Origin of the sequence: Nocardioides sp. cx-169 (genome assembly GCF_021083605.1) — a bacterium.
GTDB lineage: Bacteria > Actinomycetota > Actinomycetes > Propionibacteriales > Nocardioidaceae > Nocardioides.
In genome coordinates, this window is record NZ_JAJNRO010000001.1 from 1 (window position 1) to 226900 (window position 226900).

A 226900-nucleotide genomic window follows, 5' to 3' on the forward strand; every position below is an offset into this window, starting at 1 on the left:
ACACCCTCGTCGAGCGCGTCACCGGCGCCCCCACCCACGAGCCGGTCAAGGTCGAGGTCAAGCTCGTCATGACCGACCGCGCGTTCTTCGCCCCCACCCACGACCCCGCCCACCTCGAGGGCTACGGCCCCGTGCCCGCCCCCTGGGCGCGGGCGTTCGTCAAGGACGCCCTTCGCGGCACCCGGCTCTGGATCCGGCGCCTCTACGCCTCACCGCGCACCGGGCAGCTCATCGCGATGGACTCCCGCGCCCGCCTCGCCCCCGACGGCCTCGCCGAGTTCGTCGCCACCCGCGACCAGGACCTGTGCCGCACCCCGTGGTGCGGCGCCCCGATCCGCCACACCGACCACGTCCTCGCCTGGCAGCACGGCGGCCACACCACCGCGACCAACCTCCAAGGACTCTGCGAACGCTGCAACCACGCCAAACAGGCCCCCGGCTGGACCGCGCACTCCCTCACCACCCCCGACGGCACCCACACCATCGAGACCACCACCCCCACCGGCCACCGACATCACTCCCGCGCACCCGACCCACCCGGCCGCGTCGACATTTACCCGGCGAGGAAGGCCCTCGTCTACGAGCTGGTCGTCTAACCGGGCCTTCCCCGCGTTGTCCACAGCCTGCGCCGTAGCGCTTCCGGTCCCGTCGCCCGAGCGGTAACTTTCGAACCGCACCATCTCGGGAAGGACCTGTCGTGGACCGCGTACGACTGGCGGCGCTCCTCGCCGCGACCACCCTGGTCGTCGCTGCCTGCTCCGACGACGCCCCCGAACCCCGCGTGGAGCCAACGCCGAGCGCGAGCCCGAGTGAGTCCGGTACGCCCACACCGTCACCGCAAACTGAGCCAGCGAAACCAACGGCTCCTGAACAGACAGTCCGCGCCTGGGTGGAGGCGAGGAATAGGGCACTCGGGGGCGACGCGATCACCGGCGCGCAACAATTGAGCTCTCCTGACTGCAAGTCCTGCGCGGACCTCATTGATCCGATCGCAGAGACATACGAGAAGGGTGGTCGGTTCGAAACGCCGGGTTGGCGGGTCTTGCGAACGAGGATCACGCACAAGAAGCCAGGGGCCGTGCAGGTTACGACAGCGCTGTCTATGGCTGGGGGGACGACCTACGACGACGCCGCCGCGACCCCAGTTACTTACCCAGCGGAGAAGCGCATCGCAATCTTTGAGCTGAAGCAGTTGGAAAGCGAATGGCTCGTTTCACTCATCGGTTTCCTGGAATGAAAGCCTTCGTTGCGCTTTTGGTGGCGCTCGGGGCCTTGTCGACTCCCAGGGAGACAGCCGCTGCTGGCGGCTGTTCGTATGTTGCCTCGACAAACCTGATCGACGGGCATGCCTTTACCCATTTGGTTGCCCAATGTGATGGCACAACATCCACAACGGGGGGCGGATCGGTTCCCACCTTCGACGTTCCGGTGGGCGACGCCGCCTGTGTTGGCGCAGCTGGCCTCTGGGGATACAACCCCGGCGAATTCTGTTCTGGGGAAGCAGAGCCAACACTCACGCCCGGCATCGTCGCCGCCGCGTTTCGAGAGCTCCCCCTCCCACCCTCCGATCTCGTCGTGCAGCCACCGAACGGCCGGACCCTGGTGAACTTCAAGACGAACTTCTACACCGAGACCGAGCCGTTCACCCGCACGATCACCCTGCTGGGGCAGCAGGTGGACCTACGGATCCGCCCGAGCGGGTTCGGGTGGCGCTTCGGGGACGGCGAGTCGCTGAGCACGCGCAGTGGCGGGTCGCCGTACCCGCGACTCGAGATCACCCACCGCTACCTCGCCGAGGGGCAGGTGGGCCCGGCCGTGGACACCACTTACGCCGCCGACTGGCGCGTCAACGGCGGAGCGTGGCAGCCGGTGCCGGGCACGGTGACCATCCCAGGCGCGCCGGTGCCACTCGAGGTGGTCGAGGCGACGCCGACGCTGGTGGGCTACCGCTGATCGTCGAGCTCGGCGAGGCGCTCGTGCAGCTTGCGACGAACGTCGTCCGGAGTGACCTGCGCGCGCTTACGCTGCTCGCGGGCGATGATCGCCCCGGTGGCGGCCACCCCGGTCAGTCCCGCGATCCCTAGGATCTTCCACAGCTTCACCGACAGGACTCCCTCACGTTGGACACCACCAGGCTGACGCTCGACGCCGCGGCCGAGATCACCCGCACCGGCGACCTCTGGCTGTTCCGAGGCCGCTCCGCCGCCGACCACGCTATCCGGGTCCTGACCAACGCGCCGGTCAACCACGTCGGCATGGCGGTCGTGATCGACGACCTGCCGCCACTGATGTGGCATGCCGAGCTCGGCAAGGGGCTGATCGACGTGTGGACCGGCGAGCACCACCGCGGCGTGCAGCTGCACGATCTGCGCGACGCGGTGACGCAGTGGTGTGGGCGCTACGACCAGCGGGCGTGGTTGCGCCAGCTCGACCCGGAGGTGGATGCCGGCATGGAGGCGGCGGTGCTGCGCACGGTCGCGCGGCTGGACGGCACGCCGTTCCCCTCGACCGCGAAGCTGGTGGGCCGGTGGGCGCGCGGGCGCGTGCGGAGCAAGGCGCCGGCCGAGCTGACCTACTGCGCGGAGGTCGTCGCGGCGACGTACCAGGCCATGGGCCTGCTCGACGACCGGCGGCCCACCAACTACTACGACCCGGGCACCTTCTGGTCCGGCGACGGACTCGACCTCGAGCTGGGTGCTCGGCTGGGTCAGGAGATCCCGGTCGTGCTGCCTACGCCGTGACCCACTCGTCGCCGTCGAGGACCCGCATGACCGCGCTGGAGACCGAGCCGCGGGGGATGTGGCCGAGCAGGGACACCGCGGTGAACTCCGCGCCGTAGCCGTCGAAGGACCGCCCGTGGCGCAGCATCGCGTGCTTGCCGCCCGGGATGCTGATGAAGCCGACGTCCGTGGTCTGCGCGACGCGGCGGGCCACCGCCTCGGCACGCTGCGGCAGCGCGATCCGGTCGGCCAGGCCGTGCACGAAGAGCACCCGGCGCCCGGACAGGTCCACCGTGTCGTCGGGGTAGACCCACGGGTTCAGGGCGACGACGGACTCGACGCCCAGCCGGTCGCCGGCGAGCAGGGCGGCCCGGCCGCCGAGCGAGTGGCCGACGAGGCCGACCGGCAGCACGCCGTGCCTTCCTCGCAGCTCGTCCAGCGCCCACTCCACGTCGCGCACGGGGGTGTGCTGGGTGTCCCAGCCGCGGTAGGAGTTGAGCAGCCGGTAGACCGCGAGCTTGCCGCGTCCCTCGCGGGCGACCCGCTTGGCGGTGGGCGCCATCCGCACCACCGACAGCTGGGTGGGACTGACCATCATCCGCTGGCCGCGCGAGGCCCCACCGTGCATGATCAGCGCGATGCCGGTGGCGTGCTCTGGCTGGCGGACGGGGATGAGTCGCGGCTGGGCCTCCACGTCGTCAACTATCTCGGGTCGGCACAACCGCGTCGTCGCTACGACTCTCGCGGGCCTCCTCGTACGCCGGGGCGCGCAGCCGGCGCACCCAGTCGTACTGCTCGAGGCCCGGCAACCGGTGGCGCACCGGGTCGAACGAGATCACCTGGTCGTCGGCGAGCGTCTGGGTGAGCCGCAGGTCGGCGAGGTGGCGCCACTCCCCCTCGCCGACGGCGCAGAGGATCTCCACGGAGGCGTCGCCGCTGGCGCGCGCCGCTAGCAGGACGGGGCCGGCCGCGGTGCGGTAGGGCAGCAACGTCGTCGCGGGCCGCCCGTACTGCTCCTTGCTGAAGGTCAGCACGTGCCGGGTCAGCCGGCCCAGGCCGGTCGTCGCGAAGAGCAGGTCGCCGTGGCTCCCGTCGGGGTTGGTAACCCTGACCGCCAGCCCGTGGATGTCGGGCAGCGCCGTGGGCAGGCCGATGGCCCGCGACTGGCGCACCAGCACCTCGTCGGTCGAGACGGTGTCCAGGAACTCCACCCCCAGCGGCGGCTCCATGCCGTGCCGGTACAGGCACGCATGGAATACCTGCCCCTTCGGGTGCAGCGGCTTCGCTGCGGGTCGTAAGGCGGCCAAGGCGCGGGTGGCGGCGGACAACGCCGACCCACCCGCCGAGGCCGCGCGTCGTCCGAGCCGGGCCAGTCGACTCACATCGGGGTCTGGCTGCCGACGTCGCCGCGCAGCGCGCGCTGCGCCGCGAGACCCATGCCGACCATGGCGACCGCCAGGATGAGGTGCAGCCAGTTGTCCGCGTCGTTGAGCGGGACGAAGTTGGCATCGTGGTCGTGGTCGATGACCAGACCGTAGATCCACAGCACGAAGTAGACGATCCCGCCGCCGACGAGATAGGCGATCGCGGTGGTGGCCTTGCGCGCGAGCGCGAGGCCGGCGATGCCGAAGAGCAGGTGGACGATGTTGTGCAGGATCGACACCTGGAAGATCCCGAGCAGCTCGGCGCGGCTCTCGTGTCCGGCGAACTTCATCGTGTCGTAGTCGGTGGTGATGCCGGGGATGAAGCCGGCGACGCCGACCAGGAGGAACACCGCTCCGGTCACGAGCGCGAGGGTCTTCGCGACCTTGTCGCGGCCGTCGTGCGCGGTGCTGGCGTGCTGGTCACGAAGTGACATAAGAGCTCCTTCTCGAGTGCAGACGAGTGGCCGGTCCCCATGGATCCTCGGGCCATGCCGCCCATAGGGGTGATTCAGGAGGCGGATCCGGGTACCGGAGCGTCCGTACCCGTATCGAGGAGTCGCATGTCACCGAGCAAGCCAGCCAAGAAGGCCGCCCAGAAGGCGTCCAAGGCCGTCAAGTCCACCGTCGACAAGGCCGCCGAGCTCCTGGAGCCGACGATCCCCGGTACGCCGGGCAGCGCGCCGGCCCCGCTCGAGGAGCCGACCACCCCGGTGGAGCCGCTGCCGCCGAAGTCGGACCAGGGCACGCCCGACACCCGCACCCCCACGGGCGCCCACGTCGACGCCGAGCCCACCGACGCGGCCCAGCAGGGCGCCTACCTCACGACGTCCCAGGGCGCCCGCCTGCGCGATAGCGACCACTCGCTCAAGGCAGGACCGCGCGGCCCGACGCTGTTGCAGGACCACCACCTGCGCGAGAAGATCACCCACTTCGACCACGAGCGCATCCCCGAGCGCGTGGTGCACGCCCGCGGCGCGGGCGCCCACGGCGTGTTCGAGGGCTACGGCTCCGCGTCCTCCGTGACCAAGGCCGGCTTCCTCGCCAAGGGCAAGGAGACGCCGGTGTTCGTGCGGTTCTCCACCGTGCTCGGCTCACGTGGCTCGGCCGACACCGTGCGCGACACCCGTGGGTTCGCGACGAAGTTCTACACCGACGAGGGCACCTTCGACCTGGTCGGCAACAACATCCCGGTGTTCTTCATCCAGGACGGGATCAAGTTCCCCGACGTCATCCACGCCGGCAAGCCGCACCCGGACCGCGAGATCCCGCAGGCGCAGAGCGCGCACGACACGTTCTGGGACTTCGTCTCGCTGCACACCGAGGCCCAGAACCACACGATGTGGAACATGTCGGACCGCGGCATCCCGCGCTCGTACCGGATGATGGAGGGCTTCGGCGTCCACACCTTCCGCTGCGTCAACGAGGCCGGCAAGACCTCGCTGGTGAAGTTCCACTGGAAGCCCGTGCTGGGCGTCCACTCGCTCACCTGGGAGGAGGCGCAGCTGATCAACGGCATCGACCCCGACTTCCACCGTCGGGACCTCTACGACGCCATCGAGTCCGGCGCGTTCCCCCAGTGGGAGCTGGGGATCCAGGTGTTCGAGGACAACGAGGAGCAGATGTTCAACGGCATCGACCTGCTCGACCCCACCAAGATCGTGCCCGAGGAGCAGGCCGAGGTACAGCCGATCGGCCGGCTGACCCTCAACGCCAACCCGACCAACTTCTTCGCCGAGACCGAGCAGGTCGCCTTCCACGTCGGGCACCTGCCTCCGGGCATCGACGTCACCGACGACCCGCTGCTGCAGACGCGGCTCTTCTCCTACGTCGACACCCAGCTCACGCGGCTCGGCGGGCCGAACTTCTCGCAGATCCCGATCAACCGCCCGCACGCCCCCGTCAACGACATGCTGCGCGACGGCTTCCATCAGCACGCCGTCCACGGTGGCGTCGCGCCGTACAAGCCCAACTCGCTGGACGGCGGCTGCCCGTTCTTCGCCGGCGCCGACGCCGGCCCGGTCCTCGACCTGCCGGTCCGCGTCGCGGAAGGCACGAAGGTCCGCGAGAACCCGGCGTCGTTCGACGACCACTACAGCCAGCCGCGCCAGTTCTGGCTGAGCATGACCCCGGTGGAGAAGGAGCACATCATCCGGGCCTACACCTTCGAGCTCGGCAAGTGCTACGAGCAGTCGATCAAGGAGCGCCAGCTCCAGGCGCTGGCCAACATCGACCCGGTGCTGTGCCAGGAGGTCGCCACCGGCCTCGGCCTGCCCGCGCCGAAGGCGACCATCGCCCTGGAGGAGCCCGAGCTCAGCCCGGCGCTCTCCCAGGTCGGCGGCGAGTGGCCGGCCGACGGCCGCATGGTCGGGATCGTCGTCGACCCCGACGGCGACCTCGAGGGCGTCTCCGCGCTGCGCCGCACGATCGACGCCGCCGGCATGGTGCCGCTGCTGATCGCGCCGCACGGCGGCATGGTCGACGGGATGCCCGTCCAGCGGACGTTCGCGACCGGGCGCTCCGTGGAGTTCGACGTGCTGCTGGTCGCCGGGGCACCCGTGCCCGCGCCCGACGCGCTGGGCGCCCGGGACGACAAGGCGGGCACGCCCGACCAGCCGATGGTCGACCCTCGGGTCGTGCTGATGCTGCAGGAGTGCTTCCGGCACGCGAAGGTGATCGGCGTCTGGGGCGAGGGCGCCCACGCACTCACCGCGGCCGCCATCCCGGCGAGCGAGCCGGGAGTCGTCTCCGGCGAGGCCGCCGAGGCGGTCTTCACCGAGGTGCAGGCGCTCATGGCGTCCCACCGGGTGTGGGAGCGGTTCCCCGCCTCGGTCCAGTGACCTAGGCGCAGGCCACGCACGTGCGCGCCGTCGGGCGGACCTCCAACCGCCCGGCGGCGATCGCACGTCCGCACACCTCGCGCAGCCCGTACGTGCCGGCACTCAGCCGGTCCAGCGCGGCGCCCACCTCGTCGAGGTGCCGGGTCGCCTGCCGCACGAGCGCCCCCACCTGGGAGCGCTCGAACGCGATGGTCGCGCCCTCTGGGTCGTGCTCGTCGTCGGCGTTGGTGTCGCGCGAGGCGTCCACCACGCTGCGGAAGTCTCCGCGCAGCGTGGCCAGCCGCGCCTCAGTCCGGGCCCGGTCCGCGAGCAGCAGGTCGCGCGGCGATCCGGTCACGGCGTCGGTGTGGGTCCCGGCGCCGAGGGCAGCTGCGTCGGCTCCTCGGTGGGCTGCTCCGACGGCACCTCGTCGCTGGGCTCCTCCGACGGCTCCTCGGTGGGCTCCTCCGAAGGCGCCTCGGACGTCGGGGCGTCGTCGCTCGGCGTGGGCTCGCTGGTCGGGTCGGTCGGCTGCTGGGCCGGCTCGTCCTTCCGGTCCTCCGTGTCGTCGGAGTTCCCGCCCCCGTTGAACGTCGAGCCCGAGTCCTTGTCGCTGCCGCCGGTGTAGGACGAGACGCTGCGTCCGGTCACGGCCTCGAACGAGGCGATCAGGGCCAGCGCCACCAGGAAGGCCGCGGCCGCGCTGAGGCCGATCCTCTTCCACGGCAGGAGCCGCAGCCGCGCGCCCAGGCTCGTCGCCGGCTCGGTGTCCGGCTGCGCGGCGTCGTCCAGCTCGGCGCGCGCCTGGTCGAGCCGGTCGTCGGCCGCCCCGAGATGGGCCCGAGCCGCGCCGGTGTCGTCCTTGCGGCGACCGGCCCGCCGGACCTCGGCCTGGGCGACGCCCACCTTGAGCAGGGCGGCCTCCTGGGCCTTGGCCATGGTTCGCTTGCTCCTTGCCAGCCCTTGGGCGTAGAGCTGGGTCGCGACCGTCACGAGCACGCTGCCGAGCGCGGCGCCGATCAGGGTGCCGGCGGCGCCGAGGGTCGAGAGCAGGACGGCCGCCGTGACCGCCGCAAGGGCACCCGCCACCGTCTTGACCCAGTCGATCTTGGCCGCACTGTCTTCGGTCTGGGAGTCGTCAGTCATCTCTACCCAGGGTGCCAGCGGGGACCACAGATCCCACATGCGCGGCGCGTGAGTCAGGACACCTCCTCGGCGGTGACGACCAGGTTGTCGGCGTAGTGGAACGCCGCCCAGGTCTCGCCGGTTGGTGCAGGTCACCAGGTGCAGCAGGTGCGGGCCGTCGACGCGGAAGACCTGCCCGGGGACGCCGCGGCGCCGGTCGTAGCGGCGGATGCTGCGCACCACGAAGCGGTGCGCCTTGCCGCCGGGCTCGCTCCACCGCACGACGTCGCCGACCCGGGCCAGCCGCAGTCGCCACAGCGCGCCGGGCCGGTCGTGACGGTCCGAGACATGGCCCGAGACCACGCTCGAGCCGAGCAGGTCCGCGGAGGCCGCGGTCGCGCTGAGCCAGCCGAGGCGGTGGCGGCTGTTGGGGATCGCCATCGTGCCGTGGTCGAGACCGACCGCGTCGACCGGTGCGCGCACCCCGATCCGGTCGATGCGCAGCTCGCCCGCAGACCGGCGCCGCGCGTGTGCGGGCAGGGGCGGTGCGACGTACGGCCGATAGAGGTAACGGGGTCGGGTCGCGGTGGTGGGGTAGGACGCCTCGGGGTCCGGCCGGGCCCAGCCGGAGGGCACCTCGGGGATCCACGGCAAGGGCGGTCGGGTGATCAGCGCCGTCTCGAGCGGGAGCCCCGGCTCGGTCGCGACGGGCTCCGTCGTGGCCGTCTCGCGCAGGCGCTCGCTGTAGGTGTAGCACCCCGGGACGGCGACCACCGTGCCTCTCGTCTCGTAGGTGCCGCTGCCGCGCGCCACGAGCACGCCGCGATCGGCGACCGGCGCCGCACCCCAGCGCAGGTCCTCGCACGAGCCGTCCCGCCGCGGCGCGAGCGGGCCGTGCAGCGTCCACCGGACGGTCACCCGGTCGCTCTTCGCGAGGCCGCTGACGCGGACCGTGTCGCGCAGCCGGGCGCCCACGTGGGCGCGCTGGTCGGAGGCGACCGTGCGCACCCGGGGGGTACGGCGCACGGCCAGCGCGGTCTCGGTGGCCAGCCCGGGCGGGCTGCTCGCCTCGGTGGTCAGCGGGGTCGGCGGCAGGTGCTGGCTGTAGGTGTAGCAGCCGGCGCGGCGCAGCGTGGTCGACGGCGTGCGGTAGCGACCGTCGCCGGCGGCCGCGACCGTGCCGTGGGCGGCGACCGCGGAGCCCGCCCACGAGATCCCCGCACAGGTCCCGTCCGCAGCTGCCGGGCGCGGCCCGTGCAGCGTCCACTCGATCGTCACCGGGCTGTCCTCGATCCCCCCGAGGATCATGGTGTCGTGGAGGGCGTCGCCGACGTGGGCGCGCTGTCGGGACGCGGTGGTGCTGATCGTGGGGGTGAACGCGATGACCAGCGTCGTCTCCTCGACCAGCCCGCACCGGGTCGTGACCGGCACCGTCTCCTCGTCGCCCGGGAAGGCCTCCACCCAGGTGTAGTAGCCGACCCGGTCGACGCTCAGCGGCGGCGTCTCGTAGGTGCCGTCACCGGCGACCGGGAAGCTCACCCGGCCGGCGACCCGGTCGGGCGTGCAGTCGTCTCGGCCGGGCTGGGCGTCGAAGGGTCCGTAGAGCGTGGCGGCGACCTGGGCGGCGTACCGGTCGGGCAGGCCGGTGACCGTGACGACGTCGTGGATCTGCGCGCCGGGGGTCACCTCGGCGTCGGAGGTCTGGGTGACGACCTGCGGCCGTGCCTTGCGGATGCGGGCGCTGGCCTGCACCGCCGCCGTCGTGCGGCTCTCCTGGGCGATCCAGCCGCGCTGCTTGCCGGCGTCGCGGGCGTGGTCGCCGCCGTGGGCGCGCCAGTGACGCGTGCGGAAGAGCAGGCCGTCCGACGAGGGCCCGGCCGCGAAGGCGCGGACGCGGTAGCGCCCGACCTGGCGCGGGGTGACCCGCACGACCACGGCCTCGCGGCGCGAGACCAAGGGGCGCGGGCAGCGGATCGGGCCCCGGCACTCGAAGCGCACCCGCACCCCCGGCACCAGCCGGCCCGACGCGGCGCGGACCTGCACCCCGTAGGCGCGCGAGCGGCCGAGGTGCAGCGGGCCGCGGCGGCGGCTCTCCAGCTCCAGGCGGTACGGCCCGTAGTACGCCGAGGCGGCGCGCCACATCTGCTGGGCCAGCGCCATGATCCGCCCGTCCAGCCCGCCGACCGGCGGACGAACCGCCTCGCCGACGTCGAGCCCCTGGGGATAGACGACCGTCCCCCCGCGGCGCCGGCCGTCGCCCATCACCTCGCGGATGATCAGCGCGATCGCGGCGTCGCGCTCGTCGCTGCCGGTCGAGCCGTGGCCGGCCCAGGTCGAGATCACGTGGTTGAGCGCGGCCACCTCCCGGTCGCCGACCCGGTCACCGAGCTGGTTGACCAGGCGGTCGGTGGAGACGACCTGCGCGCGGCGGGGCAGGCGGGAGTCGTAGAGGAAGTCGATGCAGAAGAACACCCGCCCGCTCGGCGCCCGGTAGGTGCCGATCCAGGTCAGCCCACGGTGCTCTCCGTCGCGGTAGCGCAGGCAGGCTCCGTTGACCAGGTTGGGGTCGATGCGGCGGCAGGTCTCCTTGGCCACCCGGGTCGCCGCCTGCGCCGGCGGCGGGCCTCCCGGCGGGGCGAGGACCAGCGCCAGCCCGGCGACGAGCAGGGCGAGGACGGTGAGCAGGGACAGGGCGGGGCGGGGTATCCGAGACATGCCGACCACCGTGGCCAGCCGAACGTCGCCTGAAAAGCGCGATCCGTCGGCCTGTGGATGACCGCGTGAACGACGAGTCGCTGGCGTCCTGCATGGACCCGATCGAGGCCGAGCGCTCCCCGAGGTCCTCGCCGCCCATGACCAGGACATGTCAACGTTTGATTGACAGAATCGATGCGTCAACCTAGCCTTGACGCATGCCCTCGCGCCCCCCGCTTCGTCCTCGACGCTCCACCTCACTGAAGCTCGGCACGGTCCTCGTGCTCCTCGGGCTGCTGGCGAGGCTGCTGTCCCATGGTCGCGACGGGTTCGACAAGGGCCTGTTCCAGGGAATGTGCCTCGCCTGCATGGTGCTCGGCGCCTACCTGCTCGCGGCGGCGATCTTCCGTCCCGACCCGGCCAAGGAGCCGGGCGGCGACACCTGGCTGCCGAGCCGTGACGAGCGCTGAGCAGGCGGCGCTCGCCGACGCGATCGGGGCGGCCATCCTCGACGCCACCCCCCGCGGCGACGAGCTGGCGCTGGTGGCTCGGACCGCGCAGGCCGAGGCCGCCGTACGCCAGCTGCTCCAGCAGTCCGTCGCCGCCGCGCGAGCAGGTGGCCACAGCTGGGCCGCGATCGGGGAGCGGCTCGGCCTGAGCCGGCAGGCCGTGCAGCAGCGCTTCGGCGAGCGACCCGACACCGCCGCGCTGCCCGACGAGCAGCGCTGGCTCGGCCCCGTCACCGCCTTCGACGAGATGGGCGAGCTCGAGCTCGCGGGCCGGCTGGGCTGGCACACGGTGCAGGCCGGGATGCTGCGCCACCTCGTCGTGCGCACGCCGACGCAGTGGGAGCACAAGCGCGTCGTCTGGACCGGGTCCCTGAAGCGCTACGAGAAGGACGGCTGGGTCGTGGGGGCACGGGCCTTCCCGTGGATCTACCTGGTGCGCGACACCGGCCTGCCTGCCGAGTCCTGAGGTTTGCCCGGCGCTGGCCCATGGGAGGATCCGCCCATGAGCGAAGGCGAGCCCGGAGAGCAGATCAGCCCCGACGGAAAGTGGCGCTGGGACGGTCACAACTGGGTGCCGCACGAGCACGCCTCCGCGTCGCCGGCCTCCGGGTCGGCGTACGGTCAGCCGCAGCAGCCCTACGGGCAGTACCCGTCGGCGCCCTACGGTGCCTTCAACCCACCGCAGAAGAGCAACACGACGCGCAACGTGCTGCTGATCCTCGGCCTCGTCGGGCTGCTGATGCTCGGCGGCTGCGCGGCGCTGGTGGGGCTGGCCGTCAACGAGGTCGACAACACCGTCGACGAGATCACCGCCAACGACGACGCGCCCGGCGGTGTCGACAACCCGCTGACGATCGAGGAGGGCAAGGCCTTCGACGTCTACGGGTTCGAGTACCGCGAGGGCTGGTCCGTCGAGCCGGACGAGTCCGGGAGGGCCACGGCCGTGGGCCTGAAGTTCGAGAACCAGCGCGAGTCGATCGACAAGGCGAGCGTGGTGGTCAAGCTGCTGCGGAACAACGAGCTCCTCGCCACCGTCAAGTGCCACTCTGAGTCCGCGGAGGTCGGGCAGGTCGTGCCGCTCAAGTGCTACGGCGATGACGCCATGCCCACGGCCTACGACGAGATCACGATCGCCGACTCCTACTGACCCCTACTCGCGACCCGCGTCCACCCGCTCGGCGAGCGGGAACGGCACCGTCAGCACGCCGCCGCGGATCGCCAGGTGGTAGCGGGTGCGCCCGCGCTTGACCAGCGTGCCCACGACGCCCTCGTAGCGACCCTGGGCGATCACCCGCAGCCGCTCCCCCACGTCGGCCGGCAGACCCGCCTGGGGGACGGGCGGCCGGGCGAGGACGCGGCGCAGCTGGGCGTCGTAGGCCGGCGTCATGGCCACGCTGCGACCGTGGTGGGTCCAGGAGAAGAGGTGGGCCGGGTCGAAGGCCCGCGAGCAGGTGGCGCAGGCCATCGGGCGCTGGGGGCGGCGGTGCCGGGTCACCCGGTGACCGGCCGCGCACACGCCGACCCAGGCCCCGTCGACACCCGGGGTGTCGGCGGAGATCAGCCGCTCGCCGCTGCAGCCGATCCGCCGAGCGGTGGCCTTCCAGACCCGGTCGTGGCCGTGGCGCGCGCCGACCAGGGCGTGCGCGATCTCGTGCAGGATCGTGTCGCGCACGTCCGCCTCGCTGTGGACCTGCGTCAGCGGCGCGGACAGCCCGATGCGGCGCTCGGCCTCGCGGCAGATCCCGGCCCGCCGCTTGGCACGGTCGAAGACCAGCTCCCAGTCATGGAGTCCGTGCTCATCGAGCAGCGAGCGACCCAGCCGGGCCGCCTCCGTGAGCTGCACGCCGTACCTCCCTGTGTCGTCGTCGACCATCCTAGGAAGCGCCACCGACATCCATGGGCACCCCACGGCCCCGGGTGCGGCCGCGGTGAGAGACTGGGGCCATGACCACCGAGAAGCCTCTGATCATCGTCGGCAACGACGGCTCGAAGGCGGCCGAGCCGGCCCTGCATTGGGCGCTGCAGCATGCTCGCGCGGTGGGCGGCACCGTGCAGGTGGTGCGCGGCTGGTCCATGCGGACGGCGCCGCGCCCCGAGACCCAGACGTTCGGCCACATCCCCCCGATCGACGACTTCGAGACCGCGGTCCTGAAGGACCTCGAGCATGACTGCGCCGAGGTCGTCGCGGACTACGCCGACGTCGAGGTCGAGTACCTCGCCAGGCGCGGCCCCGCCGCCAACGCCTTGCTCGACTGCGCGGCCGAGGCCGATCTGATCGTCGTCGGCGCCCGCGGGCTGGGCGGTTTCCAAGGTCTCGCCCTCGGCTCCGTGAGCGACCAGGTCTCCCGACACGCCGCCTGCCCCGTCGTCATCGTCCGCAACGACACCTCCGCCGACACGGAACGCTCCCTGCCCCGGGAGTGAGCCCGGCCGCACCTTCCGCCGGGTCCCCCTAGAGGCATCCGACCCGGACATGGGGTGACATTCGGCCGTGGGCAGCCACGACCTGCACTCCGATGGTGGATGAACGTGTCCAGCTCGGAGAAGAGGTGCTGTCGTGGGTATTCGACAGGTGGCTGTCCTGGCCGTAAGCGCGGTCGTGGCTGCGGCCCTGACGGTCGTCCCCGACGTGGCCCTCGCGCCGGCGTACGCCGACCCGCCGACGGGCGGGACCACGATCGTGGAAGAGACGTTCACCGGCAGGTCGGTGGCGGATCCGGCATGGACCGCCCAGGGAGACACCTGCCTGACCGGGGCCTTGACGGCGCCTCCGGCCGGGGCGGCCCAGATCCCGACCTGTGCGCGGCACCGGTCGGGCCCGGTGCCGACGCTCGGCGCCATTCCCGGTTACCTGCAGCTGACCGACACGAGCACCCAGACCGCGGGCAGCGTGCTGTACAACCGGCCGATCCCGGCCGTCGCCGGGGTGACCATCACCTTCGACCAGTACCAGTACGGCGGCACCGGAGCCGACGGCATCGGGTTCTTCCTCGTCGACGGGGCCACCGACCTGACCCGGACCGGCGGGGCCGGCGGCAGCCTGGGCTACGCCCAACGCACTCCTGCGAGCGGCGGGGACGACGAGCCGGGCGTCGTCGGCGGGGTCCTCGGCGTGGGGCTGGACGCCTACGGCAACTACTACGACGACGCCGAGAGGCGGGGGGACGGCTGCCCCGAGGACGAGCGCTCGCCCTCGACCGCGGAGGGCGCGGTCGCCCCGAACGTGATCACGCTGCGTGGCCCCGGCGACGGCATGACCGGGTACTGCTACCTCGCCTCCACCACGCCCGCGGACGCCGAGGACCCGAACGACCCGGGGACCACCCTCAACGGCGGCACGGGGACGCTGCGGGCCCGCACGCTCGCCGCGTCCCGGCGCCAGGTGAACATCACCGTCACCCCCGCGCCCGACCCGCGGATCATCGTCCAGGTCCGCTACAACCCCGCCGACCCGAACGACCCGTGGATCACCGAGCTCGACGTGCCCGCGCCCGCGGACCTGCCGAGCACCTACAAGTTCGGTTTCTCCGGCGCGACGGGCGCCGTGACCGACGTCCACCTGATCCGCAACGCCGTCGTCCGGTCGGTCAACCCCCTCGCCCAGCTGCAGCTGGAGAAGCAGGTCGACCGCGGCGCCGGCGCCCTGCCCGCCGTCATCACACCCGGCACCGTCATCCCCTACCAGTACACCGTCACCAACGCCGGGACGGAGACCCTCTCGGCCCTGGCGATCGCGGACGACACGATCACCGGACCGATCACCTGCGACGCCACCACGCTGACCCCGGCGCCGGCGGTGGGGTCGACCACGGTGTGCCGCGGGACCTACACGGTCACCGCCGCGGACGCCGACGCCGGAGAGGTGGTCAACATCGCCACGGCGAACGCCGTGAATCCCGGAGGCGACACGATCACCTCCCCGGAGGCCACGGTCACCGTCCCCTTGGTCTCACGTCTCGACCTGGCCAAGAGCGTGCAGACCGATCCCCCGTACACCGCCGGCCAGGAGGTCGAGTACCTCTACACGGTCACGAACACCGGTGGCTCCACCGTGACCAACATTGCCGTCACCGACGACCGCGTCTCCGCGGAGTCCCTCGTCTGCGAGACGAACGTCCTGGCACCGGGGGCGTCGACCACCTGCACCGGTACCTACACCGTCGACACCGCTCAGGCCAACGCTGCCGGGAGCATCGTCAACACCGCCGTCGCGCGGGGCGAGACACCCTTCGGCCAGGAGGTCGAGTCGCCCGAGGCCCAGGCGAGCATCGGCGTCAACACCGACATCGCGGTCCGCAAGACCGTCGACGACGCCACCCCGAGCGTGGGTGACACCGTCACCTTCACCGTCACCGCGACCAACAACGGCCCGGCAGCGGCCACCGGCATCCTGATCACCGACCTGCTCCCCGCGGGGCGGCTCACGCTCCTGACCTCCACCACATCGGGGCCCCAGCCGTCGACGTACACCGCGGGCACCGGCGCCTGGTCCATCCCCGCGCTGGCGGTCGACGCCACCGTGACACTGACCATCACCGCGCGGGTCGACACCAACGGGGTGGCCTCGAACACCGCGAGCCTGACCAGGCTCGACCAGCTGGACACCAACGCGGCCAACAACAGCGCCACCGCGACCGTGAACCCGGCATCGCTCGACCTTGCCGTCACCAAACAGGTCATCGGCTCCGAGGAGGTCGCAGCCGGGGAGCCGGTCACGTTCCGGGTGACGGTGACCAACCTGGGCCCGCGCCCCGGCACCGGCATCACCGTGAGCGAGGACCTACCGCCGGGCCTGACCTACCTGCCCGCCGAGTCGGGTGGCACCGGGAGCTACGACCCGGACACCGCCATCTGGAGTGTCGGCTCCCTGGCCGTGGGCGCGACCGCGACGTACGACTTCGTGCTCGACACCAGCACGGCAGGGACGTTCACCAACGCGGTCAGCCTCGCCACCGTGTCCCCCGCCGACATCAACAGCGCCAACAACTCCGCCTCGGCGACCGTGTCGGTACGCACCCCCGTCGCCGATCTCGTCATCATCAAGGGGGCCTCGCCGGAGGAGGCCGTCGTCGGGGACACCGTCACCTACACGGTGACCGTGCTCAACCGCGGCCCCGACCCGGTGCGCGGCGTCTACGTCACCGACGCCGGCCCCGAGGGCGTGACCATCCTGGACACCGTCCCCTCCCAAGGCACCGTCGACGTCGCCGGAGGCCGTTGGGACGTGGGCAGGCTCGCGTCGGGCGAATCCGCCACCCTCACCATCACCGCCCGGCTCGACTCGGAAGGGACCAAGGTCGACCTGGTCACGGTCGATGCGCCGCTGCTCGACGACCCGACTCCGGAGGACAACGAGTCCAGCGCCACCGTGACCACCCTGGCGCCCGCGGTCGACGTCGCCGTCACCAAGACGGTCGCCTCGGCGGGCGGTGGACCGGCCTCCGAGATCCCGCTCGGGCAGGACGCGGTGTTCACGGTGACCGCGACCAACCAAGCGGTCCCGGGCCAGCCCGCGACCACGGTCACGAACGCGGTGTTCACCGACCTCCTCCAGGAAGGACTGACCTTCGTGTCCGCGAGCGGCGATGGCACCTTCGACGCCGCCGACGGCACCTGGACCGTCGGGTCCATCCCCGTCGGGGGCACCGTCACCCTCACCATCACCGCGACCGGCACGAGCGTCGGCGAGCACACCAACACGGCCAGTCTGAGCAACCTCGACCAACGCGACGTCGATCAGACCAACAACTCGGCCTCGGCCTCGGCCACCTTCGTCGAGCTCGCGGATCTCACGATCACCAAGGCCGTCGACCAGGAGGTCGCCCAGCCGGGGGACACGGTCGTCTACACGATCACCGTCACCAACAACGGCCCCAACGCCACGGACGACACGATCGCCCACGACCCCGCGCTCATCCAGGCCAACATCACCGGCCACACCGCGGATCGCGGGACCTTCGACGAGAGCACCCGCGTCTGGACCATCCCGCGGCTGGAAGCCGGTGACACGGCCACGCTGCGGGTCTCGGTGCTGATCAGCGACAACGCCTCGGGGCACTACCGCAACCTGGTCGCGATCCAGGAGTCACGAGTCGAGGACCCCAACCCCGACGACAACACCGACCTCGCCGAGCTGTTCGCCCCGGCCGCGGACATCGCGGTCACGAAGACCGTCGACGATGCCACCCCGGCCCTCGGTGGCACCGTCACCTTCACTGTCGGCCTGCGCAACCTCGGCCCCGACCCCGCCGACGACGTGACGGTCGACGACGTCCTGCCGGCCGGGCTCACCTACCTCAGCAGCACGGCCTCGCTCGGCACCTACGATCCCGACACCGGCGTCTGGGACGTCGGCACGCTTGAGCCCGTCGACCTCCCCTCCTCCAGGCCCCAGGCGGTCCTGCGGATCACCGCGCGGGTCACCGTGGACGGCCCCCTCACGAACACGGCCACGTCCGATCGGTCTGACGCCTTCCCCTACGACCCCAACCTGGCCAACAACTCCGACTCCGCCACCGTGAACGGCGCGGCGCCCCCCGCGCCGGGACGACCGACCATCCGGACGCAAACCTCTAAGAAGCGGGTCACGCCCGGGCAGCCCTTCTACGACCGGGTCCGCATCACCGGCCTCGCCCGTGGCACGAGGGTCCCTGCGACCGCACGCCTCTACGGCCCCTTCCGGTCGTTCGCGGCGGTCGGCTGCGGATCGGCCAACCTGGCTCGCACCGTCGCGTGGCGTGCCCGGGCCGGCTGGACGCGCACGCCGGCCGTGCGGGTCTCCGAGCCCGGCGTCTACACGTGGCGGATCCGGACCCGGCCGACCGAGGCCAACCGGGGCGGGTGGAGCAGGTGCGGGCTCGCCGCGGAGACGACGACCGTCGCCAAGCCGTCCTACCCGACTCCGGTGATCAACGGCGGCTTCGCCGGCACCCTGCCCGGCTCCGGCTCCGGCTCCGAGCGTGGCACCCGGACCAGGATCCGCGCGCGTGCCATCGGGCTCGACACGGCCGTCCTCCCCACGAACGTCCGGCGAGGACACATGAACCTGCCGGGCGACGTCGACCTCACCAGCTGGCTGCGCAAGTCGGCCGCCGTCGGCGACCGGATCGGCACCGCGGTGGTTGCGGGCCACGTGTCCGACCGGCACGACCGTCCGGGCGCTCTGTGGGGCCTGCGCCGCGCCAGGCCGGGTCAGGTCATCACCGTCACCCGCGGCGGCGAGTCCTACCGCTACCAGGTGACCGGCACGGAGAGGTACGACCGGACCCAGCGGCTGCCGAGCCGGCTGTTCCGGACCACCGGGGCGCACCGGCTGGTCCTGGTCAGCTGCACCCGCCGCGTCGTGTACTCCAACGGGCACTTCCACTACACGAAGTACCTCGTCGTGGTCGCCAAGCCGCTCGGCAGCAGGCTGAGGGAGTAGTCGGGGATGGCTGTCGGCCCCTCGACCGGCCATGCCCCCGGCATGGAGCCGTCCGCGAAGCTCGACCGCACGGTGGTCGTCACCGGGCTGGTCATCGTGGCGGGCATGCTCATGTCCGTGCTCGACAGCACGATCGTGAACGTCGCGCTCGACACCCTGAGCTCCGACCTCGACGCCTCGCTGGCCAAGACCCAGTGGGTCGTGACCGGCTACCTGCTGGCCGTCGCCATGGTCATCCCCATCACCGGCTGGGCCATGGACCGCTTCGGGTCCAAGCGGATCTGGATCCTGGCGGTCGCCTTGTTCATGCTCGGCTCCGCCCTGTGCGCTACCGCCTGGAACATGGAGAGCCTGATCGGGTTCCGCATCCTGCAGGGCCTCGGCGGCGGCATGCTGCTGCCGGCCGGCCAGACGATGATCGCCCGCGCGGCGGGGCCCGACCGGATGGGCAGCGCCATGTCGATCCTCGGCGTCCCGATGCTCCTCGGGCCGGTGTTCGGTCCCGTGCTCGGCGGCCTACTGGTGGAGTACACCACCTGGCACTGGATCTTCGTGGTCAACGTCCCCGTCGGCATCGTCGCCATCGCGCTGGCCGTGTGGAAGCTGCCCGCCGGGGCGCCTGCGGGCTCGTCGGTCCGGCTCGACGTCATCGGGGTGGTCGTGCTCTCGGGCAGCCTCGCCGCACTTCTCTACGGGCTCTCCGAGGCCAGCTCTCGCGGCGGCTTCGGGGAGTGGGGCGTCCTCGGATGGCTGATCGGCGGAGCCGTCGGACTGGCCATGTACGTCGCCTACAGCCTGGTTCGCGGCCCCGCCTCCATCATCGACGTCCGCCTGCTGGGCAACCGCGTCTTCGCCAACAGCACCGCCGCCGTCTTCCTCGTCGCCATCGGCATGTTCGGCGGCATGCTGCTGCTGCCGTTGTACTACCAGACCGTCCGGGACCAGGGCGCGCTCGACGCGGGCCTGCTGCTCGCACCGCAGGGCCTCGGCGCCATCGTCGCCGTGCTCCTCACCGGCAAGCTCACCGACCGCATCGGCGCGGGCTACGTCGTCCCGGTCGGCGTCGTGCTGGCCCTGATCGGCACGTTCCCCTTCACCCAGGTCGGCGTGGACACCTCCTACCTGTGGCTCTGCGTCGCCCTCTTCGTGCGCGGCATCGGACTCGGCGCGGTCATGATGCCGACCATCTCCTCGGCCTACAGCACCCTCAGCAGGGAGCAGGCATCCCGGGGAGCGCCCACGCTGTCGGCCATCCAGCAGGTCGGCGCCTCCCTCGGCAGCGCCGTGCTGATCACGGTCCTGACCCACGAGCTCACCCGCAAGCTCGCCTCGCGGGGCGTCGAAAGCGGGGGCAGCGGCAGCGGCGGCGGGGCCACCGAGCTGCATTCCATCCCCAAGAGCGAGCTGCCGGTCGTGGGGCCACTCCTCGCCGACTCCTACCAGGTCGCCTTCTGGGTCGCGTTCGCCCTCACCGCGCTGATCATCATCCCGGCACTGGCCCTCCCCCGGCATCTGCACGGCCGACCCGACCGGTCAGGCGCCGCCCCCAGCACCGGCGCGGCCGGCGGGTAGCGCCGTCAGCGCCGCGGGACGAGGCGCGCCACGCGGCCACCGCCGCCGGCGGCCCAACACGAGCCGTCGCGCGTGCAGTCGAGGGCGTGGTAGCCCGTCCCGCTCACCTGCCTCCAGCTGCGACCGCCGTCGCGGCTGACGCTGGTCCCCCTCACCTCGCCGGACTCGCCCGTGACGATCAGGCGCTGCCCGCGCCCCGGCAGGTAGGCGACGTCCTCCCCCAAGTGGCGCGGGTCGCCGGCGTTGCGCCAGGCCCTTCCGTGGCGAGTGACCGCCACGGCGTCGACGCCGTCGGCCGGTGCGGCGAAGTCTCCGCCGACGGCGACCCCCTCGTTCGGCGTACGGAACGTCAGCGCGAACACGCCCGCGGACTCGCCGGCCGGGATCGTCGAGTCGGTCGCCGTCCAGGTCCGGCCGAAGTCGTCGGAGCGGAAGACCCGCGAGACTCCTCCCCCGGAGCCGAAGTACGCCGTGCGCCCGGCGGTCACCAGGCAGTCGCCGCTGGCGGCGAACCCGAACTCCGTGGGGGCCTCCGGCATCCCGCCGTCCGGCAGGACCGTCCAGGAGCGGCCGGAGTCGCGCGTGGCGAGGATCCGGAACCTCCCGTCGACCGGGTCGCTCATCGCCAGCCCTCGCCTGCCGCCGGGGTAGAAGGCCATGCAGTCGTAGAACGCGGCCGGGTCGTCGTTGACGAAGGCCGCGGCCCAGCTCCGTCCACCGTCGATGGTGCGGTAGATCCGCGACGCGTCCCCCGCGCCGATGGCCAGCACCACGGCCTCCTTGGCGCTGCGCGCCTCCACGTCGCGAAACAGCAGTCCCTCGGTGTCGGGCGGGCTCACGTCGTCCCAGCTCCGGCCGCCGTCAGTGGTGCGGAACACCCGTCCGGGCGCGCCCTCGGTGGCGCTGCCGCCGGCCACCCACGCCACCCGCCGGTCGACCGCGTCCAGGCCACGGAAGCTCTGTTCGGCGTCGATGACCCGCTCGTCCCACGACGCCGCGTCGCCACGGCCCGCACCCGGCGGGCCGTGGTGGCCGGGGGCGCCCCCGCCCCCGGCGTACGACGGTCCCGCCAGCGCGGAGCCGATGAGGACAGTGGACAGGACGAGCGCCCCGAGTCGAGCCATGCCAGCACCCTGCTCCGTTACGACCACACCTGTCCAGTGGCAGCCTGCGCCGTCAGGGCTACGCTCGATGGGTGCGCTCGTCTCACGAGCAGCTGAGGCTCACGTGGCTGGGTCACTCGACGGTGGTGATCGACCTCGCAGGGACCCGGCTGCTGACCGACCCCCTGCTGCGAACGCACAACAACCTGCTGCGCCGCAGGGGGCCCAGGCCGAGCCGTGAGCAGTGGGCAGATCCCGACGCGGTGCTCCTCTCCCACCTGCACCTCGACCACGCTGAGCTCCGGTCCCTGCGCATGGTCGCGGGGGTGCCTGTCCTGACCGGCAGCCGCAACGCGGCCTGGGTGCGCCGACAGGGCCTGCTCGGCCGAGGCGCGGAGGAGTGGACCGATGTGGGCGCCGTGCAGGTGCGCTTGGTGCCCGCCGTCCACCACGGCCGACCCCTGCCGCACCGTCCCAACGAGGCCCACGGGCACCTGGTGCGCTCGGACGGCACCACGCTGTGGGTGGCCGGGGACACCGCCTGGTACGACCGGATGGCCGACCTGCCGGCGCTGGCGGGGACCGAGCGGCTGGACGTGGCGATCGTCCCGATCGGGGGGTGGGGTCCCCGGCTGTCGGCCCACCACATGGGCCCGGCACAGGCGGCGCAGGCGTGCGCGGTAACCGGGGCCTGCTACGCCCTGCCGGTGCACTGGGGCACCTTGCACCCACCCCTGATGACGACGTTCGGCGACTGGTTCGAGCGCCCCCTCGCCGCCTTCGAGGCGGAGGTCTCGGCCGTGGCACCGGACTGCCAGGTGATCAGGCTCGGGCACGGGGAGACCTGGTCATGTGAGGGTGGCCGGGACATCTGACTCGGGCGCCTCGGACTCCAGACGCTGGCCGGACTGCCGGAGGAACCCCAGCAGCACCTGGTGGAGTTGGTGGGCGCCCTCGATCCGCTCCGGCATGGAGCCGGCGAGGTCCTGCGGCGCCAGGAGGACCGCACTGTCCTGCCAACCGCCCAGGCCGCCGTGCGCCCCCACGAGCTCCTCGAAGGCCGCGATGTCGAGGGTCTGCTCGTCCAGAGAGCTGTTGAGGTAGAGGTCGGGCGCCTTCGGGTCCAGCACCGCACGCAGCAGCTGCCGCCTGGCGTGCTCGCCGAACCGGACCAGGGGGTCGGTGCCGGTGACCGCACCCGAGGCCAGGTCGACCCGGCCCCCGTCCCCGTAGGCCCAGGGGACCCCGTGCTCGTCGATCCCGGCGACGAACCCCACGCCCGGGTGCTCGCACAGCCCGGGAAGCAGGCGCGGCCAGCGGGCCGTCAGCGCGTCCAGGCTCTGACGGGTCTCGCCCGGCAGGTAGAAGAGCCCCAGGTTGCCCGAGCCGAGGACGACGGCGCGGCCGGGAGCCTGGACGTCACCGCCACCCCGGTCGCGTCTGCCGGCGTCAGGGCCGTCGCCCTCCCACTCCCGGTCGACCCGGCGACGGGCCGGAGCCGTGAGCCGGCCCGCGACCCCCTCCTCTCCGATGTCCTGGACCAGCGCGTGGGCCCGGCCCCAGCCCTCGTCAGTCTCCTCGTAGTCGTGGACGCGCTCGTCCATCAGCTCGGCGCAGAGGGCCGAGAGCTCCTGGCCGTAGCGGTCGGCGAACGGCTGACCCTGGGACTGGCCGTGATCAGAGACGACGACCAGGCGATAGCGCCGGGCAGCATGCTCGGCGAGCAGCTCGAGCTGGGCCAGCACCCGGTCCAGGCCCTCGAGGGCGGCCAGGGACTCGTGCCGGAACAGCCCGGCGTGGTGGGCGACCTCGTCGTAGTCGACGTAGTCGACGTAGATCACCTTGCGCCCCCGCTGCATCTCCTCGGCGATCAGGGCGGTGTTGAGATCGCGGAGCAGGCCGTTGGTCACGGCCCGGAGCAGCGCGAAGGTCCAGCTCCTGCGCACGCGTGGCACCAGCTCGTACCGCACCTGGGCGTGCGCCTGCCAGCGCTCCTTCGCCACCTCGCCGACCGTGCGGGTCAGGCTCCGGGCCAAGCCCGTGGGGGTGAGCATGAACCAGACCAGCGCCCTCCTCGTCTGGGGCGAGCCGAGACGGGCGCTCGCCCGGCTCATCGTCAGGGGCGCATTCTCGGCATCTCCGGAGAAGAGGTTCGAGATCGACACCCCGTCCTCGCAGAGCAGCCCCCGGCCGTTGCTCGCCCGCTCCTCGATGATCCGCGCGTCCGCGGGGTGGTTGGCGACCAGCACCCGGCCGAGCTCGCGGTCGTACCACCGGAAGCCCGGAACGCCGGCCACCGTGCCGTGCAGCACGCCGAGCTGGCTGGCCGGGGTGGTGCAGGGGAGCTGCGGGGTCCATTCGCGCAGGTGGTAGGCGCCGGAGGTCACCCACCGGCGGATCGTCGGCACCCCGCCGGCCTGCACTGCCCAGCGGAGCACCGGGAACGGCACCCCGTCGAGCTGCACGACGAGCAGGCCGTCGACCTCCGGGTCGGGGGGACGAACCGACCGGCCACGACGGGCGAGCGCGGTGGTGAGGGACTCGTCCGTGCCGGCGGTGAGGAGGTAGGCCGCGATCGTCCCGCCGGCGGCGCAGAGCCAGCTCGTGACGAAGGCCGCCGCCCAGGTCGCGGTGATCCCCGGGACGATGAGCATCGCGATGTGCATGACCACGCCCTGGGCGCCGAAGGCCAGGGGGAGCACGGTCAGCCAACCGAGTCGGACGCTGACCTCCACCAGGAGCGGGCGCACCAGGAAGCCGACGACGCCGCTGACCGCCGACACCCCGGCCAGGCTCCCCCACGAGGAGGCCTCGAGGTCAGGAAGCAGCCTGGCGGCCGCCCACAGGATGCTGGTGGAGACCAGCCAGGTGGCGAGGAGCCGTACGAGGTCAGCGAGGACGAACCAGCCCCGACCGCGCCGGCGCGCCCGTCTCGAGACCGGTGCGTCGCTCGCCATGGGGCGCCTCCAACCCGGACGGCGTCCGCCTCCTGAGTCGTCCCATCATGTCCCGCCGCGGGCTCCAGGAGAATGCCTCCGCACCATCGGCCGCCCTGACCCCCCGGTGGCTACCCCGGTGGCGATGCCTCCATCTCGGGAGGAGGGACGTGAGCAGAGCCGATGAGGTCGCCACCTCCACGGCGCACGAGCCGACCCGGCCGAAGCGGCTCGGCGGCAGCCCCGTGGTGATCCTCCTGATGGTGATCGTGCTCGTACCGGCGCGGCGGGGCCGGCATCGAAGGTGTCGGCGAGCGGTGTGGCTCGGCTTCACCGTCGTCCCGGCGTTCCGGCCGGCACCGCTGCGCGAGCGGGTCGTGTCGGCGACCGACGCGGCGAGGGCGTGCTGGACGAGCTGGTCCCGGACCGCGACCACCTCGACGACCGACAGCTCGCCGAGCTCTGACCCGTCGAGGCCCCGGCACGCGAACGTGTCGGGGCCCCGGCGGGTGTCGCTCAGCGGCCGAAGGCCTGGAACTCCGTCGCCCGGACGTTGAGGTCCTGGTCGCTGCCCGCCGAGCAGTCCGTCACGGCGCGCGGGTCCTCGTCCTGCTCACCGGCGTAGTCCGGGCCGCCGGTGCACTGGTTGGTGACGACCTGCAGCCACAGGTGCGTCGCCTTGGTACGCCGGATGTCGAACGACCGGATGATCAGGTCCGGCGCCCGCGGCCGGGGCGCCGTGCCCGGAAACGCGTCCTTCGGGCTGACGAACACCCGGGTGAACTCGTCCTGCTCGTCGCAGTCGACCCCACGGGCGATGGAGCACGACCACACCTCGAACTGCCGCAGGGCCGAGTAGCGGCTCTGACTCGGCTCGGCCGGGGTCCCGTCGGGGTTCGTGGCTGCTGGCCGCAGGTGGGCGCTGACCTGCACCCGCCGTACGTCCTGGCGCTTGGCGCCGGCCAGGTCGACGACGACGTGCTGCTCCGCGACCGGGGCGCCCAGGGCCGCCCACTGGGTGCCCTCCTCGTCGTCGACGAGGTTGACCAGGTCGCTGCCCGTGCCCTCGACCGCCGCACCGTTGGCGGCGGACGCCAGGTTGGTGTCCATCCGCGGTGCGAGGGTCTTGGCTCGGCCGGCGGACAGCGCCGTCAGCGGGATTCGGGCGTGGCCGTGGCCCGGGGCGCGGGCCACGAACTCGTAGTTGCCCGGCACCAGCTCCACCCGGTTGGGCAGCTCCGTGGTCGGGTCGGTGTCGGCCACCGGCACGGCCCGAGCCTGGTAGCGGCCCACGTAGAGCTGGGCGCCACGCACGAGGCGACCGCGCTCGTCGCGCGGCGCGAAGGTGACCGTCGACTCGCTGGCGTACGCCGACCGGAAGCTCGGCGTCGGGTCCGCGGCGGCGTAGCCGGCGCTGGTGGCACCCTCTCCGAGGCCACGGCGGGCGAAGGCGTTCCAGAGGATGTCCTGGTTGGCGCCGTTGAAGCGGAGCAGGTCCGCGGCGAGCAGCGCGTTGCGGGCGTCGACCTGGCTGAGCTGGCTGTTGGCCAGCAGCAGGAACGAGTCGAACACCAGCTGCATCCAGCGCCGGTTGCCCGGGCACCCGTTGACCGGCGTCAGCCCGTTGGCGCACGACTTGTTGAGGGCCGCGTCCCCGGCTCCGTACCGGCCGATGAAGGCCTGACGGATGTCGAAGTTGGTCGCGGTCCAGATCTCGCCGTCGGCGTGCACCTGCGGCCCGGTGACGTCGTAGCCGATGTCGCTGTAGTTGAGCGGGCTGCGGCTCATGTTGTAGTTGCGGATGCCGGCCACGGCGTCGCCGGTTGTGTACTGGCCGATCGTGAAGGCCTGGAGGCCCGGCGCGGCGTAGCCGTGCTCGTGGAGGTACTCCATGGCCATCTGATCGCTCCAGCTCTCGCTCATCCCCTGCGGCGAGCTGAGGCCGCCGTTGGGGCCGGCGACCATCCGGTTGCTGATCGCGTGGCCGTACTCGTGGCCGATGACGCTCATGTCGTAGTCGCCGTCGACGCACGGGGCGTAGAAGGAGCCGGCGATCGGCTGCCACATGTACATGTTGGTGATGGGCGCCTGGCCGTCGGGCGGGGTGAACTGGTTGGCGTTGTCACGCGCGGCGAAGGTGGGTGGACCGCCCGAGATCGCGCCGGCCTGGGCGTTGCCCTGCTCGTAGTCGTTGCCGAGGCCACCCCTGCCGCGGTTGTCCTTCTGCATGTTCCAGGTGCTCTCGACGAAGCCGAGGTGGTAGGACCAGTCGTGCATGCGGTTGTGCATGGCGAAGAGGTTCGCGCGGGCGGCGTCGAGGTCGACGTTCTCGGGGGAGCCGAACGTCGCGGGGTTGCAGCCCTCCTCGTACCACTGGTTGGTCCACCGGTAGACGTACTCCCGGGCCGGCGACGGCGTGGCCGTCTCGGTGCCGACGGTGCGCGAGTCGTTGCTGTTGCGGTTCTCGACCGCGATGGCGTTGTTGCCCAGCGTGGTGAACGTCGGCTGGTTGGTCGTCGGGTCGACGTCCCAGGGCGGCGAGGCGCTGGTGCCGACCCCCTCCTCGCAGCCGGCCACCGGCGTCCAGCACCAGGTCACGCGAGTGTCGCGCGAGGAGTAGTCCACCGGCGGGTTGCTCGGGAACACCTCCCACTCGGGGTTGTCGGCGTCGTGGTCGACGAGGTCCTCGCGGACCAGCACCTCGCCGGAGCGGGCGTCGACGTAGCTGGCGAAGCCGACGGCCTGGTCGTCCTCCGAGCGGAGCACCACCTGGAAGGCGGCGCGGGCCGCGGCGCCCGGTAGGGGCACGGCGACCTCGGTCGTCTCGAGCACGACGGGCTTGGCGATGCCGGCGTCGCGGGCGGCGAGCCGCTCGGCCTCGGCCGCCGTCAGGGTGGCCGGCGCCGGCGCCGCCGCGTCGCGCGCCAGCGACGAGCTGACGTAGAGAACCTTGCCGTTGCGCACGCCCACGGAGGCGATGCCGTCGACGCCGGCGGCCAGGTCGCCGAACTGCTGGCGCACGACCACCACGTCGGCGTCCTTGCCCAGCGGACGGCTGGTGAGCACCTCGACCGACTCCGCACCCCGGGCCGTGAGGCCCAGGACGTCGCGGGACCCGGTGAGGAAGTCGAGCGCGGCGGCCTTCGGATCGGCGGGCAGCCCCGTGGAGAGGGGTGCGCCGGTGGCCATCAGCATCGCCGGCGTGCCGAGCTTGTTCCACCGGGCCGTGGCGTCGAGGTCGTCGACGGCGGAGCGCTGCTTCGCGGTGGGCGCGGCCCGGCCGTCGCGCACGTCCTTGTCGCGCGACGCGGAGCCCTCCCCCTGGAACCCGGCGGCGCCTGTGCCCGGTGGATCGGCTGGTGGTGGGCCGGCCGAGGAGGCCGACGAGCTGGACGGTGCGAGAGTCGCTGCCAGGGAGATCGTTACGAGGGCAGCGCCGACTCCTCTAACCCGAGAACTGAGGTGCATCGGTGGGTCCCTTCCGGCGACCGCGGCCGCCGTGTCCGAGAAACGTGCGGGAACCTCGTTCTACTCCTCGCCGCACGCCGTGGGAAGGCCTCGACGGGTCGGACAGCCGTCAACTCCGGCCGCAACCCGACCGGTCGAAGCTCGGCGGGGCCCAGACACGTGTGCTGGAAGTCCTCTCTACCTTGGGGTCCTTGTCAGGCGCATGAGTGCTCGATCATCTGGCGGTGCGTGGGCGGGGCCGGGAGTGGCCGCGCGGCCTCGTCGATGGCGCTGACGTAGGCGTTCATCTTCTCGGCGAACGCCGCTGCGACCAGGTCATCGCGGGTCGGGAAGCGACGGAACAAGGTGGCGACACCGACCCCGGTCCGGTGCCCGGCTCACGCGAAGGGTCCTGTCATCAGCCCTTCACCGTCGGAGCCATGCAGCCTCGCGGCTAGCCTACGAAGTGTGGGATGGCGCGGCGCGGAATGCAGCGAGACATCTGCACATCCCGGCGTGGCCGCGGCGATCGGCATCATCGTGGCGGCTGGCCTGGCGATCACAGGATGGCGCTTCATAGGGCCGGACCATCTTGTCTACGCCTTTGTCGTGCAGGGCGGATTCACCTTCCTGGGCCTGCTCACCGGGCCCCTCTTCGTCGACACAGCACGCCGCCGATACACGGTCACCAGCGCAGAACCGAGAATCTATGCACTGCTCGGGGCCGACGCTCTGCGTCGATTACTGGGACGCATCGGCTGGAACTCGATCATCGGGAGCCTGCGTGAGCAAGGTGAGGGTCATACACGCCTGAGTCGCCTGCTTCGAGGCACAGAACTCTCCGAAACGGGTCACACCATCGCCGGGGGGGCGACGCTTCTGCTGGCAGCGGCGGCTATCGGCACAGCGCATTTCGTCGGAGCCACCCAGATCATGCTGGTCGGCGTCTTACTTCACGGGTACCCGATCATGATCCAGCGCATCGTCCGTCAACGCCTACGGCATCCTCAGAAATTGATGACCGACGATTGAGACGACCCCCATCAAGCTCCAGAGCCCCGCTGGGTGGTGGGCTGAGGTGGTCCTCGGTGCCCAGTGCATCCTCCGGGTGACCATCGGAGGCGGACGCGGGGACTCTGATGAACCGTGCAGCCATTCAGGTCAGCGCCGCCGCTGACGAACGGTACGTGCTGACCGAGCAGGTCAAGTACGCACTCGACTTCTAGTCGGCCGTCTTCTCCGCGCGAAAGGCCCCGGAACCATATGGTTCCGGGGCCTTTCGTTGCTTCAGGGGCGGGACTCACTCAGGCGAATCCGGGACTCAAACGTGCGACTCTCGGGACTCGACGGTGAGAACTCTTATCAGGTGTGATCGGACATCCAATGTCCGTCCCACGGCCACCGGGACATCCGGGGGTCCAGTGGTTCGGTGGGATGGAGCTGTCACGACCGACGATCGCGGCGAACGGGTGATCCTGTCGGGCCTCCAGGATCAGAAGTACGTCGATCGCCTCGGCGAGCTGGTCTACGTTGCCCGGCCATTGTGGGTCCGGTTCCGTCTCGCCCCGGAGCAGGTCGGCGGTCGCCGACCAGTAGGAAGTCACGTCCTGGGAAGGCGTGCCTTCGGAGCTGCCGCGGTGAGGGCGACGGGCAGGGGCCTCGGCAGTGTAGCCCCGCGCCGGGCAGCCGAACGGCTGATACTCGTCCGTAGGGTGGACGCGGAGGCGGCGATCTCGAGGGCGGTGACGATGAAAGACCGCGACGCCGGTCCGCGCGACGGTCTCCTCGACGTCGGCCGTTCCAAGCACAACCTCGGCGACCGAGGCCATCAGCGCCCGGCGGTCCACCGCGGGTGGGTGCGAGACACGCCCGCGTCATCTGCTAGACGAAACGGCGGCCCGGCGTTCCGGCGTTCCGGCGTTCCGGCGTTCCGGCCAACGCCTTTCACGGCGCTGCTCAGTCCGGTGCCCTCCGTTGATCAGGAACCGGCGTCGATCGCGGCCTCGTAGAAGGCGTCCGCGAGGGCGATGATGACGCCGTTGATCCCCGGGCCGTCGCTGAAGAAGTAGTCGGCCATGGTGTTGTGCGCGCCTTGGTTGTCAATGACCGCCTCGGTGACGGCTGACTGGAAGTCCTGCGACTCCAGGAACTGCTTCTTGGAGTTCACCTGGGTCTGCTTCACCAGATCGGGATAGGCCAACAGTCGTAGGACGAGGCTGTTGACGAACTCCCGGACTTGCGACTCGGTGAAGGCCTCGGCGCCGAAGAGATCGTTCATCTTGTCTATGACGACCTGGAGGGCCACGTACTTCGGCTCCTTCCTCGTCCCGGTGCCGGCGCCGGTGATGCCTTTCAGCTCCCCGTCACCGGACAGTGAGATGTCGACCTGAGCGCTCTTGGTGTGCTTGACCCCGACCAGGACGACATCGGAGAGGTCGACCTCGGCGGCCCAGGAGCTGTCGTCGATGACGCGTTCGAGCAGGCGCAGGTAGATCGAGAGCATCTCCAGGTAGGGGTCGCCGTAGTCGACGATCTGGCTCATGAAGTCGTAGAGCCTCACGTAGGTCGAGACGTCCTTGCGGAAGAGGTCGAGGGCGTTGAGGGTGACCTTGTCGTCCTCCTCGAGCGCCCGGGCGTACCGGCGTGCGAAGTCGTGCTGGGCCGGACTGATGGCCGCGGAGAGCGCGTTGTTTCCCTTGCGGGTGACCCACAGCTCGGCGACGTGGCGGACCTGGTCCTCGGTGTAGATACCGGCCTGGGCGAGCTTGGTGGACAGATGAACGACGACGTAGGGGTCGGTCTCGGTCTCGAGGGTGGCGTGCTTGAAGTACGGCTCGAAGGCGGTCTTGATGTCGTCGGGCTTGTTGACGAAGTCGATGACGAACGTCTTGCGCTTCTGCTCGCCGCTTGCGGTGCGGTGGGTGCGGTTGAGCCGCGAAAGCGTCTGCACCGCGGTCACGCCGGATAGCTTCTTGTCGACGTACATGGCTGAGAGGAGCGGCTGGTCGAACCCGGTCTGGAACTTGTTGGCTACCAGCATGATCTTGTAGGTCTCGCCCTTGAACGCCGCCGCGAGGTCGGCACCGGCGCCGGGGTTCATGTTGGCTTCTGTGAACTCGTCGTCCTTGTCCGGGGTCGGGCCCCACTCGGATGCCCAGACCTCGTCCTCGTCCATCCGCACCGCGCCGGAGAACGCCACCAGGGTCCGGTAGGTGTAGGAGGCATCCTCGGCGGCGCGTTTGGCGATGTAGGCGTCGATCGCCTTCTTGTACTTCACTGCTGCCTTGCGAGAGTCGGTCACCACCATCGCCTTGGCCTTGCCCTCCAGCAAGTGAGCGACGTTGGCGTGGAAGTGCTCGACGATGATCTGGACCTTTTGGCTGATGTTGGTGGGGTGCAGCCGGACCCACCGCATCAGGCCCTTGCGTGCCGCACCCTCCTCGACCTCCTCGCCGTTGGCGTTGCCGGCGATCTTCAGAGCGGTCTCGTAGGCCTGGTAGCCCTTGAGGACGTCGAGGATGTAACCCTCCTCGATGGCCTGCTTCATGGAGTACAGGTGGAACTCGCGAGGCTTGCCGTCGGAGCCCTTGCGTCCGAACAGCTCCAGGGTCTTGTTCTTCGGGGTGGCAGTGAAGGCGAGGTAGGAGATGTTGGGCGACTCGGCCCGCTCGGTCATCTCCGCAGCCAGGATCGACTCCACGTCAATCTCTCCGCCGTCCTCGATCTCCTCGATCTCCTCGGCGGTGAGGACCTGTTTGAGCTTGGAGGAGATCTGCCCGGACTGCGAGGAGTGGGCCTCGTCGGCGATGACCGCGAACTTCTTGCCCTTCAGACCGGCGTCGGCCTGGATCTCCTTGAGCGCGTGCGGGAAGGTCTGCACCGTCACCGCGATGATCAGCTCGCCGTTCTTCAACGCCGTCGCCAACAGGCTGGACTTCGACTTCGCGCCCGCCTTGCGGACATCCTCCGGGCTGATGGTGGCCACGATCTTGCCGGTGCCGTCGATCTGACGGATCGCGTCCTGGAGCTGCCCGTCGAGCACCGTGCGGTCCACCACCACGATCACGGAGTCGAAGACCTTCTTGTCGTCAACATGCAGCCGGGCCAGCCGGTGCGCGGTCCAGGCGATCGTGTTGGTCTTCCCCGAACCAGCCGAGTGCTCGATCAGGTACCGCTGACCGACCCCCTCCTCGGTGACCGCGGTCACAACGTTCGTGACCGCTTCCCACTGGTGGAACCGGGGGAACAGCATGCTGGTGCGACGCACCGAGGTGCCGGTGGCAACGTCCCACTCCTCCTTGGTCTCCACGAGCATCAGCCGCCCGATGATCGTGAGCCAGGCGTCCTTCTCCCACACCCGCTCCCACAGGTACGCCGTCGCCGACTTCCCGTCCCCGCCAGGCGGGTTGCCGGCGCCGGCCTCGTGGCCGACGTTGAACGGCAGAAAGTGAGTCTTCTCCCCCTCCAACCGGGTGGTCATCGCCGCCAGGTCGTTGGAGACCGCGAAGTGCACCAGCGCCCGATGCCCGAACGACAGCAATGGCTCAGGTCGGCCGTTGGTGAGCGGGTTGCGGTCCTTGCGGTACTGCTGAATCGCCTCGTCCAACGACTGGGTGAAGTGGGTCTTGAGCTCCACCGTCGCTACCGGGAGCCCGTTGACGAAGAACACGAGGTCGAGGCTGCGCCGGTCAGCGGTCGAGAAGTGCACCTGCCGCATCACCCGCACCCGCATCGCGGCGTAGTGGGCGTTCGTCGTCTCGTTCAGCGTCGTCTCGGGACGGAACTGCGCCATCTTCAACCGGCCGCCGCCGATGTACTGCACGCCGTTGCGCAGGATGTTCAGGGTGCCGCCGCCGTGCTCGAGTGGCTTGTCCAGTGCCGTGGTCAGCACGTCGAGGAACTTCGCCTCCGACCCGGCCGCCTTCAACGCCTTCGCGTACGCCGCCGGCTGCGTCTCCGTGAGCCAGTCACGCAGGTCATCAGGAAACAGGGCCCGCTCCCGGTCGTAGCCGGCGTGGTTCGCCGAGTACAGCCACCCATTGCGCTCCAGGTGGTCGCAGATCTCGGTCTCGAAGACGCCCTCGTTGTGGTCAGCCATCACGAGACCCCGACTCGCTCGCGACCCGAGCTCGTTGCGTCGCTATCCGGAAGCGCTCCATGGTGGAGACGAACCAGCCCATCAGCTCGTCGTGGGTGTCGAGCTGCATGACGTCGCCGCCCTCGGCGCGGTCGACGTGGATGCGACAGGCCTTCTTGGTGGGGAGCAGGTCGTAGGAGACGGGGGCGCCGAAGTCGGCGTCGATCTGGTCGCGGCGGGCGGCGATCCGCTCGAAGCCGAGGCGGTTCTGCTCGGCATCGGAGGAACCGAAGTAGAGCTCGATGCGCGGACCACTCCTCGTGAAGACCATTCCGTACCAGCCGATCGAGGACCCGAACGGTAGCGTGATCCAACTGCCCTTCGCGCCCTTCACCGATCGGGTCCAGTCGGGATGCCGGTCACGGATCCGACGCAGCAGCTCGGTCCAGAACTCCAGGTAGACGACTTCGCGTTCCGTCGACGGAGCCGAGGAGGTCTCCGCGTGGACCTGCTTGGTCCACTCGTTGGGCTGCGCCACGAGCCGGAACATCGGCGCCGGCCGGCTCTCGTCGATCTGCACCGCCGAGATCTCGACCCCGAAGAACCGGGTGTTCTCGTCGGTGCGCTCGTTGAGCCAATCGAGGGCGGCCCGGTGCTCGTCGCGGAACGACGGGGCGCACCACACAATCGTCTGCGGGTCGGTGCCCCCGGCGTAGGTCATGATCTGGCCCAGGTGCCCGTGGTCGGTCTGCTCGAGCTGGTTCTCGACGATCACGACGTTGCCGGTGCCCACCTCGCGCCCGATGAGGTCGAGGGAGAAACCGCCGACTGGGTGCTCCGCCGCCGTAAGCTCCAACTCCATTCCCAACACGTCCGCGAGAACGTCGGCGTTCTGGAGCATCCACTGGGTGAAGTCGTAGGCCTCGTGCCGCCACACCTCGCGCACCGGGACCACCCGCAGCCTGCTCAGGTCCGTCATCTCAAGCCACCTCGCCTCGGACGTCGATCTGTCCGGTCACCGCAGCCGTGATCAGGGCCGACCGGCGCTCGCGAGACAGTTCGATGAACCGCTGGGTCTCGGTGATTAGCGTGTCGATCTTGGCCAAGACATCCGCGAGGCGCTTTGTCGCCCCGGGATCCGTCGGCAGACTGATGTCAAAACGCGCGAGATCCTTCATGCCGAGCGTGGGCTGAATGCTGTCTCCGCTTGTCGCCAGAGACGCCTGGAGCAGGAAACTGCGCGATCCAAGCCACGCACAGAGGAGCGGAGCAACGGCAGGTTCCTTGCAGCGGAGAACCGCAACAGCGCGAGCCACGTTGGCTCCCGCGAGCCACTGAGGCGCCAAGGTTGCCTGGCCCATCTTGCCCACCACGCCCAGGAGCACCTCGCCGCCGACGATCTGCGTGCGGGAGAACTCATCCGACTGCTCTGTGGCAATCGCCAACATGGGGCGGTCCGGCATCAGGTTCATGAGGTCTCCAACGCGAACGAACGGAACGCCGTCCGCTTCGTCCACGTATCTCGGCACCAGCACGCCGTAAGAGGGGCGAGCCGCTAGCAAGCGGCCGACCTTGGTCGTCTCAGTCGAAGGGCCGGCCCCAAAAACCGCGGAAAGGACCGCTGTCCGGCGCTCTCGGAGCAGATCGACCAGACGCTCCTGCTCCTCGATAAGAGTGTCGATGCGGATGGTCTCGCGGTCGAGGTACTCGGCGATGGCGCACTGCGCCTCGAGCGGCGGCAACAAGATGGGCGTCTTGGCGAGTTTGTCTGCAGTGAGGTGCGGCATCGAGACCACGTTGGCGTAGGCACGGATGAAGCCGCTGGCGCGCAGGGCGATCAGGTAGTAGGCGATGAACCGCCCGTCAAAGCCGGCATGTGGGCGCAACCGGTTGATGGAGTTCTGAAACCCCCAACCAGGAAGGTCCTCGGGTAGGTAGGCAGCGCGGCCAAAACCGCCCTGGCCGCCTTCGACAACCACGGCATCACCGGCGCGGAGATCGAGCTGTTGCAGTTCCGACTCGCCGAACCACATCTCGTTGACGCTACCGAGAGCGAGCGCTCCATTCGGTTGGACGTTGGCAGCACGCATATAGGGCGCGATGACGTCGCTGCCGGAGTCCCTGGTCTGCAACATCTTGCCGAGGGTGACGGTCGCAGCGTTCTTGACCTGCCCCTCGCGCCAGCCCTTCGGCAGCGTCTCCCACAGGGGCCCGGTCACCCCTCCACCTCCCGCAACAGGTCCAGGATCTTCGCGACCTGCTTCTCCAGGTCGGCGTCGATCTCGGCGAGGGGGCGGGGCGAAACGTACTTGTAGAAGTGGCGGGTGAAGGGGATCTCGTAGCCGGTCTTGGTCTTGGCCCAGTCGATCCAGGCGCCGGGGACGTGGGGTTTCACCTCGGTGTCGAAGTAGGCCTGGATGACCTCGGCCTGGGTGGCGGGTCCGGCGGTGGAGCGGCCGTAGGTGAAGGGAACGTTCTCGGTGTCGCGCTTCTTGGAGTCGGGCTTCGGCTTGCCCTTGCGGTCGACGACTGGGTTGCCGACATCGTCGAGGAGGGGGCGCTCGACGGTGATGGTCCAGTAGCCGAACTCGTCGTTCGTGAGGACCTTGGAGTGGTCGGGGTCGGCGTCGGTGAAGTCGGCGTAGAGCCGGACGATTTGGGCGCGGTCGCTTTCACTGATCTCGCGGTTCTTGGAGCCGAGGCTCTTGCGCATCTTGGTCCAGAACGAGGTGCCGTCAATGAGCTGCACCTTGCCATTGCGGTCGGGGTGCTTGCTGTTGTCGAGGATCCAGATGTAGGTGGCGATGCCGGTGTTGAAAAACATGTTGGTCGGCAACGCGACGATGGCCTCGACGAGGTCGTTCTCCAGCAGCCACTGCCGGATGTTGGAGGGCCCGGAGCCGGCGCCCCCGTTGAACAGCGGCGAGCCATTCATCACGATCCCGACCCGACCGCCGCCATCCTCCGGCGCCCGCATCTTGTGAGCCAGGTGGAGCAGGAACAGCATCTGTCCGTCGGACGTGGCCGGCAGCCCGGGAGCGAAGCGGCCGTAAGGGCCGGCTTCGTCGCGCTCCTTGGTGATGGCCTTGGCGTACTGCTTCCAGTCCACCCCGTACGGCGGATTGGACATCGAGAAATCAAAAAACCGGTTGTTGAACGCGTCGTCGGTGAGGGTGTTACCGAAGGCGATGTTGGTCGCGTCGTGACCCTTGGCGAGCAGGTCGGACTTGCAGATGGCGTAGGACTGCGGGTTGTACTCCTGGCCGTACAGGGTGAGCTTGGCGTCGGGGTTCTGCGCGAGCAGGTGCTCTTCTGCCAGCGAGAGCATGCCGCCGGTGCCGGCGGTGGGGTCGTACAGCGTGCGGACGATTCCCTCCGCAGTCAGATCCATGTCCTTCTCGGCGAAGAGCAGGTCCATCAACAGTCTGATGGCGTCGCGCGGGGTGTAGTGGTCCCCGGAGGTCTCGTTCGCGGCCTCGTTGAACTTGCGGATGATGTACTCGAACGCGTCGCCCATGTCGGAGTTCGACACCTTGTCCGGGTGCAGGTCGATGGCGCTGAACGACTTGACGATCTCGCGCAGGAGGCCGGCCTTCTCGAGGCCGAGGATCTCCTTCTTGAAGTCGAAGTACTCGAAGACGTCGACGTCGGCGGAGAACCGGTCGACATAGTCGGTCAGGTTGTCTGCCAGCCCGTCGGCGTCGGCCAGGAGGTTGGCGAAGGAGTAGTTCGAGGTGTTGTAGAACGGCCGCCCGGTTGCTCTCTTGACCTCCACCCGGAGCCGGTTCGGGTTCTCGTGCTTCGCGGCCAGTTCGCGCACCCTGGCGCGGTCGGGCTCCAGGATGCTGTCCAGGCGCCGCAGGATCGTGAACGGCAGGATCACGGTGCCGTACTGGTTGGGGCGGTAGGGGCCCCGGAGCTGGTCGGCGATCGACCAGATGAAGCTTCCGAGCGTGCTCACTGAGTTCCTGACGAGAGACGACGAGCGATCGGCATCCAGTCTGCCGCAGACTGTCCTGCGTCGTTGGCAGTCAGACGGAACACCCGCATGTGTCCAACGGAGAGGCTCACGCGCTTCACGCCATCCCCTCGCTGCCGAGGTCGGCGTCGACACGAATGGCGTCAAGGAGCAAGCTGGATAGCTCTGCGGCTTGCGCCTCAAGCTGCGCGGCACGGGCCCGCAACCTTGTGATCTCGCTTAGTGCAGCGCTGAGCGCGTCCTGACGTTCGCGTGGCAGAACGGGGATCTCGAGGTCCCGCAGGTTGGCTCGCTGGATGGTGGAGCCCGTCATGTGCCTCGCGTTCCACTCACCTGGCAGGACTGCGGCTATGTAGTCAGGGGAAAGTTGTTCGCTGAGGATCCGGAGCCGGTACACGCCGTTGCCGAGCCGGTGTCCACCGGTCGGATCCACGAGGGTCCGCACTTCATTCATGGTGGTGACGAGGACGTCGCCCGTGGCCGTGTCGAATGGACCGGGAGCGCCTAGAGAGCCGTCGGGCTGAGGAAGGCGTTGGGCTCTGATGTCACGGGCGCTCACGGCGGGGACATCGTTGTCCCCTTCCTTGGAGGGGCGCCCCTGCCGCATCTCGAGGGCGCCCTGTTTGATCAGGTCGCCGACAGTCACGACCCTCGCGCCGCGACCCTGCGTGAACGCACGGACGGGTCGGTCCGCATCGGCCACTGCGTCAAGGATCTCGTTGAGGCCGTCCAAGGCCTCCCGGTATCGCACGGCAGTCTCGGAGGGGTTCGCCGGAGGCGTGGTCCACTTGGACGGGAGGAGGGTGCTGCCCTCGGCAAGAAGGTCGGCCACGGGTATTTCGACAGTTGGAGCCGGCAAACTGCTCGGGTCGAGAGAGCGCAGCCAGTCCGCCGCATGAGTCTCGGGGAGCTCAGCCTGCGACCCGTCGACGATGCGGACTCGGCCAGTGACAGCGCCCGGTGCGCGAAGAACCCACAGGGCCAGCGGGATCGAGGTGTGCGGAAGCATCTTCGGTGGCAGGCCAACGATCGCCTCGACACAGCCGGCAGCGAGCAGCTTCGTGCGGATCTCCGCCTCGCCTCCGCGTGACAGGGCCATGGGCGAGGTGACCACGTAGCCGATGCCACCCTGCGACAGGTGCGCAACGGTGTGCTGAATCCAGGCCAGCTCCGAGGAGGACTTCGGAGGAACTCCGAAGCACCATCGCGGGTCCGCGATCTGGGGGTCCCAGAATGCGCCGAAAGGTGGCTCGCAGACGATGAGGTCGGCCTTGAGGCCCTCCTCGACGTCGTGTCGTAGGACGTCGGTGTGGACTACATCGATCGGCACACCGGCAAGATAAGCGCGCTGCTCGAGGATTTCGGTCGCCTCGTAGTTCAGGTCGTGACCAACGAGCCGCTCGATCTGGTCTCCACCCGCCCCGGCGAGCCGCAGGAGCACCTCCCCAATGCCGCACGCCGGGTCATAGACGACACCACGCGCTTCGGGCGAGGCTAGGTTGACGAGCAGCTCAGAAACGCGCGAGCCGACGAAGCCGTGTTCGGCACCAACCTTGCCGTAGGCCCCTGCGACACGGGCGAGTGCGAAGTCGGTGATCTCAGAGAGGCGGTCGACCGGCACCTCCGCGAACCCGACAAGCAGAGCGGGGGCGATCGCGCGAGAGAGGTTCCGCATCTCGGAACTGACGGGCACGAGTGCGTCCCAGTCCTCGATGCCATACCGCGCACCTGCAGCCGCCAGACCGTCGAAGCCAGTCTGCTTCACTTCGTCGACGATCTCGCTCCACGCGTGCGAGTTGCCTGTCTCGGCGCAGAGCTTGCGGGCACATGCGATGGAAAGGACGAGTGACGGAATCTCGGCGATGTCGATGAAGCCGCGCAGGGCGTTGACGGCGGCCCAGATGTGGAGGCCGTAGTCGGTTCGTACTTCCTTGCCGGCCGCCTTCAACCACGCTTCGATCTCGGCACGGTTGAACAGCGGCTTCGTCGGGCCGCCCGCCACGGGCTGCGGGAAGTCTTCAGATCGCTTTCGCCAGTTCGAGACGGCGCCGCGTGAGACGCCAGCCATGACAGCGATGTCGGAGGGCGCCACAAGGGCCTGGCCGCTTGGGTTGTTCATGGAGTCCTTCATCAAGCAGCACCGCCCAGGGCGCTGATCGTGTACTGGTTAGGCAGGAGGGTGACGCGGGACGCTGCGAGGCTGAGGCGACGAGCGAGGGCGTCCGCCGGTGCGACGACATGGACGTCGACTCCGGCTGCGGCAAGAGCGGCCGCGGCGTCGGTGAAGATGCCGTCGCCCGAGGCGAGGACCACCTCGTCGTATCTGCTGGCGAGGTCTTCTGCGAGGACCTCCAGGAGCGCGATGTCAGCTCCGTCGTCGCCGGAGCGAACGACGTAGCGCTGACGCTCCCACCTGGTGCCGATCGTGACCAGACCGATATGACTGGTCCCGATGACGACCTGGTCGCGGTCGACGAGTCCGATCGCGATGACGAGCTGAGTCTTGGCCCAGTCGACCTGGTGAGCGGTGAGCACGGCGCCTCCTATCAGGTTCTCGATGTCGACCAAGACGATGCGACGGCGGGCCGGGGTGCTCTGCCTGCGACGCAGAGCGGGGACGAGTGTGGACATTACTTCTCCTTGATTGTTTTGTCGATCCGATTTTCGGATGAACGTTGTGACAATCAAGGTATATGGATTCACGCACCATGTCAAGTGAATCGGGTTCACAGCAGTCATGCTCGTGAATCCCGGCAATCGAAGACGTGGGCCGGTGGTCCACGAGTGGCCTCTGATGGCGCCTCAGAGCGTGGACCGGGAAAACAGCCGTCGCGTTTTTCTGACCCCGCGATTCACTCCTTCTAGCAGTTTCGCCCGTGGCAGCTCACCGTGTGCGCCGGGTACCAGGCGTCGCCGGCGGGGTCGGTGACGCTGCCGCAGTGGGGGCAGCGCCATCCGTCCCATTGGCACCCGCACGGGGCCACCGGCGACAAGCGCCACGCCTCGTCGAGCCGGTACCTCTCCTTCTTCTCCACGCGTGTCTTCACCCAGTCCCCCACGCGCACCATCTCTGCTGGCGTCATTCCCAGCTCTGAGCGCGGCGCGACGAGGAGCGTGTCGAGACCCAGTGGCCTGAGGAGCCGCTGGCAAGCCGCCTGGATGGTCCAGGTGTCAAGGTCGTCGTCCAACCAGACCAGAGAGCCGAAGGACTCCTCCTCGGGGAGGTTGGCAGCCAGCTCGGTCAACCATGCCTGCAACGCAGCGAACTTCCACCAGCTGCGCGACCCGGCCGGCCTGTCGCCACGCTCGAGCGACGGCCACTTCCGGCCGGGAAAGACCTTCATGCGGGCCCGCATCTTCGGTGTCCAGTCCGTCATCCACAAGCAGGTGACCCCGGGGACGGCGTCTAGAGCGTCAAGGTGCATCACGAGCGCCGGAGACACGACGACGGGACCGAGCACGTCGCCAACCTTGAGGTCGTCCGTCCAGGCGGTGGCCCCGTGCACTGGGGAGGTCACGCCATCTACATCGACCACCACCAGTACCGGTCGCAGGCCGCCGCTCGACGATCCCGGCGCCCGCTGGTCAGTCCTCATCAGCGAGATCCTTCGTCGGCCACGTAGGAGGCTCGTCCGTGTTGGCGGTGAACATCCCGCGCTCGTATCCACGAGCCCACGCCCGCGCCTCGTCTCGCTCCCGGACCAGATGGCGCAGCGCCCTCGAGGCCGTGGGCGAGGGTCTCCGAACGGCCGGCGAGACGGGCGCCGGCGAGCTCGTGCAGCACCGCCCCCAAGCAGTGTTGCGGAGTCAGTGTGGGGTCTTGCCGGAGGGTGGCGTGCGCGGGTGGGGTGCCCTCGCGCCCGCCGAGGCGCCAGAGCATCTGGTCGTAGCGGCGCTGCAGCATCGCCACGGCCAGCTCTGCCACCTCCCGGTTGACCGGCGTCGCGTGCTCCAGCGCCGTGATGACGGCTTCCTCTGTGGAGTGGTCGTGATCGCGGTAGTCGTGAGGTCTGGCACTGCAGTCCTGGCGGCCGCGGTGGTCAGTGGGCATCGGGGTTGTTGGCCGTGCACCGCGCGTGCGCGCAGCGCCCGCATCAACGAGGTTACTTCCAGCCGCTGTGAGGGCGTGAGGTCGGTCAGTGCGGGTGCCCCGGGTGCGTGTGCGACCACGTCCGTGGGGATTCGCCCCAACAGGAAGTCGCCCCACATCTGTAGTACCCCCCGGCGCATCGTCCCGTAGAAGAAGTACTCCGCGTCCCTGGGCGAGAAACGCAACGACGTTGGTGATGTAGCTGCACGGCATCTCCGTCAACCGGTGAGGCCGTTGCGCGATGTCGACCCACCACACGTCCTGGTCGAAGACACGGAGGTCGAGCTCCCCGTGCGTCCGTTGTCCCCACGCGGTGAACGGAAGCTCGCCCGACCACAGGTCCGCGTCCGACGGACCGGGCTCGGTGGGAAGCCAGCGTCGGGGTCGAGGTACGCGGTCACGTCTCCTCCTGTTGTCAGAGGCCCCGAGACGCATGCCCTGTACATGCGCACCCTGGCACCAGCGTGGCGGCCGAGCCAACAGTCCGCACCCGTCGCAGGCGTGGCGCCGAGATCGTCCACCGAACCGGTCGGCTCCGTGGACGATCTCCCGGCGGCGTTGGGCGGGGCAGCCTTGGCGTGGTCCCGTGCCCCATGGCCCAGTCGCCGCCTGCGGGACTGAAGGACCTCGCTTTCGAGAAGAGGCCCTACGTTCGTGGGCCACTGTCACGGCGGCCTTCACGGTCACCGTGCGCCACATGCCGCTGCGACAACACACCCTGGAACGACGAAGTCTCGCGCCGCGGGACTACCTGGTGGATCCGTGGCAGTTCGGGCGACAGCACGACGCCATCACTCACCTGCCCCTTGGGGGCGACCCTCGTTCCCGCGCCGTCGCCGAGGTCCAGCACCGACTGGCCTGCCACCTCCGGCAACGAGGAGACCGTCGAGCAACAGCACGAGTGGTCAAGCGTTTCGGGTTCTCCAAGCAGCACTGGTCCAACTGCCTGCTGGGTCGCACCTGGATGGGTGAGACCGGCATGGCCGCCGCCGTGTGGCTCCTCCTCCAACGTTCATCGTCCGACACCTGAGGCACTCCCGGCCCTCTGCTGCCCGAGCCGCCGCGGTGCCGGCGCGCGGGGATTGCGCTTGTTCCGGGCCGGGCGACGGTGCCCGGGCATGCACATCTACCAGGGGACCACTCCCTACTATGACGAGGGCCTCGCCCGCAGTGCTGACCTCGGCACCCTCACCCACCTCGCAATCGCGCGCCTGGCCGAGAGCGGCACACCGACGTTGGCCCAGCAGGCTGGGGTCATCGCCACACTCCTCGACGGCGTACGGCCGATCGAGAAGCGCGCTCACCGGCAGAACCTGCGGGCCGCCGTGATGTCGTACTTCAGCCGTCTGGCGCTGCCCCCGCAGTGGCAGCTGCTCGGCGCCGAGACCCCCCTCGGCCGTGGTCGCGTCGACCTCGCCTGGCGCGACGACGAGGGGCGCATCCTGCTCGACGAGGTGAAGACCGGACACCACCGGCGCCTGGCGACCTCGACCGTGCAGATGCAGGTCCACGAGTACATCGCCTCCGGCCGGACCCGTTGGGGCGATGCCTTCCTCGGGTGCCGATTGCTCAGCACTCACGACCCCGGATCGTCCACCTACACCGACACCGCCTTGCGAACCATCCCATTGGTTCAGACCTCCTACCGAAAGTGACCGACATGTCCAACAAGCCCAGGCACCTCCGTCCCCTGCTCGAGTCCGCCGTGGATGCGCTCCGCGACCACCAGACCCGCGGTGGTGAGATCACTTCGCACCTGGTGCGTCACTACGCCGCCGAGTCCGGGTACAGCACCCGACACGTGCGCCGCGCCCTCGCCGCGGCCGTGTCTGTGGCGCAGGCCACCGAGGCTTCTCCGAACGGCACCGAGAGCTCTCCGCACTGTCGTCTGGACCCGGCTGCCATCGCCACCGCCGTGTTCCTCACCTGCGGCAACATGGCCAAGGCCCACGGACTACTCGCCAAGGAACTGCCCAAGGAAGCCCTCCCGAGCGTTCGCAGCTTCCAGCGGCTGGTCAACCGAACCATGGGCACCGACCAGCTCGCCTACGCCAAGCACGGTAGCCGTGGCTACCGCGACGCCCAGGTCTACCTCAGCAACACCTACCCCCACCGGATGAGCGACCTGCTGCTCGACCACACCGAGCTGCCGATCTACGTCGTCCCAAGCGGCCACACCCGGGCCGTCAAGCCGTGGCTGACCGTCGTGCTCGACGGCCGGACCCGCTACGCCCTGTCCTGGGTAGTCACCTTCGGCCGGCCCACCGCGGAGCAGGTGCGGGCGTCCCTCATTCAGGCCTTCACCCTGCGGGCGGCGCCCGATGGGGTCACCGTGGTGGGCGGCCGACCCGTCCGCGCCAACTGGGACCGCGGACTGGAGTTCCTCGCCGACATCATCACCGAGTCCTGCCTGCGGCTCGAGGTCATCCCCTGCGCGCTGCCCGCCTACTCGCCACACCTGAAGGGTCGGGTCGAGCGGTTCTTCGGCACCCTCAAGCCCGACCTCGCGGTCCTGCCCGGCTACACCGACGGCCCCCGGGACCTCCGCGGCAACAGCGCCCTGGAGAACCACGCCCTGTGCGAGGACGAATTCCTGGTGTGGCTGGCCGACTGGATGGACAACTACGTGACCGGCCACGTCATCTCCACCGCCGGGCAGACCCCGCTCCAGATGTGGCAGGCCGATGCGACGCCCTTGGAGGAGATCGTCCCCGAGCGGCTCTGGCAGGACTTCCTGCTGGCCAAGGACGTCAAGGTCTCCAAGAACGGCATCCGCTTCGACACCATCGACTGGGTCATCCCCACCGGTGGGCTCACCGGGACCGTGGGGCGCAAGGTCGAGATCCGCTACCTGCCCCACGACCGCAGCTTCATCGAGGTCTTCCTCGAGGGTGTGCACCTCGGTACCGCGCACCCCAAGGACCTCCTCACCGCCGACGAGACCGAGGAGTTCCTCCACCGCCGCATGGAGGCTCGCAAGGCCGCTCAGGCGAGGTTCACCACTGCCAATCGCGCCCGCAGCAACACCGACGGCGCGACGCGCATCGAGAAGGACAAGCAGGGACGCCGCCGCATCAGCGCGACCCCGAGTTACGACCAGCTCGACGCCGGCGCCAACGACATCCTCGCCAGCTTCATTGAGGCCGACCTCGACCAGCTGAGGCTCGAGCTGTGAGCGCCGCCGACCTGGTCGACGTCGCGTCGACCGACACGGGTCCCGCACCCAGGGTCCAGGCGACTCCCTCGGTCCGGGATGTCGCGCTCACTGCCGACTTCGTCGTGCCCCGGCGTGAGGTCATGTTGGTCCACGGGGCGCTGGGCACCGGCCGCACCACCGCCGTCACCGCCCACCTGAAGTCCCAGCCGATGCCGTGGCACCAGGTCGATCTGCCGCCGAGCCAGAACGCCATCAAGATCAACACCTGGCTCTACCGGCAGGTCGCCACCAAGGTCGACCTGCCGCTGCGCGACCTCCAGGACGACCTCGTCGAAGCCCTCTCCGAGCAGGACCGGATCGTCGTGGTTCGACACGCCGAGCGTCTGACGAACGAGGCCGCCGGGCAGCTCCAGTGGCTTCACGCCCACCCCGACACCAGGTTCGCCATGGTCCTCATCGGCGATGAGTCCGTCGGGTCCGCCGTCCAGCGCGACCCGCTCCTTGCGCACGCCGTCACCGGAACGGTCCAGGTGAAGCCGTTGACGGACCGGGTGCTGCTCAGGGTGCTGCAGGGACTGCACCCCCTGTTCCTCAACGCCGACCCCCCGCTCTTGAGCGCCATCGACGCCCAGGTCTGCCACGGCAACCTCGGCCGGTGGATCAAGCTGCTCGACCGTGTCCGGTGGCTCAGCGAGCACGACCCGGCCGCTCCCCTCGGCGGTCACCCCCACCTCGACAAGCGGCTTGCCCAGGCCGCGATCGCCAGCCTCCCCAAGCTCCCCACCCGGAAGAACTGACCCCTCATGGAGATCATCACCGTCGCCTACGGCGACGCTGCCCTGCTCGTTGCTCCCGCCGGCGTCCAGGATCCTGGCGGTCCGCTCTGGGTCGAGGTCCGCCCCGCCCTGCGTCGCCTGCACGTGGTTGCGGGCGACGTCCTCGCCGCCCTCGGCGTCCGCCGCGACATCGCCGGCAAGGGCCGCCACGAGCACGACGACATCATCCACGCCCAGGCGTGGCTCGCCGCGCACCGCACTGTCGACCTGGTCGTCGTGCACGCGGAGCGGCTCCTGCCCCAGACCTTGGGCCAGCTCTGCGACCTGGCCGACGGCGCCGGGCTCGAGCGGCTGTGGCTGCTCCACGGCCCGCCCCCGAGCGACGCGAACGCCCATGGGCTCACCAGACGTGCCACACTCGTAGGCACTCTGATCGACGTGCCCTTCCCCGTGCCGGCTGTGGTTGCAGCTGAGCCCCGCGGACGAGAACTCCCGCAGGCGCCCGCCGTCGAGTTCACCACCTTCTGGGCCGCCTGCCGCGCCGCCCTGCACGAGGAGGATCTCGAGCGCACCCGCAGCCGCCTGGCAGGAGTGTTCGCCACCAGCGACCACGCCTTTGACGAGCGCGGGGCCACGCAGGACACCGTCGCCGATCTGGTCTTCAACATCCTCAACCACGCGCCGACCGACAATGAGCTCACCGTCGACGTCCGCGGTCTGCAGCTCGCTGCTTGGCACCGGGACCTGTACGTCAAGGTCGACCACACTCAGCTCCACCAGCACGAGGAACGCCCCCGGCTCCGCCAGGCGCAGGTCGACGCCGCCATGCTCGCCTACCGTCAGCCATACCGCACCTTGACCGCAGCATTGACTCGCGCCGGCTTCGGCGTCGCCGACATCGCTTCCATCGCCATCGCCCACTGCGACCCCGGCGGCGAGAGCCTTCGACACCACCGCCGCGTCGTGCACCTGACCCCCGCCGCCGCCACCGCACTCCGCGCCCAGCTCCACCTCCGGCGAGCCAAGGAAGCCGACGAGCACGACCCGCTGATGCCGCACACCCCCAAGGCCCTCGCCAAGGCCCTCACTGACGCCCGCGTCGACCTCGGCATCCACGTGCACGGCCGCCGCGTCGAGCGCACCCGCGACCACACCGCCCGAGCCCTCCGACAGCTCGGCATCACCGTCCACGAGCTCCGATGATCGACACCACCCAACTCCGTGCCCTCCGCGTCGACCGCGGCTACTCCATCCGCAGCCTCGCCAAGAGCGCCGGCGTGGATCACCAGACCATCCGCCGCCTTGAGAACGGCGCCGACCCCGGCGACCTTCCGCTCCGAGTGCTCGATCGGATCGCAGCCGCCCTCGGCGTCATCCCCGCCACGCTCCTCGCCACCGAGCGCGAGGTCGAGCAGCACGACCTTCAACGGCGCATCGGAGGCCTGCTCCTCAGCGCCCAAGGCATCACGACCACCGCGGTCGCCACCAGCCTCGCGACGCCGATCGAGACGGTGGAGGAGGCAATCCCCGCACTCGTCGATGCGCTGGCCGAGGCCGGTCTCACCGTCGGCCGGCACGGCGACACCCTGCGCATCAACCCGTTGGAGCTGCACAGCACCGCGCACGCGGACACCCGGCCGATGACGCTCAACGAGGCGCGCCTGCTGCGCCGCATCCACCGCGGCGAGGACATCCGTCGATCCCTGTCGAAGGCCGACCGCGAGCTCACCCTCCCCCGGCTGATCCGCACCGGACTCGTGGACCCAGCGCCGGCGATACTCGTCAGCCGCGACGACATCTGCGGACACCCGTACGCGAGCGACCTCACCGAGACCTGACTCCGCGTCAGGCGTCGATCTCAGTGGCGGCAGCCACATCGTCGAACGGGGCCGGGTTCGCAGAACGCGTGGCTTCCAGCATCGAGCCAAAGTCCTCGATCGCCTTCTTCACGCGCTCCTGCGCCTTCAAGCCCCGGTCGGTCGCCGGTGCCAACTGGCCCGAGAAGGCCATCGCCACCTCGACGACCGGCAGCCACGCCGCGATCGCCTGCGCAGGCGTCTTGCTCGTCTTGAACCGCAGGTTGTGCCGGTCCGCGACCGCCACGCCGAGGATCGTCTCGATGCAGGCACCGAGGGCGGCGCCGAGCAGATAGTTCGACCCGCGGGCGCTGACAAACGCCGCATGGCGCTTCTGCGCGTCCGTTCGGGACACCTCCGGGATTGCGAGGATCTTGGCCTTTACTTTCTCAATCGCCTTCAGGAGCCCGTAGGCGTACAAGATGTGCTGAGCTGTGACCGTGTCGCGGAAGACCCGGGAGTACACCGCGTCGTTGTCCCAGATGCTCCGCGTCTCGTTGTAGGCCAGGTTCGGCTCGCCGTGGAACGCGGCTAGGGACTGCGCGACCGAGGAGTCCGAGAGCAGTGTCTTGATTCGCTGGATAGCGTCGGTCGTGCCGCCGCGTCGGCCCCCGCGGTAGTCGGCCTCCGGCATCGCGTTGAACTCCTTGCGCAGTCGGTCCTGCACGGCGTCCTTGCTGCGGAAGTCGGTCGCCTCCACCTTGTTCTGCGTGTTGTTGTACTTGACGATGTCGCCGAGAACGGCGGTGTTGGTGCACTTCACGAAGCGGGCCATGACGCGAGCGCCCGCCGTCGCCGTCGCCTCCGTCGCGTCGAGGCTGCCCAGCGCGCCCGTGGTCTGCCCACCGTTGACAATGCCCATCCCCTCGACGGACAGGGTCTGGGTGCCGTCGTCGGCAACCTTGTGCTCGTACTTGTTCACCAGCACCGTGATGCCGTTGTTGAAGATCGCGAAGTTGTCGGGCTGGTCCTTCGCCGTCTCCTTGATGCCGAAGTTGATGTTGCCGCTGGACCGGACCACGCCGAGGTAGTCGCGGATGTTCGGCGACATGAGCTTGGTCTTGTGTGCCGCCCAGAGCGCGCGCAGGTCCGAGACTTCGACGGCGGTCGAGAAGGCGCTCCAGTCGTCCTCCTGCATCTCGAACCCGCCCGGCACCTCGAAGGTGTACTCGTCGGCTACGAGGATCGGGGCCTGCATCCGCTTGTACTCGTCCTCCAGGACGCTCCGCCCGATCTCCAAGCCGGACACGTCGACGTCGAGGTCCGGATAGTGGCTCTTGAGGATGCCGTTCGCGGTCTTCGCGGCCTGCTTCAGCTCGTCGTCCACGTTCTTCGACTCGTCGCGGTTGTGGACGTACCAGAGCTGCAGTTCGCGAATCTCCCCGCCGGCGAGCGCGTCACGGACCTCTTCCGCAGCGCCGCGCAGCGTCTCGGGCAGACCGTCGAGGTCCCCTGCAAGGAGCCAACTCACCGCGGTGTTGAGGTCGCTGGCCTTGTTCGCCGGGGCTTCCCCCGCGGTCGTCTTCCCGGACATGTAGCCCTGCGCGAGAACAATGCGCTGCTTGTCCGCCGAGACGGCGACGAGGTCGCACTTCTTGTCGTTGCTGCCGTCCGTGAGGCTGTTCGACGCGAAGGTGTCCACGTCGTCGAAGCCCAAGCGCATCTGCGCCACGAAGAGCAGCAACGCGTTGTCGCCGTACGCCTCCAGGTCGTCGCGGCTCTCAAACGCCGCGTAGCCCGGGGCGTCCTCCGCCGTGCCGTCCTGATCTGCCATGCCATTCCTCCCGAGGTCCGCGGTGCGCTGAACCCTACGGTGAGCCGCCTCCCAGCACCGAGACATGCCGGGTGGTTCTCCTTCCCGACGACCTGCCACCCGAACGAGTGCCAACTGCTTGCGCCGTAGGGGTCGACGCGCGAGTCACCCTGATGCAGGCGTGAGACGCCTAGCCGCGGCGGGCCACAACAAAGGACTGGTCCGGTCCCCTCAGGAACCGGACCAGTCGCTAGCGCGTCCATCGGCTGCCCAGAAGCTCTACGGACCCGACGGTCAATACCGAACCTGCAATGTCCGAAGTGGCCGCACCTGGGACATTCCTGTCCGAGGCTGGGACTTTCGTGGCTAGGCCACCCGGGACATTGCGTGGCCGTTCACATCAGCTGCAGCCGCTCGTGGAGCCGCAGCCCTCACAGACGTAGCAGGAGCCGGCGGGGCGCATCTTGGTGCCGCAGGTCATGCAGAGCGGGGAGTCGATCGCGGTGCCGGTGAGCTTCTCGAGCAGCTCGGCGGAGGTGTGGGCCTCCTGGCCGGAGTGGATGGTCGCGGGGACCTCGCGCTGCTCGGCGCCCTTGGAGTCCTTGGTCTCCACGACCTCGGCCTCGATGGTCTCGATCGTGGAGGCACCCCCCTCGATGAGCTCCGAGGCGGACCCGGTCTCCTCGACGGGCTCGTAGGAGCCGGTCTCGAGGTGGCGCTGGCGCTCCTCGGCGGAGTAGATGCCCATCGCCGAGCGCTCCTCGAAGGACAGGTAGTCCAGGGCCAGGCGACGCCAGACGTAGTCCATGAGGGACTGGGCCATGCGGACATCCGGGTCGTCGGTGAGACCGGCCGGCTCGAAGCGCAGGTTGGTGAACTTCGCGACGTAGGTCTCGAGCGGCACGCCGTACTGGAGGCCGATGGACACCGCGATCGAGAAGGCGTCCATGACGCCGGCCAGCGTGGAGCCCTGCTTGCCGAGCTTGAGGAACACCTCTCCGAGCTGGCCGTCGTCGTGGGCGCCGGAGGTCATGTAGCCCTCGGCGCCGCCGACGGTGAACGAGGTGGTGCGCGACTGGCGCGACTTGGGCAGGCGCTTGCGGACCGGGGCGTAGACGATCTTCTCGACCACCTTGGTCTCGACCGGGGCCTCCTCGCTCTTGACGTTGGCGGACTGGCCCTTGTTGTCGCCCTTGCCGCCGGAGAGCGGCTGGCCCACCTTGCAGTTGTCGCGGTAGACGGCCGTGGCCTTGAGGCCCAGCTTCCACGACTGCAGGTAGATGTCCTCGATCTCCTCGACCGTGGCGGTCTCGGGGAGGTTGACGGTCTTGGAGATGGCACCGGAGAGGAACGGCTGGCAGGCCGCCATCATCCGCACGTGGCCCATCGGCTTGAGCGCGCGGGCGCCCATGGCGGTGTCGAAGACCTCGTAGTGCTCCTGCTTGAGGCCGGGGGCGTCGATGACGTGGCCGTGCTCGGCGATGTAGGCGACGATCGCCTCGACCTGCTCGCCGACGTAGCCCATCTTGCGCAGGGCCCGCGGGATCGTCTGGTTGACGATCTGCATGGAGCCGCCGCCGACGAGCTTCTTGAACTTGACCAGCGAGAAGTCCGGCTCGATGCCGGTGGTGTCGCAGTCCATCATGAAGCCGATCGTGCCGGTGGGCGCGAGCACGGAGGCCTGCGCGTTGCGGAACCCGTTGGCCGCGCCCAGCTCCTGGACCTGGGCCCAGGCCTGCGTGGCCGCCTTGTGGACCTGGCTGTCGGCGATGCCGAGGGTGCGGATCGTGTCGTTGGCCGCCTGGTGCTTGCGCATGACCCGCTTGTGGGCCTCGGCGTTGCGGGCGTAGCCGGCGTAGGGACCGACGATCGCGGCCAGCTCGGCGGAGCGCTTGTAGGAGGTGCCGGTCATCAGCGAGGTGATGGTCGCGGCCATGGCGCGGCCGCCGTCGGAGTCGTAGCCCAGGCCCATGGCCATGAGCAGCGCGCCGAGGTTGGCGTAGCCGATGCCGAGCTGGCGGTAGTCGCGGGTGGTGTCGCCGATCGCCTCGGTCGGGAAGTCTGCGAAGCAGATCGAGATGTCCATCGCGGTGATGATGAACTCGACGGCCTTCGCGAACAGCGGCGCGTCGAAGGTGTCGTCGTCCTTGAGGAACTTCAGCAGGTTGAGCGAGGCCAGGTTGCACGAGGAGTTGTCGAGCGACATGTACTCCGAGCACGGGTTGGACGCGGTGATGCGCCCCGTCTCGGGGTTGGTGTGCCAGTCGTTGATCGTGTCGTCGTACTGAAGGCCGGGGTCGGCGCACTCCCACGCGGCCTTGGAGATCTTGGTGAACAGCTCGCGGGCGTCGATCATCTCGATGACCTCGCCGTTCTTGCGGCCGCGCAGCGCGAAGTCCGTGCCGTCCTCGACGGCGCGCATGAACTCGTCGCTGACGCGCACCGAGTTGTTGGCGTTCTGGTACTGGACCGAGGTGATGTCGGCACCGCCCAGGTCCATGTCGAACCCGGCGTCGCGCAGGGCGCGGATCTTGTCCTCCTCACGCGCCTTGGTCTCGACGAACTCCACGATGTCGGGGTGGTCGACGTCGAGGACGACCATCTTGGCCGCGCGGCGCGTGGCGCCCCCGGACTTGATGGTGCCCGCGGAGGCGTCGGCGCCGCGCATGAAGGAGACAGGGCCGGAGGCCGTGCCGCCGGAGGAGAGCAGCTCCTTGGAGGAGCGGATGCGCGAGAGGTTGAGGCCGGCACCGGAGCCGCCCTTGAAGATGAAGCCCTCCTCCTTGTACCAGTTGAGGATCGAGTCCATCGAGTCGTCGACCGAGAGGATGAAGCAGGCCGAGACCTGCTGCGGGGACGCCGTGCCGACGTTGAACCAGACCGGGGAGTTGAAGGAGAAGTACTGGTGCACGAGCAGCCAGGTCAGCTCGTGCTCGAAGATCTCCGCGTCGGCGTCGGTGGCGAAGTAGCCGTGCTCGAGCCCGGCCTTGGTGTAGGTCTTCACGATCCGGTCGACGAGCTGCTTGAGGCTCCACTCGCGGGCCTCGGAGCCCACGGCGCCGCGGAAGTACTTGGTCGTGACGATCGTGCTGGCGTTGACCGACCAGAAGTCGGGGTACTCCACCCCGCGCTGCTCGAAGACCGTGGCGCCGGTCTTCCAGTTGGTCTGGACGACGTCACGGCGCTCCCAGGTGAGCTCGTCGTAGGGGTGGACACCCTCGGTGCTGAAGACGCGCTCCAGGGTGAGGCGCTTGCCGGCGACGGCGTCGCCCGCACCCCTGCTCGTGCCGCTGACGGTCTCGGTCATGGTTCTCCTCGTGCTTCCTGGGTGCTGCATCGATTGTTGCGGGGAGCGCCGACAGCCTCGACGGGCTCGACTCCTCGAGTTGGGGCGCTCGAATTGGTGCGCCCGGCAGGCCGCTTCCCCACGACCTGCCGGGCGGATCTTGGTCAGCCGCTGGGGGCTGAATGGGCGAGCTCGGCCGGGGAGTCCGGGACGGCTCGCTCGGCCCGCAGACTCGCGATCTCGTCCTCGAAGTCGTCGGCCGACTCGAAGGCGCGGTAGACGCTCGCGAAGCGGAGGTAGGCCACCTCGTCGAGCTCGCGCAGGGGCTGCAGGATGGCGAGCCCGACCTCGTGAGCCGGGATCTCGGCGGCACCGGACAGACGCAGGGCGTCCTCCACGGCCTGGCCCAGGCGGGCCAGCGCGTCCTCGGTGACGGGACGACCCTTGCACGCCTTGCGGACGCCGGAGATCGCCTTGTCGCGGGTGAACGGCTCGGTGGCGCCGGAGCGCTTGAGCACGGTGAGCTGCATCTGCTCCACGGTCGTGAAGCGCTTGCCGCAGCCCCCGCCCTCGGCGGAGCAGGTGCGCCGGCGGCGGATCGAGGAGCCGTCGTCGGAGACTCGCGAGTCCAGGACCCGGGTGTCGGTGTTGCGGCAGTACGGGCAGTGCATCGGGGCCTCCTCTCGCGGGTCTGACCTGTGGAAAACGGGCGGTTCACTGTGGATAACAAGCGCCGGACTGTGAGTCATCCCGGTCTGGCTGTGTGCTGGGACCCCTCGGCCTGTGCACTAGATGTGGATAACTACATCGTTGTAACTACTAGATGTTGTGGAAGCGTACGCCCCGGGCGCCGGGGCACGCAAGTGGGTCCGCGCAATTGCCGGGAGCCAACACACTCCGGCGATGTTCCCGCAGGTCAGCGCGGGTGCCCCGGCCCTGAGAAGTCCCGACCAGGCTCGGCTCACGCGCGTGTCGGCAGCTCCGCGAGGGCGGCGAGGTCGCGCCACCAGGCGATCCGGGTGGGACGTCCGTCGTAGTCCTTGCGCTGGTTGGCCCCGCTGGTCCCCGGCAGGACGAAGACCTGCGCGGGCCCGAGGTACCAGTCGGCCATGCCCAGCCCGGGCCGGGCGCGGCCGAGCGCCCGTGCGGCCTCGTGCGCCACGCCCTTGGAGGTGAACGCCAGCCACTCCGGCGCCCAGCGCTCGACCTTGTCGACGAGCTCGTCGATCTCCACCCAGCGCGGGTCCCAGTGGCCGACCAGGTCGGTGAGGCCGAGGCCCAGCTCGACGACCGCGTGGTCCTCCTCGGGTCGCAGCAGGCGCGGGGACATGCCACTGAGGTGCAACGACTGCCAGAAGCTGTTGCCGGGCGAGGCGTAGTAGTGCTCGCGGGTCTTGGTGCTCGCGGCGCCGGCCAGGCCGCAGAAGACGACGACCGGGTCGGAGCCGACGATGTCAGGGAGTACCTCCATGTCGCCCGGTGCCCACTGCGCGCCCAGGGCAGACGGCGCGCTGACGACGGGCCGACGGCGGGCCAGGTAGGACGGCGGCCGGGCATCAGTCACAATGGCCCGCGTGAGCCAGGGAAAGCGCGCCGGGTCGCGCCGGGGCAGCAAGCCCAAGCGCGGATTCCGCCCCGCACTGCTCGGCTACGCCCTGGCCGTGACGCTCAGCGTCCTGGCCTGGGGCTACCTCGTGTACGCCGCCATCGACTTCGGCGGCAAGGCCCGCGGGGGCGACGAGCAGGCTTGGCTCTTCCTCGGGCTGGCGTCGGCAGGAGCCGTGGCCTGCCTCTTCCTCGGACTGATCCTGGTGGCGCGCCTGCTCCGGGCGCTCGGCATCACCCAGCCCCCGCCGCCCCGGACGCCCAAGGCCCCGGTCGAGTCGGGCCCGCCGGCGAGCCCCGGCGGGCGGCGCGCCGCGCGGTAGAACGCCGCAGGGGGCGGGACCACTGGTGTGGTCCCGCCCCCTGTCTTCCCCGGTTCGTCAGCCGGGGTCGAGGCGGCTGACGACGTCTGTGTGGCGCTAGTCGGCGGGGACCACCAGCTCCTGGCCGACCGAGACCATGCTCGAGTCGAGGGCGTTGAGCCGCGTGATCTCGTCCATCATCGCGCGAGTGTCGCCGTCGGGGGCGAGGTCGGCCGCGAGGTCCCACAGCGTCTCGCCGGCGCCGACCATGACCACTCGGGTGGGCTCCGGGGTGCCGGGGCGCTCGGTGGCCACCGAGCCGGACGCGAGCGTGAAGCCGACGGTCAGGACGACCGCCAGGGCGAGCAGGAGGACCACCAGGCGGCCGCGGCGGGTCAGCCGCAGGGCGCTGCGCCCGCCGTCTCGTCGGGGCCGGGTGCGCGGGGCGCGAGCCAGTGCCGGAGATGGTGCGGGAGACAGGGTCATCGTGCTCATCAGGACCTCCTGGGGAAGTGGCGGTCAGCCTCGGGTCTTGCGTGGAGCTCATGTCTAACGTCAGCCACCGACAGTGACCCGCGAGACGGTTCCGATCACATGTCCGATCACACGTTCGATCGAACACACGATCGACAGTAGAGCACCTGTTCGAATGAAATCAAGACCTCAGCCGAACAATTGTTCGAACGTCTCGATGCGACACGCCGTTCGAACAGGTGTTTGAACAACTCCGGGTTTGGTGGGACCCTCGACCCCATGGCCAAGAAGACTGTCTCCGAGCTGCCCGACGGACCCCCGGACGCCACGGGGCTCACCCCGCGACAGCTGCGTGTCCTGGCGACGATCAAGGACAGCATCGAGCGGCGGGGCTACCCGCCCAGCATGCGCGAGATCGGCCAGGCGGTCGGCCTGACCAGCAGCTCGAGCGTGGCCCACCAGCTCAAGACGCTGGAGGAGAAGGGCTTCCTCAAGCGCGACCCCAACCGGCCGCGCGCGCTCGAGGTCTTCCTGCCCGAGGTGATGGCGGCCCGGCGCTCGATGAGCAGCGCCGAGGAGTCCTCCTACGACGAGACCGGGATCGGTGACGTCGTTCCGGCGCCGACCAACGTGCCGCTGCTGGGCCGGATCGCGGCCGGCGGCCCGATCCTGGCCGAGGAGACCTTCACCGACGTGTTCCCGTTGCCCCGCCAGCTGGTCGGCGAGGGCGAGCTGTTCCTGCTCGAGGTGTCCGGGGAGTCGATGATCGACGCCGCGATCTGTCACGGCGACTACGTCGTGATCAAGCGCGAGCAGACCGCCCAGAACGGCGAGATCGTGGCCGCGCTGATCGACGGGGAGGCCACCGTCAAGACCTTCCAGCGCAAGGACGGTCAGGTCTGGCTGCTGCCGCACAACGAGGCGTTCGAGCCGATCGACGGGACCCACGCGACCATCCTCGGCAAGGTCACCGCGGTCCTGCGCCGCATGTAGGGTCGCCAGGGTGCCCCCCTTCCGCGCTCGCCGAGCACCCCTGCCCCTCCTCGCCCTCCTCGCCCTCGTCGGGCTGCTCGCCACGCTGCTGAGCGCGCCCAGCGCCACCGCGCGACCCGACACCACCGGGCCCGGCAAGGCTGCTGGCGCCACCCCGAGCGCCGCCGAGCGCGCCCTCACCCGGGCACAGCGGGTCCTCGACGGCTCGCTCCGCGGCGACGCCACGCTCGCACTGCGCGACCTCGCCCTGCGTCTCGACGAGCTCGACGCGGGTGACCGCGTCGCCGCACAGCGGGTGCTCGCGCGTCCCACGGGCGGCAAGGACGAGGACAGCTACGGCAACAACCCGGTGTCCAGTAGGTGCTCCGACGTGGTCTGCGTCCACTGGGTCCAGAGCGGTCCCGAGGCCACGACCGCGGGGTACGCCCAGACCACGCTCGACACCGCCACCGCCGTGCACAGGCGCTACGTCGCCGCCGGCTACAAGGCGCCGAAGCCCGACGCGGGCAAGGGCGGTAACAGCCTGCCCGACATCTACATCGCCAACATCGGCGACCGCCGCCTCTACGGCTACTGCACCACCGACGAGAAGAGGCCGTTCAAGGCCCCGTGGGACCGCTACGCCTACTGCGTGGTCGACAACGACTACCAGGCCTCGGAGTTCCCGACCAACACCCCGCTCGAGAACCTCCAGGTGACGATCGCCCACGAGTACTTCCACGCCGTCCAGTACGCCTACGACTTCGCCGAGGACGGCTGGCTGCTCGAGGCCACGGCCGCCTGGGTCGAGGACGAGCTGTACGACAGCGTCGACGACAACCGCCAGTACCTCGCTGCGAGCCCCCTGCGCCAGCCGCGCAAGTCGATGGACCAGTTCGACCCCGCCACCGGCTATCACTACGGGGTCTGGATCTTCTTCCGCTACCTCGGCGAGCGCTTCCCTGCCAGCCAGGGCGGCCTGCCCACGATCGTGCGTGACATCGTCCGTCGCGCCGACGGCAGTGGGTCGGCCCGCAAGGACCAGTACTCCTGGCAGGCGGTCTCCAGCGTGCTGCGCGCCCGCAAGACGACGCCTGAGAAGATCTTCACCGCCTTCTCCGCGGCCAACCGCCGCCCGGTCAAGACCTACTCGGAGGGCGCGGGCTACCGCAAGGCGCCGCTCGCCGGCAAGGTCCAGCTCGCGAAGCGTCAGGTCACCCGCCAGGTGCGGCTGAGCCACCTCAGCTCCGCCACCTACCGGGTCACCCCGGGTCGGGCGCTCAAGGGTCCGAAGTGGAAGCTGCGGGTCTCCCTCGACATGGCCCCGACCTACCGCGGCTCCCAGGCGGTCATCACCCTCTACCTCAAGAACGGCACCCAGCGAGTCACCACCGTCAAGCTGAACAAGCAGGGCGACGGCCGCAAGGCCGTCGCCTTCGCCCGGGGCAAGGTCTCCTGGGCCGAGGTGACCCTCGCCAACGCCAGCGGCCGCTTCGCCTGCTGGAAGCAGACGTACTTCTCCTGCCAGGGCGTCGCCAAGGACGACCGTCTGCAGCAGCGCGTCACCTTCCGCGCCGTCAAGTAGCCGGCGGTGAGCGCCGGCTGACGATCCGGCGCGGGGGCTGGGACGGCGTCGTCCGGGTCTAGGAGCCGGCCTCCGCCTTCGCCAGGCGCTGCAGCGCCTTGCGGACCAGCGCCGGGTCGGTGGTGGTCCACATCGGCGGCAGGCTGGCCTTGAGGAAGCCGCCATAGCGGGCCGTCGCCAGGCGCGGGTCGAGCACCGCGACGACACCCCGGTCGTCGGTGGTGCGGATCAGGCGGCCCGCGCCCTGGGCCAGCAGCAGCGCGGCGTGCGTGGCGGCGACCTGCATGAACCCGTTGCCTCCGGCCGCGTCGGCGGCCTTCTGGCGCGCGCTCATCAGCGGGTCGTCGGGCCGCGGGAACGGGATCCGGTCGATCAGCACGAGCTGGCAGGTCTCGCCGGGCACGTCCAGGCCCTGCCAGAGGCTGAGGGTGCCGAAGAGGCAGGTGTGCGGGTCGCCGACGAACTGCTTGGCGAGCTCGGGGAGCTGGGCGTCGCCCTGGGCGAGGGTGGTCAGGTGCGGCAGCCGCTCGCGGACGTGCTCGGCGGCGGCCTCGGCCGCCCGCCGGCTGGAGAACAGCCCGAGGGTGCGGCCGTCGGCGGCGTCGACGAGCTCGCAGATCTCGTCGAGCTGAGCCTTGACCAGCCCGTCTCGCCCAGGCGGGGGTAGGTGCCGCGCGACGTACAGGATCGCCTGCTGGCCGTAGTCGAACGGCGAGCCGACGTCGATGCCCACCCACGGCAGCGCCCCCTTGCCGCCACCGACGGTGGCACCGTCCAGGAGCCGCTCCGAGGGCTTGAGTCCCACGCTCGAGGCCAGCGCGGAGAAGTCGCCGCCGAGCATGAGCGTGGCCGACGTCATCACCACGGTCTTGTCGGTGAGCAGCTTGTCGCGCATCTGCCCCCACACCTGCAGCGGCGCGACGCAGAGCCGCGGCGGGATGCGCTCGGTGCCCTCGGCGAGCCAGAGGACGTCGGCGTCGGAGCCGGCGGCCATGCGCTCGGCGGTGGCGAAGACGTCCTGCACGGACCCGCGCGCCTGGGTGCGCCCGGCGTCGGCGTCGCCGTCGCCGTCGCTCTTCGGGTACGCCGACAGGCAGGCCCGCGCCGCGTCGCGCACGAGCACCAGCGCGTCGGCCAGCTCCTCGGGCACCCGCTCGAAGCGACCGGGGCGCGCCTCGGCCGTCGCGTCGCGCAGGGCACCGGCCGCGTCGGCGAGGTCGTCGGCCTGGGGGCCCTCGACGTGGCGCTGCGAGCGCCGCGCCGCCCGCTCCACGTCGGCGGCCGTCAGCTCGTCGGTGGCCGCCTGGGTCACCCGGGCGGTCAGCTCGTGGGCCTCGTCGATCACGACCACGTCGTAGTCGGGGATCATCGGCACCCCCTCGATCGCGTCGATCGCGAGCAGCGAGTGGTTGGTGATGACCAGGTGGGAGCGGTGCGCCTTCTCGCGGGCGAGCTCGGCGAAGCACTCCTGTCCGAACGGGCACTTCGCGGCGCCCAGGCAGTCGCGGTGGCTGACGCTGACCTGGCGCCACTCGCGGTCGGTGTGGCGCGGGGCGGAGTCGCGCTCGCCGCTGCCGCCGTCCTTGGCCTCGTCCTCGGCCCACGCGCGCAGCTCGAGAACCTTCTGGCCCTGGGATCCGACCGGGAGCTCGACGAGCGCGCCCTGGTCGTCGGGGACCCCCTCGCGGATGCGGTGCAGGCAGGCGTAGTTGGAGCGGCCCTTGAGCACGGCGTAGGAGGTGTCGACGCCGGGCACGTCCTTGACGGCCTCCACCAGCCGCGGCAGGTCGCGCTCGACCAGCTGGTGCTGCAGGGCCAGGGTCGCGGTCGCGACGACCACCCGCTCGTCGTGGAGCAGGCTCGGCACGAGGTAGGCCAGCGACTTGCCGGTGCCGGTGCCGGCCTGCACGAGCAGGTGCTGCTTGGTCGTCATCGCTGTGGCGACGGCCTCGGCCATCCTGACCTGCCCGGGCCGCTCGGAGCCGCCGAGCGCGCTCACCGCCGTGGCGAGAAGGGCGGCAGGCTGCTCGGACACCCGAGAACCCTAGCCGCGGCCGCCGACAGCCGGTCCGGCCGTCCCCAGGCTCACGACAGCGCCAGGCTCCGCGCCTCGATGTGATCGGGCGAGAGCGCGTGCGTGATGGCCAGCGCCGCGGCACCGAGCACGCCGGCGCGCTCACCGGCCTGCGCGGTGACGATGCGCAGGTGCTCGGTGGCCAGGGGCAGCGAGCGCTGGTAGACGACCTCGCGGATGCCGGCGAGCAGGCTCTCTCCCGCGTCGGCCAGCGAGCCGCCGACGACGATCACCGCGGGGTTGATGACGTTGACGAGCACGGCCACGACCTCGCCGATGTCACGACCGGCCTGCCGCACGAGCTGGACGGCGAGCGGGTCGCCGCCCTGAACGAGTGCCACGACGTCCTGCCCCGCGCCGACCTCGACCCCGGCCTCCCGCAGGGCCTGGGCGATGGCCGGCACGGCCGCGACGGCCTCCAGGCAGCCATGGTTGCCGCAGCGGCAGGTGACCTCCTCGGCGCGGTCGATGCGGACGTGCCCGAGGTCGCCCGCCGTGCCCTGGGCGCCGCGCTGGAGCTCGCCCCCCGAGATCAGGCCGGCGCCGATCCCGGTGCTGACCTTGATGAAGACCAGGTCGTCGACGTCGGGCAGGTGGGCGTGCTGCTCGCCCAGGGCCATGATGTTGACGTCGTTGTCGATCAGGACCGGTACGGCGAACGCGCGCTGCACCCGCGCCGGGACGTCGTAGCGGTGCCAGCCGGGCATGATCGGCGGGTTGATCGCCCGGCCGGTGTCATGCTCGACCGGCCCGGGCAGCCCGATCCCGATGGCCGCGAGCTCGGCGACCGTGCGCTGCTGCTCGACGAGCATCTCCGCGACCACCTGCTCGACCCAGCCCAGCACATGCTCCGGCCCGCTGGCCACGTCCAGGTCCGCGCGACGCTCGACCAGGATCGTGCCGGACAGGTCGGCGATCGCAGCGGTGGCGTGCCTCGCGCCGATGTCCACACCGGCGACGACCCAGGCCCGGGGGTTGAGCACCAGCAGCGCGGGAGGCCGCCCGCCCGTGCTGACGCCGTCGCCGTAAGGCGCCACCAGCCCCATCCGCATCAGGATCTCGATCCGTGCGGCGACCGTCGAGCGGGCCAGTCCGGAGGCGTCGGCAAGCTCGGCGCGGGTGCGGGGGCGGCCATCGCGCAGGAGATCGAAGACATCGCTAGTCCGCACCGGCGCAGTGTTCCACGGCACCGGTTTAGGGCGACCGGCAACCAACTTCTGACAGATCATCGACGAAAGCCGTGACGTCTGACACAGTGGCGCGGTGGGCTCCGCGCCGCGTGACGACACGCCGCGAGCAGGGGTCGACACGTACTTCGGTCCCGAACGGGTCGGGACCCGAGAGATGGAGATTCGTCATGTGCTTCGGGTATGACGGTGAGCAGGCACTACAGCGTTCCTTGGCACAGAAGGGCGCACCCCGGCGCCACGTCCTGAGGGGAGCCGCCGCAGGAGTGGCGGGTCTCGGGGTCGCGACCGGGCTCGGCGCCGCGCCGGCGGCGGCCGCACAGGGACGCGGCCACGGGCAAGGGCACGGACGGCGCCGATCGGTGCCGCACGACAAGGTCAGCATCCAGCTCTACACGCTGCGCGCCGCGCTCGGCGGGCAGCCTGGCTTCGACGTGGTACTGCAGCGGCTCGCGCAGTACGGCTACGAGAACGTCGAGCTGGCCGGCTACTACGGACGCACGGCGGCCCAGCTCCGCGACTTCCTCCAGGGGCTCGGCATTCGCGCCACGTCGAGCCACGACGGCATCAGCGCGACGCCGGCGGCACTGCGGAGCAAGCTCGAGAACGCCGCGACGTTGGGGCAGCGCTACGTCGTCGTGCCCTACCTCGCCTCAGCCTCGCGCACCGACTGGGAGACGTGGGCCGACCAGATGAACGCCGAAGCGCGCCAGGCCAGGCGGTGGGGACTGCGCTACGGCTACCACAACCACGCCCACGAGTTCACGACCGACCTCGGCGGCGGGCTGACCCCGTGGGAGGTGCTCACGGAGCGGCTGGACCCGCGCTACGTCCACCTCGAGGTCGACCTCTACTGGGTCTACACCGGGGGCGTGAACCTCGGGGTCGCCGACCCCGACCGCTTCGTGATCGACGTGATCCGGCGCGCGCCGCAGGAGGTCCGGCAGTTCCACGTGAAGGACCGCGACGCCGCCACGGGCGACATGGCCGACCTCGGCACCGGCGTGGTCGACTTCGCGCGGATCTTCCGCACGCACACGGTCGAGGAGTACATCGTCGAGAACGACACCCCCGACGTCACACCGCTCACCTCAGCTGCCGTCGGGCACCTGTACCTCGATCACCTGGAGTACTGACTCGTTGACGAGGTCGCCGAACTCCCGGTGACCCGCGGAGGTCAGGTGGAGGCCGTCGTCGAGGTAGGGCAGGTCGGCCTCCACCATCGACAGGTACGTCGCACCGTGGCGCGCCGCGAGGCGCGCGAGCACCGCGTCGACGCGGTCGACGTCGTCGCCGCGCACCGGCGCCGGCGGCGGGCCGACGACCAGCAGCGGCCGGTCGCCGACGGCCCGGACGAGCGCGCGGAAGCCGGCCCCGATCTCGGCGGCGGTGCGGTCGTGGTCGTTCAGGCCGCCCTGGACCACCACCAGGTCGGCCCCCCGGGTCAGCGCGCGGGGGCCACGATCGGCGAACGAGACCCGTCCACACGCGCTGGCGCGGGCGCTGAAGCCCGAGCCGGAGAAGCCGGCGACGTGGACGGGGCCGGCCAGCCGCGAGGGCCAGGACCGGTCGGGGTGGTCGAGCCGAAGCCCGACGGAGTAGGAGTCGCCGATCACGACGACCCGGGGACCCTCGCCGGAGGTGTCGCGCTCGGCGCGCGCGCTCGAGGCCTGCGCGAACCGCTCGCACCGCTCGGCCCCGGCACCCTGGGCGCCGACGGTCAGCTGGAAGGTGACGGCGAGGGCCGCCAGCAGCACGACGACGAGCGTCGCGAGCAGCGGCGTACGCACCGCGATCCCCCGGATGACCACGGGTCGATTCTCCGCCACGACGCCACGGCGTGCCGGAGGTTTACCGAAACGTCACCGAACCGGCTCCGCGGCGTACGACGCGAGCTCGCCCGCGAGGTCCTCGTTGGCGCGGCCGCTGACCAGCGTGCCGTCGCCGGTGTGCTCGAGCGAGGTGATCTCGCCCTCCTGGTGGATGCGGTTGAGCAGGTCGCCGCGCTCGTAGGGCAGCAGGGCGCGGAACTCCACGTCGGGCCGCGGCAGCTCGTCCTCGACGAGCGCCAGCGCGTCGGCGATGCCCTCGCCGGTCTTGGCGCTGACGACGACCGAGTGCGGCTCGCGCTGGCGCAGCCGGGCGATCACGAGCGGGTCCGCGGCGTCGGCCTTGTTGATGACGATCAGCTCGGGCACCTTGTCGGCGCCGATCTCGGCGAACACCTCTCGCACCGCGCTGATCTGGCCCTCGGGGTCGGGGTGCGAGCCGTCGACGACGTGCAGGATCAGGTCGGAGTCGGCGACCTCCTCCAGCGTCGAGCGGAACGCCTCGACCAGCTGGTGGGGCAGGTGGCGGACGAAGCCGACGGTGTCGCTCATCGTGTAGACGCGGCCGTCGCTGGTCGTCGTGCGCCGGGTGGTCGGGTCGAGCGTCGCGAACAGCGAGTCCTCGACCAGCACGCCGGCGCCGGTGAGCCGGTTGAGCAGGGAGGACTTGCCGGCGTTGGTGTAGCCGGCGATCGCGACCGAGGGGATCTGGTGGCGCTGGCGGTCCTGGCGCTTGGTGTCGCGGGTGCCCTTCATGGCCTTGAGCTCGCGGCGCAGCTTGGCGATCTTGTCGTTGATGCGGCGCCGGTCGGTCTCGATCTTGGTCTCACCGGGGCCACGGCCGCCGATGCCGCCGCCGTCGGCGCCGACCCGGCCACCGGCCTGGCGCGAGAGGTTGCCACCCCAGCCGCGCAGGCGCTGCTTCATGTAGTTGAGCTGCGCGAGCTCGACCTGCGCCTGGCCCTCGGCCGAGCGGGCGTGCTGGGCGAAGATGTCGAGGATCAGCGCGGTCCGGTCGACGACCTTGACCTTGACCCGGTCCTCCAGGTTGCGCAGCTGGCTGGGCGCGAGCTCGCCGTCGCAGATCACGGTGTCGGCGCCGGTCGCCTGCACGATCTCGGCGATGCCCTCCACCTTGCCGCGACCGACGTACGTCGCCGGGTCGGGCGCCTGCCGGCGCTGGTAGATGGCCTCCAGCACCTCGGAGCCGGCCGTCTCGGCCAGCAGGGCGAGCTCGGCCATGGAGTTCTCGGCGTCCTGCACGCTGCCCTCGGTCCACACCCCGACGAGGACCACGCGCTCCAGGCGGAGCTGGCGGTACTCGACCTCGGTGATGTCCTCGAGCTCGGTGCGGAGGCCGGCCACGCGGCGCAGCTGATGGCGCTCGGCCAGCTCCATCGCGCCCGCGGTCGGCTCCTCCTCGGGGTCGGGCTCGTCGGCCCACCCCTGGGTCGCCTCGAGCTCGTCGTCGAGGGAGAAGTCGTCGGTGTCCACCGGGTCTGCGTTATTCATACGGCCTCCAGCCTAGGTCGGCGGCGGTGAGCGCGCGAGCCGGTTTCGTGGGGTGACCCCTACGACGACCGCCGCTGGGCGGCGTACGCGCGGGGCGTGACGCCGGTGACGCGGCGCCAGTCGCGGCCGAAGTGGGCCTGGTCGGTGTAGCCGAGCTCGGCCGCGACGCGGGCCAGGTCGACGATGCCCTCGGCGCTGAGGAGCTCGGCTGCCTCGTGGAGGCGTCGGCGCTGGATCAGCCACTTGGGGCTCAGGCCGATGCGGCGCGCGGCGAGGCGCTGCAGGGTGCGCTCGGTCAGCGCGAACTTCTCGCAGATCTGGCCGACGCGCTGCACGCGGGGGTCGCCCTCGACGTACTCCACCACGGCGTTGACGAGCAGGCCCTCCTCGTCGAGCTCGGGGAGCCCCGCCAGGGCCGCCTCGATCGCGAGCACGGCCGCCCGCTGCCGCTCGGGATCGTCGGGCGCGGGCGTCATTGCGGCGCGGACGCTCTCGGTGAGCGCGGCGCCGTCCAGGGTCGGGAGCGAGGCCAGCTCGACCTGGGAGTCCGTGATGGTCACGGGCCCACCGAGGAGCCGTGAGCCGGTGGCGGGCTGCAGCATCGCGCCGGCGGCCCAGCCGACACCCGCCAGCTCCTTGGTCGAGAGCCCGGAGGCCGGACCGACGATCCGGGCGTAGTCGTGGGCGACCACCAGGAGGCAGACGGGGTACTGCAGGACCCGCTGCACCGTCGTCCGCCCCGGTGGCAGCGACCAGACCGGCAGCCAATAGCGGCGGACCACGTCGGCGAGCGCGGGCGACGGCGCGAAGCGGTGCACCGGCGGGCTGAAGCCCTGGGCATCTCGCAGGTGCGCGCGCTCGATGGGGTCGACCTGGCGCGGCCGTCCCGGTCCCTCCATCATGTCGGATTCCTACCAGACCCGACCGACAGCCACGTGCCACAGTGGAGCCATGACCGAGCTCACCGACTCCTACCTCGCCGACGCCGACCGCCTCTCCGCCCTGCTCTCCTCCGCCGACGACGAGGACTGGTCGGCCCCCAGCCCCTGCGAGGGCTGGAGCGCCGCGGACGTCGTCGACCACGTCGTCGACACCCAGCGCAGCTTCCTCGCCGAGCGCGACGCCGACCTCGGCCCTCGTCCGAGCGGCACGCCCGAGGAGGTGTGGGCCGCCCACACCGACGCCGTACGCCGCGCGGTCGCCGACGACGCCTTCGTCACCCGCGAGTACGACGGTTACTTCGGCCGCACCACGGTCGCCGACACCCTCGCGCGCTTCTACGGCTTCGACCTGCTCGTCCACCACTGGGACATCGCGCGGGCGCTCGGCCGCGACGTCCAGTGGGACGACGCCGAGATGGACCGGATCGAGACCGCCCTGGACGGCTTCGGCGAGCAGCTCTACGGCGAGGGCATCTGCCAGCCGGCGCTCGACGTCCCCGCCGACGCCCCCCGCCAGGTCCGGCTGCTCGCGCGGATGGGCCGCGCGGCGTAAGACTGGGGGTGTGCTGCGCCTCTCACCCGATGCTCACGAGCTGCCTGGGCTGCTGCCCGCGGCCGGACGGATGGTGGGGCTCACCGGAGCGCCGGGCGCCGGCAAGTCCACGCTGGCCGCGCTGCTGGCCGCCCGCCACGGCGCGGCCGTCGTCCCGATGGACGGCTTCCACCTCGCCGACGTCGAGCTCGCCCGGCGCGGCCTGCGCCAGGCCAAGGGCGCCCCGGAGACCTTCGACGTCCTGGGCTACGCGGCCCTGCTGCGCCGCGTGCGCGACCGCGAGGACCTGGTGCTGGCGCCGATGTTCGAGCGAGACCTGGAGCAGCCGGTGGCGGGGGCGCTGCCGGTCCGGGGAGAGGCCGAGCTGGTCGTGACCGAGGGCAACTACCTGCTGCTGCCGGAGCAGCCGTGGCCGCGCGTGCGGGCGCAGCTCGACACCGTCTGGCACGTCGTGACCGACGAGGACCTGCGGCTCGAGCGGCTGCTCGCGCGCCATGTGCGCTTCGGCAAGACGCCGGCCGAGGCCCGCGCCTGGGTGGAGCGGGTCGACGGGCCCAACGGCGTGCTCATCGAGGCGGTCGCCGACCGCGCCGACCTGGTGCTGGACCTGACGGATCTCGCTACTTGGGAGGCATCCTGATGCCGCCGTCGACCCGGACGACCTCGCCGTTCATGTAGGCGTTGGTCAGGCACTCGATCACCATGCTGGCCAGCTCGTCGGGGGTGCCGAGGCGCTTGGGGAACAGCACGTTGCGGCCGAGGTTCTCCTTGAACGTGTCCGCGTCGGGGCCCTCGCCGTAGATCGGGGTGTCGATGAGGCCGGGCGCCACGGTGTTGAGCCGGATGCCGGAGGCCGACAGGTCGCGGGCGACCGGGAGGGTCATGCCGACCACGCCGCCCTTCGAGGCGGAGTACGACGCCTGGCCGATCTGGCCGTCGAACGCCGCCACGCTGGCGAGGTTGACGATGGCGCCACGGCAGCCATCCTCGTCGGGCTCGTTGCGGCTCATCACGGTGGCGGCCTGGCGCACCATGTCGAAGGTGCCGATCAGGTTGATCTGCACGACCTTGGTGAACGCCTCAAGCGAGTGCGCCGACTCCAGCTGGCCGTCGCGGCCGATGGTGCGCTGCGCCCAGCCGATGCCGGCCGAGTTGACCACCGCACGCAGCGGCGCGATGTCGGCGGCGGCCTCGACCGCGGCGGTGATCTGGTCGGTCTGGGTGACGTCGACCTGGGCGAAGACGCCCTTGATCTCCTCGGCCAGGGCCTCGCCCTTGTCGGCCTGGAGGTCGGCGACCACCACGGTGGCCCCCTTCGCTGCGAGCGCGCGGGCGGCGGCCGCGCCGATGCCCGAGGCGCCGCCGGTGACGATGGCAGAAGATCCGGTGAGTTCCATGGACCGGACTGTAGTAGCGACCCTCAGAGGTCAGTGGTCCCCCGGGCGACGATGACCGCGGGCCCGGTCATCAGGATCCGGTCGTCGGTCGTCCAGGTGATCGACAGCGTGCCGCCAGGCACGTCGACCCGGTAGGCGGTGTCGCGCGGCGCCGCGTCGGCCTCGGCGACGGCGACCATCACCGCGCAGGCGCCGGTGCCGCAGGAGCGGGTCTCGCCGGACCCGCGCTCGTGCACCCGCATCGCGACGTGGGCCTCGCCGCGGCGTACGACGAACTCGACGTTGACGCCGTCGGGGTAGACCGCCTCGTCGTGGGTGGGCGCCTCGAGCAGCGTCCCGGCCTCGGCCAGGTCGTCGACGAACGCGACCGCGTGCGGGTTGCCGACGTCGACGTGGGTGGCGATCCAGGTGTGGCCCGGCACGGACACCTCGGTCTCGCCGAGCACCTTCGGCGTGCCCATGTCGACGGTGACCAGGTCGCCGTCGAAGGTCAGGACCTTCACCCCGTCGCGGGTGTCGACCTCCAGCGGCGCGTCGGCCGGGACCAGGCCCTCGTCGACGAGGTAGCGGCCGAAGGCCCGGATGCCGTTGCCGCACATCTCCGAGAGCGAGCCGTCGGAGTTGCGGTAGTCCATGAACCAGCGGCCGTCACGCCGTACGGCGCGCAGCACGCCGTCACCGCCGATGCCGGCGCGGCGGTCGCACAGCGCCCGGACCCGGGCGGGGTCGAGGTCGCCGTGCACGCTGCCGTCGTGGTCGGGCAGCAGGACGAAGTCGTTCTCAGTGCCGTGGCCCTTGAGGAAGGGGTAGCTCATGCGTAGAGCAGCTCCTCACAGGAGGGGCCGCCGTATTCGTCGTGCGTGCGGATCTCGGACCAGGTGCTCACGCCCACAGCGTAGGCGGTCCCACCACCTCGTAGCGGGCGCATGCGAACGCCTGGTTCTGGGCGAGCTCGACGAGCTTGAGGTCGTAGCGGCGCGGGAAGATCGGCCGCCCCGCGCCGAGCGTGACCGGCGCGATGTAGGTGATGATCTCGTCGAGCAGACCCGCGTCCGCGAACTGTCCGGCCAGGTCTCCCCCGCCGACGACCCAGAGGTCCTTGCCGCCGGCCGCCTCGGTCATGGTGGCGTGCACCTGCGGCACGGGCGCGGAAGTGAACGTGATGGCCTCGCCGATGGGGCTCAGGTCGCGGTGCGTGAAGACCCAGCAGGGCAGGTCGTAGGCCCATGCGTCGCCGGAGCGCGCGTTGTGCGCGGCCACCCACTCGTACGTCGTCGCGCCCATCGCGATCGCACCGACGTCCTGGATGAAGTCGTCGTAGTTGAGCGGACCGGTCTCGTCCTGCTCCTGGACGAAGAGCCAGTCCAGCGAGTCGTGCTCGTCGGCGATGAAGCCGTCGAGGGTCGCGGCCGTGTAGTAGATCGTGCGCGGTCCGCCCCGTCCTGCCATGAGCCCAGTGTGCACCGGATCGATGAGTCGCGAGACCGGCTCCGGTCGGACCTGGCATGAGCCACATCATCGGCGACATCACCCAGTCCCTCGACGGCTTCGCCGACAGCCGCGGGCCTGCTGGACCGGCTCAGCCTGCACGTGGCGCCCGAGGTCCTCGCGGGCACGCCGTTGTTCGCCTCGGTGGGACAGCACCGACTCCGTCAGCGCGAGGTGCGCGTCTCCGCGACCGCGGTGCCCGGTCTACGACGTCGTCCGCCGAACCGCCGCCAGCGCCTGCTCCACACGATCGGGGGCGTCGAAGGGCACCCACACGATGCGCGGGTCCTTCGTGAACCACGAGTCCTGACGCCGCGAGAAGCGCCGGGTCGCGATGAAGGTCCGCTCGCGCGCCTCGGCCAGGGTGAGCTCGCCGGCCAGGTGGGCCATGACCTCGCGGTAGCCGATCGCGCGCGAGGCCGTGGGCCCCTCGGCCAGCCCCTCGTCGAGGAGCCGCTCGACCTCCGCGACCAGGCCCCGGTCGAACATCTCGTCGACGCGCTGCGAGATGCGGCGATCCAGCGTCGGCCGGTCGATGCTCAGCCCGACCTGGACCGTGGCGGGGTCGGCGTACTCCAGCGCCGGGAGCGAGGCGGCGTACGGACGACCGGTGAGCTCGATGACCTCGAGGGCGCGGACCACGCGGCGCCCGTTGCCGGGGCTCATCTTGGCGGCCGCCACGGGGTCGACGAGCGCCAGCCGGGCGTGCAGCGCCTCCGCCCCCACGGAGGCGAGCTCGGCCTCCCAGCGCGCGCGGACCACCTCGTCGGTGCCCGGGAAGTCGAAGCGGTCCAGCACCGCCCGCGTGTAGAGCGCGCTGCCGCCCACGAGGACCGGGACGGTGCCGGCGGCGCGCAGCCGCGCGGCCGTCTCGCGGGCCTGCTCCTGGAAGCGCGCGACGCTCAGCGGCTCGCGCACCGAGAGCAGGTCGAGCAGGTGGTGCGCGATGCCGCGGCGCTCGGCGAGCGGCACCTTCGCGGTGCCGATGTCCATGCCGCGGTAGACCTGCATCGCGTCGGTGTTGACCACCTCGCCACCCAGCGCCTCCGCGAGGTCGAGGGAGAGCCCGGTCTTGCCCGAGGCCGTCGCGCCCACGAGCGCGACGATCGGGGGTGTGGCCATGTGGCTAGTGTGGCAAGCGACCACCATCCCCCACTCGGAGGACCATCATGAGCTTCCTGGACGACGCGAAGAAGAAGCTGGCCGACGCCGTCGACAAGCACGGGGACAAGATCTCCGACGGCATCGACAAGGCCGCCGCGGCGGCCGACCAGAGGACCGGCGGCAAGCACGCGGACAAGATCGCCAAGGCCCAGGCCAGGGCCAAGGAGGGCCTGGACCGGCTCGACGGCAAGAACGACGGCCCGCGGTGAGCGAGGCCTCCGCCGACGAGAGCACCCCCGACCTCGAGCCCGGCGCGGCGCTCCCCGGAGCCCACGAGAGCGAACTGCCCGACGAGGACGACGCCGGCCACACCGACGCCCTCCAGGAGGAGAACGCCGGCACGAGCGAGGACCAGCCGTCGCAGTGAGCCCTGACCCCACTCACGGCCGCTTCGTGGTCGTCCCGGCGGCGTACGTCTTCCTGCTGCGCGACGGCATCTTCGGCCCCGAGGTGCTGCTGCAGCTGCGCCAGAACACCGGCTACATGGACGACCACTGGGCCGCGGCCGCGGCCGGCCACGTCGAGCGCGGCGAGACGGCGTACGACGCGGCGCACCGCGAGGCCGCCGAGGAGATCGCGGTGGCCGACCTGGCGCTGGAGTTCGTGACCTCGATGCAGCGCACCCGGCACGCCGACCCGATCGACGAGCGCGTGGACTTCTTCTTCACCGCGCGCTCGTGGACCGGCGAGCCGCGCATCGTGGAGCCCGAGAAGTGCGCCGAGCTGCGCTGGTGCCGCCTGGACGCGCTGCCCGACCCGGTCGTGCCGCACGAGCTCTCCGTGTTGCAAGCCCTGAGGTCGGGTACCACGACCCCGTACAGCACCTTCGGATTCTCAAGGAGTCACCATGCCTGACGCAGATCTCGGCCCCAAGCCCGACCCGGAGATCGAGCCGGGCGAGCCCAACCCGGGCGGGGTGGACGCGATCGACCACGGTGACGGCGTGGACGGCGAGTCCGCGGACGGTGACCCGACGCCCGCCGACCTCGACCCGCAGGACAACCCGGCCACGCAGGGCGAGCCCGACGAGGTGCAGGAGGACGAGGACACCTCGACCAAGGCCACGGAGAAGATGTCCGACGAGGACAACACCGGCGGTGCCGACGAGGCCGACCGGGAGAACCCGGTATGAGCGCCACGGGCCACGAGGGGCGCCCCGACGTCCCCGACGACGACTACGACGTCACCGAGTCCGACCAGGACCCCTCCGGCGACATGGGCGTCAGCAGCGAGCGCGAGGGCCACGCCGGGCCAGGCCAGCACGCCGCCACCGGCGTCCGCGACACCAGCGAGGGCCGGGCCACCCCCGGCGACGACGCACCACCCGAGCAGTCCACCGGCAACACCGAGCCGAAGCCCGAGGGCCTCGAGCCCAAGGCCGGCTACTCCAGCAAGGACCCCCGCTCGGACTGAGCCAGGTGAGCGCGTTCGAGTCCAGGTCCGCTGGTCGACCGGCCAATCTGGGGCCCCGACGTCACCTGCGCCCCACTGCAAGTACGAAACTCACGCTTCCGGGGCGAAGTTTCACCCCGGAAGCGTGAGTTTCACCGGGTACCCGGTGAAACTCCTCATCACGAGCTACCGGAGGCGGCGGACGTCGAGGCGGGTCTCCACGGCGGTGTGGTCGGGGGTGCGGTCGACGAAGTACGCGCCGGCCCGGTCGTTCTCCGCGAGGGCCTCGACGAGCTCGGTGCCGCGGTAGAGCAGGCCGGCGCCGTCGTCGGTGGCGTAGCCGGGCGGGAGGGTGCCGCCCGCGACCAGCGACCGGAAGAGCGGGCGGCGCTGCTCCTCGGAGTCGTAGTGGACGCCGTTGGAGTACGGCAGCAGGGCCAGGCCGTTGGTGATCGGGCGCAGGTCCGGGCCGAAGGAGTCGGTCGTGCCGCCGACGTGCCAGCAGATCGACCCCGCCGAGACGCCGGTGAGGACGACGCCGGCCTCCCAGGCCTCGCGCATGACCTCCCCCACGCCGTGCAGCTCCCACATCGCCAACAAGCCCGCGACGCTGCCACCGAACACCCAGATGACGTCCTGCGACAGCAGGTGCTCACGCAGGTCGGGCACGTTGGGCATGGTGAACAGCTGCACGTGCGAGCCGTGCAGGCCGGCCAGCTGGGCCAGGTCGTAGAAGTTGCGGATGCCCTCGGTCGAGTCGCCGCCGGCGGTGCCGAGGTAGCAGACCCGCGGCGCCCGCCCGGTCACGCCGGCCAGCTCGATCGCGTGCCGCGTCAGCGGGCCGATCTCCCAGCGGGTGCGCTCGCCGGCGACGATGCCGCCGGAGGTGGCCAGGATCGTGGGCGCGTCGGCGGGCATCAGCGGCAGGCCGGGGCGTCGGCGAGCGGCGCGGGCACGCCGAGGCCGGGCATCCCGAGCGAGACTCCGGCGGCCGCGGGCCCGGCCTGGCGGGCCTCCCACGCGTCCCCCGACCGGGTACGGCGCACGGTCGCCGGCGCGTCCGCGACCAGGTGGTGCGGGGCGGCATAGGTGACGTCGACGGTGACCATGTCGCCGGGCCGCGGCCTCTCGGCCAGCGAGTCGACGGCGAAGTGGACCAGCCGGTTGTCGGGGGCCCGGCCGGACAGGCGCAGCGTGGCGGCATCCTTGCGGCCCTCGCCCTCGGCGACCATCAGCTCGACGCGGCGGCCGACGAGGCGCTTGTTCTCCTCCCAGGCGACCTCGTTGACGAGGTCGGCCAGGCGCCCGTAGCGGTCCTTGACCACCTCGGGCGGGACCTGGTCGGGCAGCGTGGCCGCGGGGGTGCCGGGGCGCTTGGAGTATTGGAACGTGAACGCGCCCGAGAAGCGCGAGCGCCGCACGACGTCCAGCGTGGCCTGGAAGTCCGCCTCGGTCTCGCCGGGGAAGCCCACGATGATGTCGGTGGTGATCGCGGCATCGGGCAGGGCGGCGCGGACCCGCTCGATGATCCCGAGGTACTTCGAGGAGCGGTAGGAGCGGCGCATGTCCTTGAGGACCTTGTCGGAGCCCGACTGCAGCGGCATGTGCAGCGACGGCATCACGTTGGGGGTCTCGGCCATCGCCTCGATGACGTCGTCGGTGAACTCCGCGGGGTGCGGCGAGGTGAACCGCACCCGCTCCAGCCCCTCGACCGACCCGCACGCGCGCAGCAGCTTGGAGAACGCCTGCCGGTCTCCGAACTCCACCCCGTAGGCGTTGACGTTCTGCCCCAGCAGCGTGACCTCCGAGACGCCCTCGGCGACCAGCGCCTCGATCTCGGCGAGGATCTCGCCGGGACGCCGGTCCTTCTCCTTGCCGCGCAGCGCCGGGACGATGCAGAACGTGCAGGTGTTGTTGCAGCCCACCGACACCGACACCCACGCGGCGTACGCCGACTCGCGCTTGGTCGGCAGCGTCGAGGGGAAGACGTCGAGCGACTCCAGGATCTCGACCTGCGCCTCCTGCTGCACCCGCGCCCGCTCCAGCAGCACCGGCAGCGAGCCGATGTTGTGGGTGCCGAACACGACGTCGACGTACGGCGCCCTGGCCGTGATCGTCTCGCGGTCCTTCTGCGCCAGGCAGCCGCCGACCGCGATCTGCAGGTCCGGGTTGGCGGCCTTGATCGGCGCCAGGTGCGACAGGTTGCCGTAGAGCTTGTTGTCGGCGTTCTCGCGCACCGCGCAGGTGTTGAACACGACCACGTCGGCCTGGCGGTCCGCCGGCGCGGCGACGTACCCGGCCGTCTCGAGCAGCCCGGTCAGCCGCTCGGAGTCGTGGACGTTCATCTGGCACCCGTAGGTGCGGACCTCGTACGTGCGCGCGCTGCTCATGACCGACCCAGCGTACGTGCCCTCCGGCTCAGCGGCGCTCGAAGGTGGCGGTCAGCCGGCGGCCGATGCGGTAGTCGCTGATCTGGGTCGCGTCGGGGTTGTCACGCAGGAGCCCGTCCCAGTCGGCCAGCCGGGTGAGCTCGAAGCCGGTCGAGCGCCCGAGGAGCTCGAGCGCGGACAGGGTGGGGCGTCCGGTGATGACGGTGTCACCGGGCGCGTAGCCGTCGGGTACGGCGTTGCCCTCGCGCTCGACGGGCTCGGTCGCGAGGCGCACGATCGTCTCGGGGTGGCGGTGCACCTCGGTGTCGACGACCAGGTGCCGCGCGCCGGTGTCGCGGGCGCGGCCGAGCAGCTCGGTGTGGCGCAGCGTGTGGTAGAGGAACCCCAGGCACAGGACCACGTCGTACTCGTGACCCTCCCGCGCCAGGAAGGCGAAGACGTCCCCGGCCTCGAAGGAGAAGCGGTCGGCCGCGACGCCGTAGCGGGCGAGGTTCTCCCCCGCGTGCGCCACGAGCTCGGGGCGCGCCTCGATGCCGGTGACGTGGGCGGCGCCGGCGTCCAGCGCGGCCATCGACCAGCGACCGTCGTGGCTGGCGATGTCGAGCACCCGGGCCCCGTCGAAGAGCTGCCGGTTCATCGTGAAGATCGCCTCGTGGCGCAGGTTGAGCCGCCACGGGTACGACGAGGTCTGGCTGGTGTCGAGGAAGCCCGGGAAGCGGTCGGTGAAGCCGCCGTCCAGGCGCAGCGAGCCGGCGGGCGCGGTGGACGGCGGGCCGGCCGGCCGCTCCGGCCTTCCGGGCCCGGGAGCCGGCTCGGCGGGGCGCGCGCCGCGCAGGCGGCGCAACGCGGCGGCGGCGAGGCGAGGAGTGGTCAGCGGCATGGGCGTGCACGTTACCCAAGCGCGGTCGCGGTACCGGCGGTCCAGGGTCACGGGTGTGCATCACCACCGTCTCAAGATGGCCCGATGCGACTACGGGCCGCTAGGGTCCCGGGCATGACGACGCTGGAGAACGAGGAGCGGACCCCGCAGACGGGCGAGCCGCTCGTCGTGCTCGACAAGGTCGACAAATGGTTCGGTGACCTGCACGTGCTGCAGGACATCAACCTCACCGTCCATCGCGGCGAGGTGGTCGTCGTCATCGGCCCGTCGGGGTCCGGCAAGTCGACGCTGTGCCGCGCGATCAACCGGCTCGAGACCATCGACAACGGCACGATCAGCCTCGAGGGGAAGCCGCTCCCGCAGGAGGGCAAGGCGCTGGCCAACCTGCGTGCCGAGGTCGGCATGGTGTTCCAGAGCTTCAACCTCTTCGCCCACAAGACGATCCTCGAGAACGTCACGCTGGGCCCGATCAAGGTCCGCAAGAGGCCCAAGGCCGAGGCCGAGGCCCGGGCGAAGGAGCTCCTGGACCGAGTCGGCATCGCCCATCAGGCCGGCAAGTACCCCGCCCAGCTCTCCGGCGGCCAGCAGCAGCGCGTCGCCATCGCGCGGGCGCTGGCCATGGAGCCGAAGGTCATGCTCTTCGACGAGCCGACCTCGGCGCTGGACCCCGAGATGATCAAGGAGGTCCTCGACGTCATGGTCGACCTCGCGGAGCGCGGCATGACCATGGTCGTGGTCACCCACGAGATGGGCTTCGCCCGGACGGCGGCTGACCGCGTGCTCTTCATGGCCGACGGCCAGATCGTCGAGGAGAACACCCCCGAGCAGTTCTTCACCAACCCCCAGAGCGATCGGGCCAAGGACTTCCTCGGCAAGATCCTCAAGCACTGAAGGAGATGCGTATGCGACACACGAGGCTCAAGGCCGCGATCGCGGTGGTCGGACTGACCCTCAGCCTGGCCGCCTGCGGCGACGCGGGCAACGACGACGAGGGTCGTGACGTCGAGGCGGAGGAGGTCAGCGCGGACGACTTCGAGGAGGGCTCGTACATGCGCGAGCTCGTCGAGGCCGGGAAGATGACCATCGGTGTGAAGTACGACCAGCCCGGACTGGGCTTCAAGGACGCGGCCAGCGATCTCCCGACCGGCTTCGACGTGGAGATGGCGAAGATCCTGGCCTCCAAGCTCGGCATGGACCCAGCCGAGGACGTCACCTGGGAGGAGACGATCTCCGACAACCGCGAGCCCTTCCTCGTGGAGGGACGCGTCGACCTGGTCCTCGCGTCGTACTCGATCACCGACGAGCGTCGCAAGGTCGTCGGCCAGACCGGTCCGTACCTCATCACCGGCCAGCAGGTGCTGGTCGCCGAGGACAGCGACATCACGGGCATCGAGGACCTCAAGGGCAAGACGGTCTGCTCGGTCACCGGCTCGACCTCGCTGGAGAACGTCGAGGCCGCCGGCGCCAAGGGCGCCCCCGCTGACACCTACTCGCAGTGCGCCGAGGACGTGCTCAACGGCACCGTCGAGGCGATGTCGACCGACGGGTCCATCCTGCTCGGCCTCGCCGCGCAGAACGAGGGCGAGCTCAAGGTCGTGGGAGACGAGTTCTCCGAGGAGCGCATCGGGATCGGCTACAGCCTCGAGCACCCGGAGATGTGCGGCTGGATCAACGAGGTGCTCCAGGAGTCCTTCGACGACGGCTCGTGGGCAGAGGCCTTCGAGCTGACGCTCGGAGGTGACGGCGTCGAGACGCCGGAGCCCCCGGTGCTCGACGAGTGCCCCGCCTGACCTGACGTACGACGGGAGGGTGGCCGGGATCCCCGGCCACCCCCACCGCCCCTGACCAGATGAGAGGAGCCGCGACGTGGACGTGATCGTCGACAACGTCGACCGGGTCGCTCTGGCCTTCGGCTACACCCTGCTGCTCTTCGTCATCGGCGGCATCATCTCGCTGGTGCTCGGCACCGCGCTCGCCGCGATGCGGGTGGGGCCCATCGCCGTGCTCAGCCGCGGCGCGGCTCTCTATGTCACTCTCGTGCGCAACACCCCGCTGCTGATCGTGATCTTCTTCTTCCGCTACGCCGGCCCCAAAGTCGGTCTGTCATGGAACTTCGTCGACGTCCAGATCGGCGACATCGACCTCAACAACGTCTTCACCGCCTGCGCCGTGGGCATCGGCATCTACACCGCGGCCTTCGTCTGCGAGGCACTGCGCAGCGGCATCAACGCGGTGCCCCTCGGCCAGGCCGAGGCCGCGCGCGCCATCGGGCTGCCGTTCGCCGGGGTGATGCGCGAGGTCGTGCTCCCTCAGGCGTTCCGTGCCTCCGTGCCGCCCATGGCCAGCGTCCAGATCGCCCTGCTCAAGAACACCACGGTCGCGGGTGCGGTCGGCGTGGCCGAGGCCTTCGCCCGGATGAAGGGCCTGACCAACGACTACGCGACCGCGCGCACGGAGATCTTCCTCGCCTTCGCGATCTTCTTCGTGGTGCTGGTCGAGATCCTCTCGTTCTTCGCCAACCGTCTCGAGCGCCGATGGAGGATCGCCTGATGGCCTCCGCAGTCCTGTTCGACTCCCCCGGGCCCAAGACGGTCCGCCGCCACCGCATCTACACCGGGCTGTCGCTCGTGGTCGTCCTCGCCGTGCTGGCGTTCGTCCTCCTGCGTCTGCGAGACGCCGGCCAGTTCGAGTACGCGAAGTGGGAGCCGCTCCTCACCCCGCAGTACCTGGAGGCGCTGCTCGAAGGACTGGTGGACACCCTCAAGATGGCGTTCACCTCGATCATCCTCGCCGTGGTGGCGGGTGTGCTCTTCGGCGTCGGGAAGCTGTCCGACCACGCGTGGCTGCGCTGGCCCTGCTGGGCCGTCGTCGAGCTGTGCCGCGCCGTGCCGGTACTGCTGATGATGGTGTTCTTCTTCTACGTGGCCAGGATCGCCGGCGGAGTCGCCAACGGCGAGACGGGCGCCTACTGGAGCGTCGTGGCCGCCCTCACCGTCTACAACGGGGCGGTGCTGGCCGAGGTCTTCCGCGCGGGCATCCTCGCGGTCCCGAAGGGGCAGTCGGAGGCGGGGTACGCCATCGGCATGCGCAAGTCCCAGGTCATGTCCGTCGTCCTCCTGCCTCAGGGCGTGAAGATCATGCTGCCGGCCATCATCAGCCAGTGCGTGGTGGCGCTGAAGGACACCAGCCTGGGCTACGCGATCGCCGCACCGGCGCTCTCCAAGGTCGGTCAGTCGATCTTCCAGCAGTTCAACAACGCGCTCCCGACCGTGTTCGTCGTCGCCGTCATGTACATCGCGGTCAACTACGTCCTGACCCTGATCGCCACGTGGGTGCAGCACCGGCTCGTCGGTGAGCGCAAGCAGCTCGAGGTCGGCATGGTCGGCGGGCCGGCGCCCGACAAGGACACCGTCTGAACTCACCGGGTCTTGGGCGTCACCCACAGCTTGATGACGCCCTCGATGACCACGGTGCCGTCCTCGCGCACGCCGCGGACGCGCACCGGTAGGTCCGGGTCGTCGGAGGTCCACTGCTCGGGATCGGTCTCGGCGATGCAGGTGATGTCGCTGGTCGCCTTGGCGGTGTAGGCGACCTCCATCCCCTTGGGGATCCACCGCTTGTCGGCCGGGATCGTCACCTCGGCGAGCGCGCCCATCGCGGCCTCGAGACCGTTGCACAGGGCGATCGCGTGCACCGTCCCGAGATGGTTGTGGACGCGTCGGCGCTTGGGGATCACCAGCTCGGCCCGGTTGGGCCGGAGATCGGTGAAGCGCGGGCCGATCGAGGCGAAGTACGGCGCCTTCTGGCCGAAGGCGAGGGAGAACACGCGACGGCCGACGCCGGCGCCGAGGACCGGAAGGGCGTTCGCGCGGTTCCAGAGGGTGAGGACCTGGCTCATGGGCCAGACGTTACCAGTGGGTAACTTTGTGGGGGCTGACCTGACACGCGTCAAGTCCTGCTAGCGTCCGCGAGCGTGACGCACACCACACCCGGTGTCGCTTCGGCACAGGAGCTGCCGGAGCTCGCCTGCTACGGCCTGGCCGGCCACAGCGCCGGCCCCGCCGACCTGGTCGGCGAGGTCCGCGAGGCCGAGCGACTTGGCCTCGGCTCGGTGTTCCTCTCCGAGCGGTTCAACGTCAAGGACGCCGCCGTGCTGGCCGGGGCCGCGGTGGCCGCGTCCACGTCCATCGGGGTGGCCACCGCCGCCACCAACCACAACACCCGGCACCCGCTCGTCACCGCCACCATGGCCACGACGCTGCACCGGATGAGCGGCGGGCGCTACGCCCTGGGCCTGGGCCGCGGCTTCGACCTGCTCTTCGACGTCATGGGGGTCCCCCGCGTCACCGGCGCCCAACTGGCCGACGCCGTCGGGATCTACCGCCGGCTCTGGCACGGCGAGGCGTTCGCCCACGAGGGCCCGGCCGGGAGCTACCCCTACCTCAGCCAGGACAGCGGCTTCGACGAGCACGTCCCGGTGCTGATGATGGCGATCGGGCCGAAGTCGCTCGCGCTCGCCGGCCGGGTGGCCGACGGGGTCGTGCTGCACACCTTCCTCGGCGACGAGACCCTCGCCCGCTCGGTGGGCCTGGTCCGTGAGTCGGCTGCCGCCGCCGGCCGCGACCCGGCCGCCGTGCGGATCTGGGCGGTGCTGGCCGTCGTCGAGGAGTCGATCCCCGAGGAGCTGCGGCTGCGCAAGCTGGTGGGGCGACTGGCGACGTACCTGCAGGGGTACGGCGAGGTGCTGGTGCGGGCCAACTGCTGGGACCCCGCGGACCTGCGGCGCTTCCGGGAGGACCCGCTCGTGCAGGGCTACGCCGGTGCGTTGGACGCGGTCGGGACCACCGAGCAGCTGACCTACCTGCGCGACGAGGTGCTGCCGGCCGAGTGGCTGGCGGCCTCGGCGACCGGGTCCGCGGACGCGTGCGCACGGCGGGTCCTGGACCAGCTCGACGCCGGCGCGGACAGCGTGGTGCTGCACGGCGCGACGCCTGCCGAGCTGGCGCCGGTCGTGGCGGCGTACCGGGCACTGCGGCCGGCGGGGCGCTTCGACGCGCTGCCGACCAACCCCGGGTGGGCGCGATGAGCGCCGGCGTCGTCACCGAGGCCGCGGCACTGACCCCCGACTGGCTCTCCGAGGCGCTCGGCGGCCGGGTCGACGACGTGGTCGCCTCCGCGGTCGGGACCGGTCAGATCGGCACCTGCTACCGGCTCACGCTCACCGGCGACGGGGTCCCGGCCTCCGTGCTGGTCAAGCTGCCGGCCTCGGACCTGGCCTCGCGCGACCTGCTGGCGGGCGCCTACCGCGGCGAGCTGGTCTTCTATTCCGACATCGCGCCGACCGTGGCCGTGCGCGTGCCGGCGTGCCACTACGCGGCGATAACCCCCGACTCCGGGGACTTCGTACTGGTGCTGGAGGACCTGGCGCCGATGCGGCAGGGCGACCAGGTGGCCGGCTGCACCGCCGAGCAGGCACACGACGCGGTGGTCAACCTCGCCGGTCTGCACGGGCCGCGCTGGTGCGACCCCACGCTCGAGGACTTCGACCATCTCGCGCTGACACCGGCCGACCAGATCGACCTGCTGGCCGAGCTCGCCCCGTCGACCACCGAGCTGTTCGTCGACGGGCTCGGCGACCTGCTCTCGGCCGAGGACGTGGCCACGCTGCGTGCGGTCGCCGAGGTGGTGGGGCCGTGGAGCTACGCCCGCAGCGAGCGGTTCGCCCTGGTGCACGGCGACTACCGCCTCGACAACCTGATGTTCCACCCCGACGGCGCCCGCGGCTCGGTCGCCCTCGACTGGCAGACCCTCTCGCTCGGCCTGCCCGCCCGCGACCTCGCCTACGTCATCGGCACCTCGCTGTCGCCGGACGTCCGGCGCCTCCACGAGCGAGGCCTGGTGGCGGCCTACCATCGCGCCCTCACGTCGTACGGCGTGAGCGGCCACAGCCTCGAGGAGTGCTGGGACGACTACCGCTTCGCGATGGTGCAGGGCCCGCTGGTGGCGACGTTCGGGTGCGCCTACGGCACCCGCAGCCCGCGCGGCGACCGGATGTTCGCCACCATGGTGGCCCGCTCCTGCGCGGCCATCCGCGACCTCGGCACCTTGGCGCTGGTGTGATCGGGCGGTGCGCGAAAGCGCGCGAGTTTCACCGGCTACCCGGTGAATCTCGCGGGCGCAGCAACCAGCAGCTCCACCCGGTTGCCGTGGCCGTCGAAGGTGTGCACCCGATCGTGGCCGGGGAAGGTGTCGCGCTGGCTGAGGTCGACCTCGTAGCCGGCGTCCTCGAGGCGGCGGCGTACGGCGTCGAGCTCCGCGGCGCTGCCGAGGACGAGGGCGGGATGGGCCTTGCGCGCGGGGATGAACGCGTCCTCGACGCCGACGTGGATCTCGGCGGTGACGGCACCGGCCTCGTCGTAGGCGCGGAACCATGCCCCGCCCCGTGCGCGCAGGTCCTCGGGCTTGTCGACCTCGTGCAGGCCGAGGGCGCCGGCGTAGAAGGCGCGGGCGACGTCCTCGCCGCCGCGCGGGCAGGCGACCTGGACGTGGTGCAGCCTCATGGCCGCCTCGCCACGACGAAGATCCGGCGGAACGGCAGGACGACGCGACCGTCCCGGTCCGGATATGCCTCGCGCAGGCGGCGCTTGAACTCCGCCTCGAACTCCGGCCGCAGGTCGTCGGGCAGCGCCTGCAGCGTCGGGCGCGCGCCGGTGCCCGAGACCCAGGCGAAGACCGGGTCCTCGCCGGCGAGCACGTGCAGGTAGGTCGTCTCCCAGGCGTCCACCTCCCATCCCAGCCCGGCCAGGGCCTCGAGGTAGACGGCCGGGTCGTGGCTCGCGGGGTCGGCGATGCCCTGGACGTGGGCGGCGTACGGCGGCTCGGCGGCGAGCGCGGAGCGCAGGGTGTGGCTGGGCTCGCCGAAGTTGCCGGGCACCTGGAAGGCCAGCCAGCCGCCGGCGCGGACCGCGTCGGCCAGGGTCGGCAGCAGCTCGAGATGGCCCGGCACCCACTGGAGGGTGGCGTTGCTGAGCAGGACGTCGACCCCGCCCTCCGGCGGCCGCCAGGTGCGGAGGTCGGCGACCTCGAACCGCAGGTCCCGCTGCGCCTCGCGGGCGGCGCGCACCATCTCCTCGCTGGAGTCGACGCCCACCACCTCGGCCTCCGGCCAGCGCTGGGCCAGGAGCGCGGTGAGGTTGCCCGGGCCGCAGCCGAGGTCGACCACCCGGCTCGGGCGGTCGGCGCCGACCCGGCCGAGCAGGTCCACGAACGGCCGGCCGCGCTCGTCGGCGTAGGCGAGGTAGCGCTCGGGGTCCCAGGTGTGCGGCATGGCCCCATCGTGCGCCCGCATGTATCTTGATGTCAAGATTCTCGATGCTCGGCTACGCTGCTCCCATGCGGGACGAGGTGGACGACCTGGTCGAGGCGTGGGCGCGCGAGCGCGGCGACCTCGACCTGGAGCCCGTCGCCGTCTTCAGCCGGATCAGCCGGCTCGCCCGCCACCTGGACCTGGCCCGCCGGGCCGCCTTCACCGCCCACGGGATCGAGTCGTGGGAGTTCGACGTGCTCGCGGCCCTGCGCCGCGCCGGAACGCCGTACGAGCTGTCGCCGGGGCGGCTCCTGCGCGAGACCCTGGTGACCAGCGGGACCATGACCAACCGGGTCGACCGGCTGGCCGCGCGCGGCTTCGTCGAGCGCTACCCCGACCCCGAGGACCGCCGCGGTGTGATCGTCCGTCTCACCGCCGAGGGCAAGACCGCCGTCGACGCGGCGTTCGAGGCGCTGCTGGAGGCCGAGCGCGCACTCCTCGCCGACCTGGCTCCCACCCAGCAGCAGCGGCTCGCCGCACTCCTGCGCACCCTCCTCGCGCCGTACTCCTGATCGACCAGTCGGTCGTCACTGCTCGAGGATCTCGGCGGCCTCGAGCCACTCGAGCTCGAAGTCGTCCTTCTGAGCCCGGAGTGCCTGGAGCTCGGCCCCGAGCTCGGCGAGTCGGGCGTGGTCCTGGGCGTGCTCGAGCATGAGGCCGTTGAGCTCAGCCTCGCGGGCGTTCACCCGGGCCAGCTGCTTCTCCAGGCGGGCCAGGGTCTTGCGCGCGGTGCGCTCCTCGGCGCCGCCGATCTTGCGCTTCGGCTCGCCCGATCCCGTCGACGGGGTCGGGGCGGCGGCCGCGGCGAGCGAGGCGGTACGACGCTCGAGGTACTCCTCGACCCCGCGCGGCAGCATCGAGATCTTGCCGTCGCCGAGCAGCGCCCAGACGGAGTCGGTGACGCGCTCGAGGAAGTAGCGGTCGTGGGAGACCACGATCAGGGTGCCCGGCCAGCCGTCGAGGTAGTCCTCCAGGACGTTGAGGGTGTCGATGTCGAGGTCGTTGGTGGGCTCGTCGAGGAGCAGGACGTTGGGCTCGTCGAGCAGCAACCGCAGCAGCTGGAAGCGACGACGCTCGCCACCGGACAGGTCGCCGATGCGGGTGGTCAGCTTGTCGCCGGTGAAGCCGAAGCGCTCCAGCATCGAGGTGGCGCTGATCTCGCCGTCCTGGGTGCGGGCGACCCGGCTGACCTTCTCGACGGTCTCGAGCACGCGGCCGGTGGGGTCGAGGTCGTCGAGCTGCTGCGAGAGGTGGCGCAGCAGGACGGTCTTGCCGCGCTTGACCCGGCCCGACTGCGGCTCCAGCTCGCCGGCGACCAGGCTGAGCACCGAGGTCTTGCCGGCGCCGTTGACGCCCACGATGCCGACCCGGTCGCCTGGGCCGAGGCGCCAGGTGGCGTGGGAGAGCAGCCGACGCTCGCCGCGCACGAGGTCGACGTCCTCGACATCGATGACGTCCTTGCCGAGCCGCTGCGAGGCGAAGCGCTGCAGCTCGAGCCGGTCGCGCGGTGGCGGCACGTCCTCGATCAGCGCGTTTGCCGCGTCGATGCGGAACTGCGGCTTGGAGGTCCGGGCCGGCGGGCCGCGGCGCAGCCAGGCCAGCTCCTTGCGTACGAGGTTCTGGCGGCGCGCCTCGGACGCGGAGGCCTGGCGCTGCCGCTCCGCCTTGGCCAGCACGAACGCCGCATAGCCGCCCTCGTAGGCGTCGACGACCCCGTCGTGCACCTCCCAGGTCCACTGGCAGACCTCGTCGAGGAACCACCGGTCGTGGGTGACGACGACCATCGCCGACTCGCGGGCGGCCAGATGCGCCGCCAGCCAGGCCACGGCCTCGACGTCGAGGTGGTTGGTGGGCTCGTCGAGCACGATCAGGTCGTGGTCGCCCAGCAGCAGCGCGGCCAGCGAGCAGCGGCGCCGCTCGCCACCGGACAGCCCGACCACCGCGCGATCGAGCGAGACACCCGCGAGCAGCGTCTCGACGATCTCGCGGGTGCGCTGCTCGGCGGCCCACTCGTGGTCGGAGCGACCGCCGAGGACCGCCTCGCGCACGGTGTGGGTGTCGATGAGCTCGTCGCCCTGGTGCAGGTAGCCGACGTGCAGCCCGCGCTGGCGCGAGACCCGGCCGGAGTCGGGCTCCTCGAGGCCCATCATCACCTCGAGCAAGGTGGTCTTGCCGTCCCCGTTGCGCCCGACGATGCCGATGCGCTGCCCTGCCGCGATGCCGAGGGAGACCTCGGTGAGCAGCGGGCGCACGCCGTACGCCTTCGAGACGCGCTCGAGGTTGAGCAGGTTAACCATGGTTTCCTCCGACGATATGGGCTCCGGCGACAGCGCCGTTGGCCACGAGCACGATGCCGTGCCCGCGCCGCATCAGCGCCCCCGCGAGGTCACGCGCGTGGTCGGCGGACTCGCACAGGAACACGCAGGTCGGCCCCGAGCCGCTGACGAGGCCGCGCAGCGCGCCCTCCTCCTCGCCCTCGTCGAGCAGCAGCCCGAGGTCGGGGCGCAGGTCGATCGCGGCCGCCTGGAGGTCGTTGCGCAGCAGCCGGGCCAGCCGGTGCGGCTCGCCGGATGCCACGGCAGCGATGAGCTCGTCGGCGGGCGGCGGCGTGGGCGAGGCGTCGGGGAAGAGCTTGTCGAAGTGGCGGTAGACCTCGGGCGTCGACATCCCCTCGAGGCTGGGCACGAGCACCCACCACCAGGTGCCGGCATCCGCGAGCGGGGTGACGAGCTCGCCGCGCCCGGTGCCGAGGGCGGTCCCGCCCAGCAGCGCGAACGGGACGTCGCTGCCCAGCTCGGCGGCGATCGCGAGCAGGTCCTCGTCGCTGGTCTGGGCGTCCCACAGGCGGTCCAGCGCGACCAGGGCCGCGGCGGCGTCGGCCGAGCCGCCGGCCAGGCCACCGGCCACGGGGATCGCCTTCTCGATGAGCAGGTGCCCGTCGGACGCGATGCCGTGGTGGCGCGCGAGCAGGCTCGCCGCGCGGGTGACGATGTTGCCGCTGTCGACCGGTACGGCGCCAGCGTCGATCCAGTCCGACACCTGCAGGCGCAGGTCCCAGCCCGACTCGTCGTCGCTGGCGGTGACGTCGTCGCACAGGCCGATGGCCTGGTAGACGCTCGTGAGCGGGTGGAAGCCGTCGCCTCGCGGGGCACCGACCCCGAGGTGCAGGTTGATCTTGGCCGCGGCGCGGACGGTGACGTTCATCGGGGCAGGACCTCCGCGATCCGGGCGAACTGCTCGACCGACAGGGACTCACCGCGCGCCATAGGGTCCACGCCGGCCTGCTCCAGCGCGGCGGCGGCCTCCTCGGCCGACCCGACCAGCTGGCGCAGGGCGCCGCGCAGCACCTTGCGGCGGTGCGCGAACGCCACGTCGACCACCGCGAACACCTGCTCGCGAGTGGCCGTGGTCGTGGGCGGCTCGCGGCGGGTCCAGGCGACCAGCCCCGAGTCGACGTTGGGCGCCGGCCAGAACACGTTGCGCCCGATGGCGCCGGCCCTGCGGACATCGGCGTACCAGGCGGCCTTCACCGACGGGACGCCGTACACCTTCGAGCCCGGCGGCGCGGCGAGCCGGTCGGCGACCTCCGACTGCACCATCACCAGCCCACGCTCCAGCGACGGCAGCAGCTGCAGGAGGTGGAGCAGCACCGGCACCGAGACGTTGTAGGGCAGGTTGGCGACCAAGGCGGTGGGCGCCGGCCCGGGGAGCTCGGTGATGCGCATGGCGTCGGCGAGCACGACCTCGAAGCGGTCGGCCTGGGCGGGAGCGTACGTCGCGATCGTCTCGGGCAGCAGCCCGGCGAGCAGCTCGTCGACCTCGATCGCGACCACCCGACGGGCAACGCCGAGCAGGGCCAGGGTCAGCGACCCCAGGCCGGGGCCGACCTCGACGACCACGTCGTCGGGCCCCACCCCCGACTCGCGCACGATGCGGCGCACGGTGTTGGGGTCGATCACGAAGTTCTGCCCGCGCTGCTTGGTGGGGCGCAGGTCGAGGCGGTCCGCGAGCTGACGCACCTCCGCCGGCCCGAGAAGCCTCGGACCGGCGGAGGTGTCAGACATGACCGCCACGGTAGTGGCCGGGTGTCGGGCTCAGGTGGGGAGGCCCAGCTTGGCGGCGCAGCCGGGCCACGAGCCGTAGCCGCCGGTCGCGTCGCGCAGCCGCGTGGCGACCGCGATCTGGGTCTCGCGGCTGTTCTCGCTGGGCAGCCCGGTGCCGCCGTAGGCCTGCCAGGTGCCGAGGTTGAACTGCAGGCCGCCGTAGTAGCCGTTGCCGGTGTTGATAGCCCAGTTTCCGCCGGACTCGCACTGTGCCAGGGAGTCCCAGACGGTGTTGCCGGTGGCGTAGGCCTCCACGGCCGGTGCGGTGCCGACCTCGACGATCTCGGCGACCGGCTTGCGGACCACGCGCTGCTGGAGCACCTTGCGCACCGCCAGGTCGCCGTTGCGGTACTCGAGGCGGTAGGTCGCGTTGCGCAGGCCCGTGCGGCCCTCGCGGACCACCGAGGTCTCGCCCTCGGTCATCGAGTCGTCCTCACGCTCGACCGTCGCGAAGTCGATGGCCTCGCCCTTGACGCTCTTGCGCACGACGCGGACGTCGGTGAACACGATCTTGTCGCCGTCCTTGACGACCGTCCCGAGCCCGGGCTTGGCCTCGTCGGTCTTGTGCACGGGCACGCCGGCCTCGGCGAGCGCCTCCTTGACGGTGAGCGCGGTGACCTGACGCTTGACGGGCTTGCGCCCGGCGATCGCGAGCGTCAGGTCCTTGACGGTGACGACCTCGAGCTTCAGGCCGTCGCGGTCGATCGGGGCGCCGCGGCTGGTGGAGAGGTCGGCGTCACGCTTGAAGCCCATGCCGATCTCACCCAGCGCGGAGGCGACGTCGGTCGAGGTGACCCAGTGGGTCTGCTCGACGCCGTCGATCTCGACCTCCAGGGGCCGTGCGTACTTGACCTTGACCAGGTCGCCGTCCGCCACGGACTCGTCGACGCTCGGGAGGACGACATCGCGGTCGCCGACCTTGATCCCCTCGGACTCGAGGACCTCGCCGACCGTGTCGCCGAACGCCGTCACCTCGCGGGTCTCACCGTCGACCGAGACGCGCACGGTGGTCGCGAGAGCGGAGTAGCCGAGCGTCGCCCCGACGACCGCGAGGGACGCCACGACGACGAGGCCGACGAGCACCCGTCGACTGCGCAGGATCTTGCCGATGGTGGTGCTGGGTGCGGTGCTGAGCACGATTCTCCGAACGTTGTCATCCCCGGGTCGTCGGGTGCCAGCGCGGTGGTGCAAGATGTGCTGCGCTGGGTGGCTTCCGTGTCCCGATCCCGGCCTTCTGCGCTCCACCACAACAGTGAACCCGCCCCAAATGCAAACCCTCGCGTGCCTGCGACGGCGGGTCGGGTGACCCATCTCTCCGCCGCTACGGGTGAGAGGCCTCTCTACCTCACCAGCTGCCGCCGAAGGCGCGCTCGGTGTTGGCGTCGACGGCCGCGCACAGCTCGGCCAGGTCCTCGCCGCGCACCTGCGCCATGAGCCGCATGGTCAGCGGGACCAGGTAGGACGCGTTGGGCCGGCCCCGGTACGGCGTGGGCGTGAGGAACGGCGCGTCGGTCTCCACCAGCAGCCGGTCAGCCGGCACGACGACCAGGGCGTCGCGCAGCGGCTGCGCGTTCTTGAACGTGACCGTGCCCGCGAAGGACAGATGGGCTCCCCGGTCGAGGCAGCGACGGGCGAAGTCGGCGTCACCGGAGAAGCAGTGCATCACCCAGCGCTCGGGGGCGCCCTCCTCGTCCAGGACGGCGAGCACCTCGTCGTGGGCGTCGCGGTCGTGGATCACCAGCGTCTTGTCGAGCCGCTTGGCCAGGTCGATGTGGCGGCGGAACGACGCCACCTGCGCCGCGCGGCCCTCCTCGCCGGTGCGGAAGTGGTCGAGCCCGGTCTCGCCCACCGCCCGCACCTTGTCGTGGGCCTGCGCCAGGACCTCGATCTCGTCGAGCGCCTCCTCGAGCGTGCCCGCGGCGGCCAGCCGCGGCGCCTCGTTGGGGTGCAGCGCGACCCCGGCGACCAGCGCGTCGTGCGCGGCGGCGGCCGCGACGGCCCAGCGGGCGCCGGGCAGGTCGCAGCCGATCTGCACGATGCGCGGCACCCCCACGGCGGCCGCGGCCTCGATCGCGCCGGCCGCGGACGCCAGGTCCGCTCCGGCGATGTCCAGGTGGCAGTGGTTGTCGACCACCGGGTGCGGCAGCGGCTCGGGGGCGGGCGGTGGGTCGCCCTCGCGGGGTGCGCTCATACCGACCAGACCCGGTCGAGCACGGTGCTCGCCAGCCGCTCCGGCGCCTGGGTCGGGATCCAGTGGCTGACGCCGGGCAGCTCCACGAAGGCGTACGGCGCATCGACGTACGCCGCCGTGAGCTGCGCGCCGCGCCGGTCGATCGCGCTGTCGCCGTCGCTCCACACGAACGTCGTCGGCACTGTGGTGCGAGCGGTGGCCAGGGCGCGGTCGACGAACGGAAGGGCGCGGTACCAGGACAGCCCACCGCTCAGGGCGCCCGTGTCGACGACCTCGTGGCGACAGCGGAGCACCTCCTCGCGGGTCATGCCGGCACGCGCGAGGGCCCGGTCGAAGGGGCCGCCGCGGACGCGCGCGGAGAGCTCCACGAGGTACGGCGCCTGGAACAGCAGCGTGTACCAGGAGCGCAGCGGCTGGGGCGAGCTCAGCATGGCCTTCTGGAACGCCGCGGGGTGCGGCACCGAGACCGCGGTCAGGGTGCGCACCAACACGGGGCGGCGCGCGGCCAGGCCCCAGGCGACGGCGGCGCCCCAGTCGTGCCCCACGACGTGCACCGCGCCGCCGACCCGCTCGACGAGTGCCGCCACGTCGTCGACCAGCTCGCTCAGGCGGTAGGCGCGCCGCCCGCGCGGCCGGGCCCCCTCGGAGTAGCCGCGCTGGTCGAGCGCGAGCGTGCGCAGCCCGGCCGCGTGCAGCAGCGGTGCGACGTAGCGCCACGACGTGGCGCGCTCGGGGAAGCCGTGCAGCAGGACCACGACGTCGCCGTCGAGGGGGCCGTCGTCGAGCACGTCGAAGGTCAGGCCCTCGCGCGACAGCGTGCGGATGCGGCGGCTCATGCGCCGTGCACCAGGTTGTAGACCTCGCGCTTGGGCACCCCGGCCAGCCGGGCCACCTCGACGATCGCGTCCTTGCGGCTCATCCCTCGATCCTCCCTCTCGCGCACGGCGTCGCGCAGACTGGCCTCGTCGGCGGGGACGGTCGGGCCGCCGTCGGCGCCCTGCACCACCACCGTCACCTCGCCGCGCACACCCTCGGCGGCCCAGGCCACGAGCTCGCCGAGCGGCCCCCGGCGCACCTCCTCGTGGGTCTTGGTCAGCTCCCGGCAGACGGCCGCGGGCCGGTCCTCGCCCCAGGCCTCGACCATCGCGCGCAGCGCGGCCTCGGTGCGGTGCGGCGCCTCGAAGAACACCATCGTCCGCTCCTCCTCGGCGAGTGCCGCGAGGCGGCGGGCGCGCTCGCCGGCCTTGCGCGGCAGGAAGCCCTCGAAGCAGAACCGGTCGACCGGCAGGCCGGAGACCGCCAGGGCGGTCAGCACCGCGGACGGCCCCGGGACCGCGGTCACGGGGACCCCGGCCTCGACCGCGGCCGCGACCAGGCGGTAGCCCGGGTCCGAGACGCTGGGCATGCCGGCGTCGGTGACCAGCAGGACCCGGTCGCCGGCGAGCAGGGCCTCCAGCAGGACCGGCGTGCGCGCGGACTCGTTGCCCTCGAAGTAGGAGACGACTCGCCCGGTGACGCTCACCCCCAGCTCGCCGGTCAGGCGCTTGAGCCGGCGGGTGTCCTCGGCCGCCACGACGTCGGCGGTGGCGAGCTCGTCGGCGAGGCGGGGCGGGGCGTCGGCGACCCGCCCGATCGGGGTCGCGGCGAGGACGAGCACACCGGCCCGGCCCCCGGGTCCACGCTCGTCGCTCGTCACGAGCCGATCATGTCAGTGGGGTGCACACGGCACGTAGAGTCCTGCCCCGTGCCGCTCCTCGCCCGCCGTCGCGACCCCGAGGGTCCGCTGGTGTCATGGGGCGCCGCACTGGGCGTCACCCTCCTCGCCCTCTTCCTGCGGCTGTGGCGCCTCGGCACGCCGCAGCAGTTCGAGTTCGACGAGACGTACTACGCCAAGGACGCCTGGTCGATGCTCAACCACGGCTACGTCCGTGACTACGTCGAGGACGCCGACAAGCTGATCCTGAACGGCAAGACGACGGGCGTCTGGACCGACGACCCGTCGATGGTGGTGCACCCCGAGGTCGGCAAGTGGATCATCGCGCTGGGCGAGCAGGCCTTCGGGATGGACCCGTTCGGCTGGCGGGTCTCCGCCGCCGTCGTCGGTGCCCTCATGGTGCTCGTGATGTGCCGGCTCGTACGCCGGCTGACCGGCTCGACGATGCTCGGCTGCGTCGCAGGGCTGCTGCTCAGCTTCGACGGGCTGCACTTCGTGCTGTCCCGGCTGGCCCTGCTCGACATCTTCCTCTCCTTCTTCCTGCTCTGCGCCGTCACCTGCCTGGTGGTCGACCGCGACTGGTACCGCGCCCGCATGGCCGCCGCCCTCGACGGACCGGTCGGCCCGGAGTCGTGGGGGCCCGTGCGGGCGGTGCTGCTCCGGCCGTGGCTGGTGCTCGGCGGGGTCTGCTTCGGGCTGGCCGTCGGCACCAAGTGGACCGCCGCCGTCCCGCTGGCGGCGTTCGGGATCCTGGTCTGGCTCTGGAGCGCGGGCGCCCGTCGCGCCTCGGGGGTCCGCTGGCCGGTGCTGCGCTCGGCCGTCGTCGACGGGATCCCGGCGTTCGCCCAGCTGGTGGTGGTCGCCTTCGTCGTCTACATCGGGACCTGGACCGGGTGGCTCGTCCACGCCGACGAGTACGAGGAGCACCTGTCGGCGACGCAGTACACCCGCTTCGTCGCGGAGGGCGAGACCTGCGACGACGAGCCGACGCTCAACGACGACCGGTGGCCCACGGCCTCTCAGCCCGACGCGGCCGGGCCCGGCGAGGTCGTGCAGTCGCTGCGCTCGCTGTGGAGCTACCACCAGGACCTGTTCACCTTCCACACCCACTTCCTCAACTGCAGCGACCACGACTACGGCTCCAAGCCGGCCGGCTGGCTGCTGCTCAACCGGCCCGTCGGTGTCGCCGCCGACACCGGGATCGAGCCCGGCACCCGTGGCTGCGAGGCTCCGGCCGGCAGCACCTGCCTGCGCCAGGTCCTGCTGCTCGGGACGCCGGTGCTGTGGTGGGGCGGGATCCTGGCCCTGCTGTACGCCGGGGCGATGTGGCTGGGCGCGCGCGACTGGCGCTTCGGCTTCGCCATCGTGGGCACGGCGTCCACGTGGCTGCCGTGGCTGCGCTACGACGACCGTCCGATCTTCTTCTTCTACGCCATCGCGGCGCTGCCGTTCATCGTGGTGGCGCTGACGCTGGCGATGGGCCGCCTGATCGGGCCGTCGCGGCTGCCGTCGACGCGGCGCACCGTCGGCGTCGTCCTGGCCGGCTCCTTCTTCGTGCTGGTGCTCGTGAACTTCGCGTGGTTCTGGCCGATCTACACCCATGAGCTGCTCACCCGATCGGAGTGGCTGGACCGGATCTGGTTCGCCCGCTGGATCTGAGCGTCCGGCGCCTAGGCTGCGGCCATGACCGTGTGGCGACCCGGCTGGGACGCGTTCCCGCAGCCTCTGCTGGACTTCTGGACCGAGCGCCACCTGTGCACGCTCACGACGCTGCGGCCCGACGGCCGCCCCCACGTCGTGCCGGTCGGCGTCGCCCTCGACCCCGAGCAGCGGTGCGCGTGGATCATCACCAACGCGGACTCGCGCAAGGCGCGCAACCTCGCCGGCGGCGGGGTCCTCGCGGCCTGCCAGGTCGACGGCGGGCGGTGGTCGACGCTCGAGGGCCAGGGGACCGTGCTCGGCGATCCGGAGTCGGTGGCCCGCGCCTGCGAGCGCTACGCCGCGCGCTACCGAGTCCCGGGGGAGAACCCCTCGCGCGTGGCGATCCGGATCGACGTCGACAGGTTCGTGTCGTCGGCCCGGACCTGAGGCTCCCACGCTCTGGAGGCGCGCTGGGACGCCGGCCCCAGCGCGATCCCAGGAGAGCCGGTCAGAGTTCGGGCGTCCGTTCCCGAGCACTCCTGGAGCACCCATGTCCCGCAGCACCTCCGCCCCCGCCGCGCTCTGCGTGACGCCCACCCCGCCCGTCACATCACGGCCCGCCCGGGTGCCGCGATGAGCGCCGGCAGGGTGAGGCGGTTCGCGGCCTCCGTGCGTGTGCCCCTCCCGGCCGAGGTCGTCGCCGACTACGTCCTCGACTGGAGCAACGACCCGCAGTGGCGCGCCCAGGTGCGGCGCTTCACCTGCGAGCCGCCGGGCCGCGCGGTCCCCGGCCAGATCCTGTGGGAGGAGCTCGGCTTCGCGGGGCTCACCTTCCGCACCCGGACCGTCGTCGGGCGCACCTCCCCCCTGAGTGCGTCCTACGACGGCGGATCCGGCGCGGTGCTCGTGACGGGCACCCGCCGGGTCTCGCCCCTCGACGAGGGGCGGAGCGAGGTCACGACGACCACGCACATCCGCCTGGTCGGGGCTCTCCGGCCGTTCGCGCCGGTGCTGACCCCCTCCTATCGCAGGGCGGACCGGGCCGACCTGCTGGCCCTGCCCGGGGTGCTCGCCGAGCACCTCTCCCGACGCGACGATCGGGTCCGGCCGTGACCGCGCACCTGCTCCCCGGCCAGGCGGCCGCGCCCGAAGGGCCCGCCGACCTGTCGATGATGTACGCGCTGCACCACGGCTTCCGGCGCGACCTGGCACGGTTCCACGAGGCCGTCCTCCGCACGCCCCTGGCGCAGGCCGGGACCTGGCAGGCCCTCCTGGAGAGGTGGGACCTGTTCGCCCTGCTGCTCCACGACCACCACCACAAGGAGGACGAGCACCTCTGGCCCTTGCTGCGCGGCAGGGTCGACGCGGGCGGGGATGCCGAGGGGGCGCGGGTGCTGGACGCGATGGAGGACGAGCACGCCAGGATCGACCCCCTGCTGGAGGCCGTGCGCAGCGGCTTCGGATCGCTGGCCGGCGGGCCGTCCGAGACCGGCCGGCACGGGCTCGTGGCCGACCTGGAGCAAGTCCGCGAGCTGCTCGGCGCCCACCTCGGTCACGAGGAGCGTGATGCGATCGCGATCCTGCAGCGCTACGTGCCCGGTGACGAGTGGGCACAGGTCGAGCGGGCCAAGTTCCGCGGCGGTCTGGGGCCGCGCGACCTGCTTCGCCTGGTGCCCTGGTGCCTGGAGGGCCTCCCGCCGCAGGTGGCGTCCGGGTTGCTGACCGCGGCCGGCCCGCCGTTCCGGGTGGTGCTGTGGTTGGGCCGGGGCCGGTTCCACCGCCTGGAGCGGGCTGCCTTCGCCTTCGTCCCCGAGGGGGTGGGTGCCTGACGGTCAGACGGTGTAGCGCCGCCGCGTCTCCAGGAGCTCCGACTCCACCCGCGACAGGCCCCACGCCCGGGTGAGGAGCACGGCATCGTCGGCGTGGGCCGACGCCGCATGGTCCTCCCCGAGAGCCTTCGCTCCCCAGGCCAGGAAGGTGTCGACCGGGCCGATCGGCACGGCGCTGCCCGCCGTGCACATGCGTCCCGCGTACGGCGCCGCGAGCGGGTAGGCGCGCGCCGCTAGCTCGCGGTCGTCCAGGCCCAGGGCGATCTCGCACGCCAGGCAGGCGTTGACGAGACCGACGTACGTCGCGTCGGACAGGTCGACGCCCTGGTGTCCGTGCAGCGCCCGGGCCAGGTCCCGCTGACCCGCGCGCAGCAGCACCACCACGGCCACGGGGCCCGCGGGGATGGTGGTGTCGGCGACGAAGTCGGCCATGGCCTGGGCCACCTGCTCGTAGTCACCCGCCAGCATGGAGCGGGCCACGGTGGTGACGGTGAGCGCGTCGACCAGGTTGGGCATCCGCAGCCGCTGCGCGAGCTCGCCGAGCCGGGCCAGCGAGGCGTCGGCCTGGTCGAGGTCGCCCCACATGGTCAGCCACGGGACCTCGAGCACCCGCAGGAACGCCTCGGCCGTGGCCAGGCCCCGTCGTCGACACTGGTCACTCAGCCGTGGAAGTGCGTCCCGCACGGTCGCTACGTCCCCGAGCTCGCTGGCCACCGACGCCCCCAGGGCCTCGGCCAGGAGCCGGAGGCGGCCGTCCCCGACGGCATCCGCCGCCTCGCGTGCGACCGCGACATAGCGCGCGCGATCGGCTGCGGCGTCGGCGCGAGCGCGAGCGGAGAAGGCGCCGAGGTAGGCGGTGGCGCGCAGCCGGGGCTCCTGCTCGCCGTCGGCGATGGCCAGCGCCTCCTCGACCAGAGCGTCGATGCGGGCCTGGTCGCCGCCGTAGTAGAGCTCCATCGCCAGCGCCAGCAGAGCCCGGCAGCGCAGGCCCGGCTCCGTCGGCGGCAGGGCGAGGAGAGCGCGCTCGAGGGCCTCCACGATGGGGTGGTGCACCGTGCCGAAGGGCCGCACCTGCCACAGCGCGCCCTCCATCGTCGAGATCGCGGCCCGGGCCGCCAGCTCGGGGTCCCCCAGTCGCTCCGCCACGACCACGGCCTCGTCCACAGCGTCCGAGACGCCCTGCCAGTCCGCGCTCCAGCGGCACGCCTCCGCGAGGAGGATGAGCAGCTCGAAGCGCTCGCCGTCGCCGCTGCCGATGTCGAGCCCCTGCCACCCGACGGCACGGCGCAGCAGGCGGGCCTCCTCGTCGTAGGCGCCGTCCAGCCGCGCCTGCTCGGCGGCCACGAGCACCGACCGCCAGGCCTCGCCGACCCAGCCGTAGCCCGCGAGCTCCCAGTGGTGCGCCAGCGCCGCGCGCTGGTCGGGGCGCCGCAGTCCGGAGCGGCGCTCGAGCACCTGGCTCACCGCCCGGTGCCACGCGGCCCGGGTCTGCTGGGGCTGGTGCGCGTGGACCACCTCGCGCACGACCCCGTGGGAGAAGCGGTACGCCGCGTTGACCCGGCCCTCGTCCACCACCAGGCCGGTCGCCAGAGCCGGGGCCAGCAGCTCCGCGGTCTCGGTGTCGCTGCGACCGGTCATCAGGCTGAGCAGGTCGAGGTCGACGACGATGTCGACGACCGAGGCTGCCTCGAGCAGCCGCACCGTGTCGTCGGGCAGTGCCCGCACGCGGCTCAGGACCACGTCGGACAGCGAGCCCGACAGTGCGCCGCCGGACAGCGCCAGCTCGGTGAGGAAGAACGGGTTGCCGGCGGCGCGCTCCCACAGGTCGCGCACGGTGTCGCGGTGGACGCACCCGGCGACCGCACCGACGAGCTCGCCCGCGGCGTCGACACCCAGCCCGTCCAGGTCGAGGCGGGTGGTCTGCCCCCTCGCCAGCGCGGCCGCGAGGTCACCCACCACCCGATCCGTTTCGCCGTCCAAGCGCGCGGTGACGACCACGCACAGACGCTGGTGACGCGCGACGGACTGCAGGTGCACCAGCAGCCGTCGGGTCGGCTCGTCGGCCCACTGGACGTCCTCCAGCACCAGGAGCAGCGGGTGCGCACGGGCCGCGTCGCACAGCGCCCCGGCGACCGCGTCCCACGTGGCGAAGTCGTCGGCGGGTGCCGTGTCGAGCAGACCGACGACCTCGGGGGCGTCGGCCAGTTGGTCGACCAGGCTCCGTGCGATGACCCGCCACGGCCACAGCGGTGGTGGGCCGTCCGCCGAGCACTGCCCGACCGCGACCGTGAAGCCCTGCTCGAACGCACTCAGCGACAGCTCGTGCGCGAGCCGGGACTTGCCGACGCCGGCCTCCCCCGTGAGCAGGACGACGTGCGGGCGCCCGGTGATGACGTCGGCGACGACCTCGCCCAGGCGGTGGGTCTCCTCGGACCGGCCGGCCAGGGGCCAGCGCGGCACCGGCGGTGACTCGCGGAAGTGCGACGTGCGGGCCTCCATCGGCGGCCCGGCTCCGCGGACCGGAAGGGACGCCGAGGCCGCACCGGCCCAGCCCAGGGAGGGGTCCTGTCGCAGGATGGCCGTGTGCAGCTCGCGGACCGGCGGGCTCGGGTCGACGCCCAGCTCGTCGGCGAGGAGCGCACGCAGCGACTGCAGCGACTGCAGGGCGTCGGCCTGCCGACCACTGCGGGCGAGCGCCACGGCGAGCAGCGCCCACCACCGCTCGTGGAGCGGGTGCTCGATGGTCTTCGCCGCGAGCTCCGGCACCACCTCGACATGGCGACCGAGGGCCATCCGCGCCACCACGCGCAGCTCCTGGGCCGACGCATTCAGGTCTCTCAGGCGAACCCGCTCTGCCTCGGCCGCGGGGTCCTCGCCGAGCTCGGGGTACGGCTCCCCGCGCCACAGCCCGACGACGTGGTCCAGTCCTCGCAGGGCCTCGGTGACCGCCGCGGCGCCGACGGCATCGGTGCGCGGGCGCAGGTGGTCGGGTACGGCGCGCAGGAGCGCGCGAGCCTCGGCGACCGCGCGCTCCACCGCGTGGTCGTCGCGCCCCTCGCGCGGCGTCCGTAGGGCGTAGCCGCTCTCCACGGTCACCAGCACCCGGGGCGACTCGCGCGGCGCCCGGTCCGGCTCGAGGCTGCGGCGCAGCCCGGCGACGTACCCGTGCAGCGTGGCGAGCGCCCCCGGTGGCGGATCGGCCGCCCAGACCCGGGCGATCAGCGTCTCGCTGGTGACAGGCATCCCGCCGGCGAGGGCGAGCCCGGCGACGATGGCACGCTGGCGCCGAGTGCCCAGGTCGACGGGCCGGCCGCCGGCGTGGACCTCGACGGGTCCCAGGACGGCGGTGCGCACGCGTTCAGCCTATGGAACGGCAATATCAGACGCATGGGGATTTCGGTGGATGCCGGCCCCCGCGTCCGCTGCCGGATGGAGCCGACCGGAGTGGGTACCGCGACTCATGGCCTCCGACAGCTCCAAGATCTTCACCGCCGTCTCGCTCGTCTCGGCCGTGGGCGCCGCCGCCATGGCGAAGAAGACGCTCAACGTCTCCTGGAAGGCGGCGACGGGCAAGAACCCGCCCGCCAACCCCGCCGACCCGGACGTGAACGTGTGGGAGGCGGTGGCGTGGGCCGCGGTGAGCGGCACCCTCATCGGCCTGGCCCGGATGTTCGCCGCCCGCCAGGCCGCCCAGGTCTACGCCAAGCAGACCGGTCACCTGCCTCCGGGCCTGCGCAAGGACGGCCAGGACCCGGACGCGCCCGCACCCGTGTCATGACCCTCGCGTGAGCCGGACCGCGGACCTGCGAGACTTGCCACTCGTCGGGAGGTGAGCGTGGGTCCGGTTGGCGCACAGGTCGGAGATCTACGGCCGATCTACCAGATCATGCGCCGCATCAACGGCGGCGCCGACGTCAACTCGGTGCTGGACGCGGTCGTCGAGGGGGTGGCCCAGGCGGTCGGGTTCGGCGTCGCGGCGATCAGCTACCTCACGCGCGACCTGACCTTCCACATCGCGGCTGTCTCCGGCAGCGCCGAGGCCCGCGAGCAGCTCCTCGGCATGGAGGTCCCGCTGTCCTCGATGGAGGACGAGCTGACCGTGGCCGACCAGTGGGGCTCCCTGCTCTTCATCCCCGCCGGGCGCCTGGGGGATGTCTCGACCGGCTGGCTCCCCGCTGTGGACGCCGACGCGAGCGCGTCGCTGGACCCGGACCGCTGGCGCCCGGAGGACACCCTGCGCTCACCGCTGCGCTCCCCCGATGGCGAGCTCCTGGGGCTGCTCTCGGTCGATGTGCCCGTGGACGGCAGACGCCCCGACCAGTCCCGCCGCGAGCTGCTGGAGATGTACTCCGACCTCGCCGGCATCGCGCTGCACAACGCCCGTCGCGCCACCGAGCTGGAGGAGCAGGTGAGGCTGGCCGGCGCCGTCGAGGCGATCCACAGCAACGCGACCCGCTCGCTCGAGGTCACCCACATCGTCGAGAGCAGCGTGCAGCCGATCGCCGAGGCGCTCGGGGCCGACCACCTCTGGCTGCGCGCGTTCGCCGACGGCGAGCGGCTCTCAGGCACGAGCGCGCGCTACCCCGACTCCATGGCGGCCGGCTCGGACGCGCTGCTGGGGCTGGTCACCCGCACGGCCAACGAGGCCTGGGCCCGCAGGCGCGTGTCCCTGGTCCGGATCGAGGCGGGCGGCGCGACGATCGGGGCCACCGAGCACGCCACGGAGCCGGTGGTCACCGAGCGCACCACGGCGCCCGCCGGTCCCAGCCTGGACGCCCAGGACCGCACCCTGGTGGCGGGCGGGAGGGCCGGATGGGTCCCGCGCCGTCCGCCCCGCGAGGACCCCGAGGACCCCGAGCAGCATGTGCTGTTTGAGTACGTCAGGCCCCTGGACGCGCAGACCATCCTGCTGGCACCGCTCGGCGCGGGCAACGACTGTCTGGGCTACCTGGTCCTCCTGCGCCGCACGGGCGGCCCCGAGTTCTCGCCGTACGAGGTGCAGGCGGCCGGGCAGATCGCCCGCAACCTCGGACAGGCCGTGCTGAACGCCCGGCTGCTCGAGCGCGAGCACGTCCTGGTCGGGCAGCTGGAGGCGCTCGACCACTACAAGAGCGACCTGATCTCCACGGTCTCGCACGAGCTGCGTACGCCGCTGACCGCCATCACCGGCCACCTGGAGCTGATCGAGGACGATCCGGCCTCGGCACCGTCGAAAAGCTTCCGGGTCATCGGCCGCAACCTGGAGCGGGTCATGGCGCTCATCGACGACCTGCTGACGCTGAAGAAGCTCACCGACACCGACACCTCCGCCGCGGCAGGAGTCGTCGACCTGCACCAGGCCGCCCTCGACGCGGTCGCGGCCTTCCGCCCCACGGCCCAGGACAAGGGGATCACCCTCGCGCTGACGCCGCACGCGGGCCCGCTGCTGATCAGCGGAGACCGGGACGAGCTGGAGCGGGTCGCGCTGAACCTGGTCGGCAACGCGGTGAAGTACACACCGCCCGGCGGGGCCGTCACGGTCACGACCGCGCGCACGGAGCGCTTCGTGCGGCTGGTGGTGCAGGACACCGGCTACGGCATCAGCCCGCGCGACCAGGAGGAGCTGTTCACGGAGTTCTTCCGCTCCACCAACCCCGACGCCCTCGCGCTGCCGGGCACCGGCCTGGGGTTGAGCATCGTGCGCCGGATCGTCCAGCGCCACGGCGGCTCGATCCTCCTCGACTCCCACCTGGGCCGGGGCAGCACCTTCACGGTGCGTCTCCCGCTCAGCCGCACCACCGCCTAGCCCGCCGCCCGCGGCAGGTGTCGTCGCGCACAGGAGGGGTACTGGCGCGGATCGGTCGAGCGGCGGAAGGGCGGGCGGGGTGAGCCAGGGGCTGGTGGGAGCACGAGCAGTGGTCACGGGCGGAGCGGGCTTCGTGGGGTCCTGGTTGTGTGACCGGCTGCTCTCCGAGGGCGCCGAGGTGGTCTGTGTCGACTCGCTGCTGACCGGTCACCGCGACAACGTGGCCCACCTGAGGGAGCGCACCGGCTTCCACCTGGTGGAGGCCGACGTGTGCGACTGCGTGCCGGTCACCAGCCCGGTCGACCTCGTCTTCCACCTTGCGTCTCCGGCATCGCCGCTGCACTACCTCCGGCTGCCGCTCGAGACTCTCCGCGTGGGCAGCGTCGGGACCACGAACGCGCTCGAGCTGGCGGCGGAGCACGGCGCGAGGTTCCTGCTCGCGTCCACCTCGGAGGTCTACGGCGACCCGGCGCGACACCCCCAGCCCGAGGACTACTGGGGCAACGTCAACCCGATCGGCCCGCGCAGCGTCTACGACGAGGCCAAGCGCTTCTCCGAGGCCACGACCGCGGCGTACCGGCGACACCGCGGCGTCGACACCGTGATCGCCCGGATCTTCAACACCTACGGTCCCCGCATGGCGGTGGCCGACGGCCGCGTGGTGCCGACCTTCGTGCAGCAGGCGCTCGACGGGGAGCCGCTCACGGTCGCGGGGGACGGCCACCAGTCGAGGTCGCTCTGCTACGTCGAGGACACCGTGGAGGGGCTGCTGCGCCTGGCCCTCTCCGGCCTCCAGGGGCCGGTCAACATCGGCAACGACGACGAGACCACGATGCTCGAGCTGGCGCACACCGTGCTGACGCTCACCGGGTCGTCCTCGGAGATCCGGTTCGTCGAGCTGCCCGAGGACGACCCCCGGCTGCGCCGGCCCGACCTGACCGTCGCCCGGGAGCGGCTGGGCTGGAGCCCCATGACGCCCAACGACGTGGGCCTCAAGCGGACGGTGGAGTGGGTCACCCAGCAGCTGTCGTCCGGGTCAAGGCGCCGTCCAGCGACGTCAGCACCTCCGGCACGCTGACCCGCAGCAGGGCCGGGTCGGGCCGCGAGCCGTGCGGGTCGCCGACCCCGCTCCCGCGCCAGAGCACCGTGTGCGGCCCCGAGGCGGGCGGCCCCCAGCGCTTCGGTGGAGTCGGCCCGAAGATCACCACCGAGGGTGTGCGGTAGGCCGACGCGAGGTGCGCGACGCCCGTGTCACCGCAGACGACCACCCGGGCGTGCGCGACCAGAGCGGCCAGATCGGCGAGGTCGGTCGGGCCCAGGGCCGCCTCGGGCGGCAGGCCGGCCAGCTCCACCACCCGCTGGACGAGGGGCTCCTCCGCGGGCGAGCCGGTGACCAGCGGTCGCTCCCCCGACCGAGCCAGGTGCCGCGCCACCGCGGCGAACCGCTCGGCCGGCCACCGCCGGCTCGCGGAGGCGGCTCCTGGATGGACCACGGCGGCCCCCACGGCCGCCGGGGGACGGCTCGGGACCGCGAGCAGCAGGTCCTCCGGGTCGGCGTGCCGCCCGAACGCGGCATCCACCAAGCGGCACCAGCGGCGCACCTCGTGCTCGTCGGGATCCCACCGCGGTCCCGCCAGCCGGCTCCCGTCGCCGACGGGGCCGGCGAAGGCCACCAGCCGACGCGGGTGCAGGACCTCCAGCAGGCGCTTGGTCTCCGGCCCGTTGCCGTGCAGGTCCACCGCCACCTCGGGCGGTGCCCCCGGCCAGGCGATCTGCTCCAGCTCCCCGGTGGGCAGCAGCCGGTCGACGGCGCCGCTGAGCTCGGCCAGGGGTCGCAGCGCCTCGGGCGCGGCCAGCACCAGGGTGTGGCCGGGCAGTGCGCGGCGCAGCCCGCGCAGCGCCGGGACGCCGGTCAGGAAGTCGCCGAGCCCGAGCGCGCGCAGCGACAGGACCCGCGGGCTCACGACCGCTCCACCGCCCGGGCCGCGGCGGTGGAGACCAGGCGGGTGGTCGACCGGCCGTCGAGGTACGGCACGACGACGGAGACGCCACCCCACTCCCGCAGCAGCGCGGCCTCCGGCAGCTCGGCACCGGCGTAGTCGCCGCCCTTGACCCAGACGTCGGGGCGCAGGCCGCGCAGCACCTGCGCCGGGGTGTCCTCCTCGAAGACGAGGACCGCGTCGACCGGCGCGAGCGCTGCCAGGACCCGGGCGCGGTCCTGCTGAGGGACCAGCGGCCGCCCGGGGCCCTTGAGCCGGCGGACGGAGTGGTCGGAGTTGAGGCAGACCACGAGGCAGTCCCCCAGGGCACGGGCGGCCTCGAGGGTGGCGACGTGGCCGGCGTGGAGCAGGTCGAAGCAGCCTCCGGTCGCGACGACCGTGCCGCCCGACGACCGGACCGCGGCCAGGGGATCGGGCGCGGGTGAGGACGAACCGGAGACCGCGAGTCCGGCGGCGCCCCCGCCGGCGACGAAGTCGGCCGCCGCCAGCACGGCGTCCTGCACGGCCTCGAGCGTCACGGCACCGCTGGCCAGCGCCACCGCGGCGGCGCTCGCGAAGCGGTCGCCGGCACCGCAGGTGTCGCCGGCGCGCACGGCCGGCGCGGGGACCACCGACGGCGAGGTCTCGCCGTGCGAGAGCAGGGCGCCGTCGGGCCCGAGGGTCACCGCCACCGCATGGGCCGCCCAGGCCCGGACCAGCGCGGCGGCCTCCTCGGCGATCGCGGCGAGACCGGTGCGTCCCCCGGTGAGGAGGCCGGACCGGCCCGCCAGGAGGGAGGCCTCGTCCCGGTTGGGCGTCACCAGACGGCAGCCCGCGACAGGGGCCGAGCCGCGCGGGTGTGGGTCCCACACCACCGGCGCCCGGCGAGCCGCGGCTGCGACCGCGCGCCGTACGGTCTCGCGGTCGGTGAGCCCGTGGCCGTAGTCGGAGACCAGCACGGCGCCGGCGCCGGCCAGCGCCTCGAGCGCGTCGGGCCCGAGGTCGCCCGGCGTCCCTGCGACACCGCTGTCCAACCGGAGCAGGCTCTGCCCGGAGGAGCGCACCCGGCGCTTGACCACGGTGGCGCCGTCGTGACCGACCGGCACCAGGCGGACCCCGGCGTCGGCCACCAGCCCGGCCAGCGTCGCGGCGTCCGCGTCGTCGGCGAGGGCGGTCACCAGGACGACGTCGTGGCCCGAGCGGGCCGCCATCGCGGCGGCGAGTGCCGCGCCGCCGGGGCGGCGTACCTCCTCCAGCCGGTCGAGCACCGGCACTGGGGCGTCGGGGGCGAGCCGGCTCGCCGTGCCGGACAGGTCGGCATCGAGCAGAGAGTCGCCGAGGACGACCAGGGGGCCCGGCACGTCAGGCCCCCAGGCCGCGGGCGGCGGCGAGTTCGGCGGGGCTCCTGCGGGTACGCGAGACCCCCACCTCCAGGGTGCGGTCGAGGGCCGCGCAGAGGATGTGGAGGGCGACGAGGTGCAGCTCCTGCACGGTGGCGGTGTAGGGCGCGTCCACCGCGCAGCTCTCGGTCGAGTGCTCGGCCAGGGGGTTGGGGAGCGCCCCCGTCATCGACCAGACCTCCATGCCCGCGGCAACCCCGCGGCGGGCGGCCGCGACGAGGTTCTCGCTTCGTCCGCTCGTGGACATCAGGACGAGCACGTCGCCCGGGCGGCCGTGCGCCTCCACCTGGCGGGCGAACAGCTCGCTGGCCGGGTAGTCGTTGCAGATGGCGGTGAGGCTCGACGTCTCGGCGCTCAGGCAGATCGCCGAGAACGGCGGCCGGTCCTCGCGGTAGCGGCCCACCAGCTCCGCCGTCAGGTGCTGGGCCTGGGCCGCGCTGCCGCCGTTGCCGGCCGCCAGCAGGCGACCGCCCCCGGCCAGCACCCCGGCCAGCCGCACCCCCCAGTCGTCGACCAGGTCCACGCAGGGGGCGAACCGGTCGAGTGCCAGCGTGAGCTCGTGCAGGTGCTCGTGGTCGCACGGCGTGTGCCCCGGGCGTCGGTTCGTCGCGTTCATCGCATCACCTCCGTGGTCGGGCGGACGGTCGTGCCCGCGAGTGCGTGGTAGACCGCCTCGGCCCGGGCCACGACCTGACGCCAGTCGTAGAGCTCGACGGCGCGGCGCCGGCCGGCACGGCCGTAGGCGGCCCGTCGTGCCGGGTCGTCGAGGAGCTCGCGCAGCACGCGGGCCAGCTCGTGCGGGCGCCGTGGCGCGACCAGCTCGCCGGTGTGGCCCGGGACCACGGTGTCGAGCAAGCCGCCGACGGCCGTGCCCACGACGGGCCGAGCGCAGGCCATGGCCTCCAGCGGCACGATGCCGAACGGCTCGTACCACGGCACGGCGACGACCACGTCGCTGGCGCGGATCAGGTCGGGTACGTCCGAGGCATCGACGCTGCCGAGGAAGCGGACCCGGTCCGCCACGCCCAGGCAGCGAGCCAGGCGGCGCAGCCGGTGCACCTCGGGATCGGCGTCCAGCGCGTCGGCACGCGGCCCGCCGGCGATCTGGAGCTCGGCGTCCGGGATCCTCGCCAGCGCCTCGATGGCGTTCCCCACGCCCTTGCGCTCCACCAGGCGCCCGATGACCAGTAGCCGGTACCGGCCCCCGCCGCCGCCCTCGCCACGGGGCCCCGGGCGGAAGCGGCGTACGTCCACCCCGCACGGGATCACGCTGGCCCGTCCCGACTCCAGGCCCAAGGCCCGCAGCTCCTCCACCTCGTCGGTGCAGGTCGCCACCACGGCCGTCGCCTCGCGGCACAGCCGACGCTCGTGGTCGATGCGCGAGGCGGGGCTGGTGTCGGCGGCACCCTGCTCGCGACGCTTGACCGAGCCGAGGGCGTGGAAGGTCTGAACCACCGGGACCTCGAGACCGCGGGTGGCGCGCAGCGAGGCCAGCCCGCTCATCCAGAAGTGGGCGTGCACCAGGTCGACCGGCTCGTCGAGCCAACGCGCGCGCAGCTGGTCGCCGAAGGCGTCCATGAAGGGCAGCAGGTCGTCCTTGGGCACCTCGGTGGGCGGGCCCGCCAGGACCCGCTCGACGGCGTACCCGTCGGCCACCTCGACCCTCGCCGGGCCGCCGGGACTGTCGCGGCGGGTGTAGACGGTGACGTCGTGGCCCGACCCGGCGAGTCCCGCGGCGAGGGCCGCGACGTAGACGTTCTGCCCACCGGCGTCGACCCCGCCCAGTGCGGCCAGCGGGCTCGCGTGCTCGGAGACCAGGGCGATCCTCATGGTGTCCTCCTTCTCCTCATGCCGGCTCCGCGACGGGTGGGGCGCTGAAGGCCCCCACCGCGGAGAGCACGTCGTCGGGGGTGACGGATGCGAGACAGGGATGGCCCGGCACCGGGCAGACCGTGGCGCGCGAGTCGCGGCAGGGCGCGGTCTGGTCGCCGAGCAGCACCCGGGGCACGCCGTACGGCGCCCAGCGCTCCGCGGGGACCGTCGGCGCGAACAGCGAGACCACCGGGGTGCCCACGGCCGCCGCGAGGTGCGCGGGGCCGGTGTTGCCGACCACCACGGCCCGGGCGTGGGCGAGGACCGAGGCCAGGCCCGCCAGGTCGGTGCGTCCGCCGAGGTCGAGGGCGCCGCTGGCACCGGCGACGCGAGCGGTGAGGCCACGCTCGCCCGGGGCGCCGGTGACGACGACCCGGTGCCCCCCGTCGACCAGGCGCCGGCACGTCTCGCGGAACCGGTCCGGCGGCCAGGCCCGCGCCGGGACCGACGTCCCGGGGTGCAGCACGACGTACGGCGGCTCGGGCGCCAGCGCCGCCTGGGCCGCCACCCCGCGCACGGCCAGCCGTCCGTCGTCGCCGGGCGGCAGGCGGGCGCCGCACGCGGCGGCCAGCGACAGCGCCCGCTCCGGCTCGGGCAGGTCGTCGGGAAGGCGGTGGCGCACGTCGAGGAGGGAGCCGGGGTAGTCCTCGCAGATCGCCCCGACCCACGCGATCCCGGCCAGGCGCAGCACGAGCGCCGTCGGCAGCGGCGACTGGTGGAAGGAGGTGAAGACGACGGCCCGGTCGAACCGGCGCGCGGCGAGCGCCGCCCGCAGGTCCTCGACGTGGTCGCGGCGCACCGGCTCGGGGTCGGGGTCGACCCACGGCGCGCGCCAGCAGAGCACCTCGTCGACGCCCGGGAGCAGCTCGGCGGCGGCGCGGCCCCGGGGGCCGCAGAGCAGGGTCAGGTGCTCCGCGGCACCGGCCAGCGCCCGGACCGCCGGCCCGGTGACGAGCACGTCGCCCAGGCTGTCGAGTCGTACGGCGAGGACGCGGCTCACCACTCGCCCGCCATGACGCTCGAGACGGCCGTGGCGAAGGACGGGGCGACGCGGTACGCCGCAGCGACCTCCTCGGCCCTGGTCGACGCCGTCGGCACCAGGACGGCCGAGACCCCGGCCGCCGCAGCGGCCTCGACGTCGGCGCCGATGTCGCCGATCATCACCGCGCGCCCGGGGTCCACCCCGGTCTCCTCACAGGCGCGCTTGAGCATCCCGGGCGCCGGCTTGCGGCAGCCGCAGCCGTCGGTGGGGCCGTGCGGGCAGACCTCGACGACGTCGAAGGGTCCGAGCAGCTCCTCGACCCGGGCGTTGACGGCGTCCACCTGCTCGCGGGTGAGGCGTCCCGAGGCGACACCCGACTGGTTCGTGACGACGGCGAGGCGGACCCCCTCCGCGCGGAGCCGGTCCAGGCTCTCGCGGACGCCGTCGACGGGGCGCACCCGAGCGGGGTCGCCGTTGTAGGGCACGTCGTGGACCAGGGTGCCGTCGCGGTCGAGGAGCACCAGCTCCGGCAGGCCGCGCCACGGCCGGGCGCCGCGGTGGCGCAGGGCGCCGCGCGCGGCGTGGTAGGTCGCGGCGAGCGGGATCGCGGCACTGGTCAGCACCATGCGCCGTACCTCGTCGGCGTCGCGTGGCCCCGGCGCGATCCGGGCCCACGCGAGCTCGACCGTGCCGGCCGTCCAGGCGGCCAGTCCGGCGAGCGCGAGCGCGCGACGCCGGGCGACCAGACCGGCCAGCGCGAGGACGGCCGCGGCGCTGACGGCCAGATGCCGGGGTCGACGACCCACCGGCGCGTCGGCACGCCGGTGCCAGTCACGACCGTGGACCGCCCGCATCAGGAAGTCGTCGGCGTTGCCGGCCTGCTGGCGCAGGCTGACCCAGTCGTCGGCCGGCCGCACCGGATGGGTGATCCACCGGGCACCGTCGAGGATCCGCCGCTCCCCGCCCAGGCGCAGCGCCAGGTCCGCGTCCTCGCGGAAGGCACGCGGGAACCGCTCGTCGAACCCGCCCACCTCCGACAGGGCGTCGCGACGGTAGCTGAGGTCGGCGGTGATCCAGCGGGAGGTCTCCAGCCCGGCGGTGCCGCGCTCCCAGTCGGTCGGCGGCCGGTGCCCGGACAGCGGCACGCGCACCCGGCCGGTGCTGCCCACGCAGTCGCGCGTCTCGGCCCGCGCCAGGTCGTCGGCGAGGGTCTCGTACCAGTCACGGTCGGGCACGACGTCGTCGTCGAGGAAGGAGACCCAGCGCGAGCGCGAGTGCCGCCAGCCGATGTTGCGGGCGCGCGCCGGTCCGCCGCCGCCCGCACGCAGCACCCGCACGTCGAGACCGTGGTGCGGGACCTCCTGCACGAGCCACTGGGCCAGGTCGGGGCCGGAGGGGCGGTCGTCGACCAGGATCACCGGCGCCGAGACGCGCCGGCTCTGCCGGGCGAGTGCCGAGAAGAACACGGCCAGCGTGGGGCGTCCCACCGTCGGTACGACGACGGTGGTGGTCGACGGGGTCATCGCCCGGGTGGTCGTCGGCGGACGACGAAGGGGCCGATGGCGAGCAGCGAGACGGGGGCGGACCCGAAGCACTCGAGGGCGTCGCGCGGGTCGTCGACCATCGGCCGCCCGGCGGTGTTGAGGCTGGTGTTGATCACCACGGGCAGCCCGGTCCGCTGCTCGAAGGCCTCGAGCATCCGAGCCACCAGGGGCTCGCCGTCACGGTCCACCGTCTGCACCCGCGCGGTGCCGTCGACGTGGACCACGGCCGGGATCCGCTCGCGCCACTGCGGCGCCACGTCGTGCACGAAGAGCATGTACGGCGACGGCAGCGGGCCGCGGCTGAAGATCCGGGAGGCACGCTCGGCCAGGACCATCGGTGCGACCGGGCGGAACTGCTCGCGGCCCTTCACGTCGTTGAGGCGCTCGAGGTTGGCCGAGCGACCCGGGTGCGCCAGCAGCGAGCGGTGCCCCAAAGCGCGAGGGCCGTACTCGCTGCGGCCTTGGAACCACGCGACGACTCCGTCGGCCGCCAGGCACTCGGCGACCTCCACGGCCACGTCGGCGGGGCGCTCGAAGTCCACCTGAGCGGTGCGCAGGTGTGCCTCGATCTCCTCGTCGCTCCACCCGCGGCCGAGGTCCGCACCCGGCATCGGCCGGATCTCGTCGCCCTCCTCGGCGGCCACGTGCAGGGCGCTGCCCAGCGCGGTCCCCGCGTCGCCGGCCGCGGGCTGCACCCACACCTCGTCGTAGCCGCTCTCGGCGTGCAGACGGGTGTTGGCGACGCAGTTGAGCGCGACGCCGCCGGCCAGGGTGAGGCGATCTCCGCCGGTGCGCCGGCGCAGCCACCGGGCCAGCTCGAGCAGCACCTCCTCCAGGCGTGCCTGCACCGAGGCGGCCAGGTCGGCGTGGTCCTGGTCCCACTCCTCGCCCGGGCGCAGCGGCTTGGCCATGGTGTGCCAGGCGATCGGGTCGGTCGAGAAGCCACCGCGGTCGTCCGTGCGGACGCGAGCGCGGATCTCATCGTGGAAGCGCGGCGTGCCGTAGGACGCCATGGCCATGACCTTGAACTCGTCGGAGGAGCGGAGGAAGCCGAGGTGCTCGGTCAGCTCCTCGTAGAGCAGGCCGAGCGAGTGGGGCAGCTCCTGGGTGGCGTGCACGGTGAGCCGGCCTCCCTCGTAGCGGCCGGCCAGGTGGCTGGCGCACTCCCCACGCCCGTCGAGCACGAGCACGTCGGCGTCCTGGTACGGCGAGGCCAGCGCGCCGGAGGCCGCGTGGGCGACGTGGTGCCGGACGAACCGGACGGCGGCGGGGTCGAGCCCGGGCAGGGAGGTCGCGAGGAACTGCGGGGCATGGTGGGCGTAGGTCTGGCGCAGGTGGTCCCACGGGTCGTGCAGGCCGAGCGCCTCGGCGGGGCGGGCCAGCGTCGGGTCGAAGGAGTAGGTGACCGCGTCCAGGTCGGAGACGTCCATACCCGCCTGCTCGAGGCACCAGCGCGCGGCCTGCTCGGGCAGCTCCCAGGCGGCGAACGGCACGGGACGATGGCCGTGCTTGCGCCGGGAGAAGCGCTCCTCCTCCGCGGCGGCGACCGTCTGTCCGTCGACGACGAGGGCGGCGGCCGGGTCGTGGAAGAGGGCGTTGACACCGAGCACCTTCACGTCGGCTCCTCTCGCAGCAGACAGAGGCGGTTCCCCGGAGACGTCGCTCCAAACGGCACCCGAAAGGGTGAAGTGGCGCCCGCCTCGGGCATGAAGGCGGCCAGCCCGGGCACTGGCGCGGCGTGCGGATCCTCCTGTGGCACGTCCACGGGTCATGGACGACGTCGTTCGTCCAGGGCCCCCACGAGTACGTCGTCCCCGTCACCGCGGACCGCGGCCCCGACGGGCTCGGCCGCGCCCGCACCTGGGACTGGCCGGCCAGCGTGCGGGAGGTCGCAGCGGAGGACCTGCTCGACCTGGACGTCGACCTGGTCGTGCTGCAGCGCCCGCACGAGCGGGACCTCGCCGAGCGGTGGCTGGGTCGACGGCCGGGGCGCGACCTGCCGGCGGTCTACGTCGAGCACAACACGCCCACCGGCGACGTGCCGGACACCCAGCATCCCCTGGCCGACCAGGACCGGATCCTCCTCGCCCACGTGACCGGCTTCAACCAGCTGTTCTGGGACTGCGGGAGCGCGCGGACGGTGGTCGTCGACCACGGCATCGTGGACCCCGGCCACCGCTACACCGGCGAGATCGCCCGGGCCGCGGTCGCGATCAACGACCCGGTGCGCCGCGGCCGCTCCGTCGGCACCGACCTGGTCCCGCTGCTGGCGCGGACCTCCGGGGTGGACGTCTTCGGCATGCGGGTCGACCTGCTCCCGGCGGCCACCGGACTGCCACCGCGTCAGCTGAGCGTCTACGAGGACCTGCCCCAGGACCGGATGCACGACGAGCTCGCGCGAAGGCGCGTCTACGTGCACACGGCCCGCTGGACGTCACTGGGCCTCTCACTGCTGGAGGCCATGCACCTCGGGATGCCCGTCGTCGCCCTGGCGACGACCGAGGCGGCGCTCGCCGTGCCCCCGCACACCGGAGTCGTGGCCACCCGACCGGAGGAGGTCGCCGCCGCAGCCGCGGCGTTCCTCGCCGACCCGGCCCTCGCCGCCCGTACCGGCGCGGCCGCGCGGCGCCACGCACTGGAACGCTACGGGCTGAAGCGGTTCCTCGACGACTGGGACGTCCTGCTCGAGGGCGAGGTCGGGCGGTGAGCGTCACCACCGTCGTGGTGACGCGCAACCGGTGGCCCGACCTCGAGCGCACGCTGCCGCGCCACGCCGGCCCGGTGCTCCTCGTGGACAACGGCTCCGAGGACGGCACCGCACCTCGGGTGCGAGAGCGCTTCCCTCGCATCGGCGTCATCGGGCTGGACCGCAACCACGGGGCGGCGGCGCGCAACGTCGGAGTCGAGGCGGCGGACACGCCCTACGTCGCGTTCTCCGACGACGACTCGTGGTGGGCGCCGGGGTCCCTGGACCGGGCCGCCGCCCACTTCGACCGCTCGCCCCGGCTGGCAGTGCTGGCCGCGCGTCTCCTCGTGGGCGAGACCGGAGAGCTGGACCCCGTGTGCCGCGAGATGGCCGCCTCGCCGCTGCCACGCGCGGTGGACCTGCCCGGGCCACCCGTGCTGGGCTTCGTAGCCTGTGGCGCCGTGGTGCGGCGCTCGGCCTTCCTGGACGCAGGCGGCTTCGACGAGGTCGTCTTCTTCGCCGGCGAGGAGGAGCGGCTGGCGCTCGACCTCGCGGCGGGGTGCTGGGGGCTCGCGTACGTCGAGGACGTCGTCGCCCATCACCACCCGTCGCCCAGGCGCGACGACCCGCAGGCGCGGCGCGTGCGGATCGCACGCAACCGGCTCCTCACCGCGGTCATGCGCCGGCCGTGGGCGGAGGTCCGGGAGGTGACCCGGGAGCTGGCGGGCTCGCGCACCGGCTCCGCGGCGATCGCGGACGCCGTGCCCCGCCTCCCCGGGGCGCTGCGCCGCCGCAACCGGCTGCCGCGCCGGGTCGAGGACCGGCGCCGGATGCTCGAGGACGAGCCGGTCGGTCAGCGGGGGTAGGCCTCCACCCGGGTCGTGACGACGAGGCTCTGGAGCACCACGTCGGGCGGCAGGGAGACGGCGGTGCCCACGAGGCCGGCCACCACGGCGGGGTCCATCATCTTCTCGGGGGGCAACCCCCACTGGTCCATCATCGGCGTGGCCATGGCCGCGGGGTTGATGGCGCTGACGCGCGCCGGCCACCCGCGCTCGCGCGCCTCGGTCTGCATCACCTCGGTCAGCTTGAGCAGCGCCGCCTTCGAGGAGTTGTAGGCCCCCGCACCCGCACCCACGGTGAGCGCGGAGATCGAGACCACGCAGACGATGTCGCCGAGGACGCCCTCGTCCGCCACGCGCTGCAGGTGTCGCACGAAGGCGCGGCTGAGGTACATCGGGCCGTGCACGTTGACCGCGAACACCCCGTGCCACTGGTCGTCGTCCACGTCGACCAGGTCCGCGCCCCGGTCGGTCCCCGCGTTGTTGACCAGGCAGTCGAACGCGGCGCCGTGGACCCTCGCGGCCTCCTCGACCGCCGCGTCGACGGCCACGGGGTCGGTGATGTCCAGCACCACCGCCTCCGCCTTGCCCGGGGCGCCGCTGCCGGCGATCTCGTCCGCCGTACGCCGGGCGCCGTCCGCGTTGACGTCGGCCACCAGCACCTGAGCGCCGCGACCGGCGAGGTGGCGGCAGATCGCGGCACCCAGACCGCTCCCCCCGCCGGTCACCAGCGCGACGCGTCCGGTCAGGTCCTGGCTCGTCGTGTCCATGCGTGGCTGGTACCCGTGCCGCGGCCGCTCATGTGCCCCGCCCGGGCTAGGAGACGATCGCGCGTAGCGCGGCGTCGGACGCCAGCAGCGCCTCCCGGTCGTACGTCGACGTGCTGGCCATCAGCTCGTCGGCGCCGGTGCGCTCGACCAGGCGCTCCAGCGCGCGGCGCACGGTCGCCGGGTCGCCGGCCACGGCGCGGTCCAGGGCCGAATCCACGCGCCGCCGCACCTGGTCCGGCCACGGGTGGGCCCGGATCGCCTCGGGCGCCTCGAGCGGGGGGAACTTCCCCGTCTGTCGCGACCGCGCCATCGCCCAGGCCTCCGGCAGGGCGAGCTCGACGGCGCTCGCGTCGTCGTCGGCGACCGTGACGTCCAAGGAGACGGTCACGCTCGCGGTGCTGCCTCGATGCGGACGGAAGTCACGGCGGTAGCCGGCGAGCCTCTCCCCCACCTCGGGGTCGTCCAGGATCGGGCCTCCCACGACCACGGGCAGGCCGAGCCTGGCGGCCACCTGCAGGCCTCGTCCCGTCGCGAGCAGGTGCATGGGGGTGGCCGGAGTGACGGGGCGCACTGTCACCGCGGCCGCTCCCTCGAGGTACTCGCGCAGCTCGGTCAGGTCCGCCTCGAAGGTGTCCGGCTCCTCGGCGCCGTGGCGCAGCGCCCGTCGTACCGGGGCCGTGAACCCCAGCGACCGCCCCAGGCCGAGGTCCACCCGTCCGGGGAAGAGCGCCTCGAGGACGCGGAACTGCTCGGCCACGACGAACGGCTGGTGGTGCGGAAGCATGACCCCGCCCGAGCCGATCCGGATCGTCGAGGTGCGGGCTCCCAGCGCGGCCAGCAGGACCGGAGGGGAGCCCGAGGCGATCCCCGGGACCGCGTGGTGCTCCGCCACCCAGAACCGCTCGAAGCCCACCGACTCCGCGTGCCGCGCCCTCTGAATCGTGCCGGTCAACCCTTCGGCGTCGGGCCGGCCGGCGCGGGTCCGCGAGCGGTCGAGCAGGGAGAGCCTCACACCTGCGCCAACGCCCGCCCGGCCGCGAGGCTTCCCCTGCGGACCGGGCCGGACCGGTTGCAACCATCGGCGCGCTTCTCGCGTCTCGCTCTCGACGTCCCACCCCGGGACCCAGGAGAGAGACCTCGGTGCGCCACCCCCTCATCCCCACGCTGGCCCTGAGCCTGGCCGGTGCCGCCGTGCTGGCGGGTGCGCCGACCGCCGTCGCGCGCGACGTAGCCGGCACCGCCGCCTCCGCCCCGGGCTGGGTCGAGGGCGTCATCGTCGACGCCGCCGGCGCGCCCGTGAAGGGCGCGCTCGTCAATGTCCTGCGCTCGCCCGAGGTGCCGGAGACCGGCCTGGTGCCTGGTCGCTACCTCGCGGGCGCCGCCGCGCCCGGCTCGCCCTGGCGGCCGGGGTGGCGGCCGGTCACGATCACGGGTGCGCATCAGGTGGTCACGCCGGTCGTGCGGGTCCGCCGCGGCGCCGGCATCACGCTCGCCCTCCGCCAGGGCGGACGTTCGGCGGCGAACGCGGTCGCCGAGCTCCGCGACCGTCGCGGGCGCCCGGTGCTCGTCGGCGCCGGCGACGAGCGGGGCGTGGTCGCCTTCACCGGGCTGCGTCCGGGCCGCTACACCGTCGTGGCCGCGGGTCGGGGGGCGCCTGGCCCGCGAGGCCGGCGACGGGAGATCAACGACGAGATCTTCTTCGTGACGTTCCCGTTCCAGGACGGCACGCCGTACTGGCTGGACACCGCCATGACATCAGTGACGCTCGGTCCCGGCACGCACCACCTCGGCGACATCGTGGTGACGACGTACGGCGGCTGAGAGGCGCGTTCGTGCTGGGCGGCCTCGGACTGTCCGGGTGCCGTTGGCATGGCTCGGGTCACTCGCCGATGGACCCGCGTTCGACAAGGTCGCAGTAGGCGATGGTCGCGTCGTCAGGCTCGCCAACGCCCTCACGTGAGCCGGCGCCCGCAGCCTCGGCTTCCCGGATCCGTCGCAGGATCTCGTGGGGGCCATCCGCACGGATCAGCTGCAGAACGGTCGGCCACTCGCAGAGCTGATAGGGGTCCACGATCCGACTGGCTCCATTGCTGAGAAGCGCGGCGCCGCGGAGCTGCTCGATGGGCACCCAGCCGGTGACCGCCTCCATCGCGGCGCGCGGATCGTCCTTGGCGATCCAATATCCGCCAGGCTGATTGCGCCGAGCCCGTAGCGCGTCGATGACCGACTGCTTCCTCTGGTCGTGCTCACGGGTCCCTGCCGGGACCCCGTGCAGGGCGGCCGTGCACTCGCGGCGCACGCTGACCTCGCGGGTGTCGGTGACCACCTGCGGGAGACCATCGATCAGGTCGAGAACGACGTACACGTCGCCCAGCACCAAGAAGTCCGCGCGGTCGCCCCTGAATCGGACTATCGACACAGTCGATTGCGGGCTGCTCGGGTTCGCGATGTCGCACGTGTCGCGATGCTGTCCGGCGACCTCGTCGATTGCATCGGCCAAGGCCGCGACCAGGCTCGTCTCGTCATCGCGGGCCAGCCTTGCGAGCAGGCTCGCGCCGAGACGGTGGGAGTACCACGCCACTCCATGGCGACAGATCGCCTCGCTGCCGCGGACTCCAGCGCCGTCGAGCAAGACCGCCGCGCCGGGCACACCGCCGACGAAGTCTTCATTGGGTCGACCGTGACCACGACTGGTGGCACTCACGAACCTCATCCACGCGACCCTAATGCGAATGTGGCCTGAGCACTCCGGTCGCCGATCGACTGTGACGCACCGGACGCACGCAGCGAGACGCTCGTCCTCAGAAGGGCCATCGCCCAGAATGACCGACGTCCCCGGTCCCGCCGTTGGCGCGGGGGTGAGATCTCCGGACTCGCCCGGGGGGTGGACGCTGGGACGCGCCTAGGGGAGCCCGGCTTCGTAGGCGGCGATCACGAGATGGACCCGGTCGCGAGCGCCCATCTTCGCGAGGATGCGGCCCACGTGTGTCTTGGCCGTCAGCGGGCTGAGGACCAGCTCGTCCGCGATCTCCTGGTTGCTGAGGCCCGCGGCGATGAGCCGAAGCACCTCGCGTTCGCGCGTCGTCAGGCTGGCCAGCCGTTCGGGCGCAGGCGCGTCGGGACGACTCAGCGCACGGGTGATGACCGTCCTGGTCGCGCCGGGCGACAGCAGCGCCTCTCCCGCCGCGACGGTGCGGATGGCGTCCAGCAGCGCGTCCGGGCGGGTGTCCTTGGGCAGGAATCCACACGCCCCCGCGCGAAGGCCGCGCAGTACGTTGACGTCGGTCTCGAAGGTGGTCAGGATCAACACCTTGCTGCCACGCGATCCATCGTCAGCGAAGATCTGTTGCGTCGCCTCGACGCCGTCGGTGTTCGGCATCCTGATGTCCATCAAGACGATGTCGGGGCGCAGGTCCCGGGTCAGCGTCACCGCCTCGTCGCCGGTGCCGGCCTCCCCGACCACCTCCATGTCATCAGCGGAGTTGACCAGCAGCGCGAACGCGCCGCGCACCAGGGTCTGGTCGTCGGCGAGCAGGACCCGGATCACGACGGCACCCGCCAGATCTCCGGCAGCGGCAGGCTGGCGCGCACCTCGAATCCTCCGGACTCTCCCGGCCCGGCGCACAGTTCGCCGCCGACCGCCTGCGCCCGCCCTGTCATCCCCAGGATGCCGAAGCCGGCCGAGGTCACGGTCGAGCTCGGTCGCGCGGGCCCGTGATCGACGACCTCGACCCGCAACCGGGGACCGTCCTGGTCGAGTCGGACGGTCACGTGCTTGGCCGTCGAGTGTCGAATGACATTGGTGAGCGACTCCTGGATGATCCGATAGGCCACCACGGACACCGTCGACGGTAGCTCCTCCGGCAGCCCGTCGGCCTCCACGTCGACCCGGACATCAGCCGCCGCGGCCATCTCCACCAGACGCTGCAGCTCGCCGAGGTGGGGCGCTGGCTCGGTCGGCTCGGTCTCGCCACCATGCAGGACGTCGAGTACGGCGCGCAGCTCATGGAGGGTGGCCCGACTCGTGTCCGACAGGTGGTGCAGCGTGCTGGACAGCTCCTGCAGCGACGCATCCCCCCGCCCCGGCAGCTGGTCGATCAGGTGCGCAGCGACCGACGCCTGGACGTTCGCGACCGCGAGGCCGTGCGCGAGGACGTCGTGCAGCTCGGCAGCGATCAGAACCCGCTCCTCGGCGACCCGCCGCTCGACCTCGTCGGCACGCTCCTGCTCGAGTCGCGCGGTGACGGCGGCCTTCCAGTTCTCATGGAAGCGGACCGCCAGTCCCGCAAAGAAGGCCACGAACAGCCAGCCGGCGCCGAGGAGAGCATCGTCAGGTGCCCCCGACGCCTCGTCGGCGAGGACCGGCACGGTCACCGCGGCCACCGCCAGCAGGGCCGCGGTGGGCCGCCGTGGTGGGTCGCAGTAGCGCGCCGCCGTGAACGCCGCCACCAGCGAGGCCGGCATCGTGGCCTCATGGGGATAGTCGAGGATGTGGTACGGCGTCGACACGGCGAGGACCGCGAGGACGACGAGGATCGGCCAGCGCCGGCGGGCCAGCAAGGGCGCCGACATCGCGCCCAGGAGCGCGATCGCCCACAGATCCACGCTTCGCTCGCCGTCGAAATCGACTTCCTCGAGCGTGATCGCGACGACGACGCCGAGCACGAACGACCCCGCCGCCAGCAGCCGATCGGCCACTGGCGGACGGAGCGCCGTCATCGTTCAAGCACGGTCATCGACACTGTCCTCACTCGTCCGCGAGAGCTTGCTGGGCCACCAGATCCTCGAACCCAGCGACATCGTCAGTGCGGGAACCACGATGGACCGCACCAGCAAGGTGTCGATGAGCACGCCGACGGCGACCAGTATCCCAATCTCGACGAGCATGACGAGCGGCAGCGAGGCGAGCACCGCGAACGTCGCCGCCAGCACGACACCGGCCGAGGTGATCACGCCACCCGTCACTGCGAGGCCCCGCTTCGTGCCCTCGACAGTGCCGTGCCGGACGGCTTCCTCCCGCACCCGCGTCATGAGGAAGATGTTGTAGTCGACACCGAGCGCGACCAGGAAGAGGAACCCGATCAGGGGCACCGACGACTCCATGCCGGCGAATCCGAGGACATGGTCGAACAACAGGTTGCACAGTCCGAGGGCGCCGAAGTACGACACCACGACGGTGGCGACCAGCACCAGCGGAGCCACGATCGCCCGGAGCAGTAGCCCGAGGATGGCGAGCACCACCAGCAGGATCAGCGGCATCACCAGATTGCGGTCGGTCTGGTTCGTCTCGGCCTCGTCGAGCCTCTCGGCACTCGGCCCGCCGACCAGCGCGGCCTCACCGGCGACCTCGTCCACGTTCTCCCGCAGTTGCTTGATCGTGGCCGTCTCACCCGCGCTGTCTGGCGAGTCGACCGGGAGCACGGAGATCTCCACCCAGTCGTCGCTGGCCCGGCCGATCTCGGCTTGGGCGACCCCCGGCGTGCTTTCGACGGCGGCCAGGACCTCGCGGCTCTGATCCGGCCGGCTCATCACGGTGAGCGGCTGACCGCTCTCGTCGGGGTAGCGAGCCTCGATCAGCTTCGCCCCGGTCACCGACTCCGGTGTCGAACGGGCGAACTGGTCCAGCTGCGGAAGCGAGCCGCTGGCACCCACCGTGCCCAGGGCGAGACCGCCCAGGATCACCAGCGGCACCGCCCAGCTGACGACGCGGCGGCGCGCAACCAGCTCGCCGAGTCGAGCCCACCCAGATCGGGGCTTGTGTGCCTCACCCCCGAGTCGCGGGACGAACGGCCAGAAGACGCGGCGCCCGAGCACCACCAGCAGGGCCGGGAAGAGCGTCAGCATGACGAGCAGCGCGGACCCGATGCCCGCAGCACCCACCGGGCCGAGACTGCTGATGCTGTTGAGGTCCGCGGCCAACAGGCACAACAAGCCGGCGACCACCGTCGCCGCCGAAGCGAGGATCGCCGGCCCGGCCCCACGCAGCGCCGCCAGCATCGCGTCGATCGGCCGAACGTGTCGGTGCAGCTCCTCGCGGTAGCGAGACACGAGCAGCAAGGCATAGTCGGTGCCCGCGCCGAAGACCAACACGATCAGCAGCGCCGAGCTCATGCTGGTGATGGTGAAGTCGAAGATCTGGGTGAGTGCGTAGACGGTACCCATCGACGTGATCGCCGCGACCCCGACCGAGGCGAGCGGGACCAGCCACAACACCGGACTGCGATACGTGAGGATCAGCAGGAGCGCCACCACCACGGCGGTAGCGAGCATCAATGTCGCGTCGACGGCATCGAAGACCTCGTCCATGTCGGCCCCCAGCGCGCTCGGACCGGTGACATACGCGTTCAGGCCGCTCGGCCGGTCCTCGAGGAGGTCACGCGCATCGGCAGTGGCGCCGGCCTCCTCTGCGACCGCATCACGGTCGAGCGGAAGCGCGTACATCAGGGCCGTGCCGTCGTCGGAGTCGACGATCTCGGGCAGTGCACCGGTGTCGCTGCCGAACCGCTCCGCCAGCTCGGTCTGACCGCGGACGACCGCCTCCCGATCGCCCGGTTCGAGACCGCCCGCTCGTTCGTACACGACCATGAGCAGGCCGTTCTCGCCGCCGGGCAGCTCGGCCTCGGCCTGGAGCACCTTGGTCGACTGGGCACTGGCCGGCAGGTAGTCCACCTGGCCATCGCGGGTCACCGAGTCGAGCTTGCCGGAGAGTGAGTAGCCGCCCACCACCAGCCCGGCCCACACCGCCAGCATGAGCCAGGGCAGCAGGGTCTTGGTTCGTGACCTCTTCGGTCTGGTATCGGCACCGGAGTGGTCGGGCGCCAGCAGTTCAGTAGTCATGGCGATCACGCTGTCAAGCCGGCGGGGCCGACGCGTCTGGCCACGGCAGACACTTCGCCGTACTCCGCGCGGAGTACGAGGGACGGCTGGGGCAGGTGCTGCTCACCGTCGCCCCGCGGACCTGCTGCGGGGTGGTTGCATATGCAAGACCGGGCCTGCCCGCATCACTGCAGGTCAGACCCGGCCCTTTGGTGGAGCTGAGGGGATTCGAACCCCTGACCTTCTCATTGCGAACGAGACGCGCTACCAACTGCGCCACAGCCCCATCACGCCGTACGGGATCACCGACGGCGCGGGACGAAACGCTATCACCAGCCCCAGGAGGGCACCGAATCGGTCAGGAGCCGGATGCGCGGCGGCGCTCGTCGTCCTGGCCCGCGGCCTTGGCCGAGCGCTCCGCCTCCTCGGCCTCGCGAGCCAGGGCGCTGTCGGCCTCGGTGCGGCCGGAGGTCCAGACACCGGTCGAGTCCAGGTCGATGGTGCGGACCGAGCGGCGGGTGGCCTGCTCCTTCGAGACGTACGTCGGGAGCGTGACGGGCACCGGGTCCCACGCGTCGGGATCGCGCGCGGCCGGGGGCTCGTCGGCGACGACGTCGATCTCCTCGGTGATCGGCCCCTCGACGGGCTGCTCGGGGAGCACGACGGGGACGCGGATAATCGGGGCGTCGACCGCGCGCTCACGCTTGACCATGAGCCGGCACGCGACCAGCCAGAGGGCGAGCACCGCGACCGGGATGCCGACGTAGGGCCAGGGGATGACCGCGCCCACCGCGAGCGCGATCACGACGAGGGTGGCCAGGCCGATCAGGCTAAGGACGCGCAGGCGGCGCTTGGCCGCGCGGGCCGCAGCGGCGCGGCGGGCCCGGCGCTCGGCAGGGGTCGGAGCGGCGACCTCGGCCTCGACGGCCGGCACCTTGTCGGGCACGGCGACGGGCACCTCGACCACGGGCCGCGCCGTGGAGGCGGGCCGCCCGGGCGTCACGACGAGGCGGGCGCTCTTGCCGCTGGTCGGCTCGCGCCGGGCCAGGACCCGCATCGTGTGAGAGAAGCGCTCGACGGACCGGCTGCGGCCGGCGTCGTCGTGGTGCTTGAGCGCCTTCGGGATCAGGTACACGGCCCAGGCCACTGCCAGGGCGACGAAGATGAGTGCGCTCAGGTCCACGAGTCCGAGGTTAGGTTCGTTACCCCGTGCTGGGGCGGATGTCTACCCGTGTGTCGCAAATTGCTGGTGTTGCTTGTGTGGTCCGGGGGCGCGCTGGTGCCGTATCCCGAGATTCACCGGGCACCCGGTGAATCTGGTGCCTCCCGTACGAAGTTTCATACGGGAGCCGTGAGTTTCACCGGGCACCCGGTGAAACTCCCCGCCCTACCCGCCCGCCCGATCCGGGCGACCGCCTCCGAGGCGGGCGAGCATGCCGCCGGGGACCTCCTCGACGGTGACGGCGTAGATCCGGTGGTCGCGCCAGTCGCCGTCGATGTGCAGGAAGCGGGGGGCGAAGCCGACCTCGTGCAGGCCGAGCTTCTCCACGACGCGCAGCGAGTTGGAGTTCTCCGGGCGGATGGCTATCTCGACCCGGTGCAGGCCCGCGACGGTGAAGCAGTGGTCGATGACCATCGCGACCGCGCGCGGCATGACGCCGCGGCCGGCGAACTCCTGGTCCAGCCAGTAGCCCACCGACGCGAACTGCGCCGAGCCGCGCACGATGTTGTTGACCGTGACCTGGCCGGCGAAGCGGCCGTCGACCTCCAGCGCGAAGGGGTAGGTCATGCCCTGACGGGCCTGGCGCTTGAGCCGGCGTACGAGCGAGCGGAACGACGAGACCCGGGCCGACGACCCTGGCGGCGCGGTGGCATCCCACGGCGCCAGCCACGCGGCGTTGCGCTGACGGGCCGAGCGCCAGGCGTCCACGTCACCGTAGGCCAGGGGCCGCAGGGTGATGACGGGGTCCGTGCCCTCGCTCAGGCGGGCCGGCCAGGCGCTAGTGGTCACTGCCGGCGACCTGCTCGACGGCGTGCCACAGGATCGGCCGCAGCACCTCGAGCCCGTCCTTCACGCCTCCGCGCGAGCCCGGCAGGTTGACCACCAGCGCGGAGCCGGCGATGCCCGCCACCCCCCGCGACAGTACGGCGGTCGGGACGCCGGCGGCCACGCCGGCGGACCGGATCGCCTCGGCGATGCCGGGCACCTCACGATCGAGCAGCGGGCGGGTCGCCTCGGGGGTGCGGTCGGTCGGCGTGAGGCCGGTGCCGCCGGTGGTCAGCACGACGCGCGCGCCGGCGGCGACCGCGGCGGCGATCGCGGCTCCCACCGGGTCGCCGTCGGGCACGACCGCAGGAGCGCCGACGGCGAACCCCAGCGACTCCAGGAAGTCCACGATCAGCGGACCGGTGGTGTCCTCGTAGACGCCGGCGGCGGCGCGGTTGGACGCGACGACCACCGCGGCCGGCAGGCTCACCGCGTCCACTCCCCCGACCTCCCACCGGACTTGGCCTCGACCCGCACGTCGGTGATGACCGCGGCCTTGTCGACGGCCTTGACCATGTCGATGACGGTCAGCGCGGCGACCGAGACCGCGGTCAGCGCCTCCATCTCCACGCCGGTCCGGTCGGTGGTGCGGACCGTCGCGGCGATGTCGACGGAGAGGTCGGTGACGGTGAGGTCGACCGACACCGACGACAACGCCAGCGGGTGGCACAGCGGGATCAGCGAGGGCGTCTGCTTGGCGCCCATGATCCCCGCCAGCCGGGCGACGGCCAGGGTGTCGCCCTTGGGCATCCCCTCGCCCCGCAGCAGCGCGACGACCTCCGCGGAGACCAGCACCCGCCCTGACGCGGTGGCCTCGCGGGCCGTGACGTCCTTGCCGGAGACGTCGACCATGTGGGCCGCACCGCTGTCGTCGACGTGGGTCAGACGGGGCTCGCTCCGCGGCTCACTCATGGGCTCCTCGATCCAGCAGGACGACCTGCACCTGGGTGCCCGACTCGAGCGCGGTGAGCTCCTCGGGCACGACGATGAGCGCGTTGGACGCGGCGAGGTCCGCGACCAGATGGGAGCCGGTGCCGCCGATGGGCCGGACGGTGACCGTCGCGCCGTCCGCGCCGAGGGCGTAGCGCCCGCGCAGGAACTGCCGCTTGCCCGACAGCGACGACACCGAGCCCTCCAGCATCGCGGTCGTCATGGGCTCGACGGCCGGCGCGAGCCCCATCAGCGTGCGCAGCGCCGGGCGCACGAAGAGCTCGAAGGAGATGTAGGACGACACCGGGTTGCCCGGCAGCGTGAAGATCGGCACCCGCCGCTCCCCCGCGTGCCCGAAGCCCTGCGGCTTGCCGGGCTGCATGGCGACGCCGCCGAACCAGACCGTGCCGAGCGAGCGCAGCGCGGACTTCACGATGTCGAAGTCGCCCTGCGAGACGCCGCCGCTGGTCACGACCACGTCCGCGGTCGCGGCGGTCTCGTGCAGCAGGGCGAGGAACGCGTCCTCGTCGTCGGGCACCGTCCCGACGCGTACGTCGGTCGCGCCGAAGCGCCGAGCGGACGCAGCCAGCAGGTAGGAGTTGCCGTCGTAGATGGAGTCCGGGCCGAGCTCCTCGCCCGGGTCGCGGAGCTCGGAGCCGGTGGACAGGACCGCCACGCGAGGCCGCGGATGCACCGACACGGTGGGGCGACCGACCGAGGCGAGCAGCCCGAGGTGGCGCGGGCCGAGCCGGGTGCCCGCCGAGATCAGGTGGTCACCCTCGGTGACGTCGCCGCCGGCGGCGCGGATGTGCTGACCTGGGGCCGGTGCCTGGCTGACCCGTACCGTCGAGGCGCCACGGTCGGTCCACTCGTAGGGCACCACGGCGTCGGCGCCCTGGGGCACCGGGGCGCCCGTCATGATCTTGGCGACCTCGCCCGCGACGATCCGGCTGGGCCCGGCCTGGCCGGCGCCGATCTGACCCACGACGGGCAGCTCGACGGGCGCGTCCGGCGTCGCGGTCGCGACGTCCTCGCGGCGCACGGCGTAGCCGTCCATGGCGGAGTTGTCGAAGCGGGGCAGCGACAGCGGGGCGGCGACGTCCTCGGCGCAGACCAGACCGAGGGCGTCGAGCAGCGGCGCCTTGACCGGCGCGGCCGGCCGCAGGTCGGCCAGGACGCGGGCGAGGAACTCGTCGACGGAGACGAGTCCGTCAGGCATCCGCCGTACCGCTCAGGACGGTGTCGGGGGCGACCCGCTCGGCCTTGGTGGCCTCGAGCTCGACGTCGCCGACGACCTGCACGCCCTTTCCGAAGGTCCAGTCCCCCTCGACCTTGAGGGATGAGGCCTTGCGCATCGACGGCGCGCCCTCGGGGAAGCGCTTGTCGAACTCGCGGACCAGCTTGTAGAAATGGGTGTCGAGGTCGACGAACGGCAGGTCGCCGGCGACCTGGTCGAGCACGAAGTCCTGGCCGATCTCGTAGACGTCGGAGCGCAGCACCAGGAGGTCGTTGGTGGTCTTGACCGGCACGAACCGGTCGCGCCCGACCTCGATCAGCTGCGCCCCCTCGAATACCTCGATCGCCGCGCCCATCGCCGTCTCGATCTGGACGACCTTCGGGGTGCTCGGGTCGCCGGGGTCGACGTTCTTGACGTTGCGGATGAGCGGCAGCCCGAGGATGCCCTGGCGGACGTCGAGCGCCTGCTTCATCGCGGCCAGGTCGAACCACAGGTTGTTGGTGGAGCAGAAGCGGTGCCGGTCGAGGTCGGCGAGGGCCTCGGCGTCCTCCGGCGGCGTCTGCGCGGTCTCGCGCAGGACGATCCGCCCGTCCTGCTTGCGCCGCGCGAAGTGGCCGCCCTTGCGGTCGGAGGCGGTGCGCCGGACGGCCTCGATGGCGAACGGCGCGCCGGTGCCGGCGAACCAGCCGGCCACCCGCGCGTCGGGCACGGCGCCGAGGTTGTCGGAGTTGGAGACGAAGACGTACTTGAAGCCCCGCTCGATCAGCTGGTCGAGCAGCCCGGTGCCACGCAGGGCGGTGTAGACGTCGCCGTGTCCGGGCGGACACCACTCGAGGTCGGGGTCCTTGGGGTAGGACACCGGCGAGAGGTCCTTCTCCAGCAGCTTGGGCTCCTTGTTCTGCAGGAACTCCAGCGGCAACCCCTCGACCGGGAGGTCCTCGTACCGGGCCAGCGCGGCCACAGTGTCCTCCGAGGTGCGGAAGGAGTTCATGAGGATCAGCGGGAGCGTGGCGTCGTACTCCCGGCGCAGGTGCAGCACCTGCCGGGCGATGATGTCGAGGAAGGACAGCCCGCGCCGCACGCACAGCAGGGACTTGGCGCGGTCCATGCCCATCGAGGTGCCGAGACCGCCGTTGAGCTTGATGACGGCGGTGCGCCGCACCGCCTCCGCGCCCGCCTCCTCGTCGACCTCGACGTCGCTCAGCGCCGGCATGTCGACGGGGTCGATGCTCGACTCCGGGATCATGCCCGTCTCGCCGTGCTCGAGCAGCCGGAAGTAGTGCGCGAACGTCTCGATCGCCACCTCGTCCACGCCGGCCTCGACCATCTTGGCGCGCGCCCTCTCCAGCCCCTTGCTACCCATACCACCGATCGTAGGCTTGCCCGGTGCAGACCCCGCAACCCAGTCCACCGCCGCTGGGGGGACCCCTCGCCAAGACCGCCCTGCGCGACCAGCTGACGACCGCCCGCAACCGCCGCCCTCTTGTGGAGATCGGCCAGGCGGCGACCGGGATCGCGGCCCACCTGCTGGCCGCCGAGGAGGTACGGCGCGCGGCCACCGTCGCGGCCTACGTCGCCGTCGGCACCGAGCCCGGCACGTCGCCCCTGCTCGACGCGCTGCACGCCCGGGGCACGCGGATCCTGCTGCCGGTGCTGCTGCCCGACGGCGACCTGGACTGGGCTGCGTACGCCGGGGACGCCGCGCTGATGCCCGCGCGCTACGGCATGCTCGAGCCCGCCGGCCCGAGGCTCGGGGTAGACGCGATCGCGACACCGGACGCCGTGCTGGTGCCCGGGCTGGCGGTCTCGGACACGGGGCTGCGCCTGGGACGCGGCGGCGGCTCCTACGACCGGGCGCTGGCCCGGGTCCCGGCCGGCACGTTCACCTGCGTGCTGCTCTACGACGACGAGGTGGGCCGCGAGGTCCCCGTCGAGGCACACGACCGCGCCGTCACCGCCGCCGTCTCGCCTTCGGGGCTGGTGCGGTTCTGATCAGCGCAGCAGCTGGGCGGCCTCGGAGGCCCAGTAGGTGAGGATCACGTCGGCGCCCGCGCGGTGGATGGACCCGAGGGTCTCCAGGATCGCCGGCTCTCGGTCGATCCAGCCGTGGGCCGCGGCGGCCTCGACCATCGCGTACTCGCCCGAGATGTTGTAGGCCGCGACCGGCACGTCGACCGCGTCCCGCACGCGCCGCACCACGTCGAGGTAGGCCAGGGCCGGCTTGACCATGACGATGTCGGCGCCCTGCTCGATGTCGAGCAGGGCCTCGCGCACGCCTTCGCGGGCGTTGGCGGAGTCCTGCTGGTAGGTCCGGCGGTCGCCCTGCAGCGAGGAGTCGACCGCCTCGCGGAACGGGCCGTAGAACGCGGAGGCGTACTTGGCGGAGTAGGCCAGGATCGACACGTCCTGATGGCGGGCGCCGTCGAGCGCGGCCCGGACGACGCCCACCTGGCCGTCCATCATCCCGCTGGGGCCGACCATGTGGACGCCGGCCGCGGCGTGGGCGAGGCCCATCTCGGCGTAGACCGCGAGGGTCGCGTCGTTGTCGACGCGGCCGTCGGACGTCAGCAGTCCGCAGTGGCCGTGGTCGGTGAACTCGTCGAGGCACAGGTCGCTCATCACGGTGAGCGCGTCGCCGACCTCGGCCACGACGTCGGCGATGGCGAGGTTGAGGATGCCGTCGGGGTCGACCGCGCCGGAGCCGACCGCGTCCTTGGCCTCGGGGATCCCGAACAGCATCACGCCGCCCACGCCCAGCTCCGCGGCCTGGGTCGCCGCCGCCTTGAGGCTGTCGCGCGAGTGCTGCACGACGCCGGGCATCGATGAGATCGGCTGCGGCTCGGCCAGTCCCTCGCGCACGAAGACCGGCAGGACCAGCTGGCGCGGTCGGACCTCGGTCTCCGCGACCAGCCGGCGCAGCGCGGGCGTCGTCCGCAGCCGGCGCGGTCGCACGACCGGGCCGGCGACGGTGATCTCGTGCTCAGTCATGCGCCGCCTCTCTGGTCCCTGTTGTGGCCGTTCATCTCACCGGGTCTCGACACGGCCGTCGCTGGTGCGTTCCTCACCAGCGGGCCCGCTCGACCTTCCTCGTTACGGCGCCGTTCCCGCTTCGCGGGTACGGCGCCGCGAGGAAGCCTTGCGCGACGACGGCTTGGTCACGGGGTCGCCGGCCTCGATCATCGCGCTGCGGCGGGCGGCGCCGAAGTCGGCGAGCGCGTCGACAAGAGCCTCGACGTCGGGCCTGGGCGACATGACGTCGACGCGCAGGCCGTGCTCCTCCGCGGTCTTGGCCGTGGCGGGACCGATCACGGCGATGATCGTCGACGGGTGCGGCTTGCCGGCGATGCCGACCAGGTTGCGCACCGTCGAGGACGACGTGAAGACGACCGCATCGAACTTGCCGGTCTTGATCGCGTCGCGCGTCGGCGCCGGCGGGGGCGTGGCGCGCACGGTGCGGTAGGCGGTGACGTCGTCGCACTCCCAGCCGAGGTCGACCAGGCCGGCGACGAGGTTCTCGGTCGCGATGTCGGCGCGCGGCAGGAACACCCGGTTGATGGGGTCCAGCACGTCGTCGTACTCCGGCCAGTCGGCCAGCAGACCGGCGGCCGACTGCTCACCCGACGGCAGCAGGTCCGCGCGCAGTCCCCAGTCGGCGATGGCCTGAGCGGTCTTGTCGCCGACCGCGGCGATCTTGAGGCCGGAGAAGGCGCGGGCGTCCAGGCCGTACTCCTCGAACTTCTCGCGCACGGCCTTGACCGCGTTGACGGAGGTGAAGGCGATCCACTCGTAGCGGCCCTCCACCAGGCCGCGCACGGCCTTGTCCATCTGCAGCGGGTTGCGCGGGGGCTCCACCGAGATCGTCGGGACCTCCTCGGGCACGGCGCCGTAGCCGCGCACGCGCGTCGACAGCGAGCCGGCCTGCTCCTTGGTGCGGGGCACGAGCACGCGCCAGCCGAACAGCGGCTTGCTCTCGAACCACGACAGCGTCTCGCGCAGGTCGACGACCTTCCCGACGACGGTGATCGCGGGCGGCGTCATGCGCGCGGCGCGGGCGTCGGCCGCGATGTGCTCGAGCGTCGAGGTGACGGTCTCCTGAGCGGTCGTCGTGCCGACGCGGGTCATGGCGACCGGCGTCTGCGGCGAGCGGCCGGCGAGCATCAGGGCCTTCGCGATGTCGCCGATCTGGCCGACGGCCGACAGCAGCACCAGGGTGCGGTCGCTGGCGTGGGCCGACCAGTCGATCTTGTCGCCGCAGGTGATGACGGAGATCTCGCGGTGGTCCTTGGTGGTCAGCGGGATGCCGGCGTACGCCGGGACCGCGCCGACCGAGGACACGCCGGGCACGACCTCGAAGCCGAAGCCGGCCTTGGCGACGGCCTGGGCCTCCTCGGGGCCGGAGGCGTAGAGGAACGGGTCGCCGGCGAGCAGCCGTACGACGCGGTGGCCCTTCTTGGCGTACCGCACGACGACCTTGGCGCGGGCGGCGTGGGTCAGCGGCTGGCCGTCCTCACCGAAGCCGCCGTCGACGAGCTCGGGGCCCTCGACCGGCGTGGGCTCGGCGCCCTCCTCCGGCTCGGCCTCGACCGGCTCGGGCAGCCCGAGCAGGGTCCGGACCAGCGGAGCGTGCTCGGGTGCCTCCGTCACGATCACGTCCGCCTGCCTGATCAGGTCGACGGCGCGCACCGTCAGCAGGTCCGGGTCGCCCGGGCCGCTGCCGACGAACGACACCCAACCGCGGGGAGCGGCCGGCTGGGAACCCTGGGTGGTGCCCTGGGGGGTGGTCTTGCCTCGCGTCATGCGTTCTGCACCTCTGCTGATGGTTCTGCCGGTTGATTCAGTTGACCTGCTCCGTCGGCGAGCATCTCGCTCGCCAGCCGGTTGCCGACGCTGGTCGCGTCAGCGGGGGCGCCGGATGCGGACATCCGAACCGACAGACCCCCGTCCAGTGAGAGTGCGATCGCTCGCACCCAGATCTCGTCCCCTTCGTCTCCTTCGGCGACCTCCGCCAGTGCACCGATCGGCGCCGAGCACCCGCCCTCGAGCGTGGCGAGCACGGCACGTTCGGCATCCACCGCCGCCCGGGTCGCCGCATCCTGCAGCCGCGCGAGCTCCCCGGCGAGGTCGCCCTCGGACCGGCACTCGATCGCGAGCGCACCCTGCCCGGGGGCGGGGAGCATCTGCAACGGGTCGAGCACCTCGGTCGCCTCCTCGAGTCGGCCGATCCTGGCGAGTCCCGCGCGGGCCAGCACGACGGCGTCGTACTCACCCGAGCGGACCTTGCCGATCCGGGTGTCGACGTTGCCACGAACGCCGACCACGTCCAAACCGAGGCCGAGTGCGTGCAGCTGTGCGGCCCGGCGCGGGGAGCCCGTGCCGACCCGGCTGCCGACCGGCAGCTCGCCCAGGCTGAGGCCGTCGCGGGCCACGACGACGTCGCGTGGGTCCTCACGAGTCGGTACGGCGGCCAGGGTGATGCCGTCGGCCGGGTAGGTCGGGAGGTCCTTGAGCGAGTGCACCGCCACGTCGACCTCGTCGGCGAGCAGCGCGTCGCGCAGCGCACTGACGAACACGCCGGTGCCGCCCATCGTCTCCAGCGCGGTGCCGGCGGCCTGCGTGCGGTCACCCTCCGTGTTGATCTCGACCAGCACGGCCTCGCGGCCCAGCGTGGTGCGGATCAGCTCGGCGACGTGGCCGGCCTGGGTGGTGGCGAGCAGCGAGGCGCGGGTGCCGACCCTCAAGGGGGCCTGGGGGTCGCTCATGTGAGGCCCTCCGGTCGGGTGACGGCCTCGACGGCCTCGGGGTCCAGCGCGAAGAGCTCGGCCAGCGCGGCGGCGTAGGAGATCGCGCCCTGCTCGTTGGCCAGCTCCTTGACCCGCACCGTGGGCTCGTGGAGCAGCTTGTCGGCGACGCGGCGCACGGTGTGCAGAATCTCGAGCCGGGCCGCGTCGTCGAGCTCGGGCAGCCGCCCGACCAGCCGGCTCATCTCGGCGTCCACCACGGAGGTGGCCATGGAGCGGAGTGCGACCACGGTCGGGGTCACGCTGGCCTGGCGCCGCGCGGCGACGAACGAGGCGACCTCCTGCGCGACGATGCGCCGGACCTCGAGCACCTCGCGTCCGGCGTCGGACTCGTGCAGGACCGCGGCGAGCTCGGCCAGGCCGACCAGCGTCACGCCCGCCAGGTCGGCGACCGACGGGTCGACGTCGTGCGGGAGCGCCACGTCGATGATCGACAGCGGGCGGCCCGCCGGGTTGGCGGCGGCGACCATCTCGCGCGTGATGAGCACCCCGGTCGCGCCGGCGCAGGTGATGACGATGTCGGCGCGGCCGATCTCGTCGATCAGGTCGCTCAGCGGCGCGGCGCGTACGCCGTACTCCGCCACGAGCCGGTCGGTGCGCGTCAGCGTGCGGTTGGCGACCGTGACCTGCGCGGCGCCCAGACGCGAGACGGTGGCGGTGGCGAGCCCGGCCATCGCGCCGGCGCCGACGACCAGCACCCGCTGGCCCGCGACGTCGCCGACGGCCTGGGCGGAGCGATCGAGCGCCGCCGTCACCAGGGAGGGGGCGACCAGGTCGATGCCGGTCTCGGCGCGCGAGCGCTTGCCGACCCGCAGCGCCTGCTGGAAGAGCACGTTGAGGGCGGAGCCCACGGTGCCGAGCTCCTGGCCCAGTCGCAGCGCCTCGCGGGTCTGGCCGAGGATCTGGCCCTCGCCGACGGCCATGGAGTCCAGACCGGCCGCGACCTGGAAGAGGTGGGAGACCGCGCCGTCGTCGTAGTGGACGTACAGGTGCGGCAGCATCGCCTCGACGCTCTCCCCGGCCCGCTCGACGAGCAGCCGCGAGAGCTCCTCGACGCTGCCGTGGAAGCGGTCGACGTCGCTGTAGATCTCGATCCGGTTGCACGTCGAGATCACCGTCGCCTCGGCGACGTGCTCGCTGGCCACCGCGTCGCTGACCAGCTTGACGACGCCGTCGGCGTCCAGCGCCACCTTCTCGAGCAGGTGGACCGGCGCGGAGTTGTGGGAGATCCCCACGACCAGGATGCTCACGCTGTGCCCCTCATGCGGTCTGGGCCTTCCGCTGCTCGTGGTAGGCGAGGATCTGCAGCTCGATGGACAGGTCCACCTTGCGCACGTCCACCCCGGGGGGCACCGAGAGCACGGACGGCGCGAAGTTCAAGATGCTGGTGATGCCGCAGGCGACCATGCGGTCGGCGACGTCCTGCGCGGCCGCCGCGGGCGTCGCGATGACGCCGATTGCCACCCCCTGCTCGGTGACGATCCCCTCGAGGTCGTCGAACGGCCGTACGTCGACGCCGGCGACGACCTCGTCGTGACGCTCGGGGTCGGCGTCGAGCAACGCCACGACCCGGAAGCCGCGGCTGCGGAAGCCGGAGTAGTTGGCGAGGGCGTGGCCGAGGTTGCCGATGCCGACGATGACGACCGGCCAGTCCTGGGTCACGCCGATCTCGCGGGCGATCTGGTAGCGCAGGTAGTCGACGTCGTAGCCGACCCCGCGGGTACCGTAGCTGCCGAGGTAGGACAGGTCCTTGCGGAGCTTGGCGCTGTTGACGCCGGCCGCGCCCGCGAGGTCCTCGCTGGAGCAGGTACGGGTCCCGGCCTCGGCCAGGCTCGTCAGAGCGCGGAGGTAGACGGGCAGGCGGGCGACGGTGGCCTCGGGGATCTCCCGGGCACTGTCACTGGTGCCATTGGTCCTGACACTCGTTGTCCGTGCGGTCACAGCGGTCCACTTTCCAGTCGCACACCACGTCTGGGAGCCGCCTCGCAGGCGGTCGGGCATGCGGCCCGATCACTGTAGGAGTTTGTGAACGCGAGAACAAAACGAGCGCAGCAGGGCGGTTACCACATGTGAGAAGACCCACGCTCGCGGGGGTCCTCAGCGAGCGAGGGCCGCCCGCAGCCGCGCCTCGTCGACGCGCCAGAAGTCGTGCTGCCGGCCGTCCACGAAGGTCACCGGGACCTCCTCGGTGAACCGTCGCTGCAGCTCCGGGTCGTCGTCGATCGACACCTCGACGTACTCCTCCCCGGTGTCGGCGCACACCTTCTCGATCACCGCCCGCGCCTCGTCGCACAGGTGGCAGCCGGGTCGGCCGTAGAGGGTGATCCGGGCCGTCACGTCACTCCAGGATGCCCAGCGCCCGGCGCCGCTCGAGGCCGCGCAGCCGGCCCTTCTGGACCTTGCCCGTCACCGTGAGCGGCAGCTCGTCGACGACCTCGATCCGGCTCGGCTGCTTGAACCGGGCCAGCCGCGTCGCGCAGTGCTCGCGTACGTCGGCCTCGACCCGCCCCGCGTCGAGGCCCGGCGCGACGACGTAGGCGACGACCGCCTCGCCGGTGTCGGCGTCCTCGACGCCGATCACCGCGACCTCGGTGACCCCGGGCACCTCGCCCACGACCTCCTCGACCTCGACCGGGTAGACGTTGAAGCCGGACACGATCACCAGCTCCTTGAGCCGGTCGACCAGGAACAGGTCCCCACTGGCGTCGAGGAAGCCCACGTCGCCCGTCGACCACCAGCCCTCGTCGTCGGGGCCGTCGGCACCGTCGGGCCAGTAGCCGCTGAACAGGTTGGCGCCGCGGATCTGGATCTCCCCCGGGTCGTCGCCGAGCGGCACGGCGCCGGCCTCGTCGACCAGGCGGATCTCGATCCCGTCGAGAGCCGCACCGACCGAGCCGTTCTGCAGCCGCTCGGAGCGCAGCGTGCTGGTGACGATCGGGGCGGCCTCGGTGAGCCCGTAGCCCTGGTGGATCGGGATGCCGGTGCGCCCGCTGAACTCCTCGATCACCGCACTCGACAGCGGTGCGGAGCCGGACAGGATCAGACGGACCGGGCCCAGCCGCTCCTCGGGCGCCTCGACGTCGCGCCAGTAGGCGAAGACCGGTGGCGCCACGGGCACCACGCTGCACGCCTCGTCCTCGATCAGGTCCAGGGTGCCCTGGGGGTCGAAGCGCTCGGCCAGCACGAGCTTGGCGCGGTGGCGCAGGACGCTCCCGAGCACCGCGTTGAGCCCGTAGACGTGGAACATCGGCAGCACGCCCAGCACCACGTCGTCGCCGTGGATCATCGCCGGCCGCACCGCCGCGGCCTGCTCGATGTTGGCGACCAGCGCGCGGTGGGTGAGCATCGCGGCGCGCGGGCGGCCCGACGTGCCGCTGGTGTAGAGCAGCGCGGCCAGCTTCTCGGGGTCCTGCAGCGCCGGCACGGGTCGTGCGGTGTCGGCGCGCAGCTGGTCGTAGCCCCGCTCGCCGGGCAGCAGGGTCGAGCCGACCGCCACCACCCGCGGCACCACCACGCGCGCCAGCAGGTCGGGGTCCACCTCGCCCATGCCCTCGGTGTCGCCGTCGATCGCGCGCCGCAGCAGCGCCACGGCCTCGCGGACCGCGGTGACCGTCTCGCCGTCGGCCGCCACCATCCGCGAGCCCGAGTCGGCCAGCATCCGGGCGAGCTCGCTCGGCGTCGAGAGCGGGTTGACCGGCACCGCCACGGCCTGCGCGCGCAGGGTCCCGAGGTAGGTCGTCAGGAACTCGATCCGGTTGCCCATCACGAGCATCACGCGCATTCCCGCCACGATGCCCGCGGCCCCCAGCCCGGTGGCGACGCGCCCGACCTCGTCGTCGAGCTGAGCCCAGGTCAGGCTGCGACCCACCGCTTCCACGACGGCGAGCTTGTCCGGGCTCTCCTCGGCCGCGAGCGTGACGAGCTCGGCGACGTCCGTCACCACCAGAGCTGCGTCTGCGCTGGACATGCGCCGATCCTTCCACACCCCGCCTCTCCCCGAGGAGAGTCGTCGATCGACGTGGGTGCGCCGTCGCTCCTTCGACGGGCTTGAGCTCGCTGCGCTCGCACCCCACCACCGGAGTGCCGGCGCTAGTGTGTGCCGATGCCGCACCAGGACCGCTCGCGACACCACCTCGACCTCCAGCAGCGCTCGACGCTCGCGGGTGAGGCGGCGGCGGCTGCGGCGGAGGTGGAGACGGCCCTGGTGATGCCCTCGGACCTCACGTCGGCGGCGTTCTTCGACGTCGACAACACGGTGATGCAGGGGGCCAGCATCTTCCACCTCGCGCGCGGCCTGCACCGGCGCGACTTCTTCACCACGCGCGAGATCCTCGGAGCCGCCTGGAAGCAGGCGTACTTCCGGCTCGTGGGCGTCGAGGACCCCGAGCACGTCGCCCAGGCCCGCAACTCCGCGCTCAGCTTCATCGCCGGCCACACTGTCGCCGAGCTCGAGGAGCTCGGAGAGGAGATCTTCGACGAGGCGATGGCGCACCGCATCTGGCCCGGCACGCGGGCCCTCGCGCAGATGCACCTCGACCAGGGCCAGCGAGTCTGGCTGGTGACCGCGGCGCCGATCGAGATCGCCACGATCATCGCGCGCCGGCTGGGCCTCACCGGGGCGATGGGCACCGTCTCCGAGCACGTGGAGGGCGTCTACACCGGGCTGCTGGTCGGCGACCTGCTGCACGGGCCCGCGAAGGCCGAGGCGATCAGGGCACTGGCGTCGCGCGAGGGGCTCGACCTGGCCACCTGCTCGGCGTACTCCGACTCCTTCAACGACCTGCCGATGCTGAGCCTGGTCGGCGACCCGGTCGCGATCAACCCCGACGCCCGGCTACGCGCGCACGCACGGGCCCAGGGCTGGCGGGTGCGCGACTACCGGACCGGGCGCAAGGCGGCGCGCGCCGGGCTGGTGGTGGGAGCGGTGGCCGGCGCGGCGACGGGCAGCGTCGCGGCCGCGGTCGCACTGCGCAAGCGGCACTGAGGGCCCGGCGCGACGGGTTCTCGCTGGCTGTTCCCTCCGGGACGGGTGCTGACCTACTATCCGGTAGGGCTGGGGGGAAGCCTCCACGGGAGGGTTGCGGTTCGCATGCCGTCGTACGGTCGTGAAGTGGCGCGTGGCCTGGAGGGCCTGCGCGTCGCGGTCGCGCGCCAGCTCGCCCTCGCCTCGTCCGGTGGCCCACTGCCGGCCGGGCTCCTGCTGACCGAGGCGCTCACCGGCGACACCTCCCCCGGAGCGGGAGGCTACGGCGACGGCGACCTCGCGGCCTCCTCGGAGCAGGACGAGGCGGATCGCACCCGGCTGATCGCGCTGGTGGAGCTCGCGCGCAAGGGCGACGCCGACGCGTTCGGGATGCTCTACGACCACTACCAGACCTCGGTCTACCGCTTCCTCTTCTACCGCACCCGGTCGAGCACCCTGGCCGAGGACCTGACCTCGGAGACGTTCTTCCGGGCGCTGCGGAGCATGACCAACTTCCGCTGGCAGGGCAAGGACTTCGGGGCCTGGCTGATGACCATCGCCCGCAACCTCGCCACCGACCACTTCAAGGCCGGTCGGACGCGCCTCGAGATGACCACCGAGGACATGGGGGCCCACGACGACAGCACCGACGGTCCCGAGCTGACGGTGCTCGCGAGCCTGACCAACGAGATCCTGCTCGAGGCACTGACCCAGCTGCCCGACGAGCAGCGCGACTGCCTGGTGATGCGCTTCCTGCAGGGGATGAGCATCGCCGAGACCGCCGCCGTGCTCGGCCGCAGCGACGGCGCCGTCAAGCAGCTGCAGCTGAGGGGCGTGCGCAACCTGGCGAAGCTGATGCCGGAAGGGATCAGAGGCTGATGCGGATGGCCCGAACCGGCCCTTCGCACCTGGTGGCGAACACCACGCCGCTTCGCCCGAGCATCGCCGTAACCAAGCCGCCGATCGGGTCGTTGAGCGAGATGCCAAGACGCACCACCTCCCCGCCGAGCAGGACTCCAGGACGGAACCGATGATCACCGCATTCGCGGCGCGACGACGCGCCGAGGAGTTCAGCTCGCTGGTCGACTCGACCAGCGAGCTGAGGGATGCGCGCGTCGCCGACCTGCTCGAGCTCGTAGAGGCCCTGCGCTCGGTCGCTCCCGTCGAGGCCCGCCCGGCCTTCGTGAGCGACCTGCGGGAGCGCCTGATGGCCGCGGCCGAGACGGCGCTCGCCCCCGCCACGGACGCCGAACTGCGCGCGCGGCTCACCGTCGCCCCCCGCCGTACGCCGCGCGAGCGCCGACTGGCCGTCGCGATCGGCGGGTTCGCGATCGTCGGTGCCACGACCTCCATGGCCGTGGCCGCCCAGACCGCGCTCCCCGGCGACACCCTCTACCCCCTCAAGCGGGCGATCGAGAATGCCCGGGCCGGTGTCCAGTCCGACGAGGGCGATCGGGGCTCGAGGCTCCTGGAGAACGCCGCCGGCCGCCTCGACGAGGTGGACGAGCTGACGCAGGGCCGCGGCGACGACGAGGCGATCCCGCAGACCCTGCTGGCGTTCTCCGAGCAGGCGACCGCCGCCTCCGACGTGCTGATCACCGTCTACGAGACCACCGGCGAGGAGTCCACGATCGCCGAGCTGCGGGACTTCGCGGCCGACAGCCTCGGCGAGCTGGAGACCCTGCAGGGCCTGATCCCCGAGGAGGCCCGCGGCGCCCTCATCCAGGCCGTGCAGGTGATCGGGCAGATCGACGAGCAGGCCCTCTACGCCTGCCCGACCTGCTCGGACGCCGCCCGACTGCCGCAGAGCGTGCTCAACACCTTCGAGCAGGTCGCCCAGGCGATCATCGGCGACCGGCCGGTCAGCCCCGGCCGGGGTGGCGAGGAGCGACCGGACGGTGGCAAGGACGGCGGCAAGGACGGCAGAGGCGACGCAGGGGCGGGCCCCGCCGCCGGCGCGACCGACGGCGGCCCCGTCACGCCCCCGTCCCCCGCGGCGACGGGCGCCCCCGCCGCGCCGGCTCCGGCTCCGGGGCCGAGCGCCCCGCCCAACCCGCTGGACGAGCTCACCGACGGCATCAAGAACGGCGTGAGGCCGCCGAGCAGCGCCCCCACCACGCTCGACGAGCTGGTCGAGGATCTCGAGGACGTGACCGGCGACCTGACCGGGCCGCTGTTCCCCTGACGCGGGTCAGCGGAAGACGGACTCGCGCTGCACGAGCAGCGTGTAGAGCGTCTGCTGGATCGTCTCGCGCACCTGGTCGGTCACGTTGAAGACCAGCATGGGGTCCTCCGACGCGCTGCCCTCGTAGTCGTCGGTGCGGATCGGCTCGCCGAACTCCAGCAGCCACTTCGAGGGGAGCGGCACCAGGCCGAGGGGGCCGAGCAGCGGGAAGAACGGGGTGATGGGCAGGTAGGGGATCCCCAAGATCCGCGCCAGGCCGGGGAGGTTGCCCACCAGCGGGTAGATCTCCTCCGCGCCCACCACCGCGAGGGGGACGATCGGGACGCCGGTGCGCAGGGCCGCGGAGACGAAGCCTCCCCGGCCGAAGCGCTGCAGCTTGTAGCGCTCGGCGTACGGCTTGCCGATGCCCTTGAACCCCTCCGGCCAGACGCCGACCAGCTCGCCACCGCGCAGCATCCGCTCGGCGTCCTCGCTGCAGGCCAAGGTGGCGCCGCCCTTGCGGGCGAGGCTGCTGACGACCGGGGTCTGGAAGACCAGGTCGGCGCCGAGCGGACGCAGGAACCGGCCGGTGTGGTCGTGGATGGAGACCATCGTCATCAGACCGTCGACCGGGATGGTGCCGGAGTGGTTGGAGACCACCAGGGCCCCGCCCTCGTCCGGGATGTTGTCTATCCCGCGGACCTCGATGCGGAACCACTTCTCAGCGATCGGGCGCAGGGCGGCCATGAAGAACTGCTGCGTGATCTCCTGGTCGAAGCCGTACTCGTCGACGACGTACTCGCCGGCGACGCGGCGGCGCAGGAACGCCAGGAACCGCGCGAGCTGCAGCTCCCACTGGTCGCCGAACACCTCGACGGCGGCCGAGCGGAAGGCGGCCAGCCAGTCACCGGCCGGTACGCCGGCGAGCGGGTGGCGCTCCTCGGTGCGCGCAGACAGCCCAGCAGTGGAGCCGGAAGGGGGGCCGGCCGTGGCGTCCGCCGTCGCGCCGGAGGCCGGGGCCGGATCGGGTTTCGTGGCGGCCTCGGCAGTGCCCGGGCTGGGGGCAGGCGCCTTCGTGGCCGTCGGCTTCCGCTTGGCGGCCAACCCGCGCGCGGCGGAGCTGGGCTGGGTGCCGGTGCCGCGCCCGGGGCGACCGCGGGTCCCGATCGGGATGATCTCGGCGTCACCCATGGCGAGCACCTCCTGGGCCGACGACGCTCTCCGGTCGCTGCGGGTCCGGCAGCTGGCGGGCGACCGCGGAGAGCACCTGCTCCGCGTGGCCCCCGGTGATGGGCAGCCCGCGACCGAAGTCGGCCAACGTCTCGGCGGTGGTGAAACGGGGTTCGAAGCCCAGGACCTCCCGCATCCGCGTGGTGTCGACGCCGCGGCCGTAGGTGAGGAAGGAGAGCTGCTCGGGCGAGAAGTCGGCGACGCGGGCCGAGCGCAGGAACGAGCCGACGCCCCCGACCGCGAAGCCCGGCATCGGCACGGTCGGCCGCTGTAGCCGGCGCGCGGCCTGGGAGAGCATCAGGATCCCGTCACCGGCGATGTTGAAGGTGCCGTCGATGTCGCGCACCACGCAGTGGCGCAGGACCGAGAGCAGGTCATCCTGGTGCAGGAACTGCATGCGCGCGTCGTAGCCGAGGACCGTCGGCAGCACCGGCAGCCGGAAGTACGACGTCAGCGGGCTCGACACGTGCGGGCCGATGACGTTGGCGCAGCGCAGGAGCGTCACCCTCAGGTCCGGACGGCGCCGGGCCAGGCCGCGGACGTAGCCCTCGATCTCGGCGACGTCCTTGGCGTAGCCGTTGCGCGGGGCGCGGCGCGGCTCCATGTCCTCGGTGAACATCGCGGGGTCGCGGTTGCTCGCGCCGTAGACGGTGGTCGTCGACTTCACCACGAGAGCCCGCAGCCCCGGCGCCTTCTGGCACGCCGCCAGGAGCTGCATCGTCCCGATGACGTTCAGCTCCTTCATCGTGTTGCGACCACCGGCGCTGCCGGGGGTCGAGATCACGCTCATGTGGACGACGGTGTCGACGTCCTCCTTGGCGATGACCTTCGCGATGACGGGGTTGCGGATGTCGGCTCGCACGAACGACACGTCTCCCATGTCGCCCCGCGGGGGGACGACATCGACGCCGATGACGCGCGAGACGTCGGGCTCCTCCGCGATGGCGCGCGCGGCCTTCCGGCCGAGGTCGCGAGAGACCCCGGTGACGAGAACGACCCTGCCGGCGCCGGCCATGGAGGCGTTCGGAACCCGACCGCCCGGCTTACTTGCCGAGCTTGCGACGCTGTACGCGCGTCTTCTTGAGCAGCTTGCGGTGCTTCTTCTTCGCCATACGCTTGCGCCGCTTCTTGATGACAGAACCCACGAATAGAACCTCTCCAGATTGATCAGTCGCTCCAGGAGTCGCCTGGAGGCCCCGCCAGCCTATCGGCGTGGGTGCGGCCAGCAAGAATCCGCCCTCACGGGCGGACGCAGCGGCGCCCGTCGGCCGGTCAGCCGGCGTCGAAGAAGCTCTTGCGCAGGTACTCGTCCACGTCCTCCTCGCGGACGCGGAAGGAGCGCCCGACGCGCAGCGCGGGCAGGTCCCCTCCGTGCACGAGTCGGTAGACGGTCATCTTGGAGACCCGCATCATCGCGGCGACCTCGGCGATGGTCAGGAACCTGGACTCGGAGCGATCCCCGGGCGAGTTCGTCGCCATGGCACACCAACTTTCTGTGGCGACCGGCATCGGCTTCCCCACCGATGATCACACGGGCGCGTCGTGGTGAGGATAGAGCCAGAAGTGACAGATGGGGAAGAGATACACCAATGAAACTTCCAAACCGCGGCGTGTCGACTTGACCGCCGTCGGCGACCGGTCAGGGCATGGGGTCCAGTCCGTGCAGCGGGAAGGCCTCCATGCGGGTCGCGTGGATGGCCCGGTCGAGCCAGGTGTCGGGGTCGTACCCGTCCTCCCAGCGGCGGTACGCCGGGGTCCGACCGTCGGTGAGGCGGCGCGGTGCGGTGCGGCCCAGGCGCTCGTGGACGTACTCGCGCCAGGCGGACGGCGTCTCGGTCTCGGGGGCCAGCGGGTGCCCTCCGACGATCGCCAGCAGGTGGGTCCAGGCGCGCGGCACGACCTCCACCAGCGCGTAGCCGCCCCCGCCGGTCGCCACCCAGCGCCCGTCGGCGACCTCGTGGGCGAGCTCGTGCAGCGCGAGGTAGGCGGCGCGCTGGCCGTCCACGCTGAGCATCATGTGGGCGAGCGGATCGTCGGCGTGGGAGTCGCAGCCGTGCTGGGTCACCAGGACCTCGGGGTCGAACGCCCGCAGCAGCGGCGGGACGACGGCATGGAACGCGCGCAGCCAGCCGGCGTCGCTCGTGCCCGGCGGCAGCGCGACGTTGACCGCCGTGCCGTGCGCGTCGGCGCCGCCGAGGTCGACCGGGAAGCCGGTGCCGGGGAAGAGCATCTGGCCGGTCTCGTGCAGGGAGATCGTGAGCACGCGCGGGTCGTCCCAGAAGATCCGCTCGACGCCGTCGCCGTGGTGCACGTCGATGTCGACGTAGGCGACCCGCTCCGCGCCCTTGTCGAGCAGCGACTGGATGCCGACCGCGACGTCGTTGTAGATGCAGAAGCCGCTGGCGCGGTCGCGCATCGCGTGGTGCAGGCCGCCGGCGATGCTCGCGCTGTGCAGCGACTCCCCCGACCAGACCTGCCGGCAGGCCTCGTGGGTCGCGCCGACCACGTGCGCGGCGGCCTCGTGCATGCCACGGAAGACCGGGTTGTCCTCGCTGCCCAGGCCGTGGGCCTCGTCGACGCCCGGCTCCTCGCTCATCCGGATGACCGCGTCGATGAGCGACTGGTCGTGGACGGTCGCGAGCAGGGTGTCGTCGGCCATCGGGGCCGGCACGACGCGCAGCTCCCGGTCCAGGACGCCCAGCTCGCGCGCGAGCCGCATCGTCAGGTCGACGCGCAAGGGCGACATGGGGTGCCCCTGCCCGAAGTCGTAGGCCGTGAGCGTCTCGTCGAACACCACCGTCGCCGGCCCCGCGCAGTCTGCCGCCGAAGTCATGGCTGCAACTTACTCGCCGCTGCGGCTAGGGTGGCTCCCGTGCTGCACACCCGACCCACCCAGTGGCGGTCCGCCTGACCGGCGGACCCTCCGAAGCACACCCTTCATCGGCCGCCTGCGGGCGGCCGTCGTGCATTTAAGGCGCATCGGGACCTCCCGCGGGCTCTCACCCCAGGAGCACCCATGACCATCCCCTCGGCCCCTTCGGCCCCTTCGGCCACCTCGGCCCACTCGACCCGGCGGCTGTCCCTGCTCAAGCCCACCGGCCACCTCACCCTCGGCAACCTGCTCGGCGCGCTGCGGCCCATGGTCGCGGCCCAGCAGACAGCGGACTGCTTCTACGGGATCGCCGACCTGCACGCCCTCACCGTGGCCCACGACCCGGTCGCGCTGCGCGAGCTGGTGCGCGAGCAGGCGACGCTGCTGCTCGCGGCGGGGCTCGACGCGAGCACGCTGTTCGTGCAGAGCCGGGTCCCGGCGCACGCACAGCTCGCGTGCCTGCTCGAGTGCGTCGCCACCACCGGTGAGCTGAATCGGATGATCCAGTTCAAGGAGAAGGGCAGGGGCGTCGACTCGACGAAGACCTCGCTGTTCACCTATCCCGTGCTGATGGCCGCCGACATCCTGCTCTACCGCCCCACCCAGGTGCCGGTCGGCGACGACCAGCGCCAGCACGTCGAGCTCACCCGCGACGTCGCGGTGCGGTTCAACTCCGCCTACGGGGCGGTCTTCACGATCCCCGAGATCACCACGCCACCCGCGGGCGCGCGGGTGATGGACCTCGCCGACCCGACCGCCAAGATGGGCAAGACCGGCAGCGACGGCGCCGGGGTGATCCACCTGCTCGACCCGCCCGACGTCGTACGGCGCAAGGTGGCCCGCGGCGTGACCGACAGCGAGACCGGGCCCGAGGCGATCCGGGCCGACCGCGAGGCGAAGCCCGGGGTCACCAACCTGCTCGAGATCCTCGCTGCGTGCGGCGGCGACCCGGCCGGGCTGACGACGTACGGCGCGCTCAAGAAGGCCGTCACCGATGCGGTGGTGGCCGAGCTGGAGCCGCTGCAGAAGCGCTACTCCGATCTCGCCGCGGACCCCGACCACGTCACCGAGGTCTACGCCGCCGGCGCCGCTCGCTGCCGCGAGGTCACCGCGCCCGTGCTCGCCGCGGCCGAGGCGGCCATCGGGCTGTGACAGGCCTAGGACGTGGCGCGCCTCGCGTCCCGCTCGGCCAGGCCCTTCAGCGTCAGCAGCTCCTTGCGCATCATCACCAGGTCACCCCACGCCAGGAGCGGAGCGCGCAGACGGGCGACGGCGCCCTCGACCTCGCACACGAGCCGGCAGACCATGCGGCTCCTGCCCGTCTCGGGTGGCTCCTGCGCGGCCGGCTCCGCGGCGTACGTCACCGCCACCGGCCCGAAGAGCCGGGCCGCCGCGGGCGTGGTGACGCCGGTCCAGTGGTGGCCGGGCTCGAAGGAGGTCAGCCGGTAGATCTGCATGAGCTGGCCGACCTCGAGGTCGTCGGCGCCCGGCGTCAGCGTCCGCGGGCTGCGGCGTCCGCGGTTGTCGATCAGGTCGTAGGAGTACGGCGCGACCGCGATCTGGCACAGCCAGCGGTAGGCGAGCGCCGGCGGCGCCGCCACCGGCACCGCCCGCGTCATCGCGCGTCCGGCCGGCCAGCAGCCCGTCCGCGGGATAGTTGCGCCGTACCTCCTCGGAGGTGGCGCCCCAGACGTCCGGGAGCCGGGTCAACGCCCCTCGGCGAGCTCGCGGGAGCGGTTGCGCGCCGCCTCCATGGCGGCGAGGAACGCCGCGCGGACCTTGTGGATCTCCAGCTCCCGCAGGGCCGAGGCCGTCGTGCCGCCGGGCGAGGTGACCTGCTCACGCAGCACGGTCGGGTGCGTGCCGGTCTCGCGCAGCATCTTGGCGGAGCCCACCAGGGTCTGGATGACCAGCTCGCTGGCGGTGGCGCGCGGCAGCCCGAGGTGGACGCCGGCCTCGATCATCGACTCGACCACGAAGAAGATGTAGGCCGGGCCGGACCCGGAGATCGCGGTGACCGCGTCCTGCTGGCGCTCCGGGATGCGCAGCACCTTGCCGACCGACGCCATGAGCGACTCGGCCTCGGCGAGGTGCGAGTCGTCGCAGTGGGAGCCCGGCGAGATCGCGGCCATGCCCTCGTCGACCAGCGCCGGAGTGTTGGGCATGACCCGGACCACGGCGATGCCGTCGGGCACGCGCGACTCGATGAAGGCGGTGGTGATGCCCGCCGCGAGCGAGACCACGAGCTGGCCGGGACGCAGTACGCCGGCGATCTCGTCGAGCAGGTCGCCCATGTCCTGCGGCTTGACCACCAGCGCCAGGGTCTCGGCCTTGGCGGCCGCCTCGACGTTGCTGACGACCGCGACGCCGTAGCGCTCCTCGAGCTCGCGGGCGCGCTCGGCGCGCTTCTCGCCGACGAGCAGGTGGTCGACGCGGCGGCCGGCGCGGACGAGGCCGGAGAGCAGCGTCTCACCCATCACACCGGCGCCGAGGATGGCGGTCTGCGACATCGTGGGGACCTACTTCTTCGAGATCAGGGACTTGGCGAAGAATGACAGGTTCTGCGGCCGCTCCGCGAGGCGGCGCATCAGGTAGCCGTACCACTCGCCGCCGTAGGGCAGGTAGACCCGGACCTTCTCGCCGCTGGCGGCCAGCCGGCGCTGCTCGCCCGGGCGGATGCCGTAGAGCATCTGGAACTCGTAGGTCTGCTGGGCCCGGCCGTAGCGGCTCGCGAGCGACGAGGCGATCTCGACCATGCGCGGGTCGTGGGTGGCGACCATCGGGTAGCCGTCGCCGGCGAGCAGGATCTTCAGGCAGCGCACGTAGGACTTGTCGACGTCGAGCTTGTCCTGGAAGGCCACCGACTCGGGCTCGTGGTAGGCGCCCTTGCACAGCCGCACCCGCGAGCCCTCGTAGGCGAGCGAGCGGCAGTCGTCCTCGGTGCGGTGCAGGTAGGCCTGCAGCACGGCACCGGTCTCCGGGAAGTCCTTGCGCAGGTCGCGCAGGACGGCCAGCGTCGAGTCGGTGGTGGTGTGGTCCTCCATGTCGAGGGTCACCGTCGTGCCCGCGTTACGGGCGGCGCGGCAGATGGTGCGCGCGTTCTCCAGCGCGATCTTGTGGCCGTGGTCGGGCAGGGCCTGCCCGATGGCGGAGAGCTTGACCGACACCTCGGCGTGCCGGGTCAGCCCGGCGACGCTCAGGGCCTTGAGGACCTCGACGTACGCCGCCACCGTGGCCTCGGCCTGCTGGGCGTCGAGGGTGTCCTCGCCGAGGAAGTCGAGGGTGACGTCGAGGCCGTCGTCGATCAGGCCGCGGCTGGCCGAGACGGCCGCGTCGGAGGTCTCTCCGGGGACGTAGCCGGTGACGATGCCGGAGGTCACCGGCAGGGTGGTGACGAGCCTCTTCACCTGGGCGCTGCGCGACAGGAGCAGGATCGGCTGGCGAAGCAGGGACATGCTGCCCAGGCTAGTTCAGGCCGGGTCCCTCGGCCGGCTCCGCCTGCCGGCGGCGTACACCGCCCGGCGTACGCCGTCGGAGGAAAGCATCCCCCAGCACGACGCGTGCGGCCTCGCGTCGGCGCAGAGTCGGTGTCATGTCCAAGACCCTGCTGCACCGGCTCATCACGCGTCCTCGCCATGCCCTCGCGGGACTCTTCTTCTTCGTCCTCGTCGCCGGCGCCTTCGGCGGTCCGGTGGCGGGGGCGCTCTACTCCTCCGGCGGCTTCGTCCCCGAAGGCTCCGACTCCGTCCGCGCCGTGGAGCGCGTGGAGACCGCCACCGGGGTGGGGGCCGCACCGAGCCTCGCAGTCCTGGTGGACGACGCCGACCCCGCACGGGTCGGCGACGTCACCGCGCGCCTCTCCGGGGTCGACGGCGTCGCGCGGGTCACGCCGGGCGGCGCCTCCGAGGACGGCACCAGCACGCTGGTCCTCGGGACCCTCGACGCGGAGGCGGTCGACGACGACGTCGCTGCGGAGGCGATCGAGGAGTTCGCGGACGACGGCGACGTCACCGTGGGCGGCGAGGCCGTGGCCGGCCTCCAGATCGGCGAGACCGTCGGCAAGGACCTCGCCCGGGCCGAGCTGCTGGCCATGCCCTTGCTCCTCCTGCTGTCCCTGATCTTCTTCGGCGGGCGGGCCGCGCTGCTGCCGATGGTCGTCGGGCTCACCACGGTGCTGGGGACGTTCCTGGTCCTCGCGGGGGTCAACCAGGTCTACGGCCTCAGCGTCTTCGCGCTCAACCTGGTCATCGGGCTCGGGCTGGGCCTCGCGATCGACTACACGCTCTTCCTGCTCACCCGCTACCGCGAGGAGCTCCAGCGGCAGGGCGCGACGCACGGCGCGATCCGCACGACCCTGCAGACCGCGGGGCGCACGGTGGTCTTCTCGGCCGCCACCGTCGCCGTGGCGCTCGCGACCCTGACCGTCTTCCCGATGGGGTTCACGAAGTCGATGGGCATCGCGGGCGCGATCGTCGCCGGCCTCGCCGCCACCGCGTCCCTGGTTATCACCCCGATCTTCTTCGCACTCCGGGGCGCCCGCCTGGCCCGCCGCTCGGCGGCCAGGTCCGCGGCAGCGGGCCGCTGGTACCGCTTCTCCCACGCCGTCATGCGGCGTCCCGGCCGCGTGGCCGCGGCCACGGCGGTCGTGATGGTCGCCCTCTCGGCGCCTGCGCTCCGCACCGAGTGGACGCCGATCGACGCCACCGTCGTGCCGACCGACCAGAGCGCTCGGATCGTGTCGGACCGGCTGTCGCAGGAGTACGGCGGCACCGGCACCACCCCGGTCACGGTCGCGATGGAGGCCGACGACCCGGCCCAGGTGGCGGAGTACGCCGCCCAGGCCGGCGCCGTGACCGGCGTACGCGCCCCCGCCGAGCCGCTCGAGCTCGGGGACGGCACCTGGCAGCTCGCGCTCCCGGTCGAGGGCGCCACGGCCGGCTCGACCGCGCAGGACGTGGTGGCGGGGCTCCGTGACCTGCGGGTGGACGGGGTGGACGCGCTGGTCGGCGGCCCGGCCGCCTCCTTCATCGACCAGCAGGCGGCGATCGGCGCCAGCCTCCCGCTGGCCGTGTCGCTCCTGGTGCTGCTCACGCTGATCGTGCTGTGGCTCATGACCGGCTCGGTCGTGCTGCCCCTCAAGGCGGTGGTGATGAACACGCTCACGGTGGGGGTCGCCCTCGGTGCGCTCACCTTCGTCTACCAGGGCGGTCGCCTCACCGGGCTGCTCGGCTACACCCCCAACGGCGGGGTCGAGCCGACCGACTTCCTCGTGACCGCCGCACTGGTCTTCGCGCTCTCGACCGACTACGGGGTGTTCCTGCTCGGCCGCATCAAGGAGGAGCGGGACGCCGGGCTGACCGAGCGCGAGGCGGTCGCGACCGGGCTCGGGCACACCGGTGCCGTGGTGACCGCCGCGGCGCTGCTCCTCGCCGTGGCGATCGGCGCCTTCAGCACCAGCTCGATCTCCTTCATCCAGCAGATCGGCGTGGCGACCGCGGTAGGCGTCCTCGTGGACGCGTTCGTGGTCCGCTCGCTGCTCGTGCCGTCGCTGATGGGTCTGCTCGGCAAGTGGAACTGGTGGGCCCCCGTGTGGCTGCGCCGCCTCCACGACCGGGTGGGGCTCTCCGAGCGACCCGTCGCCCGCACCGAGGAGCGCGCCCGCGTACTCGCGGATACTCCCTGAGGACGACGCCGGACCGGGTCGCCCACCGCTACGGTCGGAGGGTGACACGGTCCCTCGTCCCGCCTCGCGTCCTCGACGTGGTGGCGGCCGGGCTGTGTGCCGCCGCGATGCTCGTCGAGCTGTTCCGGCTCGAGGAGGGCGAGCCGAGCGTCGCGGCCGTCGCGGCCATCGTCCTCGCGTGCCTGCCGGTGCTCATCCGGCGACAGCACCCGGAGCTGGCGCTGGTGGCGGCGATGGTGCTGATCTTCGCGATCACGGAGACCTCGAGGATCGCCAGCACGATCGCGCTGTCCGCAATCGTCTGCGGTTACGCCCTCGCCAGCGCCCGGGGGCGCAAGGCCATCTGGTCCGTCCCGCCCGTGATGGGCACGGTGCTGCTCATCTTGGCGACCTACAGCTCCTACCCGCTCCTGAGCTTCGACACGGTGCGCAACCTGGCGCTCGTGCTGTTGCCGACGGCGCTCGGGGTCATCGCCCACGACCGCCGCGAGCTGCTGTCGGGCCTCGTCGAGCGGGCCGAGACCGCGGAGCGCACCCGCGAGGAGGAGACCCGCAGGCGGGTCGGCGAGGAGCGGCTGCGCATCGCCCGCGACGTGCACGACGTCGTCGCGCACGCGATGGTCGCGATCAACGTGCAGGCCGGCGTGGGGGCCCACCTCCTCGAGCGCGACCCCGCCCAGGCGCGGGCGACTCTGCGCGACATCAAGCGGGTCAGCGGCGAGGCCCTGGGGGACCTGCGGTCGATGCTGGGCGTGCTGCGCGGCCCCGACGACGAGGACGCCCCGATCCGTCCGGCCGCGGACCTCTCGGGCCTCGACGACCTGCGAGACGGGCTCGCCGCCGCCGGCGTCGAGGTCGACCTGCGCATCGACCCGGACACCTTCCCGCTGCCCGCCCCGATCGGCGCGACCGGCTACCGCATCGTCCAGGAAGCGCTGACCAACGTGCTGCGCCACGCGGGTACGACGTCGGCGCGGGTGCGGGTCGGCCGCAGCGGCGACCGGGTGCTGATCGAAGTGGAGGACGACGGCTCCGGCACGACCCCTCCCGACCAGACGGGCTCCGGCAACGGCGTACGCGGGATGCGCGAGCGCGCGGCCGCGGCCGGCGGCACCCTCGAGGCGGGGCCGCGTCCCGAAGGCGGCTGGCGGGTCGCTGCCTCGCTGCCCGCCGGGGTGACGGCGTGAGCGCCCCTATCCGGGTCCTGCTCGTCGACGACCAGACGCTGGTACGCGCGGGCTTCCGCGCGCTGCTGGACTCAGAGGACGACCTCCAGATCGTCGGGGAGGCGGTGGACGGGGCCGAGGCAGTGGCCCTGGCCGAGGCCACGCGGCCCGACGTCGTGCTGATGGACATCCGGATGCCGCACGTCGACGGCCTGGAGGCGACCCGGAGGATCACCGCCACCCCGGGGCTGGGCGACACCCGCATCATCGTCCTCACGACCTTCGAGCTCGACGAGTACGTCTTCGGCGCCCTGCGCGCCGGCGCCTCTGGTTTCCTGCTCAAGGACGTCGAGCCGCAGGCGCTGATCGAGGCGGTGCGGGTGGTGCACGCGGGCCAGGCGCTGCTCGCGCCTCGGGTCACCCGGGCCCTGATCGAGGCGTTCGTGTCGGCGAGCCCGTCCGAGCGCACCCTCGTCCCCGCCCCGACTCCAGTGCCCGACGGCCGGCTGACGGGGCTGACGCCGCGAGAGCGCGAGATCCTCGCGCTCGTGGGCCGCGGCATGTCCAACCAGGAGATCGCCGAGCACCTGGTGCTCTCGCCGTTGACGGCGAAGACCCACGTGTCGCGGCTGTTCCTCAAGCTCGGCGCCCGCGACCGCGCCCAGCTCGTCGTCGCGGCCTACGAGACCGGTCTGGCGGGCTGAGCCCTACGGCGTGCGCCGCCGCAGCGTCGCGGCGCCGAGCGCCAGCCCGACGAGCGCGAACCCGGCCACGACGCCGACATCGCGCCAGACCCCACCGGTGCTCGACGAGGCGGTGAGGTGGGTCATCGCGTCGACCGCATAGGACAGCGGCAGGACGTCGGAGACGGCGCCCAGCAGGTCGGGCATCGCCTCGCGCGGCACGAGCAGGCCGCAGAGCAGGATCTGCGGGACCACGACCGCCGGCATGAACTGCACGGCCTGGAACTCGGTCTGCGCGAAGGCCGACACGAAGAGCCCCAGCGCGGTCCCCAGCACCGCGTCGGTCACCGCCACGGCGGTCAGCAGCCACACCGGCCCCTCCACCTCCAGGCCGAGCAGGCCGACGCTCACGCCCACCGCGATGACCGACTGGGCGGCCGCGACGACGCCGAACGCGGCGGCGTACCCGAGCAGGAAGTCGAGCTTGCCCATCGGCATCGCCAGCAGCCGCTCCAGCGTGCCGCTGGAGCGCTCGCGCAGCGTGGTCACGCTGGTCACGAGGAACATCACGATGAAGGGGAAGATCGCCAGGAGCGCCGGGCCGAGGCGGTCGAAGACCGGGCCTGCGTCCTCGTACATCCACCACAGCAGGGCCATGAGCAGGGTCGGGAGCACCAGCAGCATCGCGAGCGTGCGGTGGTCGCGGCGGATCTGGGTGAGCACCCGGCTGGTGACCGCGAGCGTGACCCGGGGGCTCATGCCGCCGCCTCGACGAGGGCGAGGAACGCGGTCTCGACGTCGTCGCTTCCGGCGCGCCGCTTGATGGCCTCCGGTGTGTCGTCGGCGAGGATACGGCCTTCCCGCATGAGCAGCAGCCGGTCGCAGCGCTCGGCCTCGTCCATGACGTGGCTGGAGACGAGCACCGTCGCGCCCGCGCCGGCGAGCTCGTGGAAGAGCGCCCACAGATCGCGGCGCAGCACCGGGTCGAGCCCGACCGTCGGCTCGTCCAGCACGAGCAGGTCGGGCCGCCCCAGCAGGGCGACCGCCAGGCTGACCCGGCTGCGCTGCCCGCCGCTGAGCCGTCCGGCGATCGCGTCGCGGTGGCTGACGAGGTCCACCGCGGCGACCGCGCGGTCCACCTCCTCGTTGCCGACGCCGAGCACCCGGGCGAAGAAGCGCAGGTTCTCCGCGACGGTCAGGTCGTCGTAGACGCTGGCCGCCTGGGTCACGTAGCCGACCCGGTGGCGCAGTGGTGCGCTGCCGGCCGGCTCGCCCAGGACCGAGACCTCGCCGCCCTGCACCCGCTGGACGCCCACCAGGGCGCGCATCAGCGTCGACTTTCCGCAACCCGACGGTCCGAGCAGCCCGGTCACCCCCGGGCCGACATCGAGGTCCAGGCCGCTCAGCACCGGCCGCCCGCCGCGGATCACCTCGAGGCCGCGTACCTCCACCGTTGATTTCATCATGTGATGAATTGTGCGCCTACTGGTGGGCGTCCGCAAGGGACTTCGCGGGCGACTCGGCCCGCCCCGCTACGGCAGCGGGGCGGTGAGGAACCCCTGCACCACCGGCGCGTACGTCGCGACGACCTGGTCGGCGGGCATGGACGCGAGCGGCTCGACCTCGAGGAGGTAGCGGATCAGGACCAGGCCGAGCAGCTGCGAGGCCACGTGCGAGAGGCGGCGCTCCGGCTCGTCCACGCCGAGGGCGTCACCGATCGGCTCGAGCACCAGGCGCAGGAAGCCGTCGCGGATCAGCTGCTTGGACTGCGGCTCGGCGACGCCGCGCACCAGCGCCAGCAGTGGCAGCCGGGCCTCCGGATCGTCCCAGACCGTCATGAAGAGCCACATGAGCCGCTCCCCCACACCGTCCGGGCCGCCCGCCGTCACCGGCAGCACCGCCTCGCGCGGATCGACCCGCAGGTCCAGCGCGGCGACGAACAGATCGTCCTTGGAGCCGAAGTAGTGGTGCACCAGCGCCGCGTCGACCCCGGCCGCCGCGGCGATGGACCGGACCGACGTACGGCCGAAGCCGGAGGCGGCGAAGGCCTCGCGGGCGGCGGCGAGGATGCTCGCGCGCGTGTCGGGGGCGCCGGGGCGGCGCCCGCGGCGGGGTGCGCTCACGACGCAGGCACCGCGAGGTGCTCGCGCGCGAACTCCAGGGACTCGCGCAGGTCGGCCTCCCGCTCCGCGCGCGACGAGCAGCGCCGCGTGTTGATCTCCACGACCACCTCGCCGTCGAAGCCGACCTCGACCAGATGGCGCAGGAACGCAGGGGCCCCCATGGCGCCGCGCCCGGGCACCAGGTGCTCGTCCTTGGCCGAGCCGCTGCCGTCGGTCAGGTGGATGTGGCGCAGGCGCTCGCCCAGCCGGCGCGCCATCGCGATCGGGTCGGAGGCGGCGATGGCCGCGTGCGAGAGGTCGATCGTGGTGTTCGCGTACGGCTCCTCCGAGGGGTCCCAGCCCGGCGCGTACATCTCCATGCCGCGGCGCGACGAGGCCCGCCAGGGGTACATGTTCTCGACCGCGAAGGCGACGCCGGTGGAGTTCTCCAGGGCGGCGATGCCGTTGACGAAGTCGCGGGCGTACTCGCGCTGCCAGCGAAACGGCGGGTGGACGACGACCACCTCCGCCCCGACCTCGCGCGCCATGTCGGCCGAGCGCTGCAGCTTGCCCCACGGCTCGGTCCCCCAGACCCGCTGGGTGAAGAGCAGGCAGGGCGCGTGGACCGCGCTCACGGGGAGCCCGTGATGCTCCGCGAGCTGAGTCACCGCGGAGGTCTGCTGGCTGAGCGCGTCGATGCCGACCATCACCTCGACGGCGTCGTAGCCCAGCTCGGCTGCGTAGGCGAAGGCGTGCGCCGACGACTCGGGGTAGACCGAGGCCGTCGAGAGTCCGATGCGAGGTGCCACCCGATCAGTCCAACACGCTCATCGCGTCGAGGCGCTCCAGGATGACGCCCTCACGCAGTGCCCAAGGACAGATCTCGAGCTCGGCGAGGTCGAAGATGTCCATGCAGGCCTCGGCCACGAGCGCCCCCGGCACGATCTGGTGCGTCCGGCTCGGGGACACCCCGGGCAGGACGGCGAGCTCGGCGTGCGGCATGGCTACGAGCTTGGGGATCCACGACTGCAGGGACGACAACGGCAGCGTGCGCGGCACGAGCGGGCCGTCGCTGGACGGGGCGGCACCGCAGATCCGCCCGAGCGAGCGGAAGGTCTTGGACGTCGCTGCAGCACGGTGCGGGGAGCCGCCGCGCAGCAGGTGCCCGGCGTCGCGCGCGATCTCGGCGCGGATCTCCTTGCGGATGGCGCGCAGCATCGTCTCGTCGGGCTTCTCCTCGAAGAACCGCCGCGCCAGCCGAGCCGCTCCCAGTGGCAGCGACCACGCCACGTCCGGCAGCTCGTCGGTCCCACCCGCGATCTCCAGGGAGCCGCCGCCGATGTCGAAGACCGCGAGCCGTCCGGCCGACCAGCCGAACCACCGGCGTACGGCGAGGAAGGTCAGTCGGGCCTCGTCCTCGCCCGAGAGCACCGCGATGTCCACGCCGGTGAGCTCGCGCACGCAGGCCAGCACGTCGTCGGAGTTAACCGCGTCGCGCACCGCGGACGTCGCGAACGCCAGCATGTCCTGACAGCCCTTGTCCTCCGCGACGACGAGCGCCTCCGCGGTGAAGGCCGCCAGCGCGTCGATCCCCGCCTGCGTCACGGCACCGGAGTCGTCGAGGTGCTCGGCCAGGCGCAGTGGCTGCTTGTGGGAGTACGCCGGCAGCGGCGCGGCGCCACCGTGTGCGTCGACCACCAGCAGGTGGCCGGTGTTGGAGCCGATGTCCAGGACGCCCAGGCGCATGCCCTCAACGTACCGCCGCCGCGATGACCGCGCCCCGCACGGCCGTAGGCTGGCGTCATGCCCGAAGTGGACCTGGTCTTCCCCCGCGCCTTCGTGGAGTTCGTCAACCCCGCGGACGGGACCGAGGTGATGCGCTGCGACCTCACCTGGCTGACGTCGGCCTACACCTGCATCTTCGGACAGGGATGCCAGGGCATCTACGCCGACGCTCCCGACACCGGCTGCTGCACGCTCGGCGCCCACTTCGCCGACACCGACGACGAGCTGCGGGTCAAGGCGTTCGTCGAGCAGCTCGACGAGACCCAGTGGCAGTTCCACCCCGGCCGGCCGGTCCGCACGAAGGACTGGGTCGAGACCGACGGCGACGGCGAGCGCAAGACCCGCACGATCGAGGTGGACGGCCAGCAGGCGTGCGTGTTCCACAACCGCACCGACTTCGCTCCGTCCACGGGCGAGGGTGGCGCCGGCTGCGCCCTGCACGGCCTGGCGCTGCGGCAGGGCCGCAACCCGCTGGAGACCAAGCCGGACGTCTGCTGGCAGCTGCCGATCCGCCGCCGGTTCCGCAACGTCGAGCGCCAGGACGGCAGCACCTACACCGAGGTCACGATCACCGAGTACGACCGCGTCGGCTGGGGAGCGGGCGGACACGACCTGGACTGGTACTGCTCGGGCAACACCGAGGCCCACGTCGCCGTCGAGCCGGTCTACCTCACCCACGAGCCCGAGCTGACCGAGCTCATGGGCAAGGCGGCGTACGACGAGCTGGTGCGGCACTGCGACGCCCACGTGCGCTCACGCTCCGCCCTGGCGCTGCATCCGGCCGACCCGCACTGATCACCCGGCGGGTGGGATGAAGTCTTGACATCAAGACACTTAGACCCCCTCACCAACCCCCCTGATCCGGTGGCGCAGAATGCCTGCATGCGCCTGGACCATCTCTCCTTCGCCGCAGGACCGGACGGACTCGTCAACACCGCCCAGCGTCTCGGCGGGCTGCTGGGTCGTGACTTCGTCGACGGCGGCATCCACCCCCGCTTCGGCACGCGGAACATGACGCTCGCCCTCGCGGACCACACCTACCTCGAGATCGTCGAGGCGCTGGACCACCCGGCCTCCGACAAGGCCCCGTTCGGTCAGGCCGTGCGGGCCCGCTCGGCCCTCGGCGGCGGCTGGCTCGGCTGGGTCGTGGCCGTCGACGACATCGCGCCGGTCGAGGAGCGTCTCGGTCGCTCGGCCGTGGTCGGCAACCGGCACCGCCCGGACGGCACCGAGCTGCGGTGGCGCCAGATCGGCGTCAACGGCCTGATCTCCGACCCGCAGCTGCCGTTCTTCGTGCAGTGGGAGTCGCCCGCCGAGCTGCACCCGTCGACGGGCGCCGACGGGAGCTTCTCCCTTGCCTGCCTGGAGATCGCCGGCGACCCGCAGCGCGTCAGCGAATGGCTCGGCCATACGGTCGAGGCGCCGCTCGAGGACATCAAGGTCGAGTGGGTGGCGCCGCACGGCACGCCCGGCATCCTCGCCGTCCAGCTGCAGACCCCCCACGGGCTGGTCCGTCTCTGACCGGCGCTGCTCGGGGCATTGCTCGGGGCATTGCTCGGGGCACCCCTCGGGGCACTGTCGCGAGCCCCAACATCTGGGAGAGCCCCGCGACCTACGAGGTCGAGAACCGCGCCGTCGACCCGCACGGCCGCCTGGCCGCGACCCTGCAGGCGCTGGCGACCTTCGAGGATGCCACCGTCCTGGACCTCGGCTGCGGCACCGGCTTCCACCTTCCCGGCTTCGCCGCTGACGTCGGGCCGGCCGGACGCGTGATCGGCGTCGAGCCGCACCCCGACCTGCTCGCCCTGGCCCGCCGGCGCACCCGCCTCCTGGACAACGTCACCGTCATCCAGGGCACGGCGCAGGCGGTACCGCTGCCGGATGCGTCGGTCGACATCGTCCACGCTCGGTGGGCCTACTTCTTCGGCCCGGGCTGCGAGCCCGGCCTCGCCGAGCTGGCCCGCGTCGTACGTCGTGGCGGCGTCGCGCTGGTCATCGACAACGACGCGTCCCGCTCGACCTTCGGGGCGTGGTTCCGCCGCGGCTACCCGCACCTCCCGCCGCCCCACGAGATCGAGCGCTTCTGGGCGACTCGCGGCTGGACCCGCACGCCGGTCGACATGGGCTGGTCGTTCGGCTCCCGCGCCGACCTGGAGGCGGTCGTTCGCATCGAGTTCAAGCCCGACGTGGCCGCCGACATCCTGCGCCACCACGAGGGCACCGAGGTCGACTACGCCGTCAACGTCTGGTCCAAGCGCCTCTGAGGCCGCCCGCGGCTAGCTGGACCCGCGCACGGCCAGCGTCGGCGTGAGCAGGATGCCGGGCCCGACGCGGGGCGGGTGCGCGAGCAGGCCCTCCAGCGCGGCGACGACGCGGATCGCCACGTCCTCGAGGGGCTGGCGCACCGAGGTCAGGCCCGGGTGCACGACCTGGGCCACCTGCGAGTCGTCGAAGCCGACGACGGCGACGTCCTCGCCCGCGCGCAGGCCGCGGTCGGCCAGGGTGTGCAGGACCCCCATCGCCAGGGTGTCGGAGGCGCAGACGAACGCCGAGGGGCGCGCCTCGTCGAGGAGCACGGCGCTGGCCTCGCGCCCGCTGTTGACGGTGTCCTCCACCCGGGAGGCCATCGCGGTGGTGGACAGGCCGCGGTCCTTGAGCGCCCGGCTCCAGCCGGCGCGGCGGTCCTCGCCGATGAAGGAGTCCTTGCGCCAGCCGATCCACGCGATCTTGGTGTGTCCCCTGTCCAGCAGGTGCCGGGTCGCCAGCTCGGCGCCCGCGGCGCCGTCGACGTCCACCCACGGGTGCGTGGCGTCGGGGTCGTCCCAGGGCCGCCCGAAGGCGACGAACGGCGCCCGGCGTTCGCGCAGCCACGCCGCCTGGGGGTTGCCGAGGTAGGTGTCGGTCACCACGAACGCGTCGACCGCGGTCGAGCGCAGGAGGTCGTCGTAGCCGCGCAGCGGGTCGTTGCCGTCGCCCGCGAACAGCAGCACGTGGTAGCCGGCCTCGCCCGCGGTCTCCACGAGCGAGTGGACGAACCGGTCGATGGCGGCGTTGGCCGTGAACTCCTGGCCCGGCGTCATCCGCAGCCCCACCAGGTGCGAGGCGCGGGTGCGCAGGTTGCGGGCGGCCCGGTTAGGCGAGTAGCCGAGCTCCTCGATCGCGTCCTGCACCCGCACCAGCGTGTCGGCGCGCAGCAGGTCGGGGTTGTTGACCGCGTTGGAGACCGTCTGACGCGAGACGCCGGCCACCTCGGCGACGTCGGCGAGGGTCGGCGGCACCGCGGGCACCCGCCCGGGGATCCGGCCCATCTCGCCTCCCACCTGTGGTCTTGATCGTTCCAACGGCGAGCATATCGGCGTACGGCGCCCCGGCACCTCATTTCTTGGGGCGGTCGTGCGCGGCCCCGAGGACCGGTGTCGGCGCCAGGGCCTAGCGTTCGGTCCATGGCCAAGCCCCCTCGCTCCGCGTTCCGCTGCACCGAGTGCGGCTGGGAGACCACCAAATGGGTCGGCCGGTGCGGGGAGTGCCAGGCCTGGGGATCGGTCGCCGAGGCGGCCGCGGTGCCCCAGGGCAGGACGACGGCGACGGCGGTCACGCAGGCCGCGGTCCCCATCGGGGAGGTGTCGGTCGAGGAGTCCGCGTTCCGCGGCAGCGGTGTGCCGGAGCTCGACCGGGTCCTCGGCGGCGGGCTGGTCCCCGGCGCCGCGATCCTGCTCGCGGGCGAGCCCGGCGTCGGCAAGAGCACGCTGCTGCTGGAGGTCGCGGCCCAGACCGCGCGCCACCGTCGCCGCACGCTCTACGTCACCGGCGAGGAGTCCGCCTCCCAGGTGCGCATGCGCGCCGACCGCACCGGCGGCGTCCACGACGAGCTCTACCTCGCCGCCGAGACCGACCTGGGCGCGATCCTCACCCACATCGAGCAGGTGCGCCCGGCGCTGCTCGTCGTCGACTCGGTGCAGACCATCGGCGCACCGGGCATCGAGGGGGTCCCCGGCGGTGTCACGCAGGTCCGCGAGGTCGCCGCCGCGCTGATCCGCGTCGCCAAGACCCGCAACGTGACCGTCGTCCTGGTCGGCCACGTGACGAAGGACGGCTCGATCGCCGGCCCCCGCGTGCTGGAGCACCTCGTCGACGTGGTCCTGCAGTTCGAGGGCGACCGCAACTCCCGCTTCCGCATGCTGCGCGCCGTGAAGAACCGCTTCGGCCCGGTCGACGAGGTCGGCTGCTTCGACCTCGGCGCCGACGGCATCACCGCGGTCACCGACCCCACCGGGCTCTTCATCGAGAACCACCACGGCCGGGTCGCCGGCACCTGCGTCGCCGTCACGATGGAGGGTCGGCGCCCGATGCTCGCCGAGGTCCAGGCCCTGGTCACCCCCTCGGCGCTCGAGCGCCCCCGCCGCACCACGTCCGGACTCGACGGCTCGCGCATCGCGATGGTGCTCGCGGTCCTGCAACAGCACTGCGGGATCCGCCTGCACGCCCACGACGTGTTCGCCTCGACCGTCGGCGGCGCCCGGCTGGGCGAGCCGGCCAGCGACCTGGCGGTGGCGCTGGCGCTGGCCTCGGCGACGTTCGGCACCGCACCGCCGGCCGGGGTGGTCGCCATGGGCGAGATCGGCCTCGCCGGCGAGCTGCGCCGGGTGCGCGACCTGCCCCAGCGCATCGCCGAGGCGGCCCGGCTGGGCTTCCGGATGGCGGTGGTCCCCACCGGCCCGGAGAGCCCCGGTGGGGTGCGGCCGGTCTCGCAGGACCGCATGGTCGACGGCATGCGCGTGGTCGACGCCCCCGACGTGGGGTCGGCTCTGCGGCTGCTCGGGCTCTCCCGTCCGTCAAACCGGAGGCTGCGCAGCGCGGACGACGGCTAAACTCCCTGGGCGGGCCGACTGCAGGACCGCACGACCGGGTCTCGACGAGGCTCGACCACCAAGGAGAGCCGTGCCCGACAGAAGCGACGAGGTCCTGCGTCTGCGCGAGACCCTGGCCTCCATCGCCCCCGGCACCGCGATGCGCGACGGCCTCGAGCGGATCCTGCGCGGGCGCACCGGTGCGCTGATCGTCATGGGCCACGACCGCACGGTGGAGTCGATCGCGACGGGCGGGTTCACCCTCGACGTCCCGTTCACCGCCACGGGCCTGCGCGAGCTGGCCAAGATGGACGGCGCGATCATCGTCGACGGCGAGGTCAGCCGCATCATGCGTGCCGCCGTGCACCTCATGCCCGACCACTCGATCCCCTCGGAGGAGACCGGCACCCGCCACCGCACCGCCGACCGGGTGGCGCGTCAGACCGGCTTCCCGGTGATCTCGGTGTCGCAGTCGATGCAGATCATCGCGGCGTACGTCGGCGAGACCCGCCACGTCCTGGAGGGGTCCGGACAGATCCTGTCGCGCGCCAACCAGGCGCTGGCCACCCTCGAGCGCTACAAGCTCCGCCTGGACGAGGTCTCCAGCACCCTCTCGGCGCTCGAGATCGAGGACCTGGTCACCGTCCGCGACGTCGCGGTGGTCGCCCAGCGTCTGGAGATGGTCACGCGCATCGCACGCGAGATCGAGGACTACGTGCTCGAGCTGGGCACCGACGGTCGGCTGCTGTCGCTTCAGCTCGAGGAGCTCGTCACCGGCGTCGACACCGAACGAGAGCTGGTGATCCGCGACTACGTCTCGACCGGTCGCCGCAGCAAGAGCCCCGAGGAGCTGCTCAACCGACTCGAGGCGCTCTCGGCCACCGACCTGGTCGACCCGGCCGCCGCAGCGAGGGTGCTCGGCCTGGGCAACAGCGAGCACCTCGACGGCGCGGTCGCCCCGCGCGGCTACCGGCTCCTCGCCAAGGTGCCGCGCCTGCCCTCGTCGGTCGTCGACCGCCTCGTCGAGCACTTCGGCACCCTGCAGAAGCTCCTCTCCGCCGGCATCGACGACCTCCAGGCCGTCGAGGGCGTCGGCGAGCTGCGCGCCCGCAGCGTCCGCGAGGGCCTCTCCCGCCTCGCGGAGTCGACGATCCTCGAGCGGTACGTCTAGCGGGCGAGTTTCACCGGGCACCCGGTGAAACTCACGCCTCCCCGACGAAACTTCATGCGGGATGCGCGAGTTTCGCCCACCCCGTGTGACGGAGGCAGCTCGTCTCGAGCGTCAGCGGGCATCGTCACCTTCGTCGAGTCGACGATCGTCGGGCACTACGTCCAGCGGGCGAGTTTCACCGGGCACCCGGTGAAACTCACGCCTCCCCGACGAAACTTCATGCGGGATGCGCGAGTTTCGCCCACCCCGTGTGACGGAGGCAGCTCGTCTCGAGCGTCAGCGAGCAACGTCGCCCCTCGTCGATGCGCGCGGACGCGGTCGATCCCGATCGGCGGCGTCGGCGGCGTGCAGGCCGGCCAGCGTGGAGCAGGTGGCCGGCGAGATCGGGCCGAGCCTACCGATGCCGCCCGCCTCGCCCCTCGGGGCCGACTACCTCGTCGAGCCCGACGTCCTGGTCGAGATCGAGGCGCCCCGATCTGGACTGACCGCGTTGGGCCCTCAGCTGATCCCGGACCCGTTCGGCTCGACGGCGCCGGACGGCTTTCCGGAGGGCTTCGCGTCGTCGTCCGGCTGGTTCGGCTTGCCACCGCCCGATCCGCCGCCCGATCCAGCGCCCGATCCGCCGGCCCCGCCCGTCGGGGAGGACGACGGCGCGGCGGACGGGGTGATGACCTCCGGCACCGGGCGGGTGAGCTCGAACTGCACCTCGGTCGGCTCCCCACCGAGCGCGGCCGCCGCCACCTGGTAGAAGCCCGGCATCGCCCAGTCGGCCTGGCGCGAGCACTCCTTGTCGGAGCGGCGGGCGTCGCCCCAGATCACCGGGACGGTGGTGCCGACGTCGCGACGCACGACCAGGTCCTTGACCGGCAGCACCCGCGGGCACTGCGCGGACGACCAGATCTTGTCGGAGCCGGAGCGGATGCGCAGGGTCAGGCTGCTGGAGGAGACCTGCCAGGTACACGCCTCGTCGACCAGGGTGCGGACATCGAGCAGCACGACCACGTCGCGCCCGACCACGGCGTCGACCACGCTCGGCGTGACCTCGAGGTCGTCGGCGGCACATGGGCCGTCGGGCTCCGCGAGCGTCGGGGCAGCACTGGTGCTCGGCTGGGTCGGGGTACGGCGCGGCTTGCGCGTCGCCGTCGACGACGGGCTGGACGACGCGCTGAGGGTGGCGTCGGACGAGGTCGGCGCGCCCGCGGCCTGCTGGGCTGCTCCCTCGTCTTGCGACGAGCCGTCGCTCGATCCGCTGAGGAGGCGGGCCAGGGAGACGACGAGCACGGTCACGAGGCCGACCAGGACGAGACGGCGGCGCCAGTAGACCGAGGCCGGGAGCGGACCACGAGTCAGGGGCGGGGGCATGACTGAACGCTAGTCACCAGACCGCCTACGGACGTGGTGCCACACCGTGGGGACAATGGATGCGATGGACCTCCACTCCCCCCTGCTGCAGTGGTACGACGAGCACGCCCGCGACCTGCCCTGGCGCGGCGCGGCGGCGACGCCGTGGTCGGTGATGGTCTCCGAGCTCATGCTCCAGCAGACCCCGGTGGCCCGGGTGCTCCCCATCCACGAGCAGTGGCTGGAGCGGTGGCCGACGCCGGCCGCGCTCGCCGCCGAGCCGACGGGCGAGGCGGTGCGGGCGTGGGGCCGCCTCGGCTACCCGCGCCGGGCACTGCGGCTGCACGCCGCGGCGGTCACCATCACCGAGCGGCACGACGGTGTCGTGCCGAGCTCCTACGACGACCTGATCGCCCTGCCGGGGATCGGCGACTACACGGCCGCCGCGATCGCCACCTTCGCCTACGGACGCCGCCACGTCGTGCTCGACACCAACGTCCGCCGGGTGCTCGCGCGCGCGGTCGGCGGCGTCGAGCTCCCCGGCCCGTCGGTCACGCGCGCCGAGCGCACGAGGGCAGCCGAGCTCCTGCCCGAGGACGAGCCGACCGCCGCCACCTGGTCGATCGCGCTGATGGAGCTGGGCGCCCTGGTCTGCACGGCCGCCGCTCCGCGTTGCGACGCCTGCCCCGTCGCCGACCGCTGCGCGTGGCGCGCGGCCGGCCGGCCGGCGTACGACGGTCCGGTGCGCCGGGCGCAGACCTGGGCCGGGACCGACCGCCAGTGCCGCGGCCGGCTGCTGGCGGTGCTTCGCGACAGCGACGGCCCCGTGCACCAGAGCCGCCTGGACGCCGTCTGGGCCGACGAGGCGCAGCGGGCGCGCTGCCTGGCCGGCCTGGTCGAGGACCGGCTGGCGGTCCGGACCGGCGCCGGCGGCTACGCGCTGCCCTGACCGGGGGCAGGGCGCACGGGCAGGCCCTGGGTGGCCCGTCCCAGCGCCCGGCGGTCCTCGCCCTTGCCGGAGGGGTGGAAGTGCACCTTGGGCTCGTGGCCCAGTCGCGCCAACAGCGCATCGATGTGCTCTCGCGCCCCGTCGGGGAGCGGGGCGGGGCTGTGCGTGCCGAGGCGCGGGTCGAGGTGCACCAGCAGCCCGAGCCCGTGCAGGGTCTCGAAGTCGTCCTCGGTGGTGCGCTCGAAGATCCGCATCAGGTACGGCGCGGCCTGCTCCTCGGCGAGCCCCTTGGACACGAGGGCGCGCAGGGCCCGTGCCGTGGGCTGGCGTGCGGAGCGCAGACCGGCGTCGGGACCGGCCTCGAGCATCGCGGTCCACTTGCGGACGAACTCCTCGCCGCTGAACGACTCGTAGTGCAGCATCCTGAGCGCGTCGTCGCTGTAGGACTCGAGCAGGTTCTGCTCCGCGTCGACGATGTCGTGCAGCCCGAGCCACCGGTCGAGGCGGGGGCGCATCCCGGACTTGCCGTTGATGTGACCGTGGAAGTACGCGCGGTTGTGCGGGCGGGCGATGACCCCCAGCGTGCACAGCATCAGGAGCTCCTCCTTGCCGAGCTTGCGCTTGAACCAGGTCGGCTCGCCGTCCCAGTGCTTGCGGCTGACGGCCTCGAGCGGGCTGAGTCGGACCGCCTCGACGTCGGCTGGCAGGGCCGCGAGCACCTCGCGGTCGAGCTGGACGATCTCGTCGCCGTCGATGTGGAAGACCCACTCGGCCTCCGGAAGGGTGCTCAGCACCAGTCGCACCACGTTGGCGTTGATCCGCTGCCGGCCGTTGAGCTTGGCGGGGCGTCCCCCGAGCCACCAGCTCTTGTCGGTGCGGACGCACGTGACGTGGGGGTGGGCCTCCAGGAAGGCGCGCACCGGGCGGTCGGCCGCGTCGAGGAACACGACGAGGTGGTCCGCCCCGCCGGCGAGGTTGCCGGCCACGAATCGCTGCACGTTGGCCAGGGTGTCCCTCACCGTGCTGACCGTGAAGATCATGAACGAGCCTAACCCGGCCCTCCGGTTGCCCCGGCCTCCTCGTGACCGGTCGGCGTCAGGACCGGCGCAGGAGGCCGCGCACGCCCTTCGGCGCGCCCTGGGCGCGCTTGAGGGCCTCACGGTCGGCGCCGGGCGAGCGGTAGGGGTGGAAGATCCCCTTGGGCTCCTCTCGCAGCCGGGCCAGCAGGCCGTCGAGATGCTGGCGCGCGTCGTTGCCCAGCGCCTCCGGCCGGTGGGTGCCCTCTCGTGGGTCCACCTCCACCAGCAGCCCGAGGTCGCGCAGGGTGTCGAAGTCGTCCTCGGTGGTGCGCTCGAAGATCCGCATCAGGTACGGCGCCGCCTGCTCCTCGCTGAGGCCCAGGGACACCAGCGTGCGCAGCGCCACGGCCGTGGGTTCGCGCCCGGAGCGCAGCCCGAACGTGGGGCCGGCGTCCAGCATCGAGGTCCACTTGCGCACGAAGTCCTCCCCGCTGAACGACTCGTAGTGCAGCACCGTCAGGGCGTCGTGGGTGTACGGGTCGACCCGGCTCTTGTCGGCCAGGACGACGTGGTGCAGCGTCAGCCACCGGTCCAGCCGGGGACGCAAGCCGCTCTTGCCCTCGAGGTGCCCATGGAAGAGCGCGCCGTTGTGCGGACGCTTGATCGCCCCCAGGACGTGCAGGAGGGTCAGGTCGTCCTTGCCCAGCATCTTCTTGAACCAGGTCGGGTCCTGGTCCCAGTGCTTACGGCTCACCGCCTCCAGCGGGGCGAGCTTGACCACCTCTACGTCGCCCGGCACGGCGCCCAGGACATCGCGGTCGATCTGCACGATCTCGTCGCCGTCGACGTGGAAGAGCCACTCCGCCTCCGGGAGCGTGCTGAGCAGCACCTTCACCAGGTTGGCGTTGATCCGCTGCCGGACGTTGAGCTCGGCCGGCCGTTCGCCCAGCCACCAGGTCTTGTCGGTGCGGACGCAGGTGACGTGCGGGTGGGAGTCCAGGAACGCCCGCACCTCGGGGTCGGGGCCGTCGAGGAACACGAACAGGTGGTCGGCGCCGCCCGCGAGGTTGCCCGCCACGAACCGCTGCACGTTGGCCAAGGTGTCCTTGACCGTGGTGACGGTGAAGATCATGCCGCGAGCCTAGCCAGTGGGCCCGGACGCGACAGGAGCCCCACCGGCGGACCGGTGGGGCTCCTGTGCGTGCTGGTGGCTACGCCTCGTTCTCGCGCGGCACGTCGATCGGGCCGTCGGAGTCGTCGGGCCCTTCGGCCAGGCCGACCTCGGCGGTCTCGAACGGCGGCAGGTCGGGCAGCGCCCCGACCTTCTGACCCTCGAAGGTGAAGGTCGCGCTCGCTCCCTCGCCCTCCACGTCGACCAGGACGATCTGGCCCGGGCCGACCTCGCCGAAGAGCATCTTCTCGGCCAGGGTGTCCTCGATCTCGCGCTGGATCGTGCGCCGCAGCGGACGCGCTCCGAGCACCGGGTCGAAGCCACGCTCGGCCAGCAGGTCCTTGGCGGGCTGCGTCAGCTCCAGGCTCATGTCGCGGTCGCGGAGCCGGAGCTCGACGGCCGTGATCATGTTGTCGACCATGGAGATGATCTGCTCGCGCGAGAGCGGCGGGAAGACGATGATCTCGTCGACACGGTTGAGGAACTCGGGCCGGAAGTGCTGCTTGAGCTCGTCGGCGACCTTGCTCTTCATCCGCTCATAGGAGCCCGCGGCGTCACCCGACTGCTGGAAGCCCAGGTTGACGGACTTGTTGATGTCGCGGGTGCCGAGGTTGGTCGTCATGATGATGACGGTGTTCTTGAAGTCGACGACCCGGCCCTGCGAGTCGGTCAGGCGACCTTCCTCGAGGATCTGCAGCAGGCTGTTGAAGATGTCCGGGTGCGCCTTCTCGACCTCGTCGAAGAGGACGACGGAGAACGGCTTGCGGCGCACCTTCTCGGTGAGCTGCCCGCCCTCCTCGTAGCCGACGTAGCCCGGAGGCGAGCCGAACAGCCGCGAGACGGTGTGCTTCTCGCTGAACTCGCTCATGTCGAGCTGGATCAGCGCGTCCTCGTCGCCGAAGAGGAACTCCGCGAGCGTCTTGGACAGCCACGTCTTACCGACACCGGACGGGCCGGCGAAGATGAACGAGCCGCCGGGGCGCTTGGGGTCCTTCAGCCCGGCGCGGGTACGGCGGATGGCCCGCGACAGCGCCCGGACGGCCTCTTCCTGGCCGATGACCCGCTTGTGGAGCTCGTCCTCCATCTTGAGCAGCCGCGTGGACTCCTCCTCGGAGAGCTTGACGATCGGGATCCCGGTCGCGACCGCCAGCACCTCGGCGATCAGCTCCTCGTCGACCTCGGCGACCTCGTCCATGTCGCCGGCGCGCCACTGCTTCTCGCGCTCGGCCTTCTTCTGGATGAGCTGCTTCTCCTCGTCGCGCAGCCGCGCGGCCGCCTCGAAGTCCTGACCGTCGATGGCGCCCTCCTTGCGCTGGCGCACCTCGGCGATCTTGTCGTCGTACTCACGCAGGTCGGCGGGGGCCGTCATGCGACGGATCCGCAGCCGTGAGCCGGCCTCGTCGATGAGGTCGATCGCCTTGTCCGGAAGGAAGCGGTCGGAGATGTAGCGGTCGGCCAGCGTCGCCGCCGAGACCAGCGCCTCGTCGGTGATCGTCACGCGGTGGTGCGCCTCGTAGCGGTCGCGCAGGCCCTTGAGCATCTCGATCGTGTGAGCGATGGAGGGCTCGGAGACCTGGATCGGCTGGAAGCGGCGCTCGAGCGCGGCGTCCTTCTCGAGGTACTTGCGGTACTCGTCGAGCGTGGTCGCGCCGATGGTCTGCAGCTCGCCGCGGGCCAGCATCGGCTTGAGGATGCTGGCCGCGTCTATCGCGCCCTCGGCTGCGCCGGCGCCGACGAGGGTGTGGATCTCGTCGATGAACAGCACGATGTCGCCGCGGGTGCGGATCTCCTTGAGCACCTTCTTCAGGCGCTCCTCGAAGTCACCGCGGTAGCGGGAGCCGGCGACGAGCGCGCCGAGGTCCAGGGTGTAGATCTGCTTGTCCTTGAGCGTCTCGGGGACGCTGCCGCGCACGATGTCCTGCGCCAGGCCGGCCACGATCGTGGTCTTGCCGACGCCGGGCTCGCCGATGAGGACCGGGTTGTTCTTCGTGCGGCGCGAGAGGATCTGCATGACCCGCTCGATCTCCTGCTCGCGGCCGATGACCGGGTCCAGCTTGCCCTCGCGGGCGTCCTGGGTCAGGTTGCGGCCGAACTGGTCGAGCACCAGCGACGAGGAGGGCGCGTCCGCGCCACTGCCCTGGGCGGCCGCCGAGGCGGTCGACTCCTTGCCCTGGAAGCCCGAGAGCAGCTGGATGACCTGCTGGCGGACCCGGTTGAGGTCGGCGCCCAGCTTCTGCAGCACCTGGGCGGCGACGCCCTCGCCCTCACGGATCAGGCCGAGCAGGATGTGCTCGGTGCCGATGTAGGAGTGGCCGAGCTGCAGCGCCTCGCGCAGGGACAGCTCGAGGACCTTCTTGGCCCGCGGGGTGAAGGGGATGTGGCCGCTGGGCGCCTGCTGGCCCTGGCCGATGATCTCCTCGACCTGGGCGCGCACCGCCTCCAGTGAGATGTCCAGGCTCTCGAGCGCCTTCGCGGCGACGCCTTCGCCCTCGTGGATGAGGCCGAGCAGGATGTGCTCGGTCCCAATGTAGTTGTGGGAGAGCATGCGGGCCTCTTCTTGGGCCAGCACGACCACCCGTCGGGCTCGGTCAGTAAACCGCTCGAACATGCGCATCGCTCCTGAAGATCAACGGGGCCGCCTCGTCCTGGGTCGGACGAAGGCGGAACATAGAGAACTAACCCCGCGGACAGCCTACGCGTTCCCGGTGAGCGCCCAACCGCGTCCGCCCACAGCGAACAGACGCGGCCGCCGACCCGTCACCAACTCACGCAAATGACGCTGACCCGTCACAAAGTTCGTGACGGGTCAGCGTGGCGCGCGCGGTACGCCGGCGCGGGGTGCGTCAGTTGGCGGCGTCGAAGGCGGAGCGGACGTCGGCGGGGATGCGTCCGCGGTCGGGGACCGTGTAGCCGTTGGAGCGGGCCCAGTCCCGGACCTCGCGGGCGCTGGGGCCGGCGGCGCTGGACTTCTTGGCGGCACGGCGGGCGCCGGCACTCCCGGACTTGCGGGCGTGGCCGACGTAGGGGCTAAGCGCGTCGCGCAGAGCCGCGGCGTTCTTGTCGTTCAGGTCGATCTCGTACGACGTGCCGTCGAGGCCGAACACCACGGTCTCGGTGGCCTCGGAGCCGTCGATGTCGTCGACGAGCACGATGTTGACCTTCTGCGCCATTGCAGACCTCTTCAGTGGGGGATATACGGGCGTTCCATCTTGACATTACCGAGCGCAAAAAGGAATTTGTCGCTCACGTATTCCTGTGGAACACCAATTCGAGACCCATCAGCGTGAGCCAAGGCGAATGATCGGTAAAGCATCGACATTCCTCGATCACCAGCGGGGCGAGATATCCGGTGGCCACGACGCGCAATCGCTCGGCGTCGGCCCCGAGCTCGGCGCGCATGCGGTCGACGATCCCCTCGACCTGGCTGGCCACGCCGAAGACCATGCCCGACTGCAACGCCTCGACGGTGTTCTTGGCGATGACCGAGCGCGGACGCTGCAGCTCCACCTTGCGCAGCTGGGCGCCGCGGGCGCCGAGGGCCTCGAGCGAGATCTCGATGCCGGGCGCGATGGCGCCGCCGACATACTGCCCCTGCGCGCTGACCACGTCGAATGTGGTCGCGGTCCCGCCGAAGTCGACCACGATGGCCGGTCCGCCATAAACCGTCGCCGCGGCCAGCGCATTGATTATCCGATCGGACCCGACTTCGCGTGGATTGTCCATCAGCACCGGAACTCCGGTGCGCACCCCCGGCTCCACGACCACGTGGGGCACGCCCCCGAAGTGGCGCGGCAGCATGTCGCGCCATTCGTGCAGGACGGCCGGCACCGTCGAGCAGACCACGATGCCCTGGACCTGGGCGAGCGCGTCGCCGAGCAGCCCGCGCAGCATGACCGCCCACTCGTCGGAGGTGCGGTGCTCGTCCGTGGAGACCCGCCAGTCGGCGCTCACCCGGCCGTCGGCGATGAGCCCGAGGACGGTGTGGGCGTTGCCGATGTCGGCCGCGAGCAGGCTCATCGGTCCTGGAGGTCCATGCCCAGGTCGAAGACCTTCACCGAGTGGGTCAGGGCGCCGACCGAGATGAAGTCGACGCCGGTCTCGGCCACCTCGCGGGCCCGCTCCAGCGTGAGGCCGCCCGAGGCCTCCAGCGTGGCCCGGCCGTCGGTGATCCGGACCGCCTCGGCCATCGTCTCGGTGGACATGTTGTCGAGCAGGATCTCGTTGCAGCCGACCGCCAGCAGCTCGCGCAGCTGCTCCAGGTCGGTCACCTCGACCTCCACCCGCAGGCCCGGGTACGCCGCCTGCACGGCGCGATAGGCCGGCACCACCCCGCCCGCGGCGATGACGTGGTTGTCCTTGACCATCGCCCGGTCGGCCAGGCTGACGCGATGGTTGACGCCGCCGCCGCAGCGCACGGCGTACTTCTGCAGCGCCCGGTAGCCCGGCAGGGTCTTGCGGGTGTCGAGCACCCGCGCCCTGGTGCCCTCGAGCGCCGCCACCCAGTGCGAGGTGGCGGTCGCGACACCGGACAGGTGGCTGGCGAAGTTGAGGGCCGTGCGCTCGGCGGTGAGCAGCCCACGGGTGGGGCCGGCCACGCGCATCACCACGTCGCCCGCACTCACCCGGGTCCCGTCGGGGAGCCGGTCGGCGACCTCCACGTCGTCGCCCATCACGACCGCGAACACCAGGGCGGCGACCCCGAGCCCGGCCACGACGCCCTCCTCGCGGGCCGCGAAGACCGCCTCGGCGCGCGCGTCGGGACCGATCGTCGACTCGGAGGTGACGTCGACGGTGTCTCCCGGCAGGTCCTCCTGCAGCCCGAGGTACACGAGGTCGACCAGCTCCTGGTGGCCGAGATCGGCGGCCATCAGCTCCTCCACGAGCTCGTGGGGTGGGCGGTGGAACTTCATGCGAGACCTCCGTCGCTGGGTGGGGCGGAGCGGAAGGTCGGGACCGAGGAGCCCTCCACGAAGACCGTGTCGAAGTGGCCCGACCAGCGGGCGTCGTCGCGCTCGGGGAAGTCCTCGCGCCAGTGCGAGCCGCGGGTCTCCTCCCGCAGCATCGCCGCGGCGGCCAGGGCAGCGCTGATGGTGAGCAGGTTGGTGGTCTCCCACGATTCCAGGTCGACCAGCTCGGCCGGGGTCCCGGCCAGCTTGTCCAGCATCCCGGTCGCGTCGGCGAGCCCCGAGGCCGTGCGCAGCACGCCCACCTTGGAGGTCATGACCTCCTGCAGCTCCGCGCGTACGCCGCCGGGCACCAGTCCCTCGGGCCGCTGGTCGGCGACGGGGTCGGCCCACGGGCGCAGCTCGCCGGGCAGCACCGTGGCGATCCGGCGGGAGAACACCAGGCCCTCCAGCAGCGAGTTGGAGGCCAGCCGGTTGGCGCCGTGGACGCCCGAGCAGGCGACCTCGCCGGTGGCGTAGAGGCCGGGGACGCCGGAGCGCCCGTGCAGGTCGGTGAGGACCCCGCCCGAGGCGTAGTGGCAGGCCGGCGCGACCGGGATCAGCTCGGTGACCGGGTCGACGCCGTGGGCGCGGGCCGTCGCGAGGATGGTGGGGAAGCGCCGCTCCCAGAATCTTGACACGCTCGCTTCGCTCGACTCTTCCGCGCCGAGGTGGCGGGCGTCGAGCCACATGTGCGGCCGGCCGGCCTCCAGCATCCGCTTCATGATCGCCTTGGCCACGACGTCGCGCGGCGCCAGGTCTCCGAGCGGGTGGACCCCCTCCATCAGGCGGTTCCCCTCGAAGTCGACGAGGAAGGCGCCCTCGCCCCGCACCGCCTCCGAGATGAGCGGCTGCTGGCCGTGGGAGTCGGCGCCGAGGTACATCACCGTCGGGTGGAACTGCACGAACTCCAGGTCCCGCAGCGTCGCGCCGGCCCGCAGCGCCAGCGCCATGCCGTCACCGGTGGAGACCGACGGGTTCGTGGTCTGGCTGAAGACCTGGCCGAGGCCGCCGCTGGCCAGCACCACCGCTCGGCAGTGCACGGCGCCCACGCCGTCGCGCTGTCCCTCGCCCATGACGTGCAGCGTCACACCGGCCACGCCGCCGTCCGCGGCGAGCAGCAGGTCGACGGCCAGCGCGTGCTGGACGACCTCGATCTCGGGGGCCGCCGCGACGGCCTCGATCAGCGCCCGCTGGATCTCGGCGCCGGTGGCGTCGCCGCCGGCGTGGGCGATGCGGTCGCGGTGGTGGCCGCCCTCGCGGGTGAGCGAGATGAGGCCGTCGTCGTCGTGGTCGAAGTTGGTGCCGAGCGCGATCAGCTCGCGGACCGCCTCGGGCCCCTCGTTGACCAGGATCCGTACGGCGTCCGGGTCACAGGCTCCGGCGCCCGCGACGAGGGTGTCGACCTCGTGCTCCTCGGGGGTGTCGCCCTCTCCGAGCGCGGCGGCGATGCCGCCCTGCGCCCACTGCGTCGAGCCGGCGGCCAGCACGTCCTTGGTGACGACCAGGACCTTGTCCACGTGGTCCTTGAGCCGCAGGGCGGCGGTGAGCCCCGCGATGCCGGACCCGATGACGACGACGTCGGACCGCGTGGTCCAGCCCGGCTCGGGCGCGGTCAGGCGCGCGGGGACCCGGCTCACGGGCGGGTCGAACGAGCGCTCCCTAGGCATCCGCAGAATCTAGCCGGTCACCGTGGTGTCCCCGCGGACCAGCCCGGCACCCTGGAACGTCTCGGCCGGGTCGAAGCCCGTGGCCAGGATCTTGTTGTCGGCGTCGACGAAGACGACGTGCGGCTTGAGCTCCTTGGCCTCGGCGGTGTCCATCTGGCCGTAGCCGATCAGGATGACCAGGTCGCCGGGGTGCACGAGGCGGGCCGCGGCGCCGTTGATGCCGATGACGCCGCTGCCCCGCTCGCCAGCGATCGTGTAGGTCTCGAGGCGGGCGCCATTGGTGATGTCGACGATGTGGACGAGCTCGCCGGACAGCAGGTCGGCGGCGTCGAGCAGGTCCTCGTCGACCGTGACCGAGCCGACGTAGTGCAGGTCGGCCTGGGTGACCGTGGCCCGGTGGATCTTGCTCTTCATCATGGTCCGCAGCATCAGCTGCTCCCTTCACGCGTGGCGGGGCTGCCGACGGTCCCGATGACCAGGGGCATGTTGTCGATGAGACGGGTGGCGCCCAGGCGGGCGGCGACCAGGATCCTGGCCTCGGTGCCGGGGGGCACCTGGTCGGGCAGGTCGCCGAGCTCCGGCGTCGTGAGCGCGAGGTAGTCCAGGTCGACCGCCTTGGCGGTGCGCAGCTCGGCGCGGGCCGCGGCCAGGGCGGCGTTGACGCCGTACTGCGCCTCCGCACGAGCGGCGAGCAGCGCCCGGCTCAGCACCACGGCCTCCTGCCGCTGCTCGGGGTCGAGGTAGCGGTTGCGGCTGGAGAGCGCGAGCCCGTCGGGCTCGCGCTCGGTCTCGGCCCCGAGCACGTCGACGCCGAGGCAGAGGTCGGCGACCATGCGCCGTACGAGGACCAGCTGCTGGTAGTCCTTCTCGCCGAAGACCGCGACGTCGGGCCGCACCAGGCCGAGCAGCTTGGCGACCACGATCAGCACGCCGCGGAAGTGGGTCGGCCGGATGCGGCCCTCCAGAATGCCGGCGAGCGGGCCGGGGTCGATGGTGACCATCGGCTCGCCGCCCGGGTAGACCTCCTCGACCGACGGCGCGAACACCACGTCGACGCCCTCGCGGCCGCAGACCTCGAGGTCCTGGTCCAGGGTGCGCGGGTAGCGGTCGAGATCCTCGTCGGCCCCGAACTGCATCGGGTTCACGAAGATCGAGGCGACCACGGGTCCGTCCACGGCGTCGCGGGCGACCCGCATGAGGCTGGCGTGGCCGGCGTGCAGCGCGCCCATCGTGGGCACGAAGCCGACCCGGGCCCCGCGGGCGCGGGCCGGCGCCAGGAGCTCGGCGAGCTCCTGGCGCGTGGAGGCGAGGACGGGCCTGGTCATCGTGCCGCTCAGCGGGCGTCGCGCAGGTCGCGCAGGTAGACCGGCTGCGCCGCGCTCTCGGCCAGCGCCTCGTCGAGGAGTTGGTTGATCTTGAGCGCCCGGATCGGCACCAGCCGCCCGTCCGTGACGGCGCGGCCGAGCGTGGCGCGGCCCAGGGCGACGTACGACGCCATCGTCTGCGGCGCCTTGAGCGCGATCTCCTGGAGGTGGGCCGCCACGGTGTTGGCGTCGCCGCGCACGATCGGGCCGGTCAGCGCGGCGTCGCCCTGGGCGAGCGCGTTGTCGAGCGCGGCCGAGAGCAGCGGGCGCAGGGTCGCGGCCGGGTCGTCGGCGCCTGCCGCGGTGAGCAGCTCCATCGCCTCGGTCACGAGGGTGACCAGGTGGTTGGCGCCGTGGGCCAGCGCGGCGTGGTAGAGCGTGCGGCTCTCCTCGGGCACCCACATGGGGCGTCCTCCGAGGTCGGCGACCAGCGACTCCGCGAAGGCCCGCTCGTCCGCCCCGGCGGTCAGGCCGAACACGCAGCCGTCCAGGCGGTCGAGGTCGAGCTCGGTGCCGGTGAAGGTCATGGCCGGGTGCATGGCGACGACGCGGGCACCCACGGCCGCCGCCGGCGCGAGCACCTCGAGGCCGTGGCGGCCCGACGTGTGCACGACGTACTGGCCCTCGCGGAGGGCGCCGCTCGCGCTCAGCATGGAGACGACGTTGGGCAGCATGTCGTCGGGGACCGTCAGCAGCAGCAGGTCGCTCACGCGGGCGACGCTGCTGGGCTTCTCGGTCGGCACGCCCGGGAGGAGCGCGGCGATGCGCTGGTGCGAGGCGTCGGACTCGCCGGCGGCGGCCACGATCTCGTGACCCGCGGAGCGGAGCCGGGAGGCGAGTACTGCGCCGACGCGACCCGCGCCGACGACACCCACCCGAAGGTGCTGCGTCATGTTCGAACCTTTCGTTCCAGTCCCTCCGACCACCCGCTCGCGCGGGCCGGTGTGGGTACCGGACGTGTGCTCGTCTGGTGTCTGCTACCTAGGCAACACCGAAGGTACGCGGTTGTTTCCCGTCTGTGAACGGGGAGTGACGTGACCTAGCCGACACACTTGGTTTGGGCGCCCACGGGAGATTCACCGGGTGCCCGGTGAAACTCATGCCTCCCCGACGAAGCTTCGTACAGGAGGCACGAGATTCACCGGGTGCCCGGTGAATCTTGGGACCGGTGTGGTCAGCGCCCGGCCGCGTCGTCGGAGGTGACGACCGAGCCGACGTCGAGGGGGCGGGGTGCTTGGGGGAGCCACTCGCGGGTGACGTGGTCGACGATGTGGACGCCGTCGGGCGCGTGGATCTCGTGCACGCCAGGCAGGACGGTGCCCTCGCGGAGGGCGTTGAAGACCGCCCACTCGCGGCGCTTGCGCTTGTTGCGGAAGCTGGTGGCGAACGACGCGGGGTCGGTCCAGTGGGCGAACTCGTCCCCGTCGAGGTACTTCAGCTCCACGCACAGGCCGTGCGGCAGCCCGATCGAGCGCACCCGCTCGGGCGTCGTACGAACCTCCCACTCGAAGGCCTTGGTGAACACGAAGTCCGGCCCCATCGGGTAGCCCCACTCCTCGGCGTTGCGCAGCCCGAGGTCGAGGTAGCCGTGCCGGTCGCCGTCGAGGTACAGGCCGTGGCGAGGCACCCGGATGATCGACTGCACGTCGCCGACCTGCCACGCCAGGTCGGCGAGGGAGGTCTCGCCCTCGGTGGTGAGGACCATGTCGCCGTCCCACTTCCACGAGTAACGGGTCTGCACCTGCGCGAAGCACCAGTTGTAGAAGTAGGCCAGCGAGTGCACCGACCGCTCGTGCTGCGCGAGGTGCTCCGCACCGGCGCGCGCGACCGTGAAGGGGTACGACGTCAAGGTGAGCTTGTCGGCGCGCCCGGACCGGTCCGCGGTCTCGCGCACGACGTCGGGCGTGCCGTCCGTCGAGCCGTTGTCGACGACCAGCACGTGGTTCATGGCGCGCAGCAGCGGCGGCAGCACGAACGGCAGCGACGGCGCCTCGTCCTTCACCCGCAGCACCGCGGTGCTCCCGGCGCGCAGGCCACCGGGGCGGGTCCAGGGCCAGGTGATGTCGAAGTCCGTGTGGCCCTCGAGGTTCTGCAGGCCGGAGCCGGTCGCCTTCATCGGGCGCGGCCGGCGGCCCTGCGCAACCCGCGGCGCACCGACGGCGGAATGGCCGCGCGCAGGCCGTGCGGGATCCGGTCGGCAACGCGGGTCGGCTCGCCCGCGGCCTCCGGGCCCGGGCCCTGGGGCCGCTTCAGCTGAGCGCGGGTCGCCTGCTCGGCGGCGACCACCGAGGAGCGGGAGATCGCCTCGGCCTCGGCGTACAGGTCGACGTAGGCCTCGCGCAGCTGGTCGAGCGTGGCGTGCACGTCGGCGGTGTCGCCGTCGGGCTCGGCCAGCTTGTTGAGCTCGGTCCAGGTCTCCTCGGTCAGCTCGTGCAGCTTGGGCGGGAGGTTCAGGTCGGCGAGGCTCTGACCCATCCGACGCAGTGAGGGGTCGACGAAACGGTGACCGTCACGGATCTGCTCGCTGTTGGCGTGCAGGACGCCCTGCAGCTGCAGCCGCTCCCCCACCCACATCGTCGTCTTCGTCCAGTCGTCGAGCAGGTCGGCGTAGCGCACGAAGACCCGCCCACCGTCGGCCACGGACTCCCGGGTGGCGCGCTCGGTGTGCAGCAGCATGTTGAGCCAGGAGGCCGCGAGGTGAGCGGAGCCCAGCCGGTTGGCGTAGTACTTCTGCTTGCTCCCGACCACCTCCGCCGGCGGGCGCAGCATGGTCGCGAAGACCGGCGTCGCGTCGTTGCGGATGGCCGCGACGCGCCACAGCGAGAGGAACCAGCTCAGTCGCGGGTCCTTGACGACCAGCTCACGGCTCACCTCGAACTGCTCGCCCAGCCACTGCGCGGTCTTGATCCGCTCCGGCTCGCGGGTCGAGATCCGCCCCGTCTCGAACCAGGCCTCCGGGCGGGCGTCGCTCACCTGCACCAGCGCCGCCTTCAGCAGCCGGTCGTGGTGGTCGACGACCCAGCGCGGCTCCCCGAAGCCCTTGGGGTTGGTCTCGTCGGCGTCCACCTCGGGCTGTGGCACGTGCAGACCGAGGATCGACATCAGCCCGGCCATCGTGCTGGTGCCGCTGCGGCCGGCGCCGGCCACGAAGAGGACCTTGCGGGGGTAGTCCTCGGGGGTCACGTCAATGGGGTCGCTCACGAGCGACGAGCCTAGCTGTCGATACCGTGCGGGCATGAAGTACGGGCGACCATGAGGTTCGGGCGTCGGCCACGGCCGCGCGTGGGCGTCGTCGTCCCCGTCTACGACGTCGAGGAGTACGTCGACGCCTGCCTGGACAGCCTGCTCGCGCAGGAGGGGGTCGACGTCGAGGTCGTTGTGGTCGACGACGGCTCGACCGACGGCTCGGCCGTCCGCGTGCAGCGCTTCGTCGATGCCGGGCACCCGGTGCGGCTGGTGCGCACCGCCAACCACGGCCTCGGCGCCGCCCGCAACGAGGGCGCGCGCCACGTCACGGCCGACCTGCTGGCCTTCGCCGACTCCGACGACGTGGTGCCGCCGACGGCGTACGCGACGATGGCGCGCGAGCTGCGGCGCAGCGGGTCGGACTTCGTCACCGGCTCGGTCGAGCGGTGGGAGGGCGAGCAGCGATGGGAGCCGCCGTGGATGCGGCGCATGCACCGCCAACGGATGGCGATCGCCATCGACAGTGAGCCCGAGATCCTGGGCGACGTCTTCGCGTGGAACAAGCTGTTCCGGCGGTCCTTCTGGGAGGGCAGCGGCCTGCGCTGGCCGGAGGGCGTCCGCTACGAGGACCAGCCCACCACGACCGCCGCCTACCTGCGCGCGCAGCGCTTCGCGATCATCCCGGACGTCGTCTACCACTGGCGGGTCCGGACCGAGGGCACCTCGATCACGCAGCAGCGCTCCTCCCTGCAGGACCTCCAGGACCGCTGGACAACCAAGCGGATGGCCCTGGCCAGCGTGGAGTCGTACGGCTCGACGAAGGTCACGAAGGTCTTTCGGGACCGGGTGCTCCCCGGCGACCTGCACCGCTACTTCGTCGAGATCCCGGGCTGCGACGACGCGTGGTGGGAGCTCCTCGTCAGCGGCGTGCGCGAGCTGTGGTCGGGGCGCTCACTCACCCACTCCGGGCTGCCGCCGGTGCACCGGCTGACCGGCTGGCTGGTGGAGCAGGGCCGCCGCGAGGACGCCACCGCCGTGATGGAGTACGCCGCCGGGCTGGCCGGTCAGCGCATCCCGCGGGTCACCGACGACCGCGGGACGCGGATCGACGTGCCGGTCATCGACCCCCGCACCGTCGACCGCGCCGCCCTGGACGTCCGCGACACCGAGCTGTGAGCGCGACCGGGTCGGACCCGGATCACCAGCCACCCCCGGGTGATCTGCTACCTGGTCGTGCCCGGACCCCGCCGCCGCGAAGCGCCGGAACCGCCGGGTCAGACCAGCCCGGACTCCTTCAGGAACGACTCGGCGACGTCCGGGATCGGCTCGCGGTCCACCGTGGCCTGGACCAGGAGCTCGCCGAGGGTCTCGTTGTCGAGGGCGGCCATGAGCTCGTTGAGGCGGTCGGCCACGTCCTCGTGGTCGGCGATGAAGTCGCTGCTGACCAGGGGGATGAAGTTCTGGGCCGGCTGGATGCCCAGGTCGTCCTCGAGCAGCAGCAGCCCGCGGTCCTCCAGCGTCACGTCGAGCGTGCCCGTCTGCCCCAGGTCCGACTCGCCGTCGATCACCGAGTCGTAGGTCTGCTGAGAGGCGAAGCCGGTGCCGAGGAACTTCGAGACGTCGATGCCGTAGACGTCCTCGAGGCCGGCCTGGCAGTCGGCGCGCTCGGGGCAGTCCTTGTTGGCCGCCAGGGTGACCGACTCGCCCTCGAGGTCGGACAGCGCGGTCGCGCCGCCGAGCTGCTCGGCGTAGTCCTGGGTGATGAAGTAGGCGTTCTGCGAGTTGGCCGGGGACGGGTCGAGCAGCTCGAGCCCCCGGTCGGCGAGCAGCGGGGTCACGGCTTCGACGGTGGCCTCGGTGTCGTTGCTGGAGATGGGCTCCGCGTCGGCACCGTTGGCCTGGGTGTTGACCAGGTCGGCGATGCCGCTCAGGTAGTCCGAGGCGACGTCGACGTCGTCGGGCATCTGGTTGAGGTAGATGTCGCGCTGACCCACCAGCTGGGTCTTGACGTCGTAGCCCGCGTCGTCGAGCACCTGGGCGTACATCTCGGTCACGAGCGCGGCCTCGTCGAAGTCCTGGCTGGCGATCGTGACCTTCTCCCCACCACCCCCGCCGCCACCGCCGCCACCGTCGGACTCCAGGTCGTCGCCGGCACAGCCGGCCAGGACGAGGGACGCGGCGACGGCCGCCGCGCCCAGCAGACGGGAGGAGGTGAGTCGTCGGGTCATGATGGTGCACCTTCCGTGTCCCGCAGGCATGTCCCTGCGCGTGTCCGGTGACGGGGCTCGCCCTCGTCAGTGGCCCTGGCTGGCCGACGAGACCACAGTAGGCGCTGCCGCCGACAGCTCACCATCCACTTCGCGGGCGCGACGGCCGCCGCCGGGCCGCACCCAGCGCTCGACGAGCGCCGCCGTGAGCTCGAGCAGGAGCGCCATGACGGCCACGACCACGGCGCCCGCGATGCCCTTGCCGTAGTCCTCGGAGTCGAAGCCGTCCACGATGACCCGGCCGAGCCCCGGCCCGACCACGAGCGCCGCGATCGTGGCGGTCGCCCAGACCTGGACGAGGGCGAGGCGCAGCCCCGACACCACCAGAGGCAGCGCCAGTGGCAGCTCGACGCGCAGGAACAGCTGCCAGCCGGTCATGCCCATGCCGCGCGCGGCCTCGACGATCTCCTTCGGCACCTCACGCATCGCGACATAGGCGTTCGTGACGATCGGGGGAAGCGCGAACAGTGCGAGCGCCACCAGGGTCGAGGCGCCCGCTCGCCCGTACGGGCCGAGCTCGCCGGCGCCCGGGAACCTGCCACCGTTCCAGCCCCAGGGGTCGGCGACGACGAAGAGCGCGAGCAGCGCGAAGGTCGGGATGGCGCGACCGAAGTTGGTCACGTTGATGGCGAGGAAGCCGCCGCGACCCAGGTGCCCCAGCGTGAGCGCGACCGGCAGGGCGACGGCGGTCGCCACCAGCATCGCGGTCAGGGTGAGCAGCAGCTGCTCGACCAGGAGCGCGAGCATCCCGTCGTACCCGCGCCAGCTGGCGGGGTCGAACAGGTAGGCCATGGCGTCGGCGAAGACGTTCACGTCCGCGCCCCTCTCGTCCAGGGGGTGAGCAGGCGCTGAACGACCACGAGCACCGCGTCGAGGACCAGCGCGAGGAGCACGCACAGCACCGATGCGGTCACCAGCTCGGCGCGGAAGTTCGCGTCCACGCCGTGTGCGATGAGCCGGCCCAGACCGCCGTAGGTCCGCTCGACCAGGCTGCCGACGGTGGTGAGCGCCACCGTCGAGACCGTGGCGACCCGCAGTCCGGCCACGATCACGGGCAGGGCCAGGGGCAGCTCGACCTTGAGCAGCAGCCTGCCGGGGCCGTAGCCGAGGCCCGTCGCCGACTCCCGGACCTCGTCGGGGACCGCGCGCAGGCCGTCGAGGATGGCGCGGACCAGCACGGTGAGCGCGTAGAGCGCGAGCCCGAGGACGACGGTGGTGGCCGAGATCCCGGTGAACGGGAGGAAGAGCGGGAAGAGCGCCAGGGACGGGATCGTGTAGATCGCGGTCGCGCTGCCGAGCACCCAGGACTCCGCTCGCGGCAGCCGGCGGGCGAGCAGTGCGAGGGGGAAGGCGAGCAGGGTGGCGAGCACCAGCGCGGCGAGGGTGATCTGCACGTGCCAGACCAGGGCGTCGAGGATCTCCGAGCGGCGGTCCTCGACGTACTGCCAGCACAGCCACTCGTTGGCTTCCTGGGTGTTGGCGTAGCACGTCGGCTCGCGCCCGGACATCGCTGCGGTGACGAGCGCCGCGGGTAGGGTCACCGCATGGACGCTACCCGCTCGGCGGCCCCGGGCGACGACTCCTCACCGATGATCCGCCTGAGCGGCGTGGGCAAGACCTACGAGGACGGCGCGGTGGCCGTGCACGAGCTCGATCTCGAGGTGGCCCGTGGCGAGCTGGTCTGCCTGGTCGGCCCGTCGGGGTGTGGCAAGTCCACGACGCTGAAGATGATCAACCGGCTGATCGAGCCCTCGACAGGGACGATCGAGATCGACGGACGCGACGTCACCGGTCAGGACCCCGTCGAGCTGCGCCGCGGCATCGGCTACGTCATCCAGCAGGTCGGGCTGTTCCCGCACCAGCGGATCACCGCCAACGTCATGACCGTGCCGCTGCTGTGCGGCGAGTCGAGGGCGACCGCCCGCGAGCGGGCGCACCACCTGCTGGAGCTCGTCGGGCTGGACCCGGCGACGTACGGCGAGCGCTACCCCCACCAGCTCTCGGGCGGACAGCAACAGCGGGTCGGGGTCGCGCGGGCGCTGGCGGCCGACCCGCCGGTGCTGCTCATGGACGAGCCGTTCGGCGCCGTCGACCCCGTCGTGCGGGTGCGGCTGCAGGACGAGTTCCTGCGGCTGCAGCGCGAGCTGGGCAAGACCGTCGTCCTCGTCACCCACGACATCGACGAGGCCGTGCGGATGGGCGACCGGGTCGCGATCTTCGCGGCCGGCGGACGCCTGGCGCAGTACGCGACCCCCGTCGAGCTGCTCGGGCACCCCGCCGACGACTTCGTGGCCGACTTCGTGGGTGCGGAGCGGGGGCTGCGCCGGCTCTCGGTCACCCCGATCGACCGCGCGCACCTCGAGCCCCTCGACGGCGTCAACGCCGGCGAGCTCGGCGCGGCCATCGACCTGGACAGCACCCTGGAGGAGGCTCTCGCACTCATGCTGCGAGACGACCGGCTGATGGTCGGGGTGCGCGACGGCGCCCAGTTCGTCGGCGTCCTCACCCCCAACGGCGTCCACCGCGCCCTCCGCGCGTCGCTCGTCCAGTAGGCGGGCAGCAGGCCGGTGGGGTAGTCCCTAGTCGGCGACCGGCACGTCGCGGTGCCAGGACTCGGTGACGTACTTGGTCTGCCAGCCCATGGAGACGTAGAGGCCGTCGGCGCCCGTCGAGGAGTCGGCGTCCACCTCGAGGGTGACGCGGTCGCGGCCGCGGGCGGCGGCGTCGGCGATCACCGTGCGCAGCAGACCCTTGGCGACGCCGCGGCCGCGAGCCGCCTCCAGGACGCCGATGTAGGACACGTACGACCCGTCGGGGCCGTTCGCCGACTCCGAGTGGCTGCCGATCAGCGCACCCACCGGCGTCACGCCGTCGCCGTCGTCGACCTCGGCCACCCACCAGTGGTCCCAGCGATGGCCGGGGTCCTCGCGGAGCCGGTGGACGAACTCGTCGAAGGTCTCCGCCCACGAGTTGAAGTGGTCGACGAACGCGCCCTCGAGGACGTCGTGCACCTCGCGCAGGTCGTCCTCGTCGGGCATGCCGTCGCGGCCCCGGCGCACGAGGCGGAAGCTGGCCCGGTCGGTCGCCCAGCGCTCGGGCGAGGGCACCAGCGTGGCCTCGTCCGGAGTCACCGGACGGCTCATCTGCCACCAGGTGCGCACGCGACGGAAGCCGGCCGCGGCGAGCCAGCGGTGCTGGCGGTCGTCGTCGGCGAACGCACCCGTGTCGATCTGCTGGACCTCCAGCCCCCGGGCGCGGCCCACGGCGCGGGCCTGCCCCACCGCCCACTCGACGAGGACGTCGGAGCAGGAGCGGCCCAGGCCCTCGGGCAGGTCCCGGGACACGATGTGGAGGAAGAGCATCCGGCCGCCAGCGCGGTCATGGACGCTGCCCCAGGCCTGGACCTCGCCGGAGGCATCGCGGACCACGACGTTCTCGCGGGTGCGCAGGCCGGACTCGGAGACCTCGACCAGCACGTCGTCCAGGCCGGATGCGGCCCAGCCCCGGCCGTGGCGCTCGTGGGCACGCAGCAGGTGGGTCAGCCGGGCCAAGGTGAACCGGTCGCCCGGGTCGGGGGTCTCGACGCGCCAGCCCACGGGCAGCCCGGGCCGTTGCGGCAGGAGCTCGTCGGGGTCACTCAGGAATCGGGACTCGTCGGTGCTCACGACCGACGATTCTCGCAGGACGCCTCCGGCGCCGCCGCGTGGGGCTCAGGCGTGCTTGCGGGTGAGCTGCGCGGCCCGCCACTCGGCGGTGACGACGTCGAGCTCCTGCTCCAGCTCGGCCACGCGGACGATCGCCTGGGCGGCGCGCTCCTCGGCGTCGTCGAGGCGCATGCGCAGGGCGGACACGTCGCGCGCGGCGTCGTCGGCACGCCGCTGCTCGGCGGCCAGCTTCTGGTGCGCCTCGACGAGGCAGCCCTGGGCATCCTCCAGGTCGCGCTCCAGCGCCTGGATGGTCCGCTCGTGGGCGGAGAGGCGCGCCGACGTGGCCGCGACGTAGGCCGCGTTCTCGGCAGTACGGGCGACGGTGATGTCGCGGTAGCCCTGCGCCTGGGCGGCGCGGTCGCGCGCCGCCTCCCGGCGGGAGTCGGCCAGCTCGGCGTGGGTGATGCGGGTGGCCGCGGCGCCCAGCGCCACGGCGAGGACGCCAGCGACCGTGAGCGCGAGCCACGAGCCACTGAGTGCGGCCCCGGCGACGGCCAGGGCGGCGACGGCGATCAGCGTGCAGGCGACGACCAGGCGGGTGGACCGCTGGCGTCGGCGCACGGGGGTGCTGGACGGGGAAGGCATGTGCTGAGCGTAGGTCTCCCCCTGCCCCCAGCAGCGACGACGCGCCGCCACCATGGGGCGGTTGTGACAGGTGTGGCCGCTCGTAAGCGGGTCGGCGCCTCCCCCGGCGGCTCAGATGGGGTCGTCGTCGTCCGCGCGGACGCGGCAGGCGCGCTCGAGCAGCAGGGCGGTGAGGACCATCGCGAGCCCGCCGATGGCGGCGACGGCGGAGCGCACGAGCCGCTGGTCGGCCAGCTCGGACTCCGAGCCGATCCAACTCAGCGCGTAGCCGAGGTAGCCGCCGCCGGCCAGCGCTCCGACGTACGCGCACGCGCGCGCGAGCACCAGCCGGTTGACGGCCTGCTGCGCCTCGAGCCGCTCGCGGCGCACGTGCACCGAGCGCCAGGTGGCGTGGGCCGTGCCGCCGAGGATGGCCGCGACGAGGATCAGCGCGAGGGGCTGCGCCCAGGAGACCACGGGCGCGGTCCCGGACAGGCGCTCCGAGAGGGGGTGCAGCAGCCAGCCGAGCGCGAGGCCCACGACGGCCCAAGCGGCCACGGCCGCGGGTGGCGTCGGCCGCAGCGAGCCCTGCGGCGCGTCGCCGCCGGGGTCCTGGGTCACCCCAGGTCGAGCGCGAGGTCCTCGCGCCGGGTGAGCCCGTCGGTCCCGAGACCGTCGAGCAGGTCGGCGACCGGGCCACGGTCCGGGAACACCGCGTCGGGCTCGACGTCGAGCCACGGCCGGAGCACGAACGGGCGCTCGGCCGCGCGCGGGTGCGGCAGGCGCAGGTGCTCGTCGTCGCTGCGACGGTCGCCGACGACGATCAGGTCGACGTCGAGCGTGCGCGGCGCGTTGGGGACGTCGGTCCGCTCGCGGTCGAAGGCGTCCTCGATCGCGAGCGCGCGGTCCATGAGCCGGTGCGCGGCCAGCGTCGTGTCCACCAGGAGGACCGCGTTGAGGTAGGTGTCGGCGCCTTCGGGCGAGTCGACGGGCGCGGTCTCGTAGACCGGCGAGACGGCGGTGACCCACACGTCGGGGGTGTCCGCGATCGCCTCGACAGCACCCTGCAGGCTGGCCAGCTTGTCGCCGAGGTTGGAGCCCAGAGCCAGCACCGCACGCCGGATCGGTCGCATCTCACCGGTCAGTGTGTCCGCGTCGATGATGTGCGGGTTGGGGGTCTCAGTCACGGGCGGCCCTCGCGTTTCCGGGTGATCGTGAGCGCCACGTCCTGGAACGTCGCCTCGATGGGGGCATCCGGCTTGTGAACGGTCACCCGGACCCATTCAACACGAGCATCCAAGAGGCAGATGTCCGCTATCCGCTGGGCGAGCGTCTCGATCAGGTCGACCGGATCTTTCTCCACGGCGGCTTTCACCGAGGCGACGAGACTTCCGTAGTCCACGGTGTCTTGCAAGTCGTCGGAGGCCGCCGCAGCAGTGGTGTCGAGCCCTAGTGAGAGATCGATCACGAAGGTCTGACCCTCCCGTCTCTCGAAGTCGAACACCCCGTGGTGGCCGTAGCACTCGATGCCGAGGACGGCGAGCTCGTCGGTCATACGGACTCCTTCGGAGAGGTCGGGTGCGCCAGGCGCTCGAGCACCCGGAGCGCGTCACGGCTGGACCGCACATCATGCACGCGCACCCCCCAGATCCCGCGCTGCGCGAGCAGCACGGTCAGGGCCACGTTGGCCGCCTCGCGCTGGTCCACCGGCCGCGGCTCGCCGGCCTCGTCGGCGAGCAGCCGGCCGAGGAACGACTTGCGGCTGGCGCCCACGAGCAAGGGGAAGCCGAGGGCTGCGATCTGGTCGAGGCCAGCCAGCAGCTCCCAGTTGTGGGTCGCCCCCTTGGCGAAGCCGAGGCCCGGGTCGAGCACGACCTGCGCGTCGGAGACCCCGGCGGAGCGGATCGCGCTCACGCGCTCGGCGAGCTCGTCGCGCACGGCCGCGACCACCCCGCCCGGACCGTCGTACGACGCCAGGCGCTCCATGCGATCGGCGTGACCCCGCCAGTGCATGGCGACGTACGTCGCCCCGGTCGCGGCGACCACCTCGAGGATCCCCGGGTCGGACAGACCACCCGACACGTCGTTGACGACCGTGGCGCCGGCCGCGACCGCCGCCCGCGCCACCTCGGCGCGCATCGTGTCGACCGACACCGTGGCGCCGTCACCGGCGAGGGCCTCGATCACCGGCACGACCCGGTCCAGCTCCTCGCTCACGAGCGGGCGCGTCGCCCCGGGCCGCGTCGACTCTCCCCCGATGTCGAGCAGGTCCGCGCCGTCGGCCAGGAGCCGGCGGCCGTGCGCGACCGCGCGGGGGGTGTCGGCGTACCGCCCGCCGTCGGAGAACGAGTCGGGCGTGACGTTCACGACGCCCATGAGGACGGTGCGTCCCGTCGGCAGCCTCTCGCTCACGCGCCGACGTTATCGCGCGGGCGCCGGCGCCGCGCGCGGGCCGCGGCGGCGCACTGCCCCGGCTGGTCTAATGGGCCCATGCCCCCGGAGCTGATCGACGTCGATGTCGTCCACAGCTACGCCAGGCGCGTCGGCGACCGGGTCCGGCTGGTGCTGACGCTGCCCGCCGACACGGCGCTCGAGGGTCGCCGGGTCTGGGTGCGGCTGGTTCCCAAGCACGACGCCGAGCCGTTCCGGGTGTCGACCGACCTCACCCGCGACGAGCGCGGCTGGCGACTCGAGGCGTACGCCGAGGCCGCCTCCCTGACGCCCGGTCTGTGGAAGCTCTGGCTGCGAGTCGGCAAGGGCGGGCCGCTGCCCCGGCTGCAGGCCGTCCTGCTGATGAGCGACACCCAGCCCATCGCCCTGCTGCCGGGCCGGCGGACCCGCGCGCTGATGGCCGAGCCGGCTCCTCGCTGACGCGAGACCGGTCAGGCGCCCACCGGGCGTAGGTCGTCGAGCGCCGCCGTCACCCGCTCGCGCGCCCCGGCCGCGTCGTCCGCGCGCGAGGCCACCAGGTCCGCCCAGAGGGGTCGGGCGAGCAGGTCGGCGGCATCGTGCGCCCGAGTGCGCCCCAGCACCTCGTCGGGCACCGGCTGCGGGTCGGGCACGACGAAGGCCTCCACCAGGCCGTCATAGGCCTCCAGCAGCACCCGCGACCGCGCGTCGAGCCCCAGGACCACGGCCGTGCCGGTCGGGATGGTGTCGACCTCGAGGCACACCAGGTCCGGACGGTGCGTGCGCAGCACCTCGGCCACCTTGTAGACGTCCCCTGTCCACCCGCTGCCGCGCCGGCTGCTCTCGTGGTCTCGTCGCGCCTGCATCACGTTGCGCGGCAACATGTCGTCGAGGACCACCACGGATCCCGGGTGGCAGAAGCGCTCCACGTTGATCAGGTCGCGCAGTGCGTACTCCGACAGGTGCATGCCGTCGATGAACGCCAGATCGATGAGCGGCTCGTCGAAGTGGGCCAACGGGTGCTCGCGGGCGAAGAACTCGTCGCTCGTCGTGCGGACCAGGTGGAGGTCGCAGAGCAGCTCGGACATGACCGTGAAGAAGGGGTCGATGCCGATGGACCGGGTCCGGGACAGGGTCAGGCTGCGGCCACTGTTGACGCCGATCTCGAGGTAGGTGCGTGGCTGGAGCACCTCGTGCAGCGAGCGGAGCAGGTCGTGTCGTCGCATGACGCACACCGTAGACGACGCCAACGTCGACGACCTTCGCTGAACCCGGCGGACCTGGTCCTAGGGGGCGTCGGTGTCGGCGTAGCGCTCGCGCAGGACCGAGCGCCGGTTGGTGCCCTCGGCGTTGCGGCCCTTCTCGATGAAGACGAGGTTGTGGTAGCAGTGCACGGCCGCGACGTGGAGATCGGTGTAGGTCGGCTCGTAGGACTCATCGACGTACTCCTCGTAGTTGAGCCCGTCGACCAGGTCCTTGACCATCGCCATCGTGGTCGTCGGGTCGTGCCGGTCCTCGCTGCCGCCCCACTCGGGCCAATAGGACGTCTGGGTGTCCTCGATGGCGTAGATCCCCCCGTCCTCGAGGAGCGGGAAGAGCACCTGGAAGGTCTTGCGGATGTGCTCGGGGCGGTGGCTGCCGTCGTCGACGACCACCGTGAGCGGACCCGCCTCCTCGGCGATACGACGCAACAGCGACTCGTCGTCCTGGCTGCCCTGGTAGGTGTCGATGCGATGGGCCCGGACGAAGGACTTGTCCTCGATGTCCAGGCCGACGATCTGCGCGTTGGGGAAGAAGAACTTCCACATCTGCAGGGAGGCACCGCCCTGCTGGTCGCGGACGTAGCCGCCGATGCCGATCTCGAGCAGCGTGAACCGCTCCTTGCGCAGGTGGCCGAAGTGACGCTCATAGTGCGGCGTGTAGAAGTGCATCCCGCTCTTGTCGGTGCCGAAGTGCTCGGCGAGCTGGGTGAGCGACATCGCCTTGAGCGCCCGGCGGTGTCGTTGGGCGGCGGTGGGACCCGGGGTCGGTGCGCGGGCGGGTGTCTTCCTCGCCGGCGGCGGCGCCGGGGGCGGAGGGGACCCGACCGCCTTGAGGCGGTCCCACACCCGGGGACTCACGAGCGGCTTCACGGCACGGACTGCGGCCTTCTTGGCCGGGCCGGGGTTGAACACAGGCGCTCCTCTGGCTCCGGCCTCTGATTCGGGGTCGCGTCACCGTACCAACGCATCCCCCGCCGGGTGGCCGAGGGCGGCTGGCGGAGAGCTCAGTGGCCGCGGTGGATCAGCGCCATGGCCTCGGACCGCGTGGCGGCGTTGTGCATGATGCCGCGCACGGCGGAGGTGATCGTACGGGCGCCCGCCTTGCGGACCCCTCGCATGGTCATGCAGAGGTGCTCGGCCTCGATCACCACGATGACCCCACGCGCCTCGAGGATCTTCATGAGGGCGTCGGCGACCTGGGTGGTGAGGCGCTCCTGCACCTGTGGGCGCTTGGCATAGACGTCGACCAGCCGGGCCAGCTTGGAGAGCCCGGTGATCTTCCCGGTCTCGGCCGGGATGTAGCCGACGTGCGCGACCCCGGTGAACGGCACCAGGTGGTGCTCGCACATCGACCACAGCTCGATGTCGCGGACCAGGACCATCTCGTCGTGGCCCAGGTCGAACGTCGTGGTGAGCACGTCCTGAGGGCTCTGACGCAGGCCGTGGGTCAGCTCCTCGTAGGCGCGCGCCACCCGCTTCGGCGTCTCCCGGAGACCCTCACGGTCTGGGTCCTCGCCGATCGCGAAGAGCAGCTCCCGCACGGCCGCCGCCGCTCGGTCGTGGTCGAACGCGGGGATCTCGTCGGGGGTGCGCGTCGGCGTGCTGATCGGGTCAGCCATCGAGCGACTCGCTCGACAGCCCCGGGCCCGGAGCGGGCGCGCCGCCAGCTGGGGGCGGTCCACCGTGCACGTCGCCACCGCTGCCGGGCGGGGTGATGATGGCGCCCGCGCTCTCCTCGTCGATGCCCTGGCCGTTGGCGGCCACGCGGTCGCGGATCTCCTGCGGGATCTCAATCGGCGGGATGTCGGACGGGTTGCGGTTGGGCGACCCGGTCCACGCCGGCCGCTCGGGGCGCCGACGCAGCGGCGTGAAGATCTCGGCCACCTCTTCCTTGTCCAGCGTCTCCTTGTCGAGCAGCGCGAGGACCAGGGAGTCGAGGACGTCGCGGTTCTCCTCGAGGATGTCGAACGCCTCCTGGTGGGCGGCGGCGAGGAACTTCTTGGTCTCGTCGTCGATCATCGCGGCGACGTCCTCGGAGTAGTTGCGCTGGTGACCCATGTCGCGGCCGAGGAACGGCTCGGAGTTGGAGTCGCCGAGCTTGATCGCGCCCAGCCGCTCGGTCATGCCGTACTGGGTGACCATCGCGCGGGCCAGGCTCGTGGCCTTCTCGATGTCGTTGCCGGCGCCGGTGGTGGGGTCGTGGAAGACCATCTCCTCGGCCGCCCGGCCACCGAGCATGTAGGCCAGCTGGTCGAGCATCTCCGAGCGGGTCTGGGAGTACTTGTCCTCGTCCGGGAGCACCATCGTGTAGCCGAGGGCGCGGCCGCGCGGAAGGATCGTGATCTTGTGCACCGGGTCGGTGCCGGGAAGCGCCGCGGCCACGAGGGCATGCCCGCCCTCGTGGTAGGCGGTGATGAGCTTCTCCTTCTCGCTCATCAGGCGCGAGCTGCGCTGCGGGCCGGCGATCACCCGGTCGATGGCCTCGTCGAGCGCCTCGTCGGTGATGACCTTCTCGTTGTTGCGTGCGGTGAGCAGCGCGGCCTCGTTGAGCACGTTGGCGAGGTCGGCGCCGGTGAAGCCCGGCGTACGACGGGCGTAGGACATCAGGTCGATGTCGGGCGCCATGGGCTTGCCGCGCGAGTGCACCTCGAGGATCTTCTTCCGGCCGGCGAGGTCGGGGGCGTCGACGCCGATCTGGCGGTCGAAGCGGCCCGGGCGCAGCAGCGCGGGGTCGAGGACGTCGGGCCGGTTGGTGGCCGCGATCAGGATGACCCCGCCGCGCACGTCGAAGCCGTCCATCTCGACGAGGAGCTGGTTGAGGGTCTGCTCGCGCTCGTCGTGGCCGCCGCCCATGCCGGCGCCGCGGTGACGACCCACGGCGTCGATCTCGTCGATGAAGACGATCGCGGGGGCGTTCTCCTTGGCCTGCTCGAACAGGTCGCGCACCCGGCTGGCGCCGACGCCGACGAACATCTCGACGAAGTCGGAGCCGGAGATGGAGTAGAAGGGGACGCCCGCCTCGCCCGCGACGGCGCGCGCGAGCAGGGTCTTGCCGGTGCCCGGAGGCCCATAGAGCAGCACGCCCTTGGGGATCTTGGCGCCGACCGCCTGGAACTTCGCCGGCTCCTGGAGGAACTCCTTGATCTCGCCGAGCTCCTGGATCGCCTCGTTGGCGCCGGCGACGTCGGCGAACGTCGTCTTGGGCATGTCCTTGGTGATCAGCTTGGCCTTTGACTTGCCGAACTGCATCACGCCGCGGCCGCCGCCACCTTGGACCTGGTTCATCAGGAACAGGAACAGCAGGATGATCAGCGCGAACGGCAGCAGCGTCGCCAGGATCGAGCCGAGGAGGCTGGGCTGGGGGTTCTCGGAGTTGGCCTCCTTGATCGTCCCCTTCGCGACCTGCTCGTCGACGGACTTCAAGATCCCCTGCTGCTGGCCCTTGATGTAGTAGGCGACGACCTTGTCGCCGCTGTCACGCACCCCGGAGTCGAGGGTGGCCTGGATCGCCTGGTCCCCGTCGATGAAGGTGATGTCCTTCACCTCGCCCTTGGCGATGTAGGACTCCATCCGCGACGTCGGAACCTCGTCGTACCCGCCTCCGGGCGCGAGGAACTGGAGGGCGAGGAGCACACCGACGACGGCGACCGCGATCCACACCCAGGGACCCTTGAAAATGCGCTTCACAGACTTCTCTTCGCTTGTACTGGGCCTGTCGAGGTGAGCCCAGGACTGAACACTCGACGGTACACGCCGATCTCACAGCACAGTCTCGCAGGCACATGGGTGAAACGACCCGCCGGGCAGCGAGGTTCCGCGATCCTCTGCCGACCCGTCAGTCGAAGAGACGGGGCTGGGGGGAGGCGTGGGCCGGGTCGACGCCGTCGAACAGGCTGCTGACGGACTCGCCGTCGTGGATGCGCTGGATGGCGGCGGCGAAGAGCCCGGCGACCGAGCGCACCCGCAGCTCCGGCCACCCGGTCGGGCTCGGCACGGTGTCGGTGGTGACGACCTCGGTGATCATCGGGTGACCCTGCAGGCGCTCGAGGGCCTTGCCGACGAAGAGACCGTGCGTGCAGGCGACGGAGGCGGCGGTGCACCCCTGGTCGGCCAGCCGGTCCAGCAGCTCGAGGATCGACCCGCCGGTCGAGATCTCGTCGTCGAGCACGATCGCCCGCTTGCCGGCGACGTCGCCGACGATCTCGTCGATGACGACGCGGTCGTCGGCCAGGCGCTTCTTGCTGCCGGCGGCCACCGGCAGACCGAGCAGGCGGGAGAACTGGGTGGCGGTCTTGGCGTTGCCGAAGTCCGGGGAGACGACCACCGCGTCAGTGAGGTCCTGGCCCTGGAAGTGGTCGGCGAGCTCGCCGAGCGCCGTGAGGTGATCGACCGGGACCGAGAAGAAGCCGTGCACCTGCGGCGCGTGCAGGTTCATGGTGATGACCCGGTCGACCCCGGCGGCCGAGAGCAGGTCGGCGACCAGCCGGCCCCCGATGGAGATGCGGGAGGCGTCCTTCTTGTCCGAGCGCGCGTAGGAGTAGTACGGCACCACGGCGGTGATGGAGGCGGCCGAGGCGCCCCGGGCGGCGTCGATCATGAGCAGCAGCTCCATCAGGTGCTCCTGCGTCGGCGGCGACAGCGGCTGCACGAGGAAGACGTCGCGCAGCCGGCAGTTGGCCTGGAGCTGCGCCTGGAGACAGTCGTTGGAGAACCGGGTCAGCTCGACGGCCGAGAGCTGGACCCCGAGATGCTCGCAGATGCCCGTGGCGAGGGCACGGTGGGCGCTGCCGCTGAAGACGACGATGTCACGCATGGGTGTGCGTCCTCCTCCAGGCGCTCGGTGATCCAGAGGGTAGCCGCCGCGCCCCGTCAGGAGTACACGTGAGGGGCGAGCGTCGCGATGTCGCGCAGGTTGCGGTAGCGCTCGCGGTAGTCGAGGCCGTAGCCCACGACGAACTCGTTGGGGATGTCCCAGCCGACGTACTTGACGTCGATCGGCATCTGGAGCGCCTCGGGCTTGCGGAGCAGGGTGCAGATCTCCACGCTCGCGGGGTTGCGGCTCGTGAGGTTCGAGGTGAGCCACGACAGCGTCAGCCCGGTGTCGATGATCTCGTCGACGATCACGACGTGTCGCCCGGAGATGTCGGTGTCGAGGTCCTTGAGGATGCGCACGACACCCGACGACTTGGTGCCGGAACCGTAGGACGACACGGCCATCCAGTCCATCTCCACATGCCGAGTGAACGCGCGTGCCATGTCGGCCATGACCATGACGGCTCCGCGCAGGATGCCGACGATCAGCAGCTCCTTGCCGGCGTAGTCCCGCTCGATCTCCTCGGCCAGCTCGCCGACCCGCTCCAGGATCTGGGCCTCCGTGAAGAGGACGTTGACGAGGTCGTTCTCCACATGGGCTGCGTCCATGCGGTCAGGATTCCACAGAGGCCGCCGCGAACCGCAGGTGGTCTCCCTGCCGATACGCCGTGACGTGGCCGGGCAGCTGGATGGCCTTGGGCAGCCGGTCACGGTTGGCGACCTGGCGCTCGAGCGCGTCGATGTGGACGGCGAACAGCTCGCCGGACGGACAGCCCGCCCTCAGCGCCGCCAGGCGCAGCATCCGGGTCCGGACCGCCGGCTCCAGAGTGGCGATCTCCGCGACCTCGAACCCGACCACGTCGTCGTGGTAGCGCGCGAACGCGGTCTCGGCGAAGCGGTCGAGCGCCTCCATGTCGGGCCGCAGCTGCTCGGCGGTGCGAGCGAGGGTCTCGGCGACCCCGGGCCCGAGCTCGCGCTCGAGGGTCGGGAGCACGGTGTGGCGCACCCGCGAGCGGGTGAAGCGCGGGTCGGCGTTGTGCGGATCGGACCAGAAGTCCAGGTCCTCCGCGCGGCAGGCGGCGACGGTCTGAGAGCGGCGGACCCCGAGCAGCGGCCGCCGGAAGACGTCGAACGCCGGGCGCATCCCGGCGATCGACCTCCCGCCCGAGCCGCGGGTCAGCCCGAGCAGCACGGTCTCGGCCTGGTCGTCGAGGGTGTGGCCCAGGAGCACCGTCGAGGAGCCGAAGTGCTCGGCCATCTGCTCCAGCACGGCGTAGCGCGCCTCGCGCGCGGCCGCCTCCGGCCCTCGGCCGGCCGGCTCGACCTGGACCCGCGCGGAGCAGGTCTCGTCGGCGCCGACGTGCGCCATCTGGGCGACCACCCGCGCGGCGTGCTCTGCGGACCCGTCCTGCAGCCCGTGGTCGACGGTGACGCCGACGACCCGCCCGCCCGCGGCTCGGGTCTCGAACACCGTGGCGGCCAGCAGCGCCAGGCTGTCGGCGCCGCCGGAGCAGGCGACCAGGACGGCGCCGTCACCGAGGTCGGCGACACCGTGCCGCCGTACGGCGAGCCGGACGGCCGCGACGTCGGCGTCCAGGCTCATCCGAGGACGCGGGCGACCCAGGCCTGGGGGTCGGCGACCTCGGCCTTGGACGGAAGGTTCTCCGGGCCGGCCCACACCGCGTTGAACTCGGTCATGCCGACCTTGTCGACGACGGAGCGCACGAACGCGGCGCCGTCGCGGTACTGCGCCATCTTGGCGTCGACGCCGAGCAGCCTGCGCAGGACCCGGTCGAGGGTCCCGACGCCCTTGCGGCGCTCGTTGAACGCTCGGCGGATCCGGTCGACGCTCGGGATGACCGAGGGGCCGACGCCGTCCATCACGACGTCGGCGTGGCCCTCGAGCAGCGACATCACCGCGGTGACCCGGTCCATGATCTCGCGCTGCTCCGGCGAACTCATGATGTCGACGAGCGAGCCGCCCCGGGCGCCGCCCCTGACGCCCTCGACCAGCCGCTGCAGGCCGTCGTCGAGCAGACCTGAGGGCTCGACGGTGTCGGCGATCGCCTCGATCTCGGAGAAGAGGTGGCCGCGCATCCACGGCACCGCCGTGAACTGCACCCGGTGGGTCTCCTCGTGCAGGCAGACCCAGAGCCGGAAGTCGGTGGGGTCGGCGCCGATCTCGCGCTCCACGTGGACGATGTTGGGGGCGACCAGCAGGAGCCGGCCGTCGGGTGCGTAGAACGGGTCGAACTGGCCGAGCACCTTGCTGCCCATGAACCCGAGCAGCCCGCCCACCTCGGCGCCGGTGATGCGGGAGCCGACCTTGAGGGCCAGCCCGGTGGGGGGCTTCTTCGAGGCCACCTTGTCGATGAGGGGGGCGATGACGACCCGGAAGCCGTCGGCGTTCGCGCGCACCCAGCCCGCGCGGTCGACGACGAGCACCGGCGCGGTGTGGTCCTCGGCCACCAGGCCCGTGAACTCGCGGACCAGCGCGGTGGAGCGGTCGGCGCCGGCGCGCAGCTCGGCCACGACCGCGGCGGCCTCCTCGGGGCTGGTCTCGGGCCCGTCGCCGGCGATCCTGGAGCCGAGCGAGACGGCCAGGTCCCAGTCGACCATCGAGTCCTGCGGAGAGGTCATGCCCACGAATCTATCGGCTGCCTGGCTGGACCGCCGCCGGCTCGGACCACCTTCAGCCGCATCGACAGGCCCCGAGTGCGGCCGCAGCCGCGTCGAGCGCGACCTCCGCGTCGGTGGCGTCGAGGCGCTTGACCCGGTCGGCCATGAGCACGAAGAGCATCGGCCGCCCGGCGACGTCGGTCGCGACGCCGGCCAACGAGGCCACGCCCGTCAGGGTCCCGGTCTTGGCCCGCACCCGTCCCCGGCCCTCGACCGGCCCCTGCACGAACCGGTCGGCCAGCGAGCCCGTGAAGCCGGCGACCGGCAGCCCGCCGAGGACCGCCTCCAGCTCCGGTCGGCGGGTCGCCAGCCGCAGCACGTCGATGAGCGCCGCCGGCGTCATCCTGCTGCGCCGCGACAGTCCGCTGCCGTCGTACAGGGTGGTGCCGGGCAGGGCCACGCCGGCCTCCTCGAGGACCCGCACCACACCCCGCCGCCCGGCCTCGAACGAGCCCTCGCCCTGCACCGCGAGCCCGACGTGTCGCAGCAGGACCTCCGCGGCCTCGTTGTCGCTGACCAGGAGGACCCGCTCCACGAGCTGCCAGAGCGGCGCGCTCGCGACCCGCGCGATCGGCGTGCCCGACCGGGGAGCCGTGCCCGGCGCGGGCGCGCCGGTGACCTGGACCCCCGCCCGGGCCAGAGCGGCGGCGAACGCCTGGGCGGCCGCCAGCGCCGGGTCGGCCACCCGGCCGGGGCCATCCGCAGGGCGACCCTCGTCGACCCACAGCGAGGAGATCGGCGAGACCACCCCGTCCGGCACGTAGTCGGGCTCCCAGTGCGGGCTTGCGGAGGGGCCCGTGAACAGCCCGGCGTCGTACTCGAGCGCGACCTTGCGGACTCCCTGCCGGCGCAGCGTCGCGGCGGTGCGGGAGGCGAGGTCCTCGACGTCCGCGCGGGGCGGGTACGGCGCGGCCTCACCGGGGTCGGCCGGGCCGCGGGCGAGCAGCGGGTCGCCGCCGCCGACCAGCACCACGCGACGCGGCCCGGCCCGCACCACCGTGGTGTCGAAGGTGCGGTCGGGACCGAGCGCCAGCAGCGCGGCGGCGCTGGTGACGACCTTGGTCGTCGAGGCCGGCACCGCGGCGCCCTCGCCGATCGTGACGGTGCGCCCGGATCCGAGCGGTGCGACAGCGGCCAGGACGTGCCGGCCCAGGTCGGGGTCGCCCAGGTACGGCCTGAGCGCCCGACGCACCGCGGGCGGGCTCAGCGCGCCGGCCCGTGCCGGCGCTGCCACCTCCCCGGGGGCGAGCACGGCGGGCAGGTCCAGGCCGGGCGGCGGGGCGATCGCGGCAGGGTCGTCACCTGCCGCATCCGGGCCCAGCCAGCGCTCGACGAGGTCGTATCGCCACACGGCGGCACCGGCGAGGACGAGCGCGAGCACCAGCAGCGTGCTGATCGCGCGTCGCATCTCCCACCTCCCGGCTGCCTCCCGACTGCATGTGCGAAGCCATTGTGCGGGACAATGGTCGCCGGCCTCGCCGGGGCCACCCGCAGGCGACAGACATTCCGGAGGATGACGTGCTCGAGTTCGACGTACTGGTGGAGATCCCGAAGGGAGAGCGCAACAAGTACGAGGTGGACCACGAGAGTGGGCGCATGCGTCTCGACCGGATGCTGTTCACCTCGACGCAGTACCCGGCCGACTACGGCTACATCGAGAACACCCTCGGCCAGGACGGCGACCCGCTCGACGCGCTCGTGCTGCTCCAGGCGCCGACGTTCCCCGGCTGCCTGATCAAGTGCCGCGCGATCGGCATGTTCCGCATGACCGACGAGGCCGGGGGCGACGACAAGGTCCTGTGCGTGCCCGCCGCCGACCCCCGCCAGGAGCACCTGCGCGACATCAACCACGTCCCGAAGTTCGACCGGCTGGAGATCCAGCACTTCTTCGAGGTCTACAAGGACCTCGAGCCCGGCAAGTCCGTCGAGGGCGCCGACTGGGTCGGCCGCAGCGAGGCCGAGCTCGAGGTCCACGCCTCGTTCAAGCGGTTCCGGGACATCGGCGGCGGCGCGCACTGAGCGGCCGCTGCGCGGCATGGTGAGTTTCACCGGGTCCCCGGTGAAACTCACGCCTCCCTTACGAAGTTTTGTGGGGGAGGCGCCAGTTTCACCGGGTGCCCGGTGAAACTCCCGCGGCCGAGCCTCACACCCCGGTCGGCCCCACGAGGTCGGGCGCGCGGAGCATCTCGGGCGGTACGCCGAACGCGTCGCCCAGGTCGGCCGCGAGCGGGCGGACCTTGCGGCACAGTGACGACACCTCGCGGCTGATGGCCTTCGACCGGGCGCTGGTGAGGCGGCCGTGCTCCATGAACCACGCCCGGTCGGCCTCGATGGTCGACAGCGCGTGCAGGTCGCACAGCAGGTTGAGGGCGACCTTGAGGTCACCGTCGGGCAGGGCCCGGGTCTTCTCGACGAACGCCTCGAGGACCAGCCGCTCGACGTGGGCGCGCGCGGCGCCGATCACGTGGTCCTGTACCTGGGAGAACACCGCGCCGGGGTTCATCTTGTTGTCGATCCCGCGCTTGAGCCGGCGGGCCACCCCGCCGAGCATGTGCTCCTCACGGAAGCGCAGCATCGCGAGCTGGTAGTCGGGGTCGAGCAGCCCGGCCTCCTGGTCCCAGCCGTCGTCGCCGCCGGGCAGGACGTCCTTGATGCGCTCGAGCAGCTTGTGCACGCTGGTGCGCTCGAGCACGGTCTCGACCGCGAGACCGGCCACGAACCTGACCATCCCGAACTGGTCGAGGTCGGCGAACTCGCTGGAGTAGTCGGTGAGCAGGCCCTTCGCGACCAGCTGGAGCAGGACGTGGTTGTCGCCCTCGAAGGTCGTGAAGACGTCGGTGTCGGCCTTGAGGGCCGCGAACCGGTTGACCGCCAGGTAGCCGGCCCCGCCGCAGGCCTCGCGGCACTCCTGGATCGTCCGGGTCGCGTGCCAGGTGCCGAGCGCCTTGACGCCGGCCGCCAGCGACTCCAGCTCGCGCTGGCGCTGCTCACCCTCGACGACGCCCGAGAGGATGTCGTGCAGCTCGCCCGAGACCCGCTCCTGGGTGAAGTGCAGCGCGTAGGTGCGGGCCAGCAGCGGCAGCAGCCGGCGCTGGTGCAGCCCGTAGTCGAGGAGGAGCTCCTCGGTGTCGTCGCTCGTGGCCTCGAACTGACGGCGCCGCAGCGCGTACTTGGTCGCGATCGTCATCGCCACCTTGGCGGCGTTGATGCCGGCGCCGCCCACGCAGACACGCCCCTGGATCAGGGTGCCGAGCATGGTGAAGAACCGCTTGTTGGGGTTCTCGATCGCGCTCTCGTAGACCCCGGCCGGGGTGACGTCGGCGAACCGGTTGAGCATCGCGGTGCGCGGCACCCGCACCTCGTCGAACCACAGCCGCCCGTTGTCGACGCCGTTGAGGCCCATCTTGAGCCCGTCGTCCTCGATCCGGACGCCCGGGCACGGCTTGCCCCCCTCGCGGATCGGCACGACGAACGCGTGCACGCCCTCCGAGCCGCCGGCGACGTGGAGCTGGGCGAAGACGACGGCCAGCTCGGCATGCTTCGCGGCGTTGCCGATGTAGTCCTTGCGCGCGTCCTCGCGAGTCGTCGTGATGACGAACTCCTGGGTCGCCACGTCGTAGGTCGCGACGGTGCCGAGCGCCTGCACGTTCGACCCGTGGCCGGTCTCGGTCATCGCGAAGCAGCCCATGGTCTCGCCGGTGATCAGGCCTGGGAGGTAGGCGTCGTGGTGCTCACGTGTCCCGAGCTGCAGGATCGCGCCTCCGAAGAGCCCGAACTGCACGCCGACCTTCACCAGGACCGACAGGTCGCCGAACGCCAGCGTCTCGAACGCCGCGATGGAGGCGCCGATGTCGCCGCCGCCGCCGTACTCCTGCGGGAAGCCCATCCCGGTCTGCCCGGTCGCGGCCATCTCGACGACGATCTGCTTGACCCGCTCGCGGTAGTCGTCGGTCGAGAGCGTCTCCGCGTCCTCGAGCACCGAGGCGTAGTCGGCGAGGTTGCGCCGGACCAGGTTGCGGATCTCGGCGTACTTGCCGTCGAGCACGGCCTGCAGGGCGGAGACGTCGATCGTGGGCTCGACGTAGACGCCGGCGGCGGGCTCCGGCAGGGGCTCGGGCGTGGCGGCGGACGGCGGCGCGGTGTCGGTCGACATGGCCGCAGGCTACCGGCGCCCACGCGAGCACCGCACCGCTAGGGCCGGGCGAAGAAGTTCGGCGGCGTCCAGTAGTAGAGCGACTCCTCGACGACGGGCCGGCCGGTGCGGGGCGCGTGGATCATCCGGCCGTCGCCGAGGTAGAGGGCGACGTGGTAGATCGACGACGGGCTGCTCGAGGAGCCCCAGAAGGCGAGGTCGCCGGCCTGCAGGTCGCCGGCGGAGACGGGCGTGGACGCCTCGTACTGGGCCACCGAGTAGTGGGGCAGGGCGACGCCGCCGCGCTGCCAGGCGGCCATCGTGAGCCCCGAGCAGTCCCAGGAGCCGGGTCCGGCCGCGCCCCAGACGTAGGGCTCGCCGACCTGCGCACGGGCGAAGGCGATCGCGGCACGGGCACCGCCCGAAGACTCCGGGGCCGGGGTGGCGGCGGGCTGCGGCGCCGGCTCGGTGGCGGGCGGCTCCGGGGCGAGCGGCTCCGGGGCGGGCGGCTCCGCCGCCTCCTGCGTGTCCTGCTCCGCCGCCGCGGCCGCCTGCGCCGCTTCCTGAGCTGCCTCGTCGGCCGCCTCCGGGACGGCGACCTGATCTGCGGCGGCCGCCTCGGCCGCAGTCGCCTCCAGGCCCGCCTGGCGGCGCTCGGCGAGCCCGACGCTGATGTCCTGCAGGCGCGCGATCTCCACCAGGAGGCGCGACTTCTCCTCGGCGACCGCCTGCGCCTGCGCCGCCGCGGAGTCCGCCGCAGCCTGAGCCAGGTCACGGGCGGCGCGCGCGGCGGTCTCGGTGCGCTCGGCGTCGGCGCGTGCGGCCGTCGCCGCGTCACTCGCCTGCGCGGCTGCCGCGGAGGCCGCGCGGAACTCGTCGTAGTTGGAGTCCAGGGCGGTCTCGGTGTCCCGCATCGTGTCCATGCGCTCGAGCACGTCCAGGATGCCGTCGGACTCCATGACGCCGGTCATGGCGTTGAGGGTCGGCATCGACTGTACGGACGTCACCACGGAGCTGGCGTACACCTCCCGGAGCCGCTCGACGTCGGCCAGCGCCTCGGTCTCCCGCTGCGCGGCCCCGCGCGCCGCGGCGCGGGCCAGGCCGGCCTCGTAGCGGGCGCCGTTGAAGGCCTCCGCCGCCTGGGCGGCCGCGATCGACGAGGAGCGGAGCCGCTCGTTGGCCGCGTCGATCGCGGCTTGGATCGAGGCGACCTGGTCGCCCTTCCCCGCGACCTCGGCCTGCGCCGCGTGGACCTCAGCGCGGGTCGGCACGGTGTCCTCGTCGGCGGACGCGGCCGGGGCGCTCGAGGCTGCGGCAGCGAGGGCGAGGCACAGGGCGGCGGCGGTCGCGCGGGAGCGCACGGCGGTCTCCAGACGGTCGGGAACAGGAGCAACTCCCGGCACGCTAATGCTCAACTGTCACAAAAGCACCATCCTCCTCAACTTTTTGTCGTTCTTTCGGCGTGTCGACTTGACGAACCACATCGTTGTAATTCGTGGCGGCTCGAATGGTCCCGGACATTCAGGTTGCGTTGGATCGATCCAATACGACACGAACGTCCGGGTCTGCCCCAGGGCGGCGGCTCAGACCTTGTGGACGGGGATCGCCGAGGTGGCCGTGGTGGGATGGGAGCGCAGGCTGCGCTTGTCGAACTTCTGGCCGGTCGCGAGGCCGCCGAGGTAGAAGGAGACGAAGGCGATCATGATCCCGGCAACGTCGTCGGCGAGGTAGTGCCAGCCGAAGTAGAGCGTCGCGACGACCGTGATCGCGAAGTTGGCCCAGAAGACGAGCTTGAGCAGGCGGTTGCGCAGGGTGAACTGGACCATGAGCGCGAAGAGCAGCGTGATCGCGCAGTGCAGGCTCGCGAACCCCGCGACCGACTGCACGATGCCGGTGACACCGCCGTGGATGACGTCGATGCGAGCCGAGGCCAGGCTGTTCATCAGGTCGGTGGTCGGCGTGTGCGTCAGGTCGTTGTAGCGCGAGAAGTACTCGAAGCCGGGGCCCTTGGTGGGCAGCGCGTAGTACGACAGCGTGCCGAGCGACCAGGCCAGGCACTGCGACGTGGCGAACCAGTAGCCGAAGGAGATGTTGCGCGACCACACCAGCCAGGCCGTCAGCATCAGCGGCACCATCGGCAGGAAGAGCACGTAGATGTAGGACAGGATGTGGGCCGAGAAGGTCTCGCCGAGGAGCGCGTGCAGGATGACCGGCGGGTCCTGACCGAAGAACAGCACCCGGTCCAGGTACATCAGCTCGCGGTCGTACTCGACGTCGCCCCGCGCGATCGGCAGGCAGGACTTGAGGTTGCGGTAGCTGACGTAGGTGACGTAGAAGGAGACGACGCCGACCACGACCAGGGTGACCCGCTCGCGGTTCCAGTGCGTGCGGATGCGCTCGCGCACGATGCCGGGCATCGCCGAGGGCCGCAACCGCGAGAGCCACAGCGTCCGGGGCAGCAGGTCCAGCACCACAGCACCGAGCAGCAGCAGCGGGAGCCTCGCCCAGGACGGTCCGAGGAACTTGCCCTCGGGGTCGAGCAGCGGGCGGTCGTAGTGGTTCGAGACGATGAGCGCCAGGATCCCCATGACGGCGGCCGTGCCGATACAGGTCACGTAGGCGCGGCGATACACCGGGTCAGTGTAGGGACCACGCAGGGCAGCGCCTCATCGCATGACCGCGAGTCGGGCGCGATCGACACCCAGCCGCACCGACTCCCCCGGAGCGGGGTGGGTGCCGACTGCCGCGACCGCGTCCAGCTCGCCCAGCCCGGCGACCTGCACCACCAGGCGGACCTGGTCCGGCGTGACCCGCGCGGACAGCACGACGCCCCTGAGGTCCTCGGGACGGTCCGGGCGCGCGGCCTCGTCCACCGTCAGGGCCGAGCGGCGAACGGCGACCGCCGAAGCCGCCGGCAGACCGGCCGCGGCGAGCAGGCACGCGGCCGCGTCGTCCACCAGGACCCGCGCGTAGCCGAGGAAGAGCGCGGTCTCGGGGTCGGCCGGCGCCGCCCACACCTCGCCGATCGGGCCGCTCTGCACCACGCGGCCCTCGCGCATGACCGCGATGCGGTCGGCGACGGTGTAGGCCTCGTCGTGGTCGTGGGTGACCATCAGGGCGGTGGTGCCGGCGGCGACCAGGATGTCGCGCAGCTCGCCGGCCAGGCGCTCGCGCAGTCCGGCGTCGAGGGCGGACAGCGGCTCGTCGAGCAGCAGCAGTCGTGGCTCGACGGCCAGGGCGCGGGCGAGGGCCACCCGCTGCCGCTCCCCGCCCGACAGGGTGGCGGGGAGCCGGTCGGCGTACCCGGCCAGGCCGACCAGCTCGAGCAGCTGCTCCACCCGCTGAGCGGCGTCGCGCACCTTGCGCAGGCGCAGCGCGTAGCCGACGTTGCGCCCGACACTCAGGTGGGAGAAGAGCTGCCCGTCTTGGAACATCAGCGCGAACCCCCGCCGGTGGGTCGGTACGGCGCTCAGGTCGCGGCCGGCCCAGGCGATCGTGCCGCGCGCCGGCTCCAGCCCGGCGACCGCGCGCAGCAGCGTCGACTTGCCGGAGCCGGACGGCCCCAGCACGGCCAGCACCTGGCCGGCGGGCAGCTCGAGGTCGACGTCGACGACGGCGGGCACCCCGTCGTAGTCGACCGACACCCCGGACAGGGACAGGCTCATCAGATGGCTCCCAGGGACGGGACCCGCAGGCGCTCGACGGCGAGCATCACCAGCGCGGTCGTGGCGGCGAGGACGACGGACGCGGCGAGGGCCATGCCGAAGTTCATCTCACCCGGGCGGCCGATGAGCCGGAAGATCACCACCGGCAGCGTCGCGGACTCGTCGCGGGCGAGGAAGGCGGTGGCCCCGAACTCCCCCAGCGAGGCGGCGAACGCGAAGCCCGCGGCCGCCAGCAGCGGGCGCCACAGCGCCGGGGCGTCCACGGTGAGCAAGGTGCGCAGCGGACCCGCTCCTAGGGAGGCCGCGGCCTGGCGCTGCCGGTCGTCGATGCCGTCGAGCACCGGCACCAGCGTGCGCACCACCAGGGGCAGCGCCACCAGCGCCTGCGCCACCGGCACCAGCAGCGCGGAGTCGCGCAGGTCGAGGGGCGGTCGGTCCAGCGTGATCAGGAAGCCGAAGCCCAGCGTCGCCGCGGACACCCCCAGCGGCAGCATGAAGAAGCCGTCGAGGACGCCGCGGATCCGGCGCTCGGAGCGTGAGCGGGAGCGCCGGGTCACCGCCAGCGCGACGAGCAGCCCCAGCAGCAGCGAGATCCAGGTCGCGTCGACCGCCGTGCGCAGCGAGGTGACCAGGGCCTCGGTGACGGGGACCACCAGCGCCTGCTGCTCACCGACGCTGTCGAGGGCCCGGTAGTTGGCCAGGCTCCACGCGTCGTCCACCCGCAGCGAGCCGAGCACCAGCGTGACGACAGGGGCGGCGACGAGCACGAGCAGCAGGGCCGTCATCGCGGCTGCCGGGAGGTCGCCGCGGCCGGGCCGTCGCGGCCGGGGCGGCACGCGTACGACGGTCGGGTCCGGCGTGGCGCGCAGCCGGGCCGCGACCGCGAGCAGCGACACCACGGCGACCAGCTGGACGATCGAGAGGGCGGCGGCGCCGGGCAGGTCCAGGAAGTTGGTGGTGAGCAGGTAGATCTCGGTCTCGACCGAGCTGTACTCGGTGCCGCCCAGCGTCAGCACCACGCCGAACGACGTGGCGCAGAAGAGGAAGACCACGCTCGCCGCGGACACGATGGCCGGGCGAAGCGCCGGGAGGGTGACCGTGCGGAGGACCTGGAGCGGGCTGGCGCCGAGCGCGGCCGCGGCCTCGGCGGGCCGGGAGTCCAGCGACTCCCACGAGGCGCCGACCGCGCGGATCACCACCGCCGCGTTGAAGAACACCAGCCCGGCGACGATCGCGACCGGCGTCCCGTCGAGCCCGAGGAAGCCCAGCGGTCCGGAGTCCCCCAGCAGCTGGCGGAACGCCACGCCGACCACCACGGTCGGCAGCACGAACGGCACCAGCAGCGCCGCGCGGACGGCCCGCCGAAGCGGGAAGTCCAGGCGGTGCAGGGCGTACGCCGCCGGCAGCCCGAGCAGCACCGAGACCAGGGTCGCCAGGGCGGCGGTCCAGACGGTGAACCACACCACCTGGGCGGTCCGGGTCCGGCTCAGCACGTCCAGGACCGCGCCGGCGTCGAGCTCGCCGTCGGGCCAGAAGCCCCGGGCGACCATGCCGCTGACCGGCAGCACGAAGAAGCAGCCGAGCACCAGGACCGGCAGCAGCGCGAGGGCGACCAGCGACGCGGGGCGTCCCCACGACCGGAGTGACGATCCGACCGACGTGCTCACCCGCTCGTGACGTCGCGCCACTCGGTGAGCCACTCGTCGCGCTGGTCGGCCACCTCGGCGGGGTCGACCTCGTGCGGGTCGGCCGGCTGCTCGGCGAACTTCGCCCAGTCGGCGGGCAGCTCGGTGCCGTCGACGACGGGGAACACGTACATGCTGTCGGGCAGCGCAGACTGCACCTCGGGGCCGACCAGGAACTGCACCAGCGCCTGCGCGCCCGCGGGGTTGGCGGCCCCGGCCAGCACGCCGGCGTACTCGACCTGGCGGAAGCAGGTGTCCAGCAGCGCGCTGGTGGTCGTGCCGCCCTTGCCGTCGACGGTGAACGCCGGCGAGGAGTCGTAGGACAGGACGATCGGCCGGTCTCCCTTGCCGCCGCCTTGGGTGAAGTCGGTCTGGTAGGCGTCCGACCAGCCACTGGTGAGCCTGGCGCCGTTGGCCATGAGGTCGGCCCAGTAGTCCGGCCAGTCGTCGCCGTACTCGTCGATCGTGGTGAGCAGGAATGCCAGGCCGACCGAGCTCGTCGCCGCCGAGGGAAGGACGAAGAGGTCCGCGTAGGCGGGGTCGGTGAGATCGTCGAGCGTCTGCGGCGGCGCGATCCCCTTGCGGGCGAACCAGGTGTCGTCGACGTTGACGCACACGCTGGCGTTGTCGACCGGCGTGAGCGCGCGGTCCTCGTCGCCCTCGAGCAGGTAGGTCTCGGCACTCGCGGGCAGGTCGACGTCGGACGCTTCGAAGACATCGGCCTCGAGCGCCCGGGACGCGAAGGTGTTGTCGACGCCGAACGCCACGTCGCCGGTGGGGTTGCCCTGGGTGAGGACGAGCTTGTTGGTCAGCGCCCCGGCGTCCCCCGCGGCCCGCACGACGAGCTCGTAGCCGGACTCCTCCTCGAACGCCGCCACCACCTCGTCGGGCAGCGAGAAGGACTCGTGGGTGACGAGGACGACCTCCCCCCCGGCCTCCTCGGTACGCGTCTCGTCGTCGTCGCCGGACCCGATGAGCGAGCAGGCCGAGGCCGCCAGCGAGACGGTCAGCCCGAGCGCGGCCAGGCAGGTCGCCCTGCGCACAGCGGAAAAGGACCTCATGTGTGACTCCCTTCGCCGGTACTAACCGGAGCAGGTTCGAGGGTCTGCGGCTGGTCCGCACTCTCAGCAAGCTCGCGCTTGCTCCCCTGTCGTGTGCTGCCACCCTAGCGCGGTTGGCGGCTGGCCGCCCGTGCGGCCCGGCTGCGGGTGGGTGGCCGTGGAGCGCCTGTCACCGCTCGAGGGCGGTCGCCTCCTCGAGCCGCGCCAGCTTGTGCGGGTTCCGGACGAAGTAGATCGCGGTGACCAGACCGTCCTCGATCAAGAAGGTGCCGAGGGTGTCCAGGCCGGTCTCGTTGAACATGCGCAGCGCCGGCCCGCCGTTGACCTGCACCACGTCGACGGCCGCCGCGCCGCCGGCGCCGACGGCGGCCAGGAACCGCAGCACCTTCTCCGAGCCGTGGATCGGCTTCAGGGCGGCCTTCGTGACCCCGCCACCATCGGTGAGGAGCACGACGTCGGGCGCCAGCACGTCCATGAGTGACTGCAGGTCACCGGTCGATGCGGCCTGGATGAACCGCGCGAACACCGCGTCCCGCTCGGCGGCCGTCACCCTGGTCCGCGGCCGCCGCGCCTCGACGTGGCCGCGCGCGCGGTGCGCGATCTGCCGTACGGCGTCCGGGGTCCGGTCGACGGCGGCGGCGATCTCGTCGTAGCCCACCGCGAAGACCTCGCGGAGCACGAACACCGCGCGCTCGGTCGGCGTGAGCGTCTCGAGGACCAGCAGCATCGCCGTGGACACGCTGTCGGCCAGCTCGACGTCCTCGGCGACGTCGGGCACCGTCAGCAGTGGCTCGGGGAGCCACGGGCCGACGTAGGTCTCCCGGCGCCGGGCCGCGGTGCGCAGCCGGTTGAGCGCGAGACGGGTGGTGATCCGGACGAGGTAGGCGCGCGGCTCGCGCACCGAGTCCCGGTCCACCTCGGCCCACCGCAGCCACGTCTCCTGCAGGACGTCCTCGGCGTCGGCGGCCGAGCCCAGCATCTCGTAGGCGACGGTGAAGAGCAGGTTGCGGTGGGCGACGAACTCCTCCGTCGTACCGGTCATGAGGTCGAGGGTAGGACGATCGGCGCCTCGCAGACCTCGGAGTAGCCCTGGCTCTGGAGGCCGGCGGCGGCGTTGAAGCGCGAGCGCATGTTCTCCAGCGCGACGATCTGGGTCAGCTCCACGACCGCCGGGACCCCGAGCGCGTCGAGCAGCCGCTGCGTCAGCTCGTCGGTGACGGCGGGCGGGGTGACGCTCATCGCCTCGGCGTACTCGAGCACGTCGCGCTCGACGTCGGTGAAGACCGTCGACTCGCGCCAGCTGGGCACCTCGCGGAGCTTGGCGAGGTCCAGGCCGTCGTTGTGGGCCAGGAAGTAGCCGAAGTCGACGCACCACGAGCAGCCGATGACCGCCGCGCTCGCGAGCTCGGCGTAGGACTTCAGGTGCGCGTCGAGCCGGTCCCACCTGCTCACCTTGCTCTCGAAGGAGAACACCGCCTTGGCCACCTTGCGGTGGTGCCACAGGACGTAGGCGTTGTCGGGCACCTGGCCCCAGGTGCGGCGCGCATAGGTGGTCAGGGCCTTGCCGTAGGGGCCGGAGATGGTGGCCTTGGGGATGCGGAACGTGCTGGGCATGGCTGCTCCTTCTCGAGTGGGTGTCTGGCCACGAGACACCGGCGCCCCTTCGTCTGTGACACCCTCGTGTGCGAGGCTCGCCGCATGCCGAGCCGCCGCCACCAGCTCCTGGTCTGGGCACTGCCGCGTCTGCGGGGGTCGAAGGAGCTGGAGAACGTCGCCTCGGAGCGGGCGCGGGTCGAGCACTGGCACACGACGCTGGACCGCGCGCTGCCCACCAAGGCCGTCTGGCGCTTCGACCGCCGCTACACGCTCAGCACCGAGACCCTGCCCGGCGCGGGCGGCGACTTCCCGTCCTACACCGTGACACCGCGCGACTTCGACCCGGAGGTCACGCTCTACTACCTGCACGGCGGCGCCTTCATGGCACCGGTCGACCCGTTCCAGGTGCGCTACGCCGTGCGGCTCGCCACCCAGCTGCGCGCCCGCGTCGTCATCCCCGACTACCCCCTCACCCCCGAGCACACCGTGCACGACTCCCACCAGGCCGTGGCCGACGACGTCGCGAGCTGGGCCGAGGAGGGGCCGGTGGTGCTGCTGGGCGACTCGGCAGGCGGTGGCTACGCGCTGGCGGTGGCCCAGACCCTGCGCGACCGCGGCGGCCCGCAGCCGGCGCGGATCGTGCTGTTCTCCCCGTGGGTCGACCTCTCGACCAGCACGGCGGCGGAGACCGAGGCGATGGACGCCGTGGATCCGTGGCTGTTCATCGGCAAGCTGCGGGCCTACGCCGAGTGGTGGGCCGGGGGCGCTGACCAGCTGACCCGCCCCGAGGCCTCCCCCGCCCTCGCCCCGCTCGACGGCCTGCCGCCGGCGCTGATGCTCTGCGGCACCCGCGACCTTCTGGTCCCCGGCTGCCGGCTGCTCGCACGGCGGGCGGCCGAGAGCGACTGGGACCTCACCTACCTCGAGGAGCCCGGGCTGCTCCACGTCTATCCGATGCTGCCGCTCATCCCGGAGGCGCGGCGCGCGCGACGACAGGTGATCCAGTGGCTGGACTGACGACCGAGGTGGTCGGCTTCGACGACCTGGACACCCGCACGGCGTACGCCGTCTGGCGGCTGCGCCAGGAGGTCTTCGTCGTCGAGCAGCAGTGCCCCTTCCCCGACCTGGACGGGCGCGACCTGGAGCCGGGCACCCGCCACGTCCTGCTCCGCGAGGGTGACGAGCTGCTCGGCTACGCGCGCGCGGTCGACGACGCCCACGAGTGGCGGATCGGGCGGGTGGTCCTGGCCCGCGCCGCCCGTGGCCGCGGCCTGGCCGACGAGCTGATGCGGGCGACCATGGCGGTCTGCCCGGACCGCGACCTGGTGCTCGACGCCCAGGCCCCGCTGGCGGGCTGGTACGCCTCGCACGGCTTCGTCGCCGACGGCGAGGAGTTCATCGAGGACGGCATCCCGCACGTGCCGATGCGGCGTCCTCAGGCCTCCTGAGCGCGGAACAGCACGCCCTCGGGGGTCTCCTCGCGCGCGGCCTGACCGCGTGCGACCAGCAGCTCGAGGTGGGCCTTGGTCTCCATCGCGGCCATGCCCTGGCTGAACACGTCGAGCTCGCCGAACGGTGTCTCGTGGCGGGTCCAGCCCAGGCCCTGCGCGACATCGTGGGCGGTGACGGTCGCGGCCCCCATGAGGGCCAGGCTCTCGGCCAGCCGGCGCTCGTGGTGCTCGAGCAGCTCGTCGACTCGGGCGTGGGAGGACGGTGCGACCGGGCCGTGCGCCGGCAGGATCGTGAGGTCGGGCAGGCCCCGCACCTTGGTCAGCGATGCCATGAAGTCGCCCAGCGGCTGCTCGGTGGCCGGCATCGTGAACCCGATGGACGGGGTGATCGTCGGCAGGACGTGGTCGCCCGCGAACAGCAGGCCCGCGGCGCGGTCCGCGAAGACGAAGTGCCCCGGGGTGTGGCCGGGCGTGTGCACCGCGTCGAGGGTGCGGTGCCCGACCGGGATCTCGTGGTCGCCCTCCAGCCAGGTGCCGGGGTAGGCCCAGATCGACATGTCCGGCGGCTCGCGGTGATCGTCCATCCGCACCCACTGCTCGGCGACCTCGCGCGCCCCGGCCGAGACCAGCACGTCGACGAACGGGTTGCGGGTCAGGTCCTCGATGTTGTTGAGCAGGTCCAGGGCCGGCTTCTCGTCCGCGCCGAGGGCGACGTCGATGCCGAGCTCCTGGCCGAGCACGGTGGCCATCGTGAAGTGGTCGCGGTGCACGTGGGTGACCAGGAAGCGGCGCAGGTCCCCGAAGCCGTAGCCGACGTCCTTCAGGCAACGCTCGAGCAGCTCCCGGGCGACGGGGATGGCCCAGCCCCCGTCGACCAGGGTCAGCCCGTCGTCGGTCTCGATGACGTAGACGTTGATGGCGCGCAGGCCGTCCATCGGCAGCGGCAGCGGGATCCGGAAGATGCCGTCGGCCACGCGCCAGGCACCCTCCGCGGTCCAGTGCTCGCCGGAGTCCGGGGAGACGGCGTACGCCGTGCTGACGCCGGGGTCGCGGCCAGGTGCGGAGTGCGTGGTCACGGGTCGGACGCTACTGCCCGACGTCGGGGAACCCGAGGTCGAGGGTGGGCTGCTGGATGCCGCCGTCGACCTCGAGCAACTTGCCCGTGACGTACTGGCCGGCGCGCGAGCTGAGGTAGAGCACCGCGGCCGCGATGTCCTCCGGCTCGCCGACCCGGCGCAGCGGCGTCTTGGTCTCCATCTGCTCCATCAGCTCGGGTTGCCCGGCGACGTACTCGAGCGCGCTGGTCATGATCGAGCCGACATAGACGCCGTTGACCCTGATCCGCGGCGCGAGGTCCTGGGCCGCCATCTTGGTCCAGTGGGCGAGCGCCGCCTTGGCGGTGCCGTAGGCCAGGAAGCCGCGGTCGGCGGTGCGGCCCATCATCGAGCTGATCGTGACGACGCTCTTCGGCAGCTCGTCGTCCCTCAGCATGAGCGGGACCGCCGCGCGGGTCAGCGCGTGCGCCGTGGTGACGTTGAAGCTGAACGCCTCGTTGAGGAGCTCGTTGCTGGTCTGGAGGAACTCGGTCGGGAAGGTGCCGCCGACGTTGTTGACCACCGTGTCGAGGCGCCCGAGCTCGTCGTAGGCCGTCTGCGCGAGGCCGGCGACCGCGTCCAGGTCGCTGAGGTCGGCCGGGACCACGATCGCGCGGCGCCCGGTGGCGCGGATCCGCTCGGCCACGCGCCCGAGCTGCCTCTCGGTGCGAGCGGAGATCAGCACGTCGGCGCCGGCCTCCGCGAGTGCGACCGCCGTACCCGCCCCGAGGCCGCGGCCGGCACCGGTGACGATGGCGACCTGGCCGGTGACGGCGAAGCGGTCCAGGATGCTCATCGGGCGACGAGGCCGCGGCCGGTGACGAGCGGCAGGTCGAGCGCGGTGACCAGGCCGGGCTCGGCCGCCACGACCGCCGGCAGTGCGTTGAGGAGCCGCTGGGCGGTGGTGACCATCCCGGAGACGTTGTGGTCGCCGTGCTCACCGCGATGGGTGAAGTCGACCTGCATCACCGGCTCGCCGGCGATCTTGACCCGGTAGCACGCGTCGGCGCCGGCGGGCGGCGTCTCCCACTCCGGCACCTGGTCCGGCGCGGTCCGGGTGACGTGCTCGAGCACGACCCGGGGGCTCCCGTGGACCTTGCCGACGAGCTGGAAGCGGACCGCGCCCATCGTGCCGGCCTCGATGTCGCCGGAGACCGAGGGGGTGAAGACCTCGGCTGCCCGCCGGTCGACCTCCTCGGTGAGCGGCTCGTCGAGCACGACGCCGAGCCCGGCCGCGATCTGGCGTACGACGCTGCCCCAGGCCATGGCGAGGATGCCCGGCTCCCACAGCAGCGGCCGCGACTCCATCGCCCGTCCGAAGCCGAACATGTCGCCCATGACCACCGGCTGGTAGTACGTCGAGTAGTCGCAGATCTCCATGACCCGGATCTCGTCGATGCGCCGGCTCAGGCTGGTCATCACCAGCGGCAGCACGTCGTTGGCGAAGCCGGGGTCGATGCCGTTGACGTGGAGGCTGGCGCCGCCGGCGCGACAGGCGTCGTCGATGCGCGTCAGCATCTCGGGCGGCAGGATCCCCTCCGGCCACTGCAGGAGCACCGGGCCGCTGCTGACCACGTCGATCCCGGCCTCGACGAACGAGACCAGGTCCGCGATGCACTCGAGGACCCGATCGTCGGCCATCGCGGTGTGCACGATGGCGTCCGGCCTCAGCGCGAGCAGCGCGTCTCGGTCCCTCGTCGCCGCCACCCCGAGCTCGCGGCCAAGCTCGGCGAGGACTCCGGCGTCCTGACCGTCCTTGGCGGGGTTGGACACCCACACCCCGACCAGCTCGAGGTCGGGGTGCGCGTCGACGCCGGCGATCGCGTGCCGCCCGATGGTGCCGGTGGACCAGACGACGACGCGCAGCGGGCGCTCGGGGATCACTTGAGGCATGCCGCCAACCTAGAACACGTTCTAGGTTGGCGGAAGGCCTCGGCTTGTCACTCACCCACCCGCGACCACCGGGCAGCGGGTGCCGGAGTAGATGGTGGGGATGCAGCGGTTGCAGTGAATGCACACCCCGGCGCGCTGCCGTCCCGCTTGGAGCCGGTTGACGAGGTCGGGCTCGCGCAGGACGGCGCGGCCCATGGCGACGAAGTCGAAGCCGTGCTCCATCGCGCGCTCCATCATGTCCAGGCGGTTGATCCCGCCGAGGAGCATCAACGGCATCGACAGCTCGGAGCGCAGGCGCAGCGCCTTCTCCCAGAAGTAGGCCTCGTGGAAGTCGTAGTGCTTCAGGAACCCGCGCCCCAAGGGGGTGCGCATCCCCAGCCGGACAGGCAACGGCATCGACGCCGCGAACTCCCTGAGCGGCACGTCCCCGCGAAAGAGGTACATCGGGTTCATCAGGGAGCTGCCGCCACTCAGCTGGAGCGCGTCCAGGTGGCCGTCGGCCTCCAGCAGTCGTGCCAGCTCGAGACCGGCGTCCGTCGTGACGCCGCCCTTGAAGCCGTCGCTCAGCGACACCTTCGCGGTGACCGCGACCTCGTCGCCGACCTCCTCGCGTACGGCGCGCGCGACCTGCCGCGCGAGGCGGGCGCGGTTCTCCAGCGAGCCACCCCAGCGGTCCTTGCGGCGGTTGAGCCCGGGGGCGAGGAAGGAGGAGATCAGGTAGCTGTGCGCCATGTGCAGCTCGAGGACGTCGAAACCGGCCGACACCAGGGTCCGCGCCGTGGCGACGTACGCACGGGTGAGCCGGGTCAGGTCGGCCTCGGTCGCAGCCCGGACCATCTGCATCGACAGCGGGCTCGGCATCCGGCTCGCGCTGATCGCCTTGACCCCGTTGGACCGACCATTGGCCACGGGCCCGGCATGCCCGACCTGCCCGGCGATCGCCGCGCCCGCGGCGTGGATCGCGTCCGAGAGCCGCGCCAGACCGGCGGCCGTGTCGGGGCCCACGACGATCTGCTCGGCGTGGGTGCGGCCCTCGGGCGCCACCGCGAGATACGCGACGGTCGTGAGCCCGATCCCGCCTTCCGCGACGGCCAGGTGGTAGTCGACGAGCCCGGCACTCACCTGCCCCTGCGGCGATCGCCCCTCGAACGTCGCGGCCTTGACCGTGCGGTTGCGCAGGCGGACCGGCCCGAGCTGCGCGGGGCCGAAGACGTCCGGGGTCACGCCGAAACAGTAACGCGTTCTAGTTCCTGCCGCACTGGTCCGGCGGATCGGGCGGGAGGGTGGCACGATGCCCGCGTGCAGGACGACGCGCTCGACGCCATCACGGTCCGGCTGCGGGCCGCCGGGTGCGTCTTCGCGGAGGACGAGGCGGCGCTGCTGGCCGCGCAGGCCGCGGACCATGCCGACCTCGAGCGGATGCTGAGGGCTCGGGTGTCGGGACGGCCGCTCGAGCAGGTGCTGGGCTGGGCCGAGTTCGACGGGCGGCGGTACGCCGTGGCGCCGGGCGTCTTCGTGCCCCGTCAGCGCAGCATGCTGCTGGTCCGGCTGGCCGCGGCCCGGCTGCGTCACGGTGCCGTGGTGGTGGACCTCTGCTGCGGCACCGGCGCCCTGGGTGCCGCGCTGCTGGCCCGCGAGCCCGGCCTGGACCTGCACGCCGCCGACCTCGACCCCGCGGCGGTAGCGTGCGCGCGCCGCAACCTCCCGCCCGAGCGGGTCCACACCGGCGACCTGTTCGAGGCGCTGCCCGTCCGCATCCGCGGCCGCGCCGAGATCCTCATCGCCAATGCCCCGTACGTTCCGACCGAGGCGATCGCCTCGATGCCGCCCGAGGCCCGCGACCACGAGCCCTGGCTCGCCCTCGACGGAGGGCCCGACGGTCTCGACGTCCAGCGCCGCCTGCTCGCTGCCGCCCCGGACTGGCTGGGGCCCGGGGGTCTGCTGCTCGTCGAGACCGGTCGCGACCAGGCGCCCGCCACGGCCGCCTTGGTGGCCGCCGCCGGGCTCGAGCCGCGCATCCACGTCGACGACGACCTCGACGGCTGCGCCGTGGTCGGCCGGCGGGGCTGATCAGGTGCGGCGCACGGCCAGCACGGTGGTGTCGTCGGCCTCGCTGTCGCCCTGCATGGCGAGGACCCGTGCGAGCAGCGCCTCGAGCGGCTCGTCGGCGGTCGTGGCGGAGGTGATCGCGTGCAGCCGACCGGTGCGCTCGGCCATGTCAGAGCCCCGACGCTCGATGAGACCGTCGGTGTAGAGCAGCAGCGTCGAGCCCACCGGCAGCACCAGGTGGACCGGCTCGGCCCGCCCCTCCCCCACCCCGAGCAGCGGCCGCACCTCGCCCGCGAGCTCGACGGCGCTGCCCGGCGCGGCGAGCAGCGGCGGCGGATGCCCGGCGTTGGCGATCTCCACCTCGCCGCTGGCCACGTCCAGCACCGCCACGACGGCGGTGGCGACGCGCACGTCGAGCAGCCCGTCCATCAGATGGTCGAGGTGGTCGAGACAGACACCGGGCGAGTGGCCCTCGAACAGGTAGGCGCGCAGGGCCGTGCGTACCTGGGTCATCGCCGACGCGGCGGACACGCCGTGGCCGGCGACGTCGCCGATCACCAGCGCCAGCCGCCCGGGCGCCAGCTCGAAGGCGTCCCACCAGTCGCCGCCCAGCTGGTTGCTGGAGGCCGGCTCGTAGCTCGCCACCAGCTCCACCCCGTCGAAGTCCGGCGCGCGGTCGAGCACGACCTGGCGCTGCAGCGACTCCGCGAGGGCGATCTGCTCGCGCGAGCGTAGGAGGAGCAGCCCGTTGATGTGCCGCCCGAGCACGTCGGCGGCCTCGACCTCCCAGGGCGCCCAGACCTGGCTCTGGCCGCGCACGACCTGGCGCCACTGCTCGAAGGAGCGCCGGGGGCTCAGCCGCACATGCGGCCCCTCGGCCGCCGCGAGCTGCTTGTTGGTCGGGTCGCCGCCCCAGTCGACGACCTGCTCGAGCTCGGGGCGCAGCCACATCAGCCACCGCTCGGGCGACGCCCCGATGCGGAGTACGCCGGACGCGACGGGGGCGAGCTCGGCGAAGGCCGGGTCGAGACCTGCGAGGTGGCTGGTCTGGATCGCGTAGCGTTCGGGGTGGTCGGTGAGGTCTGCCATGCGCCGCAGGGACGCCACGTCGGGGACCTTGCCCAGGGTGCGCACGCTGCCGTCGAAGTTCATGGCCAGCCCCGTGGCGTTCATCAGCGCGAGCAGCGCGGGGTCGGCGAGCATCGCGTCCAGCGGCGGCTCCGGGCTCGCCGAGACACGTGCGGTGATCTCGGCGAGGAGGGCCTGCGTGGCCAGCGCCGCCTCGCGGTCGTCGGCGCGCTCGCGGTCGGCGATCATCGGCGACGCGACGTGCGCCAGGAACTCCGAGGCCGACCTGGCGTCGAGTGGCGGGCGGTGCGGTCCCGAGTAGTGGTGGCAGGCCACGAGTCCCCAGAGCTCGCCGTCGACCACCAGTGACACCGACATCGAGGCGGTTACCCCCATGTGCGAGAGGTACTCGACGTGCATGGGCGAGACGCTGCGCAGCGACGAGTGCGAGAGGTCGAGTGGCGTGCCAGTGGCGGGGTCGAGGACCGGGGTCAGCGGCACCGGCACGTAGGAGATGTCGGCGATCAGCCGAAGCCAGTTGACCGTGTAGAGGCGGCGGGCCTGGGCCGGGATGTCGCTGGCCGGGTAGTGCAGTCCGAGGAACGGGTTGAGATCGGGCCGCCGGTCCTCGGCGACCACCTCGCCGTTCCACTCCTCGTCGAAGCGGTAGACCATCACCCGATCGAACCCGGTGAGGGCCCGGACCTCGCGGGCGATCTGGTCGGTCAGGGCCGTCACCGTGGTCGTGCCGCTGAGCCGCGACATCGCGCTGCGCGCGGACTGGTAGGTCATCGGCGTCGCGCGGGTGTGCTCCAGGGCCTCGACCTCGACGACCGTGCGCGAGCCGGAGCGGTGCACCCGAAGGTCGCACTCCCGGCCCGCGAGCTCGCCCGAAACCACCTGCTCGAGGCGCACGAGCAGCGGCTCTACAGGGAGGCCGTCCACGACGCGACGCTCCACCTGCGCAGCAGCCTCCGGGCCCAACACGTCGGCCAGCGGCCGACCCACGACGTCGTCGGCGGCGATCCCGAGCATGGCAGCGGCGTTCACCGACGCCATGACGACCTCGGCGGCGTCCTCGGTGAGCGCCAGCAGCACGCCGTGCGGCTGGATCGCCCCGGGTACGTGGATCGGCTCGGTGTCGCAGGTCGTGAGGTCGGTGGGGGCGTAGGCAGGGGTGTGGTCGCCGGGGGGCGTCAGCGGCATCGTCACCTGCGCAGAGCCACCCTTCCCGTCCTGTCCCCGCCACATGGGTCCGTGGCCGGCCCCAGTCTCCTCGATCCACGCCCGGCACGGAACCCCCGCACGGATGAGGTGACGCGCTGGGGACCGGCCGATCGGTCCGCGGGCCCGGGAAGGTCCTGGCGGCCCCCTCGGTTGAGACCGGCATGACCACCATCGGACTCATCGGCAGCGGACACATCGGCACGGCCCTCGCGCGTCAGGCGGTGGCGCACGGCTACGACGTCGTGCTCTCCAACTCACGCGGTCCGGAGACGCTCACCGACCTGGTGGCAGAGATCGGCGATCGGGCACGGGCCGGCACCGCGGAGGAGGCGGCGAGCGAGGGCGATCTGGTCGTGGTGACGATCCCCTTCAAGAGCTACCGGCAGGTGCCGGTCGCGCCGTTGGCGGGCAAGGTGGTCATCGACACCAACAACTACTACTACGAGCGTGACGGACGGTTCCCCGAGGTCGACGAGGGCCGCACCAGCCCCACCGAGCTGCTCGCCGCGCACCTACCGGACTCGCGCGTCGTCAAGGCGTTCAACGCCATCCAGGCCGCGCACATCGTCTCGGCGGCCAGGCCCGCCGGCGACCCGGATCGTCGGGCGGTCCCGATCGCGGGTGACGACGCCGAGGCGAAGCGGGTCGTGGCCTCGCTGGTCGACGACCTGGGCTTCGACGTCGTCGACGCCGGGCCGCTGGCCGAGGGCCGCCGCTTCGACCGCGACAAGCCGGCGTACGGCGCGGAGCTCGGCGCCGAGGCGATGCGCGAGGCCGTCGCGGCCGGCTGAGAAGGCGGCGCTAGGAGGCGGACGGCTCGGTGGCCAGCGCCTCGTCGAGCGAGCCGAAGCACGGGAAGACGCGGTCGAGCGAGGTGAGGGACAGCACGCGTGCCACCGGCGGGCTCGGCGCGACCAGGCCCAGGGAGCCACGGAAGACCCGCGCCTGCTTGCGGGCCGCCACCAGGACGCCCAAGCCGGTGGAGTCCATGAAGGTGACGTTGTGCAGATCCACCAGCACCTCGGTGTGCCCGGCCAGCAGCAGCTCGCGCAGGCAGGTGCGGACCGCGCCGACCGAGGCCATGTCCACCTCGCCACGCAGCACCACGACACGGTGCCGGCCATGCTCCTCGACGCCGACGTCCAGGGGGCTCGGCATCTCAGAGCCGTCGGGCTGCTCGCCCATGTGCGTACCTCGTCTCAAGGCCGACACCCCCGACGCGTATGGGCGAGCCGACCTGCTGTAGGCGCCCAGCCTGTCACGCCGCACGCCGGATGTTTCCGTTTTGGACGCGATCTCACCCGGCGGGGTGAGCCTCGCCAGCGACGATCGGCAATATCGGCACCGTGGGCACGAGCGGGTGCCTCACGGGGCGGACATCGCCGCCGGCCGTCAGCCAGCCGACGCCGGCCTCGTAGCGGCGCAGCACGCGCACCGGGGAACCGCCGACCACCGCGTGGTCCTCGATCGTGCCGCGCACGACGGAGCCGGCCGCGACGACGACGTTGCGGCCGATGACCGACCCCGGCAGGATGATCGCGCCGTGGCCGATCCAGGACCCCGCCCCGACGACCACCGGCTGGTGCGCACCCAGCTGTCGCCCGATCGGCACGCCCAGCTCCTGGTAGCCGTGGCTGGCGTCGGAGACGAAGACGTCCTGCCCGAACCACACGTCGTCCTCGACGAGGATCGAGCTGTGCGCGGTGAGGCTCGTGCGGGCCCCGACCACGCACCGGTCGCCGAGGACCAGGCCGCGCTCCGGCAGGGCGCTGTCGCCGGGTCCGTAGCCCACCGACAACGTCACGTGGCGTCCGATCAGCGTGCGCTCGCCGATGTGGATCGAACGCACCCCCATCAGGGTGGCCGCCGGGAAGCCGATGCTGCTGCCCTCACCCAGGCGGCCGAACTCCTCGGCGGCACGGGTGCCGGGGACGATCTCTCCGGTCCGCTGCACCCGCTGCCACACGGCGTGCACGCAGGAGTTGGCCCACCGCTGGCGTCGTTTCACGCGCCGAGGCTAGCGGCGAGCGCCGCCGCGAACGACGGCGTGACCGGCAGCGTCGGCAGCAGCGCCGCCTGGTAGGCGTGGTAGACGTCCGGCTTGCCCGGCCAGGTCTCGCCGGAGGGGCGGTTGGCCCCGTCCAGCTCGTGGATCCAGGACCCCCGTCGGCGGTCGACCAGGCACCGGTCGATGTGCGCCCACCAGCTGCGCGACCGGTCGGCCCAGCGCTGCTCGCCGGTGACCCGGTGCAGCACCTCCGCGGTGTTGACGGCCTCGGCGGCCACCCAGTGCATGCGGGCGTGCACGACGGGCACCCCCTCCCAGTCGGTGGTGTAGACGAACCCCTCCGCCCCGTCGGCGGCCCACCCGTCGGAAACCGCACGGTCGGCGAGGGCCGTCGCGGCCTCGAGCAGCCCCGCCGGGGCCGCCTCGCCCAGCGACTCCTGGACCGCCACCATCAGCCGGGCCCACTCCAGGCCATGGCCGACGGTGGCGCCATAGGGCTGGAACGGGTGCGCGGGGACGTCGCGGTGGTGCTCGAGCAGAGGGCGCCAGCGCGTGTCGAAGTGCTCCGGGATGCGCCAGCGGTTGGCACCGGACCAGCCGGCGACGCGAGCCGAGATGCGGCCCGCGCGCTCGTGCCAGCGGGCCTCGCCGGTGACGTCGCCCGCGGCGAGCAGCGCCTCGACGGTGTGCATGTTGGCATTGACCCCGCGGTAGGGGTCGAGCTCGGTCCAGGCGCGGTCCCACCGGTCGACCACCAGCCCGTCCTCCTCGTGCCAGAACCGCCGGTCCAGGCAGTCCAGCGCGTCGCGCAGGAGCTCGTCGGCGCCGGCGATGCCGGCCACGGCGGCCGAGCTCGCGGCCAGAACGACGAACGCGTGGCCGTAGGCCTGCTTGCTCGCGTCGACCACCTCGTCCTCCCCGCCCTGCCCGACGGCGGCGAACCATCCGCCGTGCTCGTGGTCGGCGAGGCCGGAGCGCAGTGCGTCGACACCATGCTGGCTCAGCGATCGCAGCTCGTCTGGGTCCGGCCCGCCAGGCGCAGGCGACTCCGCAGCGAGCAGCGCCAGCGCGAACACGTGGGTCATGCGGCAGGTGATCCAGAGCTCGACCGGTCGCTCGGGGTCCACCGCCCCGTCGCCGTCGAGGTAGCCGAAGCCGCGGCCGACCCGGGAGCCGCGGGCGAAGCGGAGCAGGTCGGCGCGCTGGGCCGCGAGGTAGGGCCGGGACCCGGGCACCCCCGGCACCCCCGGCACCCCCGGCACCCCCGGCACCCCGGGCATATGGTCGGTCATGGCTCCTCAGGGTAGGCCTGCGCCGGGTCCTCGAGGCCGTCGCGGGCCGCCCGGGCACGACTGAGCTCGCGGCGCTCAGGCTCGGTGAGGTGCCGCAGTCGCACCCGTACGGTGTCCTCGTCGACCCAGAGCTCGACGGCCTGCTCGTCGAGGTGGTCGCTCCACTTCAGCGCCTCGACCAGGTCCGGCAGGGTGATGATCCGCACCGCGGCGAGCCGCTCGACCTCACGCTCCTCGGGGTCCCCCGGCCCGCACGGCGTCCCTCGCTCCAGGTGCACGAGCTCGTGGGTGAGCGTGGAGCGCCGCTCGTCCTGGAGCAGGCTGGGACACAGCGTGATCACCCGGGTCCGAAGGTCGACGAGGCCGACGTTCCCCTCGCCCGGATCGTCGTAGACCACGGTCACGTCCGAGTGCCGGGCCACTGCCCGCCACGGATGCCACCTGTCCGCCATGCCCCGCGACCGTAGCGAGGCCCACCGACACGTCTCAGGCCTCGGTGCGGTCCTGCGTGGGCCGGGTGGCCGCGTCGTCCTGCTCCTCGCGCAGCCGGCGCCCACGGGAGGTGCCCGCCCGTGCCGCGGTCGGCGCCTCCGCCCGGTCGCTCACCGGGCCGCTCGCCCGCGCGCGGGCGACCTCGGCCGGGAGGTACTCGGCGCTCACCAGCAGGGCCCGTACGAGGTCCTCGTAGTCGACCCGCAGGGTGTCGGCCAGGGCGACGACGACGTCGACCCGCGGCAGCGCCGGGACCCCGCGGGCCCGCCACGCCGTGAACGTCCCGTGGTTGAGTCGCGCCTTGCGCTGCACCGCGGCCTCGGTGGCGCCCGTGTCGTCGCAGTAGTGCTGCAACAGCTCCCAAAACGTGGCGGGCACGGTCGCGAGCACCCCTTCCGGTGGCGGGCTGAGGAAAAGCGTCTACCGCCGATTGTGCCCGAGGGACCGCTTGTCGCGGCTGAACTCGCCCGTCATCAGCAATGATCGTCTACCTGCAGTAGACCATCGATCTACAGACGATTGACAGTGTCCTCGTGGCGGGTCACCATTCGAGCACCCACAGAGGCCCCCTGCGGAGGACAGTGACATGCAGCTCGGCTCGCCGGAGATGCTCGCCGCGACGATCAGACGCCGCGGTCTCTCGCTTGCCGATCTGGCTCGCCAGTGCGGGTGCAGCAAGTCGATGGTCGGCCACCTGGTGACCGGTCACAAGACGACCTGCACGCCCGACCTGGCCGAGCGCATCGCCAGCGCGCTCGACGTCCCCCTCGAGCTCCTCTTCGACGCACCGCCCGAACACCCCTACTCGGAAAGCAGGTACCACCGATGAAGCACCCCCTCGCGAGGCTCGACCGACCGCTCATCGCCGCCGGGCTCCTGAGCGCCCTGGTCGTGAGCTCGGCACCGGCCGCGCACGCCGCCTCGTACGACTGGCACTCCCGGTCCAAGCCGCTGAAGGCCTGGGAGGACGACGTCGCCCAGGCGCTGGCCTACGGGACGTCGTACACCAAGGACGGGTTCCTCAAGAACCACACCTACTACCGCGACCCGCGCAGCGGAGGCGACAAGGTCTACACCGAGACCGGCTACACCTACCGCGAGCCCGGCCAGGGCGGGGAGTCCTGGAGCGGCCACGGCAGCAGCGACCAGAGCCCCCGCAACAGCTCGGGCGACTGGGTCGACCAGTACGACAAGGACGACTACTCCGAGCACAACGACGCCAGCCAGGGCCGGGTCCACTCGAAGGTCTGCGAGGACCAGGCGTGGAGTCCCGATGCGTGCAGCCGGAGGCCGTACTTCACCTTCGCCCTGTGAGCGCGCCCGGCCTGCGCGCCCGGCAGCTGGCCTGTCGCTACCCGCCGTCGAGCGCCGACGTCGTCGACATCGACGAGCTGAGCCTCGGCTCCGGAGTCACCGGCCTGGTGGGCGTCAACGGCGCGGGCAAGACCACGCTGCTGCTCGCCTTGGCCGGTGCCCGGCGGCCGCAGGGCGGAACCGTCACCCTCGACGGGGTGGACGTCTACGGCCGTCACCGGCGCGAGCTGGTGGCCCGGATCGGCCTGATGCCCCAGGAGCTCGACCTCCCGCGCGAGCTGCGGGTGGCCGAGGCCCTGTCCTACGTGAGCTGGCTGCGCGGCGTCCCGAGACGTGTGGCCGGCGCCCGCGAGCCGGAGCTGCTGGAGCTGGTGGGGCTCCAGCAGCGCCGGCGGGAGCGGGTCGGGCGGCTCTCCGGGGGCATGCGACGACGTCTGGTCCTGGCCACCGCGCTGGTGACCGCGCCCCAAGTGCTGCTCCTGGACGAGCCGACCACGGGCCTGGACCCCGAGCAGCGCGCCCACCTTCGCCGGCTGCTCATGGATCTGCCCGGTGCGACCGTCACGGTGCTCAGCAGCCACGTGATGGAGGACGTGGAGCGGATGTCCACCCGCATCGTCGTGCTCGACGCCGGGCGGGTGGTGCACCACGGCGACACCGCGAGATTCGTGGAGGAGCGCGGCGGCCCCGACCGCTCAGCCGAGCTCGCGTTCCTCAGCACGGTCGCCCGGGAGCGGACGTGAGCGGGCGGCTCACCTGGCTGGGTGGCCGGCGGGTCGCGGTGGTTCTGCTCGCGGGGCTCGTCGCCGTCGGACTCGTGCCCACCCTGAGCCGCGGCGCCGACTGGCTGGGCTCCTGGAAGATGGCGCTCGGCGCCGGCCTGTTCAGCCTGACCCTCATCGGGCCTGCAGCGTCCGGGATCGCCTGCGCCGCCTACGCGCGGTTCGCCGCGTCGGGCGCCGAGCGGCTCGTGGCGACCGGCCCGCGCCCCTGGTGGCCGTGGCTGCGCCCCGCACTCTCGACCTGGTCCCTGGCGGCCGCGGCACTGCTCACGATCACCCTCGCCACCACGACGGCGGCCGGGCTCGCCGGCAGCGCGCCCTACCCCGCGACCGCCTGGGTGGTCGTGCCGGCGCTGTGCGTCCTCGCCGCGCAGGTGGCGCTCGGCGTCCTGCTCGGGGCGGCCGGGCGACGCCGGTGGCTCGCCCCTCTCGCCACCGTGGCGACCTTTGGCCTCGGCGTGCTCGGCGCGGTCGGCGTCATCGCGGACATCTTCCGGGTGGGCGCCATCACCGGCACCTACGCCGGGGAGACGTTCGACGCCTCGACGTACTCGCTCCAGGCCGGAGCCGCCCTCGGTGCCGCCGCGGCGCTGCTCCTGCTGTCCAACCGCACCGCCGTGGGCGGCGCACCGCTCCCCCGCGCGGTGGTGGCCGCCTGCGTGCTCGGCGGCGCCGGCTGTTACGTCGCGATGGGAGCCGGCCTGCACGAGTTCACGCGGCCCGTGGCCGACCCGGAGCTGGTGTGCGGCGGCACCACCGTCCGGGTGTGCCTGGCGCGAGAGACGACCCGCCCGCTCGACGACCTGGCCGCCCGGATGGAGCGGCAGGCGGAGGCGCTCACCGACCTGGGTCTCGACCTGCCACCACGCTTCGTCCAGCCCGAGGCCGCCCGGGATCGCGACCCGGCGCACGGCGTGCTGTCCCTGCTCGACGAGGAGCTCGCGGACACCGTCAGTGACGAGAGTGCCGCCAGGTCGCTGGCCACCCCGGCGGACTGCGCCGCCTACAGCGCCGACATCCCGCCACCCGAGGCGTCCTTCGACGCACGACGGCTGCTCGCGCGCTGGCTGCTGATGCGCGCCGGGCTGCTCCAGCCCGATCGCGACGACGTCGACGGGGCCTGGCTGGGCGCCGGGCTGGACGAGCAGCGCTCCTGGGTCGTCAGCACCTACGACCGGTTGCGCCGGTGCGACCTCGAGGCGCTCCGGCTGCCCGCCGGTGTCTAGGGTCCGTGCGGTGCTGCGGGCATGGGGCGTCTCGCGCACGCTGCTGTTCGCGGCCCTGCTATCCGCCGCAGTCCAGCTCGCGGCCGCCACGTACGTCGGGCTGCCGTCCTTTGAGGCGGCCATCTCGACGCTCGACCTGGTGCCTCCCGCCGCCGGGATGCTGCTGGCCGCACCGCTCGTCGACCAGACGCCCGAGCTGACGCTGCGGTCCACCCGTCCGCTCGCACTGCTGCTCCTGCTGCGCTACGCCGCGGTGCAGTGCGCCGGAGCCGTCGTCCTCGCCTCCTTGGCGCTGACGGCGTGGACGCTCGAGCGCGCCGGTGTGGTCGTGCTGTTCCTGGCCGGCAGCGCCGTGGCCGCCGCGGCGCTCGGCGGCTGGTACTGGGTGCCGGTGCTGGGCGCGGGCTACGCCTGGCTGTGGCGGGCGCAGGACCTACGCGACCTCGCGGACGCCGACGTACCGCTGCTGACCGCAGCGGCCGGACTCGGGCTCGGAGGTCTCTTCTACGTCGCCGCGGTCGGCCACCGGCTGCGCCGGGTGCGCTGTCCGCGTGGCTAGCGCGCCTCCGACACGGCCCCGTCGACCTCCAGGCCGCTGCCCTCGGCGGCCTTGCTGATCGACTTCTTGATCAGGGCCTCGAGGTCGAGCCCGGTCGAGGTCTTGAGCATGTTCAGCGTCTGCACCACGTTGTCGTTGACCTGGCGGGGCAGCGCGCCGGCGCCGTCGGAGGAGATCACGGTGAGCTGGTCGATGGCGGCGATGGGCGCGGCCACCTCGCGGGCGATCTGCGGCAGCACCTCGATCAGCATCTGGAGCACGGCGGCGTCGTTGTAGTGGGCGAACGCCTCGGCCCGCTTGTCCATCGCCTCGGCCTCCGCCTGGCCGACCGCCAGGGTCGCGGCCGCGGTGGCCTCACCCTCGGCACGGGTCGCGTCGGCCTCCGCCGTACGGCGGGCCTTCTCGGCCTCACCGCGCTTGGCGCCCTCGATGGCCTCGGCCTCGGCGAGGGCGGAGCGACGCGACTTCTCGGCCTCACCGCTGAGGCGGGTCTGCTCGGCGGTCGCCTCGGCGGCGGCGATCGTGGCGGCCCGTCCGGCCTCGGCGCGGGCGATCTCGGCGGACCGGTTGGCCTCGGCCTCCTGCTCCACCTTGTAGCGCGCGGCGTCGGCCGGCTTGCGCACCTCGGTCTCGAGCTGACGCTCCGTCAGGGCGGCCTGACGAACGGCGACCTTCTCCTGCTCGAGCAGGATCGCCTGGTCGCGATCGGCCTGGGCGAGCGGCCCGGCCGCGGACGCGGTCGCCGCGGCCGCGTCGGTCTCGGCCTTGATCTCGGACTGCTTGAGGGCCAGCGCCCGCTGGGCGATCGCGATCTCCTGCTCGGCGGCGATCGACGCCTGCTCGGCCGCCTGGCGCGCGTTGGCCTCGGCGATGCGGGCGGCCTGGCTCACCCGCGCCGCCTCCGGCCGGCCGAGGTCGGCGAGGTAGCTGCCGTCGTCGGTGACGTCCTGGATCTGGAAGGTGTCGAGGATCAGGCCCTGTCCGGTCAGGGAGTTCTCAGACTCGTCGGCCACGCGCTGCGCGAACGCCGCCCGGTCGCGGATGATCTGCTCGACGGTGAGGCCACCGACGATCGAGCGCAGCGCGCCGGCGAGGACCTCCTGGGTGAACGCCTCGACGTCCTGCTGCTGGCTGAGGAAGCGCTGCGCGGCCAGCCGGATCTGGTCCGCGTTGCCGCCGACCTTGACGATCGCGACCCCCTCGACGTTGAGCTTGATCCCCTGGCCGGACACGGCCCCCCGGATCTGCACCGAGATCCGGCGCGAGGAGAGATCGAGGGTCGCGAGCTTCTGCACGAACGGGATGACGAACGTGCCGCCACCGAGGATGACCTTCTGGCCGGACAGGTCGGTCGTGAGCGCCCCGGTCTCGGGGTTGAGGACCGCCTTGCCCTTGCGGCCGGTGACGATGAACGCCTGGTTGGGCCCGGCCACCTTGTAGCGGCTCGTGACGAGCAGAACAAGCAGCACGACCAGGAGGACGAGGCCGCCGACGGGGATCCAGAGGTCCATGTTCATTTCTACCTTTCGAGGTCAGCCGAGGGGCTGCCAGACCGGCGCCACGGTGACGGCGGTGGGCGAGAGCACGCTGGTCACATGGACCTCGGTGCCGGGGTCGAGCGGTTGGTCGCAACGGGCGTTCAGACGCAGGGTATGACCGCCGACGAGGATGTTGACGACGCCGAAGCCGTCGGCGGGGATGCCGGTGACGACCTTGCCGTCGCGCCCGATCGTGTCGTCGATGGTGATCGTGGCGTCGCTGCCGCCGTCGCGGATCAGCCGGGTGAGCCAGTAGGCGAACCAGCCGAAGCCAACGCCGGCCACCAGCCCGATCGAGACCGCGAGGGGCGTGGGCATCCCGGCCGCGTCGGCGGCGGCGCCGCCGAAGCCGGTGGCCGCGACGAAGGCGCCGAGGACGGCGCTGGAGAAGACGTCGCCCGCCAGCGCGTCGAAGGCGCCGTCGAAGAGGTCTCCGACGACCAGGGAGATTCCGAGCACGACGAGGCCGACCAACCCGATCACCAGAAAGGTCACTCGTCAGCTCCCGTGGACGCCCTGCCCCGCTGCTCGCGGGAGGACAGCATCCCTCAGACTCGCGCGCTGGCAAACCTCGGGTCGCCGACTCCGCGGGGTGGAGCCAGCTCCACCCCCAACCGGGGGGCACGCTGGATGGGAAGACGGCCGCGGCAGCGGCAACGTGGGAGGCACCACCTCTCCCACACCTTTGGATGTGATCTCGATGAAGTCGATCCTCCCCCGCCTCGGACTGGCCGTGCTGGCCGCGAGCCTGTCCTTCGGCGCCCTCGCGCCGGGCGTCGGCTCCGCGGCCCCCGCGCCGGCCCCCGACACCCAGCAGGCCGACACCCGGCAGGCAGGCACTCCGCGAGCCAAGCAGCGGGCAGCCGACGCCGTGATCCAGCGCCACCTGGACCGCCTCGTCTCGCGCTCCGGATTCCCGGGGGCCATGGTCGTGGTCAAGGGGCGTGACGGCAAGGTACGCACCTACCGCGCCGGTGCCGGCGACCTGACCACGGAGGCGCCGATCCCGCGCCGGCCCGTCGTTCGGATCGGCAGCAACGCCAAGATGTTCACCGCGACGGTCGTGCTGCAGCTCGCCGCTGAGGGACTGGTCGACCTGGATGCCCGGGTCGAGCGCTACCTGCCGGGTCTGGTCCGGCGCAACGGCAATGACGGACGCAAGATCACCGTGCGGCAGCTGCTCCAGCAGACCAGCGGACTGCCGGACTACGACCACCAGCTCCTCGAGGCCGCCGGCACCCTGCGCAAGCTCTCCCACACCTACTACGAGCCCCACGAGCTCGTCGACGCCGCGCTCGCGGAGCGCCGCGTCTTCAAGCCCGGGACCCGGTGGTCCTACAGCAACACCAACTACATCCTCCTGGGCCTGCTCGCACAGCGCGTGACCGGACGACCCATCAGCGAGCTCGTGACCCAGCGGATCATCAAGCCGATCGGGCTGAAGGACACCTACTGGCCGACACCCGGGGTCCAGCGGATCCGCGGCGTCCACCCGCGCGGGTACCTCGCCGACGGGCCGGGCGGCGCCTGGCGCGACTCGACCCGGCTCGACCCGTCCATGGGCTGGTCGGCCGGCCAGCTCATCGGGACGCCGCAGGACATCGGCCGCTTCATGCAGAAGCTCATGAGCGGCGCCCTGCTGCCGCCCACCCAGCTGCAGGAGATGAAGCAGACCGTCCGCGCACCGAGGTTCGACGCCAAGCCCGGCTGGCGCTACGGGCTGGGCCTGGCCTCCCACCGCCTGAGCTGCGGTGGTCTCGGCTGGGGCCATGGGGGCGACATCCAGGGCTTCCAGACGCGCAACCTGGTGACCAGCGACGGCCGCTGGGCGGTCGTGGCGGTCAACGGACTCCCGACCACCCTGGAGATGGTGGGCGACGTCAGCGGCATGGTCGACACGGCGCTCTGCCGCTCCTGACCCCACCACCGGCGACCGCGGGCCCGCACTAGGCCCGCGGTCGCCCCCGTGCGTCACCGCCCAACCAGCCGGTGGGGAGTGCCCCCCCGGCCCCCTGCCGCTCCCCCCCCCCCCCCCGGCCCCCGCGGGCCCGCACTAGGCCCGCGGTCGCCCCCGTGCGTCACCGCCCTACGATCAGGAGGTGAGTGCCACCCTGGTCGCCAAGGCCCTGTCCGGGGGGCACGCGCACCGGACCCTCTTCGAGGGCCTCGACCTCACCGTCGCCCCCGGTGACGTGGTCGGGGTCGTAGGGGCCAACGGAGCAGGGAAGACCACCCTGCTGCGACTCCTTGCCGGCCAGGCCACACCACTGGCCGGCACCGTGTCCACGGCACCGTCGGACGCCTTCGTCGGCTGGCTCCCCCAGGAGCACGAGCGGGTGCCCGGGGAGACGGTCGGCGAGTATCTGGCGCGTCGGACCGGAGCCGCCCCGGCCGCCGAGACGATGGAGGCCACCGCGGCGGCGCTCGGGTCGGGCGAGCCCGGCGCCGACGACGCCTACGCCGTGGCGCTGGATCACTGGCTCGCCTCGGGCGCCCCCGACCTCGAGGAGCGGATCCCGGCCGTGCTGGGCGACCTGCGTCTCGACGTCGGGACCGAGGCGCTCATGACCTCGCTGTCCGGCGGTCAGGCGGCCCGGGTCGGCCTGGCGGCGCTGCTGCTGAGCCGGTTCGACGTCGTGCTGCTGGACGAGCCGACCAACGACCTGGACCTGGACGGACTCGAGCGGCTGGAGCGGCTGGTCACGGGGATGCGCGCCGGGATCGTCCTGGTCTCCCACGACCGGGAGTTCCTCGCCCGGTGCGTCACCCGCGTCGTCGAGCTCGACCTCGCCCAGCAGCAGGTGCGGGTCTACGACGGCGGCTACGACGCGTTCCTCGAGGAGCGCGACGTCGTACGCCGCCACGCGCGCGAGGCCTACGAGCAGTTCGCCGGGACCAAGGCCGACCTCGTGGCGCGGGCTCGCACGCAGCGCGAGTGGAGCTCCCAAGGCGTGCGCAACGCCATGAAGAAGAGCCCGGACAACGACAAGATCCGGCGGCGAGCCCAGAGCGAGTCGTCGGAGAAGCAGGCCCAGAAGGTGCGGCAGATGGAGTCGCGCATCTCCCGGCTGGAGGAGGTCGAGGAGCCGCGCAAGGAGTGGGAGCTGCGCTTCGACATCGCCGCGGCGCCTCGCTCCAGCACGGTGGTCGCCACCTTGGACCAGACCGTGGTGCGACGCGGCGACTTCGTGCTCGGGCCGGTCTCGGTGCAGGTCAGCGCCGGCGACCGGATCGGCATCACCGGGCCCAACGGGGCCGGCAAGACCACCCTGCTGGGGCTGCTGCTCGGGCAGGTGTCACCCGACAGCGGGCGCGCGTCCCGCGGCGCCTCCCTCGCCGTGGGGCAGATCGACCAGGCCCGGGCCGTGCTGCCCGAGGACGCCACGCTCGGCGACGCGTTCGAGGCCGCGGTGCCCGACCTCGCGCCGGCCGACGTACGGACCCTGCTGGCGAAGTTCGGGCTCAAGGCCGACCAGGTCGCCAGCCTCGTGGGTCGCCTCTCCCCCGGCGAGCGCACCCGCGCCGCCATGGCGCTGCTCCAGGCGCGCGCGGTCAACGTGCTCGTGCTCGACGAGCCCACCAACCACCTGGACCTGCCCGCCATCGAGCAGCTGGAGAAGGCGCTGGCCGCCTACGACGGCGCGCTGCTCCTGGTCTCCCACGACCGGCGCCTGCTCGACAACGTCAGCCTCGACCAACGCTGGCGGGTCGAGGGCGGGCGCGTGCGCACCGCCTGAGCATCCGCGTCGAGCAGACAGAGCTCGAGCGTGAGGCCGAGCCAGCGACTCCGACGGCGGGAGAGACGACGGGCTCCTAGCCGTCGACGACGTTCTGGTCCAGTAGCGCCCGGAGCTCGCCGTGAGGCGCATGGCCCGCTTCCGGTCCCCGCAGCCGGTCGCGAGCGCCGGTGCTGGCCGGTGGCCCGGCTACCGACGGCCGCGCGGGCGCGCAGATCGGGGCGGCGCGGCGCGCAGGTGCTCACGCACCGGCCCCAGCAGCTCGACCAGGGCGACCGCACTGTCCGGGGGGAGCGGCTGGAGGAGCAGGTGGTTGACGACCTCGCGGTGGCCCGGCATCACCAGCTCCAGACGCTCACGACCGGCCTCGGTGATCGTGACCGTGACCCCGCGCTCGTCCCGCTCGCTCGGAGCGCGCGTCACCAGGCCCGCCTTCTCCAGCAGCCCGACCTGGTAGGTCAGGCCGCTGCGGCTGTGGACGATGCCGTCGGCGAGGTCGGTCATGCGGGCGCTGCCAGCCTCGGAGAAGTAGAGCGTGGCCATCACCTGGAACTGCACGTAGCTCAGGTCGCCCTCCTCGCGCAGCTGCTGCTCCACGGAGTGGCGCAGCAGGGCCGCCACGTCCATGAGCGCGAAGTAGGCGTTCAGGAGGTCGGGGTCGAGGGGCGGCTCTGGTTCTGACACCGCCGCAGTCTACTTGTTTCGAATTCGAAGAAGCGCTACCGTGAGTAGCCGCTTCGAATTCGAAGCGATTACCGGAGAAGAGGCACCACGATGAAGGCAGTTCGGTTCCACGAGTACGGCGCTCCCCAGGTCCTCCGCTACGAGGAGGTCGAGCAGCCGGTCCCCGGCGCGGGTCAGGTGCGGCTTCGCGTCGCCGCGACGACGTTCAACCGCGTCGATGGCGACATCCGCGGCGGTTTCATGCAGGGCACGGTCCCGGTGTCCCTTCCGCACACCCCCGGCCTCGACGTCGCCGGCACGGTCGACGCGCTCGGCGAGGGCGTCCGCAGTCTCGCCCTCGGCGACCGGGTCGTCGGCTTCCTGCCGATGACCGAGGACGGCGCAGCGGCGGAGTACGTCGTCGCTCCGGCACAGGTGCTGGCCGCTGCGCCGGCCACCATCGCCTTGGCCGACGCGGCGGCGCTGCCCACGGCGGCCCTGACCGCCCACCAGGCGCTCTTCGAGCACGCCGGACTGGCGACGGGTCAGCGGATCCTGGTCAACGGGGCGGGCGGAGCGGTCGGCGGGTACGCCGTCCAGCTGGCCAAGCGGGCCGGCGCCCACGTGATCGCCGTGGCCGGCCCCCGAAGCCGCCCGAACCTCGAGGCCTCGGGCGTCGACGAGATCGTCGACCACACCAGCACCGAGGTCACCCGCGCGGTCAGAGGACCGGTCGACGTACTCCTCAACCTCGCCCCGGTCGAGCCCGAGCGGTTCACCGAGCTCGTGTCCCTGGTGTCCGACGGGGGCGTCGTGGTGAGCACGACGGTGTGGATGCCCACGCCGGACGACGAGAGCCGAGGAGTGAGGGGGATCGACGTGTTCGTCCGCAGCGACGCCGCGCAGCTCGCCGAGCTGGTCGACCTCGTCGACCGTGGCGAGCTGACGGTCGACGTGGGGCGCCGCGTGCCGCTGCCCGAGCTCCCCACCGTGCACGAGGAGGCCCTCGCCGGCACGCTCGCCGGCAAGGTCGTCGTGCTCGCCGAAGCCGCCTGACGCCGCACGGGGCCGACTCGCCAACCAACCCACGCCCGCGACCGTCCCGGTGGCGGGCGGTGCGCTAGGACGGCGTCGAGCGCACCGGCGCAGCGCCCAGGCCGACCAGCTCGATGAGCAGGTCTCGGACCGCGGTCGCGGCGAGCCTGTCGGGCAGGACGCCGGGCCGGTCGCAGAGCGCCATCGGCGCGTCCTGGTCGCGCGTGGGGAGCCGCCCGTGGGTTCCCCGCACCGGGGCGGGGTCGAGCGGCACCACCTTCATGGCGTAGCGCAGGCCGGCCGCCTTGCGGGCCAGCGTGAGCGCTGCTCGCGCCTTGACCATGCGGTCCGCAGGGTCGAGGAAGAGCTCGGCGGGGTCGTAGCCGGGCTTGCGGTGGATGTCGACGCCCCGCGCGAAGTCGGGCGCCTTGTCGTCGTCGTCCCAGTAGTAGTAGGTGAACCAGGCCGTCGGGTCGGCGACCAGGACCAGCTCGCCGGCACGCTCGTGGTCCAGGCTCACCTCCGCCAGCCCGGCCCGGTCGAGTACGTCGGCCACGCCGCCCAGTCCCGTGCACACCGAACGGACCTGCTCGAGGTCGGCCGGGTCGGCGACGTAGACGTGGGCCACCTGGTGGTCGGCGACGGCGAAGGCGCGCGAGGTCCACGGGTCGAGGTACTCCATGCCGTCCTGCGTGTAGACCTCCAGCAGGCCGGCCGCTCGCAGCGCCCGGTTGACGTCGACGGGGGTGTCGGCCCTCGTGATGCCGTACTCCGACAGGACGACGACCCGGGCGCCGAGCGCGGCCGCGTCGTCGAGGAGCGGCGCCAGGGCCGCGTCGACGTCACGGGCCGCCTGTCGCGCCTGCGGAGCGTCGGGCCCGAAGCGCTGCAGGTCGTAGTCGAGGTGCGGGAGGTAGGCCAGCGTGAGGTCGGCCCGGGGCATCAGCCGGCGCGCGGCGCCCACGATCCACTCGGTGGAGCGGATGGACGCGGTCGGACCCCAGTACTGGAACAGCGGGAACGCGCCGAGCTCCCCGACCAGCTCGTCGTGCAGCTCGGGCGGACGCGTGTAGCAGTCGGGCGCCTTCTTGCCGTCGGCGTAGTAGATCGGCCGGGGGGTCACGGTCCAGTCGGTCGAGGCGCCCATGGCGTACCACCAGCACACGTTGGCGACGGTGTAGCCGGGGACCCGGCCACGGATGGTGTCCCACACCTTCTCGCCCTGCACCAGCCGGTTGTGCTGGCGCCACAGATGGACCTCCCCGAGGTCGCGGAAGTACCAGCCGTTGCCGACGATGCCGTGCTCCGCGGGGGTGAGCCCGGTGAGGAACGTCGACTGCACGCTGCAGGTGACGGCCGGCAGGACCGGCTCGAGGACCGCCGACGATCCGCCCTCCGCGAGGCGGCGCAGCCGCGGCATGTGCTGGAGCAGGGACGGGGTGAGGCCGACGACGTCGGCGACGAGCAGCTTGTCCATGGTGTCCTCCGGGTGGTGGCGGGCTCGGCGCGGTCAGATGGGGTCGAGGCCGAGGGCGACGAGCTCGGCGTGCACCCACGCGAGCTCGGCGGCGAGCCCGGCGGCCAGGGCGTCGTCGTCGGCCGGTGCGCCACCGGGCAGGACCGACCAGGTGTAGGTCTCGACCTCGAGGTGGTGCACGTGCGCGGCGGGGCCGCCGACGAGCGCGGCGAGGGAGCTGCGCAGGTCGTCCCGACCGGTGCGCAGCGGGGGCCGCGGGTCGGCGTGCACCGGCACGTGGAAGTGCACCCGCCATGGCGCGTCCGTGGCCAGGGGATCGGGTCCGTGAAGTGCGTCGGGCAGGTCGTCGCGGGCCGCGACCGTGCTCACTCCGCCGACCCCCACGGGACGGGCCTGCCGCACCTGGTGGAGGAACCGGTCCTCGGCGTACGACGCGAGCGCGTGGCGCGACGCCTGGTCGGCGGGATCGTCGACGACCAGGGCCGAGGCCGGCTGCGCCTTGACCACGCGCAGCCCGGCGGCGCTGAGCTCGCCGAGTGCTCGGGCGGCGTCGTCGAACCCGACCGCGAGGTGGCACAGGTCGAGGCAGACGCCGACCCACTCACGGTCGACTGCGGCCAGACGGTCGGCGGCCTGCTCGACGGTCTCGATGACGCACCCCGGCTCGGGCTCGATGCCGACCACCACCCGCCGCCCGGTCTCGTCGGCGAGGCGGGCCAGGCCCGCGGAGAGATCGGCGAGGCGGCCCTCGGCGACCCGCTGGTCCTCTGACGACCACGGCGTGTGCCAGGCCAGCGGAAGGGTCGAGATCGACCCGTGGCCGGCGT

218 protein-coding genes, 1 tRNA gene and 1 riboswitch (1 of these 220 cut by a window edge) are annotated in these 226900 nt (G+C 72.2%); of the genes, 78 read left to right on the forward strand and 141 right to left on the reverse strand.

Annotated features, from left to right (window positions below; genetic code table 11):
• The 3 genes from LRP67_RS00005 to LRP67_RS00015 all read left to right on the forward strand — a co-directional run.
• Positions 1-596, forward strand: a 596-nt coding sequence (locus LRP67_RS00005) for an HNH endonuclease (protein WP_231267900.1), incomplete at its 5' end; no start/stop codon positions are given.
• 101 nt (positions 597-697) lie between these two features.
• Positions 698-1237, forward strand: a complete 540-nt coding sequence (locus tag LRP67_RS00010; RefSeq protein WP_231267901.1) for a hypothetical protein — start codon at positions 698-700, stop codon at positions 1235-1237.
• A 338-nt stretch (positions 1238-1575) separates the two neighbouring features.
• Complete coding sequence (locus tag LRP67_RS00015) at positions 1576-1953, forward strand: hypothetical protein (protein ID WP_231267902.1); 378 nt, start codon at positions 1576-1578, stop codon at positions 1951-1953.
• On the opposite strand, the gene LRP67_RS00020 is transcribed toward LRP67_RS00015, so the two are convergent.
• Positions 1944-2102, reverse strand: coding sequence for a hypothetical protein (locus LRP67_RS00020; protein WP_231244866.1), 159 nt, complete (start codon positions 2100-2102; stop codon positions 1944-1946). The two genes, LRP67_RS00015 and LRP67_RS00020, sit on opposite strands and share 10 nt — an antisense overlap.
• An 18-nt stretch (positions 2103-2120) precedes the next feature.
• Between LRP67_RS00020 and LRP67_RS00025 the strand changes: the two genes are divergently transcribed.
• Entirely contained in the window at positions 2121-2741 is a 621-nt protein-coding gene (locus LRP67_RS00025) for a hypothetical protein (RefSeq protein WP_231267903.1), read from the forward strand.
• Here the strand turns inward: LRP67_RS00025 and LRP67_RS00030 are convergent.
• The 3 genes from LRP67_RS00030 to LRP67_RS00040 all read right to left on the reverse strand — a co-directional run bounded on the left by LRP67_RS00030 (position 2731) and on the right by LRP67_RS00040 (position 4578).
• Positions 2731-3414: an alpha/beta hydrolase gene (locus LRP67_RS00030; RefSeq protein ID WP_231267904.1), complete on the reverse strand. Its 684-nt coding sequence runs from the start codon at positions 3412-3414 to the stop codon at positions 2731-2733. The two genes, LRP67_RS00025 and LRP67_RS00030, sit on opposite strands and share 11 nt — an antisense overlap.
• A 4-nt stretch (positions 3415-3418) precedes the next feature.
• A complete protein-coding gene (locus LRP67_RS00035; RefSeq protein ID WP_231267905.1) occupies positions 3419-3949 on the reverse strand; it encodes a hypothetical protein in 531 nt (176 codons plus the stop codon).
• 149 nt (positions 3950-4098) lie between these two features.
• Positions 4099-4578, reverse strand: a complete 480-nt coding sequence (locus tag LRP67_RS00040; RefSeq protein WP_231267906.1) for a DUF4383 domain-containing protein — start codon at positions 4576-4578, stop codon at positions 4099-4101.
• Positions 4579-4704: 126 nt separating this feature from the next.
• Here LRP67_RS00040 and LRP67_RS00045 point away from each other — a divergent pair, with 126 nt between their 5' ends.
• Positions 4705-6981: a catalase gene (locus LRP67_RS00045; RefSeq protein WP_231267907.1), complete on the forward strand. Its 2277-nt coding sequence runs from the start codon at positions 4705-4707 to the stop codon at positions 6979-6981.
• A gap of 1 nt (position 6982) precedes the next feature.
• On the opposite strand, the gene LRP67_RS00050 is transcribed toward LRP67_RS00045, so the two are convergent.
• Complete coding sequence (locus LRP67_RS00050) at positions 6983-7318, reverse strand: TraR/DksA C4-type zinc finger protein (protein ID WP_231267908.1); 336 nt, start codon at positions 7316-7318, stop codon at positions 6983-6985.
• On the reverse strand, positions 7315-10800 hold the full coding sequence (locus tag LRP67_RS00055; RefSeq protein ID WP_231267909.1) for a class F sortase: 3486 nt from the start codon (positions 10798-10800) through the stop codon (positions 7315-7317). Before LRP67_RS00055 ends, LRP67_RS00050 begins: the two co-directional genes overlap by 4 nt.
• A gap of 197 nt (positions 10801-10997) precedes the next feature.
• Between LRP67_RS00055 and LRP67_RS00060 the strand changes: the two genes are divergently transcribed.
• The 3 genes from LRP67_RS00060 to LRP67_RS00070 are packed head-to-tail and all read left to right on the forward strand — an operon-like array spanning position 10998 to position 12435.
• Complete coding sequence (locus tag LRP67_RS00060) at positions 10998-11249, forward strand: hypothetical protein (RefSeq protein ID WP_231267910.1); 252 nt, start codon at positions 10998-11000, stop codon at positions 11247-11249.
• Positions 11236-11754 carry an AsnC family protein gene (locus tag LRP67_RS00065; RefSeq protein ID WP_231267911.1) on the forward strand — a complete coding sequence of 173 codons (519 nt, stop codon included), beginning with the start codon at positions 11236-11238 and terminating at the stop codon, positions 11752-11754. Before LRP67_RS00060 ends, LRP67_RS00065 begins: the two co-directional genes overlap by 14 nt.
• 36 nt (positions 11755-11790) lie before the next feature.
• A complete protein-coding gene (locus LRP67_RS00070) occupies positions 11791-12435 on the forward strand; it encodes a hypothetical protein (RefSeq protein ID WP_231267912.1) in 645 nt (214 codons plus the stop codon).
• 3 nt (positions 12436-12438) lie between these two features.
• On the opposite strand, the gene LRP67_RS00075 is transcribed toward LRP67_RS00070, so the two are convergent.
• A complete protein-coding gene (locus LRP67_RS00075) occupies positions 12439-13131 on the reverse strand; it encodes a SprT-like domain-containing protein (protein ID WP_231267913.1) in 693 nt (230 codons plus the stop codon).
• Positions 13132-13232: 101 nt separating this feature from the next.
• Here LRP67_RS00075 and LRP67_RS00080 point away from each other — a divergent pair, with 101 nt between their 5' ends.
• The 3 genes from LRP67_RS00080 to LRP67_RS00090 all read left to right on the forward strand — a co-directional run bounded on the left by LRP67_RS00080 (position 13233) and on the right by LRP67_RS00090 (position 20283).
• Positions 13233-13712: a universal stress protein gene (locus LRP67_RS00080; protein WP_231267914.1), complete on the forward strand. Its 480-nt coding sequence runs from the start codon at positions 13233-13235 to the stop codon at positions 13710-13712.
• 175 nt (positions 13713-13887) lie between these two features.
• Positions 13888-18711: a sortase domain-bontaining protein gene (locus tag LRP67_RS00085; protein ID WP_231267915.1), complete on the forward strand. Its 4824-nt coding sequence runs from the start codon at positions 13888-13890 to the stop codon at positions 18709-18711.
• 6 nt (positions 18712-18717) lie between these two features.
• Positions 18718-20283 (forward strand): MDR family MFS transporter, encoded by a 1566-nt coding sequence (locus LRP67_RS00090; protein ID WP_231267916.1) that lies wholly within the window; start codon positions 18718-18720, stop codon positions 20281-20283.
• 5 nt (positions 20284-20288) lie between these two features.
• On the opposite strand, the gene LRP67_RS00095 is transcribed toward LRP67_RS00090, so the two are convergent.
• On the reverse strand, positions 20289-21407 hold the full coding sequence (locus LRP67_RS00095) for an oxidoreductase (protein WP_231267917.1): 1119 nt from the start codon (positions 21405-21407) through the stop codon (positions 20289-20291).
• 71 nt (positions 21408-21478) lie between these two features.
• Here LRP67_RS00095 and LRP67_RS00100 point away from each other — a divergent pair, with 71 nt between their 5' ends.
• Positions 21479-22261 (forward strand): MBL fold metallo-hydrolase, encoded by a 783-nt coding sequence (locus LRP67_RS00100; protein ID WP_231267918.1) that lies wholly within the window; start codon positions 21479-21481, stop codon positions 22259-22261.
• On the opposite strand, the gene LRP67_RS00105 is transcribed toward LRP67_RS00100, so the two are convergent.
• Positions 22235-24343: a phage holin family protein gene (locus LRP67_RS00105; protein ID WP_231267919.1), complete on the reverse strand. Its 2109-nt coding sequence runs from the start codon at positions 24341-24343 to the stop codon at positions 22235-22237. The genes LRP67_RS00100 and LRP67_RS00105 overlap by 27 nt on opposite strands.
• Positions 24344-24641: 298 nt before the next feature.
• On the opposite strand from LRP67_RS00105, the gene LRP67_RS00110 reads away from it, so the two are divergent.
• Positions 24642-24788, forward strand: a complete 147-nt coding sequence (locus LRP67_RS00110) for a hypothetical protein (protein WP_231267920.1) — start codon at positions 24642-24644, stop codon at positions 24786-24788.
• Between the two features lie 50 nt (positions 24789-24838).
• On the opposite strand, the gene LRP67_RS00115 is transcribed toward LRP67_RS00110, so the two are convergent.
• Both LRP67_RS00115 and LRP67_RS00120 read right to left on the reverse strand, forming a co-directional pair.
• The gene (locus LRP67_RS00115; RefSeq protein ID WP_231267921.1) at positions 24839-27613 is read right to left on the reverse strand and encodes a M36 family metallopeptidase; all 2775 of its coding nucleotides are present in this window, start codon (positions 27611-27613) and stop codon (positions 24839-24841) included.
• A gap of 371 nt (positions 27614-27984) precedes the next feature.
• Complete coding sequence (locus tag LRP67_RS00120; protein WP_231267922.1) at positions 27985-28134, reverse strand: hypothetical protein; 150 nt, start codon at positions 28132-28134, stop codon at positions 27985-27987.
• Between the two features lie 103 nt (positions 28135-28237).
• Between LRP67_RS00120 and LRP67_RS00125 the strand changes: the two genes are divergently transcribed.
• A complete protein-coding gene (locus LRP67_RS00125; RefSeq protein WP_231267923.1) occupies positions 28238-28801 on the forward strand; it encodes a hypothetical protein in 564 nt (187 codons plus the stop codon).
• Between the two features lie 946 nt (positions 28802-29747).
• On the opposite strand, the gene LRP67_RS00130 is transcribed toward LRP67_RS00125, so the two are convergent.
• From LRP67_RS00130 to LRP67_RS00160, 7 genes are all read right to left on the reverse strand, one after another.
• The gene (locus LRP67_RS00130; RefSeq protein ID WP_231267924.1) at positions 29748-32867 is read right to left on the reverse strand and encodes a type I restriction endonuclease subunit R; all 3120 of its coding nucleotides are present in this window, start codon (positions 32865-32867) and stop codon (positions 29748-29750) included.
• The gene (locus tag LRP67_RS00135) at positions 32860-33825 is read right to left on the reverse strand and encodes a DUF4268 domain-containing protein (protein WP_231267925.1); all 966 of its coding nucleotides are present in this window, start codon (positions 33823-33825) and stop codon (positions 32860-32862) included. The genes LRP67_RS00130 and LRP67_RS00135 overlap by 8 nt, the downstream gene beginning before the upstream one ends.
• Position 33826: 1 nt before the next feature.
• The gene (locus LRP67_RS00140) at positions 33827-35065 is read right to left on the reverse strand and encodes a restriction endonuclease subunit S (protein WP_231267926.1); all 1239 of its coding nucleotides are present in this window, start codon (positions 35063-35065) and stop codon (positions 33827-33829) included.
• Positions 35062-36807 carry a class I SAM-dependent DNA methyltransferase gene (locus LRP67_RS00145; RefSeq protein ID WP_231267927.1) on the reverse strand — a complete coding sequence of 582 codons (1746 nt, stop codon included), beginning with the start codon at positions 36805-36807 and terminating at the stop codon, positions 35062-35064. The genes LRP67_RS00140 and LRP67_RS00145 overlap by 4 nt, the downstream gene beginning before the upstream one ends.
• A gap of 115 nt (positions 36808-36922) precedes the next feature.
• Positions 36923-38956, reverse strand: a complete 2034-nt coding sequence (locus LRP67_RS00150) for an N-6 DNA methylase (RefSeq protein ID WP_231267928.1) — start codon at positions 38954-38956, stop codon at positions 36923-36925.
• Positions 38956-39456 carry an NYN domain-containing protein gene (locus tag LRP67_RS00155; RefSeq protein WP_231267929.1) on the reverse strand — a complete coding sequence of 167 codons (501 nt, stop codon included), beginning with the start codon at positions 39454-39456 and terminating at the stop codon, positions 38956-38958. The genes LRP67_RS00150 and LRP67_RS00155 overlap by 1 nt, the downstream gene beginning before the upstream one ends.
• Before the next feature lie 230 nt (positions 39457-39686).
• On the reverse strand, positions 39687-40421 hold the full coding sequence (locus LRP67_RS00160) for a hypothetical protein (protein WP_231267930.1): 735 nt from the start codon (positions 40419-40421) through the stop codon (positions 39687-39689).
• 1395 nt (positions 40422-41816) lie between these two features.
• On the opposite strand from LRP67_RS00160, the gene LRP67_RS21165 reads away from it, so the two are divergent.
• The 6 genes from LRP67_RS21165 to LRP67_RS00185 all read left to right on the forward strand — a co-directional run bounded on the left by LRP67_RS21165 (position 41817) and on the right by LRP67_RS00185 (position 46686).
• Positions 41817-41945, forward strand: a complete 129-nt coding sequence (locus LRP67_RS21165; RefSeq protein ID WP_269210890.1) for a hypothetical protein — start codon at positions 41817-41819, stop codon at positions 41943-41945.
• A gap of 88 nt (positions 41946-42033) precedes the next feature.
• On the forward strand, positions 42034-42570 hold the full coding sequence (locus LRP67_RS00165; protein WP_231267931.1) for a PD-(D/E)XK nuclease family protein: 537 nt from the start codon (positions 42034-42036) through the stop codon (positions 42568-42570).
• A gap of 5 nt (positions 42571-42575) precedes the next feature.
• Positions 42576-44090 carry a transposase family protein gene (locus tag LRP67_RS00170; protein WP_231267932.1) on the forward strand — a complete coding sequence of 505 codons (1515 nt, stop codon included), beginning with the start codon at positions 42576-42578 and terminating at the stop codon, positions 44088-44090.
• Positions 44087-44869: an AAA family ATPase gene (locus LRP67_RS00175; protein ID WP_231267933.1), complete on the forward strand. Its 783-nt coding sequence runs from the start codon at positions 44087-44089 to the stop codon at positions 44867-44869. The genes LRP67_RS00170 and LRP67_RS00175 overlap by 4 nt, the downstream gene beginning before the upstream one ends.
• 6 nt (positions 44870-44875) lie before the next feature.
• Positions 44876-46051 (forward strand): hypothetical protein, encoded by a 1176-nt coding sequence (locus tag LRP67_RS00180; RefSeq protein WP_231267934.1) that lies wholly within the window; start codon positions 44876-44878, stop codon positions 46049-46051.
• Entirely contained in the window at positions 46048-46686 is a 639-nt protein-coding gene (locus LRP67_RS00185) for a helix-turn-helix domain-containing protein (protein ID WP_231267935.1), read from the forward strand. The genes LRP67_RS00180 and LRP67_RS00185 overlap by 4 nt, the downstream gene beginning before the upstream one ends.
• A gap of 7 nt (positions 46687-46693) precedes the next feature.
• On the opposite strand, the gene LRP67_RS00190 is transcribed toward LRP67_RS00185, so the two are convergent.
• The 4 genes from LRP67_RS00190 to LRP67_RS00205 all read right to left on the reverse strand — a co-directional run bounded on the left by LRP67_RS00190 (position 46694) and on the right by LRP67_RS00205 (position 53307).
• A complete protein-coding gene (locus tag LRP67_RS00190; RefSeq protein ID WP_231267936.1) occupies positions 46694-48478 on the reverse strand; it encodes an AIPR family protein in 1785 nt (594 codons plus the stop codon).
• Positions 48479-48857: 379 nt separating this feature from the next.
• A complete protein-coding gene (locus LRP67_RS00195) occupies positions 48858-51764 on the reverse strand; it encodes a vitamin B12-dependent ribonucleotide reductase (RefSeq protein ID WP_231267937.1) in 2907 nt (968 codons plus the stop codon).
• A 143-nt stretch (positions 51765-51907) separates the two neighbouring features.
• The gene (gene nrdR / locus LRP67_RS00200) at positions 51908-52414 is read right to left on the reverse strand and encodes a transcriptional regulator NrdR (RefSeq protein WP_231244836.1); all 507 of its coding nucleotides are present in this window, start codon (positions 52412-52414) and stop codon (positions 51908-51910) included.
• Between the two features lie 290 nt (positions 52415-52704).
• Positions 52705-53307, reverse strand: a complete 603-nt coding sequence (locus LRP67_RS00205) for a mismatch-specific DNA-glycosylase (protein WP_231267938.1) — start codon at positions 53305-53307, stop codon at positions 52705-52707.
• A 10-nt stretch (positions 53308-53317) separates the two neighbouring features.
• On the opposite strand from LRP67_RS00205, the gene LRP67_RS00210 reads away from it, so the two are divergent.
• Positions 53318-53671 carry a hypothetical protein gene (locus tag LRP67_RS00210; protein WP_231267939.1) on the forward strand — a complete coding sequence of 118 codons (354 nt, stop codon included), beginning with the start codon at positions 53318-53320 and terminating at the stop codon, positions 53669-53671.
• 96 nt (positions 53672-53767) lie between these two features.
• Here LRP67_RS00210 and LRP67_RS00215 read toward each other — a convergent pair whose 3' ends face one another.
• A complete protein-coding gene (locus tag LRP67_RS00215; protein ID WP_231267940.1) occupies positions 53768-54145 on the reverse strand; it encodes a LysM peptidoglycan-binding domain-containing protein in 378 nt (125 codons plus the stop codon).
• Positions 54146-54403: 258 nt separating this feature from the next.
• Between LRP67_RS00215 and lexA the strand changes: the two genes are divergently transcribed.
• Both lexA and LRP67_RS00225 read left to right on the forward strand, forming a co-directional pair.
• Positions 54404-55117, forward strand: coding sequence for a transcriptional repressor LexA (gene lexA, locus LRP67_RS00220; protein WP_231267941.1), 714 nt, complete (start codon positions 54404-54406; stop codon positions 55115-55117).
• 10 nt (positions 55118-55127) lie between these two features.
• Positions 55128-56681, forward strand: a complete 1554-nt coding sequence (locus LRP67_RS00225) for an MXAN_6640 family putative metalloprotease (protein WP_231267942.1) — start codon at positions 55128-55130, stop codon at positions 56679-56681.
• Between the two features lie 58 nt (positions 56682-56739).
• Here the strand turns inward: LRP67_RS00225 and LRP67_RS00230 are convergent, their stop codons facing one another.
• Both LRP67_RS00230 and LRP67_RS00235 read right to left on the reverse strand, forming a co-directional pair.
• Entirely contained in the window at positions 56740-58716 is a 1977-nt protein-coding gene (locus LRP67_RS00230; protein WP_231267943.1) for an ATP-dependent DNA helicase, read from the reverse strand.
• Between the two features lie 50 nt (positions 58717-58766).
• Positions 58767-59924 carry an ROK family transcriptional regulator gene (locus tag LRP67_RS00235; RefSeq protein WP_231267944.1) on the reverse strand — a complete coding sequence of 386 codons (1158 nt, stop codon included), beginning with the start codon at positions 59922-59924 and terminating at the stop codon, positions 58767-58769.
• A 230-nt stretch (positions 59925-60154) separates the two neighbouring features.
• On the opposite strand from LRP67_RS00235, the gene LRP67_RS00240 reads away from it, so the two are divergent.
• Positions 60155-61078 carry a sugar phosphate isomerase/epimerase gene (locus tag LRP67_RS00240; RefSeq protein ID WP_231267945.1) on the forward strand — a complete coding sequence of 308 codons (924 nt, stop codon included), beginning with the start codon at positions 60155-60157 and terminating at the stop codon, positions 61076-61078.
• Here the strand turns inward: LRP67_RS00240 and LRP67_RS00245 are convergent.
• Genes LRP67_RS00245 through LRP67_RS00255 form a run of 3 tightly spaced genes read right to left on the reverse strand, consistent with a single transcriptional unit; the run spans position 61034 to position 64185 of the window.
• On the reverse strand, positions 61034-61753 hold the full coding sequence (locus LRP67_RS00245; protein WP_231267946.1) for an SGNH/GDSL hydrolase family protein: 720 nt from the start codon (positions 61751-61753) through the stop codon (positions 61034-61036). The two genes, LRP67_RS00240 and LRP67_RS00245, sit on opposite strands and share 45 nt — an antisense overlap.
• A 51-nt stretch (positions 61754-61804) precedes the next feature.
• Entirely contained in the window at positions 61805-63283 is a 1479-nt protein-coding gene (gene hflX, locus LRP67_RS00250; protein ID WP_374107386.1) for a GTPase HflX, read from the reverse strand.
• Between the two features lie 59 nt (positions 63284-63342).
• On the reverse strand, positions 63343-64185 hold the full coding sequence (locus LRP67_RS00255; protein ID WP_231267947.1) for an AraC family transcriptional regulator: 843 nt from the start codon (positions 64183-64185) through the stop codon (positions 63343-63345).
• Positions 64186-64234: 49 nt separating this feature from the next.
• Here LRP67_RS00255 and LRP67_RS00260 point away from each other — a divergent pair, with 49 nt between their 5' ends.
• Entirely contained in the window at positions 64235-64777 is a 543-nt protein-coding gene (locus LRP67_RS00260; RefSeq protein ID WP_269210892.1) for a TIGR03086 family metal-binding protein, read from the forward strand.
• Between the two features lie 10 nt (positions 64778-64787).
• Positions 64788-65417, forward strand: a complete 630-nt coding sequence (locus LRP67_RS00265) for a nucleoside/nucleotide kinase family protein (protein WP_231268262.1) — start codon at positions 64788-64790, stop codon at positions 65415-65417.
• Here the strand turns inward: LRP67_RS00265 and LRP67_RS00270 are convergent.
• The 4 genes from LRP67_RS00270 to miaA all read right to left on the reverse strand — a co-directional run bounded on the left by LRP67_RS00270 (position 65398) and on the right by miaA (position 68784).
• Positions 65398-66174: an SDR family oxidoreductase gene (locus LRP67_RS00270; RefSeq protein WP_231267948.1), complete on the reverse strand. Its 777-nt coding sequence runs from the start codon at positions 66172-66174 to the stop codon at positions 65398-65400. The two genes, LRP67_RS00265 and LRP67_RS00270, sit on opposite strands and share 20 nt — an antisense overlap.
• Before the next feature lie 23 nt (positions 66175-66197).
• Entirely contained in the window at positions 66198-66989 is a 792-nt protein-coding gene (gene dapF, locus LRP67_RS00275) for a diaminopimelate epimerase (protein WP_231267949.1), read from the reverse strand.
• 67 nt (positions 66990-67056) lie between these two features.
• Positions 67057-67623 (reverse strand): dihydrofolate reductase family protein, encoded by a 567-nt coding sequence (locus tag LRP67_RS00280; RefSeq protein WP_231267950.1) that lies wholly within the window; start codon positions 67621-67623, stop codon positions 67057-67059.
• A 243-nt stretch (positions 67624-67866) separates the two neighbouring features.
• Positions 67867-68784, reverse strand: coding sequence for a tRNA (adenosine(37)-N6)-dimethylallyltransferase MiaA (miaA, locus tag LRP67_RS00285; RefSeq protein ID WP_231267951.1), 918 nt, complete (start codon positions 68782-68784; stop codon positions 67867-67869).
• 47 nt (positions 68785-68831) lie between these two features.
• On the opposite strand from miaA, the gene LRP67_RS00290 reads away from it, so the two are divergent.
• The 5 genes from LRP67_RS00290 to LRP67_RS00310 are packed head-to-tail and all read left to right on the forward strand — an operon-like array spanning position 68832 to position 70239.
• Entirely contained in the window at positions 68832-69035 is a 204-nt protein-coding gene (locus tag LRP67_RS00290; RefSeq protein WP_231267952.1) for an antitoxin, read from the forward strand.
• Complete coding sequence (locus LRP67_RS00295; RefSeq protein WP_231267953.1) at positions 69032-69193, forward strand: hypothetical protein; 162 nt, start codon at positions 69032-69034, stop codon at positions 69191-69193. Before LRP67_RS00290 ends, LRP67_RS00295 begins: the two co-directional genes overlap by 4 nt.
• The gene (locus LRP67_RS00300; RefSeq protein ID WP_231267954.1) at positions 69190-69681 is read left to right on the forward strand and encodes an NUDIX domain-containing protein; all 492 of its coding nucleotides are present in this window, start codon (positions 69190-69192) and stop codon (positions 69679-69681) included. The genes LRP67_RS00295 and LRP67_RS00300 overlap by 4 nt, the downstream gene beginning before the upstream one ends.
• On the forward strand, positions 69674-69958 hold the full coding sequence (locus LRP67_RS00305; RefSeq protein WP_231267955.1) for a hypothetical protein: 285 nt from the start codon (positions 69674-69676) through the stop codon (positions 69956-69958). The genes LRP67_RS00300 and LRP67_RS00305 overlap by 8 nt, the downstream gene beginning before the upstream one ends.
• Entirely contained in the window at positions 69955-70239 is a 285-nt protein-coding gene (locus LRP67_RS00310) for a hypothetical protein (protein ID WP_231267956.1), read from the forward strand. Before LRP67_RS00305 ends, LRP67_RS00310 begins: the two co-directional genes overlap by 4 nt.
• Before the next feature lie 165 nt (positions 70240-70404).
• Here the strand turns inward: LRP67_RS00310 and LRP67_RS00315 are convergent, their stop codons facing one another.
• From LRP67_RS00315 to LRP67_RS00325, 3 genes are read right to left on the reverse strand one after another with little or no spacing between them, the layout of a single operon-like run.
• A complete protein-coding gene (locus LRP67_RS00315) occupies positions 70405-71136 on the reverse strand; it encodes a peptidase E (RefSeq protein ID WP_231267957.1) in 732 nt (243 codons plus the stop codon).
• The gene (miaB, locus tag LRP67_RS00320) at positions 71136-72608 is read right to left on the reverse strand and encodes a tRNA (N6-isopentenyl adenosine(37)-C2)-methylthiotransferase MiaB (RefSeq protein WP_231267958.1); all 1473 of its coding nucleotides are present in this window, start codon (positions 72606-72608) and stop codon (positions 71136-71138) included. Before miaB ends, LRP67_RS00315 begins: the two co-directional genes overlap by 1 nt.
• A 28-nt stretch (positions 72609-72636) precedes the next feature.
• A complete protein-coding gene (locus LRP67_RS00325; protein ID WP_231267959.1) occupies positions 72637-73488 on the reverse strand; it encodes a class I SAM-dependent methyltransferase in 852 nt (283 codons plus the stop codon).
• Positions 73489-73602: 114 nt separating this feature from the next.
• On the opposite strand from LRP67_RS00325, the gene LRP67_RS00330 reads away from it, so the two are divergent.
• The 4 genes from LRP67_RS00330 (at position 73603) to LRP67_RS00345 (ending at position 76904) form a co-directional block, all read left to right on the forward strand.
• Positions 73603-74379: an amino acid ABC transporter ATP-binding protein gene (locus LRP67_RS00330; protein ID WP_231267960.1), complete on the forward strand. Its 777-nt coding sequence runs from the start codon at positions 73603-73605 to the stop codon at positions 74377-74379.
• Positions 74380-74390: 11 nt separating this feature from the next.
• Entirely contained in the window at positions 74391-75278 is an 888-nt protein-coding gene (locus LRP67_RS00335) for a glutamate ABC transporter substrate-binding protein (protein WP_231267961.1), read from the forward strand.
• A gap of 76 nt (positions 75279-75354) precedes the next feature.
• Positions 75355-76038, forward strand: coding sequence for an amino acid ABC transporter permease (locus LRP67_RS00340; protein ID WP_231267962.1), 684 nt, complete (start codon positions 75355-75357; stop codon positions 76036-76038).
• The gene (locus tag LRP67_RS00345; RefSeq protein ID WP_231267963.1) at positions 76038-76904 is read left to right on the forward strand and encodes an amino acid ABC transporter permease; all 867 of its coding nucleotides are present in this window, start codon (positions 76038-76040) and stop codon (positions 76902-76904) included. The genes LRP67_RS00340 and LRP67_RS00345 overlap by 1 nt, the downstream gene beginning before the upstream one ends.
• Before the next feature lie 2 nt (positions 76905-76906).
• Here the strand turns inward: LRP67_RS00345 and LRP67_RS00350 are convergent, their stop codons facing one another.
• A complete protein-coding gene (locus tag LRP67_RS00350) occupies positions 76907-77386 on the reverse strand; it encodes a hotdog fold domain-containing protein (RefSeq protein ID WP_231267964.1) in 480 nt (159 codons plus the stop codon).
• A gap of 75 nt (positions 77387-77461) precedes the next feature.
• Between LRP67_RS00350 and LRP67_RS00355 the strand changes: the two genes are divergently transcribed.
• A complete protein-coding gene (locus LRP67_RS00355; RefSeq protein WP_231267969.1) occupies positions 77462-78574 on the forward strand; it encodes a TIGR03857 family LLM class F420-dependent oxidoreductase in 1113 nt (370 codons plus the stop codon).
• On the forward strand, positions 78571-79608 hold the full coding sequence (locus tag LRP67_RS00360) for a phosphotransferase family protein (protein ID WP_231267970.1): 1038 nt from the start codon (positions 78571-78573) through the stop codon (positions 79606-79608). Before LRP67_RS00355 ends, LRP67_RS00360 begins: the two co-directional genes overlap by 4 nt.
• A 35-nt stretch (positions 79609-79643) precedes the next feature.
• On the opposite strand, the gene LRP67_RS00365 is transcribed toward LRP67_RS00360, so the two are convergent.
• Entirely contained in the window at positions 79644-80048 is a 405-nt protein-coding gene (locus tag LRP67_RS00365; RefSeq protein WP_231267972.1) for a VOC family protein, read from the reverse strand.
• Entirely contained in the window at positions 80045-80815 is a 771-nt protein-coding gene (locus tag LRP67_RS00370; protein ID WP_231267974.1) for a trans-aconitate 2-methyltransferase, read from the reverse strand. The genes LRP67_RS00365 and LRP67_RS00370 overlap by 4 nt, the downstream gene beginning before the upstream one ends.
• Positions 80816-80880: 65 nt before the next feature.
• Between LRP67_RS00370 and LRP67_RS00375 the strand changes: the two genes are divergently transcribed.
• Positions 80881-81366, forward strand: coding sequence for a MarR family winged helix-turn-helix transcriptional regulator (locus LRP67_RS00375; protein ID WP_231244801.1), 486 nt, complete (start codon positions 80881-80883; stop codon positions 81364-81366).
• A 15-nt stretch (positions 81367-81381) separates the two neighbouring features.
• Here LRP67_RS00375 and LRP67_RS00380 read toward each other — a convergent pair whose 3' ends face one another.
• The 7 genes from LRP67_RS00380 to rsmI all read right to left on the reverse strand — a co-directional run bounded on the left by LRP67_RS00380 (position 81382) and on the right by rsmI (position 88844).
• Positions 81382-83151 (reverse strand): ABC-F family ATP-binding cassette domain-containing protein, encoded by a 1770-nt coding sequence (locus tag LRP67_RS00380; protein WP_231267975.1) that lies wholly within the window; start codon positions 83149-83151, stop codon positions 81382-81384.
• Positions 83144-84058, reverse strand: a complete 915-nt coding sequence (locus tag LRP67_RS00385) for a 4-(cytidine 5'-diphospho)-2-C-methyl-D-erythritol kinase (protein WP_231267977.1) — start codon at positions 84056-84058, stop codon at positions 83144-83146. Before LRP67_RS00385 ends, LRP67_RS00380 begins: the two co-directional genes overlap by 8 nt.
• Entirely contained in the window at positions 84055-84918 is an 864-nt protein-coding gene (gene rsmA / locus LRP67_RS00390; protein ID WP_231267978.1) for a 16S rRNA (adenine(1518)-N(6)/adenine(1519)-N(6))-dimethyltransferase RsmA, read from the reverse strand. Before rsmA ends, LRP67_RS00385 begins: the two co-directional genes overlap by 4 nt.
• A gap of 30 nt (positions 84919-84948) precedes the next feature.
• The gene (locus LRP67_RS21170; protein WP_308189676.1) at positions 84949-86094 is read right to left on the reverse strand and encodes a transglycosylase family protein; all 1146 of its coding nucleotides are present in this window, start codon (positions 86092-86094) and stop codon (positions 84949-84951) included.
• A gap of 208 nt (positions 86095-86302) precedes the next feature.
• A complete protein-coding gene (locus tag LRP67_RS00405; RefSeq protein WP_231267979.1) occupies positions 86303-87148 on the reverse strand; it encodes a TatD family hydrolase in 846 nt (281 codons plus the stop codon).
• Entirely contained in the window at positions 87145-87984 is an 840-nt protein-coding gene (locus LRP67_RS00410; protein ID WP_231267982.1) for an alpha/beta fold hydrolase, read from the reverse strand. Before LRP67_RS00410 ends, LRP67_RS00405 begins: the two co-directional genes overlap by 4 nt.
• Positions 87981-88844: a 16S rRNA (cytidine(1402)-2'-O)-methyltransferase gene (gene rsmI, locus LRP67_RS00415; RefSeq protein ID WP_231267983.1), complete on the reverse strand. Its 864-nt coding sequence runs from the start codon at positions 88842-88844 to the stop codon at positions 87981-87983. The genes LRP67_RS00410 and rsmI overlap by 4 nt, the downstream gene beginning before the upstream one ends.
• Before the next feature lie 48 nt (positions 88845-88892).
• Here rsmI and LRP67_RS00420 point away from each other — a divergent pair, with 48 nt between their 5' ends.
• The 4 genes from LRP67_RS00420 to LRP67_RS00435 all read left to right on the forward strand — a co-directional run bounded on the left by LRP67_RS00420 (position 88893) and on the right by LRP67_RS00435 (position 92332).
• Positions 88893-90521 (forward strand): dolichyl-phosphate-mannose--protein mannosyltransferase, encoded by a 1629-nt coding sequence (locus LRP67_RS00420; RefSeq protein ID WP_231267985.1) that lies wholly within the window; start codon positions 88893-88895, stop codon positions 90519-90521.
• A gap of 24 nt (positions 90522-90545) precedes the next feature.
• Positions 90546-90950 (forward strand): pyridoxamine 5'-phosphate oxidase family protein, encoded by a 405-nt coding sequence (locus tag LRP67_RS00425; RefSeq protein WP_231267987.1) that lies wholly within the window; start codon positions 90546-90548, stop codon positions 90948-90950.
• 186 nt (positions 90951-91136) lie between these two features.
• The gene (locus LRP67_RS00430) at positions 91137-91616 is read left to right on the forward strand and encodes an SRPBCC family protein (protein WP_269210893.1); all 480 of its coding nucleotides are present in this window, start codon (positions 91137-91139) and stop codon (positions 91614-91616) included.
• Positions 91613-92332 carry a hemerythrin domain-containing protein gene (locus LRP67_RS00435; protein WP_231267990.1) on the forward strand — a complete coding sequence of 240 codons (720 nt, stop codon included), beginning with the start codon at positions 91613-91615 and terminating at the stop codon, positions 92330-92332. Before LRP67_RS00430 ends, LRP67_RS00435 begins: the two co-directional genes overlap by 4 nt.
• A gap of 3 nt (positions 92333-92335) precedes the next feature.
• On the opposite strand, the gene LRP67_RS00440 is transcribed toward LRP67_RS00435, so the two are convergent.
• A complete protein-coding gene (locus LRP67_RS00440) occupies positions 92336-95686 on the reverse strand; it encodes a BTAD domain-containing putative transcriptional regulator (RefSeq protein WP_231267992.1) in 3351 nt (1116 codons plus the stop codon).
• 106 nt (positions 95687-95792) lie between these two features.
• On the opposite strand from LRP67_RS00440, the gene LRP67_RS00445 reads away from it, so the two are divergent.
• The 3 genes from LRP67_RS00445 (at position 95793) to LRP67_RS00455 (ending at position 99195) form a co-directional block, all read left to right on the forward strand.
• Positions 95793-96110: a DUF4235 domain-containing protein gene (locus tag LRP67_RS00445; RefSeq protein WP_231267993.1), complete on the forward strand. Its 318-nt coding sequence runs from the start codon at positions 95793-95795 to the stop codon at positions 96108-96110.
• Positions 96111-96218: 108 nt separating this feature from the next.
• Entirely contained in the window at positions 96219-98117 is a 1899-nt protein-coding gene (locus tag LRP67_RS00450) for an ATP-binding protein (protein WP_231267994.1), read from the forward strand.
• 79 nt (positions 98118-98196) lie between these two features.
• A complete protein-coding gene (locus tag LRP67_RS00455) occupies positions 98197-99195 on the forward strand; it encodes a UDP-glucuronic acid decarboxylase family protein (RefSeq protein ID WP_231267996.1) in 999 nt (332 codons plus the stop codon).
• Here LRP67_RS00455 and LRP67_RS00460 read toward each other — a convergent pair.
• From LRP67_RS00460 to LRP67_RS00490, 7 genes are read right to left on the reverse strand one after another with little or no spacing between them, the layout of a single operon-like run.
• Positions 99131-100081 carry a glycosyltransferase family 9 protein gene (locus LRP67_RS00460; protein ID WP_231267997.1) on the reverse strand — a complete coding sequence of 317 codons (951 nt, stop codon included), beginning with the start codon at positions 100079-100081 and terminating at the stop codon, positions 99131-99133. The genes LRP67_RS00455 and LRP67_RS00460 overlap by 65 nt on opposite strands.
• Positions 100078-101457 (reverse strand): D-glycero-beta-D-manno-heptose 1-phosphate adenylyltransferase, encoded by a 1380-nt coding sequence (gene rfaE2, locus LRP67_RS00465; RefSeq protein ID WP_231267998.1) that lies wholly within the window; start codon positions 101455-101457, stop codon positions 100078-100080. Before rfaE2 ends, LRP67_RS00460 begins: the two co-directional genes overlap by 4 nt.
• Position 101458: 1 nt before the next feature.
• Positions 101459-102112 (reverse strand): SIS domain-containing protein, encoded by a 654-nt coding sequence (locus tag LRP67_RS00470; protein WP_231267999.1) that lies wholly within the window; start codon positions 102110-102112, stop codon positions 101459-101461.
• The gene (locus LRP67_RS00475; protein WP_231268000.1) at positions 102109-103326 is read right to left on the reverse strand and encodes a glycosyltransferase; all 1218 of its coding nucleotides are present in this window, start codon (positions 103324-103326) and stop codon (positions 102109-102111) included. Before LRP67_RS00475 ends, LRP67_RS00470 begins: the two co-directional genes overlap by 4 nt.
• A gap of 16 nt (positions 103327-103342) precedes the next feature.
• A complete protein-coding gene (locus LRP67_RS00480) occupies positions 103343-104368 on the reverse strand; it encodes a glycosyltransferase family 9 protein (protein WP_231268002.1) in 1026 nt (341 codons plus the stop codon).
• The gene (locus tag LRP67_RS00485; RefSeq protein ID WP_231268004.1) at positions 104365-105873 is read right to left on the reverse strand and encodes an HAD-IIIA family hydrolase; all 1509 of its coding nucleotides are present in this window, start codon (positions 105871-105873) and stop codon (positions 104365-104367) included. The genes LRP67_RS00480 and LRP67_RS00485 overlap by 4 nt, the downstream gene beginning before the upstream one ends.
• Positions 105870-107510, reverse strand: coding sequence for a carbamoyltransferase C-terminal domain-containing protein (locus LRP67_RS00490; protein ID WP_231268006.1), 1641 nt, complete (start codon positions 107508-107510; stop codon positions 105870-105872). The genes LRP67_RS00485 and LRP67_RS00490 overlap by 4 nt, the downstream gene beginning before the upstream one ends.
• Positions 107511-107632: 122 nt before the next feature.
• On the opposite strand from LRP67_RS00490, the gene LRP67_RS00495 reads away from it, so the two are divergent.
• Positions 107633-108601: a glycosyltransferase gene (locus tag LRP67_RS00495; RefSeq protein ID WP_231268007.1), complete on the forward strand. Its 969-nt coding sequence runs from the start codon at positions 107633-107635 to the stop codon at positions 108599-108601.
• Positions 108598-109446 (forward strand): glycosyltransferase family 2 protein, encoded by an 849-nt coding sequence (locus LRP67_RS00500; protein WP_231268008.1) that lies wholly within the window; start codon positions 108598-108600, stop codon positions 109444-109446. Before LRP67_RS00495 ends, LRP67_RS00500 begins: the two co-directional genes overlap by 4 nt.
• Here LRP67_RS00500 and LRP67_RS00505 read toward each other — a convergent pair.
• Both LRP67_RS00505 and LRP67_RS00510 read right to left on the reverse strand, forming a co-directional pair.
• A complete protein-coding gene (locus tag LRP67_RS00505; RefSeq protein ID WP_231268009.1) occupies positions 109434-110192 on the reverse strand; it encodes an SDR family NAD(P)-dependent oxidoreductase in 759 nt (252 codons plus the stop codon). The two genes, LRP67_RS00500 and LRP67_RS00505, sit on opposite strands and share 13 nt — an antisense overlap.
• 46 nt (positions 110193-110238) lie before the next feature.
• The gene (locus LRP67_RS00510; RefSeq protein ID WP_231268012.1) at positions 110239-111204 is read right to left on the reverse strand and encodes an MsnO8 family LLM class oxidoreductase; all 966 of its coding nucleotides are present in this window, start codon (positions 111202-111204) and stop codon (positions 110239-110241) included.
• A 128-nt stretch (positions 111205-111332) separates the two neighbouring features.
• On the opposite strand from LRP67_RS00510, the gene LRP67_RS00515 reads away from it, so the two are divergent.
• On the forward strand, positions 111333-112013 hold the full coding sequence (locus LRP67_RS00515) for a hypothetical protein (RefSeq protein ID WP_231268014.1): 681 nt from the start codon (positions 111333-111335) through the stop codon (positions 112011-112013).
• A 58-nt stretch (positions 112014-112071) separates the two neighbouring features.
• On the opposite strand, the gene LRP67_RS00520 is transcribed toward LRP67_RS00515, so the two are convergent.
• The 11 genes from LRP67_RS00520 to LRP67_RS00570 form a co-directional block, all read right to left on the reverse strand.
• Positions 112072-112905 (reverse strand): protein phosphatase 2C domain-containing protein, encoded by an 834-nt coding sequence (locus tag LRP67_RS00520; protein ID WP_231268016.1) that lies wholly within the window; start codon positions 112903-112905, stop codon positions 112072-112074.
• Between the two features lie 189 nt (positions 112906-113094).
• On the reverse strand, positions 113095-113739 hold the full coding sequence (locus LRP67_RS00525) for a response regulator transcription factor (protein ID WP_231268018.1): 645 nt from the start codon (positions 113737-113739) through the stop codon (positions 113095-113097).
• Positions 113736-114890, reverse strand: a complete 1155-nt coding sequence (locus LRP67_RS00530) for a sensor histidine kinase (RefSeq protein WP_231268019.1) — start codon at positions 114888-114890, stop codon at positions 113736-113738. Before LRP67_RS00530 ends, LRP67_RS00525 begins: the two co-directional genes overlap by 4 nt.
• Before the next feature lie 24 nt (positions 114891-114914).
• Positions 114915-117029 (reverse strand): MMPL family transporter, encoded by a 2115-nt coding sequence (locus LRP67_RS00535; protein WP_231268021.1) that lies wholly within the window; start codon positions 117027-117029, stop codon positions 114915-114917.
• Between the two features lie 189 nt (positions 117030-117218).
• Positions 117219-117294 (reverse strand) — tRNA-Ala (locus LRP67_RS00540).
• Between the two features lie 72 nt (positions 117295-117366).
• Positions 117367-118191, reverse strand: a complete 825-nt coding sequence (locus tag LRP67_RS00545) for a hypothetical protein (protein WP_231268022.1) — start codon at positions 118189-118191, stop codon at positions 117367-117369.
• A 204-nt stretch (positions 118192-118395) separates the two neighbouring features.
• Positions 118396-119019 carry a GNAT family N-acetyltransferase gene (locus LRP67_RS00550; RefSeq protein ID WP_231268030.1) on the reverse strand — a complete coding sequence of 208 codons (624 nt, stop codon included), beginning with the start codon at positions 119017-119019 and terminating at the stop codon, positions 118396-118398.
• A complete protein-coding gene (locus LRP67_RS00555; protein WP_231268264.1) occupies positions 119009-119485 on the reverse strand; it encodes a molybdenum cofactor synthesis domain-containing protein in 477 nt (158 codons plus the stop codon). The genes LRP67_RS00550 and LRP67_RS00555 overlap by 11 nt, the downstream gene beginning before the upstream one ends.
• Positions 119482-119967 carry a cyclic pyranopterin monophosphate synthase MoaC gene (gene moaC / locus LRP67_RS00560; protein ID WP_231268032.1) on the reverse strand — a complete coding sequence of 162 codons (486 nt, stop codon included), beginning with the start codon at positions 119965-119967 and terminating at the stop codon, positions 119482-119484. Before moaC ends, LRP67_RS00555 begins: the two co-directional genes overlap by 4 nt.
• Positions 119960-121204, reverse strand: coding sequence for a gephyrin-like molybdotransferase Glp (gene glp / locus LRP67_RS00565; RefSeq protein WP_231268034.1), 1245 nt, complete (start codon positions 121202-121204; stop codon positions 119960-119962). Before glp ends, moaC begins: the two co-directional genes overlap by 8 nt.
• Positions 121197-122585 carry a UTP--glucose-1-phosphate uridylyltransferase gene (locus LRP67_RS00570; RefSeq protein WP_231268036.1) on the reverse strand — a complete coding sequence of 463 codons (1389 nt, stop codon included), beginning with the start codon at positions 122583-122585 and terminating at the stop codon, positions 121197-121199. The genes glp and LRP67_RS00570 overlap by 8 nt, the downstream gene beginning before the upstream one ends.
• A 23-nt stretch (positions 122586-122608) precedes the next feature.
• On the opposite strand from LRP67_RS00570, the gene LRP67_RS00575 reads away from it, so the two are divergent.
• On the forward strand, positions 122609-123214 hold the full coding sequence (locus LRP67_RS00575; RefSeq protein WP_231268038.1) for a 5-formyltetrahydrofolate cyclo-ligase: 606 nt from the start codon (positions 122609-122611) through the stop codon (positions 123212-123214).
• Here LRP67_RS00575 and hemB read toward each other — a convergent pair whose 3' ends face one another.
• The 7 genes from hemB to LRP67_RS00610 form a co-directional block, all read right to left on the reverse strand.
• Positions 123215-124210: a porphobilinogen synthase gene (hemB, locus tag LRP67_RS00580; RefSeq protein WP_231268039.1), complete on the reverse strand. Its 996-nt coding sequence runs from the start codon at positions 124208-124210 to the stop codon at positions 123215-123217.
• Positions 124211-124312: 102 nt separating this feature from the next.
• A complete protein-coding gene (locus tag LRP67_RS00585) occupies positions 124313-126019 on the reverse strand; it encodes a uroporphyrinogen-III synthase (protein ID WP_231268042.1) in 1707 nt (568 codons plus the stop codon).
• Positions 126016-126981 carry a hydroxymethylbilane synthase gene (gene hemC, locus LRP67_RS00590; RefSeq protein ID WP_231268043.1) on the reverse strand — a complete coding sequence of 322 codons (966 nt, stop codon included), beginning with the start codon at positions 126979-126981 and terminating at the stop codon, positions 126016-126018. Before hemC ends, LRP67_RS00585 begins: the two co-directional genes overlap by 4 nt.
• A complete protein-coding gene (locus LRP67_RS00595; RefSeq protein ID WP_231268045.1) occupies positions 126978-128270 on the reverse strand; it encodes a glutamyl-tRNA reductase in 1293 nt (430 codons plus the stop codon). Before LRP67_RS00595 ends, hemC begins: the two co-directional genes overlap by 4 nt.
• A 10-nt stretch (positions 128271-128280) precedes the next feature.
• Positions 128281-128961 (reverse strand): redox-sensing transcriptional repressor Rex, encoded by a 681-nt coding sequence (locus LRP67_RS00600; protein WP_231268047.1) that lies wholly within the window; start codon positions 128959-128961, stop codon positions 128281-128283.
• A 156-nt stretch (positions 128962-129117) separates the two neighbouring features.
• Positions 129118-129357 (reverse strand): glutaredoxin family protein, encoded by a 240-nt coding sequence (locus LRP67_RS00605; protein ID WP_231268048.1) that lies wholly within the window; start codon positions 129355-129357, stop codon positions 129118-129120.
• A gap of 1 nt (position 129358) precedes the next feature.
• A complete protein-coding gene (locus LRP67_RS00610; protein WP_231268051.1) occupies positions 129359-130987 on the reverse strand; it encodes a class I adenylate-forming enzyme family protein in 1629 nt (542 codons plus the stop codon).
• A 135-nt stretch (positions 130988-131122) separates the two neighbouring features.
• Between LRP67_RS00610 and LRP67_RS00615 the strand changes: the two genes are divergently transcribed.
• From LRP67_RS00615 to LRP67_RS00625, 3 genes are all read left to right on the forward strand, one after another.
• Positions 131123-132004 carry an HAD family phosphatase gene (locus LRP67_RS00615; RefSeq protein WP_231268052.1) on the forward strand — a complete coding sequence of 294 codons (882 nt, stop codon included), beginning with the start codon at positions 131123-131125 and terminating at the stop codon, positions 132002-132004.
• A 126-nt stretch (positions 132005-132130) separates the two neighbouring features.
• Positions 132131-132862, forward strand: a complete 732-nt coding sequence (locus LRP67_RS00620; protein WP_231268054.1) for a sigma-70 family RNA polymerase sigma factor — start codon at positions 132131-132133, stop codon at positions 132860-132862.
• Between the two features lie 151 nt (positions 132863-133013).
• Positions 133014-134168, forward strand: coding sequence for a DUF5667 domain-containing protein (locus tag LRP67_RS00625; RefSeq protein ID WP_231268055.1), 1155 nt, complete (start codon positions 133014-133016; stop codon positions 134166-134168).
• A gap of 6 nt (positions 134169-134174) precedes the next feature.
• Here LRP67_RS00625 and LRP67_RS00630 read toward each other — a convergent pair whose 3' ends face one another.
• From LRP67_RS00630 to LRP67_RS00650, 5 genes are all read right to left on the reverse strand, one after another.
• Entirely contained in the window at positions 134175-135338 is a 1164-nt protein-coding gene (locus LRP67_RS00630) for a lysophospholipid acyltransferase family protein (RefSeq protein ID WP_231268059.1), read from the reverse strand.
• Positions 135331-136392, reverse strand: a complete 1062-nt coding sequence (locus tag LRP67_RS00635; RefSeq protein WP_231268061.1) for an NAD-dependent epimerase/dehydratase family protein — start codon at positions 136390-136392, stop codon at positions 135331-135333. Before LRP67_RS00635 ends, LRP67_RS00630 begins: the two co-directional genes overlap by 8 nt.
• A gap of 28 nt (positions 136393-136420) precedes the next feature.
• Positions 136421-136522 (reverse strand): 30S ribosomal protein bS22, encoded by a 102-nt coding sequence (locus tag LRP67_RS00640; protein ID WP_008356322.1) that lies wholly within the window; start codon positions 136520-136522, stop codon positions 136421-136423.
• A gap of 127 nt (positions 136523-136649) precedes the next feature.
• On the reverse strand, positions 136650-136856 hold the full coding sequence (locus LRP67_RS00645; RefSeq protein WP_231240772.1) for a helix-turn-helix domain-containing protein: 207 nt from the start codon (positions 136854-136856) through the stop codon (positions 136650-136652).
• A 160-nt stretch (positions 136857-137016) separates the two neighbouring features.
• Positions 137017-138210 carry an acetoin utilization protein AcuC gene (locus LRP67_RS00650; RefSeq protein WP_231268063.1) on the reverse strand — a complete coding sequence of 398 codons (1194 nt, stop codon included), beginning with the start codon at positions 138208-138210 and terminating at the stop codon, positions 137017-137019.
• Between the two features lie 183 nt (positions 138211-138393).
• On the opposite strand from LRP67_RS00650, the gene trpS reads away from it, so the two are divergent.
• The gene (gene trpS, locus LRP67_RS00655; protein ID WP_231268065.1) at positions 138394-139401 is read left to right on the forward strand and encodes a tryptophan--tRNA ligase; all 1008 of its coding nucleotides are present in this window, start codon (positions 138394-138396) and stop codon (positions 139399-139401) included.
• Between the two features lie 5 nt (positions 139402-139406).
• Here trpS and LRP67_RS00660 read toward each other — a convergent pair whose 3' ends face one another.
• From LRP67_RS00660 to LRP67_RS00670, 3 genes are all read right to left on the reverse strand, one after another.
• Complete coding sequence (locus LRP67_RS00660) at positions 139407-139868, reverse strand: hypothetical protein (protein ID WP_231268067.1); 462 nt, start codon at positions 139866-139868, stop codon at positions 139407-139409.
• Between the two features lie 87 nt (positions 139869-139955).
• Positions 139956-140759 (reverse strand): pyrroline-5-carboxylate reductase, encoded by an 804-nt coding sequence (gene proC / locus LRP67_RS00665; protein ID WP_231268070.1) that lies wholly within the window; start codon positions 140757-140759, stop codon positions 139956-139958.
• A 9-nt stretch (positions 140760-140768) separates the two neighbouring features.
• Positions 140769-141698, reverse strand: coding sequence for a proline dehydrogenase family protein (locus LRP67_RS00670; protein WP_308189680.1), 930 nt, complete (start codon positions 141696-141698; stop codon positions 140769-140771).
• A gap of 143 nt (positions 141699-141841) precedes the next feature.
• On the opposite strand from LRP67_RS00670, the gene LRP67_RS00675 reads away from it, so the two are divergent.
• The 3 genes from LRP67_RS00675 to LRP67_RS00685 are packed head-to-tail and all read left to right on the forward strand — an operon-like array spanning position 141842 to position 145802.
• Complete coding sequence (locus tag LRP67_RS00675; RefSeq protein ID WP_231268076.1) at positions 141842-143932, forward strand: MMPL family transporter; 2091 nt, start codon at positions 141842-141844, stop codon at positions 143930-143932.
• 41 nt (positions 143933-143973) lie between these two features.
• Positions 143974-145119 (forward strand): sensor histidine kinase, encoded by a 1146-nt coding sequence (locus tag LRP67_RS00680; protein ID WP_231268077.1) that lies wholly within the window; start codon positions 143974-143976, stop codon positions 145117-145119.
• Positions 145116-145802, forward strand: a complete 687-nt coding sequence (locus LRP67_RS00685) for a response regulator transcription factor (RefSeq protein WP_231268078.1) — start codon at positions 145116-145118, stop codon at positions 145800-145802. The genes LRP67_RS00680 and LRP67_RS00685 overlap by 4 nt, the downstream gene beginning before the upstream one ends.
• Positions 145803-145805: 3 nt before the next feature.
• Here the strand turns inward: LRP67_RS00685 and LRP67_RS00690 are convergent, their stop codons facing one another.
• The 5 genes from LRP67_RS00690 to LRP67_RS00715 form a co-directional block, all read right to left on the reverse strand.
• Positions 145806-146540, reverse strand: a complete 735-nt coding sequence (locus LRP67_RS00690) for an ABC transporter permease (RefSeq protein WP_231268081.1) — start codon at positions 146538-146540, stop codon at positions 145806-145808.
• Complete coding sequence (locus LRP67_RS00695) at positions 146537-147247, reverse strand: ABC transporter ATP-binding protein (RefSeq protein WP_231268082.1); 711 nt, start codon at positions 147245-147247, stop codon at positions 146537-146539. Before LRP67_RS00695 ends, LRP67_RS00690 begins: the two co-directional genes overlap by 4 nt.
• A gap of 66 nt (positions 147248-147313) precedes the next feature.
• Positions 147314-147904: a TetR family transcriptional regulator gene (locus LRP67_RS21175; RefSeq protein WP_308189677.1), complete on the reverse strand. Its 591-nt coding sequence runs from the start codon at positions 147902-147904 to the stop codon at positions 147314-147316.
• Complete coding sequence (locus tag LRP67_RS00710) at positions 147901-148692, reverse strand: sugar phosphate isomerase/epimerase (protein WP_231268084.1); 792 nt, start codon at positions 148690-148692, stop codon at positions 147901-147903. The genes LRP67_RS21175 and LRP67_RS00710 overlap by 4 nt, the downstream gene beginning before the upstream one ends.
• Positions 148693-148696: 4 nt before the next feature.
• Positions 148697-149629 carry a Ppx/GppA phosphatase family protein gene (locus LRP67_RS00715; RefSeq protein ID WP_231268085.1) on the reverse strand — a complete coding sequence of 311 codons (933 nt, stop codon included), beginning with the start codon at positions 149627-149629 and terminating at the stop codon, positions 148697-148699.
• 57 nt (positions 149630-149686) lie between these two features.
• Between LRP67_RS00715 and LRP67_RS00720 the strand changes: the two genes are divergently transcribed.
• The 3 genes from LRP67_RS00720 to LRP67_RS00730 all read left to right on the forward strand — a co-directional run bounded on the left by LRP67_RS00720 (position 149687) and on the right by LRP67_RS00730 (position 151932).
• A complete protein-coding gene (locus LRP67_RS00720) occupies positions 149687-150463 on the forward strand; it encodes a hypothetical protein (RefSeq protein WP_231268086.1) in 777 nt (258 codons plus the stop codon).
• A gap of 87 nt (positions 150464-150550) precedes the next feature.
• On the forward strand, positions 150551-151189 hold the full coding sequence (locus LRP67_RS00725) for a VOC family protein (protein WP_231268088.1): 639 nt from the start codon (positions 150551-150553) through the stop codon (positions 151187-151189).
• Positions 151114-151932: a methyltransferase domain-containing protein gene (locus tag LRP67_RS00730; protein ID WP_231268089.1), complete on the forward strand. Its 819-nt coding sequence runs from the start codon at positions 151114-151116 to the stop codon at positions 151930-151932. The genes LRP67_RS00725 and LRP67_RS00730 overlap by 76 nt, the downstream gene beginning before the upstream one ends.
• Before the next feature lie 12 nt (positions 151933-151944).
• Here LRP67_RS00730 and LRP67_RS00735 read toward each other — a convergent pair whose 3' ends face one another.
• Positions 151945-152988 carry a LacI family DNA-binding transcriptional regulator gene (locus LRP67_RS00735; protein WP_231268091.1) on the reverse strand — a complete coding sequence of 348 codons (1044 nt, stop codon included), beginning with the start codon at positions 152986-152988 and terminating at the stop codon, positions 151945-151947.
• A 123-nt stretch (positions 152989-153111) separates the two neighbouring features.
• Between LRP67_RS00735 and radA the strand changes: the two genes are divergently transcribed.
• Together radA and disA are read left to right on the forward strand one after the other, a co-directional pair.
• Positions 153112-154536, forward strand: a complete 1425-nt coding sequence (gene radA, locus LRP67_RS00740; protein ID WP_231268093.1) for a DNA repair protein RadA — start codon at positions 153112-153114, stop codon at positions 154534-154536.
• A 70-nt stretch (positions 154537-154606) separates the two neighbouring features.
• Positions 154607-155686, forward strand: coding sequence for a DNA integrity scanning diadenylate cyclase DisA (disA, locus tag LRP67_RS00745; protein ID WP_231268096.1), 1080 nt, complete (start codon positions 154607-154609; stop codon positions 155684-155686).
• A 498-nt stretch (positions 155687-156184) separates the two neighbouring features.
• Here disA and LRP67_RS00750 read toward each other — a convergent pair whose 3' ends face one another.
• The gene (locus tag LRP67_RS00750) at positions 156185-157048 is read right to left on the reverse strand and encodes a hypothetical protein (protein ID WP_231268097.1); all 864 of its coding nucleotides are present in this window, start codon (positions 157046-157048) and stop codon (positions 156185-156187) included.
• A 55-nt stretch (positions 157049-157103) separates the two neighbouring features.
• Between LRP67_RS00750 and LRP67_RS00755 the strand changes: the two genes are divergently transcribed.
• Positions 157104-157976, forward strand: a complete 873-nt coding sequence (locus LRP67_RS00755) for an A/G-specific adenine glycosylase (RefSeq protein ID WP_374107387.1) — start codon at positions 157104-157106, stop codon at positions 157974-157976.
• On the opposite strand, the gene LRP67_RS00760 is transcribed toward LRP67_RS00755, so the two are convergent.
• The 12 genes from LRP67_RS00760 to LRP67_RS00815 form a co-directional block, all read right to left on the reverse strand.
• Complete coding sequence (locus LRP67_RS00760; protein WP_231268101.1) at positions 157961-159016, reverse strand: glycosyltransferase family 2 protein; 1056 nt, start codon at positions 159014-159016, stop codon at positions 157961-157963. The two genes, LRP67_RS00755 and LRP67_RS00760, sit on opposite strands and share 16 nt — an antisense overlap.
• A gap of 55 nt (positions 159017-159071) precedes the next feature.
• Positions 159072-160127 (reverse strand): glycosyltransferase family 2 protein, encoded by a 1056-nt coding sequence (locus LRP67_RS00765; protein WP_231268104.1) that lies wholly within the window; start codon positions 160125-160127, stop codon positions 159072-159074.
• 79 nt (positions 160128-160206) lie between these two features.
• A complete protein-coding gene (locus LRP67_RS00770) occupies positions 160207-162774 on the reverse strand; it encodes an ATP-dependent Clp protease ATP-binding subunit (RefSeq protein WP_231268106.1) in 2568 nt (855 codons plus the stop codon).
• Between the two features lie 235 nt (positions 162775-163009).
• Positions 163010-163336 carry an Lsr2 family protein gene (locus tag LRP67_RS00775; RefSeq protein ID WP_231268107.1) on the reverse strand — a complete coding sequence of 109 codons (327 nt, stop codon included), beginning with the start codon at positions 163334-163336 and terminating at the stop codon, positions 163010-163012.
• 73 nt (positions 163337-163409) lie between these two features.
• Positions 163410-164183: a type III pantothenate kinase gene (locus LRP67_RS00780; RefSeq protein ID WP_231268109.1), complete on the reverse strand. Its 774-nt coding sequence runs from the start codon at positions 164181-164183 to the stop codon at positions 163410-163412.
• Complete coding sequence (gene nadC / locus LRP67_RS00785; protein WP_231268111.1) at positions 164180-165076, reverse strand: carboxylating nicotinate-nucleotide diphosphorylase; 897 nt, start codon at positions 165074-165076, stop codon at positions 164180-164182. The genes LRP67_RS00780 and nadC overlap by 4 nt, the downstream gene beginning before the upstream one ends.
• On the reverse strand, positions 165073-166779 hold the full coding sequence (locus tag LRP67_RS00790; protein WP_231268114.1) for an L-aspartate oxidase: 1707 nt from the start codon (positions 166777-166779) through the stop codon (positions 165073-165075). Before LRP67_RS00790 ends, nadC begins: the two co-directional genes overlap by 4 nt.
• 9 nt (positions 166780-166788) lie before the next feature.
• The gene (panD, locus tag LRP67_RS00795) at positions 166789-167208 is read right to left on the reverse strand and encodes an aspartate 1-decarboxylase (RefSeq protein WP_231268115.1); all 420 of its coding nucleotides are present in this window, start codon (positions 167206-167208) and stop codon (positions 166789-166791) included.
• Positions 167208-168104: a pantoate--beta-alanine ligase gene (gene panC, locus LRP67_RS00800; RefSeq protein ID WP_231268116.1), complete on the reverse strand. Its 897-nt coding sequence runs from the start codon at positions 168102-168104 to the stop codon at positions 167208-167210. The genes panD and panC overlap by 1 nt, the downstream gene beginning before the upstream one ends.
• Before the next feature lie 8 nt (positions 168105-168112).
• Complete coding sequence (locus LRP67_RS00805; RefSeq protein ID WP_231268118.1) at positions 168113-169036, reverse strand: Rossmann-like and DUF2520 domain-containing protein; 924 nt, start codon at positions 169034-169036, stop codon at positions 168113-168115.
• A 281-nt stretch (positions 169037-169317) separates the two neighbouring features.
• Positions 169318-170259 (reverse strand): glycosyltransferase, encoded by a 942-nt coding sequence (locus tag LRP67_RS00810; RefSeq protein ID WP_231268120.1) that lies wholly within the window; start codon positions 170257-170259, stop codon positions 169318-169320.
• Positions 170256-171344, reverse strand: coding sequence for a sulfotransferase family protein (locus LRP67_RS00815; RefSeq protein ID WP_231268122.1), 1089 nt, complete (start codon positions 171342-171344; stop codon positions 170256-170258). Before LRP67_RS00815 ends, LRP67_RS00810 begins: the two co-directional genes overlap by 4 nt.
• A gap of 51 nt (positions 171345-171395) precedes the next feature.
• Between LRP67_RS00815 and LRP67_RS00820 the strand changes: the two genes are divergently transcribed.
• Entirely contained in the window at positions 171396-172505 is a 1110-nt protein-coding gene (locus LRP67_RS00820) for a glycosyltransferase family 2 protein (RefSeq protein WP_231268124.1), read from the forward strand.
• 98 nt (positions 172506-172603) lie between these two features.
• Here the strand turns inward: LRP67_RS00820 and LRP67_RS00825 are convergent, their stop codons facing one another.
• The 3 genes from LRP67_RS00825 to LRP67_RS00835 all read right to left on the reverse strand — a co-directional run bounded on the left by LRP67_RS00825 (position 172604) and on the right by LRP67_RS00835 (position 175137).
• Entirely contained in the window at positions 172604-173557 is a 954-nt protein-coding gene (locus LRP67_RS00825) for a glycine betaine ABC transporter substrate-binding protein (RefSeq protein ID WP_231268126.1), read from the reverse strand.
• Between the two features lie 66 nt (positions 173558-173623).
• On the reverse strand, positions 173624-174409 hold the full coding sequence (locus LRP67_RS00830; RefSeq protein WP_231268127.1) for an ABC transporter permease: 786 nt from the start codon (positions 174407-174409) through the stop codon (positions 173624-173626).
• Positions 174406-175137 (reverse strand): ABC transporter permease, encoded by a 732-nt coding sequence (locus tag LRP67_RS00835; RefSeq protein ID WP_231268129.1) that lies wholly within the window; start codon positions 175135-175137, stop codon positions 174406-174408. Before LRP67_RS00835 ends, LRP67_RS00830 begins: the two co-directional genes overlap by 4 nt.
• A 3-nt stretch (positions 175138-175140) precedes the next feature.
• Here LRP67_RS00835 and LRP67_RS00840 point away from each other — a divergent pair, with 3 nt between their 5' ends.
• Positions 175141-176148 carry an ABC transporter ATP-binding protein gene (locus LRP67_RS00840; RefSeq protein ID WP_269210899.1) on the forward strand — a complete coding sequence of 336 codons (1008 nt, stop codon included), beginning with the start codon at positions 175141-175143 and terminating at the stop codon, positions 176146-176148.
• 27 nt (positions 176149-176175) lie between these two features.
• On the opposite strand, the gene LRP67_RS21715 is transcribed toward LRP67_RS00840, so the two are convergent.
• The 6 genes from LRP67_RS21715 to folP all read right to left on the reverse strand — a co-directional run bounded on the left by LRP67_RS21715 (position 176176) and on the right by folP (position 180243).
• The gene (locus LRP67_RS21715; protein WP_231268131.1) at positions 176176-177261 is read right to left on the reverse strand and encodes a GNAT family N-acetyltransferase; all 1086 of its coding nucleotides are present in this window, start codon (positions 177259-177261) and stop codon (positions 176176-176178) included.
• Between the two features lie 45 nt (positions 177262-177306).
• Positions 177307-177888: a hypothetical protein gene (locus tag LRP67_RS00850; RefSeq protein ID WP_231268132.1), complete on the reverse strand. Its 582-nt coding sequence runs from the start codon at positions 177886-177888 to the stop codon at positions 177307-177309.
• A 111-nt stretch (positions 177889-177999) separates the two neighbouring features.
• On the reverse strand, positions 178000-178488 hold the full coding sequence (locus LRP67_RS00855; protein ID WP_231268133.1) for a DUF3180 domain-containing protein: 489 nt from the start codon (positions 178486-178488) through the stop codon (positions 178000-178002).
• Positions 178485-179054 (reverse strand): 2-amino-4-hydroxy-6-hydroxymethyldihydropteridine diphosphokinase, encoded by a 570-nt coding sequence (gene folK, locus LRP67_RS00860; protein WP_231240814.1) that lies wholly within the window; start codon positions 179052-179054, stop codon positions 178485-178487. Before folK ends, LRP67_RS00855 begins: the two co-directional genes overlap by 4 nt.
• On the reverse strand, positions 179051-179422 hold the full coding sequence (gene folB, locus LRP67_RS00865; RefSeq protein WP_231268135.1) for a dihydroneopterin aldolase: 372 nt from the start codon (positions 179420-179422) through the stop codon (positions 179051-179053). The genes folK and folB overlap by 4 nt, the downstream gene beginning before the upstream one ends.
• Complete coding sequence (folP, locus tag LRP67_RS00870) at positions 179419-180243, reverse strand: dihydropteroate synthase (RefSeq protein WP_231268267.1); 825 nt, start codon at positions 180241-180243, stop codon at positions 179419-179421. The genes folB and folP overlap by 4 nt, the downstream gene beginning before the upstream one ends.
• Positions 180244-180357: 114 nt before the next feature.
• On the opposite strand from folP, the gene LRP67_RS00875 reads away from it, so the two are divergent.
• A complete protein-coding gene (locus tag LRP67_RS00875; RefSeq protein ID WP_231268137.1) occupies positions 180358-180738 on the forward strand; it encodes a hypothetical protein in 381 nt (126 codons plus the stop codon).
• 11 nt (positions 180739-180749) lie between these two features.
• Here LRP67_RS00875 and LRP67_RS00880 read toward each other — a convergent pair whose 3' ends face one another.
• From LRP67_RS00880 to dacB, 9 genes are all read right to left on the reverse strand, one after another.
• Positions 180750-181502 carry a class I SAM-dependent methyltransferase gene (locus tag LRP67_RS00880; RefSeq protein ID WP_231268138.1) on the reverse strand — a complete coding sequence of 251 codons (753 nt, stop codon included), beginning with the start codon at positions 181500-181502 and terminating at the stop codon, positions 180750-180752.
• 60 nt (positions 181503-181562) lie between these two features.
• The gene (locus tag LRP67_RS00885; RefSeq protein WP_231268139.1) at positions 181563-182450 is read right to left on the reverse strand and encodes a hypothetical protein; all 888 of its coding nucleotides are present in this window, start codon (positions 182448-182450) and stop codon (positions 181563-181565) included.
• Between the two features lie 92 nt (positions 182451-182542).
• Complete coding sequence (folE, locus tag LRP67_RS00890) at positions 182543-183157, reverse strand: GTP cyclohydrolase I FolE (RefSeq protein WP_231268141.1); 615 nt, start codon at positions 183155-183157, stop codon at positions 182543-182545.
• Positions 183150-185225, reverse strand: coding sequence for an ATP-dependent zinc metalloprotease FtsH (gene ftsH, locus LRP67_RS00895; protein WP_231268143.1), 2076 nt, complete (start codon positions 185223-185225; stop codon positions 183150-183152). Before ftsH ends, folE begins: the two co-directional genes overlap by 8 nt.
• A gap of 148 nt (positions 185226-185373) precedes the next feature.
• Positions 185374-186351, reverse strand: a complete 978-nt coding sequence (locus tag LRP67_RS00900) for a ribose-phosphate pyrophosphokinase (RefSeq protein ID WP_231268148.1) — start codon at positions 186349-186351, stop codon at positions 185374-185376.
• Positions 186352-186407: 56 nt separating this feature from the next.
• Complete coding sequence (gene hpt, locus LRP67_RS00905) at positions 186408-186959, reverse strand: hypoxanthine phosphoribosyltransferase (protein ID WP_231268150.1); 552 nt, start codon at positions 186957-186959, stop codon at positions 186408-186410.
• Positions 186960-186963: 4 nt separating this feature from the next.
• Positions 186964-187953, reverse strand: coding sequence for a tRNA lysidine(34) synthetase TilS (tilS, locus tag LRP67_RS00910; RefSeq protein WP_231268153.1), 990 nt, complete (start codon positions 187951-187953; stop codon positions 186964-186966).
• Positions 187950-188990 (reverse strand): zinc-dependent metalloprotease, encoded by a 1041-nt coding sequence (locus LRP67_RS00915; protein WP_231268154.1) that lies wholly within the window; start codon positions 188988-188990, stop codon positions 187950-187952. The genes tilS and LRP67_RS00915 overlap by 4 nt, the downstream gene beginning before the upstream one ends.
• Before the next feature lie 52 nt (positions 188991-189042).
• On the reverse strand, positions 189043-190437 hold the full coding sequence (gene dacB, locus LRP67_RS00920) for a D-alanyl-D-alanine carboxypeptidase/D-alanyl-D-alanine-endopeptidase (RefSeq protein WP_231268161.1): 1395 nt from the start codon (positions 190435-190437) through the stop codon (positions 189043-189045).
• 110 nt (positions 190438-190547) lie between these two features.
• Between dacB and LRP67_RS00925 the strand changes: the two genes are divergently transcribed.
• Positions 190548-191048 (forward strand): inorganic diphosphatase, encoded by a 501-nt coding sequence (locus tag LRP67_RS00925; RefSeq protein ID WP_231268162.1) that lies wholly within the window; start codon positions 190548-190550, stop codon positions 191046-191048.
• 124 nt (positions 191049-191172) lie between these two features.
• On the opposite strand, the gene LRP67_RS00930 is transcribed toward LRP67_RS00925, so the two are convergent.
• The 8 genes from LRP67_RS00930 to LRP67_RS00965 form a co-directional block, all read right to left on the reverse strand.
• A complete protein-coding gene (locus LRP67_RS00930) occupies positions 191173-193182 on the reverse strand; it encodes an acyl-CoA dehydrogenase (protein ID WP_231268163.1) in 2010 nt (669 codons plus the stop codon).
• 38 nt (positions 193183-193220) lie between these two features.
• Positions 193221-194522 (reverse strand): C40 family peptidase, encoded by a 1302-nt coding sequence (locus LRP67_RS00935; protein WP_231268165.1) that lies wholly within the window; start codon positions 194520-194522, stop codon positions 193221-193223.
• Positions 194523-194744: 222 nt separating this feature from the next.
• Entirely contained in the window at positions 194745-195794 is a 1050-nt protein-coding gene (locus LRP67_RS00940; protein ID WP_231268167.1) for a phosphatase PAP2 family protein, read from the reverse strand.
• A gap of 33 nt (positions 195795-195827) precedes the next feature.
• Complete coding sequence (locus tag LRP67_RS00945; protein ID WP_231268168.1) at positions 195828-196826, reverse strand: ABC transporter ATP-binding protein; 999 nt, start codon at positions 196824-196826, stop codon at positions 195828-195830.
• Positions 196826-198514 (reverse strand): iron ABC transporter permease, encoded by a 1689-nt coding sequence (locus tag LRP67_RS00950; protein WP_231268170.1) that lies wholly within the window; start codon positions 198512-198514, stop codon positions 196826-196828. The genes LRP67_RS00945 and LRP67_RS00950 overlap by 1 nt, the downstream gene beginning before the upstream one ends.
• Entirely contained in the window at positions 198490-199572 is a 1083-nt protein-coding gene (locus tag LRP67_RS00955; protein WP_231268171.1) for a thiamine ABC transporter substrate binding subunit, read from the reverse strand. Before LRP67_RS00955 ends, LRP67_RS00950 begins: the two co-directional genes overlap by 25 nt.
• A riboswitch (TPP riboswitch) is annotated at positions 199563-199670 on the reverse strand. Its footprint overlaps the gene before it by 10 nt.
• Positions 199671-199741: 71 nt before the next feature.
• Entirely contained in the window at positions 199742-200614 is an 873-nt protein-coding gene (locus LRP67_RS00960; RefSeq protein ID WP_231268173.1) for an RNA polymerase sigma-70 factor, read from the reverse strand.
• Positions 200611-201186 (reverse strand): carboxymuconolactone decarboxylase family protein, encoded by a 576-nt coding sequence (locus LRP67_RS00965; RefSeq protein WP_231268175.1) that lies wholly within the window; start codon positions 201184-201186, stop codon positions 200611-200613. Before LRP67_RS00965 ends, LRP67_RS00960 begins: the two co-directional genes overlap by 4 nt.
• Before the next feature lie 84 nt (positions 201187-201270).
• On the opposite strand from LRP67_RS00965, the gene LRP67_RS00970 reads away from it, so the two are divergent.
• Together LRP67_RS00970 and LRP67_RS00975 are read left to right on the forward strand one after the other, a co-directional pair.
• Positions 201271-202185, forward strand: coding sequence for an alpha/beta hydrolase (locus LRP67_RS00970; RefSeq protein WP_231268177.1), 915 nt, complete (start codon positions 201271-201273; stop codon positions 202183-202185).
• Positions 202173-202616 carry a GNAT family N-acetyltransferase gene (locus LRP67_RS00975; protein ID WP_231268181.1) on the forward strand — a complete coding sequence of 148 codons (444 nt, stop codon included), beginning with the start codon at positions 202173-202175 and terminating at the stop codon, positions 202614-202616. Before LRP67_RS00970 ends, LRP67_RS00975 begins: the two co-directional genes overlap by 13 nt.
• On the opposite strand, the gene LRP67_RS00980 is transcribed toward LRP67_RS00975, so the two are convergent.
• From LRP67_RS00980 to LRP67_RS00995, 4 genes are read right to left on the reverse strand one after another with little or no spacing between them, the layout of a single operon-like run.
• Positions 202604-203695, reverse strand: a complete 1092-nt coding sequence (locus LRP67_RS00980; protein WP_231268185.1) for an MBL fold metallo-hydrolase — start codon at positions 203693-203695, stop codon at positions 202604-202606. The genes LRP67_RS00975 and LRP67_RS00980 overlap by 13 nt on opposite strands.
• Positions 203696-203705: 10 nt before the next feature.
• The gene (locus LRP67_RS00985) at positions 203706-204509 is read right to left on the reverse strand and encodes an SDR family oxidoreductase (protein ID WP_231268187.1); all 804 of its coding nucleotides are present in this window, start codon (positions 204507-204509) and stop codon (positions 203706-203708) included.
• Positions 204506-205606: a diacylglycerol kinase gene (locus tag LRP67_RS00990; protein WP_231268188.1), complete on the reverse strand. Its 1101-nt coding sequence runs from the start codon at positions 205604-205606 to the stop codon at positions 204506-204508. Before LRP67_RS00990 ends, LRP67_RS00985 begins: the two co-directional genes overlap by 4 nt.
• Before the next feature lie 51 nt (positions 205607-205657).
• Entirely contained in the window at positions 205658-206830 is a 1173-nt protein-coding gene (locus LRP67_RS00995; protein WP_231268190.1) for an NADH:flavin oxidoreductase, read from the reverse strand.
• 75 nt (positions 206831-206905) lie between these two features.
• Between LRP67_RS00995 and LRP67_RS01000 the strand changes: the two genes are divergently transcribed.
• On the forward strand, positions 206906-207676 hold the full coding sequence (locus LRP67_RS01000; protein WP_231268191.1) for a putative protein N(5)-glutamine methyltransferase: 771 nt from the start codon (positions 206906-206908) through the stop codon (positions 207674-207676).
• Here the strand turns inward: LRP67_RS01000 and LRP67_RS01005 are convergent, their stop codons facing one another.
• On the reverse strand, positions 207677-209929 hold the full coding sequence (locus tag LRP67_RS01005; protein ID WP_231268197.1) for a SpoIIE family protein phosphatase: 2253 nt from the start codon (positions 209927-209929) through the stop codon (positions 207677-207679).
• 182 nt (positions 209930-210111) lie between these two features.
• Here LRP67_RS01005 and LRP67_RS01010 point away from each other — a divergent pair, with 182 nt between their 5' ends.
• Positions 210112-210741 (forward strand): NADPH-dependent F420 reductase, encoded by a 630-nt coding sequence (locus LRP67_RS01010; protein ID WP_231268198.1) that lies wholly within the window; start codon positions 210112-210114, stop codon positions 210739-210741.
• Between the two features lie 10 nt (positions 210742-210751).
• On the opposite strand, the gene LRP67_RS01015 is transcribed toward LRP67_RS01010, so the two are convergent.
• The 5 genes from LRP67_RS01015 to LRP67_RS01035 all read right to left on the reverse strand — a co-directional run bounded on the left by LRP67_RS01015 (position 210752) and on the right by LRP67_RS01035 (position 214120).
• The gene (locus LRP67_RS01015) at positions 210752-211135 is read right to left on the reverse strand and encodes an STAS domain-containing protein (protein ID WP_231268200.1); all 384 of its coding nucleotides are present in this window, start codon (positions 211133-211135) and stop codon (positions 210752-210754) included.
• Positions 211136-211247: 112 nt separating this feature from the next.
• A complete protein-coding gene (locus tag LRP67_RS21185; RefSeq protein ID WP_308189678.1) occupies positions 211248-211958 on the reverse strand; it encodes an acyltransferase in 711 nt (236 codons plus the stop codon).
• Entirely contained in the window at positions 211955-213250 is a 1296-nt protein-coding gene (locus LRP67_RS01025) for an AGE family epimerase/isomerase (RefSeq protein ID WP_231268201.1), read from the reverse strand. The genes LRP67_RS21185 and LRP67_RS01025 overlap by 4 nt, the downstream gene beginning before the upstream one ends.
• Positions 213247-213702, reverse strand: coding sequence for an ImmA/IrrE family metallo-endopeptidase (locus LRP67_RS01030; RefSeq protein ID WP_231268202.1), 456 nt, complete (start codon positions 213700-213702; stop codon positions 213247-213249). The genes LRP67_RS01025 and LRP67_RS01030 overlap by 4 nt, the downstream gene beginning before the upstream one ends.
• A gap of 34 nt (positions 213703-213736) precedes the next feature.
• A complete protein-coding gene (locus tag LRP67_RS01035) occupies positions 213737-214120 on the reverse strand; it encodes a hypothetical protein (protein WP_231268204.1) in 384 nt (127 codons plus the stop codon).
• 208 nt (positions 214121-214328) lie between these two features.
• On the opposite strand from LRP67_RS01035, the gene LRP67_RS01040 reads away from it, so the two are divergent.
• From LRP67_RS01040 to LRP67_RS01060, 5 genes are read left to right on the forward strand one after another with little or no spacing between them, the layout of a single operon-like run.
• Positions 214329-214571 (forward strand): helix-turn-helix domain-containing protein, encoded by a 243-nt coding sequence (locus LRP67_RS01040; protein WP_231240847.1) that lies wholly within the window; start codon positions 214329-214331, stop codon positions 214569-214571.
• The gene (locus LRP67_RS01045) at positions 214568-215056 is read left to right on the forward strand and encodes a hypothetical protein (RefSeq protein ID WP_231268206.1); all 489 of its coding nucleotides are present in this window, start codon (positions 214568-214570) and stop codon (positions 215054-215056) included. Before LRP67_RS01040 ends, LRP67_RS01045 begins: the two co-directional genes overlap by 4 nt.
• Positions 215053-215799: an ABC transporter ATP-binding protein gene (locus LRP67_RS01050; protein ID WP_231268208.1), complete on the forward strand. Its 747-nt coding sequence runs from the start codon at positions 215053-215055 to the stop codon at positions 215797-215799. The genes LRP67_RS01045 and LRP67_RS01050 overlap by 4 nt, the downstream gene beginning before the upstream one ends.
• Positions 215796-217064, forward strand: a complete 1269-nt coding sequence (locus tag LRP67_RS01055) for a hypothetical protein (RefSeq protein WP_231268210.1) — start codon at positions 215796-215798, stop codon at positions 217062-217064. Before LRP67_RS01050 ends, LRP67_RS01055 begins: the two co-directional genes overlap by 4 nt.
• 10 nt (positions 217065-217074) lie before the next feature.
• Positions 217075-217623, forward strand: coding sequence for a hypothetical protein (locus LRP67_RS01060; protein ID WP_231268212.1), 549 nt, complete (start codon positions 217075-217077; stop codon positions 217621-217623).
• On the opposite strand, the gene LRP67_RS01065 is transcribed toward LRP67_RS01060, so the two are convergent.
• Entirely contained in the window at positions 217620-219134 is a 1515-nt protein-coding gene (locus tag LRP67_RS01065) for a flotillin family protein (protein WP_231268213.1), read from the reverse strand. The genes LRP67_RS01060 and LRP67_RS01065 overlap by 4 nt on opposite strands.
• 21 nt (positions 219135-219155) lie before the next feature.
• The gene (locus LRP67_RS01070; RefSeq protein WP_231268221.1) at positions 219156-219656 is read right to left on the reverse strand and encodes a hypothetical protein; all 501 of its coding nucleotides are present in this window, start codon (positions 219654-219656) and stop codon (positions 219156-219158) included.
• A 205-nt stretch (positions 219657-219861) separates the two neighbouring features.
• Here LRP67_RS01070 and LRP67_RS01075 point away from each other — a divergent pair, with 205 nt between their 5' ends.
• A complete protein-coding gene (locus LRP67_RS01075) occupies positions 219862-221079 on the forward strand; it encodes a serine hydrolase (protein ID WP_231268222.1) in 1218 nt (405 codons plus the stop codon).
• A 181-nt stretch (positions 221080-221260) separates the two neighbouring features.
• Positions 221261-222898: an ABC-F family ATP-binding cassette domain-containing protein gene (locus LRP67_RS01080; RefSeq protein WP_231268225.1), complete on the forward strand. Its 1638-nt coding sequence runs from the start codon at positions 221261-221263 to the stop codon at positions 222896-222898.
• Between the two features lie 189 nt (positions 222899-223087).
• Here the strand turns inward: LRP67_RS01080 and LRP67_RS01085 are convergent, their stop codons facing one another.
• The gene (locus LRP67_RS01085; protein ID WP_231268230.1) at positions 223088-223582 is read right to left on the reverse strand and encodes a MarR family winged helix-turn-helix transcriptional regulator; all 495 of its coding nucleotides are present in this window, start codon (positions 223580-223582) and stop codon (positions 223088-223090) included.
• 90 nt (positions 223583-223672) lie between these two features.
• Between LRP67_RS01085 and LRP67_RS01090 the strand changes: the two genes are divergently transcribed.
• On the forward strand, positions 223673-224617 hold the full coding sequence (locus LRP67_RS01090) for an NADP-dependent oxidoreductase (protein WP_231268232.1): 945 nt from the start codon (positions 223673-223675) through the stop codon (positions 224615-224617).
• A gap of 64 nt (positions 224618-224681) precedes the next feature.
• Here the strand turns inward: LRP67_RS01090 and LRP67_RS01095 are convergent, their stop codons facing one another.
• Both LRP67_RS01095 and eboE read right to left on the reverse strand, forming a co-directional pair.
• Positions 224682-226073, reverse strand: a complete 1392-nt coding sequence (locus LRP67_RS01095) for a nucleotide pyrophosphatase/phosphodiesterase family protein (protein ID WP_231268233.1) — start codon at positions 226071-226073, stop codon at positions 224682-224684.
• A gap of 33 nt (positions 226074-226106) precedes the next feature.
• On the reverse strand, positions 226107-226900 hold the 3' portion of the coding sequence (gene eboE / locus LRP67_RS01100; protein WP_231268235.1) for a metabolite traffic protein EboE. 415 nt of this gene lie beyond the right edge of the window; only the last 794 of its 1209 coding nucleotides appear in the window; its start codon lies off the right edge, out of view — the gene reads right to left on this strand; it ends in the stop codon at positions 226107-226109.

Coding starts and splice junctions, on each gene's coding strand:
- LRP67_RS00035 (WP_231267905.1), bottom strand. CDS start 3,949: ATGGAGCCGCCGCTGGGGGTGGAGTTCCTGGACACCGTCTCGACCGAC.
- LRP67_RS00040 (WP_231267906.1), bottom strand. CDS start 4,578: ATGTCACTTCGTGACCAGCACGCCAGCACCGCGCACGACGGCCGCGAC.
- LRP67_RS00045 (WP_231267907.1), top strand. CDS start 4,705: ATGTCACCGAGCAAGCCAGCCAAGAAGGCCGCCCAGAAGGCGTCCAAG.
- LRP67_RS00055 (WP_231267909.1), bottom strand. CDS start 10,800: ATGTCTCGGATACCCCGCCCCGCCCTGTCCCTGCTCACCGTCCTCGCC.
- LRP67_RS00060 (WP_231267910.1), top strand. CDS start 10,998: ATGCCCTCGCGCCCCCCGCTTCGTCCTCGACGCTCCACCTCACTGAAG.
- LRP67_RS00070 (WP_231267912.1), top strand. CDS start 11,791: ATGAGCGAAGGCGAGCCCGGAGAGCAGATCAGCCCCGACGGAAAGTGG.
- LRP67_RS00080 (WP_231267914.1), top strand. CDS start 13,233: ATGACCACCGAGAAGCCTCTGATCATCGTCGGCAACGACGGCTCGAAG.
- LRP67_RS00090 (WP_231267916.1), top strand. CDS start 18,718: ATGGCTGTCGGCCCCTCGACCGGCCATGCCCCCGGCATGGAGCCGTCC.
- LRP67_RS00095 (WP_231267917.1), bottom strand. CDS start 21,407: ATGGCTCGACTCGGGGCGCTCGTCCTGTCCACTGTCCTCATCGGCTCC.
- LRP67_RS00105 (WP_231267919.1), bottom strand. CDS start 24,343: ATGGCGAGCGACGCACCGGTCTCGAGACGGGCGCGCCGGCGCGGTCGG.
- LRP67_RS00130 (WP_231267924.1), bottom strand. CDS start 32,867: ATGGCTGACCACAACGAGGGCGTCTTCGAGACCGAGATCTGCGACCAC.
- LRP67_RS00135 (WP_231267925.1), bottom strand. CDS start 33,825: ATGACGGACCTGAGCAGGCTGCGGGTGGTCCCGGTGCGCGAGGTGTGG.
- LRP67_RS00150 (WP_231267928.1), bottom strand. CDS start 38,956: ATGAAGGACTCCATGAACAACCCAAGCGGCCAGGCCCTTGTGGCGCCC.
- LRP67_RS00155 (WP_231267929.1), bottom strand. CDS start 39,456: ATGTCCACACTCGTCCCCGCTCTGCGTCGCAGGCAGAGCACCCCGGCC.
- LRP67_RS00160 (WP_231267930.1), bottom strand. CDS start 40,421: ATGAGGACTGACCAGCGGGCGCCGGGATCGTCGAGCGGCGGCCTGCGA.
- LRP67_RS00165 (WP_231267931.1), top strand. CDS start 42,034: ATGCACATCTACCAGGGGACCACTCCCTACTATGACGAGGGCCTCGCC.
- LRP67_RS00170 (WP_231267932.1), top strand. CDS start 42,576: ATGTCCAACAAGCCCAGGCACCTCCGTCCCCTGCTCGAGTCCGCCGTG.
- LRP67_RS00180 (WP_231267934.1), top strand. CDS start 44,876: ATGGAGATCATCACCGTCGCCTACGGCGACGCTGCCCTGCTCGTTGCT.
- LRP67_RS00185 (WP_231267935.1), top strand. CDS start 46,048: ATGATCGACACCACCCAACTCCGTGCCCTCCGCGTCGACCGCGGCTAC.
- LRP67_RS00190 (WP_231267936.1), bottom strand. CDS start 48,478: ATGGCAGATCAGGACGGCACGGCGGAGGACGCCCCGGGCTACGCGGCG.
- LRP67_RS00195 (WP_231267937.1), bottom strand. CDS start 51,764: ATGACCGAGACCGTCAGCGGCACGAGCAGGGGTGCGGGCGACGCCGTC.
- nrdR (WP_231244836.1), bottom strand. CDS start 52,414: ATGCACTGCCCGTACTGCCGCAACACCGACACCCGGGTCCTGGACTCG.
- LRP67_RS00215 (WP_231267940.1), bottom strand. CDS start 54,145: ATGAGCACGATGACCCTGTCTCCCGCACCATCTCCGGCACTGGCTCGC.
- lexA (WP_231267941.1), top strand. CDS start 54,404: ATGGCCAAGAAGACTGTCTCCGAGCTGCCCGACGGACCCCCGGACGCC.
- hflX (WP_374107386.1), bottom strand. CDS start 63,283: ATGAATAACGCAGACCCGGTGGACACCGACGACTTCTCCCTCGACGAC.
- LRP67_RS00255 (WP_231267947.1), bottom strand. CDS start 64,185: ATGATGGAGGGACCGGGACGGCCGCGCCAGGTCGACCCCATCGAGCGC.
- LRP67_RS00260 (WP_269210892.1), top strand. CDS start 64,235: ATGACCGAGCTCACCGACTCCTACCTCGCCGACGCCGACCGCCTCTCC.
- LRP67_RS00270 (WP_231267948.1), bottom strand. CDS start 66,174: ATGGAACTCACCGGATCTTCTGCCATCGTCACCGGCGGCGCCTCGGGC.
- dapF (WP_231267949.1), bottom strand. CDS start 66,989: ATGAGCTACCCCTTCCTCAAGGGCCACGGCACTGAGAACGACTTCGTC.
- LRP67_RS00280 (WP_231267950.1), bottom strand. CDS start 67,623: ATGGCAGGACGGGGCGGACCGCGCACGATCTACTACACGGCCGCGACC.
- miaA (WP_231267951.1), bottom strand. CDS start 68,784: ATGGCCACACCCCCGATCGTCGCGCTCGTGGGCGCGACGGCCTCGGGC.
- LRP67_RS00290 (WP_231267952.1), top strand. CDS start 68,832: ATGAGCTTCCTGGACGACGCGAAGAAGAAGCTGGCCGACGCCGTCGAC.
- LRP67_RS00305 (WP_231267955.1), top strand. CDS start 69,674: ATGCCTGACGCAGATCTCGGCCCCAAGCCCGACCCGGAGATCGAGCCG.
- LRP67_RS00310 (WP_231267956.1), top strand. CDS start 69,955: ATGAGCGCCACGGGCCACGAGGGGCGCCCCGACGTCCCCGACGACGAC.
- LRP67_RS00315 (WP_231267957.1), bottom strand. CDS start 71,136: ATGCCCGCCGACGCGCCCACGATCCTGGCCACCTCCGGCGGCATCGTC.
- miaB (WP_231267958.1), bottom strand. CDS start 72,608: ATGAGCAGCGCGCGCACGTACGAGGTCCGCACCTACGGGTGCCAGATG.
- LRP67_RS00325 (WP_231267959.1), bottom strand. CDS start 73,488: ATGCCGCTGACCACTCCTCGCCTCGCCGCCGCCGCGTTGCGCCGCCTG.
- LRP67_RS00330 (WP_231267960.1), top strand. CDS start 73,603: ATGACGACGCTGGAGAACGAGGAGCGGACCCCGCAGACGGGCGAGCCG.
- LRP67_RS00335 (WP_231267961.1), top strand. CDS start 74,391: ATGCGACACACGAGGCTCAAGGCCGCGATCGCGGTGGTCGGACTGACC.
- LRP67_RS00345 (WP_231267963.1), top strand. CDS start 76,038: ATGGCCTCCGCAGTCCTGTTCGACTCCCCCGGGCCCAAGACGGTCCGC.
- LRP67_RS00350 (WP_231267964.1), bottom strand. CDS start 77,386: ATGAGCCAGGTCCTCACCCTCTGGAACCGCGCGAACGCCCTTCCGGTC.
- LRP67_RS00360 (WP_231267970.1), top strand. CDS start 78,571: ATGAGCGCCGGCGTCGTCACCGAGGCCGCGGCACTGACCCCCGACTGG.
- LRP67_RS00365 (WP_231267972.1), bottom strand. CDS start 80,048: ATGAGGCTGCACCACGTCCAGGTCGCCTGCCCGCGCGGCGGCGAGGAC.
- LRP67_RS00370 (WP_231267974.1), bottom strand. CDS start 80,815: ATGCCGCACACCTGGGACCCCGAGCGCTACCTCGCCTACGCCGACGAG.
- LRP67_RS00375 (WP_231244801.1), top strand. CDS start 80,881: ATGCGGGACGAGGTGGACGACCTGGTCGAGGCGTGGGCGCGCGAGCGC.
- LRP67_RS00380 (WP_231267975.1), bottom strand. CDS start 83,151: ATGGTTAACCTGCTCAACCTCGAGCGCGTCTCGAAGGCGTACGGCGTG.
- LRP67_RS00385 (WP_231267977.1), bottom strand. CDS start 84,058: ATGAACGTCACCGTCCGCGCCGCGGCCAAGATCAACCTGCACCTCGGG.
- rsmA (WP_231267978.1), bottom strand. CDS start 84,918: ATGTCTGACACCTCCGCCGGTCCGAGGCTTCTCGGGCCGGCGGAGGTG.
- LRP67_RS00405 (WP_231267979.1), bottom strand. CDS start 87,148: ATGAGCGCACCCCGCGAGGGCGACCCACCGCCCGCCCCCGAGCCGCTG.
- LRP67_RS00410 (WP_231267982.1), bottom strand. CDS start 87,984: ATGAGCCGCCGCATCCGCACGCTGTCGCGCGAGGGCCTGACCTTCGAC.
- LRP67_RS00425 (WP_231267987.1), top strand. CDS start 90,546: ATGACCGTGTGGCGACCCGGCTGGGACGCGTTCCCGCAGCCTCTGCTG.
- LRP67_RS00430 (WP_269210893.1), top strand. CDS start 91,137: ATGAGCGCCGGCAGGGTGAGGCGGTTCGCGGCCTCCGTGCGTGTGCCC.
- LRP67_RS00445 (WP_231267993.1), top strand. CDS start 95,793: ATGGCCTCCGACAGCTCCAAGATCTTCACCGCCGTCTCGCTCGTCTCG.
- LRP67_RS00450 (WP_231267994.1), top strand. CDS start 96,219: ATGCGCCGCATCAACGGCGGCGCCGACGTCAACTCGGTGCTGGACGCG.
- LRP67_RS00470 (WP_231267999.1), bottom strand. CDS start 102,112: ATGAACGCGACGAACCGACGCCCGGGGCACACGCCGTGCGACCACGAG.
- LRP67_RS00475 (WP_231268000.1), bottom strand. CDS start 103,326: ATGAGGATCGCCCTGGTCTCCGAGCACGCGAGCCCGCTGGCCGCACTG.
- LRP67_RS00485 (WP_231268004.1), bottom strand. CDS start 105,873: ATGACCCCGTCGACCACCACCGTCGTCGTACCGACGGTGGGACGCCCC.
- LRP67_RS00505 (WP_231268009.1), bottom strand. CDS start 110,192: ATGGACACGACGAGCCAGGACCTGACCGGACGCGTCGCGCTGGTGACC.
- LRP67_RS00520 (WP_231268016.1), bottom strand. CDS start 112,905: ATGAGGTTCGTGAGTGCCACCAGTCGTGGTCACGGTCGACCCAATGAA.
- LRP67_RS00535 (WP_231268021.1), bottom strand. CDS start 117,029: ATGACTACTGAACTGCTGGCGCCCGACCACTCCGGTGCCGATACCAGA.
- moaC (WP_231268032.1), bottom strand. CDS start 119,967: ATGAGTGAGCCGCGGAGCGAGCCCCGTCTGACCCACGTCGACGACAGC.
- glp (WP_231268034.1), bottom strand. CDS start 121,204: ATGCCTGACGGACTCGTCTCCGTCGACGAGTTCCTCGCCCGCGTCCTG.
- LRP67_RS00570 (WP_231268036.1), bottom strand. CDS start 122,585: ATGGGTAGCAAGGGGCTGGAGAGGGCGCGCGCCAAGATGGTCGAGGCC.
- hemB (WP_231268039.1), bottom strand. CDS start 124,210: ATGACTGAGCACGAGATCACCGTCGCCGGCCCGGTCGTGCGACCGCGC.
- LRP67_RS00585 (WP_231268042.1), bottom strand. CDS start 126,019: ATGACGCGAGGCAAGACCACCCCCCAGGGCACCACCCAGGGTTCCCAG.
- hemC (WP_231268043.1), bottom strand. CDS start 126,981: ATGAGCGACCCCCAGGCCCCCTTGAGGGTCGGCACCCGCGCCTCGCTG.
- LRP67_RS00610 (WP_231268051.1), bottom strand. CDS start 130,987: ATGTCCAGCGCAGACGCAGCTCTGGTGGTGACGGACGTCGCCGAGCTC.
- LRP67_RS00615 (WP_231268052.1), top strand. CDS start 131,123: ATGCCGCACCAGGACCGCTCGCGACACCACCTCGACCTCCAGCAGCGC.
- LRP67_RS00625 (WP_231268055.1), top strand. CDS start 133,014: ATGATCACCGCATTCGCGGCGCGACGACGCGCCGAGGAGTTCAGCTCG.
- LRP67_RS00630 (WP_231268059.1), bottom strand. CDS start 135,338: ATGGGTGACGCCGAGATCATCCCGATCGGGACCCGCGGTCGCCCCGGG.
- LRP67_RS00635 (WP_231268061.1), bottom strand. CDS start 136,392: ATGGCCGGCGCCGGCAGGGTCGTTCTCGTCACCGGGGTCTCTCGCGAC.
- LRP67_RS00645 (WP_231240772.1), bottom strand. CDS start 136,856: ATGGCGACGAACTCGCCCGGGGATCGCTCCGAGTCCAGGTTCCTGACC.
- LRP67_RS00650 (WP_231268063.1), bottom strand. CDS start 138,210: ATGACTTCGGCGGCAGACTGCGCGGGGCCGGCGACGGTGGTGTTCGAC.
- trpS (WP_231268065.1), top strand. CDS start 138,394: ATGACCATCCCCTCGGCCCCTTCGGCCCCTTCGGCCACCTCGGCCCAC.
- LRP67_RS00660 (WP_231268067.1), bottom strand. CDS start 139,868: ATGACGCGGGCGGTGCCGGTGGCGGCGCCGCCGGCGCTCGCCTACCGC.
- proC (WP_231268070.1), bottom strand. CDS start 140,759: ATGTCGCAGACCGCCATCCTCGGCGCCGGTGTGATGGGTGAGACGCTG.
- LRP67_RS00675 (WP_231268076.1), top strand. CDS start 141,842: ATGTCCAAGACCCTGCTGCACCGGCTCATCACGCGTCCTCGCCATGCC.
- LRP67_RS00690 (WP_231268081.1), bottom strand. CDS start 146,540: ATGAGCCCCCGGGTCACGCTCGCGGTCACCAGCCGGGTGCTCACCCAG.
- LRP67_RS00695 (WP_231268082.1), bottom strand. CDS start 147,247: ATGATGAAATCAACGGTGGAGGTACGCGGCCTCGAGGTGATCCGCGGC.
- LRP67_RS00715 (WP_231268085.1), bottom strand. CDS start 149,629: ATGCGCCTGGGCGTCCTGGACATCGGCTCCAACACCGGCCACCTGCTG.
- LRP67_RS00720 (WP_231268086.1), top strand. CDS start 149,687: ATGCCCGAAGTGGACCTGGTCTTCCCCCGCGCCTTCGTGGAGTTCGTC.
- LRP67_RS00725 (WP_231268088.1), top strand. CDS start 150,551: ATGCGCCTGGACCATCTCTCCTTCGCCGCAGGACCGGACGGACTCGTC.
- radA (WP_231268093.1), top strand. CDS start 153,112: ATGGCCAAGCCCCCTCGCTCCGCGTTCCGCTGCACCGAGTGCGGCTGG.
- LRP67_RS00750 (WP_231268097.1), bottom strand. CDS start 157,048: ATGCCCCCGCCCCTGACTCGTGGTCCGCTCCCGGCCTCGGTCTACTGG.
- LRP67_RS00755 (WP_374107387.1), top strand. CDS start 157,104: ATGGATGCGATGGACCTCCACTCCCCCCTGCTGCAGTGGTACGACGAG.
- LRP67_RS00760 (WP_231268101.1), bottom strand. CDS start 159,016: ATGATCTTCACGGTCAGCACGGTGAGGGACACCCTGGCCAACGTGCAG.
- LRP67_RS00765 (WP_231268104.1), bottom strand. CDS start 160,127: ATGATCTTCACCGTCACCACGGTCAAGGACACCTTGGCCAACGTGCAG.
- LRP67_RS00770 (WP_231268106.1), bottom strand. CDS start 162,774: ATGTTCGAGCGGTTTACTGACCGAGCCCGACGGGTGGTCGTGCTGGCC.
- LRP67_RS00775 (WP_231268107.1), bottom strand. CDS start 163,336: ATGGCGCAGAAGGTCAACATCGTGCTCGTCGACGACATCGACGGCTCC.
- LRP67_RS00780 (WP_231268109.1), bottom strand. CDS start 164,183: ATGAGCCTGCTCGCGGCCGACATCGGCAACGCCCACACCGTCCTCGGG.
- nadC (WP_231268111.1), bottom strand. CDS start 165,076: ATGAAGTTCCACCGCCCACCCCACGAGCTCGTGGAGGAGCTGATGGCC.
- LRP67_RS00790 (WP_231268114.1), bottom strand. CDS start 166,779: ATGCCTAGGGAGCGCTCGTTCGACCCGCCCGTGAGCCGGGTCCCCGCG.
- panD (WP_231268115.1), bottom strand. CDS start 167,208: ATGCTGCGGACCATGATGAAGAGCAAGATCCACCGGGCCACGGTCACC.
- panC (WP_231268116.1), bottom strand. CDS start 168,104: ATGACCAGGCCCGTCCTCGCCTCCACGCGCCAGGAGCTCGCCGAGCTC.
- LRP67_RS00805 (WP_231268118.1), bottom strand. CDS start 169,036: ATGACGCAGCACCTTCGGGTGGGTGTCGTCGGCGCGGGTCGCGTCGGC.
- LRP67_RS00810 (WP_231268120.1), bottom strand. CDS start 170,259: ATGAAGGCGACCGGCTCCGGCCTGCAGAACCTCGAGGGCCACACGGAC.
- LRP67_RS00820 (WP_231268124.1), top strand. CDS start 171,396: ATGAGGTTCGGGCGTCGGCCACGGCCGCGCGTGGGCGTCGTCGTCCCC.
- LRP67_RS00825 (WP_231268126.1), bottom strand. CDS start 173,557: ATGACCCGACGACTCACCTCCTCCCGTCTGCTGGGCGCGGCGGCCGTC.
- LRP67_RS00840 (WP_269210899.1), top strand. CDS start 175,141: ATGGACGCTACCCGCTCGGCGGCCCCGGGCGACGACTCCTCACCGATG.
- LRP67_RS00850 (WP_231268132.1), bottom strand. CDS start 177,888: ATGCCTTCCCCGTCCAGCACCCCCGTGCGCCGACGCCAGCGGTCCACC.
- folB (WP_231268135.1), bottom strand. CDS start 179,422: ATGACCGACGAGCTCGCCGTCCTCGGCATCGAGTGCTACGGCCACCAC.
- folP (WP_231268267.1), bottom strand. CDS start 180,243: ATGGGCGTCGTGAACGTCACGCCCGACTCGTTCTCCGACGGCGGGCGG.
- LRP67_RS00875 (WP_231268137.1), top strand. CDS start 180,358: ATGCCCCCGGAGCTGATCGACGTCGATGTCGTCCACAGCTACGCCAGG.
- LRP67_RS00880 (WP_231268138.1), bottom strand. CDS start 181,502: ATGCGACGACACGACCTGCTCCGCTCGCTGCACGAGGTGCTCCAGCCA.
- folE (WP_231268141.1), bottom strand. CDS start 183,157: ATGGCTGACCCGATCAGCACGCCGACGCGCACCCCCGACGAGATCCCC.
- LRP67_RS00900 (WP_231268148.1), bottom strand. CDS start 186,351: ATGCGTGACATCGTCGTCTTCAGCGGCAGCGCCCACCGTGCCCTCGCC.
- hpt (WP_231268150.1), bottom strand. CDS start 186,959: ATGGACGCAGCCCATGTGGAGAACGACCTCGTCAACGTCCTCTTCACG.
- tilS (WP_231268153.1), bottom strand. CDS start 187,953: ATGAGCCTGGACGCCGACGTCGCGGCCGTCCGGCTCGCCGTACGGCGG.
- LRP67_RS00915 (WP_231268154.1), bottom strand. CDS start 188,990: ATGACCTCTCCGCAGGACTCGATGGTCGACTGGGACCTGGCCGTCTCG.
- dacB (WP_231268161.1), bottom strand. CDS start 190,437: ATGCGACGCGCGATCAGCACGCTGCTGGTGCTCGCGCTCGTCCTCGCC.
- LRP67_RS00930 (WP_231268163.1), bottom strand. CDS start 193,182: ATGTCGACCGACACCGCGCCGCCGTCCGCCGCCACGCCCGAGCCCCTG.
- LRP67_RS00945 (WP_231268168.1), bottom strand. CDS start 196,826: ATGAGCCTGTCCCTGTCCGGGGTGTCGGTCGACTACGACGGGGTGCCC.
- LRP67_RS00955 (WP_231268171.1), bottom strand. CDS start 199,572: ATGAGGTCCTTTTCCGCTGTGCGCAGGGCGACCTGCCTGGCCGCGCTC.
- LRP67_RS00960 (WP_231268173.1), bottom strand. CDS start 200,614: ATGACCGGTACGACGGAGGAGTTCGTCGCCCACCGCAACCTGCTCTTC.
- LRP67_RS00965 (WP_231268175.1), bottom strand. CDS start 201,186: ATGCCCAGCACGTTCCGCATCCCCAAGGCCACCATCTCCGGCCCCTAC.
- LRP67_RS00970 (WP_231268177.1), top strand. CDS start 201,271: ATGCCGAGCCGCCGCCACCAGCTCCTGGTCTGGGCACTGCCGCGTCTG.
- LRP67_RS00985 (WP_231268187.1), bottom strand. CDS start 204,509: ATGAGCATCCTGGACCGCTTCGCCGTCACCGGCCAGGTCGCCATCGTC.
- LRP67_RS00990 (WP_231268188.1), bottom strand. CDS start 205,606: ATGCCTCAAGTGATCCCCGAGCGCCCGCTGCGCGTCGTCGTCTGGTCC.
- LRP67_RS01005 (WP_231268197.1), bottom strand. CDS start 209,929: ATGCCGCTGACGCCCCCCGGCGACCACACCCCTGCCTACGCCCCCACC.
- LRP67_RS01010 (WP_231268198.1), top strand. CDS start 210,112: ATGACCACCATCGGACTCATCGGCAGCGGACACATCGGCACGGCCCTC.
- LRP67_RS01015 (WP_231268200.1), bottom strand. CDS start 211,135: ATGGGCGAGCAGCCCGACGGCTCTGAGATGCCGAGCCCCCTGGACGTC.
- LRP67_RS01025 (WP_231268201.1), bottom strand. CDS start 213,250: ATGACCGACCATATGCCCGGGGTGCCGGGGGTGCCGGGGGTGCCGGGG.
- LRP67_RS01030 (WP_231268202.1), bottom strand. CDS start 213,702: ATGGCGGACAGGTGGCATCCGTGGCGGGCAGTGGCCCGGCACTCGGAC.
- LRP67_RS01040 (WP_231240847.1), top strand. CDS start 214,329: ATGCAGCTCGGCTCGCCGGAGATGCTCGCCGCGACGATCAGACGCCGC.
- LRP67_RS01045 (WP_231268206.1), top strand. CDS start 214,568: ATGAAGCACCCCCTCGCGAGGCTCGACCGACCGCTCATCGCCGCCGGG.
- LRP67_RS01065 (WP_231268213.1), bottom strand. CDS start 219,134: ATGGACCTCTGGATCCCCGTCGGCGGCCTCGTCCTCCTGGTCGTGCTG.
- LRP67_RS01075 (WP_231268222.1), top strand. CDS start 219,862: ATGAAGTCGATCCTCCCCCGCCTCGGACTGGCCGTGCTGGCCGCGAGC.
- LRP67_RS01090 (WP_231268232.1), top strand. CDS start 223,673: ATGAAGGCAGTTCGGTTCCACGAGTACGGCGCTCCCCAGGTCCTCCGC.
- LRP67_RS01095 (WP_231268233.1), bottom strand. CDS start 226,073: ATGGACAAGCTGCTCGTCGCCGACGTCGTCGGCCTCACCCCGTCCCTG.